Source organism: Pseudomonas sp. PDM26 (assembly GCF_019219185.1).
Classification (GTDB): Bacteria; Pseudomonadota; Gammaproteobacteria; order Pseudomonadales; family Pseudomonadaceae; genus Aquipseudomonas.
Genome location: NZ_JAHUWC010000001.1, coordinates 285274 through 515959, shown reverse-complemented (window position 1 = coordinate 515959; position 230686 = coordinate 285274). Strand labels below are relative to the sequence as shown.

Annotated in this window: 201 protein-coding genes, 5 tRNA genes and 1 riboswitch (2 of these 207 running past the window's edge); of the genes, 85 read left to right on the top strand and 121 right to left on the bottom strand. The window is 59.0% G+C overall.

What is annotated here, in order from left to right:
• Together KW849_RS02350 and KW849_RS02345 are read right to left on the bottom strand one after the other, a co-directional pair.
• On the bottom strand, positions 1-2373 hold the start of the coding sequence (locus KW849_RS02350; protein ID WP_256357020.1) for a DUF5801 repeats-in-toxin domain-containing protein. Its footprint begins 4065 nt before the window's first position; the window shows 2373 of its 6438 coding nt (coding positions 1-2373); the start codon lies at positions 2371-2373; its stop codon lies beyond the left edge, outside the window.
• A gap of 271 nt (positions 2374-2644) precedes the next feature.
• Positions 2645-2721, bottom strand: a tRNA-Arg gene (locus KW849_RS02345).
• 290 nt (positions 2722-3011) lie between these two features.
• Here KW849_RS02345 and KW849_RS02340 point away from each other — a divergent pair.
• The 3 genes from KW849_RS02340 to KW849_RS02330 all read left to right on the top strand — a co-directional run bounded on the left by KW849_RS02340 (position 3012) and on the right by KW849_RS02330 (position 4187).
• Positions 3012-3245, top strand: coding sequence for a hypothetical protein (locus tag KW849_RS02340; protein WP_218427286.1), 234 nt, complete (start codon positions 3012-3014; stop codon positions 3243-3245).
• A 24-nt stretch (positions 3246-3269) separates the two neighbouring features.
• Complete coding sequence (locus KW849_RS02335; protein WP_218427284.1) at positions 3270-3449, top strand: PA3371 family protein; 180 nt, start codon at positions 3270-3272, stop codon at positions 3447-3449.
• Positions 3450-3860: 411 nt separating this feature from the next.
• Positions 3861-4187, top strand: a complete 327-nt coding sequence (locus KW849_RS02330) for an Arc family DNA-binding protein (RefSeq protein ID WP_003178899.1) — start codon at positions 3861-3863, stop codon at positions 4185-4187.
• Positions 4188-4287: 100 nt separating this feature from the next.
• Here the strand turns inward: KW849_RS02330 and mgtE are convergent, their stop codons facing one another.
• The gene (gene mgtE, locus KW849_RS02325) at positions 4288-5730 is read right to left on the bottom strand and encodes a magnesium transporter (protein ID WP_218427282.1); all 1443 of its coding nucleotides are present in this window, start codon (positions 5728-5730) and stop codon (positions 4288-4290) included.
• A gap of 320 nt (positions 5731-6050) precedes the next feature.
• Between mgtE and KW849_RS02320 the strand changes: the two genes are divergently transcribed.
• Positions 6051-6569, top strand: coding sequence for a cell envelope protein SmpA (locus KW849_RS02320; protein ID WP_218427875.1), 519 nt, complete (start codon positions 6051-6053; stop codon positions 6567-6569).
• Positions 6570-6588: 19 nt separating this feature from the next.
• Here the strand turns inward: KW849_RS02320 and KW849_RS02315 are convergent.
• The 7 genes from KW849_RS02315 to ltaE form a co-directional block, all read right to left on the bottom strand.
• Positions 6589-6665, bottom strand: a tRNA-Arg gene (locus tag KW849_RS02315).
• A 72-nt stretch (positions 6666-6737) separates the two neighbouring features.
• Positions 6738-6814, bottom strand: a tRNA-Arg gene (locus tag KW849_RS02310).
• Positions 6815-6921: 107 nt separating this feature from the next.
• Positions 6922-7012: transfer RNA gene (locus KW849_RS02305), tRNA-Ser, on the bottom strand.
• A gap of 62 nt (positions 7013-7074) precedes the next feature.
• Positions 7075-7263 (bottom strand): carbon storage regulator CsrA, encoded by a 189-nt coding sequence (gene csrA, locus KW849_RS02300; RefSeq protein ID WP_002554426.1) that lies wholly within the window; start codon positions 7261-7263, stop codon positions 7075-7077.
• 188 nt (positions 7264-7451) lie between these two features.
• A complete protein-coding gene (locus KW849_RS02295) occupies positions 7452-8693 on the bottom strand; it encodes an aspartate kinase (RefSeq protein WP_218427280.1) in 1242 nt (413 codons plus the stop codon).
• A gap of 91 nt (positions 8694-8784) precedes the next feature.
• Positions 8785-11406 carry an alanine--tRNA ligase gene (gene alaS, locus KW849_RS02290; RefSeq protein WP_218427278.1) on the bottom strand — a complete coding sequence of 874 codons (2622 nt, stop codon included), beginning with the start codon at positions 11404-11406 and terminating at the stop codon, positions 8785-8787.
• Positions 11407-11552: 146 nt separating this feature from the next.
• Positions 11553-12557, bottom strand: a complete 1005-nt coding sequence (gene ltaE, locus KW849_RS02285; RefSeq protein ID WP_218427276.1) for a low-specificity L-threonine aldolase — start codon at positions 12555-12557, stop codon at positions 11553-11555.
• Positions 12558-12753: 196 nt separating this feature from the next.
• A riboswitch (FMN riboswitch) is annotated at positions 12754-12924 on the top strand.
• A 103-nt stretch (positions 12925-13027) separates the two neighbouring features.
• Between ltaE and KW849_RS02280 the strand changes: the two genes are divergently transcribed.
• Positions 13028-13537: a 6,7-dimethyl-8-ribityllumazine synthase gene (locus KW849_RS02280; RefSeq protein ID WP_218427274.1), complete on the top strand. Its 510-nt coding sequence runs from the start codon at positions 13028-13030 to the stop codon at positions 13535-13537.
• A 126-nt stretch (positions 13538-13663) separates the two neighbouring features.
• Here KW849_RS02280 and astE read toward each other — a convergent pair whose 3' ends face one another.
• The 7 genes from astE to KW849_RS02245 all read right to left on the bottom strand — a co-directional run bounded on the left by astE (position 13664) and on the right by KW849_RS02245 (position 21540).
• Complete coding sequence (gene astE / locus KW849_RS02275; protein ID WP_218427272.1) at positions 13664-14674, bottom strand: succinylglutamate desuccinylase; 1011 nt, start codon at positions 14672-14674, stop codon at positions 13664-13666.
• Between the two features lie 12 nt (positions 14675-14686).
• The gene (locus tag KW849_RS02270; protein WP_108215213.1) at positions 14687-14974 is read right to left on the bottom strand and encodes a topoisomerase II; all 288 of its coding nucleotides are present in this window, start codon (positions 14972-14974) and stop codon (positions 14687-14689) included.
• A gap of 61 nt (positions 14975-15035) precedes the next feature.
• Positions 15036-16382, bottom strand: coding sequence for an N-succinylarginine dihydrolase (gene astB / locus KW849_RS02265; RefSeq protein WP_218427269.1), 1347 nt, complete (start codon positions 16380-16382; stop codon positions 15036-15038).
• 161 nt (positions 16383-16543) lie between these two features.
• Complete coding sequence (gene astD, locus KW849_RS02260; protein ID WP_218427873.1) at positions 16544-18013, bottom strand: succinylglutamate-semialdehyde dehydrogenase; 1470 nt, start codon at positions 18011-18013, stop codon at positions 16544-16546.
• Complete coding sequence (gene astA, locus KW849_RS02255) at positions 18010-19035, bottom strand: arginine N-succinyltransferase (RefSeq protein WP_218427267.1); 1026 nt, start codon at positions 19033-19035, stop codon at positions 18010-18012. The genes astD and astA overlap by 4 nt, the downstream gene beginning before the upstream one ends.
• A 70-nt stretch (positions 19036-19105) precedes the next feature.
• Positions 19106-20125, bottom strand: a complete 1020-nt coding sequence (gene aruF, locus KW849_RS02250; RefSeq protein WP_102669988.1) for an arginine/ornithine succinyltransferase subunit alpha — start codon at positions 20123-20125, stop codon at positions 19106-19108.
• Positions 20126-20319: 194 nt separating this feature from the next.
• Complete coding sequence (locus tag KW849_RS02245) at positions 20320-21540, bottom strand: aspartate aminotransferase family protein (RefSeq protein ID WP_218427265.1); 1221 nt, start codon at positions 21538-21540, stop codon at positions 20320-20322.
• A gap of 306 nt (positions 21541-21846) precedes the next feature.
• Here KW849_RS02245 and KW849_RS02240 point away from each other — a divergent pair, with 306 nt between their 5' ends.
• Positions 21847-26880, top strand: a complete 5034-nt coding sequence (locus tag KW849_RS02240; protein WP_218427263.1) for a dermonecrotic toxin domain-containing protein — start codon at positions 21847-21849, stop codon at positions 26878-26880.
• A 72-nt stretch (positions 26881-26952) separates the two neighbouring features.
• Here KW849_RS02240 and argR read toward each other — a convergent pair whose 3' ends face one another.
• From argR to acs, 6 genes are all read right to left on the bottom strand, one after another.
• Entirely contained in the window at positions 26953-27933 is a 981-nt protein-coding gene (gene argR / locus KW849_RS02235) for a transcriptional regulator ArgR (protein WP_218427261.1), read from the bottom strand.
• Between the two features lie 298 nt (positions 27934-28231).
• The gene (locus tag KW849_RS02230) at positions 28232-28996 is read right to left on the bottom strand and encodes an ABC transporter ATP-binding protein (RefSeq protein WP_218427257.1); all 765 of its coding nucleotides are present in this window, start codon (positions 28994-28996) and stop codon (positions 28232-28234) included.
• Positions 28997-29033: 37 nt separating this feature from the next.
• Positions 29034-29732, bottom strand: coding sequence for an ABC transporter permease (locus tag KW849_RS02225; RefSeq protein ID WP_218427255.1), 699 nt, complete (start codon positions 29730-29732; stop codon positions 29034-29036).
• Positions 29729-30418: an ABC transporter permease gene (locus KW849_RS02220; protein ID WP_015096506.1), complete on the bottom strand. Its 690-nt coding sequence runs from the start codon at positions 30416-30418 to the stop codon at positions 29729-29731. Before KW849_RS02220 ends, KW849_RS02225 begins: the two co-directional genes overlap by 4 nt.
• 91 nt (positions 30419-30509) lie before the next feature.
• Positions 30510-31289: an ABC transporter substrate-binding protein gene (locus tag KW849_RS02215; protein WP_218427252.1), complete on the bottom strand. Its 780-nt coding sequence runs from the start codon at positions 31287-31289 to the stop codon at positions 30510-30512.
• Between the two features lie 644 nt (positions 31290-31933).
• Positions 31934-33889, bottom strand: coding sequence for an acetate--CoA ligase (gene acs / locus KW849_RS02210; RefSeq protein ID WP_218427250.1), 1956 nt, complete (start codon positions 33887-33889; stop codon positions 31934-31936).
• A gap of 494 nt (positions 33890-34383) precedes the next feature.
• Here acs and KW849_RS02205 point away from each other — a divergent pair, with 494 nt between their 5' ends.
• The 3 genes from KW849_RS02205 to KW849_RS02195 all read left to right on the top strand — a co-directional run bounded on the left by KW849_RS02205 (position 34384) and on the right by KW849_RS02195 (position 36887).
• Positions 34384-34647: a DUF2790 domain-containing protein gene (locus KW849_RS02205; protein ID WP_008022797.1), complete on the top strand. Its 264-nt coding sequence runs from the start codon at positions 34384-34386 to the stop codon at positions 34645-34647.
• A 190-nt stretch (positions 34648-34837) separates the two neighbouring features.
• Entirely contained in the window at positions 34838-35113 is a 276-nt protein-coding gene (locus tag KW849_RS02200) for a hypothetical protein (protein ID WP_218427248.1), read from the top strand.
• A gap of 526 nt (positions 35114-35639) precedes the next feature.
• Entirely contained in the window at positions 35640-36887 is a 1248-nt protein-coding gene (locus KW849_RS02195; protein ID WP_108215199.1) for a ribonucleotide-diphosphate reductase subunit beta, read from the top strand.
• 183 nt (positions 36888-37070) lie between these two features.
• On the opposite strand, the gene KW849_RS02190 is transcribed toward KW849_RS02195, so the two are convergent.
• The 5 genes from KW849_RS02190 to dcm all read right to left on the bottom strand — a co-directional run bounded on the left by KW849_RS02190 (position 37071) and on the right by dcm (position 41949).
• Positions 37071-37553, bottom strand: a complete 483-nt coding sequence (locus KW849_RS02190; protein WP_218427246.1) for a HEPN domain-containing protein — start codon at positions 37551-37553, stop codon at positions 37071-37073.
• A gap of 5 nt (positions 37554-37558) precedes the next feature.
• Complete coding sequence (locus tag KW849_RS02185; RefSeq protein WP_218427244.1) at positions 37559-38608, bottom strand: DUF262 domain-containing protein; 1050 nt, start codon at positions 38606-38608, stop codon at positions 37559-37561.
• Between the two features lie 26 nt (positions 38609-38634).
• Positions 38635-39099: a very short patch repair endonuclease gene (locus tag KW849_RS02180; protein WP_371319103.1), complete on the bottom strand. Its 465-nt coding sequence runs from the start codon at positions 39097-39099 to the stop codon at positions 38635-38637.
• 7 nt (positions 39100-39106) lie between these two features.
• On the bottom strand, positions 39107-40435 hold the full coding sequence (locus KW849_RS02175) for an MvaI/BcnI family restriction endonuclease (RefSeq protein ID WP_218427242.1): 1329 nt from the start codon (positions 40433-40435) through the stop codon (positions 39107-39109).
• A gap of 77 nt (positions 40436-40512) precedes the next feature.
• Positions 40513-41949 carry a DNA (cytosine-5-)-methyltransferase gene (dcm, locus tag KW849_RS02170; RefSeq protein ID WP_218427240.1) on the bottom strand — a complete coding sequence of 479 codons (1437 nt, stop codon included), beginning with the start codon at positions 41947-41949 and terminating at the stop codon, positions 40513-40515.
• Positions 41950-42525: 576 nt separating this feature from the next.
• Here dcm and KW849_RS02165 point away from each other — a divergent pair.
• Positions 42526-43035, top strand: coding sequence for a Bro-N domain-containing protein (locus KW849_RS02165; protein WP_218427238.1), 510 nt, complete (start codon positions 42526-42528; stop codon positions 43033-43035).
• Positions 43036-43299: 264 nt separating this feature from the next.
• Here KW849_RS02165 and KW849_RS02160 read toward each other — a convergent pair whose 3' ends face one another.
• The 3 genes from KW849_RS02160 to KW849_RS02150 form a co-directional block, all read right to left on the bottom strand.
• Positions 43300-43545: a type II toxin-antitoxin system Phd/YefM family antitoxin gene (locus KW849_RS02160; protein WP_218427236.1), complete on the bottom strand. Its 246-nt coding sequence runs from the start codon at positions 43543-43545 to the stop codon at positions 43300-43302.
• Positions 43546-43608: 63 nt separating this feature from the next.
• Positions 43609-47112, bottom strand: coding sequence for an alkaline phosphatase family protein (locus KW849_RS02155; protein WP_218427233.1), 3504 nt, complete (start codon positions 47110-47112; stop codon positions 43609-43611).
• Positions 47113-47156: 44 nt separating this feature from the next.
• Positions 47157-48947, bottom strand: a complete 1791-nt coding sequence (locus tag KW849_RS02150) for a SulP family inorganic anion transporter (protein ID WP_218427231.1) — start codon at positions 48945-48947, stop codon at positions 47157-47159.
• A gap of 280 nt (positions 48948-49227) precedes the next feature.
• Here KW849_RS02150 and KW849_RS02145 point away from each other — a divergent pair, with 280 nt between their 5' ends.
• The 3 genes from KW849_RS02145 (at position 49228) to KW849_RS02135 (ending at position 50901) form a co-directional block, all read left to right on the top strand.
• Positions 49228-50193: a hypothetical protein gene (locus tag KW849_RS02145; protein ID WP_218427229.1), complete on the top strand. Its 966-nt coding sequence runs from the start codon at positions 49228-49230 to the stop codon at positions 50191-50193.
• 119 nt (positions 50194-50312) lie between these two features.
• Complete coding sequence (locus KW849_RS02140) at positions 50313-50630, top strand: hypothetical protein (RefSeq protein ID WP_108215182.1); 318 nt, start codon at positions 50313-50315, stop codon at positions 50628-50630.
• A gap of 10 nt (positions 50631-50640) precedes the next feature.
• A complete protein-coding gene (locus KW849_RS02135; protein ID WP_218427226.1) occupies positions 50641-50901 on the top strand; it encodes an XRE family transcriptional regulator in 261 nt (86 codons plus the stop codon).
• Between the two features lie 52 nt (positions 50902-50953).
• Here the strand turns inward: KW849_RS02135 and KW849_RS02130 are convergent, their stop codons facing one another.
• Positions 50954-52009: an MBL fold metallo-hydrolase gene (locus KW849_RS02130; protein WP_218427223.1), complete on the bottom strand. Its 1056-nt coding sequence runs from the start codon at positions 52007-52009 to the stop codon at positions 50954-50956.
• 214 nt (positions 52010-52223) lie between these two features.
• Here KW849_RS02130 and KW849_RS02125 point away from each other — a divergent pair, with 214 nt between their 5' ends.
• Both KW849_RS02125 and KW849_RS02120 read left to right on the top strand, forming a co-directional pair.
• The gene (locus tag KW849_RS02125; RefSeq protein WP_108215179.1) at positions 52224-52835 is read left to right on the top strand and encodes a TetR/AcrR family transcriptional regulator; all 612 of its coding nucleotides are present in this window, start codon (positions 52224-52226) and stop codon (positions 52833-52835) included.
• A 124-nt stretch (positions 52836-52959) separates the two neighbouring features.
• On the top strand, positions 52960-53490 hold the full coding sequence (locus KW849_RS02120; RefSeq protein ID WP_218427221.1) for a DUF1003 domain-containing protein: 531 nt from the start codon (positions 52960-52962) through the stop codon (positions 53488-53490).
• Between the two features lie 6 nt (positions 53491-53496).
• Here KW849_RS02120 and KW849_RS02115 read toward each other — a convergent pair whose 3' ends face one another.
• Entirely contained in the window at positions 53497-54438 is a 942-nt protein-coding gene (locus tag KW849_RS02115) for a LysR family transcriptional regulator (RefSeq protein WP_218427219.1), read from the bottom strand.
• Positions 54439-54453: 15 nt separating this feature from the next.
• Between KW849_RS02115 and KW849_RS02110 the strand changes: the two genes are divergently transcribed.
• On the top strand, positions 54454-55161 hold the full coding sequence (locus KW849_RS02110; RefSeq protein WP_218427217.1) for a CTP synthase: 708 nt from the start codon (positions 54454-54456) through the stop codon (positions 55159-55161).
• Positions 55158-55481 carry an antibiotic biosynthesis monooxygenase gene (locus KW849_RS02105; RefSeq protein ID WP_218427215.1) on the top strand — a complete coding sequence of 108 codons (324 nt, stop codon included), beginning with the start codon at positions 55158-55160 and terminating at the stop codon, positions 55479-55481. Before KW849_RS02110 ends, KW849_RS02105 begins: the two co-directional genes overlap by 4 nt.
• Before the next feature lie 142 nt (positions 55482-55623).
• On the opposite strand, the gene KW849_RS02100 is transcribed toward KW849_RS02105, so the two are convergent.
• Complete coding sequence (locus KW849_RS02100; RefSeq protein WP_218427213.1) at positions 55624-55950, bottom strand: DUF2025 family protein; 327 nt, start codon at positions 55948-55950, stop codon at positions 55624-55626.
• Between the two features lie 210 nt (positions 55951-56160).
• Here KW849_RS02100 and KW849_RS02095 point away from each other — a divergent pair, with 210 nt between their 5' ends.
• Both KW849_RS02095 and KW849_RS02090 read left to right on the top strand, forming a co-directional pair.
• A complete protein-coding gene (locus tag KW849_RS02095) occupies positions 56161-57285 on the top strand; it encodes a glycerophosphodiester phosphodiesterase (protein WP_218427211.1) in 1125 nt (374 codons plus the stop codon).
• Positions 57286-57491: 206 nt separating this feature from the next.
• Positions 57492-57797 carry a PepSY domain-containing protein gene (locus KW849_RS02090; RefSeq protein WP_218427209.1) on the top strand — a complete coding sequence of 102 codons (306 nt, stop codon included), beginning with the start codon at positions 57492-57494 and terminating at the stop codon, positions 57795-57797.
• A gap of 60 nt (positions 57798-57857) precedes the next feature.
• On the opposite strand, the gene KW849_RS02085 is transcribed toward KW849_RS02090, so the two are convergent.
• Positions 57858-59483 (bottom strand): methyl-accepting chemotaxis protein, encoded by a 1626-nt coding sequence (locus KW849_RS02085; protein WP_218427207.1) that lies wholly within the window; start codon positions 59481-59483, stop codon positions 57858-57860.
• A 272-nt stretch (positions 59484-59755) separates the two neighbouring features.
• Here KW849_RS02085 and KW849_RS02080 point away from each other — a divergent pair, with 272 nt between their 5' ends.
• From KW849_RS02080 to KW849_RS02065, 4 genes are all read left to right on the top strand, one after another.
• Positions 59756-60778, top strand: a complete 1023-nt coding sequence (locus tag KW849_RS02080) for a transporter (protein ID WP_218427205.1) — start codon at positions 59756-59758, stop codon at positions 60776-60778.
• A gap of 285 nt (positions 60779-61063) precedes the next feature.
• Positions 61064-62677, top strand: coding sequence for an inorganic phosphate transporter (locus KW849_RS02075; protein WP_218427203.1), 1614 nt, complete (start codon positions 61064-61066; stop codon positions 62675-62677).
• A 217-nt stretch (positions 62678-62894) separates the two neighbouring features.
• On the top strand, positions 62895-63761 hold the full coding sequence (locus KW849_RS02070; RefSeq protein ID WP_218427201.1) for a hypothetical protein: 867 nt from the start codon (positions 62895-62897) through the stop codon (positions 63759-63761).
• Entirely contained in the window at positions 63758-64480 is a 723-nt protein-coding gene (locus tag KW849_RS02065) for a TylF/MycF/NovP-related O-methyltransferase (RefSeq protein WP_218427199.1), read from the top strand. Before KW849_RS02070 ends, KW849_RS02065 begins: the two co-directional genes overlap by 4 nt.
• Positions 64481-64640: 160 nt before the next feature.
• Here the strand turns inward: KW849_RS02065 and KW849_RS02060 are convergent, their stop codons facing one another.
• Positions 64641-65075: a multidrug/biocide efflux PACE transporter gene (locus KW849_RS02060; RefSeq protein ID WP_218427197.1), complete on the bottom strand. Its 435-nt coding sequence runs from the start codon at positions 65073-65075 to the stop codon at positions 64641-64643.
• 90 nt (positions 65076-65165) lie between these two features.
• Here KW849_RS02060 and KW849_RS02055 point away from each other — a divergent pair, with 90 nt between their 5' ends.
• Positions 65166-66020 (top strand): LysR family transcriptional regulator, encoded by an 855-nt coding sequence (locus tag KW849_RS02055; RefSeq protein ID WP_218427195.1) that lies wholly within the window; start codon positions 65166-65168, stop codon positions 66018-66020.
• A 120-nt stretch (positions 66021-66140) separates the two neighbouring features.
• On the opposite strand, the gene KW849_RS02050 is transcribed toward KW849_RS02055, so the two are convergent.
• From KW849_RS02050 to KW849_RS02040, 3 genes are all read right to left on the bottom strand, one after another.
• Positions 66141-67376, bottom strand: a complete 1236-nt coding sequence (locus KW849_RS02050; RefSeq protein WP_218427193.1) for an RNA polymerase sigma factor — start codon at positions 67374-67376, stop codon at positions 66141-66143.
• Positions 67377-67721: a YciI family protein gene (locus KW849_RS02045; protein ID WP_046042284.1), complete on the bottom strand. Its 345-nt coding sequence runs from the start codon at positions 67719-67721 to the stop codon at positions 67377-67379.
• 66 nt (positions 67722-67787) lie between these two features.
• Positions 67788-68213 carry a nuclear transport factor 2 family protein gene (locus KW849_RS02040; protein WP_218427190.1) on the bottom strand — a complete coding sequence of 142 codons (426 nt, stop codon included), beginning with the start codon at positions 68211-68213 and terminating at the stop codon, positions 67788-67790.
• 141 nt (positions 68214-68354) lie between these two features.
• Here KW849_RS02040 and KW849_RS02035 point away from each other — a divergent pair, with 141 nt between their 5' ends.
• A complete protein-coding gene (locus tag KW849_RS02035; protein ID WP_108215470.1) occupies positions 68355-68840 on the top strand; it encodes an N-acetyltransferase in 486 nt (161 codons plus the stop codon).
• A 136-nt stretch (positions 68841-68976) separates the two neighbouring features.
• Here KW849_RS02035 and KW849_RS02030 read toward each other — a convergent pair whose 3' ends face one another.
• From KW849_RS02030 to KW849_RS02020, 3 genes are all read right to left on the bottom strand, one after another.
• Positions 68977-69465 carry a GNAT family N-acetyltransferase gene (locus tag KW849_RS02030; RefSeq protein ID WP_218427188.1) on the bottom strand — a complete coding sequence of 163 codons (489 nt, stop codon included), beginning with the start codon at positions 69463-69465 and terminating at the stop codon, positions 68977-68979.
• A gap of 98 nt (positions 69466-69563) precedes the next feature.
• Entirely contained in the window at positions 69564-70049 is a 486-nt protein-coding gene (locus KW849_RS02025) for a GyrI-like domain-containing protein (protein ID WP_218427186.1), read from the bottom strand.
• Positions 70050-70115: 66 nt separating this feature from the next.
• Complete coding sequence (locus KW849_RS02020; protein ID WP_056725914.1) at positions 70116-70778, bottom strand: LysE family translocator; 663 nt, start codon at positions 70776-70778, stop codon at positions 70116-70118.
• Positions 70779-70917: 139 nt separating this feature from the next.
• Here KW849_RS02020 and alaC point away from each other — a divergent pair, with 139 nt between their 5' ends.
• A complete protein-coding gene (gene alaC / locus KW849_RS02015) occupies positions 70918-72126 on the top strand; it encodes an alanine transaminase (protein WP_218427184.1) in 1209 nt (402 codons plus the stop codon).
• 162 nt (positions 72127-72288) lie between these two features.
• On the opposite strand, the gene KW849_RS02010 is transcribed toward alaC, so the two are convergent.
• Positions 72289-73641: a GntP family permease gene (locus KW849_RS02010; RefSeq protein ID WP_095944529.1), complete on the bottom strand. Its 1353-nt coding sequence runs from the start codon at positions 73639-73641 to the stop codon at positions 72289-72291.
• Between the two features lie 81 nt (positions 73642-73722).
• Complete coding sequence (locus tag KW849_RS02005) at positions 73723-74256, bottom strand: gluconokinase (protein ID WP_218427182.1); 534 nt, start codon at positions 74254-74256, stop codon at positions 73723-73725.
• A gap of 214 nt (positions 74257-74470) precedes the next feature.
• On the opposite strand from KW849_RS02005, the gene KW849_RS02000 reads away from it, so the two are divergent.
• Positions 74471-75502, top strand: coding sequence for a LacI family DNA-binding transcriptional regulator (locus tag KW849_RS02000; protein WP_218427179.1), 1032 nt, complete (start codon positions 74471-74473; stop codon positions 75500-75502).
• 93 nt (positions 75503-75595) lie between these two features.
• Here the strand turns inward: KW849_RS02000 and KW849_RS01995 are convergent, their stop codons facing one another.
• Together KW849_RS01995 and KW849_RS01990 are read right to left on the bottom strand one after the other, a co-directional pair.
• On the bottom strand, positions 75596-76891 hold the full coding sequence (locus KW849_RS01995) for an SLC13 family permease (RefSeq protein ID WP_218427177.1): 1296 nt from the start codon (positions 76889-76891) through the stop codon (positions 75596-75598).
• Positions 76892-76969: 78 nt separating this feature from the next.
• Positions 76970-77821 (bottom strand): oxaloacetate decarboxylase, encoded by an 852-nt coding sequence (locus tag KW849_RS01990; RefSeq protein WP_218427174.1) that lies wholly within the window; start codon positions 77819-77821, stop codon positions 76970-76972.
• A 140-nt stretch (positions 77822-77961) separates the two neighbouring features.
• Between KW849_RS01990 and KW849_RS01985 the strand changes: the two genes are divergently transcribed.
• On the top strand, positions 77962-78849 hold the full coding sequence (locus KW849_RS01985; RefSeq protein WP_218427172.1) for a LysR family transcriptional regulator: 888 nt from the start codon (positions 77962-77964) through the stop codon (positions 78847-78849).
• Between the two features lie 267 nt (positions 78850-79116).
• Here KW849_RS01985 and KW849_RS01980 read toward each other — a convergent pair whose 3' ends face one another.
• The gene (locus KW849_RS01980; protein WP_218427170.1) at positions 79117-79365 is read right to left on the bottom strand and encodes a DUF6124 family protein; all 249 of its coding nucleotides are present in this window, start codon (positions 79363-79365) and stop codon (positions 79117-79119) included.
• A gap of 428 nt (positions 79366-79793) precedes the next feature.
• On the opposite strand from KW849_RS01980, the gene KW849_RS01975 reads away from it, so the two are divergent.
• Entirely contained in the window at positions 79794-80339 is a 546-nt protein-coding gene (locus tag KW849_RS01975) for a hypothetical protein (RefSeq protein ID WP_371319102.1), read from the top strand.
• Between the two features lie 141 nt (positions 80340-80480).
• Positions 80481-81116: a glutathione S-transferase family protein gene (locus KW849_RS01970; RefSeq protein WP_218427167.1), complete on the top strand. Its 636-nt coding sequence runs from the start codon at positions 80481-80483 to the stop codon at positions 81114-81116.
• A 73-nt stretch (positions 81117-81189) separates the two neighbouring features.
• On the opposite strand, the gene KW849_RS01965 is transcribed toward KW849_RS01970, so the two are convergent.
• Positions 81190-82080 (bottom strand): LysR family transcriptional regulator, encoded by an 891-nt coding sequence (locus KW849_RS01965; RefSeq protein WP_218427165.1) that lies wholly within the window; start codon positions 82078-82080, stop codon positions 81190-81192.
• Between the two features lie 99 nt (positions 82081-82179).
• Between KW849_RS01965 and gstA the strand changes: the two genes are divergently transcribed.
• Both gstA and KW849_RS01955 read left to right on the top strand, forming a co-directional pair.
• Positions 82180-82782: a glutathione transferase GstA gene (gene gstA, locus KW849_RS01960; RefSeq protein WP_218427163.1), complete on the top strand. Its 603-nt coding sequence runs from the start codon at positions 82180-82182 to the stop codon at positions 82780-82782.
• A 485-nt stretch (positions 82783-83267) separates the two neighbouring features.
• Entirely contained in the window at positions 83268-83678 is a 411-nt protein-coding gene (locus tag KW849_RS01955; RefSeq protein WP_218427161.1) for a GNAT family N-acetyltransferase, read from the top strand.
• Between the two features lie 105 nt (positions 83679-83783).
• Here KW849_RS01955 and def read toward each other — a convergent pair whose 3' ends face one another.
• Both def and KW849_RS01945 read right to left on the bottom strand, forming a co-directional pair.
• Complete coding sequence (gene def / locus KW849_RS01950; protein WP_007990355.1) at positions 83784-84323, bottom strand: peptide deformylase; 540 nt, start codon at positions 84321-84323, stop codon at positions 83784-83786.
• A gap of 2 nt (positions 84324-84325) precedes the next feature.
• On the bottom strand, positions 84326-85282 hold the full coding sequence (locus KW849_RS01945) for a YihY/virulence factor BrkB family protein (protein WP_108215144.1): 957 nt from the start codon (positions 85280-85282) through the stop codon (positions 84326-84328).
• 355 nt (positions 85283-85637) lie between these two features.
• On the opposite strand from KW849_RS01945, the gene KW849_RS01940 reads away from it, so the two are divergent.
• Entirely contained in the window at positions 85638-86015 is a 378-nt protein-coding gene (locus KW849_RS01940) for a hypothetical protein (protein ID WP_150757893.1), read from the top strand.
• A 203-nt stretch (positions 86016-86218) separates the two neighbouring features.
• On the opposite strand, the gene fadD1 is transcribed toward KW849_RS01940, so the two are convergent.
• Both fadD1 and fadD2 read right to left on the bottom strand, forming a co-directional pair.
• On the bottom strand, positions 86219-87919 hold the full coding sequence (gene fadD1 / locus KW849_RS01935) for a long-chain-fatty-acid--CoA ligase FadD1 (protein WP_218427159.1): 1701 nt from the start codon (positions 87917-87919) through the stop codon (positions 86219-86221).
• Between the two features lie 381 nt (positions 87920-88300).
• Complete coding sequence (gene fadD2, locus KW849_RS01930) at positions 88301-89989, bottom strand: long-chain-fatty-acid--CoA ligase FadD2 (protein ID WP_218427156.1); 1689 nt, start codon at positions 89987-89989, stop codon at positions 88301-88303.
• A 245-nt stretch (positions 89990-90234) separates the two neighbouring features.
• Here fadD2 and KW849_RS01925 point away from each other — a divergent pair, with 245 nt between their 5' ends.
• From KW849_RS01925 to KW849_RS01910, 4 genes are all read left to right on the top strand, one after another.
• On the top strand, positions 90235-91179 hold the full coding sequence (locus KW849_RS01925; RefSeq protein WP_218427154.1) for an alpha/beta hydrolase: 945 nt from the start codon (positions 90235-90237) through the stop codon (positions 91177-91179).
• Between the two features lie 41 nt (positions 91180-91220).
• Positions 91221-91691: a MaoC family dehydratase gene (locus tag KW849_RS01920; protein WP_218427152.1), complete on the top strand. Its 471-nt coding sequence runs from the start codon at positions 91221-91223 to the stop codon at positions 91689-91691.
• Positions 91692-91768: 77 nt separating this feature from the next.
• Positions 91769-92005 carry a DUF3820 family protein gene (locus KW849_RS01915; RefSeq protein WP_003227425.1) on the top strand — a complete coding sequence of 79 codons (237 nt, stop codon included), beginning with the start codon at positions 91769-91771 and terminating at the stop codon, positions 92003-92005.
• 19 nt (positions 92006-92024) lie between these two features.
• Positions 92025-93206, top strand: a complete 1182-nt coding sequence (locus tag KW849_RS01910) for an aminotransferase class V-fold PLP-dependent enzyme (RefSeq protein WP_218427150.1) — start codon at positions 92025-92027, stop codon at positions 93204-93206.
• A 215-nt stretch (positions 93207-93421) separates the two neighbouring features.
• Here the strand turns inward: KW849_RS01910 and KW849_RS01905 are convergent, their stop codons facing one another.
• From KW849_RS01905 to zwf, 3 genes are read right to left on the bottom strand one after another with little or no spacing between them, the layout of a single operon-like run.
• Positions 93422-94087, bottom strand: a complete 666-nt coding sequence (locus KW849_RS01905; RefSeq protein ID WP_218427147.1) for a bifunctional 4-hydroxy-2-oxoglutarate aldolase/2-dehydro-3-deoxy-phosphogluconate aldolase — start codon at positions 94085-94087, stop codon at positions 93422-93424.
• Between the two features lie 17 nt (positions 94088-94104).
• Positions 94105-94818, bottom strand: a complete 714-nt coding sequence (gene pgl, locus KW849_RS01900) for a 6-phosphogluconolactonase (RefSeq protein ID WP_218427145.1) — start codon at positions 94816-94818, stop codon at positions 94105-94107.
• Positions 94805-96274 (bottom strand): glucose-6-phosphate dehydrogenase, encoded by a 1470-nt coding sequence (zwf, locus tag KW849_RS01895; RefSeq protein ID WP_218427143.1) that lies wholly within the window; start codon positions 96272-96274, stop codon positions 94805-94807. The genes pgl and zwf overlap by 14 nt, the downstream gene beginning before the upstream one ends.
• A 228-nt stretch (positions 96275-96502) precedes the next feature.
• On the opposite strand from zwf, the gene KW849_RS01890 reads away from it, so the two are divergent.
• Positions 96503-97363, top strand: a complete 861-nt coding sequence (locus KW849_RS01890) for a MurR/RpiR family transcriptional regulator (RefSeq protein WP_170948639.1) — start codon at positions 96503-96505, stop codon at positions 97361-97363.
• Positions 97364-97479: 116 nt separating this feature from the next.
• On the opposite strand, the gene KW849_RS01885 is transcribed toward KW849_RS01890, so the two are convergent.
• The 11 genes from KW849_RS01885 to edd all read right to left on the bottom strand — a co-directional run bounded on the left by KW849_RS01885 (position 97480) and on the right by edd (position 111283).
• Positions 97480-98334, bottom strand: a complete 855-nt coding sequence (locus KW849_RS01885) for a D-hexose-6-phosphate mutarotase (protein ID WP_218427141.1) — start codon at positions 98332-98334, stop codon at positions 97480-97482.
• 252 nt (positions 98335-98586) lie between these two features.
• Complete coding sequence (locus KW849_RS01880; RefSeq protein ID WP_218427139.1) at positions 98587-99933, bottom strand: carbohydrate porin; 1347 nt, start codon at positions 99931-99933, stop codon at positions 98587-98589.
• 221 nt (positions 99934-100154) lie between these two features.
• Positions 100155-101315 carry an ABC transporter ATP-binding protein gene (locus KW849_RS01875; RefSeq protein WP_218427137.1) on the bottom strand — a complete coding sequence of 387 codons (1161 nt, stop codon included), beginning with the start codon at positions 101313-101315 and terminating at the stop codon, positions 100155-100157.
• A 3-nt stretch (positions 101316-101318) separates the two neighbouring features.
• Positions 101319-102164, bottom strand: coding sequence for a carbohydrate ABC transporter permease (locus KW849_RS01870; protein WP_218427135.1), 846 nt, complete (start codon positions 102162-102164; stop codon positions 101319-101321).
• Entirely contained in the window at positions 102157-103065 is a 909-nt protein-coding gene (locus KW849_RS01865) for a carbohydrate ABC transporter permease (RefSeq protein ID WP_008032969.1), read from the bottom strand. Before KW849_RS01865 ends, KW849_RS01870 begins: the two co-directional genes overlap by 8 nt.
• 164 nt (positions 103066-103229) lie before the next feature.
• Complete coding sequence (locus KW849_RS01860) at positions 103230-104528, bottom strand: ABC transporter substrate-binding protein (protein ID WP_218427133.1); 1299 nt, start codon at positions 104526-104528, stop codon at positions 103230-103232.
• 117 nt (positions 104529-104645) lie between these two features.
• Positions 104646-105905, bottom strand: a complete 1260-nt coding sequence (locus tag KW849_RS01855; RefSeq protein ID WP_218427131.1) for an AGE family epimerase/isomerase — start codon at positions 105903-105905, stop codon at positions 104646-104648.
• A 219-nt stretch (positions 105906-106124) separates the two neighbouring features.
• Positions 106125-107552, bottom strand: coding sequence for an ATP-binding protein (locus KW849_RS01850; RefSeq protein ID WP_218427866.1), 1428 nt, complete (start codon positions 107550-107552; stop codon positions 106125-106127).
• Between the two features lie 31 nt (positions 107553-107583).
• Complete coding sequence (locus KW849_RS01845) at positions 107584-108315, bottom strand: response regulator (RefSeq protein WP_108215128.1); 732 nt, start codon at positions 108313-108315, stop codon at positions 107584-107586.
• A gap of 185 nt (positions 108316-108500) precedes the next feature.
• Positions 108501-109460 carry a glucokinase gene (locus KW849_RS01840; RefSeq protein WP_218427129.1) on the bottom strand — a complete coding sequence of 320 codons (960 nt, stop codon included), beginning with the start codon at positions 109458-109460 and terminating at the stop codon, positions 108501-108503.
• A complete protein-coding gene (gene edd / locus KW849_RS01835) occupies positions 109457-111283 on the bottom strand; it encodes a phosphogluconate dehydratase (RefSeq protein WP_218427127.1) in 1827 nt (608 codons plus the stop codon). The genes KW849_RS01840 and edd overlap by 4 nt, the downstream gene beginning before the upstream one ends.
• 220 nt (positions 111284-111503) lie before the next feature.
• Between edd and gap the strand changes: the two genes are divergently transcribed.
• The 3 genes from gap to KW849_RS01820 all read left to right on the top strand — a co-directional run bounded on the left by gap (position 111504) and on the right by KW849_RS01820 (position 114085).
• Positions 111504-112505: a type I glyceraldehyde-3-phosphate dehydrogenase gene (gene gap, locus KW849_RS01830; protein ID WP_108215125.1), complete on the top strand. Its 1002-nt coding sequence runs from the start codon at positions 111504-111506 to the stop codon at positions 112503-112505.
• Positions 112506-112649: 144 nt separating this feature from the next.
• On the top strand, positions 112650-113114 hold the full coding sequence (locus KW849_RS01825) for a methylglyoxal synthase (RefSeq protein WP_218427125.1): 465 nt from the start codon (positions 112650-112652) through the stop codon (positions 113112-113114).
• Between the two features lie 242 nt (positions 113115-113356).
• Positions 113357-114085: a hypothetical protein gene (locus KW849_RS01820; RefSeq protein ID WP_218427123.1), complete on the top strand. Its 729-nt coding sequence runs from the start codon at positions 113357-113359 to the stop codon at positions 114083-114085.
• A gap of 61 nt (positions 114086-114146) precedes the next feature.
• Here KW849_RS01820 and KW849_RS01815 read toward each other — a convergent pair whose 3' ends face one another.
• Positions 114147-114740, bottom strand: coding sequence for a hypothetical protein (locus tag KW849_RS01815; RefSeq protein ID WP_218427121.1), 594 nt, complete (start codon positions 114738-114740; stop codon positions 114147-114149).
• Positions 114741-114756: 16 nt separating this feature from the next.
• Positions 114757-114933, bottom strand: coding sequence for a hypothetical protein (locus tag KW849_RS01810; RefSeq protein ID WP_218427119.1), 177 nt, complete (start codon positions 114931-114933; stop codon positions 114757-114759).
• A 495-nt stretch (positions 114934-115428) separates the two neighbouring features.
• Between KW849_RS01810 and KW849_RS01805 the strand changes: the two genes are divergently transcribed.
• Positions 115429-116778, top strand: coding sequence for a CoA transferase (locus tag KW849_RS01805; RefSeq protein WP_218427117.1), 1350 nt, complete (start codon positions 115429-115431; stop codon positions 116776-116778).
• Between the two features lie 130 nt (positions 116779-116908).
• Here the strand turns inward: KW849_RS01805 and KW849_RS01800 are convergent, their stop codons facing one another.
• Positions 116909-117772 (bottom strand): DNA-3-methyladenine glycosylase, encoded by an 864-nt coding sequence (locus tag KW849_RS01800; protein ID WP_218427115.1) that lies wholly within the window; start codon positions 117770-117772, stop codon positions 116909-116911.
• A gap of 506 nt (positions 117773-118278) precedes the next feature.
• On the opposite strand from KW849_RS01800, the gene arcD reads away from it, so the two are divergent.
• The 12 genes from arcD to KW849_RS01740 all read left to right on the top strand — a co-directional run bounded on the left by arcD (position 118279) and on the right by KW849_RS01740 (position 132857).
• On the top strand, positions 118279-119706 hold the full coding sequence (gene arcD, locus KW849_RS01795) for an arginine-ornithine antiporter (protein WP_218427113.1): 1428 nt from the start codon (positions 118279-118281) through the stop codon (positions 119704-119706).
• 33 nt (positions 119707-119739) lie between these two features.
• The gene (gene arcA / locus KW849_RS01790) at positions 119740-120996 is read left to right on the top strand and encodes an arginine deiminase (protein ID WP_218427111.1); all 1257 of its coding nucleotides are present in this window, start codon (positions 119740-119742) and stop codon (positions 120994-120996) included.
• Positions 120997-121020: 24 nt separating this feature from the next.
• Positions 121021-122031 carry an ornithine carbamoyltransferase gene (locus tag KW849_RS01785; protein WP_108215111.1) on the top strand — a complete coding sequence of 337 codons (1011 nt, stop codon included), beginning with the start codon at positions 121021-121023 and terminating at the stop codon, positions 122029-122031.
• 165 nt (positions 122032-122196) lie between these two features.
• Positions 122197-123126 (top strand): carbamate kinase, encoded by a 930-nt coding sequence (gene arcC, locus KW849_RS01780; protein WP_218427109.1) that lies wholly within the window; start codon positions 122197-122199, stop codon positions 123124-123126.
• A 63-nt stretch (positions 123127-123189) separates the two neighbouring features.
• On the top strand, positions 123190-123552 hold the full coding sequence (locus KW849_RS01775) for a DUF5064 family protein (protein WP_218427107.1): 363 nt from the start codon (positions 123190-123192) through the stop codon (positions 123550-123552).
• Between the two features lie 175 nt (positions 123553-123727).
• Complete coding sequence (locus tag KW849_RS01770) at positions 123728-125236, top strand: sigma-54-dependent transcriptional regulator (protein WP_108215108.1); 1509 nt, start codon at positions 123728-123730, stop codon at positions 125234-125236.
• A 454-nt stretch (positions 125237-125690) separates the two neighbouring features.
• The gene (gene gcvH / locus KW849_RS01765) at positions 125691-126074 is read left to right on the top strand and encodes a glycine cleavage system protein GcvH (RefSeq protein ID WP_008047373.1); all 384 of its coding nucleotides are present in this window, start codon (positions 125691-125693) and stop codon (positions 126072-126074) included.
• Positions 126075-126085: 11 nt separating this feature from the next.
• Positions 126086-128938 (top strand): aminomethyl-transferring glycine dehydrogenase, encoded by a 2853-nt coding sequence (gene gcvP / locus KW849_RS01760; protein ID WP_218427105.1) that lies wholly within the window; start codon positions 126086-126088, stop codon positions 128936-128938.
• A gap of 181 nt (positions 128939-129119) precedes the next feature.
• Entirely contained in the window at positions 129120-130496 is a 1377-nt protein-coding gene (locus KW849_RS01755) for an L-serine ammonia-lyase (protein ID WP_218427103.1), read from the top strand.
• A 36-nt stretch (positions 130497-130532) separates the two neighbouring features.
• Positions 130533-131657, top strand: coding sequence for a glycine cleavage system aminomethyltransferase GcvT (gene gcvT / locus KW849_RS01750; protein ID WP_218427101.1), 1125 nt, complete (start codon positions 130533-130535; stop codon positions 131655-131657).
• A 404-nt stretch (positions 131658-132061) separates the two neighbouring features.
• Complete coding sequence (locus tag KW849_RS01745) at positions 132062-132274, top strand: cold-shock protein (RefSeq protein ID WP_007931076.1); 213 nt, start codon at positions 132062-132064, stop codon at positions 132272-132274.
• Positions 132275-132368: 94 nt separating this feature from the next.
• Complete coding sequence (locus tag KW849_RS01740) at positions 132369-132857, top strand: RDD family protein (RefSeq protein WP_218427098.1); 489 nt, start codon at positions 132369-132371, stop codon at positions 132855-132857.
• A gap of 102 nt (positions 132858-132959) precedes the next feature.
• Here the strand turns inward: KW849_RS01740 and nadA are convergent, their stop codons facing one another.
• The 18 genes from nadA to KW849_RS01650 all read right to left on the bottom strand — a co-directional run bounded on the left by nadA (position 132960) and on the right by KW849_RS01650 (position 147381).
• Entirely contained in the window at positions 132960-134018 is a 1059-nt protein-coding gene (gene nadA, locus KW849_RS01735; RefSeq protein ID WP_015096595.1) for a quinolinate synthase NadA, read from the bottom strand.
• A 270-nt stretch (positions 134019-134288) separates the two neighbouring features.
• Positions 134289-134364, bottom strand: a tRNA-Lys gene (locus KW849_RS01730).
• A 63-nt stretch (positions 134365-134427) separates the two neighbouring features.
• Positions 134428-135120 (bottom strand): 7-cyano-7-deazaguanine synthase QueC, encoded by a 693-nt coding sequence (queC, locus tag KW849_RS01725; RefSeq protein WP_218427096.1) that lies wholly within the window; start codon positions 135118-135120, stop codon positions 134428-134430.
• Position 135121: 1 nt separating this feature from the next.
• Positions 135122-135769, bottom strand: coding sequence for a 7-carboxy-7-deazaguanine synthase QueE (queE, locus tag KW849_RS01720; RefSeq protein WP_008047363.1), 648 nt, complete (start codon positions 135767-135769; stop codon positions 135122-135124).
• A 165-nt stretch (positions 135770-135934) separates the two neighbouring features.
• The gene (gene ybgF / locus KW849_RS01715; RefSeq protein ID WP_218427094.1) at positions 135935-136774 is read right to left on the bottom strand and encodes a tol-pal system protein YbgF; all 840 of its coding nucleotides are present in this window, start codon (positions 136772-136774) and stop codon (positions 135935-135937) included.
• Between the two features lie 6 nt (positions 136775-136780).
• Positions 136781-137278: a peptidoglycan-associated lipoprotein Pal gene (pal, locus tag KW849_RS01710; RefSeq protein ID WP_003178634.1), complete on the bottom strand. Its 498-nt coding sequence runs from the start codon at positions 137276-137278 to the stop codon at positions 136781-136783.
• Positions 137279-137330: 52 nt separating this feature from the next.
• A complete protein-coding gene (gene tolB / locus KW849_RS01705) occupies positions 137331-138611 on the bottom strand; it encodes a Tol-Pal system beta propeller repeat protein TolB (RefSeq protein WP_218427092.1) in 1281 nt (426 codons plus the stop codon).
• A gap of 17 nt (positions 138612-138628) precedes the next feature.
• The gene (gene tolA / locus KW849_RS01700; RefSeq protein WP_218427090.1) at positions 138629-139726 is read right to left on the bottom strand and encodes a cell envelope integrity protein TolA; all 1098 of its coding nucleotides are present in this window, start codon (positions 139724-139726) and stop codon (positions 138629-138631) included.
• Positions 139726-140178 (bottom strand): protein TolR, encoded by a 453-nt coding sequence (gene tolR, locus KW849_RS01695; protein WP_162135951.1) that lies wholly within the window; start codon positions 140176-140178, stop codon positions 139726-139728. The genes tolA and tolR overlap by 1 nt, the downstream gene beginning before the upstream one ends.
• Before the next feature lie 23 nt (positions 140179-140201).
• A complete protein-coding gene (gene tolQ, locus KW849_RS01690) occupies positions 140202-140897 on the bottom strand; it encodes a protein TolQ (protein ID WP_007897030.1) in 696 nt (231 codons plus the stop codon).
• On the bottom strand, positions 140887-141354 hold the full coding sequence (gene ybgC / locus KW849_RS01685) for a tol-pal system-associated acyl-CoA thioesterase (protein WP_218427088.1): 468 nt from the start codon (positions 141352-141354) through the stop codon (positions 140887-140889). The genes tolQ and ybgC overlap by 11 nt, the downstream gene beginning before the upstream one ends.
• 127 nt (positions 141355-141481) lie before the next feature.
• A complete protein-coding gene (gene ruvB / locus KW849_RS01680) occupies positions 141482-142543 on the bottom strand; it encodes a Holliday junction branch migration DNA helicase RuvB (RefSeq protein ID WP_046042209.1) in 1062 nt (353 codons plus the stop codon).
• Positions 142544-143152, bottom strand: a complete 609-nt coding sequence (gene ruvA / locus KW849_RS01675; RefSeq protein ID WP_007995640.1) for a Holliday junction branch migration protein RuvA — start codon at positions 143150-143152, stop codon at positions 142544-142546.
• 114 nt (positions 143153-143266) lie between these two features.
• Positions 143267-143791 carry a crossover junction endodeoxyribonuclease RuvC gene (gene ruvC / locus KW849_RS01670; RefSeq protein ID WP_218427086.1) on the bottom strand — a complete coding sequence of 175 codons (525 nt, stop codon included), beginning with the start codon at positions 143789-143791 and terminating at the stop codon, positions 143267-143269.
• Positions 143792-143917: 126 nt separating this feature from the next.
• Positions 143918-144664 (bottom strand): YebC/PmpR family DNA-binding transcriptional regulator, encoded by a 747-nt coding sequence (locus tag KW849_RS01665; RefSeq protein ID WP_046042206.1) that lies wholly within the window; start codon positions 144662-144664, stop codon positions 143918-143920.
• Between the two features lie 128 nt (positions 144665-144792).
• Complete coding sequence (aspS, locus tag KW849_RS01660; RefSeq protein WP_108215097.1) at positions 144793-146568, bottom strand: aspartate--tRNA ligase; 1776 nt, start codon at positions 146566-146568, stop codon at positions 144793-144795.
• Positions 146569-146687: 119 nt separating this feature from the next.
• Positions 146688-146909, bottom strand: a complete 222-nt coding sequence (locus KW849_RS01655; RefSeq protein WP_032829812.1) for an FmdB family zinc ribbon protein — start codon at positions 146907-146909, stop codon at positions 146688-146690.
• A gap of 136 nt (positions 146910-147045) precedes the next feature.
• Positions 147046-147381: a ribbon-helix-helix domain-containing protein gene (locus tag KW849_RS01650; protein ID WP_108215096.1), complete on the bottom strand. Its 336-nt coding sequence runs from the start codon at positions 147379-147381 to the stop codon at positions 147046-147048.
• 597 nt (positions 147382-147978) lie between these two features.
• On the opposite strand from KW849_RS01650, the gene KW849_RS31685 reads away from it, so the two are divergent.
• A complete protein-coding gene (locus tag KW849_RS31685) occupies positions 147979-148581 on the top strand; it encodes a cold-shock protein (protein ID WP_218427083.1) in 603 nt (200 codons plus the stop codon).
• 64 nt (positions 148582-148645) lie between these two features.
• Here KW849_RS31685 and KW849_RS01640 read toward each other — a convergent pair whose 3' ends face one another.
• Positions 148646-148852 (bottom strand): SlyX family protein, encoded by a 207-nt coding sequence (locus KW849_RS01640; RefSeq protein WP_108215094.1) that lies wholly within the window; start codon positions 148850-148852, stop codon positions 148646-148648.
• Between the two features lie 3 nt (positions 148853-148855).
• Positions 148856-149281, bottom strand: coding sequence for an HIT domain-containing protein (locus KW849_RS01635; RefSeq protein WP_218427863.1), 426 nt, complete (start codon positions 149279-149281; stop codon positions 148856-148858).
• A 911-nt stretch (positions 149282-150192) separates the two neighbouring features.
• On the opposite strand from KW849_RS01635, the gene KW849_RS01630 reads away from it, so the two are divergent.
• On the top strand, positions 150193-151521 hold the full coding sequence (locus tag KW849_RS01630; protein ID WP_218427081.1) for an OprD family porin: 1329 nt from the start codon (positions 150193-150195) through the stop codon (positions 151519-151521).
• Between the two features lie 140 nt (positions 151522-151661).
• On the opposite strand, the gene KW849_RS01625 is transcribed toward KW849_RS01630, so the two are convergent.
• Both KW849_RS01625 and KW849_RS01620 read right to left on the bottom strand, forming a co-directional pair.
• Entirely contained in the window at positions 151662-152504 is an 843-nt protein-coding gene (locus KW849_RS01625) for a mechanosensitive ion channel family protein (RefSeq protein WP_218427079.1), read from the bottom strand.
• Between the two features lie 136 nt (positions 152505-152640).
• Positions 152641-153126, bottom strand: a complete 486-nt coding sequence (locus KW849_RS01620; RefSeq protein WP_007977344.1) for a YajQ family cyclic di-GMP-binding protein — start codon at positions 153124-153126, stop codon at positions 152641-152643.
• A 135-nt stretch (positions 153127-153261) separates the two neighbouring features.
• Between KW849_RS01620 and KW849_RS01615 the strand changes: the two genes are divergently transcribed.
• Genes KW849_RS01615 through KW849_RS01605 form a run of 3 tightly spaced genes read left to right on the top strand, consistent with a single transcriptional unit; the run spans position 153262 to position 156844 of the window.
• Entirely contained in the window at positions 153262-154179 is a 918-nt protein-coding gene (locus tag KW849_RS01615; protein ID WP_218427077.1) for a putative 2-dehydropantoate 2-reductase, read from the top strand.
• A gap of 44 nt (positions 154180-154223) precedes the next feature.
• Positions 154224-156260 carry a PAS domain-containing sensor histidine kinase gene (locus KW849_RS01610; RefSeq protein ID WP_218427075.1) on the top strand — a complete coding sequence of 679 codons (2037 nt, stop codon included), beginning with the start codon at positions 154224-154226 and terminating at the stop codon, positions 156258-156260.
• A gap of 2 nt (positions 156261-156262) precedes the next feature.
• Positions 156263-156844, top strand: a complete 582-nt coding sequence (locus KW849_RS01605) for a cob(I)yrinic acid a,c-diamide adenosyltransferase (RefSeq protein WP_218427073.1) — start codon at positions 156263-156265, stop codon at positions 156842-156844.
• Between the two features lie 115 nt (positions 156845-156959).
• Here KW849_RS01605 and KW849_RS01600 read toward each other — a convergent pair whose 3' ends face one another.
• The 4 genes from KW849_RS01600 to secA all read right to left on the bottom strand — a co-directional run bounded on the left by KW849_RS01600 (position 156960) and on the right by secA (position 162782).
• On the bottom strand, positions 156960-157907 hold the full coding sequence (locus KW849_RS01600; protein ID WP_218427071.1) for a Nudix family hydrolase: 948 nt from the start codon (positions 157905-157907) through the stop codon (positions 156960-156962).
• Positions 157904-158536: a glutathione S-transferase family protein gene (locus tag KW849_RS01595; RefSeq protein ID WP_115947362.1), complete on the bottom strand. Its 633-nt coding sequence runs from the start codon at positions 158534-158536 to the stop codon at positions 157904-157906. The genes KW849_RS01600 and KW849_RS01595 overlap by 4 nt, the downstream gene beginning before the upstream one ends.
• A gap of 172 nt (positions 158537-158708) precedes the next feature.
• Positions 158709-159926, bottom strand: a complete 1218-nt coding sequence (gene argJ / locus KW849_RS01590; protein WP_108228635.1) for a bifunctional glutamate N-acetyltransferase/amino-acid acetyltransferase ArgJ — start codon at positions 159924-159926, stop codon at positions 158709-158711.
• Positions 159927-160046: 120 nt separating this feature from the next.
• Positions 160047-162782, bottom strand: a complete 2736-nt coding sequence (gene secA, locus KW849_RS01585; protein WP_218427069.1) for a preprotein translocase subunit SecA — start codon at positions 162780-162782, stop codon at positions 160047-160049.
• A gap of 307 nt (positions 162783-163089) precedes the next feature.
• Between secA and KW849_RS01580 the strand changes: the two genes are divergently transcribed.
• Positions 163090-163545, top strand: coding sequence for a DUF721 domain-containing protein (locus KW849_RS01580; protein ID WP_218427067.1), 456 nt, complete (start codon positions 163090-163092; stop codon positions 163543-163545).
• Between the two features lie 43 nt (positions 163546-163588).
• On the opposite strand, the gene KW849_RS01575 is transcribed toward KW849_RS01580, so the two are convergent.
• Positions 163589-165076, bottom strand: a complete 1488-nt coding sequence (locus tag KW849_RS01575; protein WP_218427065.1) for a helicase HerA-like domain-containing protein — start codon at positions 165074-165076, stop codon at positions 163589-163591.
• A gap of 188 nt (positions 165077-165264) precedes the next feature.
• Between KW849_RS01575 and KW849_RS01570 the strand changes: the two genes are divergently transcribed.
• From KW849_RS01570 to KW849_RS01560, 3 genes are all read left to right on the top strand, one after another.
• The gene (locus tag KW849_RS01570; RefSeq protein ID WP_218427063.1) at positions 165265-167154 is read left to right on the top strand and encodes a methyl-accepting chemotaxis protein; all 1890 of its coding nucleotides are present in this window, start codon (positions 165265-165267) and stop codon (positions 167152-167154) included.
• A 243-nt stretch (positions 167155-167397) separates the two neighbouring features.
• Positions 167398-168510, top strand: a complete 1113-nt coding sequence (locus KW849_RS01565) for a glycosyltransferase family 1 protein (RefSeq protein WP_218427060.1) — start codon at positions 167398-167400, stop codon at positions 168508-168510.
• 4 nt (positions 168511-168514) lie between these two features.
• Complete coding sequence (locus tag KW849_RS01560) at positions 168515-169279, top strand: DUF2334 domain-containing protein (RefSeq protein ID WP_218427058.1); 765 nt, start codon at positions 168515-168517, stop codon at positions 169277-169279.
• A gap of 65 nt (positions 169280-169344) precedes the next feature.
• Here the strand turns inward: KW849_RS01560 and KW849_RS01555 are convergent, their stop codons facing one another.
• Both KW849_RS01555 and purU read right to left on the bottom strand, forming a co-directional pair.
• Complete coding sequence (locus KW849_RS01555; RefSeq protein WP_218427056.1) at positions 169345-169521, bottom strand: hypothetical protein; 177 nt, start codon at positions 169519-169521, stop codon at positions 169345-169347.
• A gap of 86 nt (positions 169522-169607) precedes the next feature.
• Positions 169608-170456, bottom strand: coding sequence for a formyltetrahydrofolate deformylase (gene purU / locus KW849_RS01550; protein WP_108215079.1), 849 nt, complete (start codon positions 170454-170456; stop codon positions 169608-169610).
• A gap of 335 nt (positions 170457-170791) precedes the next feature.
• On the opposite strand from purU, the gene mvaT reads away from it, so the two are divergent.
• The gene (mvaT, locus tag KW849_RS01545; RefSeq protein WP_007933316.1) at positions 170792-171169 is read left to right on the top strand and encodes a histone-like nucleoid-structuring protein MvaT; all 378 of its coding nucleotides are present in this window, start codon (positions 170792-170794) and stop codon (positions 171167-171169) included.
• Between the two features lie 99 nt (positions 171170-171268).
• On the opposite strand, the gene sbcB is transcribed toward mvaT, so the two are convergent.
• Positions 171269-172699, bottom strand: a complete 1431-nt coding sequence (gene sbcB / locus KW849_RS01540; protein WP_218427054.1) for an exodeoxyribonuclease I — start codon at positions 172697-172699, stop codon at positions 171269-171271.
• 187 nt (positions 172700-172886) lie between these two features.
• Between sbcB and KW849_RS01535 the strand changes: the two genes are divergently transcribed.
• The 6 genes from KW849_RS01535 to KW849_RS01510 all read left to right on the top strand — a co-directional run bounded on the left by KW849_RS01535 (position 172887) and on the right by KW849_RS01510 (position 179722).
• Complete coding sequence (locus KW849_RS01535; protein WP_218427052.1) at positions 172887-173612, top strand: RDD family protein; 726 nt, start codon at positions 172887-172889, stop codon at positions 173610-173612.
• Positions 173609-174586, top strand: coding sequence for a stage II sporulation protein M (locus KW849_RS01530; RefSeq protein ID WP_218427050.1), 978 nt, complete (start codon positions 173609-173611; stop codon positions 174584-174586). The genes KW849_RS01535 and KW849_RS01530 overlap by 4 nt, the downstream gene beginning before the upstream one ends.
• Positions 174573-176117, top strand: coding sequence for a DUF4129 domain-containing protein (locus KW849_RS01525; RefSeq protein ID WP_218427048.1), 1545 nt, complete (start codon positions 174573-174575; stop codon positions 176115-176117). Before KW849_RS01530 ends, KW849_RS01525 begins: the two co-directional genes overlap by 14 nt.
• On the top strand, positions 176114-177277 hold the full coding sequence (locus KW849_RS01520; protein WP_218427046.1) for a DUF4350 domain-containing protein: 1164 nt from the start codon (positions 176114-176116) through the stop codon (positions 177275-177277). The genes KW849_RS01525 and KW849_RS01520 overlap by 4 nt, the downstream gene beginning before the upstream one ends.
• Entirely contained in the window at positions 177274-178275 is a 1002-nt protein-coding gene (locus KW849_RS01515; RefSeq protein WP_218427043.1) for a MoxR family ATPase, read from the top strand. Before KW849_RS01520 ends, KW849_RS01515 begins: the two co-directional genes overlap by 4 nt.
• A gap of 115 nt (positions 178276-178390) precedes the next feature.
• A complete protein-coding gene (locus KW849_RS01510) occupies positions 178391-179722 on the top strand; it encodes a DUF58 domain-containing protein (protein WP_218427041.1) in 1332 nt (443 codons plus the stop codon).
• A gap of 70 nt (positions 179723-179792) precedes the next feature.
• Here the strand turns inward: KW849_RS01510 and KW849_RS01505 are convergent, their stop codons facing one another.
• The 5 genes from KW849_RS01505 to KW849_RS01485 form a co-directional block, all read right to left on the bottom strand.
• Positions 179793-180341, bottom strand: a complete 549-nt coding sequence (locus KW849_RS01505) for a hypothetical protein (protein ID WP_218427039.1) — start codon at positions 180339-180341, stop codon at positions 179793-179795.
• A 99-nt stretch (positions 180342-180440) separates the two neighbouring features.
• Positions 180441-185036 (bottom strand): neuraminidase-like domain-containing protein, encoded by a 4596-nt coding sequence (locus tag KW849_RS01500; protein WP_218427037.1) that lies wholly within the window; start codon positions 185034-185036, stop codon positions 180441-180443.
• A 145-nt stretch (positions 185037-185181) separates the two neighbouring features.
• Positions 185182-190305, bottom strand: a complete 5124-nt coding sequence (locus KW849_RS01495) for a Tc toxin subunit A (RefSeq protein WP_218427035.1) — start codon at positions 190303-190305, stop codon at positions 185182-185184.
• Between the two features lie 873 nt (positions 190306-191178).
• Positions 191179-191538, bottom strand: coding sequence for a PilZ domain-containing protein (locus KW849_RS01490; RefSeq protein ID WP_218427033.1), 360 nt, complete (start codon positions 191536-191538; stop codon positions 191179-191181).
• Between the two features lie 250 nt (positions 191539-191788).
• Positions 191789-192163, bottom strand: coding sequence for a tol-pal system YbgF family protein (locus KW849_RS01485; protein WP_218427031.1), 375 nt, complete (start codon positions 192161-192163; stop codon positions 191789-191791).
• A gap of 172 nt (positions 192164-192335) precedes the next feature.
• Here KW849_RS01485 and pyk point away from each other — a divergent pair, with 172 nt between their 5' ends.
• A complete protein-coding gene (gene pyk / locus KW849_RS01480; protein WP_115947377.1) occupies positions 192336-193787 on the top strand; it encodes a pyruvate kinase in 1452 nt (483 codons plus the stop codon).
• A gap of 192 nt (positions 193788-193979) precedes the next feature.
• Here pyk and KW849_RS01475 read toward each other — a convergent pair whose 3' ends face one another.
• The 3 genes from KW849_RS01475 to KW849_RS01465 are packed head-to-tail and all read right to left on the bottom strand — an operon-like array spanning position 193980 to position 196793.
• Entirely contained in the window at positions 193980-194729 is a 750-nt protein-coding gene (locus KW849_RS01475; protein ID WP_218427029.1) for an enoyl-CoA hydratase-related protein, read from the bottom strand.
• 29 nt (positions 194730-194758) lie between these two features.
• Complete coding sequence (locus KW849_RS01470; protein ID WP_218427027.1) at positions 194759-195694, bottom strand: iron-sulfur-binding ferredoxin reductase; 936 nt, start codon at positions 195692-195694, stop codon at positions 194759-194761.
• The gene (locus tag KW849_RS01465; RefSeq protein ID WP_218427025.1) at positions 195687-196793 is read right to left on the bottom strand and encodes a diguanylate cyclase; all 1107 of its coding nucleotides are present in this window, start codon (positions 196791-196793) and stop codon (positions 195687-195689) included. The genes KW849_RS01470 and KW849_RS01465 overlap by 8 nt, the downstream gene beginning before the upstream one ends.
• A gap of 420 nt (positions 196794-197213) precedes the next feature.
• Here KW849_RS01465 and KW849_RS01460 point away from each other — a divergent pair, with 420 nt between their 5' ends.
• From KW849_RS01460 to KW849_RS01430, 7 genes are all read left to right on the top strand, one after another.
• Positions 197214-198737 carry a fumarate hydratase gene (locus KW849_RS01460; RefSeq protein ID WP_218427023.1) on the top strand — a complete coding sequence of 508 codons (1524 nt, stop codon included), beginning with the start codon at positions 197214-197216 and terminating at the stop codon, positions 198735-198737.
• Between the two features lie 207 nt (positions 198738-198944).
• Entirely contained in the window at positions 198945-203579 is a 4635-nt protein-coding gene (locus KW849_RS01455; RefSeq protein WP_218427021.1) for a SpvB/TcaC N-terminal domain-containing protein, read from the top strand.
• A 96-nt stretch (positions 203580-203675) separates the two neighbouring features.
• Entirely contained in the window at positions 203676-205442 is a 1767-nt protein-coding gene (locus tag KW849_RS01450) for an ATP-binding protein (protein WP_218427019.1), read from the top strand.
• Positions 205436-206761 carry a sigma-54 dependent transcriptional regulator gene (locus KW849_RS01445; protein ID WP_218427017.1) on the top strand — a complete coding sequence of 442 codons (1326 nt, stop codon included), beginning with the start codon at positions 205436-205438 and terminating at the stop codon, positions 206759-206761. The genes KW849_RS01450 and KW849_RS01445 overlap by 7 nt, the downstream gene beginning before the upstream one ends.
• 289 nt (positions 206762-207050) lie before the next feature.
• Positions 207051-208370, top strand: coding sequence for an MFS transporter (locus KW849_RS01440; protein ID WP_218427015.1), 1320 nt, complete (start codon positions 207051-207053; stop codon positions 208368-208370).
• Positions 208371-208594: 224 nt separating this feature from the next.
• Positions 208595-208786 carry a hypothetical protein gene (locus tag KW849_RS01435; protein WP_218427013.1) on the top strand — a complete coding sequence of 64 codons (192 nt, stop codon included), beginning with the start codon at positions 208595-208597 and terminating at the stop codon, positions 208784-208786.
• A 197-nt stretch (positions 208787-208983) separates the two neighbouring features.
• Positions 208984-209607 carry a flavin reductase family protein gene (locus KW849_RS01430; RefSeq protein ID WP_218427010.1) on the top strand — a complete coding sequence of 208 codons (624 nt, stop codon included), beginning with the start codon at positions 208984-208986 and terminating at the stop codon, positions 209605-209607.
• Positions 209608-209610: 3 nt separating this feature from the next.
• On the opposite strand, the gene KW849_RS01425 is transcribed toward KW849_RS01430, so the two are convergent.
• Both KW849_RS01425 and KW849_RS01420 read right to left on the bottom strand, forming a co-directional pair.
• Entirely contained in the window at positions 209611-209841 is a 231-nt protein-coding gene (locus KW849_RS01425; RefSeq protein ID WP_218427008.1) for a hypothetical protein, read from the bottom strand.
• A 41-nt stretch (positions 209842-209882) separates the two neighbouring features.
• Positions 209883-210236: a putative quinol monooxygenase gene (locus KW849_RS01420; protein WP_218427006.1), complete on the bottom strand. Its 354-nt coding sequence runs from the start codon at positions 210234-210236 to the stop codon at positions 209883-209885.
• 427 nt (positions 210237-210663) lie between these two features.
• Between KW849_RS01420 and KW849_RS01415 the strand changes: the two genes are divergently transcribed.
• Complete coding sequence (locus tag KW849_RS01415) at positions 210664-211593, top strand: AraC family transcriptional regulator (protein WP_218427004.1); 930 nt, start codon at positions 210664-210666, stop codon at positions 211591-211593.
• Between the two features lie 140 nt (positions 211594-211733).
• Here the strand turns inward: KW849_RS01415 and KW849_RS01410 are convergent, their stop codons facing one another.
• The 6 genes from KW849_RS01410 to KW849_RS01385 form a co-directional block, all read right to left on the bottom strand.
• A complete protein-coding gene (locus tag KW849_RS01410) occupies positions 211734-212789 on the bottom strand; it encodes an ABC transporter ATP-binding protein (protein ID WP_218427002.1) in 1056 nt (351 codons plus the stop codon).
• An 18-nt stretch (positions 212790-212807) separates the two neighbouring features.
• On the bottom strand, positions 212808-213656 hold the full coding sequence (locus KW849_RS01405; protein ID WP_218427000.1) for an ABC transporter permease: 849 nt from the start codon (positions 213654-213656) through the stop codon (positions 212808-212810).
• Entirely contained in the window at positions 213653-214561 is a 909-nt protein-coding gene (locus tag KW849_RS01400; protein ID WP_218426998.1) for an ABC transporter permease, read from the bottom strand. Before KW849_RS01400 ends, KW849_RS01405 begins: the two co-directional genes overlap by 4 nt.
• A gap of 231 nt (positions 214562-214792) precedes the next feature.
• The gene (locus KW849_RS01395) at positions 214793-215896 is read right to left on the bottom strand and encodes an extracellular solute-binding protein (protein WP_108215047.1); all 1104 of its coding nucleotides are present in this window, start codon (positions 215894-215896) and stop codon (positions 214793-214795) included.
• Between the two features lie 217 nt (positions 215897-216113).
• Positions 216114-217562 (bottom strand): aldehyde dehydrogenase family protein, encoded by a 1449-nt coding sequence (locus KW849_RS01390; protein ID WP_218426996.1) that lies wholly within the window; start codon positions 217560-217562, stop codon positions 216114-216116.
• Positions 217559-219196, bottom strand: coding sequence for a 5-guanidino-2-oxopentanoate decarboxylase (locus KW849_RS01385; protein WP_218426994.1), 1638 nt, complete (start codon positions 219194-219196; stop codon positions 217559-217561). Before KW849_RS01385 ends, KW849_RS01390 begins: the two co-directional genes overlap by 4 nt.
• Before the next feature lie 161 nt (positions 219197-219357).
• On the opposite strand from KW849_RS01385, the gene KW849_RS01380 reads away from it, so the two are divergent.
• A complete protein-coding gene (locus KW849_RS01380) occupies positions 219358-220239 on the top strand; it encodes a LysR substrate-binding domain-containing protein (RefSeq protein ID WP_218426992.1) in 882 nt (293 codons plus the stop codon).
• A gap of 108 nt (positions 220240-220347) precedes the next feature.
• Here the strand turns inward: KW849_RS01380 and KW849_RS01375 are convergent, their stop codons facing one another.
• Positions 220348-220962 carry an NAD(P)-dependent oxidoreductase gene (locus KW849_RS01375; RefSeq protein ID WP_218426990.1) on the bottom strand — a complete coding sequence of 205 codons (615 nt, stop codon included), beginning with the start codon at positions 220960-220962 and terminating at the stop codon, positions 220348-220350.
• Positions 220963-221157: 195 nt separating this feature from the next.
• Positions 221158-222042 (bottom strand): MBL fold metallo-hydrolase, encoded by an 885-nt coding sequence (locus tag KW849_RS01370; RefSeq protein WP_218427861.1) that lies wholly within the window; start codon positions 222040-222042, stop codon positions 221158-221160.
• 235 nt (positions 222043-222277) lie between these two features.
• Here KW849_RS01370 and KW849_RS01365 point away from each other — a divergent pair, with 235 nt between their 5' ends.
• Both KW849_RS01365 and KW849_RS01360 read left to right on the top strand, forming a co-directional pair.
• On the top strand, positions 222278-223183 hold the full coding sequence (locus KW849_RS01365; RefSeq protein ID WP_218426988.1) for a LysR family transcriptional regulator: 906 nt from the start codon (positions 222278-222280) through the stop codon (positions 223181-223183).
• Positions 223184-223385: 202 nt separating this feature from the next.
• Positions 223386-223562 carry a hypothetical protein gene (locus KW849_RS01360; protein WP_218426986.1) on the top strand — a complete coding sequence of 59 codons (177 nt, stop codon included), beginning with the start codon at positions 223386-223388 and terminating at the stop codon, positions 223560-223562.
• An 8-nt stretch (positions 223563-223570) separates the two neighbouring features.
• Here the strand turns inward: KW849_RS01360 and KW849_RS01355 are convergent, their stop codons facing one another.
• Positions 223571-224467 carry a helix-turn-helix domain-containing protein gene (locus tag KW849_RS01355; protein WP_218426980.1) on the bottom strand — a complete coding sequence of 299 codons (897 nt, stop codon included), beginning with the start codon at positions 224465-224467 and terminating at the stop codon, positions 223571-223573.
• Between the two features lie 190 nt (positions 224468-224657).
• Here KW849_RS01355 and pobA point away from each other — a divergent pair, with 190 nt between their 5' ends.
• Complete coding sequence (pobA, locus tag KW849_RS01350) at positions 224658-225842, top strand: 4-hydroxybenzoate 3-monooxygenase (protein WP_218427859.1); 1185 nt, start codon at positions 224658-224660, stop codon at positions 225840-225842.
• A 78-nt stretch (positions 225843-225920) separates the two neighbouring features.
• Positions 225921-227438, top strand: coding sequence for an MDR family MFS transporter (locus tag KW849_RS01345; protein ID WP_218426978.1), 1518 nt, complete (start codon positions 225921-225923; stop codon positions 227436-227438).
• A 204-nt stretch (positions 227439-227642) separates the two neighbouring features.
• Here the strand turns inward: KW849_RS01345 and KW849_RS01340 are convergent, their stop codons facing one another.
• From KW849_RS01340 to KW849_RS01330, 3 genes are all read right to left on the bottom strand, one after another.
• On the bottom strand, positions 227643-228515 hold the full coding sequence (locus tag KW849_RS01340) for an ATPase (protein ID WP_218426976.1): 873 nt from the start codon (positions 228513-228515) through the stop codon (positions 227643-227645).
• Positions 228516-228632: 117 nt separating this feature from the next.
• A complete protein-coding gene (locus KW849_RS01335; RefSeq protein WP_218426974.1) occupies positions 228633-229625 on the bottom strand; it encodes an NAD(P)-dependent oxidoreductase in 993 nt (330 codons plus the stop codon).
• 54 nt (positions 229626-229679) lie between these two features.
• Positions 229680-230573, bottom strand: a complete 894-nt coding sequence (locus KW849_RS01330; protein ID WP_218426972.1) for a LysR family transcriptional regulator ArgP — start codon at positions 230571-230573, stop codon at positions 229680-229682.
• Between the two features lie 97 nt (positions 230574-230670).
• Between KW849_RS01330 and KW849_RS01325 the strand changes: the two genes are divergently transcribed.
• Positions 230671-230686, top strand: the beginning of a protein-coding gene (locus tag KW849_RS01325; protein WP_108215032.1) for an ACT domain-containing protein. The gene runs 386 nt beyond the window's last position; the window shows 16 of its 402 coding nt (coding positions 1-16); its start codon is at positions 230671-230673; its stop codon lies off the right edge, out of view.

Sequence of the window (230686 nt, the reverse complement as noted above, 5' to 3'; positions counted from 1 at the left end):
GTCGGTCGTCAGTACCGTCTCGTCCACCGTCAGCGTCGGTTCCGTGCCGGTGGTGGTGATGCTTGGCCCATCGTCCTTGAACACCAGATTCTGCCCGATGTTCAGCGTCGCCCGGGCGCTGTCGCCATCCCTGTCGGTCTTGGTTGCCGTCAGTGTCACCAGATTGTCCGAGGTCAGACTCGTCGAATCATCGGGATTGGTTGTGTTGGAATGCACCACGGCGCGGATCTGGTCGAGCGTAACACTGCCATTGGCAGCCACGCTGACCGTGAACACCAGCTGGTTGGTGAGGGCCGTATGGCCTTCCACCACGGCGCCATTGAGCGACAGGTTCACCGCCTCGCCCGTGGCCGTGTCGATCAGCCCGCAGGCTCCGGCCACCACGCTCAGTGCATAGGTCAGGGTGCCCGCCCCATCGGCACCAAACGCCGAGTTGAAGTTGGCGGCAAAGCTCTGGGTGGCGTTGGTCGCCAGTACCGTTTCGTCCACCGTCAGCGTCGGCTCCGTGCCGGTGGTGCTGATGCTTGGCCCGTCGTCGTCGAAGATGATCTTGGAGCCGATTTCGGTTTTTGTAATAGAGGCCTGGGCCAGTGTGAAACCACCAATATCAAAATCAGCGTGCTCATTGCCCTTGGCAGTGACGGCCGCCCCGTTCTCGACGAGCACGCGGTTATGATCCGCCGTAGTGGTGTATTCAATCTGGTAGCCGGCTTTAACGCCGGTGATTGTTGCAACCCCTGCTGCAAAGCTGATGGTGATGGCCGGATCATTCACCGAGCCGTTTGAATTCTCGATCACCTGCCCGATACTGTTGAAGACGCGAACATTGGTGATGGACACCGACGCGTCATTGCCATACCCATTGATGAAATTCACGCCAGATTCAGCTGTGGTGCTGAATGCACTGACTCTTACCACGGCACTCTTGCCGCTTTGCAACTGCACGACGTCGAAACTGGCCATCTTCGCATTGAAGACGCCGGTAAAGTCGATGTTGGATTCAACATTTGCTTCGTTTTGACTGAGGTTGGGAATGGTCACATCCTGCCTGGCACCCGTGACGAACGAAAAGCGGATGCCTTCCTGTTCCGTAATCATCTGGTTGTTGGTGCCTAAGGTGGTCGGGTTAGCCGCCTGGCTGGTAATGATCGTGTCGCCAGTGTTTATATTGGCGCCGCTTGACTGGTCAGCGGGGTCCTTGCCGGTGGCGATGATGGTGGGATCCGTGATCCGCAATACACCACCGTCATTGACAACGGTCGGGGTCGCCGTAGTAAACATCAGGAAGAGGTTCGAACCGGAGGGCACACCGGCCAGACTGAACTCCATGTCCTGGCTGGCTCCGATGAAAACCTTATTCAGCAGATTGAGCGAATCATCGGCGTTCGTAGCATCTGTATGCCGCAGCGGTTGATACTCCACGGTCCAGATCTTGCCGCCCGTGACCGGCGATCCGGTTTCTTCTATATAGGCTGCGAACACGATCGCGCCGCTTGCGCTCCCGGCTCGGCCCAGAACGATGTTGTTGTTCGTATCCGTATAGAGAAGGATGCTGACGCCGTCGAGGGTAAACAGCCCGCTGACCACGCCACTGAGCGGTGCGCCATTGCTGTCGACGAAGCTGACATCGGTAATGCTTGCTCCGGGTGCAGAAGTGATGGTGAACGCATTGCTACCCGTATTGCCCACGGCACCGGTATAGCCGCTCAAGGCCGCACCCGTTGCAGTGCCTGCCCCAAGTCCGGACAAACGGGTAGCGAAGGTCGTGGGCAGGGACGCCACCAGAATGTCATTGTCGTCAGCGTCGCCAACAGGGCCTGGAGTGGCCGTGCCGTTCTGCAACCCGGCCGTTTCGTCCAGGGTCACGTCCTCGCCGGTCGCCACGACGCTCAAAACACTGTCCGTAAAGGACGCTGTCGCCACGGCGTCGTCACCGGTGCCGAGCACACCGTCGGCACCCGCAGAGGTCGCGGTGAGCAGAAACGTCGCGCCTGCCGAGTCGTCGGGATTCACGTACCACGAGGTAGTGACGCTGCCGTTGACCTGGCCGTCGAGATCGCCGGCACCGCCGTCGGTCACGGACCAGGGCTCGTGCCCCTCGCCGGTGTTGGTATCGAGCACATCGTCGGGCGTACCCCACACACCATCCGCGCCGGCACCGACGGCATGATCCACTTCGAGCGTCACGGTGCTGCCGGCGGCAAAGCCGCTGGCCGTGATGATGGCAGTGCTGCCCGGTGCGTAGTCTTCAAGGTTGGTGGTGACGGTCGGAATGTAGGTGAAAGTCCAGTCGTGGCTGACGGGTGAAGGATGGTCACCGGCGTTATTGGCCAGGTCATTCGTTAGCGATGAGGTTTTCTTGCGCATAGTCATGACTTTCTCCTGAGCGGGTCCAGTCATCGGGGGTCGACCTTGGACCATTTTCTGATCTATTGGTCACAACTATGAACAAGCGCCGCAGGTTGCACATCGGCCGATACTCCCAGGCGGGGTGGGAGTTTCAGACTACTTGGGAGGGGAGAAGGAAAGTCGCGAAGGTAGAGTCGATGGCTTCGATAAATCCCGGGCACCTGAATTTGTCGAAATTTATCTACTGGTCGTGAAAATGAAGCGTTGAAACAGGCGGGGGGGGACCTGCGAAATTTGGTGTCCCAGGGCAGGTTCGAACTGCCAACCTTCCCCTTAGGAGGGGGATGCTCTATCCAATTGAGCTACTGGGACACAAGTCGGCTGCGAAGAAACGCGGCGCGATGGACGGCGTGCATGTTAACGGCCGGGCCGGCTTTTGTCATGTCGTCCGTTGGGCTTTTTAAGTGTAGGCAGACGCCTCGGACGGGCGCGGACTTGTTTACCGTGCAAATTGCATTACTGCAAAAAGCCATCATTGCAAAATGCAAGATCCAGCTTTCGAAAAAATATCCTAATTCGTTGTTTTTAAAGAATTTAATTGTCGATAGACTCTGGCATGCGAGCTGCTTCAGCTGTTCTCACAGAACAACGGAGGTCGCCTCATGAACAGCGCCCTTTTACTTTCGAGTGCAATCGCTCTGACGATTTTGCCGGGTTTTCATTTTACCCACGAGAGCGGTGCTACGCAGGTTGCCCAGCGAATGCCACATTACCTTCAACTGCAGAAAGCGCCGCAGTTGGCCGTGATGAGCGACCAGCACGGCTTTGTCAGTCAGGAGGTCAGCCAAGAAACCATTCTGGTGCCAGCTCCGTCTGCCGAGCGCCTGGTATTTTGAATGACCCTCACCAAGGAGCACAGCATGTCCAAACCAGCCGCGAGTTTCTTCATCCTCGCCTTGTTGAGCGGCATTTTTCATCTGTCATTGACCCAGGACATGGTCGTTACCCTTCCCCTGATTGCCTGTGGTGTATTCAGCACTCTGTTCGTGCTCGCACTGATTGCCGGACGCAAGATCAAGTTTGATCCGGTCCTGCGTTAATCCAGGTATGGCTGATCCGTCGCAAAGGCCTGCCATCCATCCTGAATCCCCCCCCTCCAGACGACTCTCCCTAGTAAATCGGCCATTTGCCACTATTCTGTAAAGGCAAGGAGCAGTGATCGAGTCCGCTTTTGCGGCCTGTCAGAAATCTTTCGTCGGGTGCAGACGCGCTAAACGATACGACCCGGTCGAACTTTTCAAACTAATTCGCATTTCTGATAATTGGTGCTGGCAGAACGCCTTTATACAGTTCAATATTTGTCACAGAATTGACGCCAAGGATCTGGCTTGTTTGGGGCATGATGCGCGCCTCTATCAATTCAGGTTGAACATTTGGTCAGAGCGCTTGTCCTACCAGACATCCTGCGGCCAATCCCGAAAACCGCTCCCCTGAACTAACCGGTTAAATATATGCGCCCATTGAAACAGGCAATTTATTCCAGCCGTACGGCTGACAAGTTCGTCGTACGTCTGCCAGACGGAATGCGTGAACGCATTGCCGAAGTGGCTCGCAATCATCACCGCAGCATGAACTCCGAAATCATTGCGCGCCTTGAGCAAAGTCTTATTCAGGAAGGTGCACTGGGAGAAGAGCTGAGCATGCGCCTGGACAGCCCGGAGCTTTCCTTGCACGAACGCGAGCTGCTGCAGCGCTTCCGCCAACTCTCCCACCGACAGCAGAACGCCCTGGTTTCACTGATCGCCCATGACGCTGAAATGGCCGCCGACGCGTCCTGATTCAGCCAGAAAGCTCAAGCCAGCCTGATCGCTGGCTTTTTTTTGCCTGAAATCCGGGCACAAAAAACCCGCCTGACAGCGGGTTTCAGTGAAACGGACTTTAGAGCAGGAAGATTGTCGCCAGCCCCAGGAAGATGAAAAAGCCTCCGCTGTCGGTCACGGCAGTAATCATCACACTGGCCCCCATCGCAGGATCACGCCCCATCTTCGCCAGGGTCATCGGGATCAAGACCCCCATCAATGCCGCCAGCAACAGGTTGAGCGTCATCGCGGCAGTCATCACCACGCCCAATGACCAACTGCCATAGAGCATGTAGGCAACCAGGCCAATCACCCCGCCCCAGATCACGCCGTTGATCAACGCGACGGCCAATTCCTTGCGCATCAGACGCGAGGTATTGCCGGTGCTCACCTGGTCCAGCGCCATGGCCCGAACAATCATGGTGATGGTCTGGTTACCCGAGTTACCACCGATCCCCGCCACGATCGGCATCAAAGCCGCAAGCGCCACGAGCTTCTCGATCGAACCTTCAAACAAACCGATGACCCGAGAAGCCACGAACGCGGTAATCAGGTTGATCGCCAGCCAGGCCCAACGGTTACGCAGGGACTTCCAGACCGACGCAAAAATATCTTCTTCTTCACGCAGACCCGCCATGTTGAGAACTTCGCTTTCGCTCTCTTCACGGATCAGGTCAACCATTTCATCGATGGTCAGACGGCCGATCAGCTTGCCGTTCTTGTCGACCACAGGCGCGGAGATCAAGTCATATCGCTCGAACGCCTGGGCGGCATCGTAGGCGTCTTCGTCCGGGTGAAAACTCACCGGATCGCTGGCCATCACCTCGGAAACCTGTTTGTCCGGATCGTTGACCAACAGACGCTTGATCGGCAACACGCCCTTGAGGACACCGTCGTAATCGACCACGAACAGCTTGTCGGTATGGCCCGGCAACTCCTTGAGACGGCGCAGATAACGCAAGACCACTTCAAGGCTGACATCCTCGCGGATGGTCACCATCTCGAAGTCCATCAGCGCACCGACCTGCTCCTCGTCATAGGACAGTGCCGAACGCACGCGCTCGCGTTGTTGCTGGTCGAGGGTCTCCATGAGCTCATGGACGACGTCTCGCGGCAGCTCGGAGGCCAGGTCAGCGAGTTCGTCGGCATCCATGTCCTTGGCGGCTGCCAGGAGCTCGTGATCGTCCATGTCGGCGATCAGGGTTTCACGAACCGAATCGGATACTTCAAGAAGGATGTCGCCGTCGCGATCGGCCTTGACCAGTTGCCAGAGCGTCAGACGATCGTCCAGCGGCAAGGCTTCAAGGATGTAGGCGACGTCGGCGGAGTGCAGGTCATCGAGCTTGCGTTGCAACTCGACAAGGTTCTGCCGGTGGACCAGGTTCTCGACCCGGTCATGATGCGGGCCTTCCTGGCGGTGAGTCAGGTCTTCTATCACTCGCTGGCGCTGCAGCAACTCAACCACCTGAGCCAGGCGATCCTGCAAGCTTTCCTGCGTTTTCTTTACTTCAACTTCGGACATAGGCGAACTCCACTCCCAGCAGCGGGGCACGCCGGAAGGATCAATCAGTCAATTCATGATTGGTGAAACGGGGTACTGAGTAACTACTGGGTAAGTCCATGGAGGTATTCCACAAGCCCCGGCGGGGCTGACGGGCGCAATGATACACCGCCTGACGGTTTTAAACGTTAAAAAATCTCGGCTGAAACAAGCGCTTGCACAACAAACCTGAGCATCTCCTGATCCATGAAAGTGCGACGACGTATTCTGAAAAGAAAACACACCACCCCTCGAAAATTGTAGCCGCTACCCTTGAAGAGGAACGTCATGGAGGACGCCTGATGCCATCAGTTGCACAATTCTTATTACTGCTCGGCCTGTTCGGCCCCCTGCCCCTGGCACTCGCCACCACCGTTCAGCGCTGCGAGGCGGCCAATGGACGCATTACCTTCACCACACTGAGTTGTGCCGCGGGAGAAAGCGTTTCACTTCAGGACGTCCGCGCCCTTACACCCGGCAGCGCGATGGCACTCATGCCGCCAGCCGAACCCCGTGAAACACCAGGAATGAAAATCCAAAGGAAAGAGCCGACCGTGGTCGGTCAGGCGCAGGACAAGTGTGGAAACCTGATCAGTGCCAGGGAGCGTCGCGAAGCGATCATCAATCGGCGAGTGGTCGCCGGCATGAGCCAGCAAGACGTCGAAAGCGCCCTCGGCAAGCCGGACAAGATCAGTATTCGCAATTCAGCCACGAACTACCGTTACGACACCCTGCGAGGTCGCAGTGCACAGGTGGAGTTCGACGAGAGGGGATGCACGAAAGGAAAAGCCAAATCCCGGACGGCAAAAAGCCCGCATTAAATGCGGGCTTTCTGTTGTATGGTGCACTCGACAGGATTCGAACCTGTGACCGCTCGGTTCGTAGCCGAGTACTCTATCCAGCTGAGCTACGAGTGCAATTTGTGTTTTTAGACCAGACCACAACTGGCTGAAGCCAAGTTACTTGCATTACTGCAACTAACTCTTAAATGGTGCACTCGACAGGATTCGAACCTGTGACCGCTCGGTTCGTAGCCGAGTACTCTATCCAGCTGAGCTACGAGTGCATTTGTTGCCGCGCATTATAGGCCGTCTAATCTCTATGTCAAGCACTTTTTCTAGTAATTTCAACAACTTACCGAAGAAGCCAGATTACAACGTACTACGCAAATAATGGCGGAGAACGGGGGATTCGAACCCCCGACACCCTTTTGAGGTGTACTCCCTTAGCAGGGGAGCGCCTTCGGCCACTCGGCCAGCTCTCCGCAACACGGGGCGTATATTAACCAGCTTCTTCCCCGTTTGCAAACATAAAAAACGATAAAAATTAATGGCTTGGTTCTTCGTCCTTCTCTTTCTTGATACGCAGGTAAATTTCCTCCCGGTGAACCGCCACCTCTTTGGGGGCATTAACACCGATGCGCACTTGATTTCCTTTGACGCCTAGCACGGTCACGGTGATTTCGCCATCACCGATAATCAGGCTTTCTGCGCACCGACGAGTCAGAATCAGCATACCTTTCTCCTCACGCATTACATTTCAGGGACAACAGTCTGCAAAAAAAAGGCACTCGACCCACAACCGGAGCGGTCGCAGCCCTACATGCCTGAGTATTGACTAGCGCGAGCAAAAGAACAGCCTCGGGAGTCACGCCATTCAAAAAAACAAAAGGCGCGGTCAGACCGCGCCTTTTGGCAAACGCATCACTCGCCCTGGCGGGCCGGTGCGTCCAGTTCGAAAGCCGTGTGCAGAGCGCGCACAGCCAGTTCCAGGTACTTCTCTTCGATCACTACGGAGACTTTGATTTCCGACGTCGAGATCATCTGGATGTTGATGCTTTCCTTGGCCAGGGATTCGAACATGCGGCTGGCCACGCCTGCGTGAGAACGCATGCCAACGCCGACGATCGACACCTTGGCGATCTTGGTGTCGCCCACGACTTCACGGGCACCCAGCTCGCTAGCGGTCTTTTCCAGCACGGCCTGCGCCGCCTGGTAGTCGTTGCGGTGCACGGTGAAGGTGAAGTCGGTGGTGTTATCGTGCGCGACGTTCTGCACGATCATGTCGACTTCGATGTTCGCGGCACTGATCGGGCCGAGAATCTTGAAGGCAACGCCCGGGATGTCTGGCACGCCACGGATGGTCAGCTTGGCTTCATCGCGGTTGAAAGCGATACCGGAAATGATCGGCTGTTCCATGGTTTCCTCTTCATCAATAGTAATGAGGGTGCCCGGACCCTCCTTGAAGCTGTGCAGTACGCGCAGCGGAACGTTGTACTTGCCGGCGAACTCGACCGCGCGGATCTGCAACACCTTGGATCCGAGGCTGGCCATTTCCAGCATCTCTTCGAAGGTGATCTTGTCCAGGCGCTGAGCCACGGACACCACACGCGGGTCGGTGGTGTAGACGCCGTCGACGTCGGTGTAGATCTGGCATTCGTCAGCCTTCAGGGCTGCCGCCAGCGCCACGCCGGTGGTGTCGGAACCGCCACGACCGAGGGTGGTGATGTTGCCGTGCTCGTCGACTCCCTGGAAACCGGCGACCACCACCACACGACCTGCCTTCAGGTCACCGCGAATCTTCTGGTCATCAATCTGCAAGATACGCGCTTTATTGTGCGCGCTGTCCGTCAGAATCCGCACCTGGTTGCCGGTGTACGACACCGCCGGCACGCCGCGCTTGATCAGCGCCATGGCCAACAGGGCAATCGTCACCTGCTCACCGGTGGAAACGATCACGTCCAGCTCGCGCGGAACCGGTTGGCCGTCGCCACTGATTTGCTTGGCCAGATCGATCAGACGGTTGGTTTCGCCGCTCATTGCAGACAGCACAACCACCAGGTCATCGCCGGCATCGCGGAATTTCTTAACCTTGTCGGCGACCTGTTCGATTCTCTCGACGGTGCCGACCGAGGTGCCTCCAAATTTCTGTACGATCAAAGCCATTTCAAAGCCGCCTCTGCCCATGAAGGGCGCCCAAATAATCACTCAAACAGCGTTGTGGCCCGCCACTAGACTGCGGGCCGCAAGTACTGCCTTATAGACCCTGCTCTACAAACGGAACGGTCAGGGCCAGTGCCGCATCCAGTGCGCCAGCGTCGGTACCGCCGCCTTGCGCCATGTCTGGACGACCACCGCCCTTCCCGCCCACTGCCGCAGCGGCTTGCTTCATCAAATCACCGGCTTTGAGTTGGCCAGTCAGGTCTTTGGTTACGCCTGCAACCAGAACGACCTTTTCCTCATGGACACTGCCGAGCAGGATCACTGCGCGGCCGAGTTTGTTTTTCAGTTGATCGACCAGCGCCAGCAGCGCCTTGCCATCCTGACCGTCCAGACGCACGGCCAGCACCTTCACGTCCTTGACGTCCAGCGCCTGGGCCGACAGATCGTCGCCCGCAGCACTGGCAGCCTTGGCTTGCAACTGCTCGAGTTGCTTCTCCAGCAGACGGTTGCGCTCCAGCACAGCCGACAGCTTGTCGATCAGGTTGTCGCGGCTGCCCTTGACCAGGCTGGCCGCTTCCTTGAGTTGTTCTTCCGCCGCATTCAAGTAGGCCAGCGCTTGGGCACCGGTAACGGCTTCAATACGACGCACACCCGATGCCACACCGCCTTCGCTGATGATTTTCAGCAGGCCGATGTCGCCGGTGCGGTTGGCGTGGATGCCGCCGCACAGCTCGACGGAGAAATCGCCCATGCTCAGCACGCGCACGTTGTCGCCGTACTTCTCGCCGAACAGCGCCATGGCGCCTTTCTGCTTGGCGGTTTCGATATCGGTTTCTTCGGTTTCAACTTCGGAGTTCTTGCGAATCTCGGCGTTGACGATGTCTTCCAGCGCTTTCAGTTGTTCAGGCTTGATGGCTTCGAAGTGACTGAAGTCAAAACGCAGACGCTGACTGTCGACCAACGAACCTTTCTGTTGAACGTGATCGCCCAGCACCTGGCGCAATGCAGCGTGCAGCAAGTGAGTCGCGGAGTGGTTCAACGACGTGGCGTGACGCACCTCGGCGTCAACGTGGGTCTCGACCGGCGCACCGACGATCAGGCTACCCGAATCCAGGATACCGTGGTGCAGGAATGCACCGCCGGTCTTGGTGGTGTCACGCACGTCGAAACGCGCGCTGCCCGCCTGCAGGTAACCGCAATCACCGACCTGGCCACCGGACTCGGCGTAGAACGGCGTCTTGTCGAGAACGATCACGCCCTCATCGCCTTCGCTCAATACGTCGACCGACTGGCCATCTTTATATAGCGCAACGATTTTGGCGGAACCGCTGTGAGCGATGTAACCGGTGAACTCGGTGGCCACGTCAACCTTGACCAGGCTGTTGTAGTCCATGCCGAAGGAACTGGCGGAACGGGCACGGACGCGCTGGGCCTCCATTTCACGTTCGAAACCTTCTTCGTCGATGGTCAGGCTGCGCTCGCGAGCGATGTCGCCGGTCAGGTCCATCGGGAAACCGTAGGTGTCGTAGAGTTTGAACACTACGTCGCCGGGCACCACGTCGCCTTTGAGTTCAGCCAGATCCTGCTCGAGGATCTTCAGGCCCTGCTCCAGAGTCTTGGCGAATTGCTCTTCTTCGGCCTTCAGCACGCGCTCGATGTGCGCCTGCTGGGATTTCAGTTCCGGGAAAGCTTCGCCCATCTCGGCGACCAGGGCCGCGACGATCTGGTAAAAGAAGCTGCCCTTGGCGCCCAGTTTGTTACCGTGACGACAGGCGCGACGGATGATCCGGCGCAGCACGTAACCGCGGCCTTCGTTGGACGGCAGCACGCCGTCGGCGATCAGGAAACCGCAGGAACGGATGTGGTCAGCCACCACTTTCAGCGAAGCCTGGGCGTCGTTGGTGCAGCCGATGGCCTTGGCCGATGCAGTCAGCAGGCTCTGGAACAGGTCGATTTCATAGTTCGAGTGTACGTGCTGCAGCACGGCACTGATCCGCTCCAGGCCCATGCCGGTGTCGACCGACGGCGCTGGCAGCGGGTGCAACACGCCATCGGCGGTGCGGTTGAACTGCATGAACACGTTGTTCCAGATTTCGATGTAGCGGTCACCGTCTTCTTCCGGCGAACCCGGTGGGCCGCCCCAGATGTCGGCGCCGTGATCGTAGAAAATCTCGGTGCAAGGACCGCACGGGCCGGTATCGCCCATGGTCCAGAAGTTGTCGGAGGCGTACGGCGCGCCCTTGTTGTCGCCGATGCGCACCATGCGTTCGGCCGGAACCCCGATGTCCTTGGTCCAGATGTCGTACGCCTCGTCATCGCTGGCGTAGACGGTGACCCAGAGCTTTTCCTTCGGCAGGTTCAGCCACTTGTCGGACGTCAGGAAGTTCCAGGCGTAGGTGATGGCATCACGCTTGAAATAATCGCCGAAGCTGAAGTTACCCAGCATTTCGAAGAAGGTGTGGTGACGGGCGGTATAACCGACGTTTTCCAGGTCGTTGTGCTTGCCGCCGGCGCGCACGCATTTCTGGCTGCTGACCGCGCGGGTGTACGCGCGCTTTTCCTGGCCCAGGAAGCAGTCCTTGAACTGGTTCATCCCCGCGTTAGTGAACAGCAGGGTTGGGTCGTTGCCCGGAATCAAAGAGCTGGAGGCTACACGGGTGTGGCCTTGTTCTTCGAAGAAGCGAAGGAAGGCTTCACGGATTTCTGCGCTTTTCATTAGGTTCTTCCACGGAGGCTGCGGCCAAAGGCCTGTTCGAAACGTCAACAGACGAAGCGACGGCAAAGGGCCGCATTATATCGGCGTTAGTGACCAGGTACAGTGTGTTTGTACGTTGCAAACACTCATTTAGACGGTTAACGCCGTCACTTGCTAGAAAAGTCGACGAATGTCGCGACGACTTGCTCGATTTGCCCACGACTGACGTCCATGTGCGTGACCATGCGCAGACGGGCGGCGGCACTGAGCTTGATCCCGCGATCGGCGGCAAACACCTTGATCGCCTCGGCCTTGTCGCCCATCTGCACATAAACCATATTGGTCTGCACCGGTTCGACTTCGAAACCCGCCGCCCGCAGGCCTTCGGCCAGGTATTGCGCATTGGCGTGGTCATCGGCCAGGCGCTGAACGTTGTGATCCAGCGCGTACAGGCCTGCCGCCGCCAAAATCCCGGCCTGACGCATGCCGCCACCGACCATTTTGCGCAGGCGCCGCGCCTTGCCGATCAGCTCGGCCGAGCCGCACAGCACCGAACCCACCGGGGCGCCCAGCCCTTTGGACAGGCAGACCGAGACGGAATCGAAATATTGAGTGATTTCCCGGGCATCCACACCCAGCTTCACTGCCGCGTTGTACAAGCGTGCGCCGTCCAGGTGCAGTTGCAACCCGTGTTCGCGGGTAAAACTGCGCGCCTGCGCCAGGTATTCCAGCGGCAGGACTTTGCCCTGCATGGTGTTTTCCAGCGCCAGCAATCGAGTGCGGGCGAAGTGGAAGTCATCCGGCTTGATCGCCGCCGCGACCTGCGTCAGGTCCAGCGAACCATCGGCCTGCACTTCCAGCGGTTGCGGCTGGATCGAACCGAGCACCGCCGCACCACCACCCTCGTATTTATAAGTGTGGGCCTGCTGGCCGACGATGTACTCGTCACCGCGTTCGCAGTGGGCCATCAAACCCAGCAGATTGCTCATGGTCCCGGTGGGCACAAACAGCGCCGCGGCAAAACCCAGCCGTTTTGCCAATTCAGCTTCCAGACGATTGACCGTCGGATCTTCGCCATACACGTCATCGCCGGTGGCGGCTTTGGCCATCGCGTCGAGCATGCCGGCGCAAGGTTGGGTGACGGTGTCGCTGCGAAGATCGATAACGCTCATGAATCCGGCCTCGGTAAGCAGGGGAAATCCCTTTCAGGAAAGAATTACTGCGGGCATGGCGCCGAATAATCAACCCTTGCGGAGGAAAAGGCCGATTAAACCAACGGAAAAGTCGATGACAATCATCCAAAAGGGGTCATGCGCATACCGCAAATATGTGATAAAAACGCTACGCCGCCAAACATTCCGGCGGCAAAAACGTTCTCAGGGCGGGGTGCAACTCCCCACCGGCGGTAATTGCGCGCAATGCGCATAGCCCGCGAGCGCTTGGTGACAGCACCGCTTCGGCGGTACCTGGCAGCAAGGTCAGCAGACCCGGTGTGATCCCGGGGCCGACGGTCATAGTCCGGATGAAGAGAGAACGGGATTGACTGCAAAGGGCCGTCCGCCGGCATTCGTGCGAGCGTGCGTACCCTCAGATCCCCTTCGATTCATAACGCCCTGTTTTTCACACAAACAGGAGTCAGAACATGCAACCCACCGCAATCGACAGCAAAAGCAAACACCATCACGGCGAGCGCGTTGCGTTCATCCAGGCCTGCTGGCACAAGGATATTGTCGACCAGAGCCGCAAAGGCTTCGTCGCCGAAATGATTGCCCAGGGTTATCAGGAATCCGACATCGATTTCTTCGAAGTCGGCGGTGCCTTTGAAATGCCCCTGCACGCCAAGCTGCTGGCCAAGACCGGTCGTTATGCCGGCATCGTCGCGGCAGCCCTGGTGGTGGACGGCGGGATCTACCGTCACGAGTTCGTCGCCCAGTCAGTGGTCAGCGGCCTGATGCAGGTTCAGCTGGAAACCGAAGTGCCGGTGTTCTCGGTGTCCTTGACCCCGCACCACTTCCATGCAGGCGAAGAGCACCAGAAGTTCTTCTTCGAGCATTTCGTGCATAAAGGCCAGGAAGCGGCGAAGACCTGTGCGGATACGCTGATGAAGATCCGTTCGCTGCGTCGCAGCGAGCCGCGTGCGGTAGCGGTCTAACACCAATCCGAAACCTGTAGGAGCTGACGAGTGCAACGAGGCTGCGATCTTTTGATCTTGTTCTTTTCAGATCAAAAGATCGTCCGATCGCGGCCCGAGCCTTCGGCAGCTCCTACAGGAACTGTGTCAGGCCAGGTTTTCGTCGGTGGTCGGCACGACCAGGATGCCGGCACGCAAACCGTTCTTCACCCTGGGGTTCGGGAAGATGATCCGGGCGCCCTCCTCCTCGATGATCCAGCGGGTGTTGGCGATGTCTTCCGCCAGCAGATAACCCACTTCCAGCTCCGAAAAGTTCTCGATATCCGCCGGCAGGTTCAGGCGGAAGCTGTCGCTGTGCTTGATGATTTCCCGCGCCACGCTGTACAGCTGCAAACCGTCCAGTGCTTTGTCAGTCAATTCCGGCTCGGTACCTTCGATGATCTGCTTGAGGCGCGCCTCCAGCAGCGAGACATTGACCCCGGCGTTCTGCCCGAATGGCCGCGCCTTGCCGAGCTCCAGGGTGAAAGCCTCGGCACCGAGCTTGTCGTAGGTGTAGGCGCTGAACACGATGGACGGTTTGTTCTGCAGCAACACCGCTTCCATGCCGGCGGCGCGCAGGCGCGCCAGTTCCTGGCGCGAATGCTGGCGGTCTTCTTTCCACGGGTACAAGGCGAACTGCTCGATTTTCGAGCCACGAATGGCCGTGTGCAGGTCGTAATGCAGGCGCTGACGATCAGGCAGGCTGAAGAAACTCGCCGCCAACCGCTCCAGCTCACAAGCACGCAAGGCTTCGGAGCCACTGCTTTGTTCATGACGGCCATTGAACAGCCGATTGACGTCCTGCTCGACGAAACGCTCGCCCTTGCGAATTGCCTCGGGGTTGCCGAACAGGAACAGAATACGTGCGCGCGGCTTCAAGTCGCCGCGGGCAATGTCGTGCAACAGGCGATCGAGCAACTCGATCGGCGCTGTTTCATTGCCGTGGATCCCCGCCGACAGCAGCAGGTCCAGGCCATTGTCACGCGCCTCAGGTGGCCGGACTTCCAGCGCACCCTCGCTCAACCAGCGCATGCGCACGCCTTCGACAGTCAGTTGAGTCTTCTCCGCCGGTTCGCGGCCGGCGAGGGTCAGTTCAAGCAGTTTGCCGAGGGCGAGCATAGAGCGGTTTCCTTAGTGATCGTGGTTGCAATCCGGGCCGTGAACATGCTCCTCGTCGGTGAGGTCGGCAGGTTCCATCTCCAGTTGCAGACTTACCAGATTAGTCGCCAACGGGCGCAGCAGCAGGTTGGCGTATTCGGCATCGCCTTCTTCGACGTCCACACCGATCAGCAACTGGCCGCGGCCGTCCTGCTGGATCCACAGCTCTTTGCCTTGCCACATGACCGCGACGCGGGTGCAGGAAGTCTCCAGTTGCGTGCCATCGGTGTCTTCAAGGATCAGCTGCAGGGTATCGCTCATGTCTTTACGCTCTCGTTTGAGATGAAGCAGCGCGCTGCCGTAGAAGGCGGCGCGCCGTCGATCAATTGATCTGGAATGGATAAACCGCGCCCAGTTTAAGGATTTGCGTCAGTTCATCCAGTGCCGTCCGGCACTCAAGCAGCAATTGCGGATCCGCCAGATCGTTTTCGGTCATGCGGTCGCGGTAGTGCTTCTCGACCCATTCGGTCAGTGTGCCGTACAACGGCGCCGTCATGATAACCCCTTGATTGACCGCCGCCAGCTCGGTTTCGTTGAGTGCGACGCGCAACCGCAGGCAAGCCGGGCCGCCGCCGTTCTGCATGCTCTGCTTGAGATCGAAGACTTTCACTTCGCGGATCAGGCCGCCGGAGCTGGTCAAACCCTGCAAGTATTGCCAGACACGCTCGTTGCCACGGCACTCTTCCGGCACGATCAATAGCATGGAGCCGTCAGGACGCGACAGCAGTTGGCTATTGAACAGGTAGGAACGAACCGCGTCTTCCACGCTGACCGCGGAACGCGGAACACAGACAGACTGAAATTTCCCACCGACTTTGGCGAGTTTGCTCTGCAGCTCCGCCAGCATCTGCTCGGTCTCGAGGAACGCGTCCTCGTGATAGAACAGCACTTCGCCGTTGCCGACCGCAATCACGTCGTTGTGGAACACACCCTGATCGATCACCGACGGGTTCTGCTGGGCATAGACCACGCCGTCATCGCTCAAGCCGTGCAAACGGGCAACGGCCTGGGACGCTTCGAGGGTCTGGCGCGCCGGGTACTTCTGCGGTGCCGGGTAGCGGGTGTCGAACGCGCTGCGGCCGAACACGAAGAACTCGACACCGGCTTCGCCGTATTCACGGCAGAAACGCGTGTGGTTGGCCGCGCCTTCGTCACCGAATTGCGCCACGGCCGGCAAGGCAGCGTGGTGGGCGAAGTGTTTCTGGTCAGCGAACATCGCCCCCAGCACGCGGCTGGTGGTCGGGTGTTCGATGCTGCGGTGGTATTTGCAGTTAAGGTTGGCGGCGGTGAAATGCACGCGACCGTCAGCGGTGTCGGCGCTCGGGCTGACGGTGGCGGCGTTGGCCACCCACATGCTCGACGCCGAGCAACTGGCCACCAGCAGCGGCATCGCTTCTTTGGCGGCGCGCTCGATCACTTGAGCGTCGGTGCCGCCAAAGCCCAGGCGACGCAGAGCAGCCACATCCGGGCGCTCTTGCGGTGCCAGTACGCCTTGCTGGAAACCCATTTCCATCAGCGCTTTCATCTTTGCCAGGCCCTGCAGCGCCGCTTCCTTAGGGTTGGAAGACTGCTGGCTGTTGCTCTGGGACGCGACGTTGCCGTAGGACAGGCCGCCGTAGTTATGGGTCGGCCCCACTAGACCGTCAAAATTGACTTCATAGGATTTCATCGGCGAGGCTCCACGAGAATCTGTTGTTATAGGCTTCAGTAACTAGATTTGAGACCGAGGCGCGGCCATCGCGAGCAGGCTCGCTCCTACAGGGTTTGTGTCGTACACCAAATGTGTATCCACCACCGAACCTGTGGGAGCCAGCCTGCTGGCGATGGGCATCACGCCATCTTCACGCCAGGCGTCAGGGCGGCAGGCATCACCAGGCTCGGCGTTTCCAGCGAGGCCACCGGGTACGCGCAGTAATCCGCCGCGTAATAGGCACTGGCGCGGTGGTTACCCGAGGCGCCGACGCCGCCGAATGGCGCGCTGCTCGCGGCGCCGGTCAGTTGCTTGTTCCAGTTGACGATACCGGCACGGCTTTCCAGCCAGAATTGCTGATAACGCGCCTCGGAGTCCGACAACAGACCGGCAGCAAGACCGTAGGCGGTGTCGTTGGCTTCAGCGATCGCCGCTGCAAAATCAGCGTAGCGAATCACTTGCAGCAACGGGCCGAACAGCTCTTCGTCAGGACGATCGGCGACAGCGGTCACATCCAGAATGCCCGGGGTCAGCAAGGCCGATTGAGCCTGAGGCTGCGTCATTTCCAGCAGCGCCACGGCGCCGTTGGCCAGCAGATGCTCTTGCGCATCCATCAACGCTTTCGCAGCGCCAAGGGAAACCACCGAGCCCATGAACGGCGCCGGCTGCTGATCGAAGGCACCGACTTCAATAGTCGAGCTGACCGCCACCAGGCGCGCCAGCAGCGAGTCGCCCCAGGCACCTTGTGGCACCAACAAGCGCCGGGCGCAGGTGCAGCGCTGGCCGGCGGAGATGAATGCCGACTGAATAATGGTGTACACCGCGGCATCGAGGTCCGCGACCTGATCGACCACCAGCGGGTTGTTACCGCCCATTTCCAGCGCCAGGATCTTGTCCGGACGACCGGCGAATTGCTGGTGCAGGTGATTGCCGGTGCGGCTGGAGCCGGTGAAGAACAGGCCGTCGATGCCCGGGTTCGCCGCCAGGGCAATACCGGTTTCGCGAGCGCCTTGCAGCAAATTCAATACGCCGGCCGGCAGACCGGCCTCGATCCAGCACTTGACCGTCAGCTCGGCGACTTTCGGTGTCAGCTCGCTAGGTTTGAACAGCACGCTGTTACCCGCCAGCAGTGCCGGCACAATGTGGCCGTTCGGCAGGTGACCCGGGAAGTTGTAAGGACCGAACACTGCCACCACACCGTGGGGCTTGTGGCGCAATACAGCAGTGGCGTCGCCCAGCGGGCCGCTCTTCTCGCCGGTACGTTCGCGGTAGCTCTGCACCGAGATGGCAATCTTGTTGACCATGCTGGTGACTTCGGTCGCCGCTTCCCACAGGGGTTTGCCGGTTTCTTCACCGATGGTATGAGCCAGTTCGTCCGCGTGAGTCTTCAGGGCAGCAGCAAAGGCTTCCAGCACCGAAATACGTTCGTCCAGGGTACGCCGCGCCCAGCCCGGGAACGCCTGACGCGCCGCTTGCACAGCCGACTCGACCTGAGCGGCGGTGGCACCGGTGCCGGACCACAGCACCTGCTGGGTCACCGGGTTCAGCGACTCGAAGGCTTCGCCCCCACCTGCCAGCCATTCACCTGCGATGTAAAGCGACTTCATTATTTCGACTCCCGAGCTGCGGACAACGCCACGGCGCGCACTTGATCGCCCGCGTTGAGTTGAAGACGTTTGGCGGTCTTCGAATCGACCACCAGGGTGCCGGCGGCCAGACGTGCCGGAGCGGCAGTGATGCGGCAGTCTTCGCGCTTGCGGTTGTGAATGATGAATGGCGTGGCGTCGTCGCCCGGCGTGCCAATGGCCAGCACCAGTGCCTGGCTGTCACGCACGGCGCGGATCTTGCCGGTTTCGCATTCGATGGCAGGACCTGCGTCAAAAATGTCGACGTAGCCCTGGTAGCTGAAACCTTCGCTCTTGAGCATGGCCAGCGCCGGCTCGGTGTCCGGGTGCACCTGACCGATGACGTTGCGCGCTTCCGGCGACAGGAAGCAGGTGTACAAAGGGAATTTCGGCATCAGTTCGGCGATGAACGCCTTGTTGCCCACGCCGGTCAGGTAGTCGGCCTGGCTGAACTCCATCTTGAAGAAGTGCCGGCCCAGGCTTTCCCAGAACGGCGAACGCCCGGCTTCGTCGGAAACACCGCGCATTTCGGCGATGATCTTGTTGCCGAACAGTTGCGGGAACTCGGCGATGAACAGCATCCGCGCCTTGGACAGCATGCGACCGTTGAGGCCACTGCGGTAATCGGCGTGCAGGAACAGCGAGCACAGCTCGGAGTTGCCGGTCAGGTCGTTGGCCAGGAACAGCGTCGGGATTTCACGATAGATGTTCAGCTCTTGCGAAGCGCTGACCGTCAGACCGACCCGGAAGTTGTACCAGGGTTCACGCAGGCCGACGGCGCCGGCAATGGCGGAAATACCCACCACGCGACCGTCGTCATCTTCGAGCACGAACAGATAGTCCGCATCGCCCCGCCCGGCTTCGCCGCGAAAGGTCTTCTCGGCCCAGCCGACCCGATGGGCCAGCCGCTCTTCGTTGGCCGGCAAGGTGGTCAGGCCGGTGCCGGTGCTGCGGGCCAGGTCGATCAGAGCGGGTAAATCGCTGCTGCGTACGGGACGAACGATCATGCTATCTCCTCAAACGGGCCGCTTGCGCCACCCGTGAAACTTCGCTGCTTTCTAGGCATCAATTGCGACGTTAAACCGCCACCAGGCGCACGCTGGCACCCTCGCCGACGCCCAGGGCTTCGGCCGCTTCCAGGTCCAGGGTCACCGGTTTACCCGGCGCGTAGTCAAGCTCGAGCATGACCGCGCGGTAGTCCTGCAACTGGGCATTGGCAACCAGATACTGGCGACCGACGCCTTTGACCGGCTCGCCGATCTTCACCGGCACCACACGGCTCTGGGCGATCGAACGGATCCCCGAGACACGGGCATGCAGCGTCGGGCCGCCGTCGAAAATGTCGATGTAGTGATCGGTCTCGAAGCCTTCGCGCATCAGGATGTCGAAGGTGATCTGCGCCCGCGGGTGCACCTGGCCCATGGCTTCTTGCGCGGAGTCCGGCAGCAGGGGCACGTAGATCGGGTAATGCGGCATCAGTTCGGCGAGGAACGTCCGGCTCTTCAGGCCGCACAGACGCTCGGCTTCAGCGTAGTTGAGGTCGAAAAAGTTGCGACCGATGGCGTCCCAGAATGGCGAGTCGCCATTTTCATCGCTGTAACCGACGATCTCGGTCACCACCGAATCGGCAAAACGCTCCGGGTGGCTGGCGACGAACAGCAGACGGCCACGGGAATTGAGCTCAGCCCAAGGCGAACCCACCAGCTCGCGCTGCACGTAGAAGCTGGTCAGCAAACTGTTGCCGGTCAGGTCGTGGCACTGCGAGAGCACGTGGATCTTGTTGTGAATCTTCAGCTCGCGGGAAGCGTGCACGAAGGTTTCGTTGCGGAAGCTGTAGAACGGCTCGGAATAACCGGCGGAAGCAACGATTGCCGAACAGCCGACCAGCTTGCCGGTAGTAGAGTCTTCGAGGACGAAGAAATAACTTTCCTCACCGTTGAAGCTCACTTCAGCGGCGAACGAGGCTTCGCTTGCCGCGATCTTGTCGCTCAGGCGCTCAACGTCATCCGGCAAGGAAGTGACACCAATCGGACTGTCCGCAGCCAGACGCTGTACCTCGCCCAGATCAGCCATTTGCGCGGGGCGCATCACCAGCATGGTGTCACTCCTTTTTCTAAAACTTTCGGAAAAAATAAGCCGGCCCCTTGTAGGAGCGAGCTTGCTCGCGAAGGTGGTTCAGCCACATTGATATCGACTGACACACCATCGCGAGCAAGCTCGCTCCTACAGTAATGCGGGCCCGGAACAAAAATTGGGTTCGACACCTGAAAGGTCAGGCGTCGAAGGGTCTATCAGGCTTGCGTCAGTTTTGCTGCGGCACGCTCGAAGCGGTCCAGGCCGGCATCGATATCGGCGTCTTCCACCACCAGGCTCGGGGCGAAACGCACCACGTCCGGGCCGGCTTGCAGAACCATCAAGCCTTCTTGCTCAGCGGCGTTGAAGATGTCCTTGGCCTTGCCTTTCCAGGCATCGCTCAGCACACAGCCGATCAACAGGCCCATGCCGCGGACCTTGGTGAACAGCCCGTATTTCTCGCCAATCTGCTCAAGGCGCGCCTTGAACTTGTCGTGCTTGGCGTTGACGCCGGCCAGCACTTCAGGGGTGTTGATCACGTCGATCACGGCTTCCGCGACCGCGCACGCCAGCGGGTTGCCGCCATAAGTGGTGCCGTGGGTGCCGACGACCAGGTGTTTGGCCAGGTCTTCGGTGGTCAGCATCGCCGCGATCGGGAAACCACCGCCCAGGCTCTTGGCGCTGGTCAGGATGTCCGGGATCACGCCGTAATGCTGGTAGGCGAACAGATGGCCGGTACGGCCCATGCCGGTTTGCACTTCGTCGAAAATCAGCAGCGCGTTGTGCGCGGTGCAGAGCTCGCGAGCACCTTGCAGGTATTCCAGTTCAGCCGGGATCACACCGCTTTCGCCCTGGATCGGCTCCAGCACCACGGCGCAAGTCTTGTCGGAAATGGCAGCTTTCAACGCAGCCAGATCGTTGAACGGCACGTGGGTGATGCCGGTGATTTTCGGACCGAAGCCATCGGAGTACTTCGACTGGCCACCGACGTTCACGGTGAACAGGGTACGGCCGTGGAAGCTGTTGAGCGCGGCGATGATTTCGTACTTCTCGCTGCCGAAACGGTCGAAGCCGACGCGACGGGCCAGCTTGAAAGCGGCCTCGTTGGCTTCGGCGCCGGAGTTGCAGAAGAAGGCACGGTCGGCAAACGTGGCGTCGACCAGCTTATGGGCCAGGCGCAGGGCCGGCTCATTGGTGAACACGTTGGACACGTGCCACAGCTTGTTCGCCTGCTCGGTCAAGGCACCGACCAGCGCCGGATGCGCGTGGCCCAATACGTTAACGGCAATCCCGCCGGCGAAGTCGATCAGCTCGCGGCCGGACTGGTCCCAGACGCGGGAACCGGCGCCACGCACAGGAATGAATGCGGCAGGCGCATAGTTGGGAACCATTACCTGATCGAAATCGGCGCGTTGTACCGCAGCGTGCTCAACGGACATCGGAGTCTCCTGAAGAGAAAACACTCGCCTGAAACTGGCGAGCTTGGTGAGGATTGTAAGGACAGTTTTCAGCCCGGCCTTGCCGCCAAGCGACAACTTCTTATAGCGCAAACCCCGGATTTTCCCGGGTTTACGGCAATGCGACATATAGGGTCGCAAAGGCGCAGTTTAAACTGCCCGGGGGGTTAGAGGCAGGGTTGTCAGGATTTGATTTCGAGTACTCGCTCACCCCCTAAACATGTACCGCATCCTGATCGTCACTTGCTGATTTCCTTGGCACTCTCTAAACGCTCAAGGACAAGCACAATGCAAACGCCTGAAGGACAACAACCAACAGTCACGACCAGCACGACGCATTCAGAACACCCCGCCCCCCACTACCAATACCTCAAGAACGCAGCTCCCGAATGGCTTGGCAAGGCATCGCCCGCCAGGCGCCAGGCGTTGAAGGGCACTCAGCCATGGCTCCTTGACCGACTCAAGGCAGCGTCGAGCGGGCAGCAGGCACAACTGAAGGCCCTCAACGCCGCACACTGGACCGCGCAAAATGATGTCGATCAGAAGCTGGAAGGCCTGCAAGACGCGAGCAAATTTGCCGAGCCCTTGCTCAGAAACGCCCTGAAATCCCGGTTCGGACTGGAGCTGGACGTCAGAAAAACCTTCTTGCGCCTGTACATACCCGCGACGATCCCCTGGTTCCCGATCAAGTCCGGAGCCGCACGCGCCTGGACGGTTTCGCTGCTGGACGCGGCCTTGCACAACTTCGAAGACAAGGAAACGGAAGACGGCGCCTACGAACCTGACTCGACCTTCATTACCGAACCCTCCCCGTCCGGGCAATTCGATACCCTGCCATCCATCAAACGCACTATCACCATCCCGGCGTTTACCAAGCTGTGCCGGGAGCTGGATATTGGCGGCCGGTACAAAACCTACCTCGAAGAGCCCCTGGGCGTGTCCAACCCGGACGTCGCGGCCGCACTCAGATCCAAGGTCGACGAGAGCCAGAAAGCCGCGCTCAAAGCCGCGCTGCAATTTGCACGGATGAACGGAGATATTCAGGAGGACTATTTTCGCCTGATTCAGGGCCTGCTCGATGGCCTGCAGGGCATGAGACTGGGTGGTGAAGCCTTGCGGTGTCACGACTTGACGATGATGTCCGCCAAACTGACCGGCATCGTTCTGTTTGCCCCGAACCTGGAACTCCCTCGCGTACCCGTACGGGTCGTGGCCTACACCCCCGATGACCCCGAGCACCCGATCAAGGAATACCGATCGACCGGCGAACTCATGCAAAAAATGACTCGGCAATTGCGCGACGCCGAGTATCAGAATTTTTTCAGCCGGTTCATTTCCCACGAAGACCGAGGATATTTCTTTGGCAACCTCGCTAATCGCCTCACGAGCGTGACGTGGCATCAACACGAAAAGGGTGACCCGCTGCCTTCATGGCGCGAAACGCCGATTGATCGACCCAATCTGCAATTCGCAGTGACGCCGATCAACCGCGACCTGTGGACCCATCTTTATCAGGAAAAACTGAACAAGATCCTCAACGATGCACGGGTCATCGCTGTCTCAACCGCAGCAGTCGACCAGAAAGCTCGCTGGGAACTGTGGGACTCCTTCGTAAACATCGCGTCAACGATTCTTGAGATTGCCGCGTTCGTCGCCTTGCCATTCGTGCCTTTTCTGGGGGAAATGATGCTGGCCTACATGGCCTGGCAACTGCTCGATGAAACGTTCGAAGGCATCGTCGATTGGGCGCAAGACCTGACCAGCGAAGCGTTCGAGCACCTCATGGGCGTGGTCGAAGCGCTGGTCCAGCTAGGTGCCTTTGCGGTAGGTGGCACCATCGTCGCCGGTGAGTTTCGTCGAGTGCTCCCCAGTGAAACTGTGAAATTCATTGATCAGTTCAAACCCGTTCAGACCTCCAACGGTAAAACCCTGTACTGGAAACCCGACCTGCGACCCTATGAGCGGAAAATCACGCTACCAAAAGGCTCGAAGCCTGACCACCAGGGCATATATCGGCACCAAGGCAAGAGCATTGTACCGATCGAGGGTAAACACTACGCAGTGCAGAAAGCCCCCGACACAGACGCCTATTACCTTCAACATCCCGATAGGCCCGATGCTTATGAATCCCCGCTGAATCACAATGGCTCAGGTGCCTGGAAAACCGAACTTGATCGCCCCCTGCACTGGGACAAAACCAGGTTAGTGCGCCGTCTCGGGCACAGGGTGGACGCATTCAGTGATCTTGAACTCGATCAGATACTGAGCGTCAGCGACGCTCATGAAAACGTTCTACGCAAAATGCATGTCCAAAACGAGTCTGCACCGCCGCTGCTGACGGACACCCTTGAACGATTCCGAATCGAAAAGGATATTCAGAGCCTTATCGATCAGCTAAAGAGCGACGACCCCGAGGAGTATCGCAAAGCCGATCCTCAATCCCAGCTACAACTGCTGACGAGCTACGGTTTGTGGCCAAAAACCAAGGCGCTGCGCTTTCTGAACGCCGAAGGGAAGACTGTCTGGGAGCTCTCCGAAAAAGCGCATCTGCCCGTCGTACAGATGCACGAGGCACAATTGAACAATGGCGACCTTCTTAAAACCGTACTGGAAACCCTTGATCAGGATGAGATCAAGACGATATTCGGTGAAGGCTTCGGCGATCCAGCGATCAATATCGACACTCGTGCCAACAACCTGAGAAAGAAGCTCGCACAAACCGTCGAAAATAATCGCGCCTCGCTTTTCGAGTCACGCTACAGAGGGGTGGAGCATACCCAGGATCCTCACACCCAAAAGCTCATGGCGGCCGAGAAAGGGTTGCCCGCCAGCGTCGCCCGGCAATTGCTCAGTCAAGCCAGCGGCAATGAGCTTCGAGAGATCGATAATGGGCTTGTGCCAACGCGCCTGAAGGAGCTCGCACACCAGGCTAGCCAAGAGGTACGAGTCACACGGGCGTATGAAGGGCTTTATCTGGACTCCTCAGACGCAATGGACACCGACAGACTGGCTCTGCATTCACTCGAAAAATTGCCCGGCTGGTCAACGGATGTACGAATGGAGGTTCATGACCGCGCCTTTGGCGGTCCGTTGCTCGACAGCATCGGTAATCCTCAGGCTCCAATCCGCAGAGTGCTGACCCTGAACACCGATGGCCAGTACCAACCCTATGACGACGAGGGCCAGCTCTTATACGCTGCAACCGATCTCTATACCGCCGTTCTGCAAGCCTTGCCGGACACCCAACGAGACATGCTGGATATTCATATCGGCCACAAAGGCAAACTGAAACAGGCGATCCGCGATAAGCCCCTGGAACGAAACGAGCTTCGAGTGACCCTCTCACTGCAGCCTGTCCGGGAACCGGTCGTCCAGACCCTGCGCCTGTTGGGCAGCAACGGTTATCCTCGCACTACAGGTGAAGCGCCACGCACACTGCAAGACAGAGCACGAGAGGTCTATCCGGGGCATTCACCTGACGAGATCCAGGCCCTGGTTCAAAGACTGCAGAGCCATCCCGAAGGCCCGCGCGCGGAACTTTCCCGCCTGCGCAACGAATACTTTCAGTTGGTGAATGACCTTCATGTCTGGGCCAATAACCCCCCACGCGCTCACCCTGAAACCCATGCGATTCTCAGCCCGCAGGAAATGACCGCAGAGACACAAAACCGAAGATTGTTCCGGGAGGAAATACTGCGCTGCTGGCGTAAGGAGACCGACTTATTTGATTCACTACAAGGAGCAGAATACGGCTACACGCTTAAGTTTTCCGAACCGATTCTCGGTGAGTTCCCCGTCCTGACCGCTGACTTCAGCCATATCTCCATGCTGTCTCTCAATGGCAGCAGCGCGGCGCGCGCTATCAACCCTTTCCTCGAGCGCTTCCCGGGATTACGTCGTCTGGAAATGCGCCATTTCGTCCTCAGAAGCGTGCCCCAGGCGATCGGCACAATGCCGGCACTTGATGAGCTGATATTGAGTGATTGCGGCATCACCCTCACCCCCGACAGCCAGGCAACATTTTCATCGCTGCACAGGCTTTCAATACTGGATCTGTACAACAATCCACTAGGGCTGGCACCCAATATGGAAGCGATGCCCGAGCTGACCTATATCGACCTTTCCAATACCGGAATTTCCAGCGTTCCGGCTGGCCTGACGAATCACCCGCGACTTAGGACAGCCATCTTCAACGACAATCAGATAAGCGAACTGCCCGCCTCTGTCTTTGATCTTGCGGCCAACATCGGCGAAGGGTTCGATTTCGGAAACAACCCACTGTCCTCGACCACCCGAGAACGGATAAAAACTTACTATGGTCAAACCGGACAGGATCTTGGGGTATTTGCCGAACAGGCTGATGTCGATCAGGCAAGAGCCCTGTATCCAAGCCTGGATAATGAAGAAGCGAGTGATTTTATCTATCGCCTGCCCGGAACATTGCATGAGGGCCGGATCGAACTGACGCGCAAGGAGGCCGAACTCACCGCCTTGATCAGCGACCTCACCCTGTGGGCGACCGACGTTCCCGACGTCCACCCCACCACTGGCGCCCTGCTCAATGCCAATGAGTTGTTCGCCGAACACGCCAAAAGAGAGGAGTTCATGCAAAACCTGGAACGGTGCTGGCGCCAGATACCGACACAAAGTGTCGCAGTGAGCGAGTATGGGTTTGCGTCACATCTGGCAATCATGGGAGACCTGCCTGTACTGACGGCCGACTTCAGCCATGTGCCCGAACTGCACCTGACGAGCGCAGGGAACATCGCCCCGAGAGCCAGCCAGTTTCTGGAATATTTTCCAAACCTGGAAAGCCTTAGCATGCGTGGCTATCAGCTGGACAACATCCCCGAGGCCGTATTCAGGATGGGGAGGTTGACCGCGTTAAGCCTGCCTGAGTGCCGTATCACCCTGACTCAGCAAACCCTGAATGCATTGGCAGGCATGGAGCGCCTTGACTACCTGAATCTCAGGGAGAATCCGTTAGGTCTCACGCCCGACCTTAGCAACATGACGGAGATATCCTCATTGAATCTCAGTCATACGGGCATAACCGAGATTCCAAGGGGGTTGCTCACGATGGAAAGCTGGACGGACGTCGACCTGTCCAACAACGCCATTACCGAGATGCCCGCCGAGATTATGGAGGTCGATCCCGGTATCAGTGAGAGCTTCAACTTCAGAGACAATCCATTCACAGAAGAAAGTCTGCAACGCATCACCGCTCATTTCCGCAAAACGGGTAATGATCTGGGTATTGACGAGATAGCCGACAGGCCGGCCCCGGAGATTGAACCTCCAGATACCGACCCTGAAGACTAAGCGCAAGACATAGGGTTAGAACCATGGGGAACGACAACTCCCCCATGGCTCCCCTCACCTGCCCCGTGAAACCTAACCGCGCTCTGAAGGCACCGACGACAATTCGAACGGGCTGCTGCTGCGCCGCTGGTTGCGATCTTCCCGCGGCGTGGCACCGAAGAAGTTGCGATAGGCGCTGGAGAAATGCGGTCCCGAGGAGAAGCCGCAGGACAGGCCGATCTGGATGATCGACTTGCTGGTTTGCATCAACATCTGCCGGGCCTTGTTCAGGCGCAGTTCCAGGTAGTACTGGCTCGGCACACGATTGAGGTATTGCTTGAAGATGCGCTCCAGCTGCCGACGGGACACGCACACGTGCTGGGCGATTTCGTCGGTGGTCAGCGGCTCTTCGATGTTGGCTTCCATGAGCAGCACAGCTTGTGTGAGCTTCGGATGGCTGGAGCCGAGGCGGTTCTGCAACGGAATACGCTGGCGTTCACCGCCTTCACGAATGCGCTCGACCACCAGCTCTTCGGATACCGCACCGGCCAGTTCCGCGCCATGGTCACGGGCCAGCACCGCCAGCAACAAGTCGAGCACCGACAGGCCGCCGCACGCGGTGAGGCGATCGCGATCCCAGTCGAACAGGTGACTGGTGGCGATGACTTTCGGGAAGCGCTCGGCGAAATCGTCCTGCCAGCGCCAATGCACGGCCGCGCGATAACCGTCGAGCAAGCCTAATTGTGCCAACGGATAAACACCGGCCGACAGACCGCCGATTACACAGCCTGCACGCACCAGTTGTTTAAGCGCACTGCTGAGCGCCGGCGCCAGCGCGGTCGGTGGCTCGTCAGCGAGCAGGAACAGCTTCTGGAAATTTTCGAGCTTGCCGGTCCACGCCTCACCCGGCAACTGCCATTCGCCTTCGGTCGGCGGTTCGGCCTGCAGAAATGACAGTTCGTAGACCACGTCCGGATGCACACGCTGGGCAACACGCAAGGCCTCCTCAGCCAGCGTAAGCGTCAGTGCTTTAGTGCTGGGCCAAATCAGGAAACCAATTCGATGGGCAGTCATGGGCGAGCGATCCGAAGCGAAGAACAGTGATGAAGGCATGGGCCAATGCTAGCCCGTAAACGAACGCAAATCTCAGAACCGGCACAGATCTAAATGTGGGAGCTGACCTGTCGCCCCCCCTGTAGGAGCTGTCGAGTGAAACGAGGCTGCGATCTTTTGATTTGAAAAATCAAGATCAAAAGATCGCAGCCTTCGGCAGCTCCTACAGGGGGTCCGACAAGTCAGACCCTACAAGGGATCGGGGCCAGCCTCCAGGCTGCGAAGCATGCACTATCCCTGTGCACAACGGCAGTCCTGATTATTTCAAGCTGCCGGACAGAAATTGCTGCAGACGCTCCGATTGCGGGTTCACCAGCACTTCGCGCGGGTCGCCGCTTTCTTCGACCACACCTTTGTGCAGGAACACCAACTGGTTCGACACTTCACGGGCAAAGCCCATTTCGTGGGTCACCACGACCATGGTCCGGCCTTCCTGGGCCAGGGCCTGCATGACTTTCAACACGTCGCCAACCAGCTCCGGGTCCAGAGCCGAAGTCGGTTCGTCGAACAGCATCACTTCCGGCTCCATCGCCAGCGCACGGGCAATCGCCACGCGCTGCTGCTCGCCACCGGACATGTGGCCCGGATACGCGTCTTTGCGATGGGCCACGCCTACCTTGTTCAGGTAGTGCTCGGCCTTCTCGCGTGCTTCAGCCTTGGACATGCCCAGCACATGCACCGGCGCTTCCATGATGTTTTCCAGCGCGGTCATGTGCGACCACAGGTTGAAATGCTGGAACACCATCGACAGGCGCGAACGCATGCGTTGCAGCTGTTTCGGGTCGGCCGCCTTCAGCGCGCCCTCCTTGTTCGCCACCAGCTTCAACTCTTCGTTGTTGAGCAGGATCTTGCCCGCGTGCGGCTGCTCCAGCAGGTTGATGCAGCGCAGGAAAGTACTTTTGCCGGAGCCACTGGAGCCGATGATGCTGATCACATCGCCGGCTGCCGCTTTCAGGGACACGCCCTTGAGCACTTCGTGACTGCCATAGCGTTTATGCAGGTCTTGGACTTCAAGTTTGTACATGCTGTCGGTTCTCACAAAAACAGTCAGTCAGTGGTATTCAGTGCTTGCGCGGGGCCAGGTAGCCCAGCCAGCGGCGCTCGGCCATCTTGAACAGCTTCACCAGGATAAAGGTCAGGCACAGGTAGAACACGCCGGCCGTGATATACGCCTCGAACGGCAGGTAGAACTGCGCGTTGACCGTGCGCGCGGCACCCGTGATGTCGATCAGGGTCACGATGGACGCCAGACTGGTGGTCTGCAGCATCATGATCACTTCGTTGCTGTACTGCGGCAGCGCCCGGCGCAGGGCCGACGGCAGCAGAATGCGCTTGTACATCTTGAACCGCGACATGCCCATGGCCTTGGCCGCTTCGATCTCACCGTTCGGCGTGGCGCGCAGGCTGCCGGCGATGATTTCCGCGGTGTAGGCGCTGGTGTTGATCGCGAAGGCCAGGCAGGCACAGAACGTTGCGCTGGACAGCCATGGCCAGAGGAAGCTTTCACGCACCGCTTCGAACTGCGCCAGACCGTAGTAGATCAAAAACAGCTGCACCAGCATCGGCGTGCCGCGGATCACGTAGGTGTAGAGCCAGGCCGACATGTTGACGGCCGCGTTCTTCGAGACGCGCATCAAGCCCAGCGGCAAGGCGCACAGCAGGCCGAAGAACAGCGACAGCGCGAGCAGTTTGAGGGTGGTCACCAGGCCGCCAAAGTACAGCGGCAAGGCCTCCCAAATGACGTTGTAGTCGAAGATCATAGATCAGCCGCCCTTACGCCTACCGAGTAGCGCTTCTCAAGGTGACGCAATGCCAGCAACGACACACTGGTGATCACCAGGTACATCGCGGCCACTGCGAGGAAGAAGGTGAAAGGCTCGCGGGTGGCATCGGCCGCCTGCTTGGCCTTGAACATCATGTCTTGCAGCCCTACCACCGAAATCAGCGCGGTGGCCTTGGTCAATACCAGCCAGTTGTTGGTGAAACCCGGAATCGCCAAGCGAATCATCTGCGGCACCAACACCCGGAAGAACACCTGGAAACTGCTCATGCCGTAGGCCATGCCGGCTTCGGCCTGACCTTTGGGGATCGCCATGAAGGCGCCACGGAAGGTTTCCGACAGGTACGCACCGAAGATGAAGCCCAGGGTGCCGATACCGGCGGCCAACGGGTTCAGGTCGATGTACTCGTCAAAGCCGAGCAGCGGTGCGACGCGGTTGAGCAGGTCCTGGCCGCCGTAGAAAATCAGCAGGATCAGCACCAGGTCGGGAATACCGCGGATCACCGTGGAGTACAGATCGCCCAGCCAGGCCAGCCAGCGCACCGGCGACAGGCGCAGTGCCACGCCGATCAGGCCCAGTACGATGGCCATGGCCATGGACGACAAGGCGAGCTGAAGCGTCAGCCAAGCGCCATCGAGGATGACAGCCCCGTAGCCTTTCAACATGATTCAGGTCCTCGAAAGTTGGGATGAAAAAATGGCGCAAACCTCAGAGATCCTGTTGCTTGCGCCATTTCGGACTTGTCGCAGGGACGTGTTACTTGCCGTAGATATCGAAGGCGAAGTACTTGTCCTGGATTTGCTTGTACTTGCCGTTCTCGCGAATGGCCACGATGGCTGCGTTGAGCTTGTCCAGCTCAGCCTTGTCGCCCTTGCGAACCGCAATGCCTACGCCGTCGCCGAAGTATTTGACGTCGGTGAATGCAGGGCCGACAAAGGCGAAACCTTTACCGGCGTCGGTTTTCAGGAAACCGTCATCCAGCAAGGTCGCGTCTGCCACGGTGCCATCGAGGCGGCCGGCGGCCACGTCGAGGTAAATTTCGTTCTGCGAACCGTAAGGCTTGATCTCGGCACCCAGCGGGGCCAGGACTTCGCGGGCGAAACGCTCGTGGATCGAACCACGCTGCACGCCGATGTTCTTGCCCTTGAGCTCGGTCAGGCCTTCGCTGACCTGAGTGCCAGCCTTCATGACCAGGCGAGCCGGGGTGTTGTAGTACTTGTTGGTGAAGTCCACGGACTTCTTGCGATCTTCAGTGATCGACATGGACGACAGGATCGCGTCGATCTTGCGCACTTTCAGAGCCGGGATCAGGCCGTCGAACTCTTGCTCGACCCACACGCACTTGGCCTTCATCTCTTCACACAGTGCATTGCCGATGTCGTAGTCGAAACCAACGATGCTGCCGTCCGGCGCTTTCGACGCGAACGGAGGGTAAGCCGCTTCGATACCGATTTTCAGAGGTTTTTCATCGGCGAAGGTTGGCAGGGACAGCACGGACGACAGTGCCAGGGCGCCAAGCAGCACGAGTTTCTTCATCTTGGGACTCCATCGGTAAAGGGCAAAAACGGCAGAGTGAGCAACAGCCCAATATGCGAGTGAGTGGAACCAGAAAGCAGTGCTGCGTCCTGGGAAGCCGGTGTTTAAATTCAACACGAGCAACGACGAGCGAGTGATCGGCATTCTAACGACAGGCCCGAGGCCGATATTTCTTCAATGCGACAACTAATTACAGAAGCACTGAGAAAGCCGTTTTAGCGCGTTGACAGCCCTGCAAAATCATGCAAGAGCAAAAGACATTGAACCGATCTTTGTTGCAAATTGCGGGCCTATTATTGGCAAACCCTTCTAATCCGGCAAGCGCAGTGTAATGGCTTATTTTTTGAGGGGCATTTCAGGCCCGGATTTGAGCCCCGGCGTTTCCCAATGCCCCGCATTGGCGCGATGCGGTTACACATTGAGTAACCTGAAAGAATGCAGGTAACAGTAGGAAACCGCCTACAGAGGAAGCCGATAATTATTGGTTGAAGATCAACATCAAAAGATCGCAGCCTTCGGCAGCTCCTACATGAATCGCGTTCCTCTGTAGGAGCTGCCGAAGGCTGCGATCTTTTGATCTTCAAAAACAAAAACCCCGCCAGGCTCAACACCTGACGGGGCTTTTAGTGACTCAGAACCGCCGCTTACGCGACATTCATCGTCTTGTGCGTATCAATCAAATGCTGCACCACACTCGGATCAGCCAGGGTGGAGATATCCCCCAACCCATCATATTCAGCCGTGGCAATCTTGCGCAAAATCCGCCGCATGATCTTGCCCGAACGCGTCTTCGGCAGCCCCGGCGCCCACTGGATGACATCCGGCGAAGCAATCGGGCCGATCTCCTTGCGCACCCAGTTTTTCAGTTCCAGGCGCAGCTGCTCGTTCGGCTCTTCACCGTTTTTCAGGGTGACATACACATAGATGCCCTGCCCCTTGATGTCGTGCGGCACACCGACCACGGCTGCCTCGGCGACTTTCGGGTGCGCGACCATCGCGCTTTCGATCTCGGCGGTGCCCATGCGGTGGCCGGACACGTTGAGCACGTCGTCCACGCGACCAGTGATCCAGTAGTAACCGTCGGCATCGCGACGGGCGCCGTCACCGGTGAAGTACATGCCACGGAAGGTCTTGAAGTAGGTGTCGACGAAGCGATCATGGTCGCCAAACAGCGTCCGCGCCTGGCCTGGCCACGAATCGAGAATCACCAGGTTACCCTCGGCCTCGCCTTCGATGATGTTGCCCAGGTTGTCCACCAGGGCCGGCACCACGCCGAAGAACGGACGCGCCGCCGAGCCTGGCTTGAGCGCGTGAGCACCCGGCAGCGGGCTCATCATGTTGCCGCCGGTTTCGGTCTGCCACCAGGTGTCGACGATCGGGCAACGGGACTTGCCGACATTCTTGTAGTACCAGTCCCAGGCTTCCGGGTTGATTGGCTCGCCCACCGAACCCAACAGGCGCAGGCTGCTGCCATCGGCGCCCTCAACGGCGGCGGTGCCCGAAGCCATCATGGCGCGGATCGCGGTCGGCGCGGTGTAGAGGATGTTGACCTTGTGCTTGTCGACGATCTTCGACACCCGGGTGATGTCCGGATAGTTCGGCACGCCTTCGAACAGCAACGTGGTCGCGCCGTTGGCCAGCGGGCCGTAGACGATGTAACTGTGGCCGGTGACCCAGCCGACGTCGGCGGTGCACCAGTAGACCTCACCCGGGCGGTAGTCGAACACGCGCTCGTGGGTCATGGCCGCGTACAACAGGTAGCCGCCGGTGGTGTGCTGCACGCCCTTCGGCTTGCCGGTGGAGCCGGAGGTATAAAGGATGAACAGCGCTTCTTCGGCGCCCATCTCTTTTGGCGCACACACGGTGCCGGCCACTTTCATCAGGTCCTCGAACCAGATGTCGCGATGCGGGTTCCACTTGATCTCGCCACCGGTGCGCTGGCACACGATGACTTTCTGGATGCTGCTGGTTTCCGGGTTGGTCAGCGCGTCGTCGACGTTGGCCTTGAGCGGGATCTTCTTGCCGGCACGAATACCTTCGTCGGCGGTGATCACCACTTTGGATTGGCAGTCGATGATGCGACCGGCCAGGGCTTCCGGCGAGAAGCCGCCGAACACCACCGAGTGAATCGCGCCGATCCGGGTACAGGCCAGCATGGCGACCACGGCTTCGGGGATCATCGGCATATAGATGGTCACCACGTCACCGCGGTGCACGTCCTGGCCACGCAGGGCGTTGGCGAACTTGCACACTTGCTCGTGCAGTTCGCGGTAAGTGATGTGGCGGCTTTCGGCAGGGTCATCGCCCTCCCAGATGATCGCGACCTGATCGCCGCGCTCGGCCAGATGACGGTCGAGGCAGTTATAGGACACGTTCAAGGTGCCGTCGGCGAACCACTTGATGTCGACATGGTGATCGTCGAAAGAAGTCTGCTTCACCGTGGTGAAAGGCTTGATCCAGTCGAGGCGCTTGGCTTGCTCGCGCCAGAAGCCGTCCGGGTTGACGACCGACTGCTGGTACATGGCCTTGTAGGTCGCCTCGTCGGTCAGCGTGTTGGCCAGGACCTCGGGACGAACGGGATACAGGGAAGCCGCACTCATCTTTCTTACCTCGGTGGAATAGTTGTTTTTGTATGACCACGTTTTAGCCGGGCCGGGCCTATAGAACCATTCGACGATGGTAGTAACAAGCCCCTACAAAATGCGCTGAAATAGCCATCCACCCTGTCACACCGGGGATAAATCGTCGTACCCCAAACGGGTAGGAGCTGCCGAAGGCTGCGATCTTTTGATCTTGATCTTAAAAATCAGAATCGAAAGCGAGATCAAAAGATCGCAGCCTTCGGCAGCTCCTACGCCTGCACATCACCTGAATGTCGGGGATTGTTACAAAATCTGTCAAAAGTGTTTATCAAATCCACGGCTATATGGACGAAGCGCCCACGCCTAAAATCAGCCACGCCAACAAGGCAACCTGATTAACCAAGTTACAGCCCCCACGAAGGCAGTTAATCAAACACCCTGGTACTGAAGTTCCACACGCAATCCCAAAAGGATTGCGTGCCCCCTCTCGGCCTTTAAAAGGTAAATATCAAATGAAAGCTTTATTGGTTCTGGCCCTCAGCAGCGTGTGCGTAACCGCCATGGCCGGCGAGGTCCCGGCTGATGTCGCCCAGCAACAACCGCCCATCGAGGAATACACTTACTCGATGAATCTGGACATCGCCAAAGTGATCTCCATGAGCGAAGCACCGAATGTTTGTGAAGTTGTGCCGATGAAAATGGAATACGAAGACTCCAACGGTCAACGGCATATCCTGCGTTACAGCGCGATGGGCAACGGTTGCTCTAACGGCTGACCCCCTGCTTCACCCCTCCCCCAATAAGGTTCGACCCACCCGCCACGATCAGGCAGATGAAGCGCCGAGCCTTAATGATCGAATAATTCGATTATTTTAAGAATTTATTTGCGCTTTTTAATCGAAATAGCCGGCGTAGAATCAACTGCAACCCAAGACAAACAACGCCTGCGAAACTGGAGCAACGACCATGAAAACCCAACTGATCCTCGCCCTGACCCTCTCCGTCCTGGCTGCCAACTCCTTCGCTGCCGATGGTTACGACCGCACCGGCTCGGCTGCTTACACCACTGAAGCCGCTGTCGCTGCCGACGGTTACGACCACACCGGTTCAGCGTCCTTCGCCGCCGATGGCGCAGACCACATTGGCGCCGGCAAACTGGCATCCGACGGCGCTGACCACACTGGTGCCGCCCGCCTCGCCGCCGATGGTGCCGACCACATCGGTGCCGCTCGCCTGAGCTGATCCGCCAGGGAGACTTCACAGCCCGACTTCGGTCGGGCTTAGTTGTGTCTGGAGCCTGAGAAAACCCCACCGAAACACAAGATGTAGTGAAAAATGCCTTTTTTGGTTATTTCTTGAGCAAAAATATTCCAGGGCAAAAAATCAGGAAAAAAAATCTTCCCCTGCCAACCTCGTTCAAAGCCCTGTAAACCCTCGCTCCGACCGAAATACGGCCCCCGTCGACCGATCCGTGAGCCATTTCCCCGCCCCACAGCACGTAAAACTTCCCTATAATGCGGCCTTAAACGGGACTGCAATATTCCCTTACAGGGACGAAAAGCCAGTCTGAAGCCCCGCACAAGCGATCAACGCTTGCTGCGCCCATCAGTGGCTCTCGGAACCCCGTACAAAATTCTGTTTGATGCCTGCGCATAGCTGCTGCAAAAAACGATTCCTTTAGATCCAACGCGGCCAGTAAGGCCGTGTGAAAAACCAACTATCCATTTTCACACGGGCACACTGGCCCTCACGCAGGAGACGACACGTCATGCTGAGCTGGGACGAATTCGACAAAGAAGACACGGAAGTAGCAGTCAAGAGCGCCAACGCTGGCCACGCCACCGAAGCCAACATGGACCGTCTCGACAGCGCCGGCGGTGCCGCCGCCCTGGAAGCCCGCGCCGTGACCGCCTCTGACTCCGCCGCCGTTGCCCGCGCCAAAGCCGCCCTGGATTCCCTCGACGTCGCCGAAGGCCTCGCCGAACTCGAAGGCGCCTCCGCCCGTGTCGCCGTTGACGAAAAGCGCATGATCAACTGCCGCGCCGACCTCAACCAGCTCGTACCTTTCAAGTACGACTGGGCCTGGCAGAAGTACCTGGACGGCTGCGCAAACCACTGGATGCCGCAAGAAGTCAACATGACCGCCGACATCGCCCTCTGGAAAGACCCGGAAGGCCTGACCGACGACGAGCGCCGCATCGTAATGCGCAACCTCGGCTTCTTCTCCACCGCCGACTCCCTGGTTGCCAACAACCTGGTCCTGGCCGTGTACCGCCTGATCACCAACCCGGAATGCCGCCAGTACATCCTGCGCCAGGCCTTCGAAGAGGCGATCCACACCCACGCCTACCAGTACTGCATCGAATCGCTGGCCATGGATGAAGGCGAAATCTTCAACATGTACCACGAGATCCCGTCGGTCGCGAAAAAAGCCACCTGGGGCCTGAAATACACCCGTTCGATCTCCGATCCGAAGTTCGAAACCGGCACCGTCGAAACCGACAAAGAACTGCTGCGCAACCTGATCGCCTACTACTGCGTCCTGGAAGGCATCTTCTTCTACTGCGGCTTCACCCAGATCCTCTCCATGGGCCGCCGCAACAAAATGACCGGCGTCGCCGAGCAGTTCCAATACATCCTGCGCGACGAATCCATGCACCTGAACTTCGGCATCGACGTGATCAACCAGATCAAAATCGAAAACCCACACCTGTGGGATGCTGAGATGAAGGAAGAAGCTTCGCAGATGATCCTGCAAGGCACTCAGCTGGAGATTGAATACGCGCGGGATACCATGCCTCGTGGGGTGTTGGGCATGAATGCGGCGATGATGGAGGACTACCTCAAGTTCATTGCTAACCGTCGTCTGTCGCAGATTGGGTTGAAGGAAGAGTATCCGGGGACTACGAATCCGTTCCCTTGGATGAGCGAGATTATGGACTTGAAGAAAGAGAAGAATTTCTTTGAGACGCGGGTTATTGAGTATCAGACTGGTGGGGCTTTGAGCTGGGATTGATTGCTGCTTAAAACGAATCGGCCGGAACTTAGTAAAACCGGCGTATACAATTGAAAGGCCCTGACAAACTCAGGGCTTTTTTACATCGCTGCATTACGCCATTTTAAAAGAACTTGAAACCTGTCAACAACTCGACCAATAAACCGAAAAATTTACTACCCCCCTTTATCAATTAAGACAGCCCTAAACCGGCACGGCAACAACTCGCTTTAACGAATCACTAACCGCACCAAGAAAAACAATGGCAGCGTCATATATGTCATTTAGCTCCCGAAAAGTAACCGTAGAGCCTGTATTATGAGCAACATCGTGCCTATTAGAAACCGCGTTGTTATATAGCGTAACTACTCTATCATCGACGCGGCTGTTAAAATATTCTTTAACAGCATTTCCAAACAACCCCAAAAAACCTGAGACCTCGCTCTTCCCAACACTTCGAAGGCATTTTTTACCTGTTGAAACTGCAAAATTTCTTAGGCCTTCATCCGTAGCAGCCGACATAGATATTCTCTCCTCAATTAAAGAATTGATAGACTGCTGCACATCAGCACAAAGAATAACAAGAATATACTGAGTTAGGTATGACTCAACCTGAGTATTCCACGCATTTGAATCCTGCAAATGCTCTCTACACTCATCTATCGCCGAACGAGTTCTCAGCAACATAGTCATTACTCTTTTATAAGATCAATGGCTTTTTGAAAGCGTACATGGACGACTTTCTCGTCACTGGTACTAACCGATACCGAAGATAAAAAGGTTTCATCATTAATTAACGCAGCAAATCTCTCAGCCAAGTCCTCTGGCTCCTTCTCTAAATTGGCAATAGCCCCATAAATAGAATCCAATACCGCATAATTTACAGGCCCTCTAATGTGGAATGGTTTAGCCCCAAGATTTTCATCTATTATTTTAACCGCCCATTCAAAATCTATGCGAACCTGTTCCAAGAACTCAGAAAGCTCCTCCTTAGGCTTTTTGTTAACCTTCGCCATAAACTTATTCAAATAAGTTTTCATCGGCTTTTCATATATACCCCATGTATATTGCAATGCAACAACACGAAGAACCAACTCTACATCCCGCAATCTTTTATCAATTTTTGGGCGCCCAAGAATACGCCTCCAATGCTCATTCTCGTTCAGTTCTTCAAGCAAATTAGCAAATGCCCCTTGAAAAACAGAACGGCGTATTTCCATCGGGTTTAAATTCATCCCTCCGGTATTTAGTCGCTCAAAAATATGGTAAACACTAGAATCATCATCAGGATCGAGTTGCTGAACGATAGTGGCTCGTAGTACCGTGTCATCTAACATCAGCCGATCAGACTCATCCAACTCATCATAAGTTTTGCCTTCCCACTTCGGCATAACCCCAACAAGCCTAAATATTTTTTCTTCGAATCGATTTTGAAAGAACCTAACTGAAGACAGTATCCTTTGCTGCCCATCAATAATCGATAGCTTATTAGAACCTTTATTTTTGTATAAGAACACTCCAGGGACAGGAAGACCAAGTAAAAAAGACTCAATAAGCTTGCTAGCCCTTTTTTGATCCCATACATACTTCCTCTGAAAATCAGGAATAGTCAGCTGCTCCGCATTCGACTTATCCAAATAGCCTCTCAGTGTCAAATCTGCTGGATATGCAGTAATTTGATACACTTTGGTTTCAATATCTTCATCAAAATCTTCTGTAGCTTCTACATCCCAAATATCCATAACCCCTCCTAAATAGCTAGTTAGTTCTAATTCGCCGTCAAAATACGGACAGGCCTACTAGGCCACTCTACAAAATTTTTATCACTGAGAATAATTGAGTGCAACTCAAAAATTCGCTCTAACGAATGCTTCAACCCACACTCCCAAACAATCAAAACCCGCCAACCTAGACGTTTAAGCTCCTCTATATTCTTTGTATCGCGAGCCACATTAACTTCAAATTTCTTGACCCAAAAATCCACTCTAGTAGCAGGCTGGCTCGTATAAAAACAGCCATCATGACGATGCCAAAAACACCCATGCACGAAAACAGCCAACTTATATTTGGAGAGAACCAAATCTGGCGAACCAGGCAGATTTTTTTTATGAAGAGCATAGCGATATCCACAACCATGTAGATACCTGCGCACGATCATTTCCGGGCGAGTACCTGTACTTTTTATCTTAGACATCATGTGCGATCGAGTTTTCGCATCTACAATATCCAACACGCAGCCCTCAAGATTCTGAAATATTAATCCTCTCACTTACGCCATATAACTGATCAATATTTTTCCATAACACTCGGAATTGATTTCTCTTCTTCGGCACCCACCGGCCACCGGAGTACTTCATATTAATTCCCGGATCATGGTATACAACATTAGAATAAAGAGCTCTCAAAAGTTCTTTTAACCCTGCACCCTCACACAGAACCAACTCGGCACCAAAGTGATAATAATTAACATCTAGCTCTAACTTTACATAAGAAACGTATGCTGCTTTTGAATGCTTCCTCGACCAATGTGTTAATATTTTATTGAACGTCCATCCTGCTGCCAAATTCCCATTGCAGTCTCTTAGTATTAACCCTCCATCAGGGTCAGTGACCTCCTCCAAAATAGGGTCATAGCCTTCCATTTGAAGAGTCAGGCCACTCTTAAAGTTCGGGACACTTACCAAATGCCTGCCAGTAAAATCCTTCCTAAGATGTCGCTCAACTCCATACAAGCTAATAAACAGAGAAAGATTTTCTTTATATGAACCCAAATCAGGCTCCGGCGTCATCAGAGTTACAGGTCCTCGGCCATGCGACTTTAACTCCCACCCGTTAAAATCCGGCTCTGCATTGCCATTGGGGATTATTCCAAATAAGCTCTCAAACGTGTACCCGGCGCCATTAATAGCATTATAACCTATCAACTCACCGGTTTTACTTAGCCTACATGACCTTACAGGCCCGCCTCGGTATATTTCAGTTATACGTTCAATTAACTGAATACGGTAATCCTTTTGAGGATGCTTCAACTCATAAAATACGCCCGCAACCTTCGTAACGCTATCATCAGCTACTCTTGCTTTGGCGTCCTTTGTTAGCTCCCCTTCCCACTCCCCAAGAAACCCCAGGATAGTTCCATCTTCACAGATCCCAAAAACCAAACAACGATGAAGTTTTTCACGCAACAATCTTTCACTTTTAGTTGGTGGCTGCATCAAATTTCTTGGAGCAAATTCTGACCCACGCAAAAAACCCGACATCCGCACTTCCGGATATCGAGGATAAAATATAATTTGCGCACCATCAGCAGGAGAAGGGCATGAATCATTTTTGATATCGATCCAACTTAGCTTGATTTTGGCTTTAAACATCAAACCATCCTCGCTTGTTGACTGACCGACCAAATCTCCGTGAGGAATCAGACGTAAAACATCAAACTCACTTCCTACATAAACCTGCTGCTTAGAATTGTCGTTATTCGATAAAAGCTTAAAAACAATCCGCTCTGCTCCATGACGACGCATCACTCTTGATACCGCGTCTAAAGGCGACTCGTTTTCTCTTGACACTGACCTCTCCTTGGGATAAAGCCACCACCATGATGTCAAATCAACATCGGCAATGGCTAAATATCACCAAGGTTCATTCAGTTAGCAAGTGCAATTTCGAGCTGAGGCTGCTCCGTATCAGAATTTTTTTTCTTGGCCGTCAAGATACGATCTCTCATTAATCGAGCGACTGCCTCGAAAACAGGCACTGCAACTGAATTTCCGAATTGCCGATAGGCTTGAGTATCAGATACAGGGATCACAAAATTGCTCTCTCCTGGCTTGTCAAATCCCATCAATCGTGAGCACTCATGCGGTGTCAGTCTGCGAGGCCTATTAAGCTGATTCAATTCACTGTGAAAATCCAGATGTTCTATAAAACCTTGGTCAACCAGTATCTCGGAACCGTCCTTGTGGTATCTAGCAGATAGCGTGCGTGCTACGTCATTTGGACGAGTCAAACCAAATCCAAAACCGTTACCTTTCTCTCGGTGCTTTGCAGCATACCGATAGAGGTAATCCCACAACTTCGGCGTCAAGGTGTATTTACTGTCCACTTCTTTATCAAGTAAATCACCGAAGCTCGGTCGCTGCTTGGGTATCAATTTACTGATGTCACGCAGCGTGAAACCTTGGTGAACATTCAGATCACGGCGGAAACCTACCAGCACTATTCTCTCACGATGCTGCGGCACAAAGTGCTTGGCATCGATGACCTTCGGGTCAGAGCCCTTCGGCGCATTTACATCTGCAACCTCATAATCCAATTCATCCAGCGCTTCGCAAATGATCCGGAACGTATTCCCTTTATCGTGGCTTTTCAGGTTCTTCACGTTTTCAAGCAGGAATGCGGCTGGCCGTTTCGCGGCGATAATCCGTGCAACGTCGAAAAACAGGGTGCCTTGGGTCTCACATTCGAAACCGTGTTTGCGCCCCAAGGAGTTTTTCTTGGATACGCCTGCCAAGGAAAATGGCTGGCACGGAAAACCTGCCAACAGGACATCGTGATCAGGAATTTCGCGTCTTATGTTCTCGTAGGCATCTGCGTCACTCACTTCGGGCTTGTCTGAAAGCGTGACCGAGCGGATATCCAGATTGAAGCGGTGACGAGCCGGATCGCAGAAGTGATTCGCCTTGTAGGTTTTAACGGCGTACTTGTTCCATTCGGATGTGAACAGGCACTCTCCTCCGATGGCTTCAAAACCTTTTCTGATCCCACCGATACCGGCGAAAAGATCGATGAAGGTGAAGGACGGTTTGTGGTTCAAACGCTTGGGCAACAGAGCTTCCAGGCGGGTGAATTCAATGTGGGAAAGCTTTGGGGAAGCCTTGCCTTTAACCCAACGATTGATGGTTTCACGGCACCACTGAGAAGGGCTGACATCGTTGAGAATTTCAGCGAGCTGCCCTTGATCGTAGATCTCCAGCAACTTGTGAAGCAGTGCAAGATCAGTCACTGGATGGGTATCCGGTTCGTGGGTGTCCGAAGTCGTTTCGCTCAAGGATTCAAAAGATGGTGTTTCAAAAAGATTCATGAGCCCGAAATTCCTCTGGGTCAAAGCTGTGACGAATGGTCACCATTCTAGCCCAGTAAACCTCAAAGTAAATGACGTTTCTTGGGATCCGTGACATCAGGCTTAGCAACACGGATTCGGGCCAAGGTAGAAATTAACGGCGACCAATTACTGGATATAAATACAGCATAATTTACTCTATGCCGTTGTCCAGATTTCGTTTTGTTTCTTGGAGGAAAGGCAAAGTCGCTGGTTGACGGTTAACCCTGATCAACCTACCCTCGACTTCGAGCCTAAGAAACTCTACAAACCAGAGCGGTCCTCCGCACCCGACAGTCATGCGGCTTTTTTTCGTCTGCGGTTTCTCTACGCCTGCGAGAAAATCCCCGTTATGTCGGGAGTGGGCGAATACAAGACCCGAAAGGGGAATATGTCCGGCCCGTCTCTGGTGGGTTTCTTAGCTCCCGACACCCTTAACGAATGCCCTAAGAAAGCAGCCAGAGGTAAAGGAAATGCCTGACCATCGGACCTTCACGATGAAGGTGAATCGCCGTACCCACAGACCCGACCACGCGCTTCCGCTCCAGGAGGCCCGCCATGTCTGAATCACTCGCCCCTACCGTTTTCACCCGTCACAACGTCCACCTGCATGCCCTTCTTTTGGAGAACCAGGCGTGGTTCTGCGCGCATGATCTCGGGCGGCTGATGGGCAAACACCTTGATGAGCGCGTGACGCGCAAGCTCGATGCGGACCAGAGGCAAATGATGCTTGTTGACCTATATGGCGCAGCTAAAGAGCGTTTGATGGTCAGCGAGTCAGGTGTGTATGCATTGTTGATTTATCACTACTGCCCTGAGAATCGATTGTTGCGAGAGTGGCTGACTCATCAAGTTGTGCCTGCGCTACGTGATGCGCGGCCGTTGCGAATGGTGGAGCGACCAACGCTGAGTGTGCTGGACTGGCCTCAAATGTCGCTCGGTATGCTGCACTGGCAGAATGAACCCTGGATTCGATTGCGAGATATGCCGTGTGTTCTGGCGGATGATCCATTCAATCGGCGTGAATCGTGGTGGCGGAAGGCTTCACGAGTGATACGTGGGTACTGATTGTTCACCCCCTCAAAAAACTGGCCGTCCGAGTTTCAGACAGTCAGTTTTTTGAAGAGAGCAGCCGTCAATCCGTACAATTTGGTTTATCTGATGCTCCCAAGTTGCAGTATTTGGGGCCGCTTCGCAGCCCAACGGGGGCAAGCCCCCTCGCCACAAGGTTGGTGGCTGGGTTGGTTGCTGCGTTGGTCTTGCGAATCGCGAGCAGGCTCGCTCCCACAGGGGATCTGCGTCGGTTTGGGAAACATCAATTCAGCAAGCACCTCATAGACGGTTCTCAAATCCATCGATTAGCTCATCGAGAGTCTTGTCGAAATCCGCAGACATTCGGATTGCCCCCTTCAACCGCCCAGGCGTTCGGGCCCGAGGCGCATCGACATGGGGCAGCAGATCCAGGTAAGACTTACCGTTTTTGGTAATCACCACGTTGTCACCATTCCATGCACGCTCGGCAAGTTGGGAAAGCTGTGATTTGGCTTCGCGCATGTTTACTTTTACCCGCTCAGTCATTTGGCACCTCCATGGAGTTAGCCAAACTAGCCGAAGCCGTAGCTTTTCGATAGGCCAGTCCCCTCACCTCCCCAACCCACTAATCCGCCAAGGACACACCGCCGCCCGCACCCCACTCGGCCCAACTATCTCCGGCGTCTGCCCCAACGACCTGGCGCTCAGCACACTCCCCACCCGCTCAATCAACTGATCAAACCCCAACGTCGCGTCCTCCTGGTGCAATTTGCGCAGTTGTTCGACCAGTGCGTAGGTGAAGGCGCCGTAATGGTTGGAGCCTGCCACATATTCGCTGGCCTTTTCGTTCTCCCGCGCGGCGTAGAGCATCAGCGGCATGTACGGCCCATGGTGGCCGTAGAGTTTGCCTTGGCGCAGCAGTTGGGCTTTTTTCTCGGGGCGCAGGCCGGTGGCGGCGCCTTGGGTGGTGCGGGTGCGGGTGAGGCCGCGGGTTGTGTGGTCTTGTTCGCTGAAGTCGCGGCGGTCGCTGTCGACGGCGTAGACGCGGCGGTCCCAGTCGCCGGCGTAGGGGTCCCAGCGCAGCATGCGGTGGCGGATGTCGCTGGGTGGGGTGATGCCGCGCACGCGGCCGTTGCCGCGGGTCATGCCGCCGGCGTAGCAGCAGTCGAACATGACGGTGAGTTTGGCGCCGTGGCCGTCCGGGTCGAATGGCAGGTGGCTGTAGAACTGGCGGAACAGTTTGTCGGTGAAGTGGGTACTTTCGTCGTCCCAGTCGAAGTCGTGGAGCACCAGGGTTTCGTCCATGCAATCGGCTTCGCCGCTGCTGCTGTAGACCGGCAGTTGGGTGCCGTGGCCGGAGTAGAACAGCACACGCTCGTCACCGGCGCGGGCGCCTTCCACCAGCCATTCGAGGCGCTCGACGAAGTTGGCCCGGGTCGCTCGGGCGTCGTGCAGCAAACGGATGTCGCCGGCGTCGTAACCGCTTTCCTGGAGCATGCGGCTGATCAGGTAGGTGTCGTTGATGCAGCCGTCGAGGCGTGCGCCCGGGTCGGGGTAATCGTTGATGCCGACCACCAGGGCGCGGCGTTTGCGTTGGCCGCTGCGGGACAGGAACGCCGGCACTTCCAGTGCCCGTGCGGCCACTACATCGCGGGCCAATTGCGGCCACAGGCCGGTCTGGCTGGTGGCTGACGACAGGTAGGCCTGGGCGGCGTGATTGAGGTCGAGCAGGTCATCGCGCAATGGCAGGCTGAACTCGGTTTGCAAGTCGACCCGTGCCGAATCCGGCGAGGTGATTGGCCGGGTCAACAAGCCATCATCGGGGTTATAGAGGTGGAACCAGCGGCGGATGCCTCGGCCGTTTTCACTCAGGCGCAGGACTCGCCCGCCCCACACTTCGCGCATCACCAGCGGCAGTGCGATCGGTGAGCCGAAGCTGACGAACACTCGGCCATCGATGCGCTTGAGCGCCGCCCCCTTTTTCGCCACCGACCGGCGCAGGGCATCGTAGCCGATCAGGCTGCCCAGGCCTTGGGCGAAGATGATCTGCGGATCGAATGCCTCGATCTTCGCCAGCAGATATTGAGTCAACTCCGTGCGCAACTCGGCGTCTTCGATCCATTGCACGATGGCGCCCACTGTGGTGCGCAACATCTGGTTGACCGGCAGGCCCCAACTGCCGAAATTCTCGTCGGCCTTGCCCTTGGCGTCGGCCCTCAGCATCGCCAGGCCTCGGGTGATCTGGGCGAAGTCCGGTCCCTCCTTGAGCTGGTCATCGAAGCACAGAAAGTCGATGTCCTGGTCATCGATGGGGCGACCGTTCTGTGCCAGTTGAGTGCGGATCAAGGTGCGCCATTGGTCCTGCCAGTTCCCATCGATGCCGCCCTGCCCCTGGCTGGCTGGCGTGAACCCCACACCGGGCAGGCACAGGACGCGCAGCCGCGTTGGTGCGAGCTCCGCTCCCGGTTCTGCCAAGGCTTTGCTGGCAGGCAGCGCAATGGGGCGAACGGCTTGCCCTTGGGCGGTGACCATCAAATCCTGCAGGCGCCGCAGTTTCGCTTCCAGGCTGGCCGCACTGGGCGCGGCCGGCGTGAGTGCGGCCTGACCGGGATCGGCCAAGGCGCGGCTGCGGTTGCCGAGAAAACCGTTGACCCATTGCGCGCTGCTCTTCCAGATCTGCTCCGGGTCGAGGCCGTCGAGGTAACCGGTGGCGCTGTCCACCACCTGTCGGCTCTGGGTCGCCAGTTCGGACTCGATCAAGGGCAACCCGGCGCGACTTGGCACCACGGTGGCCGCCAACTTTGGCGCAGCCGTTACGCCCGGTGCAGCGCGCCAGATGGGCGCATTGCCGAAGTGCTGCGCGGCGACTACCCGTGGGCCGAGGGCACTACGCGGCAACTTGAAGTGATCGCAAAGAAAGGCCAGCAGGCTGGTGTGATCGTAGTGCTGCGCCTGGACATCGCCCGTCCAGGGGATCAAGCCCGGCTTGAGCCACGGCGAAGCCAGGATCGCCGGAACGCGAACACCGAGACGGGTGAAGGGATTTTTCCAGGGGACATCGACCGTTGAACCGGTCGCCACGCAAGTCGGCGGCACCACGTGGTCATGGAAACCGCCATGTTCGTCGTACAGCAGCACGAACAGGGTTTTGTTCCAGACAGCGGTGTTGGCCGACAAGGCGTTGAACACCTCACCGACAAACTGATCGCCGAAGCGCAGGTCTTCAGGTGGATGGTGCGACACGTTGGGCCCGAGCTTGCCGTTGAGCAGGCCATAGCTCGGCTCGATCCAGGACAGTTCAGGGAGCCTGTTACCGGCGACGTCCGACTTGAAGTCATCGATGCTCAGGTGCTGCAAACCACCCTTGACCAGCGCCGCCAGCGGTACGGCGCCGTCGGAATAGATGCGTGCGTCGTGGCCGTTGTTGCGCAGCAGCGAAAAAATACTCTCGCCGCCAAACTGCGCGATCAGGCTTTTGATGCCGGCCAGCACCGTGCCGGTGGAGGGCATCAGCAGATGGCCATTGCAACTGCCGAGCATGGCAAAAAAACGGTTCGGCCAGGTTGGGCCTGGCACTGAGGAAAACCAGCGGTCGCACACGGTGAAATTGCGCGCCAGCCCGTGAATGGCCGGCAGCGTATCGTCGGCCGGGGTGGCGCCGAACGGGATGTAGTTCATCGCCCGTTGGGCCATGGATTGCGACCAGGTTTTGTACACCCTCAGGTCGGTGCGGGCCTTGTCGTAGGCATCCTGGGCAAAACCGGCGAGCGTAGGGTTGGCCGGGCTGGTCTTGAAGGAGACGCCCAGTTGTTTCTCTACGTTGACGAACTCGTGGCCAAGGTCGAAACCCTCGCTGTTGCTCGGCGGCAGCGCCGGAGGTAAAGGGGGTGGCGGCGCCCACAGGCTGTAGTTCTCCGGGAACTCCGATGCCTGGGTGATCACCGTCGATTTGCCATTGGCCAGCTTCAGCGCATTGGTGCTGGGCGCATTCCGGTCGATACCGTTACACGCGGGGTTGATGCGGGTGTAATCCCCCAGCAGATGATCGAATGACCGGTTTTCCATCATCAGCACGACAACGTGCTCAATCCCGGCGGGCCAGTTGTTCGGCATGGTTCGCTCCTTGATATGAAGTCTCTATTTCGATCTCGCGGGTTTCACGCCAATCCTTTCCCTTCATCTTCCCGCTCCCTGTAATCCACCTGATAGTTCGCCATATAGCTGTCCACGGCCGTCCCGAGCGTAGGAAAAAACGCCGTCTCCCCCAATCTTGCAAACAACCCGAACCGCTTCAGCTTGTCCTTGACCGGGTCTTTCATCTCCGCAATGCACAACTCAATACCCGCCGCATGCAACGTGTCATCAAGCTCGGCGAGCATGTCGGCGGAGGTCACGTCGACGCTGGTGACGGGGCCTGCGGCGACCACCAGCCTGAGCACGGGTGTGGGTGATGCCGCGACGGCGTCCAGAACTCGGTCGCTGAACAGTTCGGCGTTGGCGAAGAACAAGGGCGCATCCCAGCGAAACAGGACCAGGCCAGGTATCAGCCGCGCATCGGGGTAGCGTTTGATGTCGTGGTAGCCTTTGACTCCGTCGGCGCTGCCCAACACCGCGGAGTACGGGCGCCAGCCATCCCAGAGGAATTCAATGACGGCAATCACGATGGCCAGACCGATGCCCTCGATCGCGCCGAACGCGGCCACGCCGACCGTACAGACAATCGATAGCCCGCATTCCCAGCGCTGGATGCGATAGATCCGGCGCAGGTCGGTGATCTCGATCAAGCCAATGGCCGAGGCGATCACCACCGCCGCCAGTGCGCTGGACGGTAAGTGCTGCAACAGGTCCGGCGCCACCAGCAGCAGCAAGGCAACCGTCAGTGCGCCGACGACGCCGGTCATCTGGGTTTTGGCACCGGCAGCCTCGGCCACGGGGGTACGCGACGAACTGCTGCTGATCGGGAAACCCTGAAAAAATCCGGCCGCCAGGTTGGCGATACCGAGGCCCACCATTTCCTGGTTCGGGTTGACGTAGGTTCGGGTCCGCGCCGCGTAGACACGAGACAGCACGCTGGTGTCGGCGAACGAGACGAGTGCGACGGCGCACCCGCCGATCAACACCGGGACGATGTCGGCGCTGGTGATCCAGGGGATGGCGAACCCGGGCAGGCCTTGGGGGAGCGAACCGAGGACCTTCACGCCGGCGCGTGTCGCAAGGTCGAGTACTCCCACCGCGACTGTCGCGCCAACCACCGCGATCAGGATGCCCGGCAACCGCGGCCACCTTTTGAGCAGCAGGATCACCGCCAGGGTGAGCCCGCCCACCAAGAAGGTGGTCCAGTTGACCTTTCCCTCCATCACCGCTGAAGTGATGGACCATAAGTCTCTCAATGGACCGTTGGACTCAATCGAAAAACCGAACAGCTTGGGCAACTGGCTGATCAATACGGTCAGTGCGATGCCGTTCATGTAGCCGTAGCGAATCGGTTTGGACAGCAGCTCGGTGATAAAACCCAGGCGCGCCATACCGGCCAGGATACACACCGCTCCCGAGACGATCGCCATCATTCCCGCCAGAGCGACGGCACGCTGCGGGTCGCCGCCGGAGAGTGGAAGGATGACGGCAAGGATGACGGTCACCAGGGAGGAATCCGGCCCCATCACCAGAATGCGGCTGGGGCCGAACAAGGCATAAAACAGCAGCGGAACGATGGTCGCGTAGAGGCCATAGATGCCGGGCACGCCCGAGGCCACTGCATAGGCGATACCGACGGGCACCAGCATCGTGGTCAGCACCAGGCCGGCCACGATGTCGTAACGCAACCATGCCGATTGGTACTCGCGCAGCATGCCCAGCCCCGGCAGCCAGCGGCGCCAACCGCTCTGTTCATCCCGGCGGGCTATCCGGCCCGGCTCCGAAACGGGCGGCGAAGCATCTGAATGGCTCATTAACCGCCCTCGTTGATGTAACGCTGTTCATTTAAAAATTCTGTCTGTAGGAGCGAGCTTGCTCCGGGCGGCGTTCCGACGATGGACTCAAGAGCGCCGCGTTTAATCAGTAAACACGCAGCATCGTTAACGACCATCGCGAGCAAGCTCGCTCCTACAGTCAGCATTCCCTCGTTGATGGACTGTGCAGACTCGGCGATATCGAAGTGATCTCAGTGTAGCTATTGCTTCGAATGCGCCATCACTGGAAGCTGGTCACCTAAAGGACCTGGAAGCCGACATGAAATTCGACCTCGCCTACTGCCTCAGCCTCAACGACAAGTTGTCGATCTACGACGTTCGGGACCTGAATTTCGACGAGACGATGGAGTTCGACTCCGCCAGGGAACACTTCCAGTGCCCCAACGATGCCTGTCGCCTGGCGTTCGATACGGCCAATGAGCTGGGCACGTTCAACGCGAAGAATGTGAATTACGTGCGCACGCCGCACTTCAAGAACTTGCCAAGTACGCGGCATGTCGAAGGTTGCCCTTATGTCAGCTTGAAGACGCCGGCGTCGGGTGCGGATGAGGTGGAAACGGATGACAGTCGCGAGGAACATTTCCCGTCGGAATTGTTACTGACTCAGCGAGAGTATGTGCGTAAGCCGTCCATCCCGGTGGTGATTGCGGATGGGGCTCGAGATGAGCCGATGGCACCTAAGGTGACCAGCAACGTCGAGCAGCCAAGCAAGGAATCGGCCCCGGACAAGACCAGCGTTTTCGCCCATCCGGTGGAGTGTTTCGTGTCGAACTTCGACGACAAGGATTTGCTCAAGCGCGTGCCGCTGAAGATTGGCGAGCACACCGCGCCTTACGCGTCGTTTTTCAAGAAGATCGAATACCTGCAGGACAACAAGGGGCTGATTTACTGGGGCAAGGTCAAGGAGATCAAGGACTACACCCAGAGCTTTCGCATCGACTTCGAGAAGAAGGTCTGGTTCGAGAAGAAGCCGTACTCGGTCAATGTCTACCTGAGCAAGAAACTGATCGACAGCTACCGCAAGCGCAAGGCGTTCCTGGAGGAGATCAAGCACGCCATCGAGAGCGGGCGGGAGTTGTACTGCTTCTTTTATGGGGTGACGCCTGAGCTGAAACAGGTGCCGAGCAAGAAAAACCCCGAGCAGACGTTCGGGGTGTTCAGCGCCAACATCGAGAATCTGGATCACTTTATCGTGCGGGAAGCGCCGGGGTTGGCGGGCAAATAAGCACAGCGCCGTTCGTCTGCCTGAAAAGAAAAATCAAAAAATGCGTTTGATCCGGGCTCAAAACAACTGTACAAAAACACAGTATATTTTGACCAACACTCTCGAGCCCGGAGAACACCATGGCCTCTCAAGCGATGAAAATCACCCTGGAACGTATCGCCCTCTTCCAATTCACCCCGGCCCACTGCGCCCAGGCCCGAGCGATGCTGGGCTGGAGTGTGCAAGAGCTGTCGCGGGAGTCCAGCGTCTCGGTGGAGGCCATTCAACGTTTCGAGGCGCGACAGGAGGTGCGGGATGTCACGCGCCTGGCGTTGGCCTATCGGCTTGAAGCCGAAGGGTTGGTGTTCTTCCCGGGGTTTGCGCCGGGTCGGGGGATGAATGTGAAGGGGTCGACGCCGAATCCGGTTGGGCGGGCAGATTTTGCGATGGTGGAGTGAGGGTCAACAGATGAATGAAATCGACGATGGCGATAGCTGCGTTTATCAGGCACTGGGCACTCCCGATGCTGGTGATATGCGAGCCAAATCTGAATGCGTTATGAAGATTAGCCTTCTGCTGGAAAGCGGCCGGCTGAGTAAGACGGATGCTGCGCAGAAGCTCGGATTATCTGTCGAAGAACTAAACGAAATACTTCGAGGGAAGTTTCGCGACCTGAGCGTGGCAAAGATCTCGGGGTTCCTTGAGCAGTTAAAGAACGAGCGTGGCTAACTGATTCAGTTGAGCTCCCAAGCCGGTCTGAAGACCGGCCGGGATCACAACTTCACGCGTTCTGCACCACCCGCTCACTCTCCCCTTCCACCGCCAGCCACCACGCCCCACCACGCTGCGGATGCATCAAGTTGAACGCCTCGCCCATCTGCGGTGTGGTGATCGACACGTTGCGTTCCCAGGCCAGGGCCAGGATGCGGTCGAAGGGTTCGTACCAGGCGTGCATCGACAGGTCGAACGTGCCGTTGTGGATGGGCAGTAGCCAGCGGCCCTTGAGGTCGAGGTGGGCTTGCAGGGTTTGTTCGGGTTGCATGTGCACGTGCGGCCAGTCGACGTTGTAGGCACCGGTTTCCATCAGGGTCAGGTCGAATGGGCCGTACTGTTCGCCGATACGTTTGAAGCCGTCGAAGTAGCCGCTGTCACCGCTGAAGAAGATACGTGTGTCGCCATCGATCATCACCCACGAGGCCCAGAGGGTGCTGTTGCTGTCGAACAGGCCACGGCCGGAAAAGTGCTGCGATGGGGTGGCGATGAACTGGATGCCATCGACTTCCGTGCCTTGCCACCAATCCAGTTGGCGGACTTTGCTGGCGTCGATGCCCCATTTGATCAGGGTGTCGCCTACGCCCAGCGGGGTAAGGAAGTGCTTGGTCTTGTCCGCGAGTTTGAGCACGGCCGCATGATCCAGGTGGTCGTAGTGGTCGTGGGACAGGATCACCGCTTCGATCGGTGGCAATTCTTCCAGGCTGATCGGTGGCTGGTGAAAACGCTTGGGGCCGGCCCATTGCACGGGCGAGGCGCGCTCGGCGAAGACCGGGTCGGTGATCCAGAACTTGTCGCGCAACTTGAGCAGCACCGTGGAGTGGCCCAGGCGATAGACGCTGTGGTTGGGTGCTGCGATCAGCGCGGCTTGAGTCAGGGCTTGCACCGGGACGGGCGCGCTTGGGCGGGTGTTTTGCGGTTTGTGGAACAGCGCGTTCCACAGGATGCCCATGGTTTTGCCAAAGCTTAAACGTTGCACCGGCGTGAAGTTTTGATACTGCCCTTGAGCCTGTCGGGACGCTTCAGGTGTGGAGGCGTTGTCCGCCGGGAAGGTTGAATTGGCCATGACTGAATGACTCCAGAAAAACCGCGCATGACGCGATTTCCGCTTTGGGACGATAAATGGCCAAGGCACGCACGCATCAGCCGGACTTTCTATTTTTGCTGGGCAGGGTTAACAAAACATTACACTGCACAGTGTAGTTTCTAGGTTGCATCAAAGTCGATGACAAGTAAACTGCTGAGTGTAATTCCTCCCTTCTTCCTGCCGAAGCGTACTTATGACAGCTCCACAGCGCCTCACTGACCGAAAACGCCAGGCGATCATTCAAGCCGCGATCAACGAATTCCGTGACAACGGTTTCGAGATCACCAGCATGGACAAGATTGCTGCCACTGCCGGCGTGTCGAAGCGCACGGTGTACAACCACTTCCCCAGCAAGGAAGAATTGTTCGCCGAGATCCTCAATCAGCTATGGATCCGGGTGACGGCGGAACAGGAAACGGCCTACCGTTCCGATCTGCCGCTGCGCGATCAACTCCGCGTGTTGCTGATGGCCAAGCTGCAAATGTTGGGCGATGACAATTTTCTCGACCTGGCGCGGGTGGCAATCGCGGCGACGATTCACTCCCCGGAGCGAGCACAGGACATGGTGGCCCGAATGGGTGAACGCGAAGAGGGGCTGACGGTGTGGATTCGGGCGGCTCAAGCGGATGGCCGATTGAAGGTCGTGGCTCCCGAATTCGCCGCTCAACAGGTCCATGGCCTGCTCAAGTCCTTTGCATTCTGGCCACAGATTTCCATGGGGCAACCCGGCTTGTCAGCCGAAGAACAGCACCGGGTGGCCGAGTCCGCGCTGGATATGTTTCTGGCCTGCTATCAGGTGCAATAAATGACAATGTCGACGGCGCCGTCGAACCTTAGATGGCTCTGAGTTGAACGGCGCATGTGTTTCAGAATGAAACCGGCGCTGAGGCTATAGTGAGCCTCAGTCCCAGCGCCATACAGAGAGCATCATGACCACCAACCACGAAACCGCCGCCCACGTCGATCACCTGCGTTTCCATCGTCCTCATGCCCACCTCGCGCCGACCTTTGGCAATGACAAGTTTGCCCTGCGCGCCGAAGCCTTTGCGCGGTTCTTCGGTACACCGACTTTTCTCGGCGCACAAACGCTGATCGTGGTCATCTGGGTGTGCCTTAACCTGTCCGGGTTCACCCACTTCGATGCGTACCCGTTCATCCTGCTCAACCTGGCATTCAGCCTGCAATCGGCCTATGCCGCGCCATTGATTCTGTTGGCCCAGACGCGTCAGGCCGCGCGGGACAAAGCCAAATCCGATGCCGATGCGCAGCACCGCGAAGCACTGGCGACCGCCAACAGTGAGCGACAGGCAGAGGCCGCGAAAAACTCCGCGCAACTGCTGGAGCTGCTTGAGCAGAACACTCGCCTCACGGAGATGACCAAGGCTCTCACCGAGCGCATCGATAGCCTGACCACGGAAATGCATCAGCACCTGGTGCGCAAGGATGAGCCAAGAACCTGAACGGTTTCACGGCAGTTTCAGCGCCCGCCCCAACTCATCGAACAAGGTGACCACCGAGCGCAAGGCGCGGCAGTCGGGACGGGTCAGCAGCCACAGTGCGGTGTCGTATCCGTGCAACGGTTCGCTCAGCGGCTGTAATCCATCGCCGATCAAAAAGTCCGGCAGTGCCGCTATACCCAGCCCCACCCTGACCAGTTCGGTCACCGACAGCATGCTGTTGCAGCGATAGCCCGGCGTTACGCCCGGCAAGGCTTGGCGACGCCAGATAACGGTCGGGTGATCGGGCAGGAAGTCATCCGGGGCGATCCAGGTCAATGCGGCCAGGTCGGTGGTGTTGACCGATCGCAGGTATCGCTCGCTGGCGCACACCCGGTAGGCAATGTCCGCCAGCCGCCGTCCTACCAGATGCTCCGGAGGCGTGCGGGTCAGGCGCAGGGCGATATCGGCATCCCGACGGCTGAGGTTGGCAAAATCATTGGACGTGCTGAGTTCGAGGGTCAGCGCCGGATAGTTCGGCATGAACTGCGCCAGCGCCGGCAACAGCAAACCTTGCAGGACCGAATCGGTACAGGTCAGGCGCACGATGCCGCTGATCACTTCACCGCCCTGCTCCACACCGATGCGCGCCGCCTCCAGCGCCTGCTCGGCGCGCTCGGCCTGTTCAGCCAGCGACTGCGCCAGGGTGGTGGGCAGGTAACCGGCGCGGCTTTTTTCGAACAGTTGCTGACCCAGTGCAGCCTCCAGCCGGCGCACCGCTCGAAACACCGTCGAGACATCCACCTTCAGCAGTTGCGCAGCCCGGGCCAGAGAGCCGCCGCGTACCAGCGCGAGAATCAGGCTCAGGTCCGGGTAATCCAGTCGATAGTGCGTCGCTGCATTGATCACTTGGGAAAACGCCAATATTGAGTGCGTGAACGCCAATCTATAGTGGGCACCAGCAATCAACAAGTGCAGAGGCCCCGCATGGAAAACCGCTCGATTCGCATCGCCCTGATCGGCGACTACGACCCACACGTTACCGCCCACCAGGCCATTCCCGTGGCCCTCGAAAAGGTCGCCGAACGCACGGGCCTTAACCTGCAATGGCAATGGCTGGCCACCGATGAAATCCACGCCGAGACACCGCTGCACACATTCGACGGTTTCTGGTGTGTGCCGGCCACCCCTTACCGGAGCATGGACGGTGCGTTGCTCGCGATTCGCTTTGCCCGCGAACAACGGCGACCTTTCCTCGGCACCTGCGGTGGTTTTCAACATGCGGTGCTGGAATATGCGCGCAACGTACTGGGCTGGTCGGATGCCGAACACGGCGAGACAAATCCCGATGCCGCGCGAGCACTGCTGACGCCGCTGTCGTGCGCGCTGATGGAAGCGGTTGATACCATTCATTTACATGAGGGCTCGTTGATTGCCCAGGCGTACGAAAACGCCGAGATTCGTGAAGGCTATCGCTGTCGTTATGGTGTGAATCCGCAGTTCGAAGGGGAGCTGCTCAAGCACGAACTTCACGCCGTCGGCCACGATTCGGAACACGGACTGCGCGCGGTCGAACTCAGCGGTCATCCGTTTTTTGTCGCGACCCTGTTCCAGCCCGAGCGGGCGGCGCTCAAGGGTGTCTTGCCACCGTTGGTTGGCGCTTTTGTCGCAGCCTGTGCGGGGCGCTCGTCATGATCGCCGATACGCCAGCTGGGTCTTACTACGCGGTGATCTTCACCTCACTGCGCACCGGGGGTGACCAAGGTTACGCCGACGCGGCTGCACGGATGCTGGAACTGGTCCGTGAACAGCCAGGGTTTCTTGGTGTGGAGTCGGCGCGGGGTGAGGATGGGCTTGGGATTACGGTGTCGTACTGGGCCAGTGAAGCGGCGATTCTGGCGTGGAAGCATCATCCGGAGCACAGTGCGATTCGCGAGCGTGGGCGCTCGACCTGGTATGCGCGGTGTCATACGCGGGTATGCCGGGTTGAGCGGGCCTACGGGTTCAGTCTGTAAATGATGCGGTGTTCTTGAGGCCGTCTTCGCGGGCAAGCCCGCTCCTACAGTGTTTTGTGTCGGGTACATGACTTGCGTACACCCACACACCCTGTGGGAGGGGGCTTGCCCGCGAAGAGGCCAGAACAGTCAGTACAAAAACTCAACCCCGAACCAGACTGCGAACCCCCGAAATCTCCGGCACGTCCCGCCGGTTCATGTACACCCGCAACGGCTCGGTGATGTTGATCCGGTCATCGATGTTCTGGTCCAGCAGCAACTGAATCAATTCGCGCTTGAGCGTCATGGTTTGCCCGGGACCAGTGGCCCAGACGAACTCACTGGTCGGGATAATGCCGTCATCCGCCACGTCCATGCCGAACGAGTCTTCGCTGAAACGCACGATGTAGTGGCCGGTCTTGCGGTTGAGGCCGACGAAGCCTTTGAGTTGGTCGGCAGCCTGGCAGATGAGCTGGGAAGTGATGCGCATGGTAAACCCCGCAATGGTGATCGTTGGTTGGCACGCAGGGCCTGCGTTTCCCTCTGCCGGGGAAATTGCAGGGCCCCAGCGTACTGCAACCGGGCGCACAAAAGCGCTGACGAACATCAGCTTTGGAGAGGTTTTTGTCGGTCTCGCGATAGCGCCTGCAATGATCAGTTGTTAAAAGGGACGCACCCTCATCGCGAAAGGATCTCGACCATGCCCGCAACCTTTACCAAAAGCGCCCTGTTACTGAGCCTGCTGCTTAGCCTCGGCCACGCACAGGCCGCCAGCGAACCGGGTCCCAAGGCACTGGCGACCCGCTTGGGCATTCCGCATCCAGCGGTGATCGCCCACCGTGGTGCGTCGTTCGATGCGCCGGAATCCACCGCCGCTGCCTACAAGACGGCCCGCGACCTGGGCGCCGACTACCTGGAACTGGATCTGCAACGCAGCAAGGATGGCGTGCTGTTTGCCCTGCACGACAACAATCTGCAACGCACCACCGACGTTGCCAGCAAATTCCCCGAGCGCAAGGACAGCCCCGCCAATGCGTTCACCATGGCCGAACTGAAAACCCTGGATGCGGGCAGTTGGTTCAATGCCGCGTACCCGGATCGCGCACGTCCCGCCTTCGCGGGCCTGAAGATTCTGACCCTCGATGAAATCATCGACATCGCCGAGGGCAACTCCCTGCACAAGCCCGGCCTGTACATCGAGACCAAGGAGCCCAAGCAGTTTCCCGGCATCGAACACGACCTCAAGGAAAAACTTCAGGACCGTGGCTGGCTGAGCCCGACCGGTTCGAAACTGGCGAAAAGCGAACTGGGGGTCGGCCAGGGCAAAGGCAAGGTGGTCCTGCAGACCTTCGAGAAGAGCAGCCTCGAACTGCTGCAAAAGGAAATGCCGAAGGTGCCGAAGATCCTGCTGTTGTGGGTCGGTGAAGGCAGTATCGAGCCCAAGTCCAAGGTGACATTTGCCGAGTCCGGCGCCAAGGACAAGGCCACGTACTACGCCGCACAGGAACCGAAGGACAAAGCCGAATTCCAGCGTTGGGTCGACTACGCCAAGGCCCAGGGCGCCATCGGCACCGGCCCGTCCGCCGCACTGACCCAGGGTGGCGACCAGAGTTATTCCGACTTGGTGCAACCGTGGATGAACCAGTACACCCACGATCAGGGCCTGCTGGTGCACGTGTACACCATCGACGATGTGGTGGATTACCAGAAAGTCATGGAAGCCGGGGTTGACGGTATTTTCACCAACCGCGCCAGCGAGTTGTTGAAGTTCTATAAACGCCCGGCGGCGAGCGTCGATCAAGTGTTGAAGAACAACGGCTATTGACGCGCTATTACACAAAACTTGTAGGAGCGAGCTTGCTCGCGAAAGGGCCATCAGCTTCGACATCAACGTTGACTGACACTCCGCCTCGCGGGCAAGCCACGCTCCCACAGGGATTGATGCAGGACATGCAGAGGGTTTTAAGGGTGGATTAAGTTACACACACTAACCTGATCTCACTTGAACGGATCACCCAAGGAAAGAAGCCCATGAAGACCCTGACTGCTTTGTTGACCGCTGCAACCCTGACCTTTGCCGCGGGCCTGGCCCAGGCCGATGTACGGGTCGATGAGATCCCGCAACTGGTCAAGGACGGCAAGATCAAGTCGCTGGAAGATCTGAACAAGATCGCGCTGGATCTGCACCCGGGCGCAACGATCACCAAAACCGAACTGGACAACTACTTCAACGGTTACGAGTACGAAGTCGAACTGCGCGATACCAAGAACGTCGAGTGGGATGTGGACATCGATGCCTCCAACGGCAAGGTCCTGAAGAACAAACAGGACACCTGATCCCGAAACGCACAAAAGCCGCACGATTGAGAAGTCGTGCGGCTTTTGTGCATTCTGGATTCAAGCGCTCAGGCGCGCCGTCACCTCGTTCAACTGCCCCGACAAACCGTGCAGGTTGTTGCTGGCCGCTTCAGTGCGCTGCACGTTGTCCAGGTTGGTGCTGGCGATGCTGGTGATCTCGGTGAGGTTGCGCGAGATGTCTTCGGCCACTGAGGTCTGCTCTTCGGCGGCAGTGGCGATCTGGCGGTTCATGTCGCGGATGGCTTCCACGGCCAGGGTGATGCGTTCGAGCATGGCGCCGGCCTCAGTCACTTGCTGCACGCTTTGTTCGCTGCGCGACTGACCGCTTTCAATCGCCTGGGCCGCTTCGATTGCACCGGTCTGCACGGTCTGGATGATCTGGTTGATCTCGATGATCGACGCCGCCGTGCGCTGGGCCAGGCTGCGCACTTCATCGGCCACCACCGCGAATCCGCGTCCGGCCTCACCGGCGCGGGCCGCTTCGATGGCCGCGTTGAGCGCCAGCAGGTTGGTCTGTTCGGCGATGCCGCGAATCACCTCCAGAACCTTGCCGATGCGCCCGCTGTCGGTTTCCAGTTGGCGGATGACCGTAGCGGTGTTGGCGATTTCGCCGCGCATCTGAGTGATGGTATGGATGGTGCCTTGCATGACTTTTTCGCCCTGCTGGGCGGACTGGTCGGCATCGTCGGCGGCCCGCGCCGCTTCGGCGGCATGACGGGCCACTTCCTGTGCGGTAGCGGACATTTCGTTCATCGCCGTGGCCACCTGATCGGTGCGGTTGAACTGTTCGTTGGTACCGCCGGCCATCACGGTGGCGATCGAGTTCAACTCACCGCTGGCGCTATCCAGGTCCGACGCACTGCGCTGCAAACGGCTGAAAGTTTCGGCGAGGAAATCGCGCAGGGTGTTGGCGGCCATCGCCAGTTTGCCCAACTCGTCCTGACGGTTGCTGGCCACGCGCTCGGCAATACGCCCCCGGCTGAGCTGCGCCACGTATTCGATCAGTTTGCGGATCGGCTCGACCAGATTACGGTTGACCAGCCACAGGCTCAGCAGGCCGATCAGCAAACTCGAAACCAGCATTACCATGATCCCCAGCATCACCGTGCGATCGGCAGCGGCGCTGATCAGCGTCGATTGTTCGGCGCCCTGCTTGCGCAACTCGCTGACCAGTTCACCCATCTGATCGCTGGCCGCGCGGTCCACGCCCTTGACTGCCGCGTCGCCCACCGTCGGGTCACCACCGGCGGCCACGAACGCGTCCCGGCCCTTCTGATAGCCCGCGCCCAACTGGCGATGTTCGTCACGCAAGCGCTCGATGCGGCTCTTGAGTTGCGGCTCGATGCCCTTCTGCGCGGCCAGCTCGCCGAGGATGTTTTGCACATCGCGCTGACGGTCTTCGAATTGCCCCCAGTACTTGCTCAGGTCCGCCGGTTGCTTGCCGCGCAACAGGACGTTTTTCCACTCCTGCACCTGCACCTTGAATTGCAGGTTGGCTTCATCGATCAATTGCGAGGTATGCAGCGGGCCCTCGATCAGATTGGCGTAGCTCTGCACACCGCTGGACAGCAAGTGAAAGCACGCCAGGGCGATCAACAGCATCGCCAGCAGGCTGCCGCTCAGCAGGGCGAGAATTTGTGCTCTCAGGGACTTTTGCAAAAGCATTGGAGGGTACTCATGACTGGAATGAGGCACGCCCCGTTAAGGCGTGAAAGGTGTCCGGACTTCCCTGTCTGCGATCACGGCCGAGGCCTACGGCGCGCAATTCAACCCAAGCGTGATCGGCAAGCCAGAGCGGTTCTTGAGAAAATCCCGACCGCCGGTAGTGGAAACGTTTGCGTTATTTTTCCGTCACAAGAACGTCATCCTGCCTTGCGATGATGCCGCTCAAGTGAACCTGCGAAACCTGCGACAGGCGTCTCCCCTTGCGAGCCCTCATGAACCACAGCATCGATCACAGTCATCGCGACACGGATCTGTTCGGCCTGCTTTACGGTTTCAGCTTTCGCCCCGGTGAGGCTGGTCGGGAAATCAATTCCGCCGAGGCCTTGCAGTACCTGCAACAACCGCAAAGCGACGAGCAATTTCTCTGGCTGCACCTGAACCTGGCCCACGCCGCGTGCGAACGCTGGATGAAAAGCCATCTGGAGTTGCCCGAGGAATTTTTCGAAGCGTTGCACGAAGGCTCGCGCTCGACGCGCATCGAACATGTCGATTCGGCGTTGCTGGCGGTGGTCAACGACGTGGTGTTCAACCTCAGCAACATGGTCTCGTCGGACGTCTCGACGCTGTGGGTGTGCGCCCGCAGCCGGCTGATCATCAGCGCCCGCCTGCAACCGCTGCACTCGGTGGACAAACTGCGCTCGTCGGTGAAGGCCCGGGAGTGCTTTCGCTCCCCTCTGGAGTTGCTGGTGCATTTGCTGCGCGACCAGGGTGAAGTGCTGACCCAGATCGTGCGCAGGACCAGCCAGAGCGTGGATCAGATCGAAGATGAGTTGCTCTCTTCGCGGCTGTCGACCAACCGCGCTGAACTGGGCGCCAATCGCCGGGTGCTGGTGCGTTTGCAACGGCTGCTGGCGCTGGAGCCAGGCTCCTTGCTGCGCCTGCTCAACCGGCCACCGCAATGGCTGCAAAAGGAAGACGTGAAGGAGCTGCGCAAATCCACCGAGGAGTTTGCGCTGATCATCAACGACCTCACGGCACTGGGTGAGCGGATCAAGCTGTTGCAGGAAGAGATCGCCGCCAACATCAACGAACAGACCAACCGCACGCTGTTCACCCTGACGGTGGTAACGGTGCTGGCGCTGCCGATCAACATCATCGCCGGCTTCTTCGGCATGAACGTCGGCGGCATTCCGCTGGCCGGTGATCCGCAGGGTTTCTGGATCCTCGTGGCGCTGGTCGCGACCTTTACCGTGATCGCCGGGCGCTGGGCATTTCGCAAGCAGCAGGATTATTGACCCCCGTCCTAACCTGACACACTGAACAACTGTGGCGAGGGAGCTTGCTCCCGCTCGGGTGCGAAGCAGCCGTAAATCTGATGACTGCGGTGATTGGTTTTGGGGTCGCTTCGCAACCCAGCGGGAGCAAGCTCCCTCGCCACAGGGTTTTGCATGGCATCAGGCAATGTGTGGAAACTCAGATCCGCGGCCTGCAATAACCCCAAACCCTGACCCAGAGCAGTCTCCCTGTAACAATTAGCAACGATTATCACTGATACACCTCCCTCCTCAGGAATGTCCGTGATGGCTACGCCCTCCTTCACCGCCGCCCCGGCACCCGCCAGTAGCGCCATACCGCAATTCGACAAAAAACCCGGCCTGATCACCATCGTGGTGTTTTTTGCCGTGCTGGCCATCGGCTTGTTGTTTACCGCCTATAGCCTGATGCACGACATGAACGAACTCGGCACGGTGGTGACCACCTGGACACCGTTCCTGCTGCTCGGCGTGGCGCTGCTGATTGCCCTGGGCTTTGAGTTCGTCAACGGCTTCCATGACACCGCCAACGCGGTGGCCACGGTGATTTACACCCACTCGCTGCCGCCGAACGTGGCGGTGGTCTGGTCCGGATTTTTCAATTTCCTCGGGGTGCTGCTGTCCAGCGGCGCGGTGGCGTTCGGCATCATCGCCCTGCTGCCGGTCGAGCTGATCCTGCAAGTCGGTTCGTCGGCCGGCTTCGCGATGATCTTCGCCCTGCTGATCGCCGCCATCTTGTGGAACCTCGGCACCTGGTGGCTGGGCCTGCCGGCGTCGTCATCGCACACCCTGATCGGTTCGATCATCGGGGTCGGCGTGGCCAACGCCCTGATGCACGGCCGCGACGGCACCAGCGGCGTGGACTGGGCCCAGGCCACCAAGATCGGTTACGCACTGCTGCTCTCGCCACTGGTCGGCTTCGGCTGCGCCGCGCTGCTGTTGCTGGCGCTGCGCGCGTTCGTCAAGAATCGTGCGCTGTACAAAGAGCCAAAGGGCGAGACCCCGCCGCCATGGTGGATTCGCGGCCTGTTGATCGTGACCTGCACGGGTGTGTCGTTTGCCCACGGTTCCAACGACGGTCAGAAAGGCATGGGCCTGATCATGCTGATTCTGGTGGGTACGCTGCCAATGGCATATGCACTGAACCGCACCATGCCGGCCGATCAAGCCTTGCAGTTCGCTGCGGTCGCCGAAGTGACCCAGCAAGCGCTGGTCAAGGCGGCACCGCAACCGGCCCCCGCCGACCCACGCGCGGTGCTGTCCGAATACATGCGCAGCAAGGAAGCGAGCCCGCAACTGGTGCCGGCGCTGGCTGCGCTGACCGGCAGCATCGGTGCCCAGGTCAAGGGTTATGGCTCGCTCTCGAAAGTCCCGGCCGAGGCCGTGGGCAACGTGCGTAACGACATGTATTTGAGCAGCGAAACCATTCGCCTGATGGACAAGAACAAAGTCGGCAATTTCGACACCGACACCAGCGGCAAGCTGCAACTGTTCAAGCAACAGATCGACAACTCCACGCGCTTCATTCCGTTGTGGGTGAAAATCGCCGTGGCCATCGCCCTGGGCCTGGGGACCATGGTCGGCTGGAAGCGCATCGTGGTGACCGTCGGCCAGAAAATCGGCAAGACCCACCTGACCTACGCCCAAGGCGCCTCGGCAGAAACTGTGGCGATGCTGACCATCGGCGCCGCCGACATGTTCGGCGTGCCGGTGTCGACCACTCACGTGCTGTCATCGGGGGTGGCCGGGACCATGGTCGCCAACGGCGGCGGCCTGCAGATGAAGACCATCCGCAACTTGCTGATGGCCTGGGTGCTGACCTTGCCGGCGGCGATCCTGCTGTCGGGTAGCCTGTACTGGTTGTTCACCCAACTGTTCTGAATGTGGGGGCAAGCCCGCTCCCACAGGTAAAAAGCCCTGAGTCGCAGCCAAACATCCCGGCGGGTTTTCCCGTCGGGTTTTTTTCGTCCAGCGGCACGGCATTTGCTCGCATGCTCAAAGGCTTGCGCTTTATTGACGCACCACAGCTCCGACAGCCCTCCAGTTTGTCAGCGTGGTGCCGACTCATAAGAGACTCGATGTATTCAGGAGAGGAACCGTGAATCTGTACATCAATCAGCTGCAGCAGAAAGCTGACTTCAAAGAAGCCATTTATGCGGGCGATATTTTCCTGAACACGCAGTTGCGCGCGGCCAAAGACCTTTGTGCTTTCGCGCAGGAAAGCATCACCGCCGCCTTCGATGGCGAGACCAATCACCAGGCGCTGCACACGCTGATGCCGGTGGAAGAGTTCGTGGTGCTGGTGACTCGCCTCAAGGGCCAGTTCACCAACAGCCTGCGGGCCAAGGAACTGATCCGCAGCTTCACCGAAGAAATCGGTGCCGCTCCCGAAGAGTTCATTTTCGACGTGCCGCGCATCCGTGTCGTGCCCAACTACGACTACCTGCACGCCGGCGTCAGCTACGCCTACAAGCCCCATCGCGATACCTGGTACGGCGGTGTCGACTGCCAGATCAATACCTGGATGCCGGTCTACACGATCCAGCCTGACCAGACCATGATGATCAACCCGGCCTACTTCGACGCCCCGGTGAAAAACACCTCGGCGCAGTGGAGCCTGTCCGACTGGATCGACGTGCAACGCCAGCGCGCCAAGGACAACGTCAAGGAAGAGGCGCGCCAACACCCGGTGCCCACCGTAGCGATCAACAGCGCCTCTGAACTGCGCATCGCCGGCAACACCGCCGAGATGCTGGTGTTCTCGGGTTCGCACCTGCACGGCACCGTGCCCAATTACACGCAACACACCCGCTTCAGCGTGGACTTTCGCCTGATGCACCTCGACGACCTCAAGCATCGGCGCGGTGCGATTAACGTCGACAGCGCCTGCCCGGATGTCGGCGCCGGCTTCAAAGACTACTTCCACGTCCACGACTTTTCGAATTTCCGAGGAATCCCGCAATGACCAAGCGTCGCATCACGCCCGCCGAGGCCCAGTACAACGAAACCCGTACCAATGTCCTGAAACGGGTCGATGCCGAATATGTGGCCGACGCGCCGTTCGTCTTCGCCAACCGCATCGGCGTGACGGCTGCATTGTCGCGCATGGAGCTGTTCAAGAAAGTCGCCGAAGTACCCGGCGCGATCATTGAGTGCGGCGTGTACAAGGGCAACTCGCTGATGCTCTACATGCACTTGTCGATGATTCTCGAGCCGTACGCGATCAACCGCTCGATCGTGGGCTTCGACACCTTCGAAGGCTTCCAGAGCATCGACAAGAAAGAAGACCCGGCCGACGTCAACGAGACCATGTTCGCCGACACCGACCAATCGTTGATCCAGGACATGATCGACGCCAACGACCTGTTGCGCCCGGTCAACCGGATTCCGCGCTGCGAGCTGGTCAAGGGCGATATCGTCCAGACCGTGCCGGAATGGGTCAAGACCCGCCCGGACCTGGTCGTGGCCATGCTGATCCTCGACACCGACCTGTACGAGTCGACCAAAGTCGCGCTGCAAACCTTTCTGCCGTACATGCCCAAAGGCGCGATCGTGGTGCTCGACGAAGTCGCCTACCGCAACTTCCCGGGCGAAACCAAGGCCCTGCGTGAAGTGCTCGACCTGAACAAGATCGAACTCAAGCGCCTGCCGTTCGATTCGTGCGTGGGTTACTTCCACGTCTGATCCGAAGACCTGGAAACTGGTACAAAACCTGTAGGAGCGAGCTTGCTCGCGATAGCGGTCTGACATTCAGCATTGATATTGACTGTCACGCCGCCATCGCGAGCAAGCTCGCTCCTACAAGGGCCGGCGTCAGACCCACCCCCTCGCCACAAAACACGACTCAGCAAACCTCACGGGTCACCAGCATCCGCTCGCGAACCACGTCATACATCCAGTGGTAGACGTAGGTGTACGGCAGGAAGAACAGCAACACACCGATATCCAGCACGAACGCTTGCCACAGGCTGACATTCAGCCACCAGGCGATCAATGGCACGCCGAGGGCGACCAGACCGCCTTCGAACAACAGCGCATGCACCACGCGGACCCAGGCATTGTGTGCGATGGCCAGGCGCTTGAGCACCCGATCGAACATACCGTTGAAGACCACGTTCCAGGCCAGGGCCAGTGCAGCCATGGCGATGGTCACAGCGCCCATGTCCAGCATTGGTTTGTTCATGATCCAGGCCAGCAACGGGGTACAGATCAGGATGGCCAGCAGTTCGAAACCGATGGCTTGAAAAATACGTTCAGTAATGGACTTGTTGGCGCTCATGGCCGAACTCCCTTGGGTGACTGTGGTTGCCATGATCTGTCATCACACCGATACTTCATAACCAATAACCATCGATCAAGGCGATAGTTCATGGCCTCTCACGAAGTGTTGCTGGCGTTTGTCGAAGCGGCGACCCAAGGCTCGTTTTCCGCCGCGGCACGCAAGCTGGGCCGCAGTCAGTCGACCATCAGCGCCGCAGTGGCCAGCCTGGAAATCGACCTGAATCTGACGCTGTTCGACCGCAGCAGCCGCAAGCCCGGACTAACCCCGGCCGGGCACGTCATGCTGCAACGGGCCGAAGACATCCTGGCCGCCACCAGTCGCCTGGAAATGACCGCCAGCCAACTGTCCCAAGGGGTGGAAGCGAAGCTGACGGTGGCGCTGTCCGATACCTATCAGTCGGACCGCTTCGAAGCCGCCCTCAGCGCCTTCGAGCAGCGCTACCCGGACCTGGAGCTCGAATGCCTGATCGCCGAATGCGATGACCTGGTGTCCCTGGTGCAAAGCGGCCGGGCGCAGATTGCCTTCGCAGAAATGCAGGACAGCTACCCGCCGGACCTGGTCAGCTCGACGGTGGACGAGCGCACAGAGATCGCCTTGTTCGTGTCCCCGGCACACCCGTTGGCAACGCTGGACCAAGTCGACCGGGACGTACTGCAGCAACACCGCGAGCTGCGCCTGGCCACCATCATCAATCCCTATGAAAGCCGGGCAAAAGGCCGCGTCTGGTCGGCACCGAGTTATCTGATGCTGCTGGAAATGGCCCAGGGCGGATTCGGCTGGGCACCGTTGCCCCGCTGGCTGGTCGAGCGCTTCGGACCTGGTACGTTGCAGGAACTGGTGGTGCGCGGGTGGCCGAAAACGGTGTCGGTGGATGCGTTGTGGTCGCGGCTCAATCCGCCGGGGCCGGCGGGGAGCTGGTTGCTGGGCAAGATGCTGGAATAGCGGCGCGGCCATTCGCGGGCAAGCCCGCTTCTACAGGTCATTGTGTCGGTCACAAAATTTGTGTGTGCCACCTATCACTGTAGGAGCGGGCTTGCCCGCGAAGAGGCCAGTGAGATCACATTATTCCAACGCCCTGAGCCGCTCTTCGATAAACCGCCGCTCCGGCTCTTGCCGGGTCAACGCCAGCGCCCGTTCCCACGCCGCCCGCGCCTCTTGCACCCGGCCCAGTTGCCGACAGAATTCCGCCCGCGCCGAATGCGCCAGGTGGTAGTCGAGCAGCTCTCCCCGCTCCAGAATGGCGTCAACCAGCGTCAGCCCCGCCAGCGGTCCATCCCGTTTCGAAATCGCCGCCGCTCGATTCAACTCGATCACCGGCGACGGCACCGCCCGCAGCAGCACGTCATACAGGCCGACAATCTGTGGCCAATCGGTTTCCCCCGCCGTCGGGGCTTCGGCGTGCACCGCCGCGATGGCCGCTTGCAGGCAATAGGGTCCGAATCGTCCCATGGTCAGCGCCCGTTCGATCAGTGTGCAGCCTTCGCGGATCAAACCGGCGTCCCACAGCGAACGGTCCTGCGCGTCCAGCACAATCAGCTCGCCGCTCGCCGAGGTCCTGGCCGGGCGTCGCGACTCGTGCAACAGCATCAGCGCCAGCAAGCCCATGACTTCCGGCTCCGGCAGCAGCTCCACCAGCAACCGGCCAAGACGAATCGCTTCGCGGGTCAAATCCTCGCGGATCAGTTCGGCTCCGATGGACGCCGAATAACCCTCGTTGAACACCAGATAAATCACCCGCAATACGCTGTCCAGACGCTCAGGCAACTCAGCCAGCGTCGGCACTTGATAAGGGATTTTCGCATCACGGATCTTCGCCTTGGCGCGCACGATGCGCTGGGCGATGGTGGCCGGGGCCGAGAGAAAGGCCCGGGCAATTTCTTCGGTGGTCAGGTCGCAGACTTCCCGTAGCGTCAGCGGCACTTGCGCGTCCGCCGCCAGGGCCGGGTGGCAGCAGGTGAAGATCAGCCGCAGGCGATCGTCTTCCACGTCTTCATCACTCCAGTCGGCCTCTTCCAGCGCCTCCAGTTGCGCGACCAGCAAGGGCTGCGACGCGGCAAAACGCGCGCGCCGACGCAAGGCATCGATGACCTTGAAACGCCCGGTGGACACCAGCCAGGCCCGCGGATTGTCCGGCACGCCGTCACGCTGCCAGCGTTCGACCGCGACGAAAAACGCCTCGTGCAAGGCCTCTTCGGCGAGGTCGAAGTCCCCCAGCAAGCGAATCAGGGTCGCGAGAATCCGCCGCGAGTCTTCGCGATAGACCCGCTCGACCTGCGCCTGAACCGGCAGCCCTGGCATCTAAGGATTCAACTGCCGAACGGGGCGCACTTCGACACTGCCAACCCGGGCCGCCGGAATGTTGCCCGCGACCTGAATGGCTTCGTTGAGGTCCCTAGCGTCGATCAGGTAGAAGCCGGCCAATTGCTCCTTGGTTTCGGCGAACGGGCCGTCGGTGATCGACATCTTGCCGTTGCGCATGCGTACCGTGGTGGCGGTCTGCACCGATTCCAGCGCCTCGGCGGCGACCATCCGGCCACTGCCCTGGATCGACTCGGCATAGGCCATGCACTCTTCGTCCTTCGGGCTTTCCGGTAGCGAATGCAGCAGGTGCTCGTCGCTGTAGACCAGGCATAAATACTTCATCACGCTCTCCTTATCGAACGATCAACTATGGTCGCTGATTGGCATTCTGGCTCGGCTTCCCGACGATCAGGGTTTGAGATCGAACAGCGTCGCGCCGCTGGTCATGTCGAACGGCGCCGACCAATGCTCGTGGACGATCTGCCACAGCCCGGCTTCTTGCCGATAGCAGGCGGTGACGCGCATCCAGCAGGACTGGGTTTCGCCCTTGTCGTTGGTGCCACCGCAATGGGCAAGCCAGTGAGCGAAGGCGATTTCCTGGGACGGTTCGATGGTGACTTCATGGAACTCGAAGATGTGCGGGCCAGGGCACATTTTCATGCATTCCTGCCAATGTGCGCGGTATGCCTCCTTGCCCTTGAATTGCAGGGCCTTGACCGCGTCGAAGGAGACGATGTCGTCGGCATACAGGGTCATGACCTTATCCACGTCCTTGGCCATGACGGCCTGGCGATAGCTCTCGATCAGGTTATGGATTTGGGTGTGTGAGTTCATGATGATTCTCCGTGGATTTTATTGTGAAGACACCCTTAGTCGTCTGACGATCCGGCGAATCGACAGGTGAAATAAAAATAATTCAAACGGCCGGAATCGCTAGAATCCGAGACTCTATTCATGTTGGACAAGGACACACCCGTGACAGCCCGACTCGTACCTTATGAAAGCCTGAATACGCAGCAGCGCCAACAGGTCGAGGCCATCGAAGTGCATCCGCAGCAAATCAGGTTTTCCGGTGATATCCACGGTGCCTTGCACACCTTGTTGTCCAAGCCCGGCCCGGGAGTCAAAGGATTTGCCCTGCTGGCCGAAGATATTCCCGTGGCCTTCCTGCTGCTCAAGCGCCCACCGGTATTGCCGGCCTGGGCCGATGAGCACAGCGCCACCCTGCATGCCCTGCAAGTCGATCAACGCGCCCAGGGCAAAGGCTACGGCAAGGCCTGCCTGCAAGCGCTGCCCGAAGCGGCGCGCCTGGCCTGGCCGGAAATCCGGGGGCTGGAGCTGTCGGTGGATGCCGACAACGAGGCTGCCATCGCCCTGTACGCCAGGTTTGGCTTTGTCGACAGCGGCGAGGCGTACAAGGGGCGGATCGGTTATGAGCGGCGGATGGGATTGGTGTTTTGAGCAACGGAGCCACAAACACCACAAAACAACTGTAGGAGCGAGCCTGCTCGCGATAGCGGACCGTCAGTCGACATCTCTGTTGAATGTTGTACCGCAATCGCGAGCAGGCTCGCTCCTACAGGGGAACTACGTCGGATCAGAGTTCGAGCACCATCTCATGCCACGCCATGCCGCCATGGTCCGAGGCCGACGGCTTGACGTAGGCAAAACCGAACGCGGCATACAACGGAATGTGCCGCTCCTTGCACATCAGGTTGATGCTGGCCTTGCCCATCGCGCGCATGCGCTCGATGAACTCGCCCATCAGGCGCTTGGCCAAGCCCTGCCCCTGATAATCCGGGTGCACCACCACCGACATGATCACCACGTGCGGCCCGGCCGGGTCGTGGCCGATCAGTTCCTTGAACGCCTCGTCCGACATTTCCACCTGGAACGCCGCACCGGAGTTGATGAAACCGGCGACTATCCCGTCCACTTCAGCAACGATAAAACCCTCGGGCCAGGTGGCGATGCGGGTGGCGATCTTCTCGCGGGTCGCGGCTTCGTCACCTTCATAGGCAAGGGTTTCGATGGCAAAGCAGCGATCCAGGTCAGCAGGCGTGACGTGGCGGATGACGGTGTTCATGGCAGCTCGGAGTCGGCGTAGGAAAGGCTGGGGATGATAAATCAGCCGCCGTGGGACATCGAGAGACGAATCGGCGGATCCGCCTCTCGATACACGTGTCACGCCTTGATCGGCAGCCAGATTTCCAGCTTGCCGGTGTGCAGGTTCGGGTTGAAGTCTTCGCTGTAGCGTTCGAATTCCGGGGCGTCCAGCGCCTGGTGTCCGGACTGTGGCAGCCAGGTGTCAAAGATGTAGCGAAAGGTCTGTGGCAAGGTATCCAGCGACCCCTTGTGCTCGAACACCGCGTAATACTGGGGCAGCACTTCAACCCAGCGATAGGTTTCCGGCAAATCGTCGAGTTTGCTGATCTCGACCCCTGCGATGTAATCGAAGCCGCCCTTGCCGTCGAAATTGCAGCAGACGCCGTAAGTTACTTCGCCTTTTTGGCCTGGAATTTGGCCCAGATGCGGATTGAATTTCTCCCAGAGCTCGGGAATGCCATGAACGGTTTGTTGGGTAAATGTTCCACCAAGCCCTGCAATCAGCAGGAAGTGCCCGTGTTCGAAGCGCGGTTGCGTCAGTTCGACGCGTGCTAACTCATCCATGACTCGACTCCTGACACATAAAATGGGTTCGGCTGGGAGTATAGAAGCCAAACCCGATTCGCCCAATTACAGCGCGTGCAACTGCTCGACAGCAGCGGCACCGACGAACTCGTTGTAACCCGATAGGATCACGTAGACCGCGAAATAACAGAAGATCGCCGCCGATGCCATGTAGGAATACCGCAGCAGCTTGTCCCCCAACAACTTGCCGCCATGGCTAGCGGCGAAGCACAAGCCTGCCGACCAGAGCAGCCCGGCACAGAGGAAACCGCCGAGAAACAGTGCCGAACTGAGCGGGCCTCCGCCACCGGAGCGGGCGATCAGGGTGCCGCCAACTGCCGCGAACCAGAGAATCGCGCTGGGCGAGGACATGGCCAGGAAAATCCCGCGAAAGAACTCCTTGCGGTGGGAGTTGTTCCCGACCTCCGCCGTCTCGGCCAGCAGCGCCTCGTGGTGAATCGCCGAATAGATCATCTTCGCCGCGAAGTACACCAGCAGCGCCGAGCCACCGATCCACAACACCCAGCGCACGGTTTCGTATTGCAGCAACACGGTCATGCCGGCCAGCGCCAGTACAGCGTAGATCAGGTCGCCGACGCAGGTCCCCAGGCCCAGGGCAAAGCCCTGGAAATAGCCACGCTGCATGGCCAGGGTGATCATCGCGATGTTGGCCACGCCGATATCCAGGCACAGCGAGAGGCTCAGCAAGAAGCCGCTGGTAAATTCCATCGAACCCTATCCTTTGGAAAAATTTGTTTACATAGAGGCTGGACAGTCTGCCACAGCTGCCCGTACATTCCGCCACAGGCCACCGCAGTGGCCAGCGTCGCTCGGACGGTTCCGGGCGCTTACGTTATCCGAGGCAACAATGGCCGAACAAGGTTCGCCGCGCCGCTTTGCGCGCATAGATCGACTCCCCCCTTACGTTTTCAACATCACCGCCGAGCTGAAGATGGCCGCCCGTCGTCGTGGCGAAGACATCATCGACTTGAGCATGGGCAACCCCGACGGCGCCACGCCGCCGCACATCGTCGAAAAACTCGTGACGGTGGCCCAACGCGAAGACACCCACGGTTACTCCACCTCCAAGGGCATTCCGCGCCTGCGCCGGGCGATTTCCAACTGGTACAAGGACCGCTACGAGGTCGACATCGACCCGGAAAGCGAAGCCATCGTCACCATTGGTTCCAAGGAAGGCCTGGCGCACCTGATGCTGGCGACCCTGGATCAGGGCGACACCGTACTGGTGCCGAACCCGAGCTACCCGATTCACATCTACGGCGCGGTGATTGCCGGCGCCCAGGTGCGCTCGGTGCCGCTGGTGCCGGGGGTGGATTTCTTCGCTGAACTGGAACGGGCGATTCGCGGCTCGATTCCGAAGCCGAAGATGATGATCCTCGGTTTCCCGTCCAACCCCACCGCGCAGTGCGTGGAACTGGACTTCTTCGAGCGCGTCATTGCCCTCGCCAAGCAGTACGACGTGCTGGTGGTGCACGACCTGGCTTACGCCGACATCGTCTACGACGGCTGGAAAGCCCCGTCGATCATGCAGGTGCCGGGGGCCAAGGACATTGCGGTGGAGTTTTTCACCCTGTCCAAGAGCTACAACATGGCCGGCTGGCGTATTGGCTTCATGGTCGGCAACCCGGAACTGGTCAACGCCCTGGCGCGGATCAAGAGCTACCACGACTACGGCACCTTCACCCCGCTGCAAGTGGCGGCGATTGCCGCGCTGGAAGGCGATCAGCAATGCGTGCGCGACATCGCCGAGCAATACCGGCAACGGCGCAACGTGCTGGTCAAGGGCCTGCATGAGCTGGGCTGGATGGTGGAAAACCCGAAAGCGTCGATGTACGTCTGGGCGAAGATTCCCGAGGCTTACGCGCACCTGGGTTCACTGGAGTTTGCCAAGAAACTGCTGTCCGAGGCCAAGGTGTGTGTCTCACCGGGCGTCGGGTTTGGCGAGTACGGCGATGATCACGTGCGCTTTGCCCTGATCGAAAACCAGGACCGGATTCGCCAGGCCGTACGCGGGATTCGCGGGATGTTCCGGGCGGATGGCTTGGTGACTAAGTAACACGATTACCTGTAGGAGCTACCGAGTGAAACGAGGCTGCGATCTTTTGATCTTGGTTTTAAAAGCAAAATCAAAAGATCGCAGCCTTCGGCAGCTCCTACATCGGTTATTCACCCACAAAAAAACCGCATCGCTGCGGTTTTTTTGTGTCTGCCGAATCGCTTAAACGAACAGCGACAGCAACAGGATAAAGCCCAGGCCCACCACCGACAGGATGGTTTCCATCGCGGTCCAGGTCTTGAAGGTCTCCGCCACGGTCATGTTGAAGTACTGCTTGACCAGCCAGAAACCGGCGTCGTTAACGTGGGACAGGATCAGGGAACCTGCACCGGTGGCCAGCACCAGCAGTTCGCGGTTCACGCCCGGAATCATCCCCACCACCGGCACCACAATGCCGGCACCGGTAATGGTCGCCACGGTCGCCGAACCGGTCGCGATACGAATCACCGCTGCCACCAGCCAGGCCAGCAGGATCGGCGAGATCTGTGCAGCCACCGCCATGTGACCGATCACATCACCTACACCGCTGGTTACCAGCATCTGCTTGAAGCCACCACCGGCACCGATGATCAGGATGATCGCGGCGGTCGGCGCAAGGCTCGCATCCAGCCATTTGAGCATCTGTTGCGAACCGATGCCCTGCTTGTAGCCGAAGGTGTACAGCGACAGCAGCAATGCCAGCAGGAGCGCCGAGATCGGGTGACCGATCAGGTCCATGAAAGTGCGGAAGAAGTTGCCGTCCGGCAGCACCACATCGGCAAAGGTCTTGAGCAGCATCAGGAACACGGGCGACAGCACAGTGATCAGGGTAATGCCGAAGCTAGGCAGATCGCCTGCATTCTCATCGCGCACCAGTTGATCCACCAGTTCCTGATTCGGATGACCAGGAATGTGCTTGGCAATGAAGGTACCGAAGATCGGGCCAGCGATGATGGCGGTTGGCAACGCAACGATCAGACCATAAAGAATGGTCTTGCCGATGTCGGCACCGAATACGCCGATGGCCAGCAACGGACCCGGGTGCGGTGGCACCAGGCCGTGCACGGCGGACAGACCGGCCAGCAACGGGATACCGATCTTGATGATCGACACGCCGGTACGCCGGGCAACGATGAACACCAGCGGAATCAGCAACACAAAGCCGATTTCGAAGAACAGCGGAATACCGACCAGGAACGCAGCGAACATCATCGCCCACTGCACCTTGTCCTTGCCGAAGGCGCGGATCAACGTCTGCGCAATCTGATCCGCACCGCCTGATTCGGCCATCATTTTGCCGAGCATGGTGCCCAGCGCCAGGATGATGCCGACGAAACCAAGCACGCCACCGAAGCCGTCCTGGAACGCCTTGATGATGGTGCCGATCGGCATGCCGGAGGTCAGCCCGAGGAAGGCTGCGGCGATGATCAGGGCGATGAAGGGGTGAAATTTGAACTTGGTGATCAGGACGATAAGCCCGATCACCGTGACCACTGCATCGAGCAGCAGGAACGTCTCGTGGGACATGCCAAACATTGGGGGTGTCTCCTGGTTGTTGTTGTTATTAAAGCGGGTTGATCAGAAGTCGTGAGGACAGCGCTGTCTTTGCAAACACAGTCATACCGCCTGTTTCAGGCCGTGCGCCTGCCACCAGGCATGAGCCTGCGCCGCCAGTTGCTCGACGCTATGGCTCGAAGCATCCAGCGCCAGGGTCAACGGCTCGCCGACGGGCGATTCGAGGGTGGCGAACTGGCTGTCGATCAGGGTCGACGGCATGAAGTGGCCTGGCCGATGGGAGACGCGGTCGGCGGCCACTTCGGGGGTCAGTTCAAGGAACACGAAGCCCAGGCCCGGCAAGGCACTGCGCAGACGTTCGCGATAGATGTGTTTGAGCGCCGAACAGGTCAGCACCGGGCGCTGGCCCTTGGCGTCGACACGGCGCAGTTCATCGCACAGGCTGTCGAGCCAGCCGGCGCGGTCTTCATCGTTCAGGGGGATCCCCGCGCTCATCTTTTCGATATTGGCGGCAGGGTGGAAAGAGTCGCCTTCAATGGCCGTGGCGCCGCTCAAATGGCACAGGGCCTCGCTGACGCACGTCTTGCCGCAACCGGCAACGCCCATGATGACCAGGGCGGTGATGGGATGATTCATGTAACACCTCAGCGCGCAGACAGCGCTACCTTTGCCAGTTATGACACCAGACCAAAAGCAGAAGTTGCCGACGCCTTTCTTGTCATTTTATGGGTTGCAGCAGTTAGGTCCCGACGCCAAAAAGCAAGGATCAGGCGAACCCTCGCTCACGCATTTGCAGCTGCATCGAGACAGCGCTACCTTAGTGCCTTGAATTTTGTTTGGCAAGCCGTCGATGAACACAACCAAGAACGATAAAAATACCCGCACCACTGGCCGCCCTACCCTGAACGAAGTTGCCCGACTGGCCGGCGTCAGCCCGATCACCGCCTCCCGCGCCTTGCGGGGCGTCAGCACCGTGGCCACTGAACTGGTGGAAAAGGTGCAAAAAGCAGCGCTGGAACTCAACTATGTGGTCAACCCTGCCGCCCGCGCCCTGGCCTCGGCCCAGAGCCAATCGGTGGTGGTGTTGGTGCCGTCGCTGTCGAACCTTTTGTTCATCGACACCCTGGAAGCCATTCATCGGGTTTTACGCCCCAAGGGCTTCGAAGTGCTGATCGGCAACTTCCATTATTCGCGCGATGAAGAAGAAAACCTGCTGCGCAATTACATGGCCTATCAGCCGCGCGGCCTGCTGCTGACCGGTTTCGACCGCACCGAAAGTTCGCGGCGGATGATCGAAGCCAGCAACATTCCCTGCGTGTACATGATGGAACTGGACAGCGCAGCCGGGCTCAATTGCGTTGGCTTTTCGCAACTGGCCGCCGGTGAAACCGCCGCCGAGCATTTGCTGTCTCGCGGTCGCAAACGCCTGGCCTACATCGGCGCGCAACTCGACCAACGCACCTTGCTGCGTGGCGAAGGTTTCCGCAAAGCCCTGCAAAAGGCCGGCCTGTATGACCCGGACCTGGAAGTGCTGACGCCCCGCTCCTCCTCCGTCGGCCTCGGCGGCGAGTTGTTCTTGCAGATGATCACCAGCCACCCGGATGTCGACGCGATCTTCTTCGGCAACGACGACCTGGCCCAGGGCGCCTTGCTCGAAGCCATGCGACACGGAATCAAGATCCCCGAGCAAGTGGCGATCCTCGGCTTCAACGACTTGCCCATGTCCGAACACATGGTCCCGCGCCTGAGCAGCATCAACACCCCCCGCGAAGCCATCGGCCGCCGCGCGGCGGAGCAAATGCTGACGCTGATGGCCGGCAACACCGTGGCCAAACCGGTGCAGGACATGGGGTTTGAATTGAAGGTTCGGGAGAGTACTTAAAGACACGTTCGGCGACACGGTTCAAAGAGTTTGCCGTGTCTGTCGTGTCAGGATCAGTTCCCATAAGAACGGGTCACAGTTTTGGCTTCAGGATCACGGCAACCACCCCAGAAAGACAAACCATCCGTAATTGATCGGAACCAATACAACATACGTAATAAATGCAAGCGCAAGACTCAATCGTAACGCTGCCATGAAAGGGATTCTTCCCATTTCAATAGCGAGAACAATCGGAGAGGCTTGGTAAGGCAGGAGCGGTGTTGAAAACCCGATGACCTGAATCATCAGAACACTAAGTAACGGCAGTCCGGATGCGGTGGCTAACGACTGTGCCAAGGGAGTAAATAAAGCTGGTACTCCGTTCGCTGTAACCACAAAGTTGAGCAGCGTGGAAAGACCTACGATTGAGGTGTAGCTGCCGAACGGTGAAGCCGGATCCAACGGTGCGAGGGTCAGTACTTCATTGCCAATTAATGTTCCAAGTCCGCTTTGTCCTACAAGTGCGGCGAGTCCGAGGATTGCTGCGACATAGACTGCCGTCCGATGGTTTACCTCTTGACCAAACTCTTCACTGGATACAAAGCCGATTCGTGGAAGGAGGCATACGCAAGCTGCCACGAGACCGACCCATGCAGGGGAAATGCCGTGTAAGGAGTCAGTAAGCCAGAGTCCCAGAGTCATCAAAAGAAGGATACCCAACCTCTTTTCCTTAGGACTCAAAGGGCGAGCAGGTTCCACCTCTATGCTTTTTCCCGCTTTATCTGGAAACAACCAGACGATACATGCACATAGTGCAAGCCCCTTGAGAATGCCAAGTACGGGTGCATGCAATATCAGATAAGGCAGATAGGATAACTGCAACCCATACGTGGTATCGATGGCTCCCGCCATGACAAGATTTGGAACGTTCGCCGGCAGAATGGATGCCGAAAGCTGGAAGGTTCCAAAGCCGACAGCAAGTGAAAGACCAATACGCCCTGGACTTTTCTCCCTGAAACCCACTCGATCAGCAAGCGCCAGGACAATCGGCATCAGTAGCGCAATACGCCCCATATTGGAAGGCATAACAAAAGCGAGTGCGTAAGTGAGGCCGACAATTCCAAGGACCATTTGTGGATATGATCTGGAAAGATGAACCGCGAGCACCCTCGCACATCGAGAAGCCAATCCTGTCTTGCGGATAGCGATTCCAATGACATAGCCACTGATAACGAGCCAGAATGCGGCCGAGGTAAACCCAGAGAAAATCAAGGAAGCAGGAGCGACATGGAGGATCATCGCGGTCGCGAAGAACATAAGTGCAGTCAAGTACTCAGGAAGTCTACGTGTTGCCCATAGCGCGATTGTCACAGTTACTAAACCGGCCACTGTTATGAGTTGAACATCCATATCACTTTCCTATGTTCCGCGGACTCGGTTTACATTTTTAACTTTCTCAGTTCCTGAGGTCCGACTTCATAGCTTGGTTTATAACAAGTCCAAGGCAAGATACCGGCTGGTCTGAACGATTTTTTCGCGTTCCTCGAAACTCGTCAATTGTGCTGCCATGGCGCTGCTATCCCCTGAGCGTTTGATCTCAGTCAGAACGACTTGCATCGCGTGTATTGCATCGCGCTGCATATCCGAAGGAATAATGACGAGCTGATAGCCAAGAGAGGACAGCTCTTCAATGGGCATTAAGGGAGTCTTGCCACCGTAGAACATATTCATCAGTTTTGGCCCTGGGATGCGCCGGGCAATCGTGCGAATTTGATCCAGTGTCTCCGGGGCTTCTACGAAAATCATGTCTGCACCTGCCTTCACATACTGCTCGGCTCGGCTTAACGCAGACTCAAAACCTTCTGTCGCAATTGCATCGGTACGGGCAATAATCATGCAGTCCTGATCGATCAGCGTATGGCGTGCAATCCGAATTTTTAGGCACATCTCGCTTACATCTATTAATTTTTTGTTGTCCAGATGGCCGCAGCGCTTGGGAAACGATTGATCCTCAAGGTGGAAGGCGGCGACACCGGCACGCTCAAGAGTTCGAACCGTGCGCTGAACATTGGCTGATCCCCCAAATCCCGTATCGGCGTCTGCAATCACTGGCAAGCCACTTGCTTCAACAATTTTCTCGATCCGTTCTAATACTTCACTGAAGCTCAGTAGACCGATGTCCGGGTATCCAGCAGCACGCGCAATCGCACCACCGCTGGCATAGACCGCGTCGAAACCCGCCATGGCAACCAGTCGAGCGGATATACCGTCATAAGCGCCTGGTGCTATCACAGGAGAACCTGAGGATAGTTTTTCACGCAGATGTCGAGTTGGTTTCATATGAAGTTCTCCTAATTCTCGGACCGTAAACGTTCTGACCGAACCACTGGCGGTATCTTTGGCTCTGAAGAAGCATGGCGGCAGACAAATAAAATGTCTAATATTTAGAAAATACAGAATTAGTATCTTTGGAGTCCTAATTGGAACTCAGGCATCTACGTTATTTCGTCGTCACGGCCCAAGCGGAGAACTTCACACGAGCCGCCGAACAGCTTGGGATCGCCCAACCCCCGCTTGGACAGCAAATACGTGATTTGGAGGATGAAATTGGTACGCCGCTTTTTCACCGGGTAGGACGCGGCGTCATACTCAGTGATGCTGGCAGGGTATTTCTGGTCTCGGCACAAGATATTCTTGCGCGTGCCGAGGACGCCCAAAAAAATGCGCGGCGCGCTGCACGAGGAGAGATCGGCTCGTTGAACCTGGGGTTCACCGAATCCGCTTCGTTCAATGATACCGTCACCGGTTTGATCAGCCGTTACCAGCGACAACACCCCAAGGTGGAGGTAAACCTTGAGGAGAACGATAGTGAATCTCTTATTTCCAGGCTCGGCCGTGGAGAAATTGACGCTGCGTTTGTCAGGCCTCCGTTTGCTATGGGTGGCGACATTGACTTCATCACCTTATCCGAAGAACCACTTATTGTTGTCCTGCCTGACGGCCACCCATTAACGTCACGCAAGCGTCTGTCGCTTGCTGATTTACGGCAGGAGAATTTCATCCTGTATTCACGCAAATCCGGTTATGGACTGAGTGCGGATATCGTGGCCGCTTGCCGGCAATCCGGGTTCAATCCGACCATCCGTCAGCAGGCACCCCAACTATCTTCCGCTGTAAACCTGGTATCTGCCGGGATGGGTATTGCGGTAGTGCCCGCATCGATGCAGCGAATTCAACGCGCTGACCTGCACTACAGAGCACTTCGGCTTGATTGGCCAAAGGCGATACTTGGATTGGCCACGCGAAAATCGAATCAGTCAACCGTAGTCAAAGACCTGATCAGTTCGACGAGAATCGAAACTCTGTAGTTGATCCTCCGGATACAGACCATATTATTCCCGGGCTGCAACTGCCTGCCCAAGACCCGCAACGCGAAAAAAATATGGGGTTTAAGTTGAAGGTTCTCCAGAGCACCTGAATCAACACTGTCCATTGTGGCGAGGGAGCTTGCTCCCGCTGGGCTGCGAAGCAGCCCCAAAACCTGCGTTCCCGGTGGATCTGGTACACCGAATGTCATGGTTTACGACGGCTACGCCGCCGAACGGGAGCAAGCTCCCTCGCCACAGGTTCCGTGTTTAGTCCTGCGGATCGAGGTTATCCAGCACCCGATTCACCGCCAGTTCGGCCAGCATGATGATCTGTGCAATCGCCAGCGCCGTATTGCGCTGGCTACCTTCCAGGAATGCCGCAAAGTCATTGGTCATGACGCTCGCCGAGGCCAACGATTCGCAGGCGTGCGCCAACAGGGTTTCGTTATTGATGCCGGGTGAGATGGAGAACATTGGGCTGGGATTGCGTGGGAGGTTCGGCGTGGGTTTGAACATGGTGATGCTCCTAGAGTGATGGAGCTGCCACGATTCGCTGCTAGACGAAAATAAGGTGGCAGCCATGCGCGGGCTAGCAGACCAGGACTCTAGAACCCGGTAGACCCGAAGATCTTCCCACGCACAGCCGCCATAACGTGAACTGGCAGACATAAAAACACCTGCTCACGAATGGTGGACGTCATGCGTCTAAAGTATCCAGGCTGCTAGACCCGATCGCTGAACTTGCAGCGACACGGAACGATAGAGTCCGGATACCAGGCGCACAAGTCGGCGGATTCTGGCGTAGTTGTAGGCAAGGGTGCAAGAAACCGTAACCTGCGGAACTCCTCTGAAGCCACTTGCCTTCAGACCATTCCTACACGGCATTCCGGGACAGTTTATCCGCATTTCGAAACATCTTTTACCCTCCGCGCCCCGAGAGCCGAGTGCAGAATCCGCAAACTTTTTTTCTCGCGGATATTGCTATGCGCAATGCGATTTCCCTGACCGGCGTGCTGACCTTCTTGCTCGGCCAGACGATTCAGGCACAAGCCTCGGAGCCGAATGACTGGACGCAGTTTCTGAGCGACCCTCGTTTCATGCCGGCAATCAAAAACTGTCTCGCCGCTCACCCGAAAGCCGAGGGGCCGGCCGTTGTCATGAACGTTTGGCATGCGAACCTGGAAGACGCCGGGGTCATGACAACCGACCTGAGTGGACGCAGAAACAACTGTTTCGCCCGCAAGGACACGGGTGTTGTAAGCCAGTCCCAGACGGCGTTCGATTTTCCGGGACCGCTGTTTGTATCAGTGGATCAAGCCAAGGTTGCGCCCAAGGGCGAGTGCATCGAATCAACCCCGGTGTACATCGACCGACGGCTTCAGGGCTGGATACTCAGGCAACCGATCCTCCATCCGCACATTCCCAGTGCCTGTTCGGCCCCCATCTGGACCGACCTGATACCGAGAAACCAAGTTGGGCCAAGCTCCTGACACCCATTTGCGGCGGCGCATCGCCCATGCCGCGGGATTTCAACTAACCTTTATTGTGTTCCACATCCCCTGATCTCAATTGAGACCAACACAGCCCCCTGTTAGATTCCCGAAGCGTCAATTCGCTAACGGAGTAGCCCAATGGAACATGCACTGAAAATTCTCGGCAAAGCCTCGTCCATCAACGTCAGAAAAGTCCTGTGGACCTGCGAAGAACTGGGCATACCCTACGAACGCGAGGACTGGGGCAGTGGCTTCGCGTCCACCCACAGCCCCGAGTTCCTGCGCTTCAATCCCAACGCTCAGGTGCCGGTGATCATCGATGAAGCCGGCGCGTTGTGGGAATCCAATACCATCTGCCGCTATCTGGCCGGCAAACACCAACACCACCACGAGCTGCTACCTGGCGAACCGGCGGCACGCGCCCGGGTGGAACAGTGGATGGATTGGCAAGCCATCGAGCTCAATCCGTCCTGGACCTATGCGTTCATGGCACTGGTACGCAAGGACCCGGAGTTCCAGGACGCCCATCGCCTCGACGTCGGCATCCGCGGCTGGAACCAGAAGATGGGCATCCTCGAGCATCAACTCGCGACCACCAAGGCCTATGTCGCCGGGCCAAGCTTTACTCTGGCCGACGTTGTCATCGGTTTGTCGGTCAATCGCTGGCTGATGACGCCGATCGACCGTCCGGACTACCCCGCCGTCGATGAGTATTTCAAACGCCTGGCGCAACACCCCGGTTTCCTGAAGCATTGCTGCAACGGCTTGCCTTGAATGGCCGCAGGTTGCCGCCTGGTTCGCCACACAGCGAAGCCACTGGTCGGTCAGCATTGAGGACCAAATCGGTTCAGTTGCTTGCCAGGGGTTTCCGTCCATCGAGCATGTCCAGTAGCGCCTGCACCGCCGCCGACGGTGGTTTGTTCGCAGCAACCACCAAGGCAAACTCGCGCTCGATCCGCGGCAGCACCGGCACCACGCGCAAACCCTGCCGATTACCCGGCAGCGTCATCTCCGGCACCAGGCTCACGCCGATGTTTTCCCGCACCAGGGTGAACGCACTGCTCCATTCACGGACCTCGACGCGCACATCCTGCAGTTGCAGCCCCACATCGGCAGCCAGGCTTCGCGCATTGGTCGAACAACCGCCCGTGGCCAGTACAAAAGGTTGCTTCGACAATTCGTCGAGGGAGACGCCCTCTTCATGAGTTCGCCGCGCCAGTGGATGGCCCCCGGGCAACACCGCCATCCAGGCATCGCGTCCCAATGGACTGGCCTTGCGCTCGGCAGACGGATTGAGCACCACGCCGACATCCACCAGTCCCGCGCCGAGCAGGGTTTCCACTTCGTCATCGCTGACTTCCAGGGCGACCACCTCGATGCCGGGGAAAAGCCGGTTGAACCGACGCAGCAACGGCGGCAGAAAGGTCGCCAATACCATGGGAAAACTGGCCAGGCGAATCGTCCCGCGTTCAACACCTTTTGCCGCCTCGACGGTGCTGCGGATGGCCTGCAGTGCACCGAGCATGGTCCGCGCCTGCTCGATGACCGGCAGGCCGATGGCCGTCGGCAAGGTTTGGCGGTTTTCCCGGGTGAACAATTGAACGCCCAGGGTTTCCTCGATCAATGCCAGGGCCTGGCTGGCCCCTGACTGGGTCATGCCGACCCGTTCGGCGGCGCGGGTGATATTGCCGGTGTCTGCCACGGCCACCACCATTCGCCAGTGCATCAGGTTCATCATGGCAGTAGCTTTCCTTATGGCAGTTTTCTGAAAGATTAATTTTACCGAGGGCGCCGCGCACTATGACACTGGCGTAAATCCACAACCAGAGCCCGCCCCATGAAGCTGTATTACGCCCCCCAAGCCTGCTCGCTGGCGCCGCATATCGTGCTGCGTGAACTGGAACTGCCCTTCGAATTGATCCGCGTCGATAACGCCACCAAGAAAACCGCTGCTGGCGATGACTTCCTGACCATCAACCCCAAGGGCTACGTGGCCGCCTTGCAACTGGATAACGGCGAAGTGCTGACCGAAGGCCCGGCGATCCTGCAGTACCTGGCTGATCTGCATCCAGACGCGAAACTGGCCGCAGCCCTGGGGACATTTGAGCGGGTGCGATTGCAGGAATGCCTGAACTTCATCTCGACGGAGATTCATGGCGGGCTCGGTTGGCTGTTCAACGCTCGATTTCCCGAAGAGGTGAAAGCGCTGATCAAGGAGAAACTGTTCAAGCGTTTGGCTGTGTTGAACCAGACGTTGGAGCGGCAGGATTACTTGATGGCGGGTGGGCTCAGCATTGCTGATGTGTATTTGTTTACGGTGCTGCGTTGGGCTCGGTTGTTCGACATTGAATTGAATGAGTGGCCGGCGTTGGCAAGGTTTCAAGCCAGGGTGGATCTGCGGCCGGCGGTGAAAGCGGCATTGGCCGCCGAATTGGCGTAAGGCTTCAGATCGCATCGCGAGCAAGCTCGCTCCCACAGGATTTTGGGGTTCCCAAATACTGCGTCTGCAGCAGCTCCAATGTGGGTGCGAGCCTGCTCCGGGCGGCGTTCCGACGACTATTTCTTCCTGATGGGCGCTATCAAAGTAATGGGGCATGGCGTTGCTCAGATCGGGGACCAGTCCCCTTCTGTGCATTGGCCTTGGGAAATCTTGCAGATTATTTTCAGGTGGATCGCTCCCATGTTGCATGGGAGCGACCAATCAACGCGGGATCAGTGACCGAACACGCCGACCTTCTTGGCCTTCTTGTCCGCGCGCTTTTCAATGGCGGTTTTCACCGGTTTCTTTTTCGCCGCTTTCTTTGAATCCATACCTTTGGACATGATGCGTACTCCACTCATGGGGATGCGAGATCAGGTATACACCTATCCCGGCGCGTGCGTTCTTTTATAATAGCCCGCTTTACACACCGACAGCCCTGGACCATGCCCGATACCCAATTCACCCTGCTCGACGAGCCGTTATGGCCATTGATGAACAAGTTCTATCGCGCTCACCAATCGTCGATGAAAGCGGTGCGCGACGCACAGTTGTGGGTGGCCCGGCGTGAGCAGATTGTTGCCGTGCTGTGTTTGCGTCCGGTGTCTGGTGGGCATTGGCTGACCGGGTTGCTGGTCGATCCGGCCTGTCGCGAACAAGGGCTTGCCGCCGGGTTGATTGCGGCCGCGGTGAAGGATTGCGAACAGCCGGTGTGGTTGTTCTGTCATCCGGATTTGCGGGGGTTTTATGAGCGACGCGGGTTTACTTTCGATCCGCCGATGCCTTACGCGATGGTTGAACGGTTGAGCCGTTATGCGCGTAGCAAGCCGATGATTGCGATGGGGTTGGAACCCTAAACCTGTAGGAGCGAGCCTGCTCGCGATGGCGGTGTGTCAGTCACCATCAATGCTGACTGTTAGACCGCTTTCGCGAGCTCGCTCCTACAGGGGTTTGCGGTGTTTTTAGTCGTCCGCGTTGGGGTCCAGATCCGGGAACATCACCTCGGTGAAGCCAAACTTGCTGAAGTCGGTAATGCGCGACGGGTACAGGCGGCCGATCAGGTGATCACACTCATGCTGCACCACCCGTGCGTGAAACCCTGAGGCAATGCGTACGATGGGCTCGCCCTTGGGGTCGACGCCTTCGTAGCGAATCTGCTGGTAACGCTGCACCGCGCCGCGCAGCCCGGGTACCGACAAACAGCCTTCGAAGCCCTCTTCCAGAATCGGGCTCAGCGGCGTGATCAACGGGTTGATCAGGATCGTCTGCGGCACGGCCTCGGCATCCGGATAACGCTCGCTGTGCTCGAAGCCGAAAATCACCAGTTGCAGGTCGACGCCGATCTGCGGAGCAGCGAGGCCAACGCCCCCCACACTTTCCATGGTCTGGAACATGTCATCGATCAGTTGCCACAGCTCGGGGCTGTCGAACATTTCGGCCGGCACTGGCGGGGCAATGCGCAGCAGGCGCTCATCGCCCATTTTCAGAATTTCACGAATCATGATCAGGTTTCATCGATGGTCGGTTTGTGTGAGTGATCGCGGCCCAGTCCCGACACGTGGTGCTTTTCCTCATGGACGGGACCATGCTCGCCAGCCACTTTTTCGCCAGGGTCCTTGCCCTCTCGCGACATGTGCTCGATCACCGCGTTCATCTCCGCGCCCAGCAGCAGCACCGCAGCGGAAATGTAGAAGTACAGCAACAGCACGATGATCGCACCGATACTGCCATACATGGCGTTGTAGTTGGCGAACTCCTTGACGTACAAGCCGAAGCCCAGGGAAGCGATGATCCACACCACCACTGCCAGCACCGAGCCTGGGGTGATGAAGCGGAATTCCTGTTTGACGTCGGGCATGACGTAGTAGATCAACGCCACCGCGACCATCATCAGAATCACGATGACCGGCCAGCGCGCGATGGTCCAGAGCGTGACAATGAAGTTCTCAAGGCCGACTTGCGCAGCGATCCACTCCATCACCTGCGGTCCGAGCACCATCAACGCTGCGGCGATCAGCAGCATGCCGGCGATGCCAACGGTGTAGATGATCGACAACGGAAAGCGTTTCCATAGCGGGCGCCCTTCAACCACGTCGTAGGCAGCGTTCATCGCGCTCATCATCAGCCGCACACCGGCGGACGCGGTATACAGCGCAATCACGATACCCACCGAGAGCAAGCCACCCTTGGACTGCTGAAGCTGGTCGATCACCGGGTTGACCTGTTCCAGCGCCTGGGGCGGCAGCACCAGTTCCGATTGCAGGCGCAGCCAGGAGAAGAAATCCGGTAGGTGCAGAAAGCCGATCAGGGCAATCAGGAACAGGATGAACGGAAACAGCGAAAACAGCATTTGATAGGCCAGCGCCGAGGCATACGTCGACATCTCGTCGGCGATGAACTCGGTGACCGTGCGCATCATCACACGGTGCAGGGGCAAGCCTCTCATGTCCGGGAAAATCATTCGCGTCTCCATTCGCCGCATACGGATTTGGGTGGAAGTCGTGGCGACTCAGGGGCCGTTTTCTTTCATCAAGGTAGCCCAGTTGGCGACTTTGAAACAATTTCAATGCGCAAGTTCAGGCTGACACAAAAACGGCCATCTGAAGATGGCCGCGTCTTCTTTTCATTAAAGGCATTTCAACGCAGGAAAGTCGTTACACAAGGTTGACCGGGGGCTTTTGCAGGGAGTTTCATTTAATTTCACCACGACATTTCATCGTTCAGTGCAGGTTGCGCTTTATGTTTGCTGGCCAACCCCTGAGAATGCGCAACACATTCAGGCCTTGGCGCTGAAGATCCAATCCCGTAGGAACGTTATGAAACTCGATAAAAAGCAGGCCATTGCCCGCAGAAACCAGGAACTCGGCGGTGCTGTGCTTGGCGTCAACAACTGCCACTTCGCCGAACTGAACCGTAACCGCAACATCTGGTGGTTCGACCTCCCGGTGACGCGCCTTGCAATCGGTCAGTACGAGTGGATTCACCTGCTGATGCACACACCGGACACCGACGAGCTGCTGCACCTGAAAGTGCCGACCGTGTTCCTGCGCGAAAAGCTCGAAGGCCTGGTGGTGCGCAATGAAGGCAAGCGCAAGGCTGCATTGAGCCTGGAACTGAGCGCCGACAAGGACTCCTTTCTGCAGGACATGCGCCCGGCGGGCACCAACGTCAACTTCGCGCCGTTTCGCCAGTAACCCTCAGAAACACAGCCCCCTTGTGGCGAGGGAGCTTGCTCCCGCTGGGCTGCGAAGCGGCCCTCAATTTCATCAGGTGCACCTCGCCATCAGGTTTTGCGACTGCTGCGCAGCCGAACGGGAGCAAGCTCCCTCGCCACAAAAGCACTCTGACCACAAAGTCTGCACCAACAAAAAGCCCCGCATCTGCGGGGCTTTTTGTTTTACGCGGTAGCTTTCTTCGCGTTGATCTTCTTCAGCTCTTCATCGCGCAGTTCACGACGCAGGATCTTGCCGACGTTGGTGGTCGGCAGTGCATCGCGGAACTCCACGGAGCGCGGGACCTTGTAGCCGGTGACGTTGGCGCGCATGTGCTCCATTACCTGTTCCTTGGTCAGGATCACACCCGGCTTGGCGACGATGAAAATCTTGATCGCCTCGCCCGACTTCTCGTCCGGCACACCGATGGCCGCGCATTGCAACACACCCGGCAGGGTAGCCAGCACATCTTCGAGCTCGTTCGGGTACACGTTGAAACCGGACACCAGGATCATGTCTTTCTTGCGATCGACAATGCGCATGTAGCCATCGGGCTGGATCAGCGCGATGTCACCGGTCTTCAACCAGCCTTCGCTGTCGAGGATTTCATCGGTGGCTTCCTGGCGCTGCCAGTAGCCTTTCATGACCTGAGGGCCTTTCACGCACAGCTCGCCGATTTCGCCCATCGGTTGTTCGACACCGGCATCGTTGATCACTTTGCACAGGGTCGACGGCACCGGAATGCCGATGGTGCCGATCTGGATGTTCTGGATCGGGTTGACCGTGGCCACCGGGCTGGTTTCGGTCATGCCGTAGCCTTCGCAGATGGCGCAACCGGTCACCGCTTTCCAGCGTTCGGCCGCAGCCAATTGCAGGGCCATGCCGCCCGACAAGGTGACTTTCAGCGCGGAGAAGTCCAGTTTGCGGAAGCCTTCGTTGTTGCACAGGGCTACGAATAGAGTGTTAAGGCCGACGAAGCCGCTGAACTTCCACTTCGACAGTTCCTTGACCATCGCCGGCAGGTCACGCGGGTTGCTGATCAGAATGTTGTGGTTGCCGATCAGCATCATCGCCATGCAATGAAAGGTGAACGCATAGATGTGGTACAGCGGCAGCGGCGTGATCAGGATCTCGCAACCTTCATTGAGGTTGGAACCCATCAGCGCCTTGCACTGCAGCATGTTCGCCACCAGGTTGCGGTGGGTCAGCATCGCGCCCTTGGCCACGCCGGTGGTGCCGCCGGTGTATTGCAGCACCGCGACATCACCGCTGGCCGGATTGGCTTCCGCCACTGGCTGGCCCAGGCCCTTGCTCAGCACGTCGTTGAACTTGACGGCTTTTGGCAAGTGATAGGCCGGCACCATCTTCTTCACGTACTTGATGACGCTGTTGATCAGCAGACGCTTGAGCGGCGGCAGCAGGTCGGCGACTTCAGTGACGATTACGTGCTTGACGCCGGTTTTCGGTACCACGATTTCCGCCAGGTGCGCCATGTTGGCCAGGCAGACCAGGGCCTTGGCACCGGAGTCGTTGAATTGGTGTTCCATTTCCCGCGCGGTGTACAGCGGGTTGGTGTTGACCACGATCAGCCCGGCGCGGATTGCACCGAAGACGGCTACCGGGTACTGCAACACGTTGGGCAGTTGCACGGCGATTCGATCGCCGGGCTGCAAGTCGGTATGCTGTTGCAGGTAAGCGGCAAACGCACCGGACAATTCGTACAGTTCACCGTAGGTGAGTGTCCTGCCCAGGTTGCTGAATGCCGGCTTGTTGGCGAAGCGTTGGCAGGATTGCTTCAACACTGCCTGAATATTCGGATACTCGTCTGGATTGATGTCTGTAGCAATCCCAGCTGGGTACTTATCCTTCCAAAAGTCTTCGATCATGGAAGCCCACTCCTCAGCAACGCGAATTCAGCACCGCATTTGATGCGATTATTATTGGTGTTTGGTCATTGGTGAATCTGGCTGATAGAAGGCCGAGAAGTCACAAAGCGCGCCGAGAGTAGCAGCTTTGCCGAGGGTCGACTAGAGCCAAAAGAGGCCTCTACGGTCACAATTGTGACTCAAGACTTGAAGGCAGTCATTTTAGAGCAAAAAACCTATACATAGCAAAAAGCCCCGAAAAACGGGGCTTTCGCGCTAAAACTGTAGGAGCGAGCTCGCTCGCGATGGACGTCAACGATAACGCGCCCTGTTTGAATGATCGCGTTGTCCGGACGTTTTTCGCGAGCGAGCTCGCTCCTACAGGGATCGGCCATTCACCGATCAGGCGATATCACGCAACTCCCGCCGCAGGATCTTGCCCACCGGCGTCATCGGTAGCGACTCACGCAGCACGATGTGCTTCGGCACTTTGTACGCGGTGAAGTTTTCCTTGCAGTAAGCCTTCAACTCTTCAAGGCTGATCCCTGCTTCACGGGCCACCACAAACAGCTTCACCGCCTCCCCCGACCGCTCGTCGGGCACACCGATGGCCGCGCAGTTGGCGACTTTCGGGTGTGCCATCACCACGTCTTCGATCTCATTCGGGTACACGTTGAAACCCGAAACAATGATCATGTCCTTCTTGCGGTCAACGATACGCACGAAACCGTCCGGGTCGATCACCGCGATATCACCGGACTTGAACCAGCCCTCGGCATCCAGCACTTCGGCCGTGGCATCAGGTTTTTGCCAGTAGCCCTTCATGATCTGCGGGCCTTTGATGCACAACTCGCCGCGTTCTCCCAAAGGTTGCTCGACGCCGTCATCACTGATGACTTTCAGCGCGGTGCCCGGCACCGGCAGGCCGACCGTGCCGATCCGCGATTGGCTGCCGTAGGGGTTGGTACAGGCCACCGGCGAAGTTTCGGTCAGGCCGTAACCTTCGGTGATGCGGCAACCGGTCAATTGTTCCCAACGCTCGGCAGTGGCCTTGACCAGCGCAGTGCCACCGGAGTTGGTGAGCTTGAGGCTGGAGAAGTCCAGGGTCTTGAAGTCCGGGTGATCCATCAGCGCGACGAACAGCGTGTTGAGCCCCAGCAGCGCCGAGAACCGCCAGTTCTTCAACTCCTTGATAAAGCCGCCGATGTCCCGCGGGTTGGTGATCAGCACGTTGTGGTTGCCCGTCACCATCATGCACATGCAGTTCGCCGTGAAAGCATAGATGTGGTACAGCGGCAGCGGCGCGATCATCACCTCCTGGCCTTCGCGCAGCAGCGGCTGGCCGTCGCTGGCCGACTGGCTGAGGCAGGCCCGTGCCTGTTGCATGTTCGCCACCAGGTTGCCGTGGGTCAGCATCGCGCCCTTGGCCAGGCCGGTGGTGCCGCCGGTGTATTGCAGCACGGCGATGTCGTCAAGGCCGACCTTCAGCGGCTTGATACCCAGGCCACGGCCCATGCGCAGCGCACTCTTGAAGGAAACGGCCTGGGGCAAGGAATAGTCCGGGACCATCTTCTTGACCTTGCTCACCACGGTGTTGACCAGCCACCCCCTGGCGGTGGGCATCAGGTCGCCCATCTTCGCCTCGATCAGGTACTGGATATCGGTGTCGGGGAGCACTTCCTGGACTTTCAGGCCGAACATGTTCAGGTACACCAGCGCCCGGGCGCCGGAATCCTTGAACTGGTGACGCATTTCCCGCGCGGTGTACAACGGGTTGGTGTTGACCACGATCAACCCGGCGCGCAAGGCACCGAACACGGCGATCGGGTAATGCAGGACGTTGGGCATCTGCACCGCGATGCGGTCACCCGGCACCAGATCGGTGTGGGCTTGCAGGTAGCCGGCGAAGGCAGCGCTCTGACGCTCCAGTTCGGCGTAGGTCAGGGTCACGCCCATGTTGCTGAACGCCGGGCGGTCAGCAAACTTCTTGCAGGAACGCTCGAACACCTCGATCACCGACTTGTAGGTTCCCAGATCGATATCCATGGGCACGCCGGCCGGGCGTTTGTCATTCCAGAAATCAGGTTGCATTGTTCTTGTCCTCTTTACCTGAATCTATCCCGGGCCACTTTTCTGTCATTTTTCAAAAAAAATGCAAAAAGCGGAGCTTCACGGACACTAGCAGTTATGACGTAGCTGGCAAATATGCCCACAGCCGTCATTGACCGTATGAATCTTCTTGCCGTGGCGTAGGCTGATCAGACGCCCAGCCAAGGATGCGCTATAAACTGCAACGAGCTGTTTGCGACCAGGCAGCCTCATGCAAAGGAACCGCCATGATCCATGACACTTTCTGGCTGACCACGAGCGACCACAGCCGCCTTTTCGTCAACCAGTGGCTTCCCGACGGCAGCCTCAAGGCAATGATTCTGCTGGCCCACGGCATGGCCGAGCACAGCGGTCGCTATGGCCCCCTGGCGGAAAAACTCTGTGAACAGGGCTATGGCGTGTGCGCGCCGGACCTGCGTGGACATGGCAAAACTGCCGAAAACGGGACGCTCGGGCATTTCGCCGATGACGATGGCTGGTGCAAGGTCGTGAGCGACCTGGCCTGCCTCAACCAGCACATCGGCCAGCAGTACCCTGGCGTGCCGATCGTGCTGTTGGGTCACAGCATGGGCAGCTACATCGCCCAAGGCTATCTGCTGCACCACAGTGCCAGCCTGCACGGGGCAATCCTCAGCGGCTCGAACTTCCAGCCCGTGGCGCTTTATCGCGCGGCCCGGCAAATCGCCCGTTTCGAACGCCTGCGCCAAGGCCGCAAAGGACGCAGCGCATTGATCGAATGGCTGTCGTTCGGCTCGTTCAACAATAAATTCAAACCGGCACGCACGCCGTTCGACTGGCTCAGCCGTGATCCGGCGCAGGTCGATCTGTACGTCAACGACCCGCTCTGTGGTTTTCGCTGCACCAATCAACTGTGGATCGATTTGCTCGGCGGCTTGCAGCAAATCAGCAAAGCGTCCAATCTCGCCCAGATCGACCCGGGCCTGCCGTTGCTGGTGATTGGCGGTGAATGTGATCCGGTGAGCGAAGGCAAACGTCTCAAGGATCTGGCCGACGCGCTGCGGGCGGCCGGCAGCCAGCACCTGCAACTGACTGTTTACCCGCAGGCGCGGCACGAACTGTTCAATGAGAGCAACCGCGATGAAATCATCGCCGATGTGCTGAACTGGATCGCACAGGCCTTGAGCACTCCTCGGCCGCACCGATCCGAATAGTTTTTTGTGGATTTTTTAATTCGTCACAGGAATTGATACAGATGACCCAGGTTACCAACACCCCTTACGAGGCCCTCGAAGTCGGCCAGACCGCCAGTTACAGCAAGACCGTCGAAGAGCGCGACATTCAGTTGTTCGCCGCGATGTCCGGCGATCACAACCCGGTGCACCTGGATGCCGACTACGCCGCCAGCACCATGTTCAAGGAACGCATCGCCCACGGCATGTTCAGCGGCGCGTTGATCAGCGCAGCGGTCGCCTGCGAACTGCCTGGACCGGGGACCATCTACCTCGGCCAGCAAATGAGCTTTCAGAAACCGGTGAAGATCGGCGACACCCTGACCGTGCGCCTGGAAATCCTGGAAAAACTGCCGAAGTTTCGCGTGCGCATTGCCACCCGCGTGTTCAACCAGCGCGATGAACTGGTGGTGGACGGCGAGGCGGAAATCCTCGCGCCACGCAAGCAACAAAGCGTGACCTTGACCACGCTGCCGGCGATCAGCATCGGCTAACCCTCTGTGGCGAGGGGCAAACACCCTCGCCACAGTGCCTGTATTTTCCAGGCTGACTGAATCAAGACGATCGATCGATGAATCCTGAAAAGCTCGAACTGCTGATCACCCGCGAAATGCCCTTCGGCAAGTACAAGGGTCGAATCATTGCCGACCTGCCCGGCCCTTACCTGAACTGGTTCGCCCGGGAAGGTTTCCCCCATGGCGAGTTGGGCGGCCTGCTGGCCCTGATGCAGGAAATCGACCACAACGGTTTGTCGGACTTGCTCGAACCGCTGCGCGCCAAACACGGCAAACCGGCCCCGCGCCACTGAATTCCCTACCGAGTGCCCCATGCCCGACAACACCCGCCGCGCCCGTGATGAAGCCTTCTGGCAAACCTTTGCCGATCGCTACGATGTCGAACCCGGCCCGCTCAACCTGGAGAACGGTTACTTCGGGCGCATGTCGCGCACGGTGGTCGAGGAATACCAGCGCAACATCGAGCTGATCAACCGCAGCAATTCGGTGTACGTGCGCCAGCGCTTCGAACAGGGCGACAGCCTGAAAATCCGCGCGCAACTGGCAAGTTTGATTGGCGTAGCCGCCGACAGCATTGCCCTGACCCGTAACGCCTCTGAAGGTTTGCAGTCGCTGATCCGCAACTACAACCGGCTCCAGCCCGGCGATCAGGTACTGGTTTGCGATCTGGAATACGACACGGTCAAAGGCTCCATGCGTTGGCTGGCACGCAATCGTGGTGTCGAAGTGATCGAGATCGAACACGCGCATCCGGCAACCTTCGACAGCCTGCTCAATACCTACCGCGAAACCTTCGCACGACACCCGCGGCTGAAGCTGATGGCCCTGACCCACGTCACCCATCGCACGGGCCTGGTGATGCCGGTGCAGGCGATTGCAGCCGCGGCAAAGGAACACGGCATCGACGTCATCCTCGACGGCGCCCATGCCCTCGGTCAGTTCGAATTCAACCTGGCCGAGTTCGGTATCGCCTTCGCCGGCTACAACCTGCACAAGTGGATCGGCGCACCGCTGACGCTCGGCTTTATCTACATCGACCCCGAACGCCTGGCCGATATCGACCCGGACATGGGCGAAATGCATTTTCCGCCCACTGACATTCGCGCCCGTACCTCGTACAGCACCCCCAACATCCCGGCGCTGCTGACCCTGCCGCTGGTGCTCGAGGAGCATCACGCCATGGGCGGCGCGGCGGCCAAGGGTTCTCGGCTCAACTACCTGCGCAACCTGTGGGTCCGCCCCGTGCGCGAACTACCGGGCATCGAAGTCCTGACCCCGGACGACCCACGACTGTACTGCGGCATCACGTCCATGCGTTTCATCGCACAGACCGATCAGCAGGCGATGGTCGAGCGGCTGCTCAAGGACTACAACCTGTTCACCGTGGTACGCACTGGCGCGGCGTGCGGCCCATGCATCCGCATCACTCCGGGGCTGACCACCACCGCCGAGCACATGACGCGGCTGACCACGGCGCTGACGCAATTGTGCTGACCTGTAGGAGCGAGCCTGCTCCGGGCGGCGTTCCGACGATGGTCGTGAACGATAACTCGGGAATCCGATAGCCAGCGGTGCCTGGAAGTTTTTCGCGAGCGAGCTCGCTCCTACAGGTATTAATTGCCTCAACTTTTCGCGGGCAAAAAAAACGGTGCGCCGACCAAGCGCACCGTAAAGCCGTAGAACACACAACGAGGTGTAAGGTGAAGCGATCAGTCCAGCAGCGCCAAAGCCTCGGCGGTGCATTCCTGAATGCGGGCCCAGTCGCCGTTCTTGATCCACTCCGGATCGAGCATCCAGCTACCGCCCACGCACATGACGTTTTTCAACGCCATGTAGCTCTTGATATTGGCCGGGCCCACGCCGCCGGTCGGGCAGAATTTCACTTCGCCGAACGGGCCGCCCAAAGCCTTGATAGCCGCGACGCCGCCACTGACTTCGGCCGGGAACAGCTTGAAGCGGCGATACCCCAGGCCGTAGCCTTCCATGATGCCCGAGGCATTGCTGATGCCCGGCAACAGTGGAATCGGGCTGGCGACGCTGGCTTCCAGCAGGTCGCGGGTGATGCCCGGTGTGACGATGAATTGCGAGCCGGCCGCTTCCGCCGCCGCCAGCATGTGGCGATCGAGCACGGTGCCGGCACCGGTCACCAGCTCCGGACGCTGCTCGCGCAGGATCTGGATGGCCTTGAGGCCGAATTGCGAACGCAGGGTCACTTCCAGGGCCGTCAGGCCACCGGCCGCCAGGGCGTCGGCCAACGGCAGAACGTCTTGCTCGCGGGCGATGGTGATCACCGGCAGAATCCGCGCTTTCACGCAGATGCTGTCGATCAGGGCAACTTTGTCCGCCATGGAAACGGTCGGGGATGGGTTTGTCATAGCGGCTGTTCCTTGGCTCATGGGCACCAGTAAATCTCTAACGTGGGTTGCAGAAATGCGCGCACCGGCATTTCGGTGACATCGTCACCGGCCAGCGCGAAACTCAGGGTGGTCAGCTTGGACGAACCGGAAATCGACAGGATTTTATGTTTGGCCGAGGCCAGTAGCGCCCGGCTCATGGTCAGGCGCTGACGCGGCACGGTCGGCGCCAGCATCGGCCAGCAACGACGAGTGCTGTCGACTTTCAAGGCCTCGTCAAGGTTCGGGCTGTTGGGGAACAGCGATGCGGTGTGGCCGTCATCGCCCATGCCGAGGATCAGCACGTCGATCACCGGCATCTCGGACAACAAACGGTCGGCCTGCTCGGCCGCCTGTTCAAGGTTGGCACTGGCGCTGTACAGGCTCAGGAATTGCGCCTTGGACGCCGGGCCTTGCAGCAGGTAACGCTTGATCAGACCGGCGTTGCTGTCTGCATGCTCCACCGGCACCCAGCGCTCATCGGCCAGGCTGATCACCACGTTCGACCAGTCGAGCGTCTGTTTGGCCAGGTGCTGGAAAAACGCCACCGGGCTGCGGCCACCGGAAACCACCAGGGTCGCAGTGCCCTGGTCTTCGATCGCGTCGCTCAGTTTTTTCGCCACGTTCAGCGCCAGGCTTTCAGCCAGCAGCACCGGGCTCTTGAACGCATGGGCGCTGACGCCCTGCGGCAGTTTCAAATCAGATATCGCCATACCACGACCTCCCGTCCCGCGTGATCAGAGCAATGGAGCTCATCGGCCCCCAGGACCCGGCCGCATACGGCTTGGGCGCATCACCGGATTTTTTCCACCCGGCGATCAACTGGTCACACCAATTCCACGCGGCTTCGATTTCATCTTTACGGACAAACAGGTTCTGATTGCCGCGCATCACTTCCAGCAACAACCGCTCGTAGGCATCGGGAATCCGTGCGCTGCTCCAGGTGTCGGAAAAATTCAGCTGCAACGGACCGCTGCGCAGCTGCATGCCTTTGTCCAGGCCTTGATCTTTGGTCATCACGCGCAAGGAAATGCCTTCGTCCGGCTGCAGGCGGATAATCAGCTTGTTGCTGATTTGCAGGCGCTGCTCGGGAGCGAAGATGTAGTGCGACGGTTCCTTGAAGTGGATGACGATCTGCGACAGCTTCTGCGGCATGCGCTTGCCGGTACGCAGGTAAAACGGCACGCCGGCCCAGCGCCAGTTGCGGATGTCGGCGCGCAGGGCAACAAAGGTTTCGGTATTGCTCTGGGTGTTGGAGTTAGGTTCTTCCAGGTACCCCGGCACCGCTTTGCCTTCGCTGTAGCCGGCGATGTACTGGCCGCGCACCACCTGGGTGGTCAGGCCTTCCGGGCTGATCGGCGCCAGGGCCTTGAGCACTTTGACCTTCTCGTCACGGATGCTGTCGGCGGACAGGTCGGCCGGCGGGTCCATGGCGATCAGGCAGAGCAGTTGCAGCAGGTGGTTCTGGATCATGTCGCGCAGCTGGCCGGCCTTGTCGAAGTAACCCCAGCGGCCCTCGATGCCGACCTGCTCGGCCACGGTGATTTCCACATGGGAAATGTAATTCTGGTTCCACTGGGTTTCGAACAGGCTGTTGGCGAAACGCAGGGCGATCAGGTTCTGGACGGTTTCCTTGCCCAGATAGTGGTCGATGCGGTAGGTGCGGTTCTCCGGGAAGAACTGCGCCACGGCGTCGTTGACCTTGCGCGAGGATTCCAGGTCCGAACCGATGGGCTTTTCCAGCACCACGCGGGTGTTTTCTGCCAGACCGACCTTGGCCAGGTTCTCGCAAATCGCGCCATACACCGCGGCCGGGGTCGCAAAGTAGGCGATGACTCGCTGTGCGGTGCCGGCGACTTCGGCCAGGGTCACATAATCCTCGGCGTTGAGGAAGTCGACGTGCAGGTAGCTCAGGCGCGCCAGAAAACGCTCGACCACGGCTTCATCCAGCTCTTTGGCACCGACATAGCGGCGCAGCTCGGAGGTGATGAACGCCAGGTGTTCCTGCTCGCTGCCAGCCTCACGGGCCAGCGCGATGATGCGCGTGTCCTCGTGCAAGAGGCCTGCACCGTCGAGTTGATAAAGGGCAGGAAACAGCTTGCGTAAGGCCAGGTCGCCAAGGGCGCCGAACAAGGCAAAGGTGCACGGTTCAACCGTAATCGAGAGCATGATGTTTGTTCTTTTATCAAGTTAAGCTACAAATACCTTTTTTTAAGGCATCACTCAAGGGAAAATGTAGTAATAACCACAACATTTTCGCAAAATACAGATTGCGAGTGGTGGTCGGTCGGAGCCATCAGTAGGATAGGCCACCGTGACGGGCCTCACCAAAGGCCCTTTTTGCATTAGCCGCGCGCTTATCGGTGCCGGTGAATCAAGGATACTTATATGGACCGCGTGCGAAATTTACTGGAGCAAATCCAGAATCGCCTTGAAGAGCTGAACAAGGCCGAACGCAAAGTCGCCGAGGTGATCCTGCTCAACCCGCAGCAGGCCACCCGCTTCAGCATCGCCGCCCTCGCCCAGGCCGCCTCGGTCAGCGAACCGACGGTCAACCGTTTCTGCCGTTCGTTCGGCGTCAGCGGCTACCCCGAGCTCAAGCTGCAACTGGCCCAGAGCCTGGCCAGTGGTGCCGCATACGTCAGCCGTGCAGTGGAAGCCGACGACAATCCGGAGGCCTACACCCAGAAGATCTTCGGCAGCGCCATTGCCTCGCTGGACAGCGCCTGCCAGGCACTGGATCCGAACCTGATCAGCCGCGCCGTCGACCTGTTGATCCAGGCGAGGCAGATCCACTTCTTCGGCCTCGGCGCCTCGGCCCCGGTGGCACTGGATGCGCAGCACAAGTTCTTCCGTTTCAACCTGGCCGTCACGGCCCATGCGGATGTGCTGATGCAGCGCATGATTGCCTCGGTGGCCCACACCGGCGAATTGTTCGTGATCATTTCCTACACCGGTCGCACCCGTGAACTGGTGGAAGTGGCACGCATCGCCCGGGAAAACGGCGCCTCGGTGCTTGGCCTGACCGCCGAGAACTCGCCGCTGGCCAAGGCCAGCACCCTGAGCCTGAACATCCCGCTACCGGAAGACACCGACATCTACATGCCGATGACGTCGCGGATCATCCAGCTGACCGTGCTGGACGTGCTCGCCACAGGCATGACCTTGCGCCGGGGCGTGGATTTCCAGCCGCATCTGCGTAAGATCAAGGAGAGCTTGAATGCGAGCCGGTATCCGGTGGGGGATGAGTTTAATTAGGACGCTTCGCGTAAAAGATCGCAGCCTCGTTCCACTCGACAGCTCCTACAGGTATACGCACTTGTGTAGGAGCTGCCGAAGGCTCGGGCCGCGTTCGGACGATCTTTTGATCTTCTTTACACCCCCACCCGCGCCTGCAAACTCAAATGCGCCCGCTCCCCAGGCGCAAGACACAGGCTGTCGGTACCGCCACTCGCCGCTTCGACACAGACAAATTCGGATATCTCGTTCCAGGTCACGCCGAGCAATGGCCGCGAGCCGGGATGCCACACTACCGTGTCGGCCTTATCCCCCGTATCGATACACAAAGCCCGCTGCCAGGCGTGGTCATTGAGCTGCAATTCACCGTCATGCTGGAACACTCGCTGACAACCGCCATCCACGCGCAACTCGCCTTCCTGCTGACAGGCCTGCCGGCTCAACTGGTCGTAACCCTGCGCACCTTCGAGCCCAGACAGCGCTATCTCACTCACATCGCCAATACGCCAGTAGGCGTGCAAAGCCTGGCTCAACTGGCACGGCATGTCGTCCTGATGCTCGGTGCTCAGGCGCAGTTCCATGCGTTCCCCCAGGTGCGCGTGCAGGTCCACCTGCCAGTCGCACAACTTCAGCTGCCAGTGCAATCGCACGCCATCGTCGTCACTGTTGCTGTCGAGCAGCTTCCAGTCGAGCAACCGCGCCCAGCCATGGGACGGCCATGCGTTTTCGCTGGGATGCCGGCCATACCATGGCCAACACACCGGCACACCGCCGCGAATGGCGCCGACCTGCGGCCACTTCGCCGCGCACCACAACCAGGGTTTCTGGCCCTTGGGCTGGAAGTGCAGCAACTGCGCACCCTGCCGACTGAACACCGCCTGACACAACGGATGATCGATCACCAGCACATCGCGCACCTGATAGCGCTCCCACGCGAACACCGGACGCTCGCGCAGGGATTTGAAGAAGCGTTGTAGCGGATGCTCAAGCATGTGCCACGGTCCTGAAAAACATGGGTGTACTCATCTCTCCAAACAGCCTGTGCTTATTTTTGTGGCGAGGGAGCTTGCTCCCGTTGGACTGCGCAGCAGTCCCTTTTTTGGGGGGCGCTTCGCACCCCGGCGGGAGCAAGCTCCCTCGCCACAAAGCATCCCCTCAAGCCCACCTTGTTGCTGCAAAAAAAAGCGGACAGCCATGGCTGTCCGCAAATATGCGCACATGGAGAGAAGCTTATCGCAGACGCGTCAGAACACCGACTGAATTTTCAGGCCGGCCACCAGCGCGTTGTCGACTTCATCCACACCACCGGGGTGTGTGACGTATTGCAGGTTGGGACGCACGGTCAGCCAGTTGGTCACGTGGAAGCCGTAGTTGATCTCGTAGTTGTATTCGGTTTCACGAATTGGCGAGAACAGCGGATTTTCGTATTCCGAAACACCATTGGCCGCGTTGGTCAGCTCGGCGTTTTTCTTCACGTCATCGTTGACATGGATACGGGCGAAACCGATGCCCACGTCATCCTTCGGACGCGCGTCGAACGGGCCCTTGTACACGAACATCAACGACTGGTAGTTGTCGACGACGTTAGTGTCCTTGTCGTGGAAGGTGGCGTTGGCCGCGATGTTCAGACCGCGAGAAGCGTCACCGTTGTGACTGGTGAGTTGCTGCTGCGCGACGAACCAGTAGCCGTGCTTGCTATCGTGGACGCGAAAAGGCTTGCCGGTGGTCGCTGCGTCCTGGCCGTTGTCGTCCTTGAGAACGTCATCGGCAGGGGCAGTGCTTTTGTAGTAACCGACACGGTATTCACCCGGCAGGCTGTTGACCTTCGGCGACCAGACCAGTTCGACCGGCAGCACGGTGCCCGCAGTACCGCTGCCGCTGAGCTTGAAGCCGTTGCCGTGTTCCAGTTGCGACGGGTTCTGGTTGTACGCGCCAATCTGAGCGTAGAGCTCGTCATTGATGTTGTACTTCACGCGGATCGCCGCCTGGCTGACCGGCCAGTTGAACCAGACGTTGGTGGCCCAGTTACCCACTTGGGATCCGCAGAACGCCAGGTTCTGGAATTCGCACGGGAAGGTGTTGAAGTCTTCACCTTCACCGAAGTAACCGGCTTTGACGTCCAGTTTGTTGTCGAAGAACTGATGCTGAATCCACAACTGGGTCAGACGGACCATATGGCCACGACCGAAGACTTCCTGCGAGGAACTCAAGGTGCCAGCACGCGGATCGCCGATACGGTCGTTGGAGATGTTCTCACCGTTACGGTTGGTGAGCTGGATCTTGGCCTGGGTGTTATCCCAGCCGAACAGTTTTTTCAGGTCCAGCGCCGCGCCCAGGCCGAACTGATCGGCGTAGCGCGCGGTCTTGTCATCGTTGAAACCGCCATGCAGGTTGCCGCCGACTTCACCGACGTAATCCATCTTGATGTCGATGCCTTGCTCGATCAGCTTGGTACGCTCGCCACCCCAATCGCCCGTCATCCACTTGGAGTCGGAGCTGAATGCTTCATCGGCCATCGCATTGCCGGCCAGAACCAGTGCTGCCGCTGCTGAAACCTGGCAGATCAACCGGGCCTTGTTCTTCATCTTCATCCCTACTTCCTCGTTTTATTGTTATTAACTTTTCTTTTTTTTAACGCGGTTACATCCGATGCAATGCGCGACAGACCGCCCATTGCGAATCCCCCTCTGTAGGAGCGAGCTTGCTCGCGATGGACGTTAACGATGACGTGCACCGTCTGGGTGAACGCGGTGCATTTGAGTCCATCGTCGGAACGCCGCCCGGAGCAAGCTCGCTCCTACAGTTTTGTTCTTCAGCGGCCTTTGAATCGGGCCACGTTGTCAGCGTGCGCCTCGGCTTGCGGCACGCCGGCCACCCCCAGCCGCTCTCCACTCTTGGCGTCGAACAACAGCACTTTCGCCGGATCGAATTGCAACGTCAGGGTCTCGCCCACCGCCGGCGCCACGTCCGGTGCCAGGCGGCAGCAGACCTTGGTGTCGTTAAGGTTGACGAAGACCAGAGTGTCGGGACCGGTCGGTTCGGTGACCTGGACTTCGGCACGAATGGTCGGCAAACCGTTCGCTTCGCCGTTGGCCAGGATGATCTGCTCAGGGCGCATGCCGAGGATCACTTCGCGGTCTTCGAGACCTGCGTCCTGCATGCCCAAAGGCAACTCGCAACGGGCCTGGCCGCTGTCGAGCAGCGCGACCAGACGACCGTCCTTGCGCTGCAAGCGCAGCGGGATGAAGTTCATTGGCGGCGAACCGATGAAGCTCGCCACGAACAGGTTGGCCGGGTTGTTGTAGATGTCCTTCGGCGTACCGAACTGCTGGATGATCCCGTCCTTCATCACCGCCACTTTGTCGCCCAGGGTCATGGCTTCGATCTGGTCGTGGGTCACGTAGACCGTGGTGGTTTTCAGGCGCTGGTGCATCAGTTTCATTTCGGTGCGCATCTCGACCCGCAGCTTGGCGTCGAGGTTGGACAGCGGCTCGTCGAACAGATAAATCTTCGGCCGCCGCGCCAGTGCACGGCCCATCGCCACACGCTGTTGCTGGCCACCGGAGAGTTGGCCGGGTTTGCGGCTGAGCAGGTGTTCGATCTGCAACAGCTTGGAAACCCGAGCGACTTCTTCGTCGATTTCGGCGGTGGGCATCTTGCGGATCTTAAGGCCGAAGGCGATGTTGTCGCGCACGCTCATGGTCGGGTACAGCGCGTAGGACTGGAACACCATGGCGATGTCGCGATCCTTGGGGCTCATGCCGCTGATGTCGGCGTCGTCCACCAGGATTGCGCCGCCGCTGATGGTTTCCAGCCCGGCGATGCAGTTCATCAGCGTGGATTTGCCGCAGCCCGACGGGCCGACCAGGATCAGGAATTCCCCGTCATCGATTTTCAGTTCGATGTTTTTCAGGGTGTCCGGCAAACCGGCGCCGTAGGTCTTGTTGACGTTGCGTAATTCGAGAGTTGCCATGTTCTACCCCTTGACCGCGCCGGACGTCAGCCCACGCAGGAAATACTTGCCAGCGAATATGTAGACCAGCAGTGTCGGCAGCCCGGCGATCATCGCGGCGGCCATATCAACGTTGTATTCCTTGGCCCCGGTGCTGGTGTTGACCAGGTTGTTCAGGGCCACGGTAATTGGCTGGGCATCGCCACTGGCGAAGACCACGCCGAACAGGAAGTCATTCCAGATCTGGGTGAACTGCCAGATCAGGCAGACCATCACGATCGGGATCGACATCGGCAGCAGGATTTTCAGGAAGATCGTGAAGAAGCCCGCGCCATCGAGCCGCGCCGCTTTGACCAGCGCATCCGGAATGCTCACGTAGTAGTTACGGAAGAACAGCGTGGTGAACGCCAGGCCGTAGACCACGTGCACCAGCACCAGGCCAGTGGTGGTGTTCGCCAGCCCGAACTTGCCGAGGGTGAACGAGGCTGGCAACAGCACGGTCTGGAACGGCAGGAAGCAACCGAACAGCAGCAGGCCGAAGAACAGTTGCGAACCACGGAAGCGCCACATCGACAGCACGTAGCCGTTCATGGCCCCGATGAAGGTCGAGATCAGCACCGCCGGCACGGTGATCTTCACCGAGTTCCAGAAGTAGCCGCCGACCACGTCCCAGGCCTTGATCCAGCCGATGCCGTCGATCACGGTCGGCCAGCTCAACAGGTTGCCGGTACGGATGTCTTCCGGGGATTTGAAACTGGTCAGCAGCATCACCACCAACGGGATCAGGTAGATCGCAGCGGCCAGCAACAAGGTTGCGTAGATCGCGATACGGCTGAAGCTGAGCGATGGTTTGCCGAGTTGATTAGTCATGGCGTTTGCCTCGCAGCTCGGAGTACAGGTACGGCACGAGGATGGTCAGCACGGCGCCGAGCATCAGCATGGCGCTGGCCGAACCGATGCCCATCTGGCCACGGCTGAACGTGAAGGAATACATGAACATCGCCGGCAGGTCGGAGGAGTAACCCGGACCGCCCGCGGTCATCGCCGCGACCAGGTCGAAGCTCTTGATCGCGATGTGCGCCAGGATCATGAAGGCACTGAAGAACACCGGGCGCAGGCTCGGCAGGACGATTTTCAGGTAGATGGTCGGCAGGCTCGCACCATCGACCTGGGCAGCACGGATGATCGACTGATCGACACCGCGCAGGCCGGCCAGGAACATCGCCATGACAAACCCGGAGGCTTGCCACACGGCGGCGATCACGAGGCAGTAAACGACGCGGTCCTGATCCACCAGCCAGTCGAGGCGAAAGCCTTCCCAGCCCCAGTCACGCAGCATCTTGTCCAGGCCCAGGCCCGGGTTGAGCAGCCATTTCCACGCGGTACCAGTGACGATCATCGACAGCGCCATCGGGTACAGGTAGACGGTGCGGATGAAGCCTTCCTTGCGAATGCGCTGGTCCAGCAGCACAGCGAGGAACACACCCAGCACCAGGCTGATGCCGATGAACATGCCGCCGAACAGCGCGAGGTTCTTGCTCGCGACCCACCAGCGGTCGTTGTCCATCAGGCGCATGTATTGCTGCAGGCCGACCCACTTGTAGCTCGGCATGAAGCTGGAGTTGGTAAAGGACAGAATGAACGTCCAGATGATGTAACCGTAGAAACCTACCAACACGATCAGCATGCTCGGCGCGAGTACCAACTTGGGTAACCAGCGTTGCAGCGCATCGAACGGTGAGGCTTTGCTGAAAACCGCCACAGAGCTCATCGGGATAATCCAGGTTTAGATGTAAGGATCGGAGTGCGATCCCTTGTGTAGGGGCGAGCTTGCTCGCGATGGTGTGTCAGCTGCACAGATGTCTACTGACACTCCATCGCGAGCAAGCTCGCTCCTACACAAGGGGGGAACTCACTCAGGTAAATGCCAAGGGATTACTGGGCCGCTTTGACAGCCGAGGCCAGTTGGGCGCTGGCCTTGGCCGGGTCTGCGTCCTTGTCGTTCATGAAGTTGGTAACCACGTCGAAGATCGCGCCTTGCACGGCCAGGGTGGTGGCCATGTTGTGCGCCATGCTCGGTTGCAGGCCGCCGGTCTTGTCGTCGGCGATGAAGTCCTTCGCCGACTTCTGCGCGCACTCGTCGAAGCCGAGCTTGTCCATTTCGTTCAGCATGTCGTTACGCACCGGGATCGAACCCTTGTTCATGCTGAAGACTTTCTGGAAGTCGGTGCCCAGCGCCACTTTGGCCAGGTCTTGCTGGGCAGCGATGTCGCCCTTGCGATCAGCTTTGAGCTTGAACACCGCCAGGGAGTCGATGTTGTAGGTGAAGGCTTTTTCGGTGCCCGGGAACGCTACGCACAGGTAGTCCTTGCCGGCGACTTTCTTCGCCGCAGTCCACTCGCTTTTCGCCCAGTCGCCCATCATCTGCATGCCGGCCTTGCCGTTGATGACGTCGGCAGCGGCGATGTTCCAGTCACGACCGGCGCGGTTCGGGTCCATGTAGCCGGTGATCTTTTTCAGCTCGGCGAACGACTGGGTCATCTGCGGGCCGGACAGGGTTTTCTGGTCCAGGTCGACCAGGGCTTTCTTGTAACCGTCGGCGCCCATGACCGAGAGCACCACGTCTTCGAACACGGTGCTGTCCTGCCAAGGCTGACCGCCGTGGGCGAGCGCGATGAAGCCCGCAGCTTTGAGCTTGTCGCCGGCGGCATAGAATTCTTCGAGGGTCGTCGGGGCTTTTTCGATCCCGGCTTTCTTGAACACTTGCGGGTTGATCCACAGCCAGTTGACGCGGTGGATGTTCACCGGCACGGCGACGTAGTCACCTTCGTACTTCACGGTGTCGGAGACTTTCTTCGACAGCAGGCCATCCCAGTTTTCCGACTTGGAGACTTCTTTCAGCGCGTCGGTGCTGAGCAGGCCAGTGCTGCCCCACTCCTGGATGTCCGGACCTTTGATCTGGGCAACGCCTGGCGGGTTGCCGGCTACGGCGCGACTTTTGAGTACGGTCATGGCCGTGGAACCACCGCCACCGGCGACTGCGCCGTCCTTCCAGGTGAAGCCGTCTTTTTCGACTTGAGCCTTCAGGACATCGACCGCTGCTTTTTCACCACCGGAGGTCCACCAGTGAACGACTTCAACGGAACCTTTGGATTCGGCGGCAAGCACACTGAGGGGGAGCGCAGACAGGGAAGCGAGAGAAATGACAGTAGCGAGGCGAGAAATCGCATTCATCCAGGAGCACCTTTCTTGTTGTTATGCATGCAAGTCTATTGCTTGCGCTGCATAGGAGTTTAAACAGGGGATATCCCTTCGCAGGTAACGAAGGGATGCGCAAATGTCACCGCATGGTTACATAGAACCGCTCTGGGACAACTGCGCCAGCGCCGTGGCCATGCTCGGTGCCAGCGCCAGGCGCGGAATCAGCACGGCTTGCCAGGCGTGGTAAAGGTCAGGTTTGCCGGGCCAGATATCGGCACTCGGGCGGTTTTGCGGGTCGAGTTCGTGATGCCAGCTGCCACTTTCGCGGTCGATGAAATGACTGTCACAGAACTCCCAGAAAAGGCGGTACCAGTGTTCGTATTGCTCTTCACCGGTGCGTTTGAGCAAGGCACTGGCGGCGGCGCTGGCTTCGCAATGGGTCCAGTGCAGGCGATGGCGGACCACCGCTTTGTTGTCCCAGTCCAGGGTGTAGACAATCCCCGGCGCGCCATCGATGTTCCAGCCATGGAGACAATTGTTCTCGAAGAGTTTTTGCGCATCGGTGACCAGCCAGCCCGGCGTGAGCATTCCCGCTCTCACCCGCGAAGCTTCGAGGTGCAGTAACAGTCGCGCCCACTCGAAACCGTGGCCCGGTGTGGTGCCGTAGGGGCGGAAGCCGTCGGCCGGATTGTCGCGGTTGTAGTCCCGCAGCGGCTGCCAGTCGCGGTCGAAATGCTCGATCACCAGGTAATCGTTGGCGGCGGCATGACTATGGATCACTCGCTCGACAATCCGTTGGGCACGGCTCAGCCAGCGGTTGTCATCGGTGACGTCAGCCAGGGCGAGGAAGGCTTCGGTGGCGTGCATGTTGCTGTTGGCGCCTCGGTACGCCTCCTCCTCGCTCCACTCACGGTTGAAGGACTCGCGCAGCGTGCCCTCCTCCTCACTCCAGAAGTAGGTGTCGATGATGTCGATCGCATCATCGAGCAAGGCTTGTGCACCGGGACGTTGCGCGACCACCGCAGAACTTGCCGCCAGCGCCACGAAAGCATGCAGGTAGGCATTCTTGCCGGTGTTGCCATCGCGATGTTCGGCGGCCGCGAACCAGCCGCCATGCAGCGCATCACGCAATGGCCCGCGCAACGCCGCAACGCCGTGATCCACCAGTTCGGCGAAACCCGGCAAGCCCTGAATATGGGCCATGGCGAAGCTGTGGGTCATGCGCGCGGTGTTCATGGTCTGGGCTTGCGCATCAGCCGGGAGGCGACCTTTTTCATCGAGGTTGCCGAAGCCTTCAGGCAGCTTCGAAGCCTTGGCGAAGGCCAGCAGGCGCAAGCCTTCGGCAGCGAGCCATTGCTGATGGGCAGGTGCGTTCAGCCAACTGCTGAAGGCGGGTTGGAAGGTGTCCATGGCGTACCTTTTTTGTTGTTATGACTGTGGGGCAGCATAAACAACGAACGAAGGCGGGCTTGTAACGAAGGGGGTGGGTTATGTCACCAAGCTGTGACATTCATAGGGTGAGTGATGTTTGTGGCGAGGGGGCTTGCCCCCGTTGGACTGCGCAGCAGTCCCTCTTTTGGGGGCGCTTCGCACCCCAGCGGGGGCAAGCCCCCTCGCCACAGGATGGTGTCAATCCATCGAGCGGGGTAACTGCAGGGTCACCCGCAACCCGCCCTCACGCAGATTCTGCAGACTCACCTCACCGCCATGGCTATGGGCAATGTTGCGGGCAATCCCCAACCCTAATCCATAGCCCTGTTGCTGCCCGGCCAGGCGAAAGTGCGGTTCGAACACCTGCTCCAGCCGCTGCTCCGGCACGCCCGGCCCTTCATCATCGACGTGCAGGACGAACGCGCTTTCGTCGTCATCGATGTACAGGTGCGCGTTCTGCCCGTACTTCAACGCATTGTCGATCAGGTTGCCGATGCAGCGCTTGAGCGCCAGCGGTTTCCCCGGATAGGCCGCCAGCGCCCGCCCCTGCTGGGTCACGCGGCCGTTACCGTTCGGCGCGAGATAGGGCTCCACCAGGCAGTCGAGCACATGATTGAGGTCCACCGGCTCGATGTTCTCGTGGATATCGGTGTCTTTCACGCATTGCAGCGCGCCCTTGACCAACAATTCGAGCTCGTCCAGGTCGCGCCCGAACTTGGCTTGCAGCGTTTCGTCTTCGAGCAATTCGACCCTCAGGCGCAAACGGGTGATCGGCGTGCGCAAGTCGTGGGAAATGGCGCTGAACAACTGGCTACGCTCGGTCAGGTAACGACTGATGCGCTCGCGCATGGTGTTGAAGGCGCGCCCGACCTCGACCACTTCGCTGCCCCCGCCTTCGGCCACCGGTTCCACGTCGGCCCCCAACGACAGGTCCCGCGCCGCCCGCGCCAGGCGCTTGAGCGGACGACTCTGCCAGTGCACCAGCAGGCCGATGAACAACAGCAAAAAGCTGCTGGTCAGGACGATGAACCACACCTGCTGCGCCGGCAGGCCCTGTTCTTCAAGACTGGTGTAGGGCTCGGGCAACAGCGAGGCGATGTACAGCCATTCGCCCGGCGCCATCTGGATCTGCGTGACCAGCACCGGCGGGTTCACCGGCTCCAGAGTCAACGCGTAGTGCGCCCAGGAGCGTGGCAACTCATCGAGCTTCAGGCCGCCATTGAAGATGCGCAGGTCTTGCGGACTGACGAAGGTCACCGAGATGACCGTGTCCTGGCCGAGAGACTGGCGCAGTACTTCATCCACCGCTTTGAGCACCGCCTCTTTGCGCGGGGTGATGGGCAGCACTTCCATGCCCAGAGGTTTGTCGTTGAGCGTCACCACGAACCGGGTGCCACCCATGCTGCGCAACTGGTCGAGCACCAGCGGCCGGTACGCCACTGGCAACGAACGGAAATAACTGACACTGGCCGTCATCGAATGGGCCAGGCTGCGGGCGCTGGTGACCAGGCCCTCGAGCTGCGTGGCACGCAGTTGCGATACCCAGATCACGCTCGACAACGCTTGGGCGAACAACACCGCCAGCAGGGTCAACAGCAACATCCGCCCGAGCAGCGAACGCGGCATCGGCACCTTGGCGGCGAGCTTGCGCAATAGCTTAGTGGCCATTGCTGGCAACCACATTGGCTGCCAATTGGTAGCCACTGCCGCGCACGGTGCGAATCAGCCGTGGCGGTTTTTCGGTGTCGCGCAGGCGCTGGCGCAACCGGCTGACTGCCATGTCGACGATGCGATCGAGGGGCATCAAATCGCGGCCACGGGTGGCGTTGCCGATGGTATCGCGGTCGAGGATTTCCTGCGGGTGATCGAGGAACAGCTTCAGCAGCGCGAAGTCGGCGCCCGAGAGAATCACCTCTTCGCCATCGATGTGAAACAGTCGATGGCTGACCATGTCCAGCCGCCAGTCATCGAAGGCCAGCACCTCACCGCCACTACGCTCCTGACCGAACTGCGCGCGGCGCAGCAATGCCTTGATCCGCGCCTGCAACTCCCGTGGGCTGAACGGCTTGCCGAGGTAATCGTCAGCGCCCAGTTCCAGGCCGATGACGCGGTCGGCTTCGTCGGAACTGGCGGTGAGCATGATGATCGGCACCTGTGCCTGGCGTGGATGCTGGCGAACCCAGCGACACAGGCTGAAGCCGTCTTCGTCGGGCAGCATCACATCAAGGATCACCAGATCGGCCGGCGCGTCGTTCAGCGCCTGGCGAAAACCGGCGCCATCGGCGGTGGCCCGCACCTGGAAACCGGCGCGGGTCAGGTAGGTGTCCAGCAACTCGCGTATCTCTTGATCGTCATCGACCAACAAAATCGACTTGTTGACTGAGCTCACGGGCGGCGTCCTTGTTGTTTGAATTGGGCGGATTATGCCTTAAGCACCGATTTTACAAACACTGCAAAACAACTGTAGGAGCGAGCCTGCTCGCGATGGACGTGAAGGCGCCGCGTGCATTCAGAAAGCACGCGTTATCGTTGACGTCCATCGCGAGCAAGCTCGCTCCTACAGGTGATCGGGTTTCAAGTCGGGGTGGATTGTTCGAGCGCTACACCGGCACCGACAAGGCCCGAATACGGCGCCGTCACCAGCCACACCGGAATCCCCTTGAAGTAATTGCTCATGCAACCCTTGTCGGCGAAGCACCGGGCGAAACCGCTTTCAAGGAAGAAGTCGGCAAACCGCGGAATCACCCCACCCACGATGTACACGCCACCACGCCCGCCGGTGGTCAGCACGTTGTTGCCGGCCACGCGCCCGAGCCAGCAGCAGAACTGCTCGAGCACTTCCACTGCAATCGGGTCGCCCGCCAGCCCGGCAGCGGTGATGGCTTCCGGCGTGTCGAGCACCGGCGTATGCCCGTCCACCGCGCAGATCGCCCGGTAGACACGGGGCAAGCCACCGCCACTCAAGGCTGTTTCGGCGCTGACATGGCCGATTTCGTTGAAGATGTGCTGCCAGAGTTGGGTTTCCCGTGGACTGCTCAGCGGCAAATCGACGTGACCGCCTTCGCCGGGCAACGCGGCAAAACGCCCTTCGCCAAGATCGAGCAAGGTGCCGACACCCAGGCCGGTGCCCGGACCAATCACCACCGCCGGGCGCAACGGCTCCGGCGTGCCTTCGCAGACCACGCGGAATTCGCCGGGCTGCAAACGGGTCATGCCCAGGGCCATGGCCGAGAAGTCGTTGACCAGCAACAGCTGCTCGACCTGCAAGGTCTGGCAGAAACCCTTGCGACTCAGGCGCCAGTGATTGTTGGTGAACTTGAATTCATCGCCGCTGACGGGACCGGCCACCGACAGGCACACCGAGCCGATCGCCCCCGGCGCCAGCCCCAGGCCACTCAGGTAGAGGCTGATGGCCTCTTCGGGGCTGGGGAAATCTGCTGTCGCCAGCACCTGGACCGATTCCAGTTGCTGGTTTTTCCACAACGCGAAACGTGCGTTGGTCCCACCGATGTCACCGACCAAAGCCAGTTTCAATTAAGCGTCTCCAGGGCAGAAGTGAAGGCGCTGGCGCCCTGCTCCGCCGAGCTGAAGGCCATGCGCATGAAACCAAACAGCTCGCGACCGGTGCCGATGTTGTTGCCCAACAGGCCTTTGGCCGGCGTGCGCGCTGCGAATTCTTCGGCGTCCACCTTAAGCTCCAGGGTGCCTTTGACGCCATCGACGCGGATGATATCGCCCTCTTGCACCCGCGCCAAAGCGCCGCCGACATAGGCTTCGGGGCTGACGTGAATGGCCGCCGGAATTTTCCCCGACGCGCCGGACATGCGCCCATCCGTTACCAGCGCCACCTTGAAGCCACGGTCCTGCAACACACCGAGGTACGGCGTCATCTTGTGCAGTTCCGGCATGCCGTTGGAGCGCGGGCCCTGGAAGCGCATCACCGCGACAAAATCCTTCTCCAGCAAACCGGCCTTGAAGGCATCGGCCAGGTCCTGCTGATCCTGGAACACCATGGCTGGCGCTTCGACGATCTGGTTTTCCACGGCCACGGCGGAGACTTTCATTACACCGCGACCGAGGTTGCCTTCCATCACCCGCAGGCCACCCTCTGCCGAGAACGCACGGGCGACCGGACGCAGGATGCTTTCATCGAGGCTGTCGGTCACGCCTTCACGCCACACCAGCTGGCCATTGTCGAGGAACGGCTCCTGGGTGTAGCGGCTCAGGCCGTGGCCCATCACGGTGTTGACGTTTTCGTGGAGCAACCCGGCTTCCAGCAGTTCGCGGATCAGGAACGACATGCCGCCCGCCGCCTGGAAGTGGTTGATGTCGGCTTTGCCGTTCGGGTAGACGTGGCTCAGGGTCGGCACGACTTCGGAGAGGTCGGCCATGTCCTGCCAGGTCAATTGAATGCCCGCCGCCATGGCGATGGCCGGCATGTGCAAGGTGTGGTTGGTCGAGCCACCGGTGGCGTGCAGCGCGACAATCGAGTTGACCAGCGAACGCTCGTCGACGATTTCGCCGATCGGCATGAAATCGCCGTTCTGCTTGGTCAGGCGCGTGACCTGGTGCGCGGCTTCGCGGGTCAAGGCATCGCGCAACGGTGTGTTCGGGTTGACGAAGGACGCGCCCGGCAGGTGCAGACCCATGACTTCCATCAGCAACTGGTTGGTGTTGGCGGTGCCGTAGAAGGTGCAGGTGCCAGGGCTGTGGTAGGACTTCATTTCCGATTCCAGCAGCTCTTCGCGGGTCGCCTTGCCTTCGGCGTACTTCTGGCGCACGTCGGCTTTCTGCTTGTTGGAAATGCCCGAGACCATCGGCCCACCCGGCACGAAGATCATCGGCAGATGGCCGAAGCGCAGCGCGCCCATCATCAGGCCCGGCACGATCTTGTCGCAGATGCCGAGCAGCAGTGCGCCATCGAACATGTTGTGGGACAGCGCCACGGCCGTGGACAACGCGATCACTTCGCGGCTCGGCAGGCTCAGTTCCATGCCCGGCTCGCCCTGGGTCACGCCATCGCACATCGCCGGGGTGCCACCGGCGAACTGGCCGACGGAGCCGATCTCGCGCAGGGCCTTTTTGATCAACTCGGGAAAGACTTCGTACGGCTGGTGCGCCGAGAGCATGTCGTTATATGACGAAACTATCGCGATGTTGGCGGAGTTCATCATCCGCAGGCTGTGCTTGTCGTCGCTGCCGCAACCGGCCACGCCGTGGGCGAAGTTGGCGCATTGCAGCTTGCCGCGCATCGGACCGTCGCTGGCCGCACCGCGGATCAATGCAAGGTAGGCCTCACGCGTGGCGCGGCTGCGGGCGATAAGCCGTTCAGTGACCTCAAGGACGCGGGGATGCATGTGTAGAACTCCAGGCTAACGGATGTGGCGACCTGATTGTCTATGCTGATCAAAGGCCGGTGTCGATGGGATGACAAACGGTTTGTTTGACCATTCGGACCAGTTGATTCAGGTCACTCGTTGTAGATCGAACAAAATATTGCCATCAAAAAGGCTTGTTTTCTATTTTTTTACGAATAATCTTGTAATTCCAACAACAAAACGACGGTAGCGCCGCAATATGACTCTTCGAATCGCAATCAATGGTTTTGGCCGCATCGGCCGTAATGTCCTTCGCGCACTCTATACCCAAGGCTACCGTCAGGATCTGCAGATCGTCGCCATCAACGACCTGGGCGACAGCGCGATCAACGCTCATCTGCTCAAGTACGACACCGTTCACGGCACATTCGATGCCGATGTCCAGCACGATCAGGAGAGCCTGACGGTCAACGGCGACCGCATTTCGGTCAGCGCCATCCGCAACCCGGCCGAGCTGCCTTGGGCCGCGGAAAAAATTGATGTCGTGTTCGAATGCACCGGCCTGTTCACCGACCGGGCCAAAGCCGCCGCGCATATTACGGCCGGCGCGCGCAAAGTGATCATCTCGGCCCCGGCCAAAGGCGCCGACGCTACCGTGGTTTACGGGGTGAACCACGACATTCTGCGCCAATCGCACCAGATTATTTCCAACGCGTCGTGCACCACCAACTGCCTGGCCCCGGTGGCCCAGGTGCTGCACCGCGAACTGGGCATCGAAAGCGGTCTGATGACCACCATTCATGCCTATACCAACGACCAGCACTTGACCGACGTCTATCATGTCGACCCGTACCGCGCCCGTTCGGCCACCCAGAACATGATCCCGAGCAAGACCGGTGCTGCCGAAGCGGTGGGCCTGGTGCTGCCGGAGTTGGCGGGCAAATTGACCGGCATGTCAGTGCGCGTACCGGTGATCAATGTGTCGCTGGTGGACCTGACCGTGCAGCTCAAGCGCGAAGCGTCGGCCGATGAGGTCAATGCGCTGCTCAAAGAAGCCAGCCAGCACTCGAAGATCCTTGGCTACAACACCCTGCCGCTGGTCTCCAGCGACTTCAACCACAACCCGCTGTCGTCGATCTTCGACGCCAACCACACCAAGGCCAGCGGCAAGCTGCTCAAGGTATTGGCGTGGTATGACAACGAGTGGGGCTTCTCCAACCGCATGCTCGATAACTGCCTGGCGCTGTGCAACGCCGAGTAAGCAAAGCTTACGACTGTAGGAGCTGCCGAAGGCTGCGATCTTTTGATTTTGCTTTTTAAGAACAAGATCAAAAGATCGCAGCCTTCGGCAGCTCCTACAGATACGTGCAATGCGCAGCATCGTGTTCATGCCCTGGAGCCCCCCATGATCGGCATCAGCTTTACACAAAAAACCCTGGCGGCGCGCAAGCGTATCGCCCTGGTTGCCCATGACCACTGCAAGGTGTTCTTGCTGGACTGGGCCGAACGGCAAAAAGACAGACTGGCCCAACATGATCTGGTCGCCACTGGCACCACGGGTTTGTTGTTGCAACAACGCCTCGACCTGCCGGTGCAAAGCATGATCAGCGGGCCACTGGGTGGTGACCAACAACTCGGTGCGCAAATCGCCGAGCAGCGGGTGGACATGCTGGTATTTTTCTGGGACCCGTTCGAACCCCAGCCCCACGACCCGGATATCAAGGCATTGCTGCGCGTCGCAGCAGTGTGGAACATCCCGGTGGCGTGCAACGAATGCAGCGCCGACTACCTGCTCAGCAGCCCGTTGATGGATCAGGCGCATACCCATCGGATTCCCGATTACGCGACCTATTTGCAGGGTCGCGCGTAAATGTGCTGCGGCGCGCAGTTCGTCGCGCCTGAGTGCCTGGCTGGGCAATCTGTGGATCTGGTCACGACCGGAATCACTGCCGCAAGTCACCTGAAGTATCTTCAAGCCGCCCTGTAACAGCCGACAACGGCACATTTGAAAGTACCTACTTCCTGTTCGGATTTCTCCTACGTGTTTATCAGGTCATCCATTTTAGGAACTGGCCGCTAAGCATTTTGAAACCCCCACAACGAGGAACTGAAATGAATATAGGTGCAGAGTGGTATCAAATTCCGTATCCCAACGCGGCGGTGGCGAAAGCGGAAGTAGACAAACTCGATAAACCAGAAGGGCTGGTCATTGATGAAAACAGGGTGAAGTCGACCATCGACAAACTCCTGACACCTTTACAGAAAAACATGACCAACGATGACCTGGATGAGGTGGAAAAATTTTTGGACGTCATTTCTCCAAATGGCAATTACATGGGCCTGCGAACGGAGGTAAAGGGCTTTAGAGCTGTAATCCTTTGGGGTAACGAACTCCGCGCAGGAGATATGCTCCGTGAAATGGAAGGGATTTACTCCGATTTTAAAAAAGATCTGCAGAGCAAATGGTCTGGCCTGGCCAATAAGCCAATGGGCTTCACCGTGACCGAAGACGGTCAACTGAAAGTCACTTCACCGCCCAACACCCTGACTGCCAGGGATGAGGAAATATTAAATGCCTTGTTGAACGAGGCAAAAGGCTTGCAATCCCTGACCCTCAAGCACGCCAAGACCGTGATCGAACTGGTCAAGCGGGATAAACCACAGTTCAAGGGCAAGGTGAAACTGGACCTGAGCAACTTCCACAAGATGATTGACTATGGATTATTGCTGAACAAAGGTGCGCTGGACCTGAGAAGTACAGACTCCTGGCTGGATCAATTGCATAAAAACGCCGAAAAGTATCCGTTTGAAAAAAGGCAGGGGCTGCACATCGAAGCCTGATCGTTTGAAAAAGCCCGGCAACGCGAGCGTGCATAACTGCTTTGCCGGGTGCGTGGCAGACCTAGTTATGCAACATCTGTTGATAGCAGATCTGAGCGAATGAAACGTTCGGCACGTTGTAACCTCCCACCCCCGAATCCTCTTTGTCTTGAACCTGAATCGACCAATGCCCCAGATTGTATTCAACCTCCCACTGATAGCGATACTTGCCACTGCTGGTCCAGAAAGGATCAGACTTCAACTGGCCGTAACACCTGCCTAGCTCAAGGGCTTGCGCAGCGCTGCCAGTGCTATCCGTTATAAGGGCAAACTTCTCGTCATCCGCCCCTTTGTTCAATATCAAAGTAGCGGTAGCGCCTTCGAGCGGCTGCCCTGTCGAATCCCTCAACCGCACCGACCAGTTCAAGACTCTGTAGGCCTGCGTAGTCGCCCAGTAGTGCCGCAGATCACCGGTATCGCCCTGGACGCGACTGTCGGCGTAGTAAGGTGCTGAGCCAAACTCGAGCTTGTAGATATCACCCGCCACGAACGGGGCAGACAGCTTCTTCGAGATACGAACCTGAACTTCCTCATTCGGCTGTAAGCCAGACACCGTAAAGGGTACCCCCCAAGGGATTACAGCCCATGTGCCATTTCGATTGTATTCCAGCGTCAATGGCCCGCCTTTCGTCTCATTCGCATGGATCCACACATCCTGCCCCCCGTACCGCCATGAAGCTGTACTGCTTCACATCCGTTTCGTCAGCCAGACTTTCCTTAAGGGTGTTCAGCTTGTCCGGCAGTACCGTGGCCGCCGCGGGTATTTGAGAGGCGATACCCGAAATAGCTGCCGAGTTCAGAAAAGACATGGCAGGCGCCGCACCTGCCGCCAATAACATCCCCCAAAACAACAACACCGAGCGCCACCCGGTCCCTCTAAAGCAAGTAATCCACATAGGGTCTTCTCATTATTTATTGTCAGATGCCAGAAGCCAAAACCTCCGGAAGCGTTCCACCGAGGTGGCATCTGCATTTAATCGGCCTGCCCTTAATGAGAAGCGGTACATATGTATTTCGTGAATTTCATTTAAAACGCAAAAAGCACCCTGGACGTCGATGCCAGATTGATCACCGCCCATCCGTGATTTTCCCTCGTTTTAACCGCATTTTCGGCACTTTTTTTCTGCGCAAACGTTCAACCACTACCGTTCGTCGACTTAACCCTGATGCAACCTCAGCGCCACGCCGATGTCAGTGGCGGTGATTGCCGGCCTCTTCGCGAGCAAGCCCGCTCCCACAATGGGATGTCATCGGGACTCGAGTTTTTGGACTAAGATCGGGCTCTCGCTCCGGAGGGCCCTTCGATGACTGACCTGCTCACGTCCATTCAAGCCGCACTCGGTTTGCCTCACACCCCGATTCCATTCACGTCCAGCGGCGCCCTGCCCTCAGCGTTCGCCGTCACTGATCTGGCCTGCGCCAGCATGGCCGCCGCCGGCCAGGCCGTCAGCGAACTGCTGCACCAACAAACCGGACGCCTACCCGATCTTGAAGTTGATCGACGCCTGGCATCCTTCTGGTTCGCGACCTCGATTCGCCCGATCGGCTGGAGCGTTCCGCCACTGTGGGATGCGGTGGCCGGTGACTACGCCACCCGCGATGGCTGGATTCGCCTGCACACCAACGCGCCCCACCACCGCGCCGCCGCCGAAAGCGTGCTCGGTGCCTGTACCGACCGTGCAGCGATGGCTTGCCAAGTGGCGCAATGGGCGAAAAGCGAGCTGGAGCAGGCGGTGGTCGATGCCGGTGGTTGTGCCGCCGAAATGCGTACCTGGGAACAATGGCAGACCCATCCTCAAGGCCAGGCGGTAAATGTCGAACCCTTGATTCATTTCACCAACCACCCTGGCCAGAGCGACAAACCGTGGGCGGGCTCAGTGACCCGGCCACTGTCGGGCATCAAGGTGCTGGATTTAACCCGGGTGCTGGCAGGCCCCATCGCCAGCCGCTTTCTGGCCGGCCTCGGCGCCGATGTCTTGCGCATCGATCCGCCGACCTGGAACGAGCCGGGGGTGGTGCCGGAAGTCACGTTGGGAAAACGTTGCGCGCGCCTTGACCTGAATGACAGCTCCGACCGCGGCGTATTCGAATGCCTGCTCAAGGACGCCGACATTCTGCTCCACGGCTATCGTGCCGATGCACTGGAACGACTTGGCTTCGGCATGAATGAGCGCCGGCAACTGAACCCAGGCCTGATCGATGTTTGCCTCAACGCCTATGGCTGGAGCGGCCCCTGGCAAAACTGCCGGGGCTTCGACAGCCTGGTGCAGATGAGCAGTGGCATTGCCGAAGCGGGCATGCGCTGGAAACAGGCGGACAAGCCGACACCGTTGCCGGTGCAGGCCCTCGATCACGCCACCGGGTACTTGATGGCGGCCAGTGCGATCAGGTTGTTGGCAGGACATTTGAGCAGCGGGATGGGGGGATCGGCCCGGTTGTCGTTGGCGCGTACGGCGAAGTTGTTGTTCGAGCAAGGAGCCGGCCCGGATGAGCCGTTGCGCGCCGAAGATCCACACGATCAGGGGATACAGGTTGAGCAAACGCCCTGGGGGCCGGCGCATCGGTTGCACGCGCCGCTGAAGATCACGGGAACGCCTCTGCAATGGACCTTGCCTGCTACTGAATTGGGTTCCCATCGCGCGCAGTGGTGGTGACGGTAAGATAGCCTTCGCTGACAAGCCAGCTCCTACAGTGGATCGTATTCGTCCATGCACCGCGAATACCTGTAGGAGCTGGCTTGCCAGCGAAGGCGCCAGACCATTCAGTACAGAATCCGGATCAAGCTCAGTCCGCCCGGCTCAAAGAAGTCCACAGAACCTGCGCCGCATACCCTCGATAGGGTCGCCACCCCTCAGCCCGCAACAACAGCTGCCGCGCCGTCACCGGCCCACCCTCCAGCGCCGCCAATGCATTGATCAACCCCACGTCGCCATTGGGAAACCCATCCATCTCCCGCAACTGTCGCAACGCAATGTATTGCGCCGTCCAGTCACCAATCCCGTGCAAAGCCAATAACTGCGCTACGCCTCCCTCCCGACCGGGCTCGAACAACAGCGGATCATCGAGTAATGCCTGGGCCACCCCCGACAGTGTCCGGCCTCGGCTTTTCGGCATGCCCAACGCAGCCAGATCTGCGCCAGCCAAAACGCTGACCTCGGGGAACACATGGGTCAACCCCGGCAACCGTGAATGCAATGGCGTGCCGTACTGCGCTACCAGTTTGCCCGCAAGTTTGATCGCCGCCGCCACTGTAATCTGCTGCCCCAGCACCGCGCGGATCGCCAACTCCAGGCCATCCCATGCCCCCGGCACACGCAACCCGGGGCGCTCGGCAATCAGCCGCGCCAGCAGCGGATCAACTGCCAGGTGCCGGTGAATCGTGGACAGGTCGGCGTCCAGATCAAACATCCGCCGCACGCTTGCGACGATCGCAGGGACAGCGCCCGGATCAGGAAAATCCAGGGTCAACTCAAGGGCATCCGAGGTGCCAGGCTGGATCGAGAACATACCGCAAGCACCGTTCAAACCGATGCTGCGCGAATACACACCGTCGACCACCGTTTCCAACCCGACAATCGCCCGCGCTGACAAAAACCCGAGCAGCGCCGGCCAGTCATAGGGTGGCTGGTACGCCAGCAACAGCTTCACAGACCCACCACCAACGCGATCAATGCGCTCAGGCGAAGCTTGTTCGGTGATTGCGACATCGCTGCATCTCCATTTTTTTTTGGGGGGGGGCGGCAACTGCCGCGAAGTCGTCACATAACGGGCGTCAACTAAACTGATGAAGAGTAATAACGTTTGTTGGATAACGCCAACAAGCTACTTTTTTACTTGCACAAAATGGCTATTTTTACACCGATATAATCATTTGTTTTATACGCATTTTTAATACATCAATTCAGTACAAAAAATGCATGAATAAAATTTGCAGATTTTGAAAAACCAACTAGCGTCATAATTCGAAACAAATGCTAAAAAGTTCTTAAAAGCCTGCAAAGGCCTCTAGAACAGGCGTTACAGGCAGCCGCCTTGCAAATGATGGCACTCCGCCAACAACCCGGGAACGCTTTCATTTAGTGATCTAAGTCAGCTGATTGGATAGCCAACAGAATTAGTCTGTTGCCTCTCTTCTCCTGCATTGGAGTCATGCAATGTCTGAAGCTCCCGGAAAACTGAAACTCGGCGCGCTGGTTGCGTTAGTCGTGGGTTCGATGATTGGTGGCGGGATTTTTTCCTTGCCACAAAACATGGCCGCCAGTGCCGATGTCGGCGCCATTCTGATCGGTTGGGCGATCACCGCCGTCGGCATGCTCACCCTGGCGTTCGTGTTCCAGACTCTGGCCAACCGCAAACCCGATCTTGATGGCGGGGTTTACGCCTACGCCAAGGCCGGTTTCGGCGACTACATGGGCTTCTCGTCCGCCTGGGGGTACTGGATCAGTGCCTGGCTGGGCAACGTCGGTTACTTCGTCTTGCTGTTCAGCACGCTCGGCTACTTCTTTCCGCTATTTGGGGAGGGGAATACCCCTGCTGCCGTGATCGGCGCCTCGGTACTGCTCTGGGCCGTACATTTCCTCGTACTGCGAGGAATAAAGGAAGCAGCGTTCATCAACCTGGTGACCACCGTCGCCAAGATTGTGCCGCTGCTGCTGTTCATGTTGATTGCGTTGTTCGCCTTCAAACTGGACATCTTCACCGCCGACATCTGGGGCCTGAAGAACCCGGACCTGGGCAGCGTGATGGACCAGGTGCGCAAAATGATGCTGGTCACCGTGTGGGTGTTCATCGGCATCGAAGGCGCGAGCATCTTTTCGGCCCGGGCGGAAAAACGCAGCGACGTGGGTAAGGCCACCGTGATCGGCTTTGTCACCGTGCTGCTGTTTTTAGTGCTGGTCAACGTGCTGTCGCTGGGGATCATGACCCAGCCGGAACTGGCCAAACTGCAGAACCCCTCAATGGCCGCCGTGCTGGAACACGTGGTCGGTCACTGGGGTGCGGTGCTGATCAGCGTCGGTTTGATCATCTCGTTGCTGGGGGCGTTGCTGTCATGGGTGCTGCTGTGCGCGGAGATCATGTTCGCCGCCGCCAGGGACCACACCATGCCGGCGTTTTTGCGCAAGGAAAACGCCAACCATGTACCGGTCAATGCCCTGTGGCTGACCAACGCCATGGTGCAGGTTTTCCTGATCATCACGCTGTTCTCCGCCAGCACTTACCTGTCGCTGATCTACCTCGCCACCTCGATGATCCTGGTGCCGTACCTGTGGTCGGCGGCCTACGCGTTGCTGTTGGCGGTGCGTGGCGAAAGCTACGAAGGCGCAGCGGGCGAACGGCAGAAGGATCTGATCATCGGCGCCGTGGCCCTGATCTACGCGATCTGGCTGCTGTACGCCGGCGGCATGAAGTACCTGCTGCTGTCCGCCCTGCTCTACGCCCCCGGCGTGATCCTTTTCGCCAAGGCCAAGCTGGAAATCGACAAACCGGTTTTCACCAACGTCGAGAAGCTGATTTTCGCTGCGGTGGTCGTGGGCGCCGTGGTGGCGGCCTACGGTCTCTACGACGGCTTCCTGACCCTTTAACTCCCTTGTTTTGTCATCTGGAGGATCACTGTAATGACCACGGAAAAAGTTAAGTACGGCGTCCATTCCGAAGCCGGCAAACTGCGCAAAGTCATGGTTTGCTCCCCAGGCCTGGCCCATCAGCGGCTGACCCCGAACAACTGCGATGAACTGCTGTTCGATGACGTGTTGTGGGTGGCCCAGGCCAAACGCGACCACTTCGACTTCGTCACCAAGATGCGCGAACGCAACATTGATGTACTGGAAATGCACAACCTGCTGACGGACATCGTCGCCATCCCCGAAGCCCTGGACTGGATCCTGGAACGCAAGGTCACCGCCAACTCGGTGGGCCTGGGCCTGATCAACGAAACCGCCTCGTGGCTGCGCAGCCTGCAGCCGCGCAAGATCGCCGAGTTCCTGATCGGTGGTGTCTCGGGCGACGATCTGCCGACCAGTTTCGGTGGCAAGGCCATCGAGATGTTCCGCGACTTCCTCGGCAACTCCAGCTTCATCCTGCCGCCGCTGCCCAACACCCAGTTCACCCGCGATACCACCTGCTGGATCTACGGTGGCGTCACCCTCAACCCGATGTACTGGCCAGCTCGCCGTCAGGAAACCCTGCTGACCACCGCCATCTACAAATTCCACCCCGAGTTCACCAACGCCGACTTCCAGATCTGGTACGGCGACCCGGACAAAGAGCATGGCAACTCCACTCTTGAGGGCGGTGATGTGATGCCGATCGGCAACGGCGTGGTGTTGATCGGCATGGGTGAACGTTCGTCGCGGCAGGCCATTGCGCAACTGGCGGTGAACCTGTTCAAAAACAAGGCCGTCGAGAAAGTCATCGTCGCCGGCCTGCCGAAATCCCGCGCGGCGATGCACCTGGACACCGTGTTCAGCTTCTGCGATCGCGACCTCGTCACGATCTTCCCGGAAGTGGTGAACCAGATTGTCGCCTTCACCCTGCGTCCCGATGAAAGCAAGGCGGGTGGCATCGATATCCGCCGCGAAGAAACCAACTTCCTCGACACCGTGGCCCAGGCCCTCAATCTCAAGGCCCTGCGCGTGGTGGAAACCGGCGGCAACAGCTTCGCCGCCGAACGCGAGCAATGGGACGACGGCAACAACGTGGTGGCCGTGGAGCCAGGCGTGGTCATCGGCTACGACCGCAATACCTACACCAACACCCTGCTGCGCAAGGCCGGCGTGGAAGTCATCACCATCAGCGCCGGCGAACTCGGTCGCGGCCGGGGCGGCGGCCATTGCATGACCTGCCCGATCATCCGCGATCCGATTGACTACTAACCTGTTCACCTTAGGAGATCCAAAATGGCGTTCAATATCCATAACCGCAATCTGCTGAGCCTGGAACACCACACCCCTCGCGAATTGCGCTACCTGCTCGACCTGTCCCGCGACCTCAAGCGTGCCAAGTACACCGGCACCGAACAGCAGCATCTCAAGGGCAACAACATCGCGCTGATCTTCGAAAAGACCTCGACCCGCACCCGCTGTGCGTTCGAAGTTGCAGCCTATGACCAGGGCGCCAACGTCACCTACATCGACCCGAACTCCTCGCAGATCGGCCACAAGGAAAGCATGAAGGACACCGCCCGCGTGCTTGGGCGCATGTACGATGCCATCGAGTACCGTGGCTTCAAGCAGGAAATCGTCGAGGAACTGGCCAAGTTCGCCGGTGTGCCGGTGTTCAACGGCCTGACCGACGAATACCACCCGACGCAAATGATCGCCGACGTGCTGACCATGCGTGAGCACGCCGACAAGCCGATCCACGAAATCAGCTACGCCTACCTCGGCGATGCCCGTAACAACATGGGCAACTCGCTGCTGCTGATCGGCGCCAAGCTCGGCATGGACGTGCGCATCTGCGCGCCGAAAGCCCTGTGGCCGGCGGACGACCTGGTGGCTCGCTGCAAGCAATACGCAGAAGAAAGCGGCGCGCGCATCACCCTCACCGAAGACCCGAAAGCGGCGGTCAAGGGCGTGGACTTCATCCACACCGACGTCTGGGTGTCGATGGGCGAACCGGTCGAAGCCTGGGCCGAGCGCATCCAGCAATTGCTGCCGTATCAGGTCAACGCCGAACTGATGAAGGCCACCGGCAACCCGCGCACCAAGTTCATGCACTGCCTGCCGGCGTTCCACAACTGCGACACCAAGATCGGCAAGCAGATTGCCGAACAGTACCCGCACCTGAGCAACGGCATCGAAGTGACCGATGACGTGTTCGAGTCGCCGGCCTGCATCGCCTTCGAGCAAGCGGAAAACCGCATGCACACCATCAAGGCGATTCTGGTGTCGACGTTGGCTGATCTCTGACGGCTGATCATGTCCTCTTGATCGCTCACTGACCCGTAGGAGCTGCCGAAGGCTCGGTCCGCGCTCGGGCGATCTTTTGATCTTTGAAGATCAATAGCAAGATCAAAAGATCGCCCGAGCGCGGACCGAGCCTTCGGCAGCTCCTACTCTAGAAGGACTAGCACCATGCGTATCGTCGTTGCTCTGGGCGGTAATGCCCTGCTCCGCCGGGGCGAACCCATGACCGCTGACAACCAGCGCGCCAACATCCGGATCGCCACCGAACAGATCGCCAGGATCCATCCCGGCAACCAACTGGTCATCGCCCACGGCAATGGCCCGCAGGTCGGCCTGCTGTCTTTGCAGGCGGCGGCCTACACCTCGGTTTCGCCCTATCCGCTGGACGTGCTCGGTGCCGAGACCGAAGGCATGATCGGTTACATCATCGAACAGGAACTGGGCAACCTGCTGGACTTCGAAGTGCCCTTCGCGACCCTGCTGACCCAGGTCGAAGTCGATGCCAATGACCCGGCCTTCAAGAACCCCACCAAACCCATCGGCCCGGTCTACAGCAAGGCCGATGCGGAAAAACTCGCCGCCGAAAAAGGCTGGGCCATTGCCCCGGACGGCGACAAATACCGTCGCGTGGTCGCCAGCCCGAAACCGAAACGCATCTTCGAAATCCGTCCGATCAAATGGCTGCTGGAAAAAAGCAGCATCGTGATCTGCGCCGGTGGCGGCGGCATTCCGACCATGTACACGTCGCCCGGCAAACTCGAAGGCGTCGAAGCGGTCATCGACAAAGACCTGTGCTCGGCACTGCTGGCCGAACAGCTTGAAGCCGATCTGCTGGTGATCGCCACCGACGTCAACGCCGCGTTCATCGACTTTGGCAAACCCACGCAAAACGCCATCGCCCAGGCCCACCCCGACGAAATGGAAAAACTCGGCTTCGCCGCCGGCTCCATGGGACCGAAGGTGCAGGCAGCCTGCGAATTCGCGCGCCATACTGGAAAAGTCGCAGTGATCGGTTCGCTCGCGGACATCGAAGCAATTGTCCAGGGCACCGCCGGTACACGCATCAGTACGGCAACACCAGGCATCAGCTATCAATAAACGAAACTGCGGGGCAGGCCTGAGGCCTGTCCTGATTCAAGACATTTTGAAGGAGAGTCAACAATGGCAACGTTCGAGCCGGGTCACCTGCACATCGAGCGACACGCGCTGAACAAGGACGACGTCAGCTACAACATCTACCTCGACTATGAAGTCAGCCAGGACCCCAAGGAAGGCAAAGGGATGCAGTTCAAGATGCATGGCAGCATCCAGGGCAAGGACATGAGCGAGTCGTTCTTCCTGCCCAAGGACATGGCCTACAACTTCGCCAGCAACGTCACCAAGATTGCCGAGAAGTACGGTGTCCCGAAAACCCATAGCAACATTGGTTCGATCCACAAGCACTACGACGCGATGTTCGAAGATGTGCGGGTGCAGTTGAACATGAAATCGGGCGACCCGGTCAAACCCGAGCATCTGGAATAACGTTTGGAAGATCAAAAGATCGCAGCCTTCGGCAGCTCCTACAGGGGAATGCGTTCGGCGCAGGAGCTGCCGAAGGCTGCGATCTTTTCAAGCCATCCCACATCGACGATTTCACCTCCCCCCTCCTCCAAGGCATACTTGCCACCCTTCGCACTGCAGAACCCAAGACCGCCCCATGCGTATCCACGTCAGCTTCATCGACCGCGTCGGTATCACCCAGGAAGTCCTGGCCCTGCTCGGTGGGCGCAATCTGAACCTGGATGCGGTGGAAATGGTCCCGCCCAATGTGTATATCGACGCCCCGACCCTGAGCCCGCAAGTGCTCGAGGAGCTGCGCGATGCCCTGTTCAGCGTGCGTGGCGTGCAAGCGGTGACGGTGGTCGACATCCTGCCCGGCCAGCGCCGGCACTTGCAGCTCGACGCCTTGCTGGCCGCCATGACCGACCCGGTGCTGGCACTGGACAGCGACGGCAAGGTGCTGCTGGCCAACCCGGCCCTGATCGCCCTGTACGGCCGCGAACCGAACGGTGAAAGCGTGGGCGAGCTGTTTTCCGACCCGGCCTTGCTCGACGCCCTGCTCGAACAGGGCTTTCGCCTGCCGCTGCGGGAAATCACCGTCAACGGCCAGACCCTGTTGCTCGACGCCACTCCGATCACCGACGCCGGCGCCCTGCTGACCCTGTATCAACCGAACCGCATCGGCGAACGCCTTTCCGCGCTGCACCATGACCACGCCGAAGGTTTCGACGCACTGCTCGGCGAGTCCCCGGTGATCCGCACCCTCAAGGCACGCGCCCAGCGGGTGGCGGCCCTCGATGCACCGCTGTTGATCCAGGGCGAAACCGGCACCGGCAAGGAACTGGTGGCCCGGGCCTGCCACGCCATCAGCGCCCGGTACAGTTCACCGTTTCTGGCGCTGAACTGCGCGGCATTGCCGGAGAACCTCGCCGAAAGCGAACTGTTCGGCTACGCCCCTGGCGCGTTCACGGGCGCACAACGGGGCGGTAAGCCAGGACTGATGGAACTGGCCAACCAGGGCACGGTGTTTCTCGATGAAATCGGCGAGATGTCGCCGTATTTGCAGGCCAAATTGCTGCGTTTCCTCAACGACGGCAGTTTTCGCCGGGTCGGCGGTGACCGTGAGGTCAAGGTCAACGTACGGATCCTCAGCGCGACCCACCGCGATCTGGAAAAAATGGTCGGCGAAGGTTTGTTCCGCGAAGACCTGTTCTATCGCCTCAACGTCCTCAATGTTGAAGTGCCACCCCTGCGCGAGCGTGGCCAGGACATCCTGCTGCTGGCCCGCTACTTCATGCAGCAGGCCTGTGCGCAGATCCAGCGACCGGTCTGTCGCCTGGCGCCGGGCACTTACCCGGCGCTGCTGGGCAACCGCTGGCCGGGCAACGTGCGGCAATTGCAGAACGTGATCTTCCGTGCCGCGGCGATCTGCGAAAGCAGCCTGGTGGACATCGGCGACCTCGATATCGCCGGCACCTCTGTGGCCCGCCAGGGCGACCATGACGTCGACAGCCTGGAACAGGCCATGGACGAATTCGAGAAAACCCTGCTGGAAAAACTCTACGTCAGCTATCCCTCGACCCGGCAACTGGCGACCCGCCTGCAAACCTCCCACACCGCGATTGCCCATCGGTTGCGCAAGTACGGGATTCCGGGCAAGGCTTGAGGCCTTGAGTCCACAGATGGCGGGCTATGTACACCAACCCGTGTAGGAGCTGCCGCAGGCTGCGATCTTTTGACTTTGCTCTTATGGTGCCTGCGACAAGATCGCAGCCTGCGGCAGCTCCTACGGAACGGGTTGTCAATTCGAAAACTTCTTCACCGGTTTAAAAACGACCTCCATCTGTACTGAAAGCGCTACAGCGGAACGATATCGCTACACCCCACTCCAATCACGGCTGCACAAGGCTTTGATCCACCTCGGCTTTTATCCTGGACATATGCCGTATCGATTTCGCTACAACGTGTGAATTTCAGACTTTGTCTAAACCACCTAACTCGTTGATAAATAATAATAAAAACAACGTTGGCCGCGTTCTTGCTATGTACTCCTCATAACCCGGGCATCGCCCAGCATTCAATCGCGTCCACCAGACGAGTCTGGCCCCTTAGGAGTTTCCATGAGCGAGTTGCGTTTTACTGAAGATCACGAATGGCTGCGCACCGAAGCAGACGGCAGCGTCACGGTCGGCATCACCGCTTTCGCACAGAACGCCCTGGGCGACGTGGTTTTCGTTCAACTGCCTGAGCTGCAGTCCTACGACAAAGGCGCCGAAGCCGCCACCGTGGAATCGGTAAAGGCTGCCAGCGGCGTGTACATGCCGCTGGACGGCGAAGTGCTGGAAGTGAACCCGGCGCTGGACAGCAGCCCTGAGCTGGTCAACGAAGATCCGCTGGGCGAAGGCTGGTTCTTCCGCTTCCAGCCAAGCGACGCCTCGGCTGTCGCCCAACTGCTGGATCAGGACGCCTACGACCGCCTGATCAAAGCCCAAGCCGAAGCCTGAGGAGCGCTGACATGACTCAAATCAATTTGACCACCGCCAACGAATTCATCGCCCGTCACATCGGCCCGCGCGCCGGTGACGAGCAAGCGATGCTCAACAGCCTCGGCTTCGACTCCCTGGAAGCCCTGAGCGCCAGTGTGATTCCCGACAGCATCAAGGGCACCAGCGTCCTCGGCCTGGAAGACGGCTTGAGCGAAGCCGATGCCCTGGCCTTGATCAAGTCCATCGCGACTAAAAACCAGCTGTTCAAGACCTACATCGGCCAGGGCTACTACGGTACCCACACGCCGTCGCCGATTCTGCGCAACCTGCTGGAAAACCCGGCCTGGTACACCGCCTACACCCCGTACCAGCCAGAAATCTCCCAAGGCCGTCTCGAAGCGCTGCTGAACTTCCAGACCCTGATCAGCGACCTCACCGGCCTGCCGATCGCCAACGCCTCCTTGCTCGACGAAGCCACCGCCGCTGCCGAAGCCATGACCTTCTGCAAACGCCTGAGCAAGAACAAAGGCAGCCACGCCTTCTTCGCCTCCGTGCATTGCCACCCGCAGACCCTCGACGTGCTGCGCACCCGTGCCGAGCCTTTGGGCATCGACGTGGTGGTTGGCGACGAACGCGAGCTGACTGACGTGACGCCGTTCTTCGGCGCGCTGCTGCAATACCCGGCAAGCAACGGTGACGTGTTCGATTACCGCGAGCTGACCGAACGCTTCCACGCCGCCAACGCCCTCGTTGCCGTGGCTGCCGACCTGCTGGCCCTGACCGTGCTGACCGCGCCGGGCGAATTCGGCGCCGACGTAGCCATCGGCAGTGCACAACGCTTCGGCGTGCCGCTGGGCTTCGGTGGCCCGCACGCGGCGTACTTCTCCACCAAGGACGCGTTCAAGCGTGACATGCCGGGCCGCCTGGTCGGTGTTTCCGTAGACCGTTTCGGTAACCCGGCCCTGCGCCTGGCCATGCAGACCCGCGAGCAACACATCCGTCGCGAGAAAGCCACCAGCAACATCTGCACCGCGCAAGTACTGCTGGCCAACATCGCCAGCATGTATGCCGTGTACCACGGTCCAAAAGGCCTGATGCAGATCGCCAATCGCATCCATCACCTGACTGCAATCCTGGCCAAAGGCTTGAGCGCATTGGGCCTGAACGTCGAGCAAGCGAGCTTCTTCGACACCCTGACCGTGAAGACCGGTGCGCAAACCGCAGCCCTGCACGACAAGGCGCACGCCCAGCGCATCAACCTGCGCGTGGTCGATGGCGAGCGCCTGGGCCTGTCCCTGGACGAAACCACCACTCAGGCCGACGTTGAAACCCTGTGGAGCCTGCTGTCCGACGGCAAGGCCCTGCCGGACTTCGCCGCCCTCGCCGCCTCGGTCGTCAGCACCATCCCGGCCGCGCTGGTACGTCAGTCGCCGATCCTCAGCCACCCGGTGTTCAACCGCTATCACTCGGAAACCGAGCTGATGCGCTACCTGCGCAAACTGGCGGACAAGGACCTGGCGCTGGACCGCACCATGATCCCGCTGGGTTCGTGCACCATGAAACTCAACGCTGCCAGCGAAATGATCCCGGTGACCTGGGCCGAGTTCGGCGCCCTGCACCCGTTCGCCCCGGCCGAGCAAAGCGCCGGCTACCAGCAACTGACCGACGAGCTGGAAGCGATGCTCTGCGCCGCCACCGGTTATGACTCGGTTTCGCTGCAACCGAACGCCGGTTCCCAGGGTGAGTACGCAGGTCTCTTGGCGATCCGTGCCTACCACCAGAGCCGTGGCGAAGACCGTCGCGACATCTGCCTGATCCCGTCGTCGGCCCACGGCACCAACCCGGCCACTGCCAACATGGCCGGCATGCGCGTGGTCGTCACCGCCTGCGACGCCCGTGGCAACGTCGACATCGAAGACCTGCGCGCCAAGGCCATCGAGCACCGCGAACACCTCGCCGCGCTGATGATCACCTACCCGTCGACCCACGGCGTGTTCGAAGAAGGCATCCGCGAAATCTGTGGCATCGTTCATGACAACGGCGGCCAGGTGTACATCGACGGCGCCAATATGAACGCCATGGTCGGCCTCTGCGCGCCGGGCAAGTTCGGCGGCGACGTGTCGCACCTGAATCTGCACAAGACCTTCTGCATCCCCCACGGCGGTGGCGGCCCGGGCGTCGGCCCGATCGGTGTGAAATCACACCTGGCGCCATTCCTGCCGGGCCACGCGCAGATGGAGCGCAAGCAAGGCGCCGTTTGCGCGGCACCGTTCGGCAGCGCGAGCATCCTGCCGATCACCTGGATGTACATTCGCATGATGGGTGGCGCGGGCCTCAAGCGTGCTTCGCAGCTGGCGATCCTCAATGCCAACTACATTTCCCGTCGCCTCGAAGAGCACTACCCGGTTCTGTACACCGGCAGCAACGGCCTGGTGGCGCACGAGTGCATCCTTGATCTGCGCCCACTGAAAGACAGCAGCGGCATCAGCGTCGATGACGTCGCCAAGCGCCTGATCGACTTCGGCTTCCACGCGCCGACCATGTCGTTCCCGGTGGCCGGCACGCTGATGATCGAACCGACCGAAAGCGAATCCAAGGAAGAACTGGACCGTTTCTGCGACGCCATGATCCGCATCCGCGAAGAAATCCGCGCGGTGGAAAACGGCACCCTGGACAAGGACGACAACCCGCTGAAAAACGCGCCACACACCGCCAAGGAGCTGGTCGGCGAGTGGTCGCACCCGTACAGCCGCGAGCAAGCGGTGTACCCGGTTGCGTCGCTGATCGAAGGCAAGTACTGGCCGCCGGTCGGTCGTGTCGACAACGTGTTTGGCGACCGCAACCTGGTCTGCGCCTGCCCGTCGATCGAAAGCTACGCTTAAACGAAAGAGGGGGGCGGGGTTGCCCGCCCCTCTCAAGAACACCGCAACCCCTTGTAGGAGCTGCCGCAGGCTGCGATCTTTTGATCTTGATCTTGAAAGGATCAAAAGATCGCAGCCTGCGGCAGCTCCTACGCACAGCATCTCCCGTGATACGCCTATAACAAGAAACCGGAGAACCACCATGTCGTTAAGCGTGTTCGACCTGTTCAAGATTGGCATCGGCCCCTCCAGCTCTCACACCGTCGGCCCGATGCGCGCCGCTGCGCGTTTCGTCGAAGGCCTGCGCCGTGAAGGGCTGCTGCCGGCCACCACCTGCGTCAAAGTCGAGCTGTACGGCTCGCTCGGCGCCACTGGCAAAGGCCACGGCAGTGACAAGGCGGTGCTGTTGGGCCTGGAAGGCGAGCACCCGGACACCGTGGATACGGAAACCGTCGCCGCGCGCCTGCAAGAAATCCGCAGCAACGGACGCTTGAACCTGCTTGGTGAACACAGCATTGCGTTCAACGAGAAAGAACACCTGGCAATGATTCGCAAGCCGTTGCCCTATCACCCCAACGGCATGATTTTTCGCGCCTTCGACGCGGCGGGCCTGCAGATCCGCAGTCGCGAGTACTACTCGGTCGGCGGCGGTTTTGTGGTCGATGAGGACGCCGCCGGCGCCGACCGCATCGTCGAAGACGCCACCCCCCTGACCTTTCCGTTCAAAAGCGCCAAGGATCTTCTCGGTCATTGCGTCAAATACGGGCTGTCGATCAGCCAGGTGATGCTGACCAACGAAAGCGCCTGGCGTCCGGAAGCGGAAACCCGCGCCGGCCTGCTGAAAATCTGGCAAGTGATGCAGGACTGCGTCGCCGCCGGATGCCGCAATGAAGGCATCCTGCCTGGCGGGCTGAAGGTCAAACGCCGAGCCGCCGCGCTGCATCGGCAATTGTGCAAGAACCCGGAATCGTCTTTGCGCGACCCACTGTCGGTGCTCGACTGGGTCAACCTCTACGCGCTGGCGGTCAACGAGGAGAACGCCAACGGCGGGCGCGTCGTGACCGCGCCCACCAACGGTGCAGCGGGGATCATTCCAGCGGTGTTGCACTACTACATGCGCTTTATCCCAGGGGCCAATGATGACGGCGTCGTGCGTTTTCTGCTCACGGCCGCAGCCATCGGCATTCTGTACAAGGAAAACGCCTCGATCTCCGGCGCCGAAGTCGGTTGCCAGGGCGAAGTCGGCGTCGCCTGCTCGATGGCCGCCGGTGCCTTGTGCGAAGTGCTTGGCGGCACCGTGCAACAAGTGGAAAACGCCGCGGAAATCGGCATGGAACACAACCTCGGGCTGACCTGCGACCCGATTGGCGGGCTGGTGCAAGTGCCTTGCATCGAACGCAACGCCATGGGCTCGGTCAAGGCCATCAATGCCGTGCGCATGGCCCTGCGCGGCGACGGGCAACACTTCGTCTCCCTCGACAAGGTCATCCGCACCATGCGCCAGACCGGCGCCGACATGAAAAGCAAATACAAGGAAACCGCCCGTGGCGGTTTGGCGGTCAACATTATCGAGTGCTGATGCGCGCTCATCTGCACCCTTCTTCAGGAGCTGAATATGTCCACCGAACAACTGTTGAAAACCCCGTTGCACGCACTGCACATCGAACTCGGCGCGCGCATGGTGCCGTTCGCCGGCTACGACATGCCCGTGCAATACCCGCTGGGCGTGATGAAAGAACACCAGCACACCCGCGACCAGGCCGGGCTGTTCGATGTCTCGCACATGGGCCAGATCCGCCTGACCGGCGCCAATGCCGCCAAGGCCCTGGAAACCTTGGTGCCGGTGGACATCATCGACCTGCCGGTGGGCATGCAGCGCTATGCCATGTTCACCAATGCGACCGGCGGCATCCTCGACGACCTGATGGTCGCCAACCTGGGTAACGACGAACTGTTCCTGGTGGTCAACGCCGCGTGCAAGGATCAAGACCTGGCACACCTGCGTCAGCACATTGGCGACCAGTGCACGATCGAGCCGCTGTTCGAAGAACGCGCCCTGCTCGCCCTGCAAGGCCCGGCCGCCGTCACCGTACTGGCACGTCTGGCACCTACAGTTGCGAAGATGACCTTCATGCAGTTCGCCCGCGTGAAGCTGCTGGGCGTGGACTGCTTTGTCAGCCGTTCGGGTTACACCGGTGAAGACGGTTTCGAAATTTCCGTACCCGCCGCCAATGCCGAAGCCCTGGCTCGCGCCCTGCTGGCCGAACCGGAAGTCGAGGCCATCGGTCTTGGCGCCCGCGACTCCCTGCGCCTGGAAGCCGGCCTGTGCCTGTACGGCCACGACATGAACGCCGACACCACCCCGATCGAAGCAAGCCTGCTGTGGGCGATCTCCAAGCCACGTCGCGCCGATGGCGCACGGGCCGGTGGCTTCCCGGGCGCCGAAACCGTATTCACTCAGCAACAGGCAGGCGTGAACCGCAAACGTGTAGGTCTGCTACCACAGGAACGTACACCCGTGCGTGAAGGCGCCGAGATCATCAACGAAGCCGGCGACATCATCGGTAGTGTCTGCAGCGGTGGTTTCGGGCCAACCCTGGGCGGTCCGCTGGCCATGGGTTATGTCGACAGCGCCTACATCGCACTGGACACACCGGTTTGGGCAATCGTTCGTGGGAAAAAGGTGCCTTTGCTTGTAAGCAAAATGCCATTTGTTCCACAACGCTACTATCGCGGCTGATTGATTGTTCCTATAAGTAACGCGGTTGCGTTAACTGCGCACTAATGTGTAACGCAACCGCCATAAAATAGTGCATTGTTTGGCTCTAAGCTTCGATTATGAACTTTGCTTATAACGATCGAAAGCAATTGAGCAACGCTAGCGTATAAGGCCCCACTAGTGGACTGACTAAATGCCATCAACCTGAGGAAATACGGGGCCTTCACAGGGCTTGTTTTTTCTCCCGTAGTTGGCGTAGAGTTTGTTCACTGTGTTTGCATGGGTCGCTTGGAATCGTGACCTGGGCAGTAGCCTACAAGTTAGCTACATCCCGTTCGACGTCTTCTTACTCTCCTGCAACCAGCCCCAGTACTCTTTCATAAGAAGGAGACTGTCATTAATTTTTGCGTCAAAGGAAATAAGAAATGTCCCAACGTCAGAGCGGTACCGTCAAGTGGTTTAACGACGAGAAAGGTTTTGGTTTTATCACTCCTGAAAGCGGTCCGGATCTGTTCGTGCATTTCCGCGCCATCCAGGGCAACGGCTTCAAGAGCCTGAAAGAAGGCCAGAAAGTGACCTTCATCGCCGTGCAGGGCCAGAAAGGCATGCAGGCTGACGAAGTACAAGCGGAAGGTTAATCTTCTGTAACGAAAAAGCCCCTGATGCTGACATCAGGGGCTTTTTTGTGCGCGTAAATCCGTAAAATGGCTTCTTTTTCGCCGAGAACCTGCCATGTCGAAACACCTGCTTACTCCCCAGGGCGACTTTCCTGCCGCCGGCCTGGGTCGTCGCCTGGCAGCCATGTTCTATGATTTCCTGCTGTGCACCGCCCTGCTGATCGTCACCAGCGGCATCTACAAGATGATCCAGATGGCGATCATCGGCGAAGAGAGGATGCGCACCCTGACCGAAGCGGGTGCGCTGGACGGCGATCCCCTGCTCTCGACGGTGCTGTTGTTCGTACTGTTCGGCTTCTTCGCCAAATTCTGGACGTGGTCTGGTCAGACGCTGGGCATGCAGGTCTGGTGCATCCGGGTACAGAATGCCGATGGCTCATCCATCAGCCTGTGGCAGGCGCTGCTGCGCTTTGTGGTGTCGTTTGCTTCGTTGCTGTGTGTTGGCCTGGGATTCTTCTGGTCGCTGTTCGACAAACAGGAACGCAGCTGGCATGACATGTACTCCAACACCCAGCTCGTACGTATTCCAAAGAAACAAAAGTAACGCCCATAAAAAAGATCGCAGCCTTCGGCAGCTCCTACAGGTGTAAACGAAACCGTGTAGGAGCTGCCGAAGGCTGCGATCTTTTGATCTTAGCTTTTGACGTTAAGCGTTACCGGCCAGCTTCATCCGCGCCGCCTGGGTGAAATCGAGCATGCGCTTGAGCGGACGAATCGCCTGTGGAATCAGCGCCGGGTCGACAAAGATCTCGTTCGTCCCTTCCTTCAACGCCTTGAGCGTGCGCTCAAGGGTGTTCATGGCCATCCACGGGCAATGCGCACAACTGCGGCACGCCGCGCCGTTACCTGCCGTCGGGGCTTCGATAAAGACCTTGTCCGGGCACAGCTGCTGCATCTTGTAGAAGATGCCGCGGTCGGTCGCCACGATCAGCGTCTTGTTCGGCAGGCTCTGTGCCGCCGCGATCAACTGACTGGTGGAACCCACGGCATCGGCCAGTTCAATCACCGATGTCGGCGACTCCGGGTGCACCAGGATCGCGGCATCCGGGTACAGCGCCTTCATGTCTTCAAGCTGCTTGGACTTGAACTCTTCGTGAACGATGCAGGCACCGTCCCACAGCAGCATGTCGGCACCGGTCTGGCGCTGGATGTAGGTACCCAGGTGCTTGTCCGGGCCCCAGATGATGGTCTCGCCGTTGTCCATCAGGCTTTCGACGATTTCCAGCGCACAGCTTGAAGTCACGACCCAATCCGCTCGGGCCTTTACCGCAGCGGAGGTGTTGGCGTACACCACCACCGTGCGCTCCGGGTGTTGATCGCAGAACGCGGAAAACTCGTCCACCGGGCAGCCCAGGTCGAGCGAACAGGTCGCTTCGAGCGTCGGCATCAGCACGCGCTTTTCCGGGTTGAGGATTTTGGCGGTCTCGCCCATGAACTTCACGCCGGCGACGACCACGGTCTTGGCTGGATGGGCATTGCCGAAGCGGGCCATCTCCAGCGAGTCGGAGACACAACCACCCGTCTCTTCGGCCAGCGCCTGAATCACAGGGTCACAATAGAAATGGGCCACCAGCACCGCGTCCTGAGCCTTGAGCTCGGCAGCGATGGCAGCACGGTAATAAGCCTCTTCATCGGCGGTCAGCGGCTTGGGCTGCTTGGCGTCGAGGTGGGCTTGAACCAGAAGGCGTTCGGAAATTTGCGTCATGTTCGCAAGACCTGCAGGCGCATTCGCGCGAAAGTCGAGTATACACCCGGCTCCGGACCCATCGGGGTACCGCCGGGAAAGTGAGTATTGATCAGGCACGGACAGCGTTGAAGCTGCGCAAGGCTACAGAATATCGGAAGGATGCAAAAGGTGATTCTGACTTGCGTCATGCGCAGCAGCCCGCAGCGAAGCGGACTTGAATCGCGGGCAAAAAAAAACCCGGAAATCCTCACTTGCGTGGGCCTTCCGGATTTTCTAAACCGCCAAAAATGGTGGGTCGTGTGGGATTCGAACCTACGACCAATTGGTTAAAAGCCAACTGCTCTACCAACTGAGCTAACGACCCGCTGTGTGGTGGCGCGTATAATACTGATTTTTAAGGACTATTCAACACCTATTTTGAAATAAATCAAAAATAAGGAGTTGGATCGCTGATTCCGGCTGCCGCAAAGCCTTCTGCGCGCAGTCGGCAGCTGTCGCACTTGCCGCACGCACGACCATTATCGTCGGCCTGATAGCAGGAAACGGTCAGCCCGTAGTTCACGCCAAGCTTCACGCCCTCCTGGACGATCTGCGCCTTGCTGAGGTTTTGCAGCGGTGCCTGAATGCGGAAACCATTGCCTTCCACGCCGGCCTTGGTCGCCAGGTTGGCCATGCGTTCGAACGACTCAATGAACTCGGGACGGCAGTCCGGGTAACCGGAGTAATCCACCGCATTGACGCCGATGAAGATGTCGCGTGCACCGAGCACTTCAGCCCAGCCCAGGGCCAGAGACAGGAACACGGTGTTACGCGCAGGCACGTAAGTCACCGGAATGCCCTCACCCAACTCTTCCGGAATGTCGATGCTGCTGTCGGTCAACGCCGAGCCGCCTATGCCGTTGAGGTTCAGACCGATCACCTTGTGCTCGACCACACCCAGGTCCTGCGCCACACGCTCGGCGGCGTACAGTTCGGCGTGAGAGCGCTGACCGTAGTCGAAGCTCATGGTGTAGCAGCTGTAGCCTTCGGCGCGCGCCATGGCCACTACGGTCGCCGAGTCCAGGCCACCGGACAGCAGGATGACTGCACGTTTTTCAGGAGTGTTCAGTTGTTCAGTCATTTCAGCGCCCCGGCTCGTCATTCCATAGATATTTATGCAGCTGCAATTGCAAACGCACTGGCAGATTGTCCGCCACCACCCAGTCCGCCAGGTCCCGGGCATTGAGATCATGGTGACTTGGCGAGAACAGGACTTCGCCGGCACGCAGGTCAAGACCGTACTGGATCAGCTTGGAAACGGACCAGTCATAGTCCTCCCGCGAGCAGATGACAAACTTCACCTGATCGTTGGGCGTGAGCAGCTCAATGTTTTCGTAGCGGTTACGGTGCGCTTCCTTCGAACCCGGGGTTTTCAGGTCGACAACACGACTGACCCGGGAATCTACTGCCGAGATATCAATAGAACCACTGGTTTCCAGTGACACTTCGTAACCAGCGTCACACAGGCGCTTGAGCAAGGGAATGGCGTTGGGTTGCGCCAGGGGCTCGCCGCCCGTGACACAGACATATCGCGGACGAAAACCGGCGACCTGCTCGAGGATATCGTCGAGGGTGCGGATGGTCCCGCCGGTGAACGCGTAGGCGCTGTCGCAGTATTGGCAACGCAACGGACATCCGGTCAGGCGCACAAAAACAGTGGGCAGCCCGGCAGTCCGAGTTTCACCCTGCAACGAGTAGAAAACTTCGGTGATTCTCAATGTGTCTTGCATAGTCGCCACGGGCGTAACAGCTAAACAGGCTGTCCGCCTCCGTCAGGCACTTCAAGGAACCCCGGCAATGCGCAGATCCCAAAAAGCGTGTTTCAGAAAAGGGTGTGAATTCTAACGAAAAAACCCGCGACAAGCGCGGGTTTCTTCAAAACGGGTCAAGCAGGCTTACATTTTCTGCAGATCGCGCTGGGCCAGTTGAGCGGCGGAAGTGCCCGGATATTGGGACACAACCTGCTGCAGAATACCTTTGACCCGGTCGGTATGACCCAGGCGGCGTTCCACATCAGCAAGCTTGTATAGCGAATCAGGCACTTTGGCGTGTTTCGGATACAACTGCGAAACCTTGGCAAATGCCTGACCTGCACCTTGCAGATCGCCTTTGGCCAGATTCACTTCGCCCAACCAGTACTGGGCATTGCCCGCGTATTGGCTATTCGGGTATTTGCGCAGGAATGCGGCGAAAGCCTGGCTGGCCTTGTCGAAATCCTTGGCCTTGATCAGGTCGAAGGCAGCATCGTAATAGAGCTTTTCCTTCGCTGGATCTGCCGGTTCGCTACCTGCGGCGGGTGCTTGAGCAGCGGCTGCGCCAGCTGCCGCACCTGCGGCTGCGCCGGGGGCATTCAAATCACCACCGGTGGAAGAATTTTGAGGAGTCGCGGCTGGTGCAACGCCGGTTCCTATGCGCCGATCAAGATCCTGGTATCGCTCCAGGTTTTCCTGCTTCATGCGCGCTACATCATTTTGCAGTTCTTCGATCACACCCTGTTGGCGCGAGATCTGTTCCTGCATTTGTTGCAGTTGGTTGAACAGCTGGCCCTGCGCCGAGACAGGAGTCGAAACCCCTCCCCCGGCAAAGGCGCCGTTCGTACCGTAACCCGCAGGCGGATAACTGCTCCCGCTATTGTTATAGCCGGAGTTGTCCTCGACCACAGGAACCGCAGCCCACACCGCAAACGGTGCGAGACTGAGAGCCAAAACAGTTACAGCACGACGGCACGTTCGCATGACGAATTACTTACGCAGTTCGACGCGACGGTTTTGAGCCCAGGACTGCTCGTCGTTGCCGGTAGCAACTGGACGCTCTTCGCCGTAGGAAACCAGTTCCAGCTGAGCTGGGGAAACGCCTTGCAGTACCAGGTAGCGCTGAACGGCTTTTGCACGACGCTCGCCCAGTGCCATGTTGTACTCACGAGTACCACGTTCGTCGGTGTTGCCTTCCAGAACAACGCGAGCGCCGTTTGCTTTCAGGTCTTTGGCGTGAACGTCCAGAGCGCGCATGGCTTCTGGCTTCAGGTCCGAGCTATCGTATTCGAAGTAGAAAGTGGTGATAGCGCGCAGGGCAGCTTCTTCGCTCAGGGAGCCGTCAACTGCACCAGTGTTTGCGCCGTAACCAGCGTTTGGATCTACCGCGCCTTCACCGGCATTGTCGCCGCCTTTGGACGAGCAACCTACAGCTACAGCCATGGCCAGTGCCAGCGCAGCAAATTTACCAAACTTCAGCATTTCCATCGTGAAACTCCTAATGAACCCCAGTGTGTTAAGTAAAACGTATAGCGCCGCGTCAGTTCAGGAAAGGGGACCAGGAAGGTTCTCTGACTTCGCCTTGTGCGGTAGGAAGCGGGAGCCTTACGCGTCCATTGATGGACACGAGCATCAAGACTCCCCGGCCCTGCTGGCGGGTGGCGTAGATTACCATGGTGCCGTTGGGCGCGACAGTAGGCGACTCGTCCAGAGTGCTATCAGTGAGGATCTTTACACTACCGCGTTGCAAATCCTGGGCCGCCACCTTGAAATTGGTGAAGCCATCCTGACGGTGAATCATGACAAGCGTCTTTTCATCAGCCGACAGTTTAGGGTTCGCGTTGTAATTACCGACGAACGTCACACGCTCGGCACCGCCGCCACCCGCGCTGGTCTTGTAGATCTGCGGCTTGCCGCCACGGTCGGAAGTGAAGTAGATGGTCGAACCATCCTTGCCCCAGAACGGTTCGGTGTTGATGCCGGGACCGTTGGTAACGCGGGTGATCTGACGCGAGCCCAGGTTCATCACATAGATGTCCGGGTTGCCATCCTTCGACAGCACGAACGCCAGGCGATTGCCGTCCGGCGACCAGGCTGGCGCACCGTTCAGGCCTTCGAAGTTGGTGATCTGCTCACGGCGACCGGTGTCGATGTTCTGCATGAAGATGCGTGGACGCTTCTGCTCGAAGGAGACATAAGCGATGCGCTTGCCGTCCGGTGCGAAACGCGGCGACAGGATCGGCTCGCGCGATTGCAGCAGGGTCACGGCGCGGGCACCGTCGTAGTCCGAACGTTGCAGGGTGTAGCGAGTGTTGTTCTCGGAGAAACGCTCGGCTGTTACGTACAGCAGGCGAGTCGAGAAGGCACCCTTGATACCCGTGAGTTTTTCGAACGACTGGTCGGAGATGTAGTGCGCCATGTCGCGTAACTGATCGACGCCGCCCGACACGCTGCCGGTCAGCACTTGCTGCTCGGTGGCCACGTTGAACAGTGCGTATTGCACCTGCAGGCGACCGCCCGCCGGCACAATGCTGCCGACCATGACGTACTGGGCACCCAGCGCCTTGAAGTCACGGAAGATGATTTCGCTGGCCTGGCTCGGCTGGCTGATCATGTTCTGCTTTGGAAGCGGCGAGTAGTAACCCGAGTTGCGCAGGTCGTTACCGATGATTTCCGCCATGTCGTCCGGCAGCACGCTACCACCCTGGAAGCCGAACGGCACAACGGCGATCGGGGTCGCCCGATCGCTGCCGCTGGTAACCAGAATGTTTTTCTCATCTGCCATCGCCATCCCTGCCATGCAGCAGATAACGACCAGCATTCCTCGTAGAAGGTTTCTCACAAGGCTAGATCCTCAGGTGTGAATGTCATCTTGAATGAACGATACGGAGCGAAATCACTCGGCTTCATTCCCTGCATTTCTGTCAAACGTCCAATATTCTTCACCGCTGCAACAGCCGAGGCGTCAAACGGACCGTCGCCACTGGACCTGGACACACTGACCGAAGTCACCGTACCGTCCGGCAACATGCCGATTTGCAACACGACCGTCATGCCTTTGCGTGCCGAAGGTGGACGAGCCCAGCCTTCCGCTGCACGCGCACGAATCAGGTCATCGAAACTGCCGGCGACTTCGTCGCCCTGCTCATCGGCCAAGGCCTGCTGGCGCTGCGGCGTGTCGGAAAGCAAATCTGCCAGGGCCTGGGCCTTTTTGTCTTCGGCGGATTTACGTGCCGCGTCCTGCGATTTCTTCTTCGCAGCATCGGCAGTCGCTTTCTTCTTCGCTTCCTCGGCGACTTTCTTCTTCGCCTCCTCAGCTTCAGCTTTCTTCTTGGCGTCTTCCGCGGCTTTCTTCTTCGCGTCTTCGGCGATCTTCTTCTTGGCTTCTTCAGCGGCCGCTTTCTTGGCCTCTTCTTCCGCAGCTTTCTTGGCTTCTTCTTCGGCTTTCTTCTTGGCTATATCAGCCAATTGTTTCTCTTCTGCCTTCTTGGCTTCCGCGGTTTTCTTCGCCGCGTCGGCTTTCTTGGCTTCATCAGCCTTTTTCGCTTCGTCCGCTTTCTTTGCCTCGTCCGCTTTCTTCGCCTCGTCAGCCTTCTTGGCTTCTTCGGCCTTTTGAGCCACCTCTTCTTTCTTTTGTTCCGCAGCCTTCACCGCTTCCTGCTCGACCTTTTTCTGTTCCATCTGCTCGACTTCGGTCTGACGCGCAGCAGATTTCTGCGCTTCACCGGCAATCTTCTGATTGGTCTGGGTGGTCGCCCGACTTTTCGATTTCAGCTGGTACAAGGTCGCCTGGACAATCGGCTTGGCCGGCGGCAGTTCCGGGGTAAAGGCAAAACTGACGAACAGCATGCCGAACACCAGCACGTGCAAGCCAATCGCCCAGACACTAGGCCAGAAGTAGCTTTCCGAGGCGGACGGCTCTCGCTGTTGCTGCATCAGGGCGCCTCGGTAATCAAGCCAACATTACCGACCCCGGCTTTCTGCAACCCGCCCATGGCCCCCATGACGGAGCCGTAATCGACACTCTTGTCGCCGCGAATGAAGACCTGGGTACGCTTGCCGCCTTCGTTGCCGACGCGAATGATCTTGGTCACCGCGTCAGTCATCTGCGGCAGGGTCATGGCCCGATCCTGCTGCTTTTCGGTGTCGACTTCGCTGCCAAGGTTCCAGTAGTAGGTCTTGTCGGATTTGATGGAAATGGTCAGGACCTGGGTGTTGTTGTCCTGCGGCAAGGCTTCGCTGGAAACCTTGGGCAGATCAACTTTCACGCCCTGATTGAGCATCGGTGCGGTCACCATGAAGATGACCAGCAGCACCAACATCACGTCGATGTAAGGCACCACGTTCATCTCGGCGACCGGCTTGCGCTTTTTGCGAGCTCGAGCGATTAAAGCCATTGGAAATTACCTGCTTATTCTTCGCTGGTGTGCACTTTGCGGTGCAGGATCGCCTGGAACTCGTCGGCGAAGGTGTAGTAACGGCCCAGCAGGGTTTCGCTGCGAGCAGCAAAACGGTTGTAAGCGATAACGGCTGGAATGGCAGCGAACAGACCGATCGCCGTGGCGATCAGTGCTTCGGCGATACCCGGGGCCACAGTGGCCAGGGTCGCTTGCTGGGCAGTCGCCAGACCACGGAAGGAGTTCATGATCCCCCAAACGGTACCGAACAGACCGATGTACGGGCTGACGGAACCAACGGTGGCCAGGAATGGCAGGCTCTGCTCGAGCTTTTCTTCTTCGCGGGAAATGGCGACGCGCATGGCACGGGCCACGCCTTCCATGACCGCTTCCGGATCAACGCCCGACTGCTGGCGCAGACGGGAGAATTCCTTGAAACCGGCACGGAAGATTTGTTCGACGCCCGAGTCAGGGTCCGGGTTGCTGCCAGCCTGACGGTACAGCTTGGACAGGTCGATACCCGACCAGAAGCGCTCTTCAAAGCTCTCCAGGGCACGTCGACCGGCGCGCAGCAGGTTGCTGCGCTGAAAGATCATGATCCACGAGGTCACCGATGCGGCTACCAGGATCAGCATTACCAGTTGCACCACGATACTGGCATTGCTGACCAGGCTCCACATGGAGGAATGGTCGACGACGTTAGCTTCCACGCTTTATCTCCTGCTTTGAGTGTGTACCCGCGCCGCTCACGTCGGCAAAGGCCGCTCGTAGAGCTTCGGGAATGGCCCGGGGTTTCAAACTTTCAGTGCGCACACAGGCCACCAGAAACTGCCCTTCGCAGAGCAGCACATTATCCGTTGCCCGCCTGACCTGCTGCTTGAAGCGCAGGCTGGCACGGTTCAATTCGATTACTTCAGCGCTTACCAGCAGTTCGTCGTCCAGTCGCGCCGGCGCGTGATAGCGCGCTTCGCTGGAATGCACGACGAACAACAGGTCCTCACCGACAAGCGTGGATTGGGCAAAACCCAGATCTCGTAGCCGCTCGGTTCGAGCCCGTTCCATAAACTTGAGGTAATTGACGTAATACACGATGCCCCCCGCATCGGTGTCCTCGTAATAAACGCGACAGCGATGTGCGAAAGGCCCAAGCCCGTTTTGCGCGCGCATACTCTAGTGCTTACTCCTCAGGTTGCCAATCCGGCATGGCAACTGTTTTTCATTGTTCTGCGGCTTTCACGTGAAAGTACGGTCCTGGGACCCTACATTGCCCGAAAAAATCAGCACACAATGTTAATTAATCGTCAGCGGCATCGAGAAACTCGTCTACCACGGGCATTTCGCCCAATCGTGACGGAATATTTAAACCGAAATGCAGGTAGGCATGCCGCGTCACCACCCGCCCCCGTGGCGTGCGCATGATGTAACCCTGCTGGATCAGGTAAGGCTCCAGCACGTCTTCAATGGTGTGACGCTCTTCGCTGATGGCGGCGGCCAGGCTGTCGACCCCGACAGGCCCACCGTCGAACTTCTCGATCATGGTCAACAACAGACGCCGGTCCTGGTGATCGAAGCCACGTTCGTCGACATCCAGCAGGTTCAGCGCCAGGTCGGCAATCGGCTTGGTGATGTGGCCCTTGGCGCGAACTTCGGCGAAGTCGCGCACCCGGCGCAGCAAACGGTTAGCGATTCGTGGAGTGCCACGGGCACGGCGGGCGATTTCGAAAGCACCTTCCGGATCCAGCGGCAAACCAAGGATGCTTGCCGAGCGACTGACAATTGTCGACAGATCGGCGGTGTTGTAGAACTCCAGGCGCTGGACAATCCCGAAACGGTCTCGCAACGGATTGGTCAGCATCCCCGCCCGCGTCGTTGCGCCGACCAGGGTGAACGGCGGCAGATCCAGCTTGATCGAACGCGCGGCCGGGCCCTCACCGATCATGATGTCGAGCTGGAAATCCTCCATGGCCGGGTACAGTACCTCTTCGACTATCGGCGACAACCGATGGATTTCGTCGATAAACAGTACATCGTGAGGCTCCAGGTTGGTCAGGAGCGCCGCCAGGTCGCCTGGACGCTCCAGCACGGGCCCTGAAGTGCTCTTGATCGACACGCCCATTTCCTGGGCGATGATGTTGGCGAGGGTGGTCTTGCCCAGGCCGGGAGGCCCGAAGATCAGCGTGTGATCCAGGGACTCGTTCCGACCGCGAGCGGCTTGAATGAACAACTCCATCTGCTCGCGAACGGTCGGCTGGCCAATGTATTCGGCCAAGCTGACCGGGCGAATCGCCCGGTCCTGGACTTCTTCGCGCTCACGCGGACTGTGCGTGGCAGCGATCAGACGATCAGCTTCAATCACTTAGATCATTCCCTTCAAGGCGCGGCGGATCATGTCTTCGCTGCTCAAACCTTTCTCTTTGATTGCAGAAACCGCCTTACTGGCTTCCTGGGGCTTGTAGCCCAGGGAAATCAGCGCGCTGACCGCGTCGTTTTCAGCAGTGTTCACCGGGGCTGGTCCATCTGGCTGGTTCGGCACCAGGGCGAACATGGCCGGTACGGTTTCCCAGGCCTTGAAGCGATCCTTGAGTTCCACCAGCAAGCGTTCGGCGGTTTTCTTGCCGACGCCCGGGACCTTGGTCAGCGCCGACGTGTCCTGGGACTGTACACAACGAACCAGTTCGTCGACCTCCAGGCTCGACATCAAGGCCAGCGCCAGTTTCGGCCCGACACCATTGAGGCGGATCAACTCGCGAAAAAAGTCGCGCTCACGCTTGCCGACAAAACCATAGAGCAACTGTGCGTCTTCGCGCACGACCAAATGGGTGTGCAAGGTCAGCGGTTCACCGACCGACGGCAAACGGTAAAGGGTCGTCATGGGCACTTCAAGTTCATAGCCCAGACCGTTTACATCCAGAATCAGGTGCGGAGGCTGCTTTTCAGCCAGGGTGCCGCGCAAACGTCCAATCACGTTACAAATCCTTGAGCGTTGGCCAGCTCTGGGCCAGCGACTGATAGAGCGAGGGAATGCCGCCGACAACCCAGGCGAAACGCCCCCACTCCATAAAAATGATTGCTGATGCTATCAGAGACGCAGGCGCCCGCCACGACTGCGTGCTGCTCCCAGACCATGGGGCAACAGGCTGGAGCGGGTATGAGCATGGCAGATGGCAATGGCCAGGGCGTCCGAAGCATCGATCTGCGGTTTGCTGGTGAGCTTGAGCAGGTGCATGACCATCATCTGCACCTGCTCCTTATTGGCCGCGCCGGTGCCGACGACCGCCTGCTTGACCTGGGTTGCGGTGTATTCGGCAATTTCCAGGCTTTCCTCGGCACCTGCCACGATCGCGGCGCCACGGGCCTGCCCCAGTTTCAGGGCGGAGTCGGCGTTACGGGCCATGAACACCTTTTCGATCCCCATGGTCACCGGATGGTACGTCTGAATGATCTCCCGCACCCCGCGATAGACAATCTGCAGTCGCTCATGCAGCTCGCCGGCACCGGTGCGGATACAACCGGAGGCGACGTACTCACAGCCACGGCCAGTATCACGAACCACACCGTAACCGGTGATGCGCGAACCGGGGTCGATACCAAGAATTAAAGTCATAACGCCTGCGGGCTTTAAATGTAGGAGCGAGCTTGCTCGCGATGGACGTCAACGATAACGCGGCTGACTTGAATGAACGCCGCTCTCAGGTTTTTCGCGAGCGAGCTCGCTCCTACAAAAGGCAAATCAACCGAGCTGTGCAGCCACCGACTCCGGGATGTCCGCGTTGGAATAGACGTTTTGCACGTCGTCCAGGTCTTCGAGCATGTCGATCAGCTTGAGGACTTTCTCGGCGCCTTCCAGATCGAGTTCGGCGCTGGTGGTCGGCAACATGACGATTTCCGCGTCGTCACCTTTGAAACCCGCCGCTTCCAGTGCGTTACGCACGGAATAGAACCCGGCAAACGAGGTGAAAACGTCGATAGAACCGTCTTCGTTGGTCACCACGTCATCAGCGTCGGCTTCCATGGCCGCTTCCATCAGTGCGTCTTCGTCAACGCCGGCCGCGAAGGAGATCTGTCCCTTGCGTTCGAACAGATAGGCCACCGAACCGTCAGTGCCGAGGTTGCCGCCGCATTTGCTGAACGCGTGACGAACAGCGGCCGCAGTGCGGTTACGGTTATCGGTCATGCACTCGACCATCACCGCGACGCCACCGGGGCCGTAGCCTTCGTAGGTCAGTTCGACCATGTCGTCGGTATCGGCGGCACCGGCACCACGAGCGACCGCCCGATCAATGATGTCGCGGCTCATGTTCGCACCAAGGGCCTTGTCCAATGCCAGGCGCAGACGCGGGTTGGAACCTGGATCACCGCCGCCCTGACGAGCCGCGACGGTCAGTTCACGAATCCACTTGGTGAAAATCTTGCCTTTTTTGGCATCCTGACGTTCTTTGCGGTGCTTGATGTTCGCCCACTTGGAATGACCTGCCATAACTCGCTCCGAATTCTCTTTGAAACATTGCCCGCTGCGCTGCATTGCGCCGGCCGACAAACAAAAATCTTGAACTGCTCTGCCGATAAAGAAAAGGCGCATCCACAGATGCGCCCTTCAGGTCAGCCTTACTCGGCCTTAGGCGTTTCGCGCAGGCGAATGTGCAGCTCGCGCAATGCCTTGGCATCCACCTGACCCGGTGCCTGAGTCATGACGTCCGCCGCGCTCTGGGTTTTCGGGAAGGCGATTACTTCACGGATAGACTGGGCGCCGGTCATCAGCATTACCAGACGGTCCAGACCGAAGGCCAGGCCACCGTGCGGCGGTGCGCCGTATTTCAGGGCGTCGAGCAGGAAGCCGAATTTCTCTTCCTGTTCCGCTTCGTTGATGCCCAGCAGGCGGAACACCGACTGCTGCATCTCTTTGCGGTGGATACGGATCGAACCACCACCCAGCTCGGTACCGTTCAACACCATGTCGTAGGCACGGGACAGAGCGCCAGCCGGGTTGGCTTCCAGCTCTTGCGGGGTGCACTTCGGTGCGGTGAACGGGTGGTGCAAGGCAGTGAAGCTGCCGTCGTCGTTTTCTTCGAACATCGGGAAGTCGACGACCCACATTGGCGCCCACTTGCAGGTCAGCAGGTCCAGGTCGTGGCCCAGCTTGATCCGCAGCGCGCCCAGGGCTTCGCTGACGATCTTCGCCTTGTCGGCGCCGAAGAACACGATATCGCCGTCGACCGCACCAACGCGATCGAGGATCACGTTGAGGTTGGCCTCAGGGATGTTTTTCACGATCGGCGATTGCAGACCTTCAACACCTGCTGCGCGCTCGTTGACCTTGATGTATGCCAAGCCCTTGGCACCGTAGATACCGACAAACTTGGTGTAATCGTCGATCTGCTTGCGCGGCATGCTTGCCCCGCCTGGAACGCGCAAGGCGGCGATGCGGCATTTCGGGTCGTTGGCCGGGCCGCTGAACACCTTGAAATCGACTTCCTTGAGCTGATCAGCCACGTCCACCAGTTCCAGCGGGTTACGCAGGTCTGGCTTGTCGGAACCGTAACGGCGCATGGCTTCTTCGAAGGTCATGTGCGGGAAATCGCCGAACTCCAGATCCAGCACTTCCTTGAACAGGTTGCGGATCATTTGCTCGGTCAGGCCCATGATCTCTTTTTCATCGAGGAAGCTGGTCTCGATGTCGATCTGGGTGAATTCCGGCTGACGGTCGGCCCGCAGGTCTTCGTCACGGAAGCACTTGGCGATCTGGTAGTAACGGTCGAAGCCGGCCACCATCAGCAGTTGCTTGAACAGCTGCGGCGATTGCGGCAGGGCGAAGAACGAACCGGCGTGAGTACGGCTCGGCACCAGGTAGTCGCGCGCGCCTTCAGGGGTGGCACGGGTCAGGATCGGCGTCTCGACGTCGAGGAAGCCGTTCTCGTCCAGGAAGCGGCGGATGCTGGTGGTCATGCGCGAACGCAGGCGCAGCTTCTCGGCCATTTCCGGGCGACGCAGGTCGAGGAAGCGATAGCGCAGGCGGGTTTCTTCGCCGACGTCGGAGAACTCATTCAACGGGAACGGCGGGGTTTCCGATTCGTTCAGCACTTCCAGCTCATAGCCGAGGACTTCGATCATGCCCGACGCCATGTTCGCGTTGGTCGCACCGGCCGGACGCAGGCGAACCTTGCCGGTGATCTTCACGACGTACTCGCTGCGCACGCGATCGGCTGCGGCGAAGGTTTCAGCGCGGTCCGGATCGAACACGACCTGGGCCAGACCATCACGATCACGGATATCGAGGAAAATCACCCCACCGTGGTCACGGCGACGATGGACCCATCCGCAAAGGGTAATTTCCTGGCCGTCCAGGCTTTCGTTCAGTTGGCCGCAATAATGGCTGCGCATCATGGTCGTGGTTTCACTTCTCGTAATTCGAAATTCGGTGGAGATCCTACAGCAGCCCCGCCTTTAATAAAGTCGCCGGGTGATGCAAGAGCACGCGTGTCGTTCAACTCAGGTTCCAGACCTTAGTCAGCTTTGTCGCCGCCGGCCAGGTTCTTCTTGGAACCGGTCTTGAAATCGGTTTCGTACCAACCCGTGCCGCTGAGGCGGAAGCCCGGCATGGACAGCAACTTCTTAAGCTCTGGCGCCTGACAGGCAGGGCAGTCGACCAGCGGTGCATCGCTGATCTTTTGAATGGCTTCCAACTGATGACCACAGGAAGCACATTGATAATCGTACATCGGCATGGAGGTTGTCTCGGCGATCAGATTGCTACCGCACACGCAGGGTTTTGCGGCAAAGGGCGGGATTATATCCATTAAATGCGGCCTGTGCAGCCGTAAGACTGCACAGACCGACACTCTGCTGTTTTCGCCGCCCAGGCTAGGCCATGACGGTGCACCCCCCTTCCTTGAGGCTGTGCACGACACAGACAACCCGTACCAACCCACTGAAGTTCCTTACCCCGCCGTGACGCAAGTGAACTTCGCGATCCACGTGAGATAACAGGCTACTGACCGAGCAACCATTGGCCCGGGCCATCTCCCCCAAAATATCCCAATAAACCTGTTCAAGCCGCAAACAGGTGGCGAAGCCATTCAATCGTACGGAGCGGGACAAGGGCTGGGCCAGCCCCATATCGAACTCGCGAACAAACGGATCGACCCTTACATCCCTGTGCGAACCGTATCGCCCCTCTTCTTGCCGTTCATAAACCATAACGCTGACACTCCTTTGCCATCCTGGTTTCGTTAAGAGCAATTGCCTGTCGACATATAAAAACGCAGGTGCAGAGGTATAGCCAGACGACTTCCTGACCTTCGACGTAGGACAAGCCAACAACTCTTGGCAGATCTTGGAGAACGTCCTACTCCGGACAATTTCCCACGCAGTGAAGTGACGCCCCCCTTCAGAAACACAGGATTGAATGGCGTAGGAAAGAGGAGCGCGAACACTAAGAAACACCCACTGAAAGATTTAGCCAATCGACTGCATCGACCGATTGAATCCCCCCCTAAAGGTGATGGGCTTCATCCAACAGGCGCCCAACCTCTCTAGCAAACCTGCCGCCGCATCACAGCCTCTGAACTTCGACCAACCCGCGGCAAATTGCCTCAAACGAGCCGCCGGACGCCCTGATTTGAGTAGCCTGCGGCTTTGCTGTTAAATAGGCAGCGTGTCGCCAGTGCCTATTTTTTCCGGGCACGGCGCATAGGCTGATACCGGGTACGTGTCCAACGCCTCTTTATTATCTTGAAGCGAACCGTGCGCCATCAGCTCTTCCTTAGTGAACTGTCTTAACGTGAGTTAATCAAAATGTTGAAAATCGTCCATCTACTGATAGGCGCAGCGGCCTTGCTGCTGTCCTTCATCCCTAGCCTGCAAAGCGAAGCCTTACCTTACCTGCAACAACCTGATGCGCTGTACCTGGCCTTTTTCGGCCTGCTCAACCTCACGCTTGCACCTGTCATCCCTTACTGGAACAAAGGTCCGCGCCACCAACTGCAAAACCTGGTCAGCGCCCTGCTCGTTCTGGGGGTAGTCCTGCAAACCCTGACGCTAATCGCACCGATGCCTGTCATCGCCGGTCAACCCGCCGTTCTGTTCAGCCTGGTCGCAACCTTCATCGCTGTTGTCCTGCACCTGGGCATCAGCTTCTACAAATCGTCACCGGCAGCTACCTCGCCAAGCTACGACATGAGCAACCGCGATACCGGCACCGTCAAATGGTTCAACACATCCAAAGGCTTCGGCTTCATTTCCCGCGACTCCGGCGAAGATATCTTCGTCCACTTCCGGGCCATTCGCGGTGAAGGTCACCGCGTCCTGGTAGAAGGCCAGCGCGTGGAGTTCTCTGTCATGAATCGTGACAAGGGCCTGCAAGCCGAAGATGTTATCGCGGCGCTGCCGCGCCGCTGATTCAAGGCTAAAAAAAACCGCGCACAGCCGAGCTGTCCGCGGTTTTTTTATGCCTGCGATTTATTCAATAGTGGGGCGGCGGCGCTTCTTCTTCGAATGACTCGAACTGGCCGACCATTTCCTCCTGCCGTTTGAGCAGCGCAGCCATTTGCAACTGCAGATGCTCGACCGCCCGCTGCTGCGCCACCAGCACATCGTTCAATGCCTGGATGGTGTCATCCTGAAACGCCAGACGGCTTTCAAGCTCGGTAACGCGTTCTTCAAGGCTCATGGTTCAGCCCTCCAGAAACGTAAAATCATCGGTCAAAATCAAGCGCAAACGTTCGCGAATCGCGGCGATCTGCTCCGAACCGTAGGGTTTTGCCGGGTGCTTACCCCAAACCGGCGCTGGCCAGGCGGCATCTTCGCGCTTGCGCACAATCACATGCATGTGCAACTGATTTACGACATTGCCCAGCGCCGCCACATTCAACTTGTCCGCATCGAACGAGTCCTTGAGCACTTGCGAAAGCACAGTTGTTTCCTGCCAAAGCTGTTGCTGATCTGCGACATCCAACTGAAATATCTCGCTGATAGCCTCGCGACGAGGTACCAGGATGAACCAGGGATAGTTCGAATCGTTGGACAGCAGCAACCGGCAGAGCGGAAAGTCCCCGATCGGTAACGTGTCTTGTTGAAGTCGTGGATCTAAAGCGAACACTGCGCGCACTCCCGCCGGTTCATCATTTTTCAGCTTAGCGCTCATCCTGACGGGACGGCGCGCCAAACGACCGGACGGCAGCATACCTGCGAACGGCGCATGCTTCACGACGAACCTTGCGCAGAGGTCACTAGCGCCTGCGAAAAGCTGACACACCGCCCCCGAATGAGACATTTTTCGCTGCTGCGCACCACTACAGAACCGATCAGCCAGCAAAAAACGCCGAAATGACTGATTAGCAACGAAGAGTTCGCGCCAGACAAGCGGTCAACAGGAGTGAATTCAGTACCAGGCTAAAAATTTTTTGCACCAAAACCGCACAGTGGGTCTACGCTGAGCGCTTCGACATCCGCCATTTACTCACTGGCGGGGTGAACCGGTAACATTTTTGTTTGCAAGGCAGTCGACCAGAAGGGTGCAACATGATGCCAGGCAAGGCGTCAAGCCCAAACTAAACGCGCTTGTCCCCCCGGTTTTATGAGGTTTTTACAGCGTCAGACAGTCATTTGGAAAAAGCTGCAACAAAATTCGAATTTGTGCACGTTTGTTGCATTCACACCCAACATCGCCTGATGTGACACCCGCTGGAAGCGGAGGCCTTCAGGCAAAATAAACAGTGGCAAGGTAGCCCGATGGAGATTCAAACGTTTCACCAGGACTCTTTTTACCGGCGCCAAGGCTCGGAAAACAGCATTAAAGTTGTCAGCCCGGTTGCGCTGGAGCTGGAAATTTGCGACATCTAGCACGCTATTTGCGACAGGGTCGTAAAGAAGGCGAAAGGTTAGATACGCAAGTATCGCCAACATTGTCGGCGTGATATAAGTTTGCGCCGACACAAAAAGAAAGAGCCGCCCAGATAATAAACCAGGTGGGACGGCAGTACTCTTCTAAAACCAAAGGAGCAAATCACGATGCGCGTGATGAAGTGGAGCATGATCGCACTGGCAGTTGCAGCAGCAGCCAGTACTCAATTGGCAGTAGCCGCACCTTTCGTAAGCGACCAGGCCGAAGCCAAAGGTTTCGTTGAAGACAGCAAGCTCGACCTGCTGGTTCGCAACTACTACTACAACCGTAACAAGAAAGACGGCGCAGTCGATGACAAAGACTGGACCCAGGGCATTCAGGGCATGTACAGCTCTGGCTACACCCAAGGTCTGATCGGTGTTGGCGTTGAAGCTTGGGGCCAACTGGCCATTAAGCTGGACGGTACCGACAAATATGCAGGCTCCGGCAACATGTCCGTGGACGGTGATGGCCAGGTCAACAACAACCAGGGCAAAGCCGGCGCTGCCGCCAAGTTCCGCATCTCCAAGACCGAGCTGAAAGTCGGCGACATGCAGCCAAGCACCTCTCCAGTGTTCGCTGTAGGCGGTTCCCGTATCCTTCACCAAACTGCCAGCGGTATCCAACTGCAGAGCAGCGAAGTTACAGACCTCGACCTCGAAGCCGGTCACTTCTACTCGGCGACCAGCCAGGACAGCAACGCCCGTGACGGCGACCTGTGGGCTACTTACGCTGGCGTGCAAGCCAACTCCATCGACTACTTCGGCGGCAAGTATGGCATTACCCCAGACCTGAGTGTTTCGCTCTACGGTGCCAAGCTCGAAGACGTCTGGAACCAGTACTACGCCAACGCGAACTACACCCTCGCACTGGGCGGCGACAACTCGATCAACTTCGACGGTAACATCTACAACACCCAGGATACCGGTAACGCTAAAGCAGGCGAAATCAGCAACACCGCCTACTCCCTGGCTGCTGCTTACTCGTTCCTGAAAGCGCACACCGTGACCCTGGGCTTCCAGAAGGTCAACGGCGATACCCCGTTCGACTACATCGGTGTGGGTAAAAACAACCGCGGTGGCGACTCGATCTTCCTCGCCAACTCCATTCAGTACTCTGACTTCAACGCCCCGGGCGAGAAGTCGGTACAAGCCCGTTACGACCTGAAAATGGCCGAGTACGGCGTACCTGGCCTGAGCTTCATGGTCCGTTACGTGAATGGTTGGAACATCGACGGCACCAACACTCCAGCGAACAGCCCCTACGCCGGTCTGTACGGTGCAGACGGCAAACACCACGAAACCAACGTGGAAGCCAAGTACGTCATTCAAACCGGCCCAGCCAAAGATCTGTCGTTCCGCATCCGTCAAGCATGGCACTCTGCCAACACTGACGAAGGCGAAGGCGATATCTCTGAGTTCCGCCTGATCACCGACTACCCACTCAACATTCTGTAATCGCAGAAAGTTAGTTCGCGGTAATCAAAAAAAGGCCCATCTTCGGATGGGCCTTTTTCGTTGTCTGCTGTACAACATTTAACCAAACAGACTCTGCAATACATGCCTGACCAAGAAGTCAGGCACTAACCGCACACCCCTTACTGCACCGCCGACTCTTGAACCACGCGAATAACCCGCTGTGGAAATGGAATATCGATGCCAGCCTCTCTCAGACGATCACGGGACAGTTCGTTGAACATGAACATCACATCCCAATAATCCGCCGTCTTCACCCAAACACGCAGGGAAACAGTGATAGAACTGTCACCCAATGTCGATATGACTGCCTGAGGCGCCGGATCAATCAATACACGCGGATCCTTGGCCAGTTCCAGCAACACTTCCCGGGCTTTCTGCAGGTCCGCTTCGTAATCCACGCCTACATCAAACACGACTTTGCGGGTCGGCTGACGATTGGTGTTGGTGATAATGCCATTCGACAGATTGCCGTTTGGCACGATGATGGTCTTGTTGTCACCGGTACGCAGTACGGTATGGAAAATCTGGATGCTGTCGACAGTACCGGCGATACCCTGAGCCTCGATCCAGTCACCAATGCGAAACGGACGGAACAGCAAAATCAGCACGCCACCTGCGAAGTTCGCCAGGCTGCCCTGCAACGCCAGACCAATGGCCAGACCCGCCGCACCAATTGCCGCAACGAACGACGTGGTTTCCACCCCGATCATCGAGGCCACGCTGACGATCAGCAAGATCTTGAGGATGATGTTCGCCAGGCTGCTGATAAAGCCCTGCAGCGCCAGGTCGGCATTACGCAATGCAATCAGGCCGCCGAGCTTTTTCGTGACCTTGTTGATCAGCCACCAGCCAATGGCCAGGGTAATGACCGCCAGCAGTACACGGCTGCCGTATTCCATGATCATCGGGATCCAGGTTTGGGATACCTTGACCAGATTGTCTACCTCGGCATTTAAGTCCATCTACTCTCTCCTGTTTTCCGGCTACCCGGCATGCGTAAAAAAGCGGCAGAAAGATCGAACCGCCACGGGTTCAATCGTTTCTGCCGTTGCTTGGGTCTGCGACGTCGCAAACGCCAAGAGGTTCCCGCTTCCAGGGTCAGTCGCGGAAGTTGTTGAACTGCAGTGGCATACCGAATTCCTTGGCCCGCAGCACCGCAATGGCTTCTTGCAGGTCATCACGCTTCTTGCCGGTAATACGAACCTGCTCGCCCTGAATGGCCGCCTGGACCTTTAGCTTGGCGTCTTTGACGTGAGCGACGATTTTCTTCGCCAGTTCCTTGTCGATACCCTCCTTGAGGACGGCTTCCTGCTTCATCAGCTTGCCCGACGCGAACGCGTCCTTGACTTCAAGGCACTGCACGTCGATTTTGCGCTTGACCAGAGCCAGCTTGAGGATCTCAATCATCGCTTCGAGCTGGAAATCCGCTTCGGCGGTCAGGTTGACGGTCAGGTCTTTTTCCTTGAACTCGAAGCTGCCTTTGCCTTTCAGGTCATAACGACGATCGAGTTCCTTGACGGCGTTCTCGACCGCGTTGGTGACTTCGTGTTTGTCCAGTTCGGATACCACGTCGAACGACGGCATGTAATCTCTCCAAATTTAAAGGCGCACTGATGGAGCACGCCTGGCTTGCGGTTAAAATCCGCGCTGATTATAACGGGTCTTTCCCATCATTCACTGTGAGCTGCCGATGCACGCCTTAAACAGAGCAAAAAGCTGATGTCTACCACCTGGCATGTTCTGGGCGCCGGCAGCCTCGGCACTTTATGGGCGACACGTCTGGCACGCGCTGGAGTGCCGGTCAGGCTGGTCCTGCGGGACACCGCGAGGCTGCAGGCCTATGAGGCGGCCGGTGGATTGACACTGGTGGAACACGGCGAGGCGCAACACTATGCCGTGCCCGCCGAGACAGGCGACAGCACCCAACCGATCAACCGCCTGCTGGTGGCGTGCAAGGCCTACGATACCGAAAGCGCGGTGGCCCGACTGGCGCCACGCCTGGCCCCAGGTGCCGAACTGATCCTGCTGCAAAATGGCCTGGGCAGTCAGGACGCGGTGGCGGCACAGGTGCCTCAGGCACGCTGCATCTATGCATCGAGCACCGAAGGCGCCTTCCGCGAGGGCGATTGGCGCGTGGTGTTTGCCGGGCATGGCTTCACCTGGCTGGGGGATGCGAGCCATCCGATGGCGCCGATCTGGCTCGATGACTTGAGCACTGCCGGCATCCCCCACGAGTGGAGCACCGAAATCCTGACCAGGTTGTGGCGCAAACTCGCCCTTAACTGTGCGATCAATCCACTGACGGTGCTGCACGATTGCCGAAACGGCGGTTTGCAGCAACATCACTGCGAAGTCGCTACTCTGTGCGGCGAACTGGCGGAGTTGCTTGAGCGTTGTGGTCAGCCGGCAGCGGCCGAAAACCTGCAACTGGAAGTCGAACGGGTGATTCACGCCACCGCAGCCAACTACTCCTCGATGCATCAGGACGTCACAAGCCAGCGCCGCACAGAAATCAGCTACCTGCTGGGCTACGCCTGCAAAGTGGCCGGGCGTCATCAATTGAACCTGCCTCACCTCAATCAGCTTGAGGCAAGGCTGATCGCTCGCCTGCAAAGCCTTGGATTGCCCAGCGACTGAGCAGCGGCTACGCTGGCCACTTGTACTTTTCAGCGATGAACCCAATGCCATTGCGCCAGCGTCTTGAAAACCTGCCTGTCGGCCAGAAACTGCTGGCAGCCTTGCTAGTCCTGTTGACCACCGTCCTGTTGGTCGCCAACCTGACCTTTATCAGTGCCGCGTACTACATCTCCCAGGAAAGCATGGCGCCCCAGGCCCTGCAGACCATCGGCCGACTGGTATCCAACCCGAGCCTGACCTCCGAAGCCCTCGATTCGCCGCAAAGCGCCGAGCGCCTGCTAAACGAACTCAATAGCTATACGCCGTTGCGCGCGGCAGTCCTGTATGACGGAAAAGGCGAGCAATTGGCGCAATTGCAGCATGGCGACAAACTGGAGTTGCCGAAACGGTTCCGGCATATCGAAGACTGGCAGGTTACCGAGTTTCGCAGCAACCAGGTCATTACCCTGCCCCGCCCCGGAGCTGCACCGGGGCATTTGCTGTTGGTCGCCAGCAGTGAACTGCCAGTGGCGTTCTATACCGGGACCCTGACGGCCAGTCTGGGGATTCTGATTTTCAGTGTGCTGCTCTGGCTGGTCATCGCCCGTCAAATCAAGCGTCTGATTACCCGGCCGATCCACCAGCTCGAAGAGCTGTCCCGGCAGGTAACCCGTGAAGAAAATTACGCACTGCGAGCTTCACGAGGAAACCACGATGAAATCGGCAGCCTCGCGGAGGCGTTCAACACCATGCTTTCGCGAATCGAGGCCCGGGAGCAGCAACTCAAACGGGCCCGGGACGACTCCCAGGCAGCCTACGACCAGGCCCAGGGTCTGGCGGAAGAAACCCGGCACACCAACCGCAAACTGGAGCTTGAAGTCCAGGTGCGCAGCAAGATCGAGAAAAAGCTCACCGGCTTCCAGAACTACCTCAACAGCATCATCGACTCCATGCCATCGGCGCTGATCGCCCTCGACGAACAGCTCTACGTGACGCAGTGGAACCAGGAAGCCAGCGCACTTTCCGGCACGCGCCTCGACGAAGCCCTGAACCAGCCCATCTTCCTCGCCTTCGAACCGCTCAAGCCGTTCTTGCCACAACTCAAGCAAACGGTCGAGCAGCATACGGTGGCCAAAATCGAACGCGTCACCTGGCTCAAGGATGACGAGCCCCGCCACTATGCCCTGACCTTTTATCCATTGATGGGCGGCGCCGGGCGTGGCGTGGTGATCCGGATCGACGACATCACCCAGCGCCTGTCCCTGGAAGAAATGATGGTGCAGTCGGAGAAAATGCTTTCTGTGGGTGGTCTTGCCGCCGGCATGGCCCACGAAATCAACAACCCGCTGGGTGCGATCCTGCACAACGTGCAAAACATTCGCAGACGCCTGTCCCCCGATCTGCCGAAGAACCTTGAAGTGGCCGAACAGGCCGGCATCGAACTGACGGCGGTCAATCAGTATCTGCAACTGCGCGAAGTGCCGAAGTTGCTCGACGGCATCCAGCAGGCCGGTGCCCGGGCCGCCAAAATCGTCACCCACATGCTCAGCTTCAGCCGTCGCAGCACCCGCCAGATGGCTCCGTGCGATCTGCCCGCACTGATCGACCAGGCGGTGGAGATCGCCAGTAACGACTTCGACCTGGCGATCGGCTTCGATTTCAAGGGCCAGGCCATCATTCGCCAGTTCGATCCGGCGCTGGGCCCGGTCCCCGGCACCGCCAACGAGCTGGAGCAGGTACTGCTCAACCTGTTGAAAAACGCCGCGCAAGCCATTCACCAGCGTGAAGACAGCAACGAGCCGGGACGGATCATTCTGCGCACCAGACTGAATCCGCCATGGGCGGAAATTCAGGTCGAGGACAATGGCATCGGCATGAGCGAAAGCGTGCGCAAACGGACCTTCGAACCGTTCTTCACCACCAAGGAGATCGGCCAGGGCACCGGACTTGGGCTGTCGGTGTCGTACTTCATCATCACCAACAACCACAAGGGGCAGATGGAAGTGCAATCGACCCCAGGCCAAGGCACGTGCTTCACCTTGCGCCTGCCCCTGGCGAGCACGCCACCTGTCTCGCAACAACTCAATCTGCTATCGAGGTAACCATGGGCTTTCGTTTGTCGAAGATTTACACCCGCACTGGCGACAAAGGCGAAACCGGACTGGGCGATGGCCGTCGCGTACCCAAGGATCACCCGCGGATCGAGGCCATTGGCGAAGTCGATACGCTGAACAGTCAGGTGGGCGTGCTGCTGGCTGGGCTAGCGGCAGAAACTGCTCGGTTTCCAGGCTTGAACGAAGTGATCGAGGCATTGACTCCCTGCCAGCATCGGTTATTTGATCTGGGTGGCGAATTGGCGATGCCGGTGTATCAGGCGTTGAATGCAGCGGAAATCGAACGCCTGGAAGCCGCGATCGATGTGTGGAATGAAGAGTTGGGACCGCTGGAAAATTTCATATTGCCCGGCGGTTCGGCGCTGATTGCCCAGGCCCATGTCTGCCGCAGCCTGGCGCGCAGCGCAGAGCGGCGGTGTCAGCAACTCAATGCGATTGAGCCGTTGGCCGGGGTTGGCCTGGCGTATATCAATCGGTTGTCGGATCTGTTGTTTGTTGCGGCGCGGCTGATTGCCAAGCGTCAGGGAATTGCCGAGATTCTTTGGCAGCCTGCGGCGAAACCTGAAATTTAGTCGGTGTCGTTAGCGCCCGCATCGCGAGCAGGCTCGCTCCTACAATTGACCGAGTTCCAACAGTAGAAATGCGATCCATGTAGGAGCGAGCCTGCTCGCGATGAGGCCATTTGCATCACTGGGAATCAGGCCAAAACGCCCGAATCCCCGCCACACCCTGTGCCCCCGCAGCCCAGGCTTTCTCGACCTCAGCCGGGCCAACCCCACCAAGCAGGAACACCGGCTTGCTGAACCCGTCGATCAGGCTCGACGCCTGCTCCCAACCTAACGGCTCGGCGCCAGGATGAGTCAGGGTCGGTTGAACCGGCGACAGGGTCACAAAGTCCACCCCCATCTGTTCGGCCAGCGCCAGCTCCTCAGCGTTATGGCACGAGGCCGCCAGCCAGCGCGACGCCGGTAGCGGTCGGCCAGCCGCTGCGTATTTGCGCAGCTGCGCCGAGGTAATGTGCCAACCCGCGGACGGGAAGTCGCCCAGCCATTCGAACGGCCCCTTGATCATCAATTGCGCCTTGCCGGCACACAGCCCTGCCGCATCCACGGCCAGGTCGCGGTATTTCGGGTCGTAACCGTTTGGTGCACGCAACTGGATCAGTTTGATACCGCCGGCAATAGCCTTCTGAATACCACGCAGCAACGCGGGGGTCTCCAGGTCTTCCGGCGTGATCAGGTACTGAGCGGGCAATTTCGCAGCCGCGACGATCGGCCGGTTGGCTTCAGGAAACTCGTAACCCGACAGGTCGCGGGGTGACACCCAGGCCAGCGGTTGGCCTTCGGCACCGTGAGGCTCGCCGGTAAACGCCGAAACTTCCCAGACATCCAGCAACACCTGTTTGTCCGGGTAATCGTGCCGAATCTTGATCAGCGGGCGCGCCGCGCCGACCACGATGCCCAGCTCTTCATGGAGTTCACGGGCCAGTGCGGTTTCGACCGACTCGTCGGCCTCGACCTTGCCGCCTGGAAACTCCCACAGGCCGCCCTGATGCTGTGAGTCGGCACGACGGGCGATGAGGATTTGGCCACTGCCATCGCGGATGACGGCGGCGGCGACATGGACTCGTTTCACTTTTGCAATTCCTCCAGTCCGGCCTTCTGCCACGCCTTGAACGCCGGCCATTGGTAGAGGGTTTCGACGTAGGCCTCGTCAATGGCAGACAACTTCACCTGATAGGTGCGCAGGCGCACGGCAATCGGTGCAAAGAACGCGTCAGCCAGACTGATATGACCAAACAGGTATGGCCCGGTTTCGGTCGCGGCGGCACGGCATTCCGCCCACAGCGCCGACATGCGTTCGATGTCGACCTGAACGTCAGCCGGAACCGGAGACAAAGGGGCGTCATGGCTCAGGTCAAACGGCATATTGCCGCGCATGGCGAAGAACCCGCTGTGCATCTGCGCACACGCCGAGCGCGCCTGGGCGCGGGCGGCAATGTCTTTCGGCCAGAGGCCTGCGGACGGGAACTGTTCTGCCAGGTATTCGGCAATCGCCAGGGAGTCTGCGATGGTACCGTGTTCGGTTTTCAGCAGCGGGACCTTGCCAGTCGGCGAATGCTTGAGCAGACGCTCGCGGGTGTCCGGCTGGTTCAGCTTGATCAGTTCTTCGGTGTAGGTAGCGCCGGTCAGGTCGAGGGCCAAGGCGCCTCGCAGGGACCAGGAAGAAAGCAGTTTGTCGCCGATGATCAGGTGCAGGCTCATAGTCGGGACCTTTTGATGGGGGAACAGGCCAGTCTAGCTAGCGACTGACAGACCGTCATCGCGAGCAAGCTCGCTCCCACAGTGGTGAAGGTGAAACACAAAGGGTGTGAGCACCAAAATCCCTGTGGGAGCGAGCTTGCTCGCGATAGCAGCGACTCGATCTAGCGATAGATCAAGTCCGGTACTCGGCGTTGATCTTCACGTACTCGTGGGACAGGTCGGTGGTCCAGATGGTTTCGCTGCAATCGCCACGACCCAACTCGATGCGGATGGTGATTTCTTCCTGCTGCATCACCGCCGCGCCCTGGGCTTCGGTGTAGGTCGCCGCGCGCGCGCCACGACTGGCAATGCACACTTCACCAAGGAATACGTCGATCTTGCTCACATCCAGGTTCGGAACGCCGGCACGGCCGACAGCGGCCAGGATACGTCCCCAGTTCGGGTCGGACGCAAACAATGCCGTCTTGATCAGCGGCGAGTGGGCCACGGTGTAGCCAACGTCCAGGCACTCCTGGTGATTGCCGCCGCCATTGACTTCAACGGTCACGAACTTGGTTGCGCCTTCTCCATCGCGAACGATGGCCTGGGCCACGTCCATGCACACTTCGAACACCGCCTGCTTCAACTTGGCGAACAACTCGCCTTCGGCGCGGGTGATTTCCGGCAGCGCGGCCTGACCGGTGGCGATCAGCATGCAGCAGTCGTTGGTCGATGTATCGCCATCGATGGTGATGCGGTTGAACGACTTGTTGGCGCCATCGAGCATCAGGTTTTGCAATACATCGCGGGAAACCTTGGCGTCAGTGGCGATGTAGCCGAGCATGGTCGCCATGTTCGGGCGAATCATGCCGGCGCCTTTGCTGATGCCGGTAACGGTGATGGTCACACCGTCATGCTGGAACTGACGGCTGGCGCCTTTGGGCAGGGTGTCGGTGGTCATGATGCCGGTGGCGGCAGCTTCCCAGTTGTGAATCGACAGGTCGTCGAGGGCCGCTTGCAGCGCGCCTTCGATTTTCTCGACCGGCAGTGGCTCGCCGATCACACCGGTGGAGTACGGCAGCACCTGGCTGGCATCGACACCGGTCAGTTCCGCCAACCTGGCGCAGGTGCGCTCGGCGGCGGCCAGACCAGGTTCGCCGGTGCCGGCGTTGGCATTGCCTGTGTTGGTCAGCAGGTAGCGCACAGGGCCTTGTACGCGTTGCTTGGCCAGGATCACCGGTGCGGCGCAAAAGGCGTTCAAGGTGAACACGCCGGCAACCGTGGAGCCTTCAACACAGCGCATGACCACAACATCCTTGCGCCCCGGGCGCTTGATGCCGGCCGAGGCGATACCGAGTTCAAAACCGGCAACCGGGTGCAACGTTGGCAAAGGACCAAGACCAACAGCCATGAATGCGCTCCTTTATAAATGATGTCAGCACCGTTTCAGCAGAACGGTGGTTCGAATGGTAAAACGCCGCGACGGCAAAAGCCGGTCGCGGCGCGGGTATTTCAGCGTTTGAAACGGGTTTTACTGAATCTGCCCGTGGCAATGCTTGAACTTCTTGCCCGAACCGCAATAGCACAGCTCGTTGCGACCCAGCTTCTGCTCGCTGCGAACCGGTGCAGCAGCGAGAGCGACATCGACTTCTTCGCCCAACACTTCCGGATGCTCAAGACCTGGAGCTTCTTCATGCAGGAACTGCATGCGAGCGGCCAATGCCTCGGCTTCCTGGCGCAGGCGCTGCTCTTCTTCGATCGGGTCTTCGCGACGAACCTGAACGTGGGACAACACACGGATCGAATCGCGCTTGATCGAATCGAGCAGCTCGGAGAACAGGGTGAAGGACTCGCGCTTGTATTCCTGCTTCGGGTTCTTCTGGGCGTAACCACGCAAGTGAATACCGTGACGCAGGTGGTCCATGGTCGACAGGTGGTCTTTCCACAGGTCGTCCAGAACGCGCAGAACGATTTGTTTCTCGAAGGAGCGCAACGCTTCGGCGCCCGCCTGGTCTTCTTTCTCGTTGTACGCAGCGATCAGTTCCTGCATCAGTTTCTCGCGCAGGGTTTCTTCGTACAGGTGATCGTCTTCGTCGAGCCATTGCTGGATCGGCAGCGTCACACCGAAATCGCTCTGCAGCGCCGCTTCCAGGCCCGCCACGTCCCACTGCTCAGGCAGCGATTGTGGAGGAATGTGTGCGCTGACGGTGGCGTCCAGTACGTCCTGACGGAAGTCAGCGATGGTCTCACCGATGTTGTCGGCAGCCAGCAACGTGTTACGCATGTGATAAATCACTTTACGCTGTTCGTTGTTGACGTCGTCGAACTCGAGCAGTTGTTTACGAATGTCGAAGTTACGGCCTTCAACCTTGCGCTGAGCCTTTTCGATGGCGTTGGTCACCATGCGGTGCTCGATCGCTTCGCCAGGCTGCATGCCCAGGGCCTTCATGAAGTTCTTCACCCGGTCAGAGGCGAAGATGCGCATCAGGCTGTCTTCCAGCGACAGGTAGAAACGGCTGGAACCGGCGTCGCCCTGACGACCGGCACGACCACGCAGCTGGTTGTCGATACGGCGCGATTCGTGACGCTCGGACGCGATCACCTGCAAGCCGCCCGATTCGAGCACTTGCTGGTGACGCTTCTGCCAGTCGGCCTTGATCTGGGCAATCTGCTCAGGGGTCGGGTTTTCCAGGGAAGCCACTTCCACTTCCCAGTTACCGCCCAAAAGGATGTCGGTACCACGACCGGCCATGTTGGTGGCGATGGTCAGTGCGCCCGGGCGACCGGCCTGGGCAATGATCTCGGCTTCCTTTTCGTGGAACTTGGCGTTCAGGACCTTGTGTTCGATGCCTTCCTTCACGAGCAGGCTGGACATGTGCTCGGAGGTTTCGATGGTGGCTGTACCGACCAGAACCGGACGGCCGGCGGCCATGCTTTCCTTGATATCGGCCACGATTGCCGCGTATTTCTCGTCGGCAGTCAGGAACACCAGGTCGTTGTAGTCTTTACGGGCCAGCGGCTTGTTCGGTGGAATCACCATGACCTGCAGGCCATAGATCTGGTGGAACTCGAACGCTTCGGTGTCGGCCGTACCGGTCATGCCGGACAGTTTGTTGTACAGACGGAAGTAGTTCTGGAAGGTGGTCGACGCCAGGGTCTGGCTTTCGGCCTGGATGTTCAGGTTTTCCTTGGCTTCGATGGCCTGGTGCAGGCCTTCGGACAAGCGGCGACCCGGCATGGTACGGCCGGTGTGCTCGTCGACCAGTACGACCTGACCGTCCTGCACGATGTATTCGACGTTGCGATGGAACAGCTTGTGCGCGCGCAGGCCGGCGTAGACGTGAGTCAGCAGGCTCAGGTTATGCGCCGAGTACAGGCTCTCGCCTTCAGCCAGCAGGCCGATGCGGGTCAGCGTTTCTTCGACGAACTGGTGACCGGCTTCGTTGAGTTCGACCTGGCGGGTCTTCTCGTCAACGGTGTAGTGGCCGGCCTTGGTGACTTCGCCTTCCACTTCTTCGATGTGCAACTCAAGCGTCGGGATCAGCTTGTTGACCTCGATGTACAGCTTGGAGCTGTCCTCGGCCTGACCGGAGATGATCAGCGGCGTACGGGCTTCGTCGATGAGGATGGAGTCGACTTCGTCGATCACGGCGAAATTGAGTTCGCGCTGGAATTTTTCTTCCATGCTGAACGCCATGTTGTCGCGCAGGTAATCGAAACCGAATTCGTTGTTGGTGCCGTAGGTGATGTCGGCAGCGTAGGCAGCACGCTTCTCTTCCGGCGGCTGGAACGGCGTGACCACGCCGACCGTCAGGCCGAGGAATTCATACAGCGGACGCATCCAGTTGGCGTCACGGCGGGCCAGGTAGTCGTTCACCGTCACAACGTGCACGCCGTTGCCGGACAGCGCGTTGAGGTAAACGCCCAGTGTTGCCACCAGGGTCTTGCCTTCACCGGTACGCATTTCCGCGATCATGCCTTCATGCAAGGTCATGCCGCCGATCAGCTGGACATCGAAGTGGCGCATGCCCATGACACGCTTGCCGGCTTCGCGGGCGACCGCAAAGGCTTCTGGCAGCAGTTGGTCGAGGGTTTCCCCTTTGGCGAGGCGGGCCTTGAACTCGCTGGTCTTGGCACGCAATTGATCGTCCGAAAGGGCCACCATTCGCTCTTCGAAGGCATTGACGAGTTGCACCGTCTTGAGCATGCGTTTGACTTCACGCTCGTTCTTGCTTCCAAAAAGTTTCTTTAACAAAGGCGCAAACATATCGGCAGGATCTTCCACACTAAAGGGATGGAGGGCGGCCCCGTGAGTCGCCCGTGCAGCCCTCATGGCCGCATGCGAACGAGCATTCTACCCGGAAACGATGGAGAGGAAAGTGGCGATATTCCACGATGCTGGCACAGCGCGTTGACGGGGCTCACTTAAAATAAGGGCGTTTTGCTCAACTTCAAGCCGTTCAAGGCAGAAGTTAGTTGTTGATTTAATGGGCAAAGCACCCACAAAAGCAATGGGCGGGTGCATCCGGTGCTTTCTGCTACCATGGCGCCTCTGTTACTTCAGGTGTCTGATCATGGCATTTCGCCCACTTACGGCCAAAGTACCTGCCGTTCTACTACGCGAAGCCAAGCCGCTGAAAGCCATTCTCGGCCACGCTCAACGCCTGGGTCATCTGCAGCGTTTACTCGAAAGCCAATTGCAACCCGCCGCTCGCGAGCATTGCCACGTGGCCTCCTGGCGCGAAGGCAGTTTGTTACTGATTGTCACCGACGGTCATTGGGCAACCCGCCTGCGCTACCAGCAGAAGCGCCTGCAACGGCAACTGCAACTGTTCGACGAGTTTGCCAATCTGACCCGGATCCTGTTCAAAGTTCAACCGCCGACCGTTCAGCAAGGTGCGGCCGGGCATACCATGGATTTGTCCAACGACGCGGCAGCGACCATTCAGGCCACGGCCGATGGGATCAGCGACCCGAATTTGCGGGCCGCGCTGGAGCGACTGGCGGCGCACGCCAAATCCAAAACCTAAAGACAAGATCAAAAGATCGTCCGAAGGCTGCGATCTTTTGCTTTCAGCGACGTTTTTTGCTACCTAGCAACGAGCCCATCAACCCGCGCACCAACTGCCGCCCAAGCTGATTCGCCGCCTGTCGCATCGCTGATTTCAAGGCCTGCCCCGCCGCGGTTCCAAGAAACTCTCCGGCCTGCTCGGTGAAGCCAGGTTCCTCAGCTGCCGGCTTGCCCTGCTCCGCTTCGGGCTCAGGTGCCAGCCCCTTGCGCCCCATAAGCACCTCATAGGCTGATTCACGGTCAATCGGCCTGTCATAACGCCCCTGCAACGGCGAACCGGCAATCAGCGCCGTACGCTCGGCGCCGGTCAAAGGCCCGATCCGCGATTGCGGTGGTGCAACCAGTACCCGCTGGACCATTTCCGGCGTGCCTTTTTCCTGCAAGGTGCCGACCAGCGCCTCGCCGATCCCGAGCTCGGTCAACACCGACAAGGCATCGAACGCCGGATTCGGCCGGAAACCTTCGGCCACCGCGCGCAGGGACTTCTGCTCCTTGGCGGTGAACGCACGCAAGCCATGCTGGATGCGCAAGCCCAACTGCGCGAGCACATCATCCGGCAGGTCACCCGGCGATTGGGTGACGAAATACACGCCCACGCCTTTCGAACGAATCAGCCGCACCACCTGCTCCAGACGATCGCGCAACGCCTGGGGCGTACCGTTGAACAACAAGTGAGCCTCGTCGAAAAACAGCGCCAGCAACGGTTTGTCGGCATCGCCACGCTCCGGCAACTGCTCGAACAGTTCGGCCAGCAGCCACAGCAGGAACGTCGCGTAGACCTTCGGCGCTTCATGCACCAGACGGCTGGCATCCAGCAAATGAATGCGCCCACGACCATCCGCAGTGGGCTGGAGGATGTCTTCGAGTTGCAGCGCAGGCTCGCCGAACAGGGCTTCGGCGCCCTGTTGCTCCAGGGTCGCCAGACGCCGCAGCAATGCCTGGCTGGAACCGGTGGTCATCAATGCCGCATCGTCGCCCAGCAACTGGGGGTTGTCCCGCAGGTGATTGAGTAACGCCTTCAGATCCTTGAGATCGAGCAACAACAGGCCTTCGCGATCCGCCACCTTGAACGCGGCGTACAGCGCCGACTGCTGACTGTCGGTCAGTTCCAGCAGGCTGCCCAGCAGCAGCGGCCCCATTTCACTCAAGGTTGTGCACAAAGGATGACCGGACTGACCGTGCACGTCCCACAACGTCACCGGATAAGCCTGAGGCTTGTGGTTGAGCCAGGGCATCCCGGCAATCCGCTCGGCGATCTTGCCCTGGGGGTTGCCGGCGGCACCGAGGCCACACAGGTCACCCTTGATGTCGGCGGCGAACACCGCCACGCCAGCATCGCTGAAGGCTTCGGCCAATCGTTGCAAAGTGACGGTCTTGCCGGTGCCGGTCGCGCCTGCGATCAAACCGTGGCGGTTCGCCAGACGCATAGCCTGGGCAATCGGCTGCCCGTTGAGATCGGCGCCGATAACGAGTTGCAGAGAGTCAGGCATTTGGTCACCCATGATTAATCTTTGGTCCTACACGGCCGATAGAGATAACGACAAAGCAGTCAGACACGATCTGGTCGGAAATTTCCCTAAGGAGAGTCGGAAAATTCACTTGCTTTCAACCTTGCCCGTCGTGCGCCCCTTTATAAAAGCACGCACTGGACATTAAGACCTTAGCGGAACCCCAAGCCATGAACAAAAATCTGCGTTTCAGCCATAAAATCCTGCTTGCCGCCGCCCTTATTGTTATTGCCGCCTTCGCCTCATTCACGCTGTACAACGACTATTTGCAGCGCAACGCCATCCACGAAGACCTTGATAACTATCTGCAGGAAATGGGCGCAGTGACCGCCAACAATATCCAGACCTGGTTGAACGGGCGCAGCCTGCTGATTGAAAACCTGTCACAAACTGTCGCGCTCAACCCCGATGCTGACAACGTTTCCAGGCTGCTTGTACAAAAAGCCGTGACCTCGACCTTCATGGGCGCCTACCTCGGCAACAAGGACGGCTCTTTCATCATTCGCCCGGACAGCAAGATACCCGATGGCTATGACCCGCGTGCACGCCCTTGGTACAAGAGCGCGCAAGCCAGCAGCGGTTCGGCATTAACCGAGCCTTATATTGATCTGGCGTCCGGACAACTGGTGATCTCCATTGTCGACAGCGTTATCAAGGACGGCCAGAACATCGGCGTGGTCGGTGGCGACCTGAGCTTGCAGGTGATCGCCGACAGCCTTGGCACGCTGGACTTCGACGGCATGGGTTATGCCTTCCTGGTCAGTGCCGACGGCAAGATCCTGGTACATCCCGACAAAGCGCTGGCGATGAAGACGCTCAAGGATGTCTACCCGCAAGACACGCCGGCCATCAGCAGCGCAATGAGCGAAATCCAGGTCGACGGCAAAACCCGCATCGTGACCTTCACCCCGATCAAAGGCTTGTCGTCGGTCAACTGGTACATCGGTCTGTCGGTCGACAAGGAAAAGGCCTTCTCGATGCTCAGCGAGTTCCGCACCTCGGCGGTCGTTGCGACCGTGATTGCCGTGGCCATCATCATCGCCCTGCTCGGCATGCTGATTCGCATCCTGATCCAGCCATTGCACGTCATGACCCGTGCCATGGCTGATATCGCCGACGGCGAAGGCGACCTGACCAAACGCCTGACCATCCAGAACAATGACGAATTCGGCACCCTCGGCACTGCGTTCAACCGCTTCGTCGAGCGCATTCACGGCTCGATCCGCGAAGTGTCCTCAGCCACCGGGCAAGTCAACGAAGTGGCGTTGCGCGTGGTCGCGGCTTCCAACTCGTCGATGTTCAACTCCGACCAGCAAGCCTCGCGCACCAGCAGCGTCGCAGCTGCCATCAACCAGCTAGGCGCCGCCGCCCAGGAAATTGCCCGCAACGCCGCCCAGGCGTCGAGCCAGGCCAGTGATGCCCGCAGCCTGGCCGAGGAAGGTCAACACGTGGTGGACCGCAGCATCGTGGCGATGAATCAACTGTCGAGCATGCTCAGCGCATCGAGTTCCAACATCGAATCGCTGAACAGCAAAACGGTGAACATCGGGCAGATTCTCGAAGTGATCACCAGCATTTCCCAGCAAACCAACTTGCTGGCGCTCAACGCCGCGATTGAAGCCGCCCGCGCCGGTGAAGCCGGTCGTGGTTTTGCTGTGGTGGCGGACGAGGTGCGCAACCTGGCACATCGCACGCAGGAATCGGCACAACAGGTGCAAACCATGATCGAGGAGCTGCAGGTCGGCGCCCGGGAATCGGTCAGTACCATGAGCGACAGTCAACGCCACAGCCAGGACAGCGTGGAGATCGCCAACCTCGCGGGCGAACGCCTGAACAGCGTGACGCTGCGTATCGGTGAAATCGACGGCATGAACCAGTCGGTGGCTACCGCGACCGAGGAACAGACCGCCGTGGTGGAGTCGATCAACGTCGACATCACCGAGATCAACACGCTGAATCAGGAAGGCGTGGAAAACCTGCAATCTACATTGCGCGCGTGCTCGGACCTTGAGCAGCAGGCGGCGCGGTTGAAGCAGTTGGTAGGCAGTTTCCGTATCTGATGCGGCAACCCCATGTGGCGAGGGAGCTTGCTCCCGCTGGGTCGCGAAGCGACCCCAAAATCGGTATCCAAGACGTGTCAACAAAAACACATCGGCTGATTTGACGACTGCTTCGCAGTCGTGCGGGAGCAAGCTCCCTCGCCACAACAGCCTTCATCCAGCGCCCTGCAACAAACCCCAACCGAACATCTATCCTTCATATAGGTCAACCAAGGGAGTACCGGGACTGGAGGACCGTTCATCGTGCATATCGCTGACATCACCATGTTCTACGCCCCTGCCAGTGGTGGCGTACGCACTTATCTGGATGCGAAGCACCGTCGTTTGGGCATCAAGCCGGGCATTCGCCACAGTTTGCTGATTCCCGGATCTTCTTTTAGCGAACAGGATGGTATTTACACCGTTCCGGCCCCTGCCCTGCCGTTCGGCAAGGGCTATCGCTTCCCTCTGCGCCTCGCGCCCTGGCGCAATGTCTTGCAGGATTTGCAGCCCGACCTGATCGAAGTCGGCGATCCTTATCTCACGGCCTGGGCGGCGCTGGATGCGCGGCGCCAACTCGATGTGCCGGTCATCGGCTTTTATCACTCGGACCTGCCCCTGCTGGTCAGCAACCGCATGGGCCATTGGGTGACCAACAACGTCGAGGCCTATATCAGCAAGCTCTACGGCAACTTTGACCGCGTACTGGCGCCCAGTCAGGTCATGGCCGACAAGCTCACCGGGCTTGGGGTCAAGAATGTGTTTGTGCAACCGCTCGGCGTCGACCTGCAAACCTTCAATCCCGATGCCAGAGACCCCGGGCTGCGAGCCGAGTTGGGCCTGGACGAAAACACCCGTCTGCTGATCTTCGCCGGGCGCGGTTCCAAGGAAAAAAACCTGCCGGTGCTGCTCGACTGCATGAAACGCCTGGGCCGACGCTATCACCTGCTGCTGGTTGGTTCGTCGATGCCCACGGCCGTGCCGTCCAACGTGACGGTGATCGACGAGTTCTGCCCGGTGGCGCAGGTGGCCCGCCTGATGGCCAGCGCCGATGCACTGTTGCACGCCGGCGATCAGGAAACCTTCGGTTTGGTCATTCTGGAGGCCATGGCCAGCGGTATTCCGGTGGTGGCCGTGGCGGCCGGGGCCTTCGAGGAAATCGTCACCGAGGACTGCGGCCGGCTCTGCGCGCCGAACAATCCCGCCGCGATGGCCACCGCCGTTCGAGAATTGTTCGGGTCGGGCAACACAACGCTGGGCAAACAGGCGCGGTTGCATGTCGAACGGCATTACGCCTGGGACACCGTGGTCAACAGCTTGTTGCGCCACTACCACGCCGTGCTCGGCAACCAATGGCCGCTGACGGCCAACGGTTGAGTCCATGAACAGTCCCGCTTTACTGCTGGTACTGCACGACGTGGCACCGCCAACCTGGGCCGATTACCAGCCGTTCGTCAAAGCCGTCGACGCGTTGGATGGCGTGCCGATCACCTGGCTGGTGGTGCCGGACTTCCACAAACACAACAACCTGGACGCCCATCCGCAATTTCGCCGCCAGCTCAGTATCAGGCTCGCCCGGGGCGACGAACTGGCGCTGCATGGCTACTTCCACTGCGACGACGGGCCGATGGCCAGCAATCCCCGAGACTGGTTCATGCGCCGGGTCTACACCCACGAAGGCGAGTTTTACCGTTTGTCGCAGGAAGCCGCCCTCGCCCGCTTGCGTTCGGGCATCGAGATGTTCCACCGCCATGACTGGCCGCTGGAGGGGTTCGTCGCCCCTGCCTGGCTGATGAGCCAAGGCACTCGCCAGGCATTGCGCCAATTGCCGTTGAGTTACACCAGCGACTCGCAGCACTTGTACCAGCTGCCGGATTTCACCGCGTTCGAGGCGCCGGGGCTGGTCTGGAGTGCGCGCAGTGTCTGGCGCCGGGGCGTATCGAAGCTCGTCAGCGACCGCCGTGAACAACGCTGGCAGCAGGCGCCGGTGATTCGCCTGGGCCTGCACCCGGTGGACATGCGCCATGAGTTTTCGCGCCGATACTGGCTACAAACCCTCGAGCGCCTGCTCGACAACGGACGTGTTCCGATGACCAAGACCCAGTGGCTGGCGCTGCAAAACGACCGTGTGGGTCGTGCGGCATGAGTCGCGGACTGCAGTTGTTCGATAGCCTGCGCGCGGGCGGTGCCTGCCGGTAAAGTTGATGAAACTCAGGCAGGTCTGGGTTTGTCCGCGGGCTCTTGCTGCAACTGCTCCCACAACTGCGCGGCATCAGGAAACTCCGTACCCGTTTCAGGCCCCATGTCATCCGGGTCGTAGCGGCTCAGGCAACCCTCGCCCAGCGTGGCGGGAGCCTTGGAGGTGGCTTTGTCCAGTGGATCGGCCATGGTCATGTCCTCGGTGCAGAAACGGCGAAGGGCCTGAAGCGATTGAACGCCCAGGCCCTTCGAATTTCAACTGCACCGCAGGTCTGTCAGAAGACGACGGTTTTGTTGCCGTGTACCAGCACCCGGTCTTCCAGGTGATAACGCAGGCCACGGGCCAGCACCATCTTCTCGACATCGCGGCCGAAACGCACCATGTCTTCGATGCTGTCGCTGTGGCTGACGCGCACCACGTCCTGCTCGATGATCGGACCGGCATCCAGCTCTTCGGTCACATAGTGGCAGGTCGCGCCGATCAGCTTCACGCCACGCAGGGAGGCCTGGTGATACGGTTTGGCACCGACGAACGACGGCAGGAAGCTGTGGTGAATGTTGATGACCTTGTGCGCGTATTCGCGGCACAACTGCGGCGGCAGGATTTGCATGTAACGGGCAAGCACCACCACTTCGGCATCGTGCTGTTTGACCAGGCGCGAAACCTCGGCGAAGGCCGGCTGCTTGTCCTGCGGATTGACCGGGACGTGGTAGTACGGAATGCCGTGCCACTCCACCATGCTGCGCAAGTCATCATGGTTGGAAATCACACAGGAAATTTCGCAGTCCAGTTCATCGCTGTGCCAGCGATGCAGCAAGTCGGCCAGGCAGTGCGACTCGCGGCTGGCCATCAGGACCACGCGTTTCTTTTGTTCGGTATCGGTGATGCGCCAGTCCATCGAGAACTCTTCGGCGATCGGGGCAAAGGCTTCGCGAAACGCTTCGATACCAAATGGCAGGGAGTCGGCACGGATCTCGTGACGCATGAAGAACCAGCCACTGAGGTTGTCCGAGTGATGGCTCGCTTCAGTGATCCAGCCGTTATGTGATGCCAGAAAGTTACTGACTTTGGCAACGATGCCAACACGGTCCGGGCAAGAAATCACCAGACGAAAAGTGCGCATGAGGGGGAAACTCCAGAACTTCGCAAAGGCCGCCATTCTAGCGATTGCGCAGCAAAACTGCAGTATTGTTGACGTTTGCCCTGCCCGAAGGTCGGAGCGGCAGGACGGACAGCGCCCGTGACGGTTCGCCCGGATGCTCTAGTGCTGCCGGCCAAATGTTAATTTATGTATATCCGGCAGACCTGGACCACACTAATAACTGCATTACCAATGTGCGCCAAAGCCACAGCAATTAAATTAAATAAACTTGCCTTAAATGTTTACTTGATGAAACACCGTGACTATTATTGCCGCACTGTCACCTGCCATCCAGCGCACAACATAAGGTAGTCCACATGTCCTTGATCAACGAATATCGCGCCACCGAAGAAGCTATCAAAGAGCTGCAAGCCCGTTTGAAGAACCTGTCCCAAGACGACAAACTGCAAACCGAGCTGGAATTCGAAGGCAAACTGCGCACCCTGATGGGTGAATACTCGAAATCCCTGCGCGACATCATCGCGCTGTTGGATCCAGAATCCAAAACCAAGGCACCACGCGGCGGTGCAGTGAAAACTACCGGCACCAAGCGTGCTCGCAAAGTTAAACAATACAAAAACCCGCACAACGGTGAAGTCATCGAAACCAAAGGTGGCAACCACAAGACTCTGAAAGAGTGGAAAGCCAAGTGGGGCGGTGACGTGGTGGAAGGCTGGGCTACCCTGCTGGGCTAAGCTTCAGAGCTTGTCGCAGACGGATCCGTGACAAAAAATAACGCCAGCAAATGCTGGCGTTTTTTATGCCCGGTGTTTTAAGCCCAGGCATGTTCGATTTCAAAGACGCAAACGCTGACGCAATCCCTGGACATAATCCTGCCACTCACTGAGCACCCCCTGCTGAAACGGAGTAGCACTAACGCTCAATTGGGCCGCGGCGTCTACAAAACTTTCAAGGGTATTTGGGGCCCCCCACTCGGGTTCTGACAAACGTTTCTGACAGAATATTCGCCAGCGTTCTTGCTCCTCGGAATTCAACGTGTCGGAAAAGTTACGTGCGCGATATCGAAACAGCAATTCAGGCAAACGTTCGTCATCGAAAGGCCACTGCTGTTGTGCCAATTGCACCGGGTCAACGGTTCTGACTTGCTCACACAATCGCCGATCCCGATCACCGATAAATCCATCATATAACTGTTGCTCCGGATCCTGGCTCTGGGAAAAATCTTCGCGAGCATAGATCGCCAGGATTTTATCCAGCCAAACTTTCCGGGCGTCATTGAGCTGCAACACCCGCTGCTGATACAGCGCCATATCCAGCCCCAAACGCTGCTGATCTTCCTGGCGAAGTACCGACAACGGTGCCACCACCGGGCACTTGTTGATGTGAATCAGCTTCAACGGCACCGGCAACTCGCCTTCGGCCAGCTCGTCACGGCGGGTATACAAGCGCTGACGCAAGCTTTCGGCATCCAGATCGAGCAGGCCCTGGGGATCGAGGTGCAGGTCACAGACAATCAGGGCGTTCTTGTTGCGCGGGTGCCAGGCCAGCGGCAACACCACACCCACATAGCTGCGCGCGGCCGAAAAACGCCCGGAAACATGCACCAGCGGTTGCAGCAGGCGAATCTGGTCCATGACTTTTTGCTTGCTGCGCAGTTGAAACAGCCAGTCGTACAGCTTTGGCTGTTTTTCCCGTATCAGGCGCGCCAGGGCGATCGTCGCGCGAACGTCCGACAGCGCTTCGTGGGCATTGCCATGGTCGATGCCGTTGGCAGCGGTCAGGCGCTCGAGCTTGAGCGTGACCCGCCCCTCGTCATCGGTCGGCCAGACCAGACCATCGGGGCGCAAGGCATAGGCGGCGCGCACCACATCGATCAGGTCCCAGCGGCTGTTGCCGCCCTGCCATTCCCGCGCATAAGGGTCAAAAAAGTTTCGGTACAGGCTGTAGCGGGTCATCTCGTCGTCGAAACGCAAGGTGTTATACCCCGCGCCACAGGTACCGGGCGCGGCCAGTTGCGCATGCACCCGGGTCATGAAGTCGGCTTCGCTCAAGCCTTGCGCCTGCAGTTGCCCGGGGGTGATTCCGGTGATGGTGCAGGCGGCCGGATGCGGCAGGATGTCATCACTGGGCTGGCAGTAAAGGTTGACCGGCGCGTCGATTTCATTGAGATCGAAGTCGGTGCGCAGGCCGGCCATTTGCAACGGACGGTCGCAACGGGGATTGATGCCAGTGGTTTCGTAGTCGTACCAGAAGATAGAGGTCACGGGCGATTCCTGAACTGAAGATCGGCAAAGTCTAGGCGTTCACCTCCCGCCCCGGCCAGTAGTCTTGTCATTCAAGCACCTTGCGCGACTCGCCGTGCACTACATAGTTATGTCGTTTCCCTCCGTATAGGCTGCTAGCATCGGATGGACAAAGAATCCCGATCCAGGCCACATCATCAGGTTGCCCATGCTCGAGACCACAGCACTGCCAGGGACTGCGCCGCTGTCACCGCCACTGGATACGCGGTATCACGTCGAAACGCCGGAGGGCGTCGATCTGCCGCTGCGCCCGGCCGGTTTGATGGTCCGTGCGTTGGCATTCTCCATCGATCTCGGTTTGCGCGGCCTGATCCTGGGCGTGCTGTTCATTGTGCTGGCGACGCTCGGCAAACTGGGAGCCGGGCTCGGCTCGATCCTCCTATTCGTAGTGAGCTGGTGGTACATGGTGCTGTTCGAGGTGCTGAACCACGGCTACTCGCCAGGCAAGCAATGGATGGGACTACGGGTGGTGCACGACGATGGCACCCCGGTCGGCTGGTCCGCTTCGCTGCTGCGCAACCTGCTGCGCGTTGTTGACCTGTTGCCCTTCGGTTACTTCCTCGGGGTCATCAGTTGCCTGCAACATCCCCACTTCAAGCGCCTCGGCGATATCGCCGCCGGGACCCTGGTGATCTACCGCGAACAATCGCACACCCGCCCCGCCCCCCCTGAAGCCGAGCCCCGCCGCCCGGCCTTTGCCCTGACACTTACCGAGCAACAGGCGATTCTCGGGTTTGCCGAGCGCCAGGGCGAACTCTCCCAAGCGCGGGTCAATGAACTGGCCGCGATCCTCGCCCAGCCCTTGCAAGTCCAGCCTGCACAGGCGGTGACCGAGCTCAATGGCATCGCCCGCGGCTTGCTGGGGCCGACATGAAGCAAAGCCTGTTTGAAAGCCGGCACAAGGCCGAATGGGACCGCTTCTCCAGCCTGCTCGAGCAGTTGGAACGCGACGGCAAAGTCACCGACGCCGGCAGTTTCCCAAAGGACTACCGACGCCTCTGCCAACACTTGGCACTCGCACGGGAGCGTGGCTACAGCAGTTTTCTGATCGATGCCTTGCAGCAACAAGTGCTGCGCGGACATCAACAGTTTTACCGACACCGCAGCCGTCTGGGGGCCAACATGCTGGCATTCATCCTGGCCGACTTTCCGCGACTGGTGCGCGAACAATGGCGTTTCGTCCTCGCCGCCAGCCTGATGTTCTTTGCCAGCCTGACCGGTTTCGCGCTGCTGGTGTACCTGTACCCGGATCTGGTCTACAACCTGATCCCCGCCGAACAGGTCAGTGAGATGCAAAGCATGTACGACCCCGTTGCCGGTCACCTCGGGCGCACGGCGGAGCGGGCCGCCAGTGAGGACTGGGCGATGTTCGGCTACTACATCATGCACAACATCGGCATCGCCTTTCAGACCTTCGCCAGTGGTTTGCTGTTCGGCCTGGGCAGCGTGTTTTTCCTGATTTTCAACGGCCTGATGATCGGGGCGGTGGCCGGGCACCTGACCTACGTCGGCTACGGGCAAACCTTTTGGTCATTCGTGATCGGCCATGGCGCTTTCGAACTCAGCGCCATCGTCCTGGCCGGTGCCGCTGGTCTGAAGCTGGGCTGGGCGTTGGTCGCCCCGGGGCGCCTGCCACGGGGCGAGGCCTTGCGATTGGCGGCGCGCAAGAGCGTGCTGTTGATCTGCGGGGTCATGCTGTTTCTGTTGATTGCGGCCTTTATCGAAGCCTATTGGTCGGCAATGACCGGCCCTTCGCACCAGACCAAATACCTGATCGGCGCGGCGCTCTGGCTGCTGGTGGTGGTTTATCTGGTGTTCGCCGGACGTCGCCGCCATGCGCCTGAGTGACGCCACGGTGGTGATTCGCCCGCGCTCGACCTGGGAAGCCATGGACCTCGGGGTGCTCCTGAGCCAGCGCCACCGACGCCTGTTGATGACCAGTTGGGCCATGGTCACCTTGCCCATTTTCGTGCTGCTCAGTTGGGGATTCCGGGATTCGCCCTCGCTCGCCGTGTTCATTTTCTGGTGGCTGAAGCCGGCGTTCGAACGCTTGCCCTTGTACATCCTGTCCAAAGCCATGTTCGATGAAACGCCCACGCTCAAGCAGGCCCTGCACCAATGGCCGCGCCTGCTCAAGCCGCAATTGCTGGCCAGCCTGACCTGGCGACGCCTGAGTCTGCACCGCAGTTTCGTCATGCCGGTGGTACAGCTCGAAGGACTCCACGGGCAGCAATGGCAACAGCGCCTACAGGTGCTGTTGCAGCGAAACGCCGGCACCGCACGCTGGCTGACGATCATCGGTGCGCACCTGGAGGGCGCGTTGTGGATCGGCTTGATGGTGCTGTTCTATCTACTCCTGCCACAGCAGGTCGCGCTCGACTGGGGCTGGCAGTCGCTGATCTCGGCGGCCACCCAGGACTGGCGTTGGCTGGAACACTTGACCAACGCCTTTTATGCACTGGTTCTGGTGGTCTGGGAGCCGATCTATGTCGCCTGCGGCTTCAGCCTTTACCTGAACCGGCGCACCGTACTGGAGGCTTGGGATATCGAACTGGTGTTCCGCCGAATGCGCCAGCGTCTGGTCAGTGCAGGCGCTGTCCTGTTGATGGCCGTGATTGTGCTGATGCCGACCACCCACAGCGTGTGGGCCGGTGAACCGGCCATTTCACCCGACAGCCCGCGCCTGCTGGACCAGCCCCTGAGCAGCCAGGCCTCCAGGGACAGCATCAAGGCGATCCTCGAACAGCCACCCTTCAAGAACCGGGAAACGGTAACGCGCTACCGCTTTGGCGAAGAGCAACCGAGTGCTGAAGCCGCGGATAATGGCAAGACACCGCAATGGTTGAAGGCCCTGCTGAAACTGTTCGAGGGGCAGCATTTCGGGGCATTGGCGACCCTGATTGAAATCGTGCTGTGGGGCATCGTCATAGGTGCCGTCGGCCTGTTGATCTGGCGCTATCGCGACTGGTTGCAGGCGTTCGTGAGCCTTCGACCAATCCCCGTCAACAGAGCCACGGGACCGTTACCGCAGCAGGCATTCGGCATGGACCTCAAGCCCGAATCCCTGCCCGCCGACATCGCCGCCCGCGCCGAAAGTCTTTGGCAGACTCATCCACGCGAAGCGCTTGGTCTGCTTTATCGCGCCCTGCTCAGCCGCCTGCTGCACGACTTCAACATCGCGCTCAAGTCCGCCGACACTGAAGGCCAGGTGCTTCAGCGTATCGAGCTATTACAGCAACCGGCCTTGCTGGCCTACAGCAAAAACCTGACCGGGCACTGGCAAAACATGGCCTATGGTCATCGCCTGCCGCCCGCTCAGGTGCAGCAGGAACTGTGTAACGGCTGGCGCATTCTGTTCGGCTCGCAGGTTGTCCGTTGAATCGGCGCTGGGGGTCGATAGCCACTGCGTTGGTCGCCCTGTTGCTGGCGGCGCTGGGTGTTTATCTGTACCTCAAGGCAACCCCCTACCAGACCGACATCGACCACGGTCCCGCCCCCGAAGCCAGCGCCAATCCATATCTGGCGGCGCAGCTGTTCCTGCGCAAGCAAGGCCTGAGCGCCGACCACGCCAACGGCCTCGACATCCTGCCCAGCCTCGACCCGCATCAACACAGCCTGCTGTTGCTCGGGGATCGCTACAACATGACCCCACGGCAGATCGACCAGGTGCTGAACTGGACCCGGGCCGGCGGGCGGCTTCTGTTCGTCGCCGAATCGCTGTGGGATGAAAAACTCGGCCATAGCAATGACCTGCTGCTCGATCGGGTGCAACTGCACCAATCCCTGAGCAAAGACCTCAAGGACCCGCCGCCGGATGTCGGTGACGATCCGTACCCGCAACTGACCAAGCTCTATCTGGAAAACGAAGACGCCCCGGCCTATGCCGGTTTCGATACCGCGTTCCATCTCGAAGACCCGAAAAACCTCGCCCAGGCCTGGGCCAACAGCGCCAGGGCCACGCACATGATGCAGCTCGGTTACGGTCTCGGTTCAATCATCGTGGTCACCGATGCCGACTTGTGGAAAACCCCGGCCATCGACCGGTACGACAATGCCTGGCTGCTCTGGTACCTGACCGCCGATACCCGCGTGACGCTGATCTTCGATACCGATCACGACAGCCTGCCGACCTTGCTGCTGCGTTATTTTCCCCAGGCGCTGGTCGCGTTGTTCGCTTTGATCGGTCTGGGTTTCTGGCACTTCGGTGTGCGTCAGGGGCCATTGCTGGAACCGGCGCCGAAAGCACGCCGGCAACTGCAGGAGCACCTGCGCGCCAGTGCCGACTTCCTGTTGCGCCGCAACGGTCAGGCCGGCCTGCTGCAAGCCTTGCAGCAAGACATCCTGCGGCGCGTGCGGCGTCGCCATCCCGGCTTTGAACAACTTGCCGTTGCCGAACAATGGCTGGTACTCGCGCGCCTGACCGGCCAACCCACACGCGCCATCAGCCAGGCCATGAGCCCGCGACCGAAACAACGGCTTTCCAGCGTTGAATTCAGCCGTCAGGTCGCCCACCTGCAAACCTTGAGGAACGCCCTATGAGTCAACCGATCGAGCCCGAGGCAGCGAGTCATGCCACTCAACAACGTCAGCGTGCCAGCCACCTGGCCCAGGCCGTACGCCATGAATTGCAAAAAGCCTTGATCGGCCAGGACAGTGTGATCGACGACGTCCTGACGGCGCTGATCGCCGGCGGCCATGTGCTGCTCGAAGGCGTACCGGGCTTGGGCAAGACCCTGTTGGTGCGCGCCCTCGCCCGCTGCTTCGGCGGTGAATTCGCGCGCATCCAGTTCACCCCGGACCTGATGCCCAGCGATGTCACCGGGCACGCGGTGTATGACATGCAGACCGAGCAATTCAAACTGCGCAAAGGGCCGTTGTTTACCAACCTGTTGCTCGCCGACGAGATCAACCGCGCTCCGGCGAAAACCCAGGCGGCGCTGCTCGAAGCCATGCAGGAGCGGCAAGTCACCCTCGAAGGTCGTGCTCTGCCCATCGCGCAGCCGTTCATGGTGCTCGCCACGCAAAACCCCATCGAACAGGAAGGTACCTATCCGCTACCGGAAGCCGAACTGGATCGCTTCATGCTCAAGGTACGTATGGATTACCCCGACGCCGACCAGGAGTTGAACATGGTCCGTCAGGTCAGCCGCTCGACCCGGGCCGACATGCTCGATGTGCAACCGATGCGCACCTTGTTGCAGGCCAAGGATGTACTGGCCCTGCAACGCATCGCCAGCGACCTGCCGCTGGACGATCAGGTGCTCGATTACGCCGTGCGCCTGGCACGCTCCACCCGCAACTGGCCCGGCCTGACCCTCGGCGCCGGGCCTCGGGCGTCCATTGCCCTGGTGCGATGTGCCAGGGCACGCGCCTTGTTGCGCGGCGGTGAATTCGTGATTCCGGATGACATCAAGGGCTGCGCCCTGGCCGTGCTACGCCATCGCGTACGCATCGCGCCGGAGCTGGATATCGAAGGGCTGGAGGTCGATCACGTGCTGCGGCAACTGCTCGACCAAGTGCCGGCGCCACGGGTTTGAACGTCGTGGCCCGGATAAAAGATCGCAGCCTTCGGCAGCTCCTGCGTCGAAGGTGTGCACCTGTAGGAGCTGCCGAAGGCTGCGATCTTTTGATCTGGCTGCACGGTGTTACACCATGAAACCCTCGCGCCTGCTGTTGATCTGGCTGGCACTGCTGCTGGTTATCGGCATCGTGCTCGGTGCATTGCGGGCGCTGGACGTCGCCGTACCTTCGAGCCTGTTGTCGATCAACTGGGGATTGCTGCTGGCGCTGCTGGCCCTGGCAATACTCGACGCCATCCGCCTCCAACGCCTGCCCTCCCCCCGCGTACGACGACAAATGCGTGGCAGTCTGGCGCTGGGTCGCTGGAGCGAAGTACGACTGGAAGTCGTGCATGACTTCCCCCAACCACTGAACATTCAGGTCTTCGACCATGTGCCCAACGGCCTGAGCTTCGAAAACCTTCCCCTGTCGGTCGAACTTCAGCCTGGCCAGCACAGCGAGGCTGGCTATCGCCTGCGCCCGCTCAAGCGCGGCCACTTCACCTTCGATCGCTGCGAAATCAACCTGCCAAGCCCATTGGGGTTGTGGTCCGGCAAACGTCTGCTCAGCGTGACCGACCACACCCGCGTCTACCCCGACTTCGCCCGCCTCTACGGCGGCCAACTGCTGGCGGTAGACAACTGGCTCAGCCAGCTCGGCGTGCGCCAGCGACAACGACGCGGCCTGGGCCTGGAGTTTCACCAGCTAAGGGAGTATCGCGAAGGCGACAGCCTGCGCCAGATCGACTGGAAAGCCACCGCCCGCCAACGTACACCGATCGCACGGGAGTATCAGGACGAACGCGATCAACAGATCATTTTCATGCTCGACTGCGGCCGGCACATGCGCAGCCAGGATGATGAGCTGTCGCACTTCGATCACGCGCTCAATGCCTGTCTGTTGCTGAGCTACGTGGCGTTACGGCAGGGCGATGCGGTGGGGCTGAGTACATTTGCCAGCGAACAGCCCTTTTATCTCGCTCCGGTGAAAGGCACCAACCAGCTAAACGTCTTGCTCAACAGGGTCTACAACCTGAACAGCACACAACGCAACGCCGATTATCAAGCCGCTACCAACCAACTACTGGCCCGGCAAAAGCGTCGAGCGTTGGTGGTGCTAATGACCAATCTGCGGGATGAAGACGATGAAGAACTCATCACGGCCGTTAACCGGCTGAACAAGCAACATCGGGTTCTGGTGGCAAGCCTGAAAGAAGGGGTACTCGACAGTCTGCGAGAGGCGCCGGTACAAACCTGGTCCGAAGCGTTGAGCTATTGCGGGACGGTGGACTGGTTGAATGCGAGAGCCGAACTCCATGAGCGGTTGAGTGCCCATGGAGTTTCGGTAGTGGATGCGCGACCAGACAGATTAGGGTCAACATTGGTCACGCGATACTTGAGCTGGAAAAAAGCAGGCACGATATGAAAGCGTATCCACTTTTTTGCTGAGGCTTTCCAATGACAAACAATGGCTCGGCCCTCCTCTGCAACTTACGTTACACAGCTACCAAGGTTTGTCCTTCATACAGCTTGCCGTCGAGATTAATGCGTGCCAGCTGGAGAGGCACGAGGTGCAGCTGCACGTCGACGTCAGTCATACGCAGCCCCGACGAACCACTCGAGGCGGATCCATGCATCTCAACGGCGATAGTTTTATCCGCTGCCACTACGCCGTCGATCGCAAAAGACTCAAAGGGGTTCCAGTCGGCCAGCGGCTTGCTGGGGGGTTTTCCACTTAGATCAATAGGGATTTGCTTGCCAATGCCGGTTATTACAAGGACTTTGGAGTTTTCACCTTCCCCAAAATTTTCATACTGAAAGGCTATTCGATAAGTCGCCCCCTCCATCTGCGCGTCGGTAAACACGGCGGTGTCGAATGCCTGAGCAACGATCGCCTTCCCGTTCATCATCAAATAGTTACCATAATCAGGGTCTTCAAATGTCCTGGCTGCGCCCTGCCCATCATGTTTCCAGGGTGTATTCCAACCCGAGGAGAATCGTCCGTGCAAAATAAAATTCCGGCCTCTGATTTCGTCGTCGCTCATGATGCGTTCACCTCGATTGATCAAATTTCCCAGAGTCGCCATCGCGACCCGGACTCCCTGCCAACACGCGCCCCCGTTAACCGTCAGGGACACCCACCATCAATCACCTAATTTATCCAGAACCGCCTCGGTGTAAGCCGTACCGCCGACTTTGGCGAGATAACGCACCTGCACAATGATGTCCGTCAGGCTGTCGATCAGCTTTTCCTGTTCCGACGTTGTAGATCGTGGCAACTCAAGACGCCAACGCGAAACCGCGCCAGTACCTTCAAACGGAAGGTAGCGTTCATCACCAAATATCAACTGGAAAACACCGGAATCATCCAGGCCGTGACTGATGCCCACCTGCTGGTTGCTACGCAAATTGAGCAAAATACCGGCGGGAGGTATTTGGCCTTTGTCGCCATACAAGTATTCAAGCGAGTCAACGTCGGCTTTGTACACTGTGGTACTGCCGGTCTGCGTCAGGATTGCGCGAACATCCTGGTAAGGGCCGAGCACCACCGGAAGAGACAGTGCGACGGTGGTTATCTGTCGGCAGTAATGACCGGGGTAGTCACTGTCGAACAACTGCTGGGAAAACTCGAAATCGAGTTTGCCTTTCTTGAGATCGGTTATGACCGACTCCCAGTTTTTTGTCGGCGTCCCTTTTTCGAACAACTGACGCAGGGAAATCGTCTTGGTCAGTTCCAGCCGACGTTCGTTACGCTCAAGGAACATGCGCTCCAGACGCAGCAGGTCAAGCAGCATCGACTCGCCTGCGCTCAGGCCATGGCGGTGATCCATCCAGACATTGGGTCGAATGACCTGCGTGTCGAAGTCGCCCATCTCGTACTGCCAACTGGCTTCGGCGCTCAGGCACAACCCCACCACGGCGTCATAGGCCTGGAAGTACAACGTAGCCATCTGGCTGAGCAACCAGCGGTAGAGTTCAACGTTAGTGGCCCGGGTTTTGTAGAATGAATAAATTTCCTGGGCCTGCTCATTGGCTTTTTGTGTTTGAACCAGGCTGGCTCTTGCGGCATTGAGCGTGTGCTGCTGGGCGGTGAGCTGTTGTTGGACGACCAGCAATTCGCTTTTCGCCTGGGCTTCGGCAAAGCTCCACTCTTCACCTCGGCGTAGATAAAAAGCGGCTCGCTGCGAAGCTTCACCCGCCGCATATAACAACGCGCCACCGATCGTCAGTCCCGTGCCAACTGCTTTGAGAGGTTCCCCACGCTCACCGCCTTCAATACCTGCCAACCCGGCAGGAAAAGGGCCCACAGGCCCAGCGAGCGCTTGCTCCTTGATCGTTGCATTGATAACACTCCCGGCAGCGTGAGGAATGATAGCGGCTGCCCCCATTATCTTGCCGGCCAGTGCGGCGACATCCCCAGCTATTTCCGGCGCCAACAACGGGTTCCCATTGAGCTGCTTATAGTGATCGGCCCGCTCTTGAATCATGGCCTGGCTCTGCTCCAATCCTTCCAGCGAAGCCTCCAGTTGCTTGATGGTCTCTTCCTGAATGGTTTTGGCATGCGCCCCCAGTGCAATGACATGGCTCTGCTGCAGCTCCTCAAGCTGTCCACGATCACGCAGTTCCATCAACTGACGCACCTCCCGACCAAACCCGATAAGGGTTTGCACCGCGTTTTGTGCTGTGGATAGCAAGGTACGGAAACGATAATGCGGGATGTTCTTCCACCCTCCCGCGTTGCGCATTGCCCCCGAAGCACCACCCGCCTGTGCTCGCAACAAATCCAGTGGATTGGTCGGTGGGGCATACAGCGCCAGCATCATCGGTTTGCCATCGATGGTCAGGTTATGCCGCATGTTCCACAGGCACTCATCGATGTACTTCCAGGTGTCCAGCAGTTGATCGTTGGTGAAGGGGCGAAAGACATCTTCCAGTCCTAACACCTCGAAATCTGGCGTTCCCTCCACTCGCGCCGGCAGATTCGCGACGTCGACCTCAAGTGATCGTGCGAATGACTCCAGTGACGAGACACCGGCTTTTTCGGCGCTGGGCTTGAGAATGTCGAATGCCGACTGAGGCTTCCAGTGGCTCATGGCTTTTGCTGTGGGTGCCGGGCCCATCAGCGACAAGGCGCGCACGTATTGCAGTTTCGCCGCCGTCAGGCTGTCGCGGGTCAACCGCCGATAAAACGAATCGGCATGGGCAATGATGCAGCGCACATAACCCATGAAAATGGCTTTGCGATAGTGAATCCGCTTCGAAAAGGCAATGGCGTCAGGGTCCACCAGCCCCTTGGCTTCAAAGCCGATATCGCCTTGTTCCAGCAACGGACGGCAGAGCCAGTAGCGCTCGCTCGGGTCCGTTTCTCCCGGGCGTGGCGTCCGGATATGCGGGTTGAAAATGTATTGATACCATCGCTGCGACTCATGGTAGTTGCGCTCCTCGCATAGACGATGGGCGACGAGGAACGGCAGATGGAAGAACAGTTCCCAGTAAAAGGTGCCGTGGGCGCTGTTGAAATCGATGGGCGTTTTTTGCGGATTGGCACCCGTTGGTGACGGCTCGAGGGTGTCCTGGGTCGCCCGGGACAATACTTCGTCGATAGAAATCGCTGCCTTGGCCACCAGCTCCGGTCCGAACAGCGAGTTGAGCCGTATCCATGGCAGAGCGGTGATACCCAATGGCCGAACATCAAGAAATTGAGCACCTGTGGCCTGCTTGCTGATCAGCGGTACGTTGCTGGCATTGGGTACTTGTTTGATCTCGATGTCATAGCGGTCGCGGCCATAACGATCGTCAGCATTCGCGCCCCATACGACACTCAGCTTTTTACCGACAGGGTCTCCCGTCCAGCGATACTCAATCCAGGGCGTTTGGAACCACCCATTCAATTCAACGGTTTTCTCCCAATCGCCAGGAACAACCGTTGCGCCATCCATGACTTTCAAAGCCATCCCAACGATCTCGGGCTTTTTAAACATCGAAAGCACGTTTTGGCTGTTGGTTAACGATTTGTAGACAGCACCAATCAAGACTGAAAACCCGGCACCACCTCTGATGTGACCGGGCTGAAGTAACCACAACGTTTCCAGTTGTTGAGGTGTCAGCATCACATTCTTGCGAACAGATACCCATTCGCCATCCGCTGTAAATTCAGCTGCTTTGAAAGTCTCTATCGCGACAGGCTTGCCATTCAAATCATCAAGACATAAAGAAAAATCAAATCCGGTAGTTGATTGACGGAAACAGGTAAACTTAATGCCTTTGGTGCCAACCCTGGAAATTTCGAAATACGTAACAAACGATGCCACATTCTCTTTCACGACAATGACAATGTCTTTCAGATCAAACTCTGGCCGGGTGAGATCGCAAACACCTTGCACCTGTAATACGTTAGTTGTTGCCAATACACCATCAACCAAGCTTTGTCGGCTGCTGAAGTTTATATTCGTTGAGATAAACTTGCTCAGTATTCCATTCCGGGTGTCTCCAACGGCTGCAACACCTGGAGCCGGCACAAGCGTCTGTGTCAGTACAGCCGCTTCGCTGAGCAACAGTTTATGTTGCAAACCAGACTGATTGGAGAAGCGCTGATTGGCCAATATTTTGAGGCTTGCAATATTTGGAACTTTTGGTTCAAACAATGCATTTCTTGCCGCAAAGATCCATCCGTGCTCTTTCTCATCCTCGGCGGCGGCCATCTGCCCGGAAGGCAAGTCTGTTGTGGTAAAACACACAGCCAAAAGATCATCTACGTCTTTTCTGATACCGGCATAGGTCACGACTACCAAACGAGAAGATGCCTCGGACGCCTTGGCAAATTCCTTTTTCCCAAGACTCACGGGTGTCGACCATATTCCGTTCACGGCAAGGTAAGAGAGTTTGACCTCAACCTGCCACGTACCGTCCACGATAACCTCGTTGCCTTCGTTGTCCTTATCCTTGCGGTCTGGGGCTTTCTCGCCCTCGACCTGAACCACCATGAAACGCCCGGCGAAAAATACCGGCCGCATCGCCAACACGGTTGCCGAGGCGGGAATGCCGATGGGCTTCCACTCAGTCCAGGCCGCGGGGTTGAGGAATTTGCTTTCGCTGTTTAATTCAACATGGGCCTTGCGCCAGAAGTAGCCAAATGGCTGCACCCTTTGCCGGCCAATAAAGTAGTAATCGGCATTTTTGAAGTTTTTTCCCTTTGCAATTTCCGCGCTGTCGATACTGTCGATATACGCCGATATCAGATCGAGATTGCACACTTCTTCGAAACCCTTCAAATGCTCGAACAGGGCCATCTGCACGGCTGCATCGCTGAGACTGGCTTGCCCGAGGTTGTTCTCCAACTCTTTGAACGAATCGGATTTGCGCAGACGCAATGTCGGTTTTATCCAGTTTTCCGGATAATCGAGAAGCATCTGATAACCAGCCCAGTCACTGATATTGCAATAGCGTTGATGCCACGCTACCAATTCGTCGTTAGTAAACTCTTCTGTGTGGCCAGGTTCCAGACCGCTGTACACAGCGCCTATGTATTGCTGGAGGCACGCAATGGCTTCAGCCAGCTCAGACGTTTCCAGTTCCTGGCCTACCTGACTGTCCATTAACAAATAGTGATACAAATCATCAAGGGATGTCAGCTTAAGCGGTTCAGTGACACCTTGATTCGGTGCAACTTGCCCAAGATAAAAATCTGCCAAGGCCATGCAGCGACTTTCTTCCAATGTGCCAATGATGGAGTTATCCACTTTTTACGCTCCTAGAATGCAGCATGCGCCCGGCAGTGCCAGCAATAGAGACACAGCTGAATATTCAAAAAGAAAACTTCAAAGCGGCGATACCGCGGGCATCACCTAATGACAATTGTTCCTTTTTTAGCACCCGTTAACACTTTTAGCCTCTGGCAATAAACGTCAACTTATAGGCCGGCGGCGCCCAATCGGACACTTTTTTGCCATCAACATAAAATGCAGCGCCACACGAGTAAGTGCCTGGTCCGAAGTCTGATTTGAACTGAACTCGCCAGCGACCATCTGCACCGACCATTCCCTGTGCATAAATAGTGGCTTCCGATCCCTCTTTGACAAGGCGTAGCTCAACACCTGGCATGCCCGTCCCCTCGATCCACGTCCCGACCCTGACGCTGCTGTTCGAGGCGGGGCTTGAAATTTTTACCTTTTCAACAAAGCTGCCATCAACACTCACCCGCACATCCGGCGCCCACGCCTCAGTGGTGTCGATATGTCGCTGCTTGACCGAAAATACATGCGGCCCCGTCGACAGCGGTTCGGTAGTCCTTACGGACCACTTACCATCATTGCCCACGCTGGTCCTGGCCAGCAGCGGCCCCTCCCGACCTTCGAATACATAAATCTGGGCCGATGGGTTGCCCGTACCGTTGAGCAGCGGTTGAACCTCCACCTTATCGCCGTTGACGGGATACACCAGAGCCGGTGGTGGCGCATCCAGGCGACCTGGCAACACCAGCCGCTGATTGAGCCGATTACAATAAAAAGTCAGATCAAAGCTACCGTTACGAAGATCCCTGCAGTCGATGTTCCAGCTGAGGGTTTTGTCTTCGCCGATTACCACGTAGGCACCGGTTGGCGGGTCGAACATCATTCCCAGCCCCTTCGCCGAGAACTCACTGCTCCAGGCCAGCATCGCACGGGCGTCTTTCAGATCGACCGAGCCCGGCAACTCGATATCGAGCTTGTAGGTTCGACCTCTGATAAACGCCAGCGGCTCTTTGGCGGTCGCGTGACTGACAACAGCTCTCGTCGTCGTGTCGGTCAACGTGAACGTCCAGTCAATGGCCGGCACCACTTGAAGAGCGAAGGTGCGCCTATCCTCTGTTTCCTGGCGAATGGCGGTCACCACATAGTCGCCTGCCGCATCGGCCTCGAAGGGATAGGTCGAACGCCCCGAGGCGTCGGTTGGATAGTTGTCCGGTGTTGATGTTGTGCCATCCGGGCCCATGACAGTCCACCAGACCGGACAGTTGGCGATCAGCCTGGCCTGGTTATGTGCCTCCTCCCTGACCGTTACCCACAACAAGGTCGGTGTACCCGCACCCGCCACCGGATAGAGATACTCTGCTGACTCTCCGTGAATCACCGCTGCGCTGGCCACGTCGACTTCAAGTCGCTGCTCGTCCATTGTTACTTTGGCGATGTAAGTGTGTTTTCCTGCTTCAATACCCTGCACGGTGAATTCCGCGATTCCGTGTTCAGTAGTGGTAACCGTGCCGATCGGCTCTTGTCCGATATCGGAATACAGCTCGACCTCCACACCCGGCGACGGTTGCTTGCCAAGCCCCACCACATGACAACGAAGCACCAGAGGTTCCCCGTCAGCAGCCATCGACACCACCTCAAAAAACTTGATAGCAGGGTTGTCGACAAAGGTGATGTTGTTGATCACCAATGAATCCTTGGTGCTATAACTGGCGACCAGGCTCGCTTTACTCACGGGTTCGACGCTTCTGACCCTGGTTCTGGCGATACCTGCTTCGTCCGTGATCGCTAACAGAGGATCCGCGACGACACCCCGTCCGGCAAACGCTACCGCTCGTCCAACACCAGGGTTGTTAAAACGATCCGCAAGACCGACATACACCGGAAAGAAAGCACTCCCACCAGCCAAAAAGGTATCGTCGAGCTCGGGATCCGGTGTGCTATCCAGAGAAAAGCCCAAGGTGGGCTCGTCACAATCGACAATGATTTTCGGTGCATAAACCACTTGAGCCAGGCCATAGGTGCCTTTGACTTGCACCGCCCCCATCCACGGCCCCTTTTCCGGTTTGAAGTGAATCACCGCACGGCCTTCATGATCGGTAGTGGACGTATCCTCCAGCAACCCCGGACGATCACAACTCCAGGACACCGTAATGTTGCGCAAAACCTGGTTGGTGAGATCACGCAACGTGAGTACGATCAACGCGACTTGATTGGCCACATTGGCAATCAGGGTGTCGTTGGTGCACCTGATTTCGTGCGTCACACTTTGCCCCATCTCACCGATTTCCTGAGATTGCCCTTGAACCGCTGACTCTGACAAACATTCCAGCACGTGTTCTGCTGCGTTGCGCCAGGCATACTTGTCGCTGTCGGGCGTGAGTGCCCCCAATCGAATAATGGCCTTTGCATCCAGCCCACTGCGGGTCGCAAGCTCACGAATGCGCAGCAGCGTGTCCAGGGTTGTCAGATCACGGACGATCGGCATCGATGGGACCAGATAGAGAATGCACTCGAGCACCTCTCTGACCCCCCACTTCAGCACATCAGCCAGCTGGGTTGCCGCTGAATCACGAATCAGCCGCATATCCTCCGGTGTCAGGACGGCCGGAAGCCCATTGACCAGCTCCATGTAATGCAAGAGTTTTTCGGCAGGCTGCCCGGCGTGTGTAACAGCTCGCTGAAAAAGCGTCAGTTGATACAACGTGTTAAGGGTAAGTTCGTCTGGATTCCTGAGACCGAACCACATCCAGTTCTGTCGAGCGGTCAAAGCCACCAGCATCGCCGAGCTCAACGAAAGTTTTGCAACGACTTCGGCTCGCCGTATCAGGTGCGCCAGCAGGTTCAGCACATCATCACCGACATTGACCTTCTCGGCGCCTGAAGTGACCGCGCCCAGGGCCCGAGTGGTCTCCATCAGCAACAGATAGACGCCGCCCGTGTTGACCCATTTGAGCAGTGGCAGTATCAGGTCCTGCGACAGGCTCAAATACACCGACAAACTTTCCTGGACCACTGCGCATTGGGCATCCCTGGCCTGCAGCACCAGCGCCAGAATGACCGTGCGCACCCGATCGACATCGGCTTGCGGAACATCTGCCAACATCACCGCCGCTTGAATCTCCGCAACGGCCCGATCGTAATCGTTCTCGTCGTTGGGAAGGTTCCACACCAGACCATCGCGATCTACCAACTGATCAAGCAGCGACAGCCAGCCTTGCGCATTCATGTCGTTACTTTGTGGCACGCCCGCCGCTTGAAGCGCCTCCTCGGTAAGCCGCACCGGCTGCAATCGGGTGTGAATCTCTTGCAGCAAAATAATGTCCGCTTCGGTTGCCATGGGCGGGGCAATGACAGGGGCCACATGCTGCACCAGCCAAGGCACGCTCAAGTTGTTTTCCTGTGCCCATTGCACGCACGATTGCACCGCATGCATCACACTCAGTACATCGCCGATACCGCTGGTGCCGGTTACCACCAGACGAGCCTCGCCGAGTACTCGTTCGAGCACCTCACTTGCCCCCCTCTCACTTAAGGTTTCCAGCAATGCCGCCAGCTCTATTGAACTGATGCGCAAAAAAGACGCCAGCAATACCAGGCGGTAAAAGGAAGAAAGTATGGGCAGGCTGCGTTGCAGTTCGTCCCTCAGGTCGTAGCTCTTGGCTACGAAGCGTGCGAGATAGCGCCAGGTCTCCTGGTTGATGCCCAGGCTGCTGCAAATCTGATCGACGGTGCGCTTGTCAGCGCGAGTTTGCGGTTCGATGGCGAAAAAGCCGTCGTCCAGTTTCAAAGGTGTGTCGAACAACGCCTGAACGTTGAAAATCCGGTCGAACTGTGAAAGTTCCTCACCGCGCCCGTAAGGGGAAATTTCATCAATCAGTGCGCCAAACTGCTCGGCGGTACACCCGAACCGCAGACGAAACTCCTGGAAGAGGCCGATGGCTCGAAGAGTATTGTTGCTAATCCTGAACGGCTTGGCTGCCAACTCGCGCTTTCGGGATTCGGAACCAAGGATTTCACCCCGTAACTCAGCATTGAACGCGGCCATGACCAGCCGATCACACTGGTCTGGGGGAAGATTCAGCCAGCGGCTCAGACGCAACATGCGGTTTATCCGGTCAAAGCGGTTGAGGCTGTGATTGATGAATTTTCGCGTCCCGCCCCTGACCGGAGCGGACAGATCCATTGCCTCAACGTCACCATAGTTGATGAAGACCGAACCAAATGTCTTGGGTGACACCGGCCCCACGATCACTGTCTCCATATTCGCGGAGCGCGTCGGCGCGTATTCTTCAATGGATAACAACGAGGTCAATGTGTTCGCATCAATCGAGGTCTGGGCGCAGAAGTGCACCGAATCCAGCAAACTCGCTTCAAAGGTACCAAAGTTGTCTTTGTAGAATTTTTGCGCTTGGGTCGCAACAAAACTCTCGGTCAACAATCGCTGCCCTTGCGGCCCGATATTGCAAGACTGATGAAGTGCAATATCCGAAAGATCACCGCGAGCGCCTGGCTGTTTGAAGTAGGGAGCGCTCAGATCGATGGACCGCACCACTTCACCCAGCGATAGTTCATTTTCTGCCAATACCAGCTTGTATTGCTCGGCATACCACTCGAAAGGCATCGAGCGATGCGGAAAACGTGTTTCCAGCAAGGTGTCGTCGACGACTTGATCCTGCTGCAATGCGGTAGCCAAATACGTTCTGATGATGCTTTCCAGCACTTTATTGACCAAGGTGACCGTCGGTTTGATCTGAAACATGCTGGTTGTATCAATGACGAAATTAACGAGATCCGGGCGCCGGGTTTCGAATGTGATCAGCCCTTCACCGCGCTGCGCTCGAGTCTCCAGATCCCGGGCCAGGATTACCAACCGCAAGAAATACGCCGCCGGGGAAATGCTCGAATCCGGGCTATGTGAGGGGCTGGCATTTTCCCAGTCAGGGTCGAACAAGTCATCGAAGGTGGGGGTTTTCACCAACGCCCGGATACCGGTACGATGCAGCGGATTGGCAGGTCCCGGCCTTACCAGACGCTGCTCGCGAAATTCGCGCGCGGTGTACACCGCCAGACTCATGGCTTTGTCCAGCAGCACTTGCGCCTGTCGACTGTGCAGTCCGAACGCATCAACCACACCCTGACGTCCCATTTTCAACATCTGGAAAACCGTGCCGCCCTCGTTGATAAAGCTCTCGTAGTTGACCTGGATAGAGTGGTCGAGGGAGCCTGGTGCCAACTCGAAAAGTTGCTTGAGGGGTGGGTTGAAGTAGTCCTTGCTCATCATGAATCTCCAGCAGGCCAGGGTGTGCGCTCTAAATACTCCTGAAAGCGGAAGAGCGATTGCTTGCCGTTTTTTTACGCGGAACCATGGGGGAATCACATCTGTCATTTGTGACAGTTCGGACGAACGGTCAGCGACAATCAGGTCGGCTGGCTTTAGTTCTCGGGTGGGGTCCGCACATAGAAATCTTTGATAAAGACCCAGTCTGAAGTTTCGTTGTTCGAGCCTTCCCACCACTTTGCACAGGCGTGTACTTCATGAGGCCCCGGCTCCAATGGTTGTGCAAACCGGTTGTCAGCAACCAACAAATTTTCGAATTCTGGCCCCTTGTAATAAATGTGGCATATGAACGCTTTCGCCGGGTAATGCCCCCCCCGATCCCGGGCGGAGTTCGAAAGGCACGGGGGAATCGTAAATTCCACCGGGCTTGGGGCTGATGACGTTAGGCAGGCTGATGTCCACCCGCGGTTGCGAATCGTCCTGTAGCTTGGCCATTTTTCCAATCTCCAATCATGGAACAGTCCGTTGTTTGACCCGGTTATAGCTACACCGCCCGTTGGCGAAAAACACCTGTAAAAGTTGACAGTTCCGATGAAAGGCAGAGTGGTACTTCAACGAAAAACGGTGCCTGTTTACTTGCAATGGCAATGACTGCATGGCCTTGGGCCGTTACTTTAGTTGATTGAGTTGGAGTTGTTGCTGGTGGAGAGGTCGCTGGAAAACGAGCAAGCGATCAAGCGATCAAGACGATGTAACAGCAAGATCAAAAGATCGCAGCCTGCGGCAGCTCCTACATCGACCGTGGTCACCGCATATTTTGCGTATGGACACCGGTCCTGTAGGAGCTGCCGCAGGCTGCGATCTTTTGCGGTGTCAGGCTGACGCTGGCAATGGCTGAAAACTGAAATACAGCTTCAACGCCTCCACCAACTGCCCATACTCCGGCGGTACCCGTTGCAGGCTGAACCCGGCGTCGTAATGGTGGGGGGTGGCGTCTTCATGGCACCACAGGCAACACGCCTGCACATCGATGACCTGCAAGATGCCGTCACTGACGGGGATTTTCAGGCGCAATTCGAAGTCTGCGCCGAGCATCATCGGCCAATGGCTGATGAGCATCAGCCCGTCTTCGCAGACGTTGCCCAGAAAGCCAATCGGTTTGTCGGTGACGCTGTTGAACACTCTCAAAAAATACGGCAGTTGATGCCGCTCGATCCGGCGGTCAGTGAACATGCGCAATTCGCCCAGCAAGGCCCTTAAGCAGGACCGCACTAATGCTTCGGAACGGGCCTGCCTGCCTTTATCAAACAAGAGCCAGGCAATGGGCGCGCTCTCCCCGATCCCGGTGCGACAGTCCATGAACCGCTGCCGCTTACGCCTGCCGATCACAGGTGTTACGTCGATTTAGAAACCAGGCTCTAAACCGGTTTATTCGACTATAGCTCACCACCGCCGGCCGGCCAGCTATAGATAGCACGTGCGATCAGAACTGCGTCGGACGCACCGCGGCGGCACTGCGGGTCGGGTAGTGGCCCAGGCTCTGCAGGGTTTCCAGACGCGCGCGGGCGCGGTAGGCGTACTCGCTTTGCGGATACGAAGCGATGATGAATTGGTATGTCCGGGCAGCATCGATGAACATTTTCTGCCGTTCCAGGCACTGGCCGCGCATCATCGAGACTTCCGGCCACACGTAAGGCCGCGCGCGGCTGTCGCGTTCGACCTTGGACAGTTCGAGCGTCACCTGCTCGCAATTGCCGCGTTCGTAGGCGCTGTAGGCGTTATTCAAATGATGGTTCATCGACCAACGGGTGCAGCCCACAACACTGAGGGCAAGGACGACTATGAGCACGATTCGCATGGGGGTTCTCCTGTCTTGAGCTCTGTATCGACCCGTGAGCGAAAATCTTCAGGCTGCCTGCAACCGAAAGTATTCGGTTAAAGAAACAAGCGAATAAGTAGTGCAAACGAACAATGACTACAACATCGGAGCGTAGTAGCCTCACTCAGCGCTTGAACTCAGGAGTCATTGCATGTCCGTCCGTCGTACCAAAATCGTCGCTACCCTTGGCCCGGCCAGTAACTCGCCGGAAGTTCTCGAACAGCTGATTCTGGCTGGCCTGGACGTCGCCCGCCTGAACTTCTCCCACGGCACCCCCGACGAGCACAAGGCTCGCGCGAAGCTGGTGCGTGACCTCGCCGCCAAGCACGGCCGCTTCGTCGCCCTGCTGGGTGACCTGCAAGGCCCGAAAATCCGTATCGCCAAATTCACCAACAAGAAGATTGAGCTGAAGATCGGTGATCAATTCACCTTCTCCACCAGCCATCCTCTGACCGAAGGCAACCAGCAAGTGGTCGGCATCGACTACCCGGACCTGGTCAAGGACTGCGGCGTGGGCGACGAGCTGCTGCTCGACGACGGTCGCGTGGTGATGCGCGTCGATACCGCCACGGCCACCGAACTGCACTGCACCGTGACCATCGGCGGCCCGCTGTCCGACCACAAAGGCATCAACCGTCGCGGTGGCGGCCTGACCGCTCCGGCCCTGACTGAAAAAGACAAGGCCGACATAAAGCTCGCTGCGGAAATGGAAGTCGACTACCTCGCGGTGTCCTTCCCGCGTGACGCCGCCGACATGGAATACGCCCGTCAATTGCGCGACGAAGCCGGCGGCACCGCCTGGCTGGTGGCGAAGATCGAACGCGCCGAAGCCGTGGCCGACGACGAAACCCTCGACGGCCTGATCAAGGCGTCCGACGCGGTGATGGTTGCCCGTGGTGACCTGGGCGTGGAAATCGGTGACGCTGAGCTGGTGGGCATCCAGAAGAAGATCATTCTGCACGCACGCCGCCACAACAAGGCGGTGATCGTCGCGACCCAGATGATGGAGTCGATGATCCAGAACCCGATGCCGACCCGTGCTGAAGTGTCCGACGTAGCCAACGCCGTGCTCGACTACACCGACGCCGTGATGCTCTCGGCCGAAAGCGCTGCCGGCCTGTACCCGTTGGAAGCGGTGCAAGCCATGGCTCGCATCTGCATCGGCGCTGAAAAGCACCCGACCAGCAAGACCTCCAGCCACCGCATCGGCAAAGAGTTCGAGCGCTGCGACGAAAGCATCGCACTGGCGACCATGTACACCGCCAACCACTTCCCGGGCGTAAAAGCGATCATCGCCCTGACCGAAAGTGGCTACACCCCGCTGATCATGTCGCGCATCCGTTCCTCGGTGCCGATCTACGCGTTCACCCCACACCGTGAAGCCCAGGCTCGCGCGGCGATGTTCCGTGGCGTGTACACCATCCCGTTCGATCCGGCTTCGCTGGCGCCGAACGAAGTCAGCCAGAAGGCGATCGACGAACTGGTCAAGCGCGGCGTAGTACAGAAAGGCGACTGGGTCATCCTGACCAAGGGCGACAGCTACCACACCACCGGCGGCACCAACGGCATGAAGATCCTGCACGTTGGCGATCCGATGGTCTGAGTGACAAGTTGCTGAAAAACAAAAGCCCCGCCATGTGAATGGCGGGGCTTTTTGTTTTCTGATCCATTTTTTGTGTCGCCTGATCCGGCCCCTTCGCGGGCAAGCCCGCTCCTACAATGGATTTGCGGCGTAAACAAAACACCTGTAGGAGCGGGCTTGCCCGCGAAGAGGCCGGTACAGTCAGCAAAAGACTCAATGCCGCTTGATAAACCCCGTCAACGCCGCCAGCGCCTCCGGCGAACGCAGCCGCTGAGTAAACAAAGCACCCTCTTCTTCAATCACTTTGCGGATCAATTCCCGATCCGGCGCCTTCATCAATTGCTTGCTGATCCGCACCGCTTCCGGTGGCAGCGACTCAAAGCGCAACGCCATCTCCCGCGCTTTGGCCAAGGCCTCCTCGCCACTGCCCAGCGCCTCGGACGCAATGCCCCACACCGCAGCCTGTTCACCATTGAAACCCTCACCGAGCAGCAACAACTCCGCCGCCCTGGCCTGCCCGAGCAAGCGCGGCAGGATCAGGCTGGAGCCAAACTCCGGGCACAGGCCAAGGTTGACGAACGGCATACGCAAGCGTGCATCACGGCTGACGTAGACCAGATCGCAATGCAGCAACATCGTCGTGCCAATGCCCACCGCCGCTCCGGCCACGGCGGCAATTACCGGTTTGCGGCATTCGAGCAGATTGACCATGAACTGGAACACCGGGCTATCGAGGCCGCTCGGTGGTTGCTGGATGAAATCGACGATGTCGTTGCCGGCAGTAAAACATTCAGCAGAACCGGTGATCAGCACGGCGTTGATCCCGGGGTCGCTGTCGGCCTGTTTAAGCGCCTCGGCCAAGTGGCTGTACATGGCACGGGTCAGGGCGTTTTTCTTGTCCGGGCGATTCAGGCGCAGGGTCAACAGGCCGCGTTCGCGTTCAACTTCGATGGCATCGGTCATGGCAGGTCTCGCGTCTGAAAAGTCAGCGCTCAACCACGGGGCAGGAATACATCGGCCAGCAGTTGATTGCGCGGCAATCCCGCCAGATACAGACGCCGGGCAAAGGCGTCGACACTGTCGGGGGCTCCGCAGAGTAAGGCCAGGGTTTGCCGCGAAACAAGCCGCAGTTGCGCCAAAGCCGCCGGCAACTCGGCCGGGGTCCATAGTTCGACACTCAGGTTCGGACGACTGGCGGCCATGGCTTGCAGGGGTTTGGCCAGGTAGTGCTCATCGGCATCATGGGCCAGGTGGATGACGCGGATGGCGCCTTGGTGATCTTGCCGCAGCGCTTCGCGCAAGACGCCAAACAATGGTCCCAACCCGGTGCCGGCCGCCATCAACCACAATGGCCGGGCGTGCCAGTCCGGATCGTAATGCAAGGCACCGCCGCGCAGCTCACCGAGGCGGATCGGATCGCCGATGCGCAATTGCCTGGCGGCATCGCTGAATTCCCCGGGCTTGCGGCAATCGAGATGAAACTCCAGAAAGCGGTCTTCTTGCGGCAGGCTGGCGAGGGAATACGGCCGCGCCACACTGCCCGCCCACAACACCAGGTGCTGGCCGGCGCTATAGCGCAACGGTCGCTGGGGGATTACGCGTAGACGCAGGACCGTGGCGCTCAACCAATCGACGGCAGCCACTTCGGCCGGTCGGCCATCGGTTTGCGGGTCGAAGGCGTGCACCTGCAAGTCCTCGACCACCTGGCACTGGCACGCCAGGCGCCAGCCCTGTTCACGCTGCTGTGCACTCAAGGCATCCGGGCGGCTGTCGCTCGGCAGGCCCTGCACACACTGCACCAGGCACGCATGACAACTGCCGGCGCGGCAACTGTAGGGCACCGGCACGCCGTTCTGGTTCAGCGCGTCGAGCAGATTGCTGCCCGCCGCCACCGACCAGCGAAATTCACCGACCCGCAGCTCAGGCATCGACGTTCTCCCACGCCGCCGCACATCGGTTGCGACCGTCACGTTTGGCGCGATAGAGCGCTTGATCAGCCTGTTGCAATGCGTCATCGAGATCGTCGCCCAACTCCAGCAGGGTCATGCCGGCGGACAGGCTGAGGTTGCGCACATTCAGACCGATCAATTCGACATCGGTGAACGCGATGCGCAACCGTTCGCAGCACGAAGTCAAACTGTCGGCATCGCAATCGGGCAGCAGCACCACGAATTCTTCACCGCCGTAGCGGGCCAGAACGTCACCGTCGCGCAGGCACGCGGTGGCAACGCCGGCAAAGGCTTGCAGCACCTGATCGCCGGCGGCATGGCCGTGCAGGTCGTTGATGCGCTTGAAATGGTCGAGGTCGATCAGCGCCAGGCCGTGCACGACATCGGCGTCCATAGCGTTCAACTCGCGGGAAGCCAGGCTCAGGAAATGCCGGCGATTGAACAGGCCTGTGAGCTCGTCGGTGGCCACCAGGTCTTCGAGCTGGCGCATCATCCCGCGCAAGGTGTCCTGGTGCGCCTGCAACGCAAATCGTCGCTGGCGCATGCGTTGTCGCGAAGCCTGGACATAGCGGGCATACAGCACCAGCCACACCAACACGATGAACAGCACACAGACCTGCAACACCGCCATGGCCGGGTCGGGCAGCTGGAAGTGGTAGCCCTCCCACAGCGTGATCGCACTGAAACTGAAGAACACCAGCAGCGCGCACCGTACAAGGGACCGGCGTGACAGATGGAACAGGCCGAACAACAGGATCAGCACGTAAAACACCAGAAACGCACCCCGGGCTTCGTCCAGATGGGCGATCAGCCAGGTTTGCCACCCCAGCCCCAGCAACACTTGCGCCTCGGTCAGGCTGGGGTCGGCGAAACGCAGGTTACTGCCGCTGTAAAATACCGCGAACAGGGTGGCCTGACTGATCACCACCAGCGCGCTGCCGATGACGACACTGGAAAGCGGCGCGTCGTAGTGACCGGTAAAAAACGCCAGCCACAGCAACAGCAATGCCAGGGCATAGGTGCCGGCCGCGAGGGCGAAACGTTTGAGCAACAGGCGCTGGATGGCGTTATGGGTCAATCGTAGATTCACCGAATGAAAGGAGACTGACAGAGCGTCCTACTCTACAGACCGCATGTCACTTTAGTGGCGTGGCCGATAAATGACCATTGAATTTTCGGGCTGGCCGATAACGGCTGCAACGCCATGCTCTTGTAGGAGCTGGCTTGCCAGCGAAGGCGTTCTCGTAGGCGATACGGGGGGCGACTGATCCACCGCTTTCGCTGGCAAGCCAGCTCCTACAGGGCTTTTTGCGAATCCATGCGACCAACGATTGACTGCCGGCGCGTGTGCCTGCCTTTGATGCGCGTTATACTGCCGCGCCTTTTTAGCGTCGCGCCAGATTGCCCGGCGTGCCTTGAAAGGTGCTTGCAACCGACCGATGCACCCAAGCTGCAAGCACCTTATTGAATGTTCCCGTCTTTTAGAGGAGCGCGACCCATGACCGTGATCAAGCAAGACGACCTGATTCAGAGCGTTGCCGACGCCCTGCAGTTCATTTCCTACTACCACCCCGTGGATTTCATCCAGGCGATGCACGAGGCCTACCTGCGCGAAGAATCGCCAGCGGCCCGCGACTCGATGGCACAGATCCTGATCAACTCGCGTATGTGCGCCACCGGCCACCGCCCGATCTGCCAGGACACCGGTATCGTCACCGTGTTTGTCCGTGTCGGCATGGACGTGCGCTGGGATGGCGCCACCATGGGCCTGGACGACATGATCAACGAAGGCGTACGTCGCGCCTACAACCTGCCGGAAAACGTCCTGCGTGCTTCGATCCTCGCCGACCCGGCGGGCGCTCGCAAGAACACCAAGGACAACACCCCGGCCGTGATCCACTACTCCATCGTTCCGGGTAACACCGTGGAAGTGGACGTGGCGGCCAAGGGCGGCGGTTCCGAGAACAAGTCGAAGATGGCCATGCTCAACCCGTCCGACTCGATCGTCGACTGGGTACTGAAGACCGTTCCGGAAATGGGCGCCGGCTGGTGCCCACCGGGCATGCTCGGCATCGGCATCGGCGGCACCGCCGAGAAAGCCGCTGTGATGGCCAAGGAAGTGTTGATGGAATCCATCGACATTCACGAGCTCAAAGCGCGTGGCCCACAGAACCGCATCGAAGAAATGCGCCTGGAACTGTTCGAGAAGGTCAACCAGCTGGGCATCGGTGCCCAGGGCCTCGGTGGCCTGACCACCGTGCTCGACGTGAAGATCATGGACTACCCGACCCATGCAGCCTCGCTGCCGGTGTGCATGATCCCGAACTGCGCCGCCACCCGTCACGCGCACTTCGTGCTCGACGGTACAGGTCCGGCCTCGCTGGAAGCGCCACCGCTGGACGCCTACCCGGAAATCGTCTGGGAAGCCGGCCCGTCGGCCCGTCGTGTCAACCTCGACACCCTGACCCCGGAAGAAGTGCAGAGCTGGAAACCGGGCGAAACCGTCCTGCTCAACGGCAAGATGCTCACCGGTCGCGACGCTGCGCACAAGCGCATGGTCGAGATGCTGAACAAGGGTGAAACCCTGCCGGTGGACCTCAAGGGTCGCTTCATCTACTACGTCGGCCCGGTCGATCCGGTCGGTGACGAAGTGGTGGGCCCGGCCGGTCCTACCACCGCGACGCGGATGGACAAATTCACCCGTCAGATCCTCGAGCAGACCGGTTTGCTGGGCATGATCGGCAAATCCGAGCGCGGCCCTACCGCGATCGAAGCGATCAAGGACCACAAGGCCGTTTATCTGATGGCAGTGGGCGGCGCGGCTTACCTGGTGGCGCAAGCGATCAAGAAGTCCCGCGTTGTCGCTTTCGCCGAACTGGGCATGGAAGCGATCTACGAGTTCGACGTCAAGGACATGCCGGTGACCGTTGCGGTCGACAGCAAGGGCGAGTCGGTACACATCACAGGTCCTGCCATCTGGCAGAAAAAGATCAGTGAAAGCCTGGCGGTAGAAGTGCAGTAAGCACTGACATCGCACAATAAGAACCGGTCTGTCGGCAACGGCAGACCGGTTTTTTTACGCATGAAAAAAGTAATCAAAGGCCGAAACAAGCGCACCGTTTGTTCTAAAAATACCGGGATGACCTGTCAGATCTGACAGGTTACAGCCGCCCGCCCCGCTGATAGCTTGAAGGCACTCGATGCATTCTCTGTCACGGCGGACACTTCCATGGCGACTGAACAGCAGGGCACCCTCGACATCAACGCCCCCGCCCTCCCCAAAGGCGGTGGTGCCATCCAGAGCATCGGCAAGGGCTGGGGCGCGGTGGGTACCAGCGGTGCCGCGTCACTGGAGTTGCCGCTGCCGATCAGCAAGGCGCCCAACCGCGATATGGTCCCGGCCCTGGGTCTGGGCTACAGCAGCGATGTCGGCAACAGTCCATTCGGCATCGGCTGGCGGCTGATTACCAACGCGATCACCCTGCGTACCACCAAGGGCGTGCCGAAATACGACGGCAACGATCAGGTGGTCGGCCCCGGCGGTGACGTGTGGATGCCCGAGAAGAGTGACGACGGCAAAGTCATTTCAAAAACGGTGTCCGAGTACAACGGCGCTCCGATAGGCTCGCACCAGGTCGTGCGCTACTGGCCCCGGGTCGAAGGCGCCTTCGATCTGATCGAACACTGGACCAAAGATGACGATGCTGACAACCCGGCCAGCTTCTGGCTGATCCACGGCGCCGATGGCAGCCTGCATTGCTACGGAAAAACCGAGGCATCACGCCGGACCGATCCACAAGACAAAACCCACGTTGGTGTCTGGCTGATCGATGAAAGCCTGAACCTTCGCGGTGAACATGTGGTGTACCTGTATCAGGCGGAAGTCGAGGAGCCGGCCGCTCCGCAGTTCCGCGACTACCGCAGCCAGCGTTACCTGCGTCGGGTGTTGTACGGTAATGCCCAGGCCAACGCCAACCTGTATGCATGGAAAGCCGATGGCTGGAAAGACGTGGCCTGGCATTTCCACCTGCTGTTTGATTACGGCGAGCGCAGTGCCGACCTGACTCAAGTGCCGGTTTACGACCTGCCCGGCATAGAACGCGGCGAGTGGGGGGAAGCGCGCAAGGATCCCTTCTGGAATTACGCCTACGGGTTTGAATTGGGTTCCCGGCGCCTGTGCCGTCAGGTCCTGATGTTCCATCAGTTCACCGAAGAACTGGGCAGCGACCCGGTGCTGGTCCAGCGCCTGCTGCTCGAACATCGTCAGAGCCCGTTGGGTTACAACCATCTGACTGCTGCGCACATCCAGGCCTATGACAATCAGGGCCAGATGGAAAGTCGCCCGCCCATGGAGTTTTTCTACAACCCGTTTGAACTCGACACCCAGCGCGAAGGATACCGCGAGTTCCCGCAGATGCCCGGTCTCAATGACGGCCAGCGTTATCAACTGGTGGACTTGTATGGCGAGGGCATGCCCGGGGTGCTGTTCAGCAGTGACAAGGCCTGGTACTACCGCGAACCGCTGCGCGCCGACACGGGCGGCAATGACGTGAGTTATGGCGACTGGGCGCTATTGCCCGGTATTCCCGTGGCCGACAGCAGCAAACCGATTCGCCAGTCCCTCAGCGACCTGACCGGCGACGGCAAGCTCGACTGGGTGATCGCCCGGCCTGGCCTGTCCGGGTTTTTCACCCTCAATCCCGACCGAAGCTGGTCGAACTTCGTGGCCTATGCAGCATTTCCCACGGAGTTTTTTCATCCCATGGCGCAGTTGGCGGATCTGGTGGGTGACGGTCTGACCGATCTGGCCTTGATCGGTCCTCGTAGCGTGCGGCTGTATTCAAGCCGTCGTGCAGTCGGGTTCAGCCATGGGGACAACGTGCCTCATGACGACGACTCGCTGCCCCTGTTGAGCAGTGCCCAGACCGAACTGGTGGCTTTCAGCGATCCACTGGGCAGCGCGACACAACACTTGATCCGCATCCGCCACAACGAAGTCAAATGCTGGCCGAATCTGGGCCATGGAAAGTTCGGCAAAGGTTTCGTCCTTTGCGAGCTGAATTTCAAGTATGCAGAGTTCGATTCGTCGCGCGTGCGGCTGGCGGACCTGGACGGCTCGGGCGCTGTTGACCTGATCTACCTGGAGTCGGACGGTTTCCGGATCTACATGAATCACGGCGGCGAAGGCTTCGAAGAGGACTATGTGAAAATGCCATGGCCGCAAGGCGTGCGTTACGACCGCTTCTGCCAGGTGAGCATCGCCGACCTGCAGGGGCTGGGATGTTCCAGCCTGATCCTGACCGTGCCACACATGGAACCCCGGCACTGGCGCTACGATTTTGTCAGCGCCAAGCCGTATCTGGTCAATGCCAGCCACAACAACATGGGGGCCGTGACGGGTGTGAATTACCGCAGCTCGGCCCAGGAATGGCTGGACGAAAAAGCCGAGCTTATTGCGGCAGGCAAAGCCCCGGTGTCTCATCTGCCGTTCGCCATGCACCTGGTCAGCCAGCAGACCCAACTCGATGAAATCACCGGTAATCGGCTGACCCAGGGCTTCACCTACCGCCAGGGTTTCTACGACAGTTTCGAGCGTGAGTTCCGAGGTTTCGGCCTGTTGCTGCAAACCGATACCGAGGCTTCGGCGGCGGCGCGTTCAAACCCGGGGTTCACGGCGCCGATTCTCAGCAAGACCTGGTTTCATACAGGGCGCGCCATCGACATGCGCGACGACGGTTACTACGACGGTGACACGAACGCAGTGCCTCTGCACACAGCGCTGCTGCAGGAGTATCACCTCAGCGACGCGCAGGGGCGCGTGATCGATCCCGATGAAGAACTCGCCCGCGAGATGGCCCGCGCCCTTAGCGGCTCGGTGTTGCGCGCGGAGGTGTTTGCCGCCGACGATGCCCCCGAAACGGCCGTGCCCTACACCGTGCAGGAGAACCGCTTTCTCATTCGCCAATTGCGTCCCAAGGGCAAGCATCAGCCCTATGCCGTGTTGCAGACACTGGCGCTGGAAAGCATTGCCTACCAATACGAGCCGCAGCTGGCTGACGATCCCTTGGTCCAGCACACCCTCAATCTGGATTGGGACAAGTTCGGCAGCCTGACCCACGGTTTTGTCGTGCATTACGCCCGGCGCAAAACAGACAAGGACAGCCCGCCCTTCCACGCCGATCAGCCTGGCGATGAGAGCGATGAAGACTACGAAAACAGATGGTGGCTGGACGCCCACGACGAAGCGCAACAGTGTTGGTATTTGACCGAGGCCAAAGCCGAGTATCGGCATTTGGAAGCCCCTGACGGCTGGCGTCTGGGCCTGCCCTATCGTCAGCGCGCCAATGCGCTGGTCCTGGAAAAGAATGAACTCGAACCTGTCGACATCAACCACGAAAACTTCCTGGAATGGGCCGATGACGAAGGAAACTTGGCAACCAAAGCGGTGCTGACCGGTTTGTCGCTGCAACGCTATCAGGATCCGGTCACAGGCGAATTACTGGAGCCGGATAACCTGATCTTCACCGCCCTGCCCGACTATCAGGAAACCGCCGAACTGGACGCCACCGCCCTGAGCGCCTATGACAAGCTCAAGGACGAAAATGGCGACATGCCGTTCAACCTCAAGGAGAAACTCGAATCGCCGCAAGTCGGTTACCACATCATGGATCTGTTCTTGCCAGCGGCGCCTGCGGGTGACCCCGAAGACCCGACCGATGCCAAGAACTACCTGTGGTCCGTGCGCAAAAGCTTCCCCACTTACCACGGCCTGGCAGGGTTCTATAACGTCGAAAAGTTCCAGCAGACCAAGAGCCATGGCATCACCACCGTCGCGTATGACGAGCACTGGTGCCTGAGCACCGCCGTCACCCTGCCGGATGGCTGCACTACAAGCATCCTCGATATCGACTACCGATCGTTCCTGCCCGCTGGCATCATCGACCCCAATCAAAACACCCAGGAAGCCCGCTACAACGCGTTCGGCGAAGTGCTGGTGACCAGCTTCCATGGCACGGAACTGGGCGTCGAGGTCGGTTTCGACCCACTCAGCGATTACCAGCCACCGGAAGATCGCTCGCCCGCAGGCGCTATCGCCGACAAACACAACGCCATCGGCAACTACGCGACGGCGACCTTCTCTGCGCCCTTCAGCTGGATGGGTAAAGTCCCCCCGGCAGCGCCCGAGCCCTGGCTGGCCTGGGCTCGCGCCGAAGGTTTTGTATTGCCCGACGGCCACCTTTGCAGCCGGGCTCGCGTGCACCTCGAAGGCTTGCAAAATCCTTCGGCGAACGAGCGGCAACTTCAGCAATACCTCGACGACGCTCATCGCGAGCCGGTGCATGTCGTCACCCTACAGGCCGACCGCTACCCCGGTGACCCGGAACTGCAAATCCGCGCGGCCATCGCCTGCTGGGATGGCTTCGGTCGTTCCCTGCAAACCAAGCAAGAGGTCGAACCAGGCCTGGCCTGGGTAGTGAACGACCAAGGCGAACTGGAACCCGACGAAAACGGCCGGCCCAGGGAAGAACAGGCGACCCGACGCTGGCGGGTCAGCGAACGGGTCGAGTACAACAACAAAGGCGAAACCGTGCGGATCTATCGCCCCTACTTCGCCAGCGCCTATCGCTACATCAACGACGCCTCGATCCGCGAATCGGGTTACCACGACCAGCAGTTCTACGACGCCGCCGGCCGGCCGGCCCACACCGTGCTGGCGAAAAAAATGCTGCAGGGCAATCCGCCGGAAGAAAAACCGTTGCGCCGGGAACAACGCTATCGCATCTGGTACACCATTGCGTTCGATGAGAACGACTTGTTTGATCCGCCACCCGTGCAGCGGCGCAAGAACACGCTGGTGATTTGAGCCAAGGGGGAAACATTGGCGCAGGCGTTTCGGTGAGTGTGGATCACAGTTCACATGCTATGGTGCTTTCCCCCATTTTCGCCTGTTGTTCATTGCATGCTGCCGACATCCCGAACCCTGCGCCTGGCGCTCTACACCCTGTTGATCATCGCCGGCGCCGCCATCGCCGCCACGCTGGCGATGCGCCACGCCGTACGCCAGTCAATGGTCGAAGACGTGGCCCGTGCCAATCAGCAATTGGCGCTGTACGCCACGTCCCTGCATACCCTGATCGAACGTTACCGCGCCCTGCCCGCCGTGCTGGCGCTGGACCCGGAACTGCGCTCGGCGCTCAAGGGGGCGGTGAGCCCAGAGCAGCAGGATGCGTTGAACCGCAAACTGGAAAAGATCAATGGCGCCGCCGAATCCTCGACCCTGGAATTGCTCGACCGCAGCGGCCTTGCCATCGCGGCGAGCAACTGGCGTTTGCCCAGCAGCTATGTCGGTCACAACTACGGTTTCCGCCCTTATTTCAACCAGACCCGCACCCAAGGCACCGGGCGCTTTTATGCCGTGGGCGTGACCAGCGGAATTCCCGGCTACTTCCTCTCCAGCGCGGTCAGCGATGATGGCGGCCAGTTCCTCGGCGCCATGGTGGTGAAACTGGAGTTTCCCGAACTGGAGCGAGAGTGGCGTCAGGGCAGCGACACGCTGCTGGTCAGCGACGCACGCGGGATCATCTTCATCGCCAACCAGCCGGGCTGGCGCTATCGCCTGCTCAAGCCACTGAGCGACAGCGATCATGCCGAGCTCAAGACCACCCGCCAATACGACAAGCAGCCGCTGACGCCGCTTGAGTTTCAATCGTTGCGGCGCTTCGACGACAACAGTGACCTGGCTCGGGTCGACGGCCCGGACGGCAAGGCGGATTACCTGTGGGAATCCCTGCCGCTGAGCACCGAGGGCTGGACCCTGCACCTGCTGCGTCGCCCGCAGGTCGCCTTCGAAGACAGCCGCAACGCCGCGCTTGCCGCGGCCGGGTTGTGGCTGACCCTGGTGTTCCTGTTGCTGTTTCTCAACCAGCGCTGGCGCCTGGCGAAAATGCGCCAGCGCAGTCGCGAAGAACTCGAACGACTGGTAGAAGAACGCACCCGCGACCTGCGCACCGCCCAGGAAGGCCTGGTGCAATCGGCCAAACTCGCGGCGCTGGGGCAGATGTCCGCCGCCCTGGCCCACGAAATCAACCAGCCGCTCACCGCCCAGCGCATGCAGTTGGCAACCTTGCGCCTGCTGCTCGACCACGGCCGCGTCGACGACGCCTACAAGGCGCTCAAACCGGTGGATGAGATGCTCACGCGCATGGCCGCCCTCACCGGCCACCTGAAAACCTTCGCCCGCAAAAGCCCCAGCGGTTTGCGCGAACGCCTGGACCTTGCGGCGGTGGTGGACCAGTCGCTGCAACTGCTCGACACAAGGTTGCGCGACGAACAGGTCAGCACCGTGCTGCACCTGACCCGCCCGGCCTGGGTGCGTGGCGATGCGATTCGCCTGGAACAGGTGCTGATCAATCTGCTGCGCAACGCCCTCGATGCGATGCAGGACAAACCCTGCAAACGCCTGGAGATCCGCCTCGAAGCCGACGAGCAATTGTGGCGCCTGAGCGTGATCGACAACGGTAGCGGTATCGCCGAAGAGAACCTGTCCAAGGTCTTCGATCCGTTCTTCACCACCAAACCGGTGGGCGAAGGCCTGGGGATCGGTTTGGCCGTATCGTTTGCCATCGTTCACGAATCCGGCGGGCGCTTGAGTGCCGGCAATCATGACAAAGGCGCCGTGTTTACCCTGACCTTGCCCATCGACCTGGAGGTGCATGCAGCATGCTGAACTCAGTGATCGTGGTCGACGACGAAAGCAGCATCCGCAGTGCCGTCGAACAATGGTTGAGCCTGTCGGGTTTCGAGGTGCAGCTGTTCAGCCGCGCCGATGAATGCCTGGCGCAATTGCCCAGGCATTTTGCCGGGGTGATTCTCAGCGACGTGCGCATGCCCGGCATGAGCGGCCTGGAACTGCTGGCCGAAGTACAACGCCGGGATGCCGATTTGCCGGTGATCCTGCTGACCGGACACGGTGATGTACCGATGGCCGTCGAGGCCATGCGCGACGGTGCCTACGATTTCCTGGAGAAACCCTTCAGCCCGGAAACCCTGCTCGGCAGCCTGCGCCGCGCCCTCGACAAGCGTCGGCTGGTGCTGGAAAACCGCGCGTTGCACGAACAGGCGGACAACCGCGCCAAGCTGGATGCCACGTTGCTCGGTGTGTCCCGTGGCCTGCAAAACCTGCGTCGGCAGGTTCTCGATCTGGCGGCGCTGCCGGTCAACGTATTGATCCGCGGTGAAACCGGCAGCGGCAAGGAACTGGTCGCCCGCTGCCTGCACGACTTCGGACCACGGGCCGACAAGCCCTTTGTCGCACTCAACTGCGCGGCCATCCCCGAGCAATTGTTCGAGGCCGAGCTGTTCGGTCACGAGAGCGGCGCGTTCACCGGGGCGTCCGGCAAGCGCATTGGCAAACTGGAGTACGCCGACGGCGGCACGCTGTTTCTCGATGAAATCGAAAGCATGCCCCTGGCCCAACAAGTGAAATTGCTGCGGGTGTTGCAAGAGCAAAAGCTTGAACGACTGGGTTCGAACCAGAGCATCCGCGTGGATCTGCGCTTCATCGCCGCGACCAAACCGGACCTGCTCGACGAAGCGCGGGCCGGACGTTTTCGCGAAGACCTGGCCTATCGCTTGAACGTCGCAGAACTGCGCTTGCCGCCCTTGCGCGAACGCCGGGAAGACATTCCGCTGCTGTTCGAATCGTTTGCCCAAAACGCCGCCGAACGGCTGGGACGTAAATTTCCACCGTTGAGCGGCGCACAGTTGAGTCACCTGCTGAGCCACGACTGGCCAGGCAATGTGCGCGAACTGGCGAACGTCGCCGAGCGTCAGGTATTGGGCTTGGGTGAGCCGGAGCCCTTGGGCATCGAGCCCGGCCAGTCACTGGCCGCGCAGCAGGAAGCGTTCGAAGCGCAATGCCTGCGTGCCGCGTTGACCCGACACAAGGGCGATGTGAAAGCGGTGCTCGAAGAACTGCAACTGCCGCGCCGGACCTTCAATGAAAAGATGCAGCGACATGGGTTGAGCCGGGAGATGTTCCTGTAGCGTCTGGACTGGCCTCTTCGCTGGCAAGCCAGCTCCTACAATGTGCGCAGTACACAGATCCACTGTAGGAGCTGGCTTGCCAGCGAAGAGGCCCGCACAGCCAACACTCCCCGCAAGCAAATAGGCAGTTTTTCGCTCACCACTTACTTTTGATAAGCGGATTTCCGCTCACAAAAACACCACAACCCCTCTAAACCGGCCCTCTCCCCCTTGGCACAGCTCCTGCTATAGCCCCTGCAGGCTGCGTTTATTCGCGCTCCACAAAAACAATTAAATGAAGGATCCTTCAATGGATAACTCCAACTCCCTGCCGCTTGGGTCGGCTGCCGCGCCGGCCAAAGAAAGAACCACCGCCAGTCGCATCAAATCGATTTTCAGCGGCTCCGTCGGCAACATGGTCGAGTGGTACGACTGGTACGTCTACGCCGCCTTCTCCCTGTACTTCGCCAAGACCTTCTTCCCCAAAGGCGACACCACCGCCCAACTGCTCAACACCGCCGCGATCTTCGCCGTGGGCTTCCTGATGCGTCCGATCGGTGGCTGGCTGATGGGGCTGTATGCCGACAAGGTCGGGCGCAAAAAGGCCCTGATGGCCTCGGTGTACCTGATGTGCTTCGGCTCGCTGCTGATAGCCCTGAGCCCGAGTTACGAAGTCATCGGCATCGGTGCGCCGATCCTGCTGGTGTTCGCGCGCTTGCTGCAAGGCCTGTCGGTGGGTGGCGAATACGGCACCTCCGCCACCTACCTCAGCGAGATGGCGACCAAGGAGCGTCGTGGCTTCTACTCCAGCTTCCAGTACGTGACCCTGATCTCCGGCCAGCTCATCGCTTTGGCGGTGCTGATCGTCCTGCAGAACTTCCTGACTACCGAAGAGCTGTACGCCTGGGGCTGGCGCATCCCGTTCGCCATCGGCGCGCTGTGTGCCGTGGTTGCGTTGTACCTGCGTCGCGGCATGGAAGAAACCGAGTCCTTCACCAAGAAAGAAAAAGCCAAGGAAAGCGCGATGCGCACCTTGATGCGTCACCCCAAGGAACTGATGACCGTGGTCGGCCTGACCATGGGCGGCACCCTGGCGTTCTACACCTACACCACGTACATGCAGAAATACCTGGTGAACACCGTCGGCATGAGCATCTCCGACTCCACCACCATTTCCGCCGCCACGCTGTTCCTGTTCATGTGCCTGCAACCAATCATCGGCGGGCTGTCGGATAAAATCGGTCGTCGGCCGATCCTGATTGCCTTCGGCATTCTGGGCACGCTGTTCACCGTACCGATCCTCACCACCCTGCACACCATTACGACCTGGTGGGGCGCGTTCTTCCTGATCATGGCGGCGCTGATCATCGTCAGCGGCTACACCTCGATCAATGCGGTGGTGAAGGCCGAACTGTTCCCGACCGAAATCCGCGCACTGGGCGTGGGCCTGCCGTATGCACTGACCGTTTCGATCTTCGGCGGCACCGCCGAATACATCGCGCTGTGGTTCAAGAGCATCGGCATGGAGACGGGTTACTACTGGTACGTGACCGCGTGTATTGCCGTGTCGTTGCTGGTGTACGTCACCATGAAAGACACCCGCAAGCATTCGCGGATCGTCACCAACTGATCGCCAACCGACGCTCACTGCAACGGTGAGCGCCAAGGCCCTTCGCGAACGAACTCGCGAAGGGCACCATTCGTCTCCCCCGCCACCAGGATAATCATCGGTTAATGCTCCGGCAGCAGCCTGCTGCTGAGTGCATCCATATCGACAGGACGCACGTATATCCGTTACAGGCCTCGAAAGAGTGCCTGAACGTACCCATAGCGAACGTACCTGGAGTACCTGTCATGAAAATCCGATTGATCCTTGCCCTGACCCTTTCCGTGCTGGCTGCCAATACCTTTGCAGCCGATGGCTACGACAAAACCGGCTCGGCCTCTTTCGGCTCCGATGCCAGCGCCGCCATCGAACGCAGCCATTCGGGCGTCTATGCCTCTGACGGTTTTGATAAAACCGGTAGCGCTGAAGCTATCGGCTGATCGTGGAGGGAAACTCACAGCCCGGCTTCAAAACCTGTAGGAGCGAGCTTGCTCGCGAAAGCATTCTTGCAGACCACACAGCGGTTGAATGTGAAACCGCTATCGCGAGCAAGCTCCTACAGTGATCTTCGTCCGACTGGAAATCCGTGGCGCGGGCTTGCACCATGCACGTCTCTCCGCAAGCTCTGGAAATCCCAATGCCCGACGACATCCACTTCTACGAACCCGCCCACGGCCACGGTCTGCCCCACGATCCGTTCAACGCCATCGTCGGCCCGCGCCCCATCGGCTGGATCTCTTCACAGAATGCCGAGGGCCGCTTGAACCTCGCGCCCTACAGCTTCTTCAACGCCTTCAACTACATTCCACCGATCATCGGGTTTTCCAGCATCGGGCGCAAAGACAGCCTGAACAACATCGAACAGACCGGCGAGTTCGCCTGGAACCTGGCCACCCGGCCGCTGGCCGAGCAGATGAACCAGAGCTGCGCCATGGTCGGGCCTGAAGTCAACGAATTCGAACTGGCGGGGCTGACGACCGTTGCCTCGAAGGTCATTCAGGTGCCACGGGTGGCCGAGAGCCCGGTGTCCTTCGAGTGCAAGGTCACGCAGATCATCCAGTTGCAACGGGCGGACGGCAATGTGGTGCCCAGCTGGCTGATCCTCGGCGAAGTGGTCGCCGTGCATATCGCCAAATGGTTGTTGAAGGATGGGATATACGACACCGCCGCGGCAGAACCGATTCTGCGCGGCGGCGGGCCAGCGGATTATTTCCAGCTGGGGCCCGAGGCGTTGTTCAAGATGTACCGCCCGGGGCGGTGAAAATCACCAGAGCAGGTCGGTGTTTTCCTTGACGTCCTTGAGGTGGGTCAGTTCCTTGGCGGCCGCATCATCGGCCTCGTGAGCGGTCTTGAATATCTGGCCTTCCAGCACTGTGTGAAAACGCGGAGCGCCGGCACCACCCAGCGCTTTGACGGCGATCGCGGCGTGGTAACCACCCTCGCCCGGTACTACAGCGGAAACAGCTTCGAAGTGATCAAAGGCTTTACGTGCCATGTCGCGAATCCTGGCTGGTTGAGAATGCCATCATTAAACCCTCAACCGGCCAGTTTGTGTACCGCCACTTCGGACTGATCGAGGGCCTGCGCCGCCGAGACATCCTTGAAGGTGTGGAAATCCAGACTGTTGACCACCAGCTCCTGCACCAGCTCGGCAAAAATCTCCATTGCCGGCGTGCTGAAGTACGCAGTCATGGCCTGTTGATTGCTCCAGAAACCGGAGACCAGCCAAAGCTGCGGATCGCACTGCGAATGCTGCAAGGCAAAGCCCAGGCAGCCAGGCGCTGCGCGTGACGGTTCGATCAGGGCGCTGAGGCGTACACCGAGTTCCGCCGAGCGCCCGGTGCGCGCTCGAACGAAGGCCATATGACTGACGGGGATCTGCTTGGACATGTTCAACCCTCCCGGGGAGTCGTGTGGCAGCCGGGGGACGGGCTGCGACAGGATCAAAGGTTAAGGGCCGCGACGCCTGTCTCGTTAGTCGATTCCTGCCGGCGCGTTGCACAATCCTGCGAAACTGCATCGCCAGCCTGTAACAAGCTGTAAACCCTGTCACGGTTCTGCCATACGAGCTTTGTGTAGGAGCTGCCGAAGGCTGCGATCTTTTGACTTTCACTTTCAAAATCAAAAGATCGCAGCCTTCGGCAGCTCCTACGGGGTTATCGGCGTTAGTTGAAGCGCACCTGTGCGTTGGCCGTGTTTGGGAACGAAACCAACCCCAAGCAGAATCAGGCAAGCATCGGGCAGGATGTGTCTACCGCTGCGGCTTGCACAAACTTATGCTCTGCCCATTACTCATGCCTTGCCGAGGATGCCTTGCATGTCGTCGCTCGATCACTCTGAAGCCCCACTGAACCCCGACATGGAGCACCAGCGCGCGGAACTGGCGGCGATCATTCGCCGCAACACCGCCGAAGATGGCAGTTATGCGACTGCCATCGGCTCGCTGTTCATGTCCCGCCACAGCCAGTCCCACGAGTTCGCCCCGGTACTCGCGCAACCGGCGCTGTGCATCATGGCCCAGGGGCGCAAGCAAGTTCAGCTGGCCAACGAGTACTTCAACTACGACCCGTTGAATTACCTGGTGGTCTCGGTCTCGATGCCGCTCAGTGGACGAGTGGTGGATGTCTCGGCCGAGGAACCGATCCTGGCCTTGCGCCTGGACATCGACCCGACGGAAATCACCGCACTGATCGCCGACGCCGGCCCCCTCGGCGTGCCTACCCGGCCGACCGGACGCGGTCTGTATGTCGAAAAACTCGACACTGCGATGCTTGACGCGGTGCTGCGCCTGGCGCGGTTGCTGGACACGCCGAAAGACATCGCCATGCTGGCGCCGCTGATTCGTCGGGAAATACTCTACCGATTGTTGCGCAGCAAGCAGGGGCATCGGCTGTATGAAATCGCCATCGCCAACAGTCAGAGCCATCGCATCAGCCAGGCGATCAAATGGCTCAACGGCAACTTTGAACAGCCGTTGCGCATCGACGATCTGGCCAAGGAAGTGAACCTGAGCGTGTCGACGCTGCATCACCGCTTCAAGGCGATGACGGCGATGAGTCCGTTGCAGTATCAGAAGCAGTTGCGCCTGCAGGAAGCGCGGCGGTTGATGCTGGCCGAAGGGCTGGAAGCTTCGGCGGCGGGGTATCGGGTCGGGTATGAAAGCCCGTCGCAGTTCAGCCGTGAGTACAGCCGGTTGTTCGGGGCGCCGCCATTGCGGGATCTGGCGCGGTTGCGCTTATCGGTTTGATCTGGCATTTGCGGTGCGGTGACTGACGCCTTCGCTGGCAAGCCAGCTCCTACAGGGGACCGCGTTGTTCAGGAGAACGCGAGCCGTGTAGGAGCTGGCTTGCCAGCGAAGAGGCCAGTTCAGGCAATACACGTCTTGAATCAGGCCCCAAGCACCCGGCAAGCCTCCACCGGCAAGGTCACCGACACCGGATGCCCAACGCTCAGGCCAAAGCCCTGACACGGCGTGCTCAGCGCGGTAAACGACACCCCGGAACACTCCACCGTAGTCTCGATGGTCGCCCCGATATCCCGCACGAACGTCACCTTGCCCAGCAAGCGGTTGCCCGCGGTCGCCTGCGGAGCCGACAGTTGCAGGTCTTCCGGACGAATCAGCATCTTCACCTTTTCACCGGCCACAATGCTGCTGCAGATCGGCACTTGCAGCGCATCGCCACCCGGCAAGCTGACCTTGCCGTTACCCAGCACCGTAGCCGGGAAGATGTTGCCTGAGCCGATGAAGTCCGCGACGAACTCGTTGGCCGGATGCCGATAGATCTCGATCGGCGTGCCCACCTGCTGCACCTTGTGCTCACCCAATACGACCACGATATCGGCCATGGTCATGGCTTCGCGCTGGTCGTGGGTGACCATGATGGTGGTGATGTTCAGGCGTTGTTGCAGTTGACGGATTTCCACCTGCATCGACTCGCGCAGCTTGGCGTCCAGTGCCGACAACGGTTCGTCAAGCAGGAGGATTTTAGGGTGCGAGGCAATCGCCCGGGCAATCGCCACGCGCTGGCGTTGGCCGCCGGACAGCTTGGCCACCGGACGATTGATCATCTGCTGCAACTGGATCAGTTCCAGCAACTCCACCACCCGCGCCTGCTGGTCAGCCTTGCTGACCCCGCGCAGTTTCAGCGGATAGGCGATGTTTTCGCCCACGGTCATGTGCGGGAACAACGCCAGGGACTGGAACACCATGCCGAAATTGCGCAGGTGCGCCGGGGTGTTGCCGATGTCTTCACCGTCCAGGCGGATTTCGCCGCCGGTCAGGGTTTCAAGGCCGGCAATCATGCGCAGCAAGGTGGTTTTGCCGCAGCCCGAAGGGCCGAGGAAACACACCAGTTTGCCCTCGGGCAAATGCAGGTTCACATCCGTTACCGCGCAGGCCGAGCCGTAATGTTTCTCGACGTTTTCCAGAATCAGACCAGACATGTGAATCACCTCAAGAAATCAGAACGAAACGCCACCTTCACCAACCAGTTTTTCGAGCGCCCAGATCAGGACGAAGTCGATCAACACGATCAGCACGGCAAACGAAAATACGGTTGGGTCGAGCGAAGACACGGTGCGGCTGTACATCCAGATCGGCACGGTCATCACATCGATGGTGTAGAGGAAGTAGGTCACGGTGAACTCGTTGAACGAAACGATGAACGCCAGCAGCATGCCCGCCAGGATCCCCGACTTCATCAACGGCACCACCACATCGACAATCGCCCGCAGCGGTGAAGCACCGAGCATTTGCGCAGCCTCTTCAACTTCACTGCCGATGGAGAGCATCGCCGCCGTGCAGTTCTTCACCACGAACGGCAACGCGAGGATCACGTGGGCAATCACCAGGCGCGAAGTGGTCATCTGGAACGGCAGGCTGTCGAACACCAGCAGCAACGCCAGCCCCAATACCACCATCGGGAACACCAGTGGCAACGACATCAGTTGCAGCGCCACGGCCTTGCCGCGGAACTCGCAACGGGTCAGCGCGTAGGCCGCCGGCACCGCAATGATCGTGGCGAAAATCATGGTCAGGCACGCCACCAGCAGGCTGGTGCTCATGGCTTTGCCCAGGCTCAGCACGTCGCTTGAGTCCGGCGAGACGAAAGTGTGCCAGGCGGCCTTGTACCATTGCAGGCTGTAGCTGCTCGGCGGGAAGTCGAGGTTCGACGCGCCGCTGAACGACATCACGATCATGGTCAGGATCGGCAACACCGCCAGCAGCAGGATGAAGCCCGAGAGGATGCCGGCAAACTTGCCGGTATCGCCCGGCAACAGCGACCGGCGCTTCTGGGTCAGGGTACTCATTGCGAAGCCTCCAGCATGCGGCGACGACGGCCAGTGATGTATTCGGACAGGGTCATGATCGCGAGGGTAGTGACGATCAGCACCACACCGGCAGCGGATGCGGCGGGCCAGTTCATCAGCGGGGCGATCTGGTCATGCACCATCACTGCCAGCATCGGCACACGCCGGCCACCGAGCAGCAACGGCACCACGAAACTGCTGGCGTTGTAGGCGAACACCAGGGTCGCACCGGTAATGATCCCCGGCAGACTCATCGGCAATACCACCTGGCGGAACACCTGGAAGCGACTGGCGCCGAGGGTCGCGGCGGCTTCTTCGTAGCTGCGGGCAACGCCGCGCATGGCGCTGGCAATCGGCAACACGGCCAGCGGGAAGGCGGTTTGCACCAGGCCCATCAACACGCCGTTCTGGTTGTACAACAGCATGATCGGGCGCTTGATCAGGCCCAGGCCCATCAGGGTCTGGTTGAGCATGCCACCGGGACCGAGGATCACCAGCCAGCCGTAGCTTTGCAGCAGCAGGTTGACCAGCAAGGGCAGCAACACTGCCGCCAGGAAGATCCGGCGCACGAACGGCGAGCTCAGGCGCGACATGGTGTAGGCCACCGGGATCGCCAGGATCACGGCGATCACCGCGCTGATCAGCGCCAGGCGCAGGGTCAGCATCAGCGATTTGAGGTAATAGGGTTCCAGCAACTGAGCGTAACTGGCCAGGCTGAACCCGGACCATTCCGCGCCTTTGGTGCCCACGCTCATGCGCAGTACCAAGAGGCTTGCGGCAATCAGTACGCCAAGAAACAGCATCGACGGCGAGAGAAAAAACCAGGCGCGCGTCGTTGGCGAAACACCCCGAACAGCGCGCACGGGGGCGGCACTCACCGGATGGATCAGAGGTTGGTGTTCCATAGCAATGGGTCTCGTCAATGGAAGATCATTGGCGCAAGAGTGTGGGTATTAACTCGATCCCGTAGGAGCTGCCGAAGGCTGCGATCTTTTGATCTTGATCTTTTCTGGAGCAGATGAGGATCAACATCAAGATCAAAAGATCGCAGCCTTCGGCAGCTCCTACAGGGGGGATCCGGTCAGCCGTCACACCCGTGCCGCGATGAGGTTCGAAGAACCTCCGCGCCATTCAGATCAGGAAGAAAAGATTTCCGTGTAACGACGAATCCACTGGTCATGCACAGTCGCCAGGAAGGCGTTGTCGTGCATGATCGCCTTCTCGGCAATCTGCTCCGGCGTGAGGATGTACGGGCTCTTGCGTGCTTCGGCGGAGATGATCGCCTTGGCGTTGACCGGGCCGTTGTAGATGTCTTCAGCCATCTTGCCCTGCACCAGCGGGTCCAGAGAGTGGTTGATGAAGGCGTAGGCCATGTCGGTATCGCCAGGACGATTCTTCGGCATCACCGACAGCATCAGGTCGGTGTAAAAACCTTCCTTCATGCCAAATGTGGCGCCCAGTCCGTAGTTCGGATCGCGGATCTGTTTCGGGAAGAACGCGGGGGCGTACAGACCGCCCATGTCCAGGGAACCGGTACGGAACAGTTCGGCGATCTGGTTCGGGTTTTCGCCCAGGGTCACCACACGATCCTTCAGCTCGGCGAGTTTCTTGAAGCCCGGTTCAATGTTGTGTTCGTCACCACCGGCCAGTTTGGCGGCGATGATGATCAGGTCCATGGCCTCGGTCCAGTTCGGCGGCGGCAGGAAGATGTTCGGTGCCAGGTCGGCGTCCCACAGGGAAGCGTAGCTGTCCGGCGCTTGTTTCTGGGTGCGGGTGCTGTAGACCAGGCTGTTGCACCACAGCAAGTAACCGATACCGTGACCATTGGCGCCGGTGCGGTACTTCTCCGGTACATCGACGAGGTTGGGAATGCGGTTGAGGTCGGGTTTTTCCAGCAGGTTGGCGGCGGCCAGACCTTCGGCGCCGACGCCTGCCAGGGTGATGACGTCGTATTGCGGACGATCACCACCGGCCTTGAGCTTGGCGACCATTTCCGAGGTACTGCCGGTGCGGTCAGCGATGACCTTGCAGCCGTACTTGTCTTCGAAGGTCGCAGCGATGTTGCGCAGCGCAGCCAGGCCGGTGTCATCGGACCAGGTCAGCAAACGCAGGGTCTTGCCGGCAAAACGTGTGTCGCTGGCATTGGCCTTGATGAACGGCATGCTCATGGCTGCCGCTGCAACCGAGGCTACGCCCACGGTCTTGATGAATTGACGTCTGTTCAGATCATGCTCGCCCATTACGGACTCCCTTTGTTTTTGTAGGTATAAGGCAGGTCGAAACTGTTGCATCCGCGCGACCGGACCAGCGTTATCCCTCGTATTTTCGGGGGTTTGGCTGAACCGGCGAGTTCATCCTGAGGTCGTGTAAAACACCTGACTATCGATAAAAACTCATTGAAGCCATGACGCCAGCGCATGCCTCAACTGGAGGCATGCGCTCACCTTTTTCGTGCCTTCAGACAGCCCGAATCACGTGTTTGATTTCCTGGAAAGCCTGCAAGCCCCACGGCCCCAATTCGCGACCGATACTGCTCTGCTTGTAGCCGCCCCAGGCGGTCTGCGGGAAGATCACCTGCGGCGCGTTGATCCACACAAGGCCCGCCTGCAAAGCGTTGGCGACGCGATCAGCGGTCTGTGCATCGCGTGTCACCACGCTGGCCACCAGGCCAAACTGGCTGTCGTTGGCCAGAGCAATCGCTTCAGCCTCCGAGGCGAAACTGCGCACGCAGATCACCGGGCCGAAAATCTCTTCACACCACAGCGCACTGTCGAGGGGCACTTCGGTGAACACCGTCGGCTGCAAAAAATATCCGCGCGGCAGGTCGGCGGGACGATTGCCACCGCAAACCAGCTTGGCGCCGGCACTCAAACCTCGATCGATGTGACCGAGCACGCGCTGGTATTGCGCCTGATTGACCAGCGCGCCCATTTCCACGTTCGGATCGAACGGGTCGGCCACGCGAATCGCTTCGGCACGGGCCTTCACGCGGGTCAGGAATTCATCAGCCAGTTCGTCAGCGACCAGCACGCGGCTGGTGGCGGAACACATCTGCCCGGCATTGAAGAAACCACCGCCACAGGCCACTTCCACCGCCAGGTCGAGATCGGCATCGGCCAGCACCAGCAGCGAAGATTTGCCGCCCAGTTCCAGGCTCACGCCCTTGACGGTTTCCGCCGCCCGTTGCATGACCTGCACGCCGACTGCGTTGCTGCCGGTGAACGACACCTTGGCGATGCGTGGGTCCGCCGACAGCGGAGCGCCAACGGCCAGGCCGGTGCCGCACACCAGGTTGAACACACCCGCCGGCACACCGGCCTGGGCGATGATTGCCGCCAGTTCCAGCTCCGGCAGCGGCGTCACTTCCGAAGGCTTGAGCACCACGCAGCAACCGGCGGCCAGGGCCGGGGCGAGTTTCCACGCAGTGGTGACCATCGGGAAGTTCCACGGCACGATCAGGCCGACTACACCGCACGGCTCGCGGCGCAAACGCGCGCTGAAATCGTCGGTCGGCAGCTCAATGGCGCTGTCCTGTTTCGCGTCCAGCCCTTCGGCCAAACCGGCGTAATACTCGAACGTGGCGATCACGTCATCAACGTCGATAGCCGCTTCGAACTGTGGCTTGCCGTTGTTGCTCGACTGCAAGTGCATCAGCTTTTCACGGCTGGCCTGCACGGCGGCGGCGATTTTGCGCAGGATCGCACCGCGTTCGGCGCCCGTGGTTTTTGACCAGTCGGCGAACGCCTGGGTCGCCGCGCTCACGGCTTGATCAACCGCGCGTTCGTCGCCGCCATTGACGGTGGTCAACAGGGCTTCGGTCGCCGGGTTGATCACGCGCAGGTGTTCGTTGCCGGCCGACCATTGGCCGTTGATGTACAGGCCGTTCTGGGTAGTCGGGAAACTCATTTCGACACCGCCTGCATCCACTCGGCTTGGTCGATTTCAATCAGGGTCGGGCCCTGACGATCAGTGGCCATACGCAATGCGCCACGCAGTTGCTCGACACTGCTGATCGCTTGCGCCGCACAACCCAATGCCTTGGCCACACCGATGAAGTCCGGGGTGTAAATGTCCACGCCGACCGGTTCGATGTCACGGTTGACCATGTATTTCTTGATCTCTTCGTAGCCCTGGTTATTCCACAGCAGCACGATCACCGGGGTGCGCGCTTCAACGGCGCTGGCCAGTTCCGGCAGGGTGAATTGCAGGCCACCGTCGCCGATCAGGCACACCACCGGAGGACGCGCGCCACCTTCGACGCTGCCACCCAACCAGGCGCCAATCGCTGCCGGCAAGGCGTAACCGAGGGTGCCGTAACCGGTGGACGAGTTGAACCAGCGGCGCGGGCGCTCCGGGTTGAACGTCAGGTTGCCGGTGTACACCGGTTGCGTCGAGTCGCCGACAAATACCGCGTTCGGCAATTCATGCAGCACGGTTTCGAGGAAACGGGTCTGGGCCAGGGTCGGTGCGTCCCAGGTCGCGGCCAGCTCTTCACGCAGACGAGCGGCGCGCACCTGGCCCCAATCGTTGCAGCGCTCAGCCAGGGATTTGTGCGACAGCGCGCTGAGCAACGCCTGGGCGGCGTTGCGCGAGTCGGCCACCAGCGCGACATGCGGCGGATAGTTGCGCACGGTCTGGTCCGGGTCGATGTCCACGCGCAGCAGTTGACCAGGAATCTCGAAGCCACCGGCGAAGGTCACGTCGTAGTCGGTCTCGGCCAGCTCGGTGCCAATGGCCAGGACCACATCGGCCTCGGCGACCAGCGCACGGGTAGCAACCAGGCTCTGGGTCGAACCGATCAGCAACGGGTGGCCGGAGGCGAGCATACCCTTGGCGTTAATGGTCAGGGCGACCGGCGCGTCCAGCAGTTCGGCCAGTTCAGTCAGCTCGGACGCCGCGTCGATAGCCCCGCCACCGGCGAGAATCAGCGGACGCTTGGCGTCGGCCAGCAATTCGGTCATGCGCGACACGGCGCTCGGCGAAGCACCGGCGCGGTCGATGTTGACTGGCAGGCTGGCGAGCAAGTCGTCGGCTTCTTCAACCAGGACATCCAGCGGAATTTCAATGTGCACCGGACGCGGACGGCCAGCCTGGAACAGTGCAAAGGCGCGAGCCAGCACGCCCGGCAGTTCGGACGCCGACATCAGGGTGTGGGAAAACGCCGCGACACCGGCACACAGTGCGCCCTGGTTCGGCAACTCATGCAGCTTGCCGCGACCACCGCCCAACTGGCTGCGCGATTGCACGCTGGAGATCACCAGCATCGGAATCGAATCGGCGTAGGCCTGGCCCATGGCGGTGGTGATATTGGTCATGCCAGGGCCGGTGATGATAAAGCACACACCCGGTTTGCCGCTGGTGCGGGCGTAGCCGTCGGCCATGAAGCCGGCGCCCTGTTCATGGCGCGGCGTGACGTGGTTGATGCTCGAACGGGCCAGCCCGCGATACAGCTCCACGGTATGCACCCCCGGAATGCCGAACACCTGCTCGACCCCGTAGTTTTCGAGTAACTTGACCAATACTTCGCCGCACGTCGCCATGTGAATTGCCCTTTTTGTTCGATTTGAGACGCCGGGCCTGCGCTGTGTTTATGATGGATTCGCAGGCCCGGGAATGGCCTCATTGGAACGGGCGACAGGTAGCCGCAACAATGGATAAAAAGTCATACTAGCCATGTCCTCACGTCATACCTTGGATCCCAATGAAACGACTGCCTCCCCTGCCGGCGCTGCACACCTTCCTGATTACCGCGCAGTGCTGCAATTTCACCCGGGCCGCCGAACAGTTGCACATCACCCAGGGCGCGGTGAGTCGGCAGATCGCCGGACTGGAAGATCATCTGGGTTATGAGCTGTTCATCCGCCTGGCCCGAGGCCTGGACCTGACGGCCGAAGGGCGGGAATGGCTGCCACGGGTGCAGCAGATTTTCGGCCTGATCGACGAGGCGGTTGAGCAGATCGGCGAAAAGCGCGAAACCCTGCAACTCAAGGCCCCGACCTGCGTCATGCGCTGGTTGCTGCCGCGTCTGTTGCAATGGCAAAGGGAGCGCCCGGACGTGCCGGTGGAACTGACCACCACGGTCAAGCACGGCGTGGACTTTCATCGCGAGCAGTTCGATGCGGCGGTGATGTACGGCACACCGCCGGACAATTCATTGATGTCGCAAAAACTCTTCGATGAGCAACTCACGCCCGTGTGTTCCAGGCCGATGCTCGAAGGCCCCATTCCCCTGCAAGCACCGGCCGATCTGCAACAACACCTATTGCTCCACCCGACCCGCGATGAACGGGACTGGAAGGCCTGGTTGAAAGCGGCGGATGTGCATTTGACCAATATCGGCAAGGGCCAGCATTTCGAAACACTGGACCTGGCGATGTCGATGGCGTCCCAGGGAACGGGGGTGGCGATTGGCGATTGGTCGCTGATCGGCGATGACTTGAATGCCGGGCGGCTGGTCATGCCATTCGATTTGAAGGTCACAACGGGGCTGGCGTATTACCTGGTGTTCCCCGAAAAACCCGGACCTTCGCCGAAGTTGCGTGAATTGATGGGCTGGTTGGTGGAGCAGGCGCAGTCGCGCTGAAACACGGTATCTGTAGGAGCTGCCGAAGGCTGCGATCTTTTGATCTTGAAAGTCAAAATCAAAATCAAAAGATCGCAGCCTGCGGCAGCTCCTACATGGATTGCGGTGTTAGTACCCGACGGTAAACCGCTGCCGCGAATGTTTCGGCGTTTCCACTTCGTCGAGCATTGCAATCGCGTAGTCGGCAAAGGTGATCCAGCTGCGCCCTTCGCTGCTCACCAACAAATCATCCTGACCGAGACGAAATTTCCCGGTGCGCTCGCCCTCGACAAATTCGGCCGATGGCGACAGGAAGGTCCAGTCCAGGTCCCGCTCTTCACGCAAGTTTGCGAGGAATTCGGCACCGGCACTGGCCTCTGCCTTGTAAGCCTCAGGGAAACCTTCGCTATCGATCACTCGAGTGCCATCGGGCAATAGCAGCGAACCCGCCCCACCCACCACCAGCAGACGTTTAACCCCAGCTTTTTTCACCGGGCCAACGACTGCGCTGGCAGGCAGCGCGGCGAAATGCGCCGCGCTGATAACCACGTCATGGCCCGCTATTGCAGCTTGCAACGCAGCGGCATCAAGGGCATCGACGGCCTTGCTGACCACACCTTCACGCGGGTCGATTTTCGCCGTGTCGCGAGCAATGGCGGTAACGCTGTGACCGCGACGCAGGGCTTCTTCCAGCAGTTGGCTACCGGCACGCCCGGTGGCACCGATGATTGCGATTTTGCTCATGACGTTCTCCAGTTGGCTTGAAAGTATCGGTATCAAATTGCGCTGACCTTTGTGGCGAGGGAGCTTGCTCCCGCTCGGCTGCGAAGCAGTCGTAAAATCTGTGCTTAGGGTGTGACTGATGGAATGCAGGGGAGCGCTTCGCGCTCCAGCGGGAGCAAGCTCCCTCGCCACAGGAATTCCCATTAGCCCTTAAATTCATTCACCCCACTTCATCTCGCCCTTGGCGACCTTGGCGCTCAGCTCCAGGGAGCTTTCATCACCCAGGGTCGGGAAGCGCTTTTTCATCGCCGCGATCAGCGCGGCAGAATCCTTGGCCTTTGCGGTTTCCTCGTCGAAAGCCTTGATGTAAGCGGAGGTGAACTGCACTGCCGTCAGTGAGCGATCGCTCTCGCCCAGGTAATGCCCCGGTACCACGGTCTGCGGCTTCAGGGTTTCAATGGAGTGCAGCGTAGCCAACCAATCGGCATGGGACTGTGGCGTTTGCGTGTCAGCCATCCACACGTGGATGTTCTGCGCCACCACGACACCGCCGACCACGGCCTTGATCGACGGAATCCATACAAAGCTGCGATCCGGCTGCGGGCCCTCAAGACCAACCACCTGCAATTTCTTCCCTTCGAGGTTCAGGCTATCGCCCTTGAGCACGTCCGGCACGATGGTTTTGCCCGGCACATCAGCCCCCATTTTCGGGCCCCAGAACGCCAGTTTGCCGTCGACGGTTTGCTTGATATGGTCAACGGTCGGCTGCGAGGCGAGTACCTTGGCCTTGGGGAACGCGGCCGTCAGGGTTTCGAGGCCGAAGTAGTAGTCCGGGTCACCGTGGCTGATGTAGATGGTAGTCAGCTGCTTGCCGCTGGCGCGGATCTTTTCCACCACCTTCTCGGCCTGGGATTTGCCGAATTGCGCATCCACCAGGATCGCTTCCTTCTCGCCGCTGACCAGCACCGAGGTCACCGGGAAGATGGCTTTTTCGCCGGGGTTGTAGACATCCAGCGTCAAGGTCGAGGCGGCTGCATGGGCGGCGAAACCAAAGGCCGCGCTTGCCAGCAAAATGCGCTTTAAAGTGGTGAAACCGATCATCTGTTGCTCCGTTGTCCGAATGCCTTGCATGGCGATGTCTTTTGTAGGAGCGAGCTTGCTCCGGGCGGCGTTCCGACGATGGAATCGAAGACGCCGCGCTTAACCGGTAACCCGCGTTATCGTTAACGACCATCGCGAGCGAGCTCGCGCCTACAGAGGAACAGAGCTTAGTTGTCTGACTCAGTACAAAAAATGCGATGCTTGAACATAGTTTGTTTCTGAAAGCGGGCAAATCATGGATCGTCTTCAAGCAATGCGTGTGTTCGTCACGGTGGTCGACCTCGGCAGCCAGTCGGCCGCCGCCGATCATCTGGAGCTGTCACGACCAGTGGTGTCGCGGTATCTGGCAGAACTGGAAGACTGGGTCGGCGCTCGCCTGATGCATCGCACCACACGCAAGTTGAGCCTGACCGCCGCCGGCACCGAGATCCTGCCCCGCTGTCGGCAGATGCTCGATTTGTCCAGCGACATGCAAGCCGCCGTCAGCGAACCGGACGACGCACCGCGCGGCCTGCTGCGGATCAGTGTCAGCACCTCCTTCGGCCAGGCGCAACTGGCCGATGCCATGGCCGCGTACGTCAAACGCTACCCCGGCGTCAGCATCGACATGCAGATGCTCGACCGCACTGTGAACCTGGTGGATGAGCGCATCGACCTGGCGATCCGCACCAGCAACGACCTGGATCCGAACCTGATTGCCCGCCGCCTGACGGTTTGCCGCTCGGTGATCTGCGCTTCCCCCGCTTACTTGCGCGAGCACCCGGCGCCGCAACGGATCGAGGACCTGAGCCGGCACAATTGCCTGACCCATTCCTACTTCGGCAAAAGCCTCTGGCATTTCGAGCAGAACGGCGAGCAGGTTTCAGTACCAGTGCAGGGCAACATCAGCGCCAACGAGGCCAGCACGCTGCTGCGCGCAACGCTCGCCGGTGCCGGGGTGGCGATGCTGCCCACGTATCAGGCCGGCGTGCACATTCACAGCGGCGAATTGATTCGCCTGCTGCCGGCAGCCGAACCCCGGCAAATGAACGTGTATGCGGTGTATGCCTCGCGCAAGCACATGCCGGCGGCGTTGCGCAGCTTGCTGGATTTTCTGGTGGTGAGGTTTCCGGAGGAACCGGCGTGGGATGTGGGCCTGTAAACACCGACCCTGTAGGAGCTGGCTTGCCAGCGATAGCGGCGTATCAAACAACATCAGCGGTGACTGACACGCCCTCTTCGCTGGCAAGCCAGCTCCTACAAAGGTGATCAGTGTTCTGAATACCGCGCTATTGCTGATAACTCCCCAGCGCTGACCTATGCTCAAAGCAATACCGAAAGGTATTCGTTCAGAGGTCAACGCCATGAACATCAAAACAAGAAGATACCTCGCGATTTTCATCACCTGCGCGGTCACGCTCGGGCTGTATGGCGCTGCCGCCTGGCGCGTAGAGCAACTGCGCAACCTGCCCCGCGAATACGCGAGCTGCAACTTCGAGCGCTGCGTTCCCCATAACGCCACCCTCAACGCCCTCCGGTAACGAAGGGGTCAGGCTTCGTTGTCCTGATCGGCCTTCAAGCGGTCGCGGAAGGCCTTGGGCGAAATCCCCACACGACGCCGGAACAGGCGCGTGAAGTTGGTCGGATCGGAAAACCCCAACACGTCGGACATTTCATAAATAGTCATGCTGGTGTAGGTCAGCAAACGCTTGGCCTCCAGCAATTGCCGTTCGTGCATGATCTGCAACGCCGGTTGCCCCGCCAACTCACGACAGGTGCCGTTGAGGTGCGACACGGAAATCCCCAGCCGGTGCGCCAGGTCCTCGACTTTGACGTGCTGGCGATAGGTCTCTTCCACCAGCTGAATAAAACCATTGAGGTATTCCCGGGCCCGCTGCGGTCGCGCCATGGCAGTGCGACGCTGGATCACCTGACGGCTGACCCACACCATGATCACACTGACCAGCGAATGCATGAGCATTTCCCGCGCCGGTTGATGGCTGGTGTATTCGCTCTGCAAGGCACTGAACAGGCTGTTGAGGTACTCGGCGTCCTTGCCTGCCGGGTAACTTTCAGCCTGGGCCAGGGCATTGATCGAGTGTCCCAACTGCATCTGCAGATGGGCGATCAGTGGCGCGGCCAGGGTCACGACAAAGCCTTCCACATCCTCGGAAAAGCGAAAGCCGTGCACCGACAGCGGTGGCAGGATCTGGATCGCCGGTTCCACCAGTTGCGTACGATTGCCTTCGATTTCAAGCTCTGCCTGACCTTTGAATACGAAGAGTAACTGGCACAAATCAGCGTGGCGGTGGGGTTTGATTTCCCAATGATGTTCGCGACTGCGTTTGGAAATGGTTTCACAGTGCAGCAAGTCCGGGGTCGGCCAATCCAGGCTTTCACCGTAGAGCTTGAACACCGGAATCGAAGGCAGGTCAGGCTTGTTCATCACTTCAATCCAGGCCTCGGAGTAGATGGCGGGCGATAATCGCACCGATTGGCAGAATGTACAGGTATCGGCTCAGTTTTCACCTTCAATTGACAGACTCGCAAGGGAAAAATGCAAGCACTCGATCCATAAAAATCATTCACCGGCCCTGGTCGCGTGAAGCTTGCGAGTCATAACAACAATGAAAACGCTGAAAACCCAAGTCGCCATCATTGGTGCCGGCCCTTCAGGCCTGTTGCTCGGCCAATTGCTGCACAACGCCGGTATCGACACCGTCATTCTGGAACGCCAGGCCCCGGACTATGTGCTCGGCCGAATCCGCGCCGGCGTGCTTGAACAAGGCATGGTAGAGCTGCTGCGCCAGGCCGGCGTGAGTCAGCGCATGGACGCCGAGGGACTGGTGCATGGCGGCTTCGAGCTGGCCCTCGACGGGCGCCGGGTCCATATCGATCTGCACGCCCTGACGGGTGGCAAAACCGTGATGATCTACGGCCAGACCGAAGTCACCCGCGACCTGATGGCCGCTCGTCGGGAGGCCGGCGCACAGACGATTTATCAAGCCGCCAACGTCGTTCCCCACGGCATGAAAACCGATGAAGCGTTTGTCACTTTTGAGAAGGATGGTGAGACCTGGCGACTCGATTGCGACTACATCGCCGGTTGCGACGGTTTCCATGGGGTGGCGCGGCAATCGATTCCCGCCGACAGCCTGAAAGTCTTCGAACGGATCTATCCCTTCGGCTGGCTCGGGATCCTGGCCGATACCCCGCCGGTCCACGAAGAACTGGTCTACGCCCGCCATGAACGCGGCTTTGCCCTGTGCAGCATGCGCTCGCCGACACGCACCCGTTATTACCTGCAAGTGCCCACCAGCGATCATGTCGATAACTGGTCGGATCAACACTTCTGGGACGAACTCAAGTCGCGATTGCCGCAAGAACTGGCAGACAAACTGGTCACCGGCCCGTCCATCGAAAAAAGCATCGCGCCACTGCGCAGCTTCGTGGTCGAGCCGATGCAGTACGGGCGGATGTTCCTGGTCGGCGATGCCGCGCACATCGTCCCGCCCACCGGCGCCAAGGGCCTGAACCTGGCGGCCAGTGATGTGAGTACGCTGTTCAACATCCTGCTCAAGGTTTACCGCGAAGATCGCGCCGATTTGCTGGAGAAATATTCGGAGATATGCCTGCGTCGGGTATGGAAAGCCGAGCGCTTTTCCTGGTGGATGACCTCGATGCTGCACCGCTTTGATGATCACGATGCCTTCAGCCAGCGCATTGCCGAGTCGGAACTGGAGTATTTCATCGACTCCGAGGCGGGTCGGAAGACCATTGCGGAAAACTACGTCGGCCTTCCTTATGAGGCTATCGAATAGCCTGCTATCGACTTACACTGGCGAGCATTCCCGCTCGCCTTGCCACTTGCGGGTCAATCACTGCCCGCAGGTTTTCCCGTGACCAATCTCCACCAGCCTGAAACGCTCAAACCCGCCATCCGCAGCGTGCTGATCGCGCTGATGCTGGCGATCTTTCTCGGAGCGCTGGACCAGACCATCGTCGCCGTTTCGATGCCGGCCATTTCCGCGCAATTCAAGGACGTCAGCCTGCTGGCCTGGGTGATTTCCGGCTACATGGTGGCCATGACCGTGGCAGTGCCGATCTACGGCAAACTGGGCGACCTGTACGGGCGGCGCAAGCTGATGCTGTTCGGCATGGGCCTGTTCACCCTGGCGTCGGTGTTCTGCGGCATGGCCCAGAGCATGGAGCAACTGGTACTGGCGCGGATCTTCCAGGGTATCGGGGCCGGCGGGATGATCTCGGTGAGCCAGGCGATCATCGGTGACATCGTGCCGCCCCGGGAACGCGGACGATATCAGGGCTATTTCAGCAGCATGTATGCCGTGGCGAGCGTGGCCGGCCCAGTGCTCGGCGGTTACATGACCGAATACCTGTCCTGGCGCTGGGTGTTTTTGATCAACCTGCCGCTGGGCCTGGGCGCCTGGCTGGTGGCCTATCGCACGCTGGTGGGCCTGCCGATTCCGCAACGCAAACCGATCATCGATTACCTGGGCACCGTGCTGATGATCATCGGGCTGACGGCGTTGTTACTGGGCATCACGCAGGTCGGTCAGGGCCATTCGTGGCGCAGTGCCGAAGTGCTGGCGCTGCTGGCCAGTGCAGTGCTGGTGCTGGGGCTGTTCGTCGTCCACGAGCGGCGCGCACGGGAGCCGTTGCTGCCCATGCATCTGTTCGCCAACCGCAACGCGATCCTGTGCTGGTGCACGATTTTCTTTACCAGTTTCCAGGCCATCTCGCTGATTGTGCTGATGCCATTGCGCTTCCAGAGCGTCACCGGTGCCGGCGCCGACAGCGCTGCCCTGCACCTGTTGCCACTGGCCATGGGTTTGCCGATTGGCGCGTATTTCGCCGGCCGCCGTACTTCCGTGACCGGGCGCTACAAACCGATGATCCTTATCGGTGCTGCGCTGATGCCCATCTCGATTCTTGGCATGGCGTTCAGCCCACCGCAGGCGTTCGTCGTGAGCAGCCTGTTCATGTTGCTCTGCGGGATTTCCTCCGGCATGCAGTTCCCGACCTCCCTGGTCGGCACGCAGAACTCGGTCGAGCAACGGGATATCGGCGTGGCGACCAGCACCACCAATCTGTTCCGTTCGCTGGGGGGCGCCGTGGGTGTGGCGTTGATGTCGGCGCTGCTGCTGGCGCTGTTGCAGGATTCAAGTCTTGCGCATCTGGCCGGCTCGTCGCTGATTGCCGAAGGCAGTTCGGGGAATGTGTTGCTGGACGGTTTGAACGCCGCACCGGGTGACGCGCAGAATGCCTTGCGCGCTGAGCTGTTGCTGACGTTCCGGCACTTGCTGACGGTCAGCGCGGCTGTTTCATTGCTGGGGCTGGCGGCGGCGATTGCCATGCCGAACATGCTGTTGCGCGGGCGTGAGGACAAGGTTCGGTAGGCAGGCCGAGTCGCCTTCATCGCGGGCAAGTCAGTTAAGGGATCGACCAGCGCTGATTAGCCTGTGGCGAGGGGGCTTGCCCCCGTTCGGCTGCGAAGCAGTCGTCAATCAGGCGCTGCGGTTTATCTGGCAAACTGCAGCGAATGAATTTGGGGCGGCTTCACCACCCAACGGGGGCAAGCCCCCTCGCCACAAATGCTCGGATTACTGCCGGGCGCGCAGTTGCTGCTGCAGGTTCTGGATCTGCGCCTGAAGGGTATTGATGTTGCGGGTGACCTGGCTGCGGAAGGCATCGAACTCGGCGGTATTGGTCGAGCCCTGTGTGGCGGCCGGACGATTGTCCTGCTGGCTCTTGAGCACGATCATGTCTTGCTCGAGTCGTTCGATGGCTGCGCTCGGATTGCCTTGCTTCTTCAGCGCGGTGATGTCGGCGCCCAGGCTTTTGAGCTGTGCGTCGAGTTTTTCCGAGTCGGACGGGGCACTTTTCAAGGCGGCCAATTCAGCGCTCAAGGCTTTGACCTGGGCCTGTAACTGCGTATTGACCGTCTGATGCTCGGTGTCCTGGGCAGTCAACTGCGCCAGGCGCTTGTCCAGTTCGGTGGATTGCGCGGCCATTTGTGCCAGTCGCTTGTCCAGGTCCGAGGCCTGGCCGGCAACACCTTGCTGCTGGGCGCCCTGGTCCTTGAGTTTGCTTTCCATCTGGCGGATTTGCAGCTTCAAGGCCTCGCTGTCGGTGATGACACTGGTCTGGCTGGCAACGACCTTTCCGGAAATGTCCTGCAGGCGCCCAGCCGCTTCCTCACTGATCCGCGCGAAACTTTCCTGGGTCGCCACCAATTGCTGTTCCATCAGGGAAATCTGCTGAAAACTCCACCAGGCCAGGCCCGCGAACGCAATGATCAACGCCCCGACCAACGCCCACAGGGGGCCGGTACTCGCCGCCTTGACCTTCACCGCCGGCGCCGTGCGCGAATGCACGACCGTGCGGGCAGTCGGCGGAAAATCGTCGTCGAGAACGTCTGCACGCAGGCTCGGTACATCGTCGAAGTCGTCGTTGGCATCGTTACGCATGGACATTGAATCAACCTTAGTGAAACAAATGATGGCTTTATGCCGCGCAGTATAAACCCCACAGCCTCAACCATTGACCCCCAAGCCCCGTATCCGGTTCAGTCAGGGGGCGTTGTTCGAGCGTCAACGAATATCCTGGGCCTTCCACCAGCCACAGAACTCATCGAGGGCCGTCCAGAGGCTGACCTTGGGATCGTAATCCAGATAATGCCGGGCGCGACTGATGTCCAGGGTGAAATTTTTATTCATGACCTGCATGCCCAGGCGCGACAGCGTCGGTTCGGGACGCCCCGGCCACAACTTGCACACACCCTCGTTGAGCGCTGCCACGCTGTAGGCCAGGCCGTAGGAACGGTGGCGGGTTACCTGTGGAACCTCCATGTTGCGCATGACGTAATTGACCACGTCCCACAACGGAATCGGCGTGCCGTTGCTGATGTTGTAAGCCTTGCCCAACGCGGAACCGCTGGCCAGCAAACTGCTGAGCAGCGCCTCGTTAAGGTTTTGCACGCTGGTGAAATCAACTTTGTTCAGACCGTTGCCGATGATCGCCAGGCGCCCCTTGCGCTGCATGTTCAACAGGCGCGGGAAGATGCTCATGTCGCCGGCCCCGGTGACGAAGCGCGGGCGCAGGGCCAGGGTTTCGAGGCCGAACTCCTGGGCGCCGAAGACTTTTTGTTCGGCCAGGTACTTGGTGGCGGCGTAAGGGTGTTTGAAGCGCTTGGGCACCTGTTCTTCGGTCAGGCCCAAGTGATCGCGACCATCGAAGTAGATCGACGGCGACGACAAATGCACCAGCCGCCGAACCCGTTGCTTCAGGCAGGCCTCGACCACGTTCTCAGTAACCTGGACGTTGCCCTGATGGAAATCCTGATAACGCCCCCACAAACCGACGGCTCCGGCGCAATGCACCACGGCCTCGACGTCCGAGCACAGCTCGCGCGCCAGTTCCGGGTCGCTCAAGTCACCCGGGATGAACTCGGCTCCCCGGCGTACCAGATGCTCCACGCTCTCGGCCCGGCGACCGTTGACCCGCACGTCCAGGCCCTGCTCCAGGGCAAAACGCGCAAAGCGCCCGCCGATGAAGCCGCTTGCGCCGGTAACCAGAATCTTCATGAATTGCTCCGAATATTTCGTTTTGCGTATTGCGTGAGGTCTTGACGCTGCGCGTCAGTCCAAGGGCACCAGCCATTGCTTCGATGCGCGTACCAATTGATCGGTGAGCAGCCCCAGCAACTGACCGCCATTACGCCAATGATGCCAGTACAGCGGCACATCGATCGGTTTATCTGGCAGCAGCTCCTGCAATACGCCCCTTTGCAGTTGCTCGCGCGCCTGCAGTTCCGGAACCAGCCCCCAGCCCAGCCCGGCTTCTGTCAGACGAATGAAACCTTCGGAGGACGGGCACAAATGGTGTTCGAAACCACCCTCGACGCCGAGGGACGCCAGGTAGCGATGCTGCAGGAAATCGTCCGGGCCAAACACCAGCGCCGGGGTGCGGGCCAACTGATCGGCGCGTACGCCCTGCGGAAAATGCCGGGCAATGAAGGCGGGGCTGGCCAGTGCCCGGTAACGCATGGCCCCCAGCAGCACGCTGCGCGCACCCGCCACCGGACGTTCGCTGGCGCAGACGCAGGCCGCCACTTCACCGGCGCGCATGCGCTTGAGGCCAACGGTCTGGTCTTCGACCACCAGGTCCATCAACAGATGCTGTTCCGCGCAAAACGCCCCCACGGCCTGTGCCCACCAAGTGGCCAGGCTGTCGGCATTCAGGGCGATCCGCAGGCGTTCCGGCAGGCCCTCCTCATCCAGCGCCGGCACCAGGCTCTGCAAATCCCTTTCAAGCAAGCGCACTTGCTGCACATGGTTGAGCAACCGTCGACCGATTTCCGTCGGCGTTGGCGGCGTGGCCCGCACCAGCACCGGCTGACCAACCCGCGCCTCCAACAGCTTGATACGCTGGGAAATCGCCGATTGCGACAAGCCCAGTACCTGGGCCGCCCGTTCAAAACCGGCCTGTTCGACCACGGCGGCCAGGGCAGAAAGCAATTTATAGTCGAACATCAGTTTTCCTAATGAGCGATCAGCAAGATTGGTTTTTCTTATACAGCCTTCACAAGGACAATGACTAGCAAGAACTCTTGGAACAAGGAACGCCCACATGGCTGGCGAAACTT

Excerpts from the sequence above, each read along its gene's own strand:
- KW849_RS02340 (WP_218427286.1), top strand. The coding sequence starts at position 3,012 with ATGAACAGCGCCCTTTTACTTTCGAGTGCAATCGCTCTGACGATTTTG.
- KW849_RS02335 (WP_218427284.1), top strand. The coding sequence starts at position 3,270 with ATGTCCAAACCAGCCGCGAGTTTCTTCATCCTCGCCTTGTTGAGCGGC.
- KW849_RS02330 (WP_003178899.1), top strand. The coding sequence starts at position 3,861 with ATGCGCCCATTGAAACAGGCAATTTATTCCAGCCGTACGGCTGACAAG.
- mgtE (WP_218427282.1), bottom strand. The coding sequence starts at position 5,730 with ATGTCCGAAGTTGAAGTAAAGAAAACGCAGGAAAGCTTGCAGGATCGC.
- KW849_RS02320 (WP_218427875.1), top strand. The coding sequence starts at position 6,051 with ATGCCATCAGTTGCACAATTCTTATTACTGCTCGGCCTGTTCGGCCCC.
- csrA (WP_002554426.1), bottom strand. The coding sequence starts at position 7,263 with ATGCTGATTCTGACTCGTCGGTGCGCAGAAAGCCTGATTATCGGTGAT.
- KW849_RS02295 (WP_218427280.1), bottom strand. The coding sequence starts at position 8,693 with ATGGCTTTGATCGTACAGAAATTTGGAGGCACCTCGGTCGGCACCGTC.
- alaS (WP_218427278.1), bottom strand. The coding sequence starts at position 11,406 with ATGAAAAGCGCAGAAATCCGTGAAGCCTTCCTTCGCTTCTTCGAAGAA.
- ltaE (WP_218427276.1), bottom strand. The coding sequence starts at position 12,557 with ATGAGCGTTATCGATCTTCGCAGCGACACCGTCACCCAACCTTGCGCC.
- KW849_RS02280 (WP_218427274.1), top strand. The coding sequence starts at position 13,028 with ATGCAACCCACCGCAATCGACAGCAAAAGCAAACACCATCACGGCGAG.
- astE (WP_218427272.1), bottom strand. The coding sequence starts at position 14,674 with ATGCTCGCCCTCGGCAAACTGCTTGAACTGACCCTCGCCGGCCGCGAA.
- KW849_RS02270 (WP_108215213.1), bottom strand. The coding sequence starts at position 14,974 with ATGAGCGATACCCTGCAGCTGATCCTTGAAGACACCGATGGCACGCAA.
- astB (WP_218427269.1), bottom strand. The coding sequence starts at position 16,382 with ATGAAATCCTATGAAGTCAATTTTGACGGTCTAGTGGGGCCGACCCAT.
- astA (WP_218427267.1), bottom strand. The coding sequence starts at position 19,035 with ATGATCGTTCGTCCCGTACGCAGCAGCGATTTACCCGCTCTGATCGAC.
- aruF (WP_102669988.1), bottom strand. The coding sequence starts at position 20,125 with ATGCTGGTGATGCGCCCCGCGCAAATGGCTGATCTGGGCGAGGTACAG.
- KW849_RS02245 (WP_218427265.1), bottom strand. The coding sequence starts at position 21,540 with ATGTCCGTTGAGCACGCTGCGGTACAACGCGCCGATTTCGATCAGGTA.
- KW849_RS02240 (WP_218427263.1), top strand. The coding sequence starts at position 21,847 with ATGCAAACGCCTGAAGGACAACAACCAACAGTCACGACCAGCACGACG.
- argR (WP_218427261.1), bottom strand. The coding sequence starts at position 27,933 with ATGACTGCCCATCGAATTGGTTTCCTGATTTGGCCCAGCACTAAAGCA.
- KW849_RS02230 (WP_218427257.1), bottom strand. The coding sequence starts at position 28,996 with ATGTACAAACTTGAAGTCCAAGACCTGCATAAACGCTATGGCAGTCAC.
- KW849_RS02225 (WP_218427255.1), bottom strand. The coding sequence starts at position 29,732 with ATGATCTTCGACTACAACGTCATTTGGGAGGCCTTGCCGCTGTACTTT.
- KW849_RS02220 (WP_015096506.1), bottom strand. The coding sequence starts at position 30,418 with ATGTTGAAAGGCTACGGGGCTGTCATCCTCGATGGCGCTTGGCTGACG.
- KW849_RS02215 (WP_218427252.1), bottom strand. The coding sequence starts at position 31,289 with ATGAAGAAACTCGTGCTGCTTGGCGCCCTGGCACTGTCGTCCGTGCTG.
- acs (WP_218427250.1), bottom strand. The coding sequence starts at position 33,889 with ATGAGTGCGGCTTCCCTGTATCCCGTTCGTCCCGAGGTCCTGGCCAAC.
- KW849_RS02205 (WP_008022797.1), top strand. The coding sequence starts at position 34,384 with ATGAAAGCTTTATTGGTTCTGGCCCTCAGCAGCGTGTGCGTAACCGCC.
- KW849_RS02200 (WP_218427248.1), top strand. The coding sequence starts at position 34,838 with ATGAAAACCCAACTGATCCTCGCCCTGACCCTCTCCGTCCTGGCTGCC.
- KW849_RS02195 (WP_108215199.1), top strand. The coding sequence starts at position 35,640 with ATGCTGAGCTGGGACGAATTCGACAAAGAAGACACGGAAGTAGCAGTC.
- KW849_RS02190 (WP_218427246.1), bottom strand. The coding sequence starts at position 37,553 with ATGTTGCTGAGAACTCGTTCGGCGATAGATGAGTGTAGAGAGCATTTG.
- KW849_RS02185 (WP_218427244.1), bottom strand. The coding sequence starts at position 38,608 with ATGGATATTTGGGATGTAGAAGCTACAGAAGATTTTGATGAAGATATT.
- dcm (WP_218427240.1), bottom strand. The coding sequence starts at position 41,949 with ATGAATCTTTTTGAAACACCATCTTTTGAATCCTTGAGCGAAACGACT.
- KW849_RS02165 (WP_218427238.1), top strand. The coding sequence starts at position 42,526 with ATGTCTGAATCACTCGCCCCTACCGTTTTCACCCGTCACAACGTCCAC.
- KW849_RS02160 (WP_218427236.1), bottom strand. The coding sequence starts at position 43,545 with ATGACTGAGCGGGTAAAAGTAAACATGCGCGAAGCCAAATCACAGCTT.
- KW849_RS02155 (WP_218427233.1), bottom strand. The coding sequence starts at position 47,112 with ATGCCGAACAACTGGCCCGCCGGGATTGAGCACGTTGTCGTGCTGATG.
- KW849_RS02150 (WP_218427231.1), bottom strand. The coding sequence starts at position 48,947 with ATGAGCCATTCAGATGCTTCGCCGCCCGTTTCGGAGCCGGGCCGGATA.
- KW849_RS02145 (WP_218427229.1), top strand. The coding sequence starts at position 49,228 with ATGAAATTCGACCTCGCCTACTGCCTCAGCCTCAACGACAAGTTGTCG.
- KW849_RS02140 (WP_108215182.1), top strand. The coding sequence starts at position 50,313 with ATGGCCTCTCAAGCGATGAAAATCACCCTGGAACGTATCGCCCTCTTC.
- KW849_RS02135 (WP_218427226.1), top strand. The coding sequence starts at position 50,641 with ATGAATGAAATCGACGATGGCGATAGCTGCGTTTATCAGGCACTGGGC.
- KW849_RS02130 (WP_218427223.1), bottom strand. The coding sequence starts at position 52,009 with ATGGCCAATTCAACCTTCCCGGCGGACAACGCCTCCACACCTGAAGCG.
- KW849_RS02125 (WP_108215179.1), top strand. The coding sequence starts at position 52,224 with ATGACAGCTCCACAGCGCCTCACTGACCGAAAACGCCAGGCGATCATT.
- KW849_RS02120 (WP_218427221.1), top strand. The coding sequence starts at position 52,960 with ATGACCACCAACCACGAAACCGCCGCCCACGTCGATCACCTGCGTTTC.
- KW849_RS02110 (WP_218427217.1), top strand. The coding sequence starts at position 54,454 with ATGGAAAACCGCTCGATTCGCATCGCCCTGATCGGCGACTACGACCCA.
- KW849_RS02105 (WP_218427215.1), top strand. The coding sequence starts at position 55,158 with ATGATCGCCGATACGCCAGCTGGGTCTTACTACGCGGTGATCTTCACC.
- KW849_RS02100 (WP_218427213.1), bottom strand. The coding sequence starts at position 55,950 with ATGCGCATCACTTCCCAGCTCATCTGCCAGGCTGCCGACCAACTCAAA.
- KW849_RS02095 (WP_218427211.1), top strand. The coding sequence starts at position 56,161 with ATGCCCGCAACCTTTACCAAAAGCGCCCTGTTACTGAGCCTGCTGCTT.
- KW849_RS02090 (WP_218427209.1), top strand. The coding sequence starts at position 57,492 with ATGAAGACCCTGACTGCTTTGTTGACCGCTGCAACCCTGACCTTTGCC.
- KW849_RS02085 (WP_218427207.1), bottom strand. The coding sequence starts at position 59,483 with ATGCTTTTGCAAAAGTCCCTGAGAGCACAAATTCTCGCCCTGCTGAGC.
- KW849_RS02080 (WP_218427205.1), top strand. The coding sequence starts at position 59,756 with ATGAACCACAGCATCGATCACAGTCATCGCGACACGGATCTGTTCGGC.
- KW849_RS02075 (WP_218427203.1), top strand. The coding sequence starts at position 61,064 with ATGGCTACGCCCTCCTTCACCGCCGCCCCGGCACCCGCCAGTAGCGCC.
- KW849_RS02065 (WP_218427199.1), top strand. The coding sequence starts at position 63,758 with ATGACCAAGCGTCGCATCACGCCCGCCGAGGCCCAGTACAACGAAACC.
- KW849_RS02060 (WP_218427197.1), bottom strand. The coding sequence starts at position 65,075 with ATGAGCGCCAACAAGTCCATTACTGAACGTATTTTTCAAGCCATCGGT.
- KW849_RS02055 (WP_218427195.1), top strand. The coding sequence starts at position 65,166 with ATGGCCTCTCACGAAGTGTTGCTGGCGTTTGTCGAAGCGGCGACCCAA.
- KW849_RS02050 (WP_218427193.1), bottom strand. The coding sequence starts at position 67,376 with ATGCCAGGGCTGCCGGTTCAGGCGCAGGTCGAGCGGGTCTATCGCGAA.
- KW849_RS02045 (WP_046042284.1), bottom strand. The coding sequence starts at position 67,721 with ATGAAGTATTTATGCCTGGTCTACAGCGACGAGCACCTGCTGCATTCG.
- KW849_RS02040 (WP_218427190.1), bottom strand. The coding sequence starts at position 68,213 with ATGAACTCACACACCCAAATCCATAACCTGATCGAGAGCTATCGCCAG.
- KW849_RS02030 (WP_218427188.1), bottom strand. The coding sequence starts at position 69,465 with ATGAACACCGTCATCCGCCACGTCACGCCTGCTGACCTGGATCGCTGC.
- KW849_RS02025 (WP_218427186.1), bottom strand. The coding sequence starts at position 70,049 with ATGGATGAGTTAGCACGCGTCGAACTGACGCAACCGCGCTTCGAACAC.
- KW849_RS02020 (WP_056725914.1), bottom strand. The coding sequence starts at position 70,778 with ATGGAATTTACCAGCGGCTTCTTGCTGAGCCTCTCGCTGTGCCTGGAT.
- alaC (WP_218427184.1), top strand. The coding sequence starts at position 70,918 with ATGGCCGAACAAGGTTCGCCGCGCCGCTTTGCGCGCATAGATCGACTC.
- KW849_RS02010 (WP_095944529.1), bottom strand. The coding sequence starts at position 73,641 with ATGTTTGGCATGTCCCACGAGACGTTCCTGCTGCTCGATGCAGTGGTC.
- KW849_RS02005 (WP_218427182.1), bottom strand. The coding sequence starts at position 74,256 with ATGAATCATCCCATCACCGCCCTGGTCATCATGGGCGTTGCCGGTTGC.
- KW849_RS02000 (WP_218427179.1), top strand. The coding sequence starts at position 74,471 with ATGAACACAACCAAGAACGATAAAAATACCCGCACCACTGGCCGCCCT.
- KW849_RS01995 (WP_218427177.1), bottom strand. The coding sequence starts at position 76,891 with ATGGATGTTCAACTCATAACAGTGGCCGGTTTAGTAACTGTGACAATC.
- KW849_RS01990 (WP_218427174.1), bottom strand. The coding sequence starts at position 77,821 with ATGAAACCAACTCGACATCTGCGTGAAAAACTATCCTCAGGTTCTCCT.
- KW849_RS01980 (WP_218427170.1), bottom strand. The coding sequence starts at position 79,365 with ATGTTCAAACCCACGCCGAACCTCCCACGCAATCCCAGCCCAATGTTC.
- KW849_RS01970 (WP_218427167.1), top strand. The coding sequence starts at position 80,481 with ATGGAACATGCACTGAAAATTCTCGGCAAAGCCTCGTCCATCAACGTC.
- KW849_RS01965 (WP_218427165.1), bottom strand. The coding sequence starts at position 82,080 with ATGATGAACCTGATGCACTGGCGAATGGTGGTGGCCGTGGCAGACACC.
- gstA (WP_218427163.1), top strand. The coding sequence starts at position 82,180 with ATGAAGCTGTATTACGCCCCCCAAGCCTGCTCGCTGGCGCCGCATATC.
- KW849_RS01955 (WP_218427161.1), top strand. The coding sequence starts at position 83,268 with ATGCCCGATACCCAATTCACCCTGCTCGACGAGCCGTTATGGCCATTG.
- def (WP_007990355.1), bottom strand. The coding sequence starts at position 84,323 with ATGATTCGTGAAATTCTGAAAATGGGCGATGAGCGCCTGCTGCGCATT.
- KW849_RS01945 (WP_108215144.1), bottom strand. The coding sequence starts at position 85,282 with ATGATTTTCCCGGACATGAGAGGCTTGCCCCTGCACCGTGTGATGATG.
- KW849_RS01940 (WP_150757893.1), top strand. The coding sequence starts at position 85,638 with ATGAAACTCGATAAAAAGCAGGCCATTGCCCGCAGAAACCAGGAACTC.
- fadD1 (WP_218427159.1), bottom strand. The coding sequence starts at position 87,919 with ATGATCGAAGACTTTTGGAAGGATAAGTACCCAGCTGGGATTGCTACA.
- fadD2 (WP_218427156.1), bottom strand. The coding sequence starts at position 89,989 with ATGCAACCTGATTTCTGGAATGACAAACGCCCGGCCGGCGTGCCCATG.
- KW849_RS01925 (WP_218427154.1), top strand. The coding sequence starts at position 90,235 with ATGATCCATGACACTTTCTGGCTGACCACGAGCGACCACAGCCGCCTT.
- KW849_RS01920 (WP_218427152.1), top strand. The coding sequence starts at position 91,221 with ATGACCCAGGTTACCAACACCCCTTACGAGGCCCTCGAAGTCGGCCAG.
- KW849_RS01915 (WP_003227425.1), top strand. The coding sequence starts at position 91,769 with ATGAATCCTGAAAAGCTCGAACTGCTGATCACCCGCGAAATGCCCTTC.
- KW849_RS01910 (WP_218427150.1), top strand. The coding sequence starts at position 92,025 with ATGCCCGACAACACCCGCCGCGCCCGTGATGAAGCCTTCTGGCAAACC.
- KW849_RS01905 (WP_218427147.1), bottom strand. The coding sequence starts at position 94,087 with ATGACAAACCCATCCCCGACCGTTTCCATGGCGGACAAAGTTGCCCTG.
- pgl (WP_218427145.1), bottom strand. The coding sequence starts at position 94,818 with ATGGCGATATCTGATTTGAAACTGCCGCAGGGCGTCAGCGCCCATGCG.
- zwf (WP_218427143.1), bottom strand. The coding sequence starts at position 96,274 with ATGCTCTCGATTACGGTTGAACCGTGCACCTTTGCCTTGTTCGGCGCC.
- KW849_RS01885 (WP_218427141.1), bottom strand. The coding sequence starts at position 98,334 with ATGCTTGAGCATCCGCTACAACGCTTCTTCAAATCCCTGCGCGAGCGT.
- KW849_RS01880 (WP_218427139.1), bottom strand. The coding sequence starts at position 99,933 with ATGAAGATGAAGAACAAGGCCCGGTTGATCTGCCAGGTTTCAGCAGCG.
- KW849_RS01875 (WP_218427137.1), bottom strand. The coding sequence starts at position 101,315 with ATGGCAACTCTCGAATTACGCAACGTCAACAAGACCTACGGCGCCGGT.
- KW849_RS01870 (WP_218427135.1), bottom strand. The coding sequence starts at position 102,164 with ATGACTAATCAACTCGGCAAACCATCGCTCAGCTTCAGCCGTATCGCG.
- KW849_RS01865 (WP_008032969.1), bottom strand. The coding sequence starts at position 103,065 with ATGAGCTCTGTGGCGGTTTTCAGCAAAGCCTCACCGTTCGATGCGCTG.
- KW849_RS01860 (WP_218427133.1), bottom strand. The coding sequence starts at position 104,528 with ATGAATGCGATTTCTCGCCTCGCTACTGTCATTTCTCTCGCTTCCCTG.
- KW849_RS01855 (WP_218427131.1), bottom strand. The coding sequence starts at position 105,905 with ATGGACACCTTCCAACCCGCCTTCAGCAGTTGGCTGAACGCACCTGCC.
- KW849_RS01850 (WP_218427866.1), bottom strand. The coding sequence starts at position 107,552 with ATGCCGCGTTCGCTGCTCGGGCGGATGTTGCTGTTGACCCTGCTGGCG.
- edd (WP_218427127.1), bottom strand. The coding sequence starts at position 111,283 with ATGCATCCCCGCGTCCTTGAGGTCACTGAACGGCTTATCGCCCGCAGC.
- gap (WP_108215125.1), top strand. The coding sequence starts at position 111,504 with ATGACTCTTCGAATCGCAATCAATGGTTTTGGCCGCATCGGCCGTAAT.
- KW849_RS01825 (WP_218427125.1), top strand. The coding sequence starts at position 112,650 with ATGATCGGCATCAGCTTTACACAAAAAACCCTGGCGGCGCGCAAGCGT.
- KW849_RS01820 (WP_218427123.1), top strand. The coding sequence starts at position 113,357 with ATGAATATAGGTGCAGAGTGGTATCAAATTCCGTATCCCAACGCGGCG.
- KW849_RS01810 (WP_218427119.1), bottom strand. The coding sequence starts at position 114,933 with ATGTCTTTTCTGAACTCGGCAGCTATTTCGGGTATCGCCTCTCAAATA.
- KW849_RS01805 (WP_218427117.1), top strand. The coding sequence starts at position 115,429 with ATGACTGACCTGCTCACGTCCATTCAAGCCGCACTCGGTTTGCCTCAC.
- arcD (WP_218427113.1), top strand. The coding sequence starts at position 118,279 with ATGTCTGAAGCTCCCGGAAAACTGAAACTCGGCGCGCTGGTTGCGTTA.
- arcA (WP_218427111.1), top strand. The coding sequence starts at position 119,740 with ATGACCACGGAAAAAGTTAAGTACGGCGTCCATTCCGAAGCCGGCAAA.
- KW849_RS01785 (WP_108215111.1), top strand. The coding sequence starts at position 121,021 with ATGGCGTTCAATATCCATAACCGCAATCTGCTGAGCCTGGAACACCAC.
- arcC (WP_218427109.1), top strand. The coding sequence starts at position 122,197 with ATGCGTATCGTCGTTGCTCTGGGCGGTAATGCCCTGCTCCGCCGGGGC.
- KW849_RS01775 (WP_218427107.1), top strand. The coding sequence starts at position 123,190 with ATGGCAACGTTCGAGCCGGGTCACCTGCACATCGAGCGACACGCGCTG.
- KW849_RS01770 (WP_108215108.1), top strand. The coding sequence starts at position 123,728 with ATGCGTATCCACGTCAGCTTCATCGACCGCGTCGGTATCACCCAGGAA.
- gcvH (WP_008047373.1), top strand. The coding sequence starts at position 125,691 with ATGAGCGAGTTGCGTTTTACTGAAGATCACGAATGGCTGCGCACCGAA.
- gcvP (WP_218427105.1), top strand. The coding sequence starts at position 126,086 with ATGACTCAAATCAATTTGACCACCGCCAACGAATTCATCGCCCGTCAC.
- KW849_RS01755 (WP_218427103.1), top strand. The coding sequence starts at position 129,120 with ATGTCGTTAAGCGTGTTCGACCTGTTCAAGATTGGCATCGGCCCCTCC.
- gcvT (WP_218427101.1), top strand. The coding sequence starts at position 130,533 with ATGTCCACCGAACAACTGTTGAAAACCCCGTTGCACGCACTGCACATC.
- KW849_RS01745 (WP_007931076.1), top strand. The coding sequence starts at position 132,062 with ATGTCCCAACGTCAGAGCGGTACCGTCAAGTGGTTTAACGACGAGAAA.
- KW849_RS01740 (WP_218427098.1), top strand. The coding sequence starts at position 132,369 with ATGTCGAAACACCTGCTTACTCCCCAGGGCGACTTTCCTGCCGCCGGC.
- nadA (WP_015096595.1), bottom strand. The coding sequence starts at position 134,018 with ATGACGCAAATTTCCGAACGCCTTCTGGTTCAAGCCCACCTCGACGCC.
- queC (WP_218427096.1), bottom strand. The coding sequence starts at position 135,120 with ATGACTGAACAACTGAACACTCCTGAAAAACGTGCAGTCATCCTGCTG.
- queE (WP_008047363.1), bottom strand. The coding sequence starts at position 135,769 with ATGCAAGACACATTGAGAATCACCGAAGTTTTCTACTCGTTGCAGGGT.
- ybgF (WP_218427094.1), bottom strand. The coding sequence starts at position 136,774 with ATGCGAACGTGCCGTCGTGCTGTAACTGTTTTGGCTCTCAGTCTCGCA.
- pal (WP_003178634.1), bottom strand. The coding sequence starts at position 137,278 with ATGGAAATGCTGAAGTTTGGTAAATTTGCTGCGCTGGCACTGGCCATG.
- tolB (WP_218427092.1), bottom strand. The coding sequence starts at position 138,611 with ATGCTGGTCGTTATCTGCTGCATGGCAGGGATGGCGATGGCAGATGAG.
- tolA (WP_218427090.1), bottom strand. The coding sequence starts at position 139,726 with ATGCAGCAACAGCGAGAGCCGTCCGCCTCGGAAAGCTACTTCTGGCCT.
- ybgC (WP_218427088.1), bottom strand. The coding sequence starts at position 141,354 with ATGCGCGCGCAAAACGGGCTTGGGCCTTTCGCACATCGCTGTCGCGTT.
- ruvC (WP_218427086.1), bottom strand. The coding sequence starts at position 143,791 with ATGACTTTAATTCTTGGTATCGACCCCGGTTCGCGCATCACCGGTTAC.
- KW849_RS01665 (WP_046042206.1), bottom strand. The coding sequence starts at position 144,664 with ATGGCAGGTCATTCCAAGTGGGCGAACATCAAGCACCGCAAAGAACGT.
- aspS (WP_108215097.1), bottom strand. The coding sequence starts at position 146,568 with ATGATGCGCAGCCATTATTGCGGCCAACTGAACGAAAGCCTGGACGGC.
- KW849_RS01655 (WP_032829812.1), bottom strand. The coding sequence starts at position 146,909 with ATGCCGATGTACGATTATCAATGTGCTTCCTGTGGTCATCAGTTGGAA.
- KW849_RS01650 (WP_108215096.1), bottom strand. The coding sequence starts at position 147,381 with ATGGTTTATGAACGGCAAGAAGAGGGGCGATACGGTTCGCACAGGGAT.
- KW849_RS31685 (WP_218427083.1), top strand. The coding sequence starts at position 147,979 with ATGTTGAAAATCGTCCATCTACTGATAGGCGCAGCGGCCTTGCTGCTG.
- KW849_RS01640 (WP_108215094.1), bottom strand. The coding sequence starts at position 148,852 with ATGAGCCTTGAAGAACGCGTTACCGAGCTTGAAAGCCGTCTGGCGTTT.
- KW849_RS01630 (WP_218427081.1), top strand. The coding sequence starts at position 150,193 with ATGCGCGTGATGAAGTGGAGCATGATCGCACTGGCAGTTGCAGCAGCA.
- KW849_RS01625 (WP_218427079.1), bottom strand. The coding sequence starts at position 152,504 with ATGGACTTAAATGCCGAGGTAGACAATCTGGTCAAGGTATCCCAAACC.
- KW849_RS01620 (WP_007977344.1), bottom strand. The coding sequence starts at position 153,126 with ATGCCGTCGTTCGACGTGGTATCCGAACTGGACAAACACGAAGTCACC.
- KW849_RS01615 (WP_218427077.1), top strand. The coding sequence starts at position 153,262 with ATGTCTACCACCTGGCATGTTCTGGGCGCCGGCAGCCTCGGCACTTTA.
- KW849_RS01610 (WP_218427075.1), top strand. The coding sequence starts at position 154,224 with ATGCCATTGCGCCAGCGTCTTGAAAACCTGCCTGTCGGCCAGAAACTG.
- KW849_RS01605 (WP_218427073.1), top strand. The coding sequence starts at position 156,263 with ATGGGCTTTCGTTTGTCGAAGATTTACACCCGCACTGGCGACAAAGGC.
- KW849_RS01595 (WP_115947362.1), bottom strand. The coding sequence starts at position 158,536 with ATGAGCCTGCACCTGATCATCGGCGACAAACTGCTTTCTTCCTGGTCC.
- argJ (WP_108228635.1), bottom strand. The coding sequence starts at position 159,926 with ATGGCTGTTGGTCTTGGTCCTTTGCCAACGTTGCACCCGGTTGCCGGT.
- secA (WP_218427069.1), bottom strand. The coding sequence starts at position 162,782 with ATGTTTGCGCCTTTGTTAAAGAAACTTTTTGGAAGCAAGAACGAGCGT.
- KW849_RS01580 (WP_218427067.1), top strand. The coding sequence starts at position 163,090 with ATGGCATTTCGCCCACTTACGGCCAAAGTACCTGCCGTTCTACTACGC.
- KW849_RS01575 (WP_218427065.1), bottom strand. The coding sequence starts at position 165,076 with ATGCCTGACTCTCTGCAACTCGTTATCGGCGCCGATCTCAACGGGCAG.
- KW849_RS01570 (WP_218427063.1), top strand. The coding sequence starts at position 165,265 with ATGAACAAAAATCTGCGTTTCAGCCATAAAATCCTGCTTGCCGCCGCC.
- KW849_RS01560 (WP_218427058.1), top strand. The coding sequence starts at position 168,515 with ATGAACAGTCCCGCTTTACTGCTGGTACTGCACGACGTGGCACCGCCA.
- KW849_RS01555 (WP_218427056.1), bottom strand. The coding sequence starts at position 169,521 with ATGGCCGATCCACTGGACAAAGCCACCTCCAAGGCTCCCGCCACGCTG.
- purU (WP_108215079.1), bottom strand. The coding sequence starts at position 170,456 with ATGCGCACTTTTCGTCTGGTGATTTCTTGCCCGGACCGTGTTGGCATC.
- mvaT (WP_007933316.1), top strand. The coding sequence starts at position 170,792 with ATGTCCTTGATCAACGAATATCGCGCCACCGAAGAAGCTATCAAAGAG.
- KW849_RS01535 (WP_218427052.1), top strand. The coding sequence starts at position 172,887 with ATGCTCGAGACCACAGCACTGCCAGGGACTGCGCCGCTGTCACCGCCA.
- KW849_RS01530 (WP_218427050.1), top strand. The coding sequence starts at position 173,609 with ATGAAGCAAAGCCTGTTTGAAAGCCGGCACAAGGCCGAATGGGACCGC.
- KW849_RS01525 (WP_218427048.1), top strand. The coding sequence starts at position 174,573 with ATGCGCCTGAGTGACGCCACGGTGGTGATTCGCCCGCGCTCGACCTGG.
- KW849_RS01515 (WP_218427043.1), top strand. The coding sequence starts at position 177,274 with ATGAGTCAACCGATCGAGCCCGAGGCAGCGAGTCATGCCACTCAACAA.
- KW849_RS01510 (WP_218427041.1), top strand. The coding sequence starts at position 178,391 with ATGAAACCCTCGCGCCTGCTGTTGATCTGGCTGGCACTGCTGCTGGTT.
- KW849_RS01505 (WP_218427039.1), bottom strand. The coding sequence starts at position 180,341 with ATGAGCGACGACGAAATCAGAGGCCGGAATTTTATTTTGCACGGACGA.
- KW849_RS01495 (WP_218427035.1), bottom strand. The coding sequence starts at position 190,305 with ATGAGCAAGGACTACTTCAACCCACCCCTCAAGCAACTTTTCGAGTTG.
- KW849_RS01490 (WP_218427033.1), bottom strand. The coding sequence starts at position 191,538 with ATGTTCACTGACCGCCGGATCGAGCGGCATCAACTGCCGTATTTTTTG.
- KW849_RS01485 (WP_218427031.1), bottom strand. The coding sequence starts at position 192,163 with ATGCGAATCGTGCTCATAGTCGTCCTTGCCCTCAGTGTTGTGGGCTGC.
- pyk (WP_115947377.1), top strand. The coding sequence starts at position 192,336 with ATGTCCGTCCGTCGTACCAAAATCGTCGCTACCCTTGGCCCGGCCAGT.
- KW849_RS01475 (WP_218427029.1), bottom strand. The coding sequence starts at position 194,729 with ATGACCGATGCCATCGAAGTTGAACGCGAACGCGGCCTGTTGACCCTG.
- KW849_RS01470 (WP_218427027.1), bottom strand. The coding sequence starts at position 195,694 with ATGCCTGAGCTGCGGGTCGGTGAATTTCGCTGGTCGGTGGCGGCGGGC.
- KW849_RS01460 (WP_218427023.1), top strand. The coding sequence starts at position 197,214 with ATGACCGTGATCAAGCAAGACGACCTGATTCAGAGCGTTGCCGACGCC.
- KW849_RS01455 (WP_218427021.1), top strand. The coding sequence starts at position 198,945 with ATGGCGACTGAACAGCAGGGCACCCTCGACATCAACGCCCCCGCCCTC.
- KW849_RS01450 (WP_218427019.1), top strand. The coding sequence starts at position 203,676 with ATGCTGCCGACATCCCGAACCCTGCGCCTGGCGCTCTACACCCTGTTG.
- KW849_RS01445 (WP_218427017.1), top strand. The coding sequence starts at position 205,436 with ATGCTGAACTCAGTGATCGTGGTCGACGACGAAAGCAGCATCCGCAGT.
- KW849_RS01440 (WP_218427015.1), top strand. The coding sequence starts at position 207,051 with ATGGATAACTCCAACTCCCTGCCGCTTGGGTCGGCTGCCGCGCCGGCC.
- KW849_RS01435 (WP_218427013.1), top strand. The coding sequence starts at position 208,595 with ATGAAAATCCGATTGATCCTTGCCCTGACCCTTTCCGTGCTGGCTGCC.
- KW849_RS01430 (WP_218427010.1), top strand. The coding sequence starts at position 208,984 with ATGCCCGACGACATCCACTTCTACGAACCCGCCCACGGCCACGGTCTG.
- KW849_RS01425 (WP_218427008.1), bottom strand. The coding sequence starts at position 209,841 with ATGGCACGTAAAGCCTTTGATCACTTCGAAGCTGTTTCCGCTGTAGTA.
- KW849_RS01420 (WP_218427006.1), bottom strand. The coding sequence starts at position 210,236 with ATGTCCAAGCAGATCCCCGTCAGTCATATGGCCTTCGTTCGAGCGCGC.
- KW849_RS01415 (WP_218427004.1), top strand. The coding sequence starts at position 210,664 with ATGTCGTCGCTCGATCACTCTGAAGCCCCACTGAACCCCGACATGGAG.
- KW849_RS01410 (WP_218427002.1), bottom strand. The coding sequence starts at position 212,789 with ATGTCTGGTCTGATTCTGGAAAACGTCGAGAAACATTACGGCTCGGCC.
- KW849_RS01405 (WP_218427000.1), bottom strand. The coding sequence starts at position 213,656 with ATGAGTACCCTGACCCAGAAGCGCCGGTCGCTGTTGCCGGGCGATACC.
- KW849_RS01400 (WP_218426998.1), bottom strand. The coding sequence starts at position 214,561 with ATGGAACACCAACCTCTGATCCATCCGGTGAGTGCCGCCCCCGTGCGC.
- KW849_RS01395 (WP_108215047.1), bottom strand. The coding sequence starts at position 215,896 with ATGGGCGAGCATGATCTGAACAGACGTCAATTCATCAAGACCGTGGGC.
- KW849_RS01390 (WP_218426996.1), bottom strand. The coding sequence starts at position 217,562 with ATGAGTTTCCCGACTACCCAGAACGGCCTGTACATCAACGGCCAATGG.
- KW849_RS01385 (WP_218426994.1), bottom strand. The coding sequence starts at position 219,196 with ATGGCGACGTGCGGCGAAGTATTGGTCAAGTTACTCGAAAACTACGGG.
- KW849_RS01380 (WP_218426992.1), top strand. The coding sequence starts at position 219,358 with ATGAAACGACTGCCTCCCCTGCCGGCGCTGCACACCTTCCTGATTACC.
- KW849_RS01375 (WP_218426990.1), bottom strand. The coding sequence starts at position 220,962 with ATGAGCAAAATCGCAATCATCGGTGCCACCGGGCGTGCCGGTAGCCAA.
- KW849_RS01370 (WP_218427861.1), bottom strand. The coding sequence starts at position 222,042 with ATGATCGGTTTCACCACTTTAAAGCGCATTTTGCTGGCAAGCGCGGCC.
- KW849_RS01365 (WP_218426988.1), top strand. The coding sequence starts at position 222,278 with ATGGATCGTCTTCAAGCAATGCGTGTGTTCGTCACGGTGGTCGACCTC.
- KW849_RS01360 (WP_218426986.1), top strand. The coding sequence starts at position 223,386 with ATGAACATCAAAACAAGAAGATACCTCGCGATTTTCATCACCTGCGCG.
- KW849_RS01355 (WP_218426980.1), bottom strand. The coding sequence starts at position 224,467 with ATGAACAAGCCTGACCTGCCTTCGATTCCGGTGTTCAAGCTCTACGGT.
- KW849_RS01340 (WP_218426976.1), bottom strand. The coding sequence starts at position 228,515 with ATGTCCATGCGTAACGATGCCAACGACGACTTCGACGATGTACCGAGC.
- KW849_RS01335 (WP_218426974.1), bottom strand. The coding sequence starts at position 229,625 with ATGAAGATTCTGGTTACCGGCGCAAGCGGCTTCATCGGCGGGCGCTTT.
- KW849_RS01330 (WP_218426972.1), bottom strand. The coding sequence starts at position 230,573 with ATGTTCGACTATAAATTGCTTTCTGCCCTGGCCGCCGTGGTCGAACAG.